Source organism: Pseudomonas sp. PA1(2017) (assembly GCF_001945375.1).
Taxonomy (GTDB): Bacteria; Pseudomonadota; Gammaproteobacteria; order Pseudomonadales; family Pseudomonadaceae; genus Aquipseudomonas.
Genome location: NZ_MSXU01000009.1, coordinates 348,360 through 552,781 on the forward strand (window position 1 = coordinate 348,360; position 204,422 = coordinate 552,781).

At 59.5% G+C, this 204,422-nt stretch carries 181 protein-coding genes, 2 pseudogenes and 1 riboswitch; of the genes and pseudogenes, 112 read left to right on the forward strand and 71 right to left on the reverse strand.

Going from position 1 to position 204,422, the window contains the following annotated elements:
- Nucleotides 1-363 precede the first annotated feature (363 nt).
- From queD to pnuC, 5 genes are all read right to left on the reverse strand, one after another.
- Entirely contained in the window at nt 364-720 is a 357-nt protein-coding gene (gene queD / locus BVH01_RS08705) for a 6-carboxytetrahydropterin synthase QueD (RefSeq protein ID WP_013791697.1), read from the reverse strand.
- A 67-nt stretch (nt 721-787) separates the two neighbouring features.
- Complete coding sequence (locus tag BVH01_RS08710; protein WP_075929958.1) at nt 788-1,930, reverse strand: catalase family protein; 1,143 nt, start codon at nt 1,928-1,930, stop codon at nt 788-790.
- Complete coding sequence (locus BVH01_RS08715) at nt 1,923-3,833, reverse strand: di-heme-cytochrome C peroxidase (RefSeq protein ID WP_075929959.1); 1,911 nt, start codon at nt 3,831-3,833, stop codon at nt 1,923-1,925. The genes BVH01_RS08710 and BVH01_RS08715 overlap by 8 nt, the downstream gene beginning before the upstream one ends.
- A 103-nt stretch (nt 3,834-3,936) precedes the next feature.
- Nucleotides 3,937-4,467, reverse strand: a complete 531-nt coding sequence (locus BVH01_RS08720; protein WP_075929960.1) for an AAA family ATPase — start codon at nt 4,465-4,467, stop codon at nt 3,937-3,939.
- The gene (gene pnuC, locus BVH01_RS08725) at nt 4,464-5,030 is read right to left on the reverse strand and encodes a nicotinamide riboside transporter PnuC (RefSeq protein ID WP_075929961.1); all 567 of its coding nucleotides are present in this window, start codon (nt 5,028-5,030) and stop codon (nt 4,464-4,466) included. The genes BVH01_RS08720 and pnuC overlap by 4 nt, the downstream gene beginning before the upstream one ends.
- Before the next feature lie 234 nt (nt 5,031-5,264).
- Here pnuC and BVH01_RS08730 point away from each other — a divergent pair, with 234 nt between their 5' ends.
- Both BVH01_RS08730 and BVH01_RS08735 read left to right on the forward strand, forming a co-directional pair.
- The gene (locus tag BVH01_RS08730) at nt 5,265-6,095 is read left to right on the forward strand and encodes an undecaprenyl-diphosphate phosphatase (RefSeq protein ID WP_075929962.1); all 831 of its coding nucleotides are present in this window, start codon (nt 5,265-5,267) and stop codon (nt 6,093-6,095) included.
- A 23-nt stretch (nt 6,096-6,118) separates the two neighbouring features.
- Nucleotides 6,119-6,844, forward strand: coding sequence for a cold shock and DUF1294 domain-containing protein (locus BVH01_RS08735; RefSeq protein ID WP_075929963.1), 726 nt, complete (start codon nt 6,119-6,121; stop codon nt 6,842-6,844).
- Here the strand turns inward: BVH01_RS08735 and BVH01_RS08740 are convergent.
- The 4 genes from BVH01_RS08740 to BVH01_RS08755 form a co-directional block, all read right to left on the reverse strand.
- A complete protein-coding gene (locus BVH01_RS08740) occupies nt 6,839-7,192 on the reverse strand; it encodes an MmcQ/YjbR family DNA-binding protein (RefSeq protein WP_075929964.1) in 354 nt (117 codons plus the stop codon). The two genes, BVH01_RS08735 and BVH01_RS08740, sit on opposite strands and share 6 nt — an antisense overlap.
- Nucleotides 7,189-8,388 (reverse strand): MFS transporter, encoded by a 1,200-nt coding sequence (locus BVH01_RS08745; protein WP_075929965.1) that lies wholly within the window; start codon nt 8,386-8,388, stop codon nt 7,189-7,191. Before BVH01_RS08745 ends, BVH01_RS08740 begins: the two co-directional genes overlap by 4 nt.
- Nucleotides 8,385-9,344 (reverse strand): LysR substrate-binding domain-containing protein, encoded by a 960-nt coding sequence (locus tag BVH01_RS08750; RefSeq protein WP_075929966.1) that lies wholly within the window; start codon nt 9,342-9,344, stop codon nt 8,385-8,387. The genes BVH01_RS08745 and BVH01_RS08750 overlap by 4 nt, the downstream gene beginning before the upstream one ends.
- Before the next feature lie 178 nt (nt 9,345-9,522).
- Nucleotides 9,523-10,446, reverse strand: coding sequence for a LysR substrate-binding domain-containing protein (locus tag BVH01_RS08755; RefSeq protein WP_075929967.1), 924 nt, complete (start codon nt 10,444-10,446; stop codon nt 9,523-9,525).
- Nucleotides 10,447-11,393: 947 nt separating this feature from the next.
- Here BVH01_RS08755 and BVH01_RS24945 point away from each other — a divergent pair.
- Nucleotides 11,394-12,242, forward strand: coding sequence for a hypothetical protein (locus BVH01_RS24945; RefSeq protein WP_256562741.1), 849 nt, complete (start codon nt 11,394-11,396; stop codon nt 12,240-12,242).
- Between the two features lie 55 nt (nt 12,243-12,297).
- The gene (locus tag BVH01_RS08775; protein ID WP_075929970.1) at nt 12,298-12,687 is read left to right on the forward strand and encodes a hypothetical protein; all 390 of its coding nucleotides are present in this window, start codon (nt 12,298-12,300) and stop codon (nt 12,685-12,687) included.
- A gap of 72 nt (nt 12,688-12,759) precedes the next feature.
- Here the strand turns inward: BVH01_RS08775 and BVH01_RS08780 are convergent, their stop codons facing one another.
- Nucleotides 12,760-13,119: a histone-like nucleoid-structuring protein, MvaT/MvaU family gene (locus BVH01_RS08780; protein WP_075929971.1), complete on the reverse strand. Its 360-nt coding sequence runs from the start codon at nt 13,117-13,119 to the stop codon at nt 12,760-12,762.
- A 162-nt stretch (nt 13,120-13,281) separates the two neighbouring features.
- Between BVH01_RS08780 and BVH01_RS08785 the strand changes: the two genes are divergently transcribed.
- Both BVH01_RS08785 and ligD read left to right on the forward strand, forming a co-directional pair.
- Nucleotides 13,282-14,256, forward strand: a complete 975-nt coding sequence (locus tag BVH01_RS08785; RefSeq protein WP_075929972.1) for an endonuclease — start codon at nt 13,282-13,284, stop codon at nt 14,254-14,256.
- A gap of 352 nt (nt 14,257-14,608) precedes the next feature.
- Complete coding sequence (ligD, locus tag BVH01_RS08790) at nt 14,609-17,440, forward strand: DNA ligase D (protein WP_075929973.1); 2,832 nt, start codon at nt 14,609-14,611, stop codon at nt 17,438-17,440.
- Between the two features lie 141 nt (nt 17,441-17,581).
- Here ligD and BVH01_RS08795 read toward each other — a convergent pair whose 3' ends face one another.
- The 7 genes and pseudogenes from BVH01_RS08795 to BVH01_RS08825 form a co-directional block, all read right to left on the reverse strand.
- On the reverse strand, nt 17,582-17,995 hold the full coding sequence (locus tag BVH01_RS08795; protein ID WP_075929974.1) for a VOC family protein: 414 nt from the start codon (nt 17,993-17,995) through the stop codon (nt 17,582-17,584).
- A gap of 45 nt (nt 17,996-18,040) precedes the next feature.
- The gene (locus BVH01_RS08800; protein ID WP_075929975.1) at nt 18,041-18,229 is read right to left on the reverse strand and encodes a hypothetical protein; all 189 of its coding nucleotides are present in this window, start codon (nt 18,227-18,229) and stop codon (nt 18,041-18,043) included.
- Nucleotides 18,230-18,482: 253 nt separating this feature from the next.
- Nucleotides 18,483-20,189, reverse strand: a complete 1,707-nt coding sequence (locus BVH01_RS08805) for an ATP-binding protein (protein ID WP_075929976.1) — start codon at nt 20,187-20,189, stop codon at nt 18,483-18,485.
- A 3-nt stretch (nt 20,190-20,192) separates the two neighbouring features.
- Nucleotides 20,193-21,431: an SIR2 family protein gene (locus BVH01_RS08810; RefSeq protein ID WP_075929977.1), complete on the reverse strand. Its 1,239-nt coding sequence runs from the start codon at nt 21,429-21,431 to the stop codon at nt 20,193-20,195.
- 234 nt (nt 21,432-21,665) lie between these two features.
- Nucleotides 21,666-21,746: pseudogene (locus BVH01_RS24950) on the reverse strand (hypothetical protein); the annotation flags it as partial.
- A 287-nt stretch (nt 21,747-22,033) separates the two neighbouring features.
- Complete coding sequence (locus tag BVH01_RS08820) at nt 22,034-22,804, reverse strand: hypothetical protein (RefSeq protein ID WP_075929979.1); 771 nt, start codon at nt 22,802-22,804, stop codon at nt 22,034-22,036.
- Between the two features lie 186 nt (nt 22,805-22,990).
- Nucleotides 22,991-26,080, reverse strand: coding sequence for an error-prone DNA polymerase (locus BVH01_RS08825; protein ID WP_075929980.1), 3,090 nt, complete (start codon nt 26,078-26,080; stop codon nt 22,991-22,993).
- A gap of 85 nt (nt 26,081-26,165) precedes the next feature.
- Here BVH01_RS08825 and BVH01_RS08830 point away from each other — a divergent pair, with 85 nt between their 5' ends.
- Nucleotides 26,166-26,852 carry an SOS response-associated peptidase family protein gene (locus BVH01_RS08830; RefSeq protein WP_075929981.1) on the forward strand — a complete coding sequence of 229 codons (687 nt, stop codon included), beginning with the start codon at nt 26,166-26,168 and terminating at the stop codon, nt 26,850-26,852.
- A 52-nt stretch (nt 26,853-26,904) separates the two neighbouring features.
- Here BVH01_RS08830 and BVH01_RS08835 read toward each other — a convergent pair whose 3' ends face one another.
- Nucleotides 26,905-27,264: a hypothetical protein gene (locus BVH01_RS08835; RefSeq protein WP_075929982.1), complete on the reverse strand. Its 360-nt coding sequence runs from the start codon at nt 27,262-27,264 to the stop codon at nt 26,905-26,907.
- Nucleotides 27,265-27,538: 274 nt separating this feature from the next.
- Between BVH01_RS08835 and BVH01_RS08840 the strand changes: the two genes are divergently transcribed.
- From BVH01_RS08840 to BVH01_RS08855, 3 genes are all read left to right on the forward strand, one after another.
- Nucleotides 27,539-28,276: a metallophosphoesterase gene (locus BVH01_RS08840; RefSeq protein ID WP_075929983.1), complete on the forward strand. Its 738-nt coding sequence runs from the start codon at nt 27,539-27,541 to the stop codon at nt 28,274-28,276.
- A 404-nt stretch (nt 28,277-28,680) separates the two neighbouring features.
- Nucleotides 28,681-29,487, forward strand: a complete 807-nt coding sequence (locus BVH01_RS08850) for a hypothetical protein (protein ID WP_075929984.1) — start codon at nt 28,681-28,683, stop codon at nt 29,485-29,487.
- A 56-nt stretch (nt 29,488-29,543) separates the two neighbouring features.
- Nucleotides 29,544-30,170, forward strand: a complete 627-nt coding sequence (locus tag BVH01_RS08855) for an HAD family hydrolase (RefSeq protein WP_075929985.1) — start codon at nt 29,544-29,546, stop codon at nt 30,168-30,170.
- Between the two features lie 453 nt (nt 30,171-30,623).
- Here the strand turns inward: BVH01_RS08855 and BVH01_RS08860 are convergent, their stop codons facing one another.
- Nucleotides 30,624-32,126 carry a hypothetical protein gene (locus BVH01_RS08860; RefSeq protein WP_075929986.1) on the reverse strand — a complete coding sequence of 501 codons (1,503 nt, stop codon included), beginning with the start codon at nt 32,124-32,126 and terminating at the stop codon, nt 30,624-30,626.
- Nucleotides 32,127-32,774: 648 nt separating this feature from the next.
- Here BVH01_RS08860 and nhaA point away from each other — a divergent pair.
- Both nhaA and BVH01_RS08870 read left to right on the forward strand, forming a co-directional pair.
- On the forward strand, nt 32,775-34,040 hold the full coding sequence (gene nhaA / locus BVH01_RS08865; protein WP_075929987.1) for a Na+/H+ antiporter NhaA: 1,266 nt from the start codon (nt 32,775-32,777) through the stop codon (nt 34,038-34,040).
- A 110-nt stretch (nt 34,041-34,150) separates the two neighbouring features.
- Nucleotides 34,151-35,482, forward strand: a complete 1,332-nt coding sequence (locus BVH01_RS08870; RefSeq protein ID WP_075929988.1) for an IS4 family transposase — start codon at nt 34,151-34,153, stop codon at nt 35,480-35,482.
- Nucleotides 35,483-35,519: 37 nt separating this feature from the next.
- Here the strand turns inward: BVH01_RS08870 and crcB are convergent, their stop codons facing one another.
- Nucleotides 35,520-35,897 (reverse strand): fluoride efflux transporter CrcB, encoded by a 378-nt coding sequence (gene crcB, locus BVH01_RS08875; protein ID WP_075930984.1) that lies wholly within the window; start codon nt 35,895-35,897, stop codon nt 35,520-35,522.
- A 61-nt stretch (nt 35,898-35,958) separates the two neighbouring features.
- A riboswitch (Fluoride riboswitch) is annotated at nt 35,959-36,019 on the reverse strand.
- Nucleotides 36,020-36,213: 194 nt separating this feature from the next.
- Here crcB and BVH01_RS08880 point away from each other — a divergent pair.
- Entirely contained in the window at nt 36,214-36,657 is a 444-nt protein-coding gene (locus tag BVH01_RS08880; protein ID WP_075929989.1) for a hypothetical protein, read from the forward strand.
- A 75-nt stretch (nt 36,658-36,732) separates the two neighbouring features.
- On the opposite strand, the gene BVH01_RS08885 is transcribed toward BVH01_RS08880, so the two are convergent.
- Complete coding sequence (locus tag BVH01_RS08885; RefSeq protein ID WP_256562742.1) at nt 36,733-37,257, reverse strand: hypothetical protein; 525 nt, start codon at nt 37,255-37,257, stop codon at nt 36,733-36,735.
- Between the two features lie 607 nt (nt 37,258-37,864).
- Here BVH01_RS08885 and BVH01_RS08890 point away from each other — a divergent pair.
- Nucleotides 37,865-38,686, forward strand: coding sequence for a hypothetical protein (locus tag BVH01_RS08890; RefSeq protein ID WP_075929990.1), 822 nt, complete (start codon nt 37,865-37,867; stop codon nt 38,684-38,686).
- A 102-nt stretch (nt 38,687-38,788) separates the two neighbouring features.
- On the opposite strand, the gene BVH01_RS08895 is transcribed toward BVH01_RS08890, so the two are convergent.
- From BVH01_RS08895 to BVH01_RS08905, 3 genes are all read right to left on the reverse strand, one after another.
- A complete protein-coding gene (locus BVH01_RS08895) occupies nt 38,789-39,904 on the reverse strand; it encodes a metallophosphoesterase (RefSeq protein WP_075929991.1) in 1,116 nt (371 codons plus the stop codon).
- A gap of 546 nt (nt 39,905-40,450) precedes the next feature.
- Complete coding sequence (locus tag BVH01_RS08900) at nt 40,451-41,236, reverse strand: SDR family oxidoreductase (RefSeq protein ID WP_075929992.1); 786 nt, start codon at nt 41,234-41,236, stop codon at nt 40,451-40,453.
- A 398-nt stretch (nt 41,237-41,634) separates the two neighbouring features.
- A complete protein-coding gene (locus BVH01_RS08905) occupies nt 41,635-42,975 on the reverse strand; it encodes a VCBS repeat-containing protein (protein ID WP_075929993.1) in 1,341 nt (446 codons plus the stop codon).
- Between the two features lie 216 nt (nt 42,976-43,191).
- Here BVH01_RS08905 and BVH01_RS08910 point away from each other — a divergent pair, with 216 nt between their 5' ends.
- The gene (locus BVH01_RS08910) at nt 43,192-44,085 is read left to right on the forward strand and encodes a LysR family transcriptional regulator (protein ID WP_075929994.1); all 894 of its coding nucleotides are present in this window, start codon (nt 43,192-43,194) and stop codon (nt 44,083-44,085) included.
- Between the two features lie 275 nt (nt 44,086-44,360).
- On the opposite strand, the gene BVH01_RS08915 is transcribed toward BVH01_RS08910, so the two are convergent.
- Nucleotides 44,361-45,782, reverse strand: coding sequence for a PLP-dependent aminotransferase family protein (locus BVH01_RS08915; protein ID WP_075930986.1), 1,422 nt, complete (start codon nt 45,780-45,782; stop codon nt 44,361-44,363).
- Nucleotides 45,783-45,950: 168 nt separating this feature from the next.
- On the opposite strand from BVH01_RS08915, the gene BVH01_RS08920 reads away from it, so the two are divergent.
- Nucleotides 45,951-46,808, forward strand: a complete 858-nt coding sequence (locus BVH01_RS08920; RefSeq protein WP_075929995.1) for a GNAT family N-acetyltransferase — start codon at nt 45,951-45,953, stop codon at nt 46,806-46,808.
- A gap of 316 nt (nt 46,809-47,124) precedes the next feature.
- On the opposite strand, the gene BVH01_RS08925 is transcribed toward BVH01_RS08920, so the two are convergent.
- Nucleotides 47,125-48,024 carry an NAD(P)-dependent oxidoreductase gene (locus BVH01_RS08925; protein WP_075929996.1) on the reverse strand — a complete coding sequence of 300 codons (900 nt, stop codon included), beginning with the start codon at nt 48,022-48,024 and terminating at the stop codon, nt 47,125-47,127.
- A 205-nt stretch (nt 48,025-48,229) separates the two neighbouring features.
- Here BVH01_RS08925 and BVH01_RS08930 point away from each other — a divergent pair, with 205 nt between their 5' ends.
- Nucleotides 48,230-49,225: an aldo/keto reductase gene (locus BVH01_RS08930; RefSeq protein ID WP_075929997.1), complete on the forward strand. Its 996-nt coding sequence runs from the start codon at nt 48,230-48,232 to the stop codon at nt 49,223-49,225.
- 90 nt (nt 49,226-49,315) lie between these two features.
- Here BVH01_RS08930 and BVH01_RS08935 read toward each other — a convergent pair.
- The 4 genes and pseudogenes from BVH01_RS08935 to BVH01_RS08950 form a co-directional block, all read right to left on the reverse strand.
- Nucleotides 49,316-50,142 (reverse strand): annotated as a pseudogene (locus BVH01_RS08935) (aldo/keto reductase).
- 4 nt (nt 50,143-50,146) lie between these two features.
- Nucleotides 50,147-51,370: an MFS transporter gene (locus tag BVH01_RS08940; RefSeq protein ID WP_218189103.1), complete on the reverse strand. Its 1,224-nt coding sequence runs from the start codon at nt 51,368-51,370 to the stop codon at nt 50,147-50,149.
- A 199-nt stretch (nt 51,371-51,569) separates the two neighbouring features.
- Nucleotides 51,570-52,430: an SDR family oxidoreductase gene (locus tag BVH01_RS08945; protein ID WP_075929998.1), complete on the reverse strand. Its 861-nt coding sequence runs from the start codon at nt 52,428-52,430 to the stop codon at nt 51,570-51,572.
- 22 nt (nt 52,431-52,452) lie between these two features.
- Nucleotides 52,453-53,583, reverse strand: a complete 1,131-nt coding sequence (locus tag BVH01_RS08950; protein WP_075930987.1) for a metallophosphoesterase — start codon at nt 53,581-53,583, stop codon at nt 52,453-52,455.
- Between the two features lie 132 nt (nt 53,584-53,715).
- Between BVH01_RS08950 and BVH01_RS08955 the strand changes: the two genes are divergently transcribed.
- Nucleotides 53,716-54,654, forward strand: a complete 939-nt coding sequence (locus tag BVH01_RS08955; RefSeq protein ID WP_075929999.1) for a LysR family transcriptional regulator — start codon at nt 53,716-53,718, stop codon at nt 54,652-54,654.
- Nucleotides 54,655-55,098: 444 nt separating this feature from the next.
- Here BVH01_RS08955 and BVH01_RS08965 read toward each other — a convergent pair whose 3' ends face one another.
- Entirely contained in the window at nt 55,099-55,563 is a 465-nt protein-coding gene (locus tag BVH01_RS08965) for a helix-turn-helix domain-containing protein (RefSeq protein ID WP_075930001.1), read from the reverse strand.
- A gap of 291 nt (nt 55,564-55,854) precedes the next feature.
- Here BVH01_RS08965 and BVH01_RS08970 point away from each other — a divergent pair, with 291 nt between their 5' ends.
- The 3 genes from BVH01_RS08970 to BVH01_RS08980 all read left to right on the forward strand — a co-directional run bounded on the left by BVH01_RS08970 (nt 55,855) and on the right by BVH01_RS08980 (nt 57,063).
- Complete coding sequence (locus tag BVH01_RS08970; RefSeq protein ID WP_075930002.1) at nt 55,855-56,349, forward strand: hypothetical protein; 495 nt, start codon at nt 55,855-55,857, stop codon at nt 56,347-56,349.
- Between the two features lie 39 nt (nt 56,350-56,388).
- Nucleotides 56,389-56,601, forward strand: a complete 213-nt coding sequence (locus BVH01_RS08975; RefSeq protein WP_075930003.1) for a hypothetical protein — start codon at nt 56,389-56,391, stop codon at nt 56,599-56,601.
- Between the two features lie 123 nt (nt 56,602-56,724).
- Nucleotides 56,725-57,063 (forward strand): hypothetical protein, encoded by a 339-nt coding sequence (locus BVH01_RS08980; RefSeq protein ID WP_075930004.1) that lies wholly within the window; start codon nt 56,725-56,727, stop codon nt 57,061-57,063.
- Between the two features lie 74 nt (nt 57,064-57,137).
- On the opposite strand, the gene BVH01_RS08985 is transcribed toward BVH01_RS08980, so the two are convergent.
- A complete protein-coding gene (locus BVH01_RS08985) occupies nt 57,138-58,718 on the reverse strand; it encodes an IclR family transcriptional regulator C-terminal domain-containing protein (RefSeq protein WP_075930005.1) in 1,581 nt (526 codons plus the stop codon).
- Between the two features lie 194 nt (nt 58,719-58,912).
- Here BVH01_RS08985 and BVH01_RS08990 point away from each other — a divergent pair, with 194 nt between their 5' ends.
- The 4 genes from BVH01_RS08990 to BVH01_RS09005 all read left to right on the forward strand — a co-directional run bounded on the left by BVH01_RS08990 (nt 58,913) and on the right by BVH01_RS09005 (nt 61,990).
- A complete protein-coding gene (locus BVH01_RS08990; protein ID WP_075930006.1) occupies nt 58,913-59,722 on the forward strand; it encodes a ribonuclease activity regulator RraA in 810 nt (269 codons plus the stop codon).
- 2 nt (nt 59,723-59,724) lie between these two features.
- Nucleotides 59,725-60,171 (forward strand): nuclear transport factor 2 family protein, encoded by a 447-nt coding sequence (locus tag BVH01_RS08995; RefSeq protein ID WP_075930007.1) that lies wholly within the window; start codon nt 59,725-59,727, stop codon nt 60,169-60,171.
- Between the two features lie 128 nt (nt 60,172-60,299).
- Nucleotides 60,300-61,697: an aldehyde dehydrogenase (NADP(+)) gene (locus BVH01_RS09000; RefSeq protein WP_256562744.1), complete on the forward strand. Its 1,398-nt coding sequence runs from the start codon at nt 60,300-60,302 to the stop codon at nt 61,695-61,697.
- The gene (locus BVH01_RS09005) at nt 61,697-61,990 is read left to right on the forward strand and encodes a Dabb family protein (RefSeq protein WP_075930009.1); all 294 of its coding nucleotides are present in this window, start codon (nt 61,697-61,699) and stop codon (nt 61,988-61,990) included. Before BVH01_RS09000 ends, BVH01_RS09005 begins: the two co-directional genes overlap by 1 nt.
- A gap of 162 nt (nt 61,991-62,152) precedes the next feature.
- On the opposite strand, the gene BVH01_RS09010 is transcribed toward BVH01_RS09005, so the two are convergent.
- Nucleotides 62,153-63,313 carry a LacI family DNA-binding transcriptional regulator gene (locus BVH01_RS09010; protein ID WP_256562745.1) on the reverse strand — a complete coding sequence of 387 codons (1,161 nt, stop codon included), beginning with the start codon at nt 63,311-63,313 and terminating at the stop codon, nt 62,153-62,155.
- A 151-nt stretch (nt 63,314-63,464) separates the two neighbouring features.
- Here BVH01_RS09010 and BVH01_RS09015 point away from each other — a divergent pair, with 151 nt between their 5' ends.
- The 20 genes from BVH01_RS09015 (at nt 63,465) to BVH01_RS09100 (ending at nt 91,704) form a co-directional block, all read left to right on the forward strand.
- Nucleotides 63,465-64,865: an MFS transporter gene (locus BVH01_RS09015; protein ID WP_083659446.1), complete on the forward strand. Its 1,401-nt coding sequence runs from the start codon at nt 63,465-63,467 to the stop codon at nt 64,863-64,865.
- 18 nt (nt 64,866-64,883) lie between these two features.
- Complete coding sequence (locus BVH01_RS09020; protein WP_075930010.1) at nt 64,884-66,071, forward strand: mandelate racemase/muconate lactonizing enzyme family protein; 1,188 nt, start codon at nt 64,884-64,886, stop codon at nt 66,069-66,071.
- A gap of 65 nt (nt 66,072-66,136) precedes the next feature.
- Complete coding sequence (locus BVH01_RS09025) at nt 66,137-67,669, forward strand: UxaA family hydrolase (protein ID WP_139317801.1); 1,533 nt, start codon at nt 66,137-66,139, stop codon at nt 67,667-67,669.
- 63 nt (nt 67,670-67,732) lie between these two features.
- Nucleotides 67,733-68,683 (forward strand): tripartite tricarboxylate transporter substrate binding protein, encoded by a 951-nt coding sequence (locus BVH01_RS09030; protein ID WP_075930012.1) that lies wholly within the window; start codon nt 67,733-67,735, stop codon nt 68,681-68,683.
- 15 nt (nt 68,684-68,698) lie between these two features.
- Complete coding sequence (locus tag BVH01_RS09035; RefSeq protein ID WP_075930013.1) at nt 68,699-69,169, forward strand: tripartite tricarboxylate transporter TctB family protein; 471 nt, start codon at nt 68,699-68,701, stop codon at nt 69,167-69,169.
- Between the two features lie 3 nt (nt 69,170-69,172).
- Nucleotides 69,173-70,687: a tripartite tricarboxylate transporter permease gene (locus BVH01_RS09040; protein ID WP_083659447.1), complete on the forward strand. Its 1,515-nt coding sequence runs from the start codon at nt 69,173-69,175 to the stop codon at nt 70,685-70,687.
- 607 nt (nt 70,688-71,294) lie between these two features.
- Nucleotides 71,295-72,584 (forward strand): MFS transporter, encoded by a 1,290-nt coding sequence (locus tag BVH01_RS09045; RefSeq protein WP_075930015.1) that lies wholly within the window; start codon nt 71,295-71,297, stop codon nt 72,582-72,584.
- Between the two features lie 51 nt (nt 72,585-72,635).
- A complete protein-coding gene (locus tag BVH01_RS09050) occupies nt 72,636-73,379 on the forward strand; it encodes an NAD(P)-dependent oxidoreductase (protein ID WP_075930016.1) in 744 nt (247 codons plus the stop codon).
- Between the two features lie 62 nt (nt 73,380-73,441).
- Complete coding sequence (locus BVH01_RS09055) at nt 73,442-74,533, forward strand: mandelate racemase/muconate lactonizing enzyme family protein (protein ID WP_075930017.1); 1,092 nt, start codon at nt 73,442-73,444, stop codon at nt 74,531-74,533.
- A gap of 88 nt (nt 74,534-74,621) precedes the next feature.
- Nucleotides 74,622-75,491 carry an aldose 1-epimerase gene (locus BVH01_RS09060; protein WP_075930018.1) on the forward strand — a complete coding sequence of 290 codons (870 nt, stop codon included), beginning with the start codon at nt 74,622-74,624 and terminating at the stop codon, nt 75,489-75,491.
- A gap of 36 nt (nt 75,492-75,527) precedes the next feature.
- Entirely contained in the window at nt 75,528-76,844 is a 1,317-nt protein-coding gene (locus BVH01_RS09065) for an OprD family porin (RefSeq protein WP_256562746.1), read from the forward strand.
- 52 nt (nt 76,845-76,896) lie between these two features.
- Complete coding sequence (locus BVH01_RS09070) at nt 76,897-77,841, forward strand: alpha/beta hydrolase (RefSeq protein WP_075930020.1); 945 nt, start codon at nt 76,897-76,899, stop codon at nt 77,839-77,841.
- 413 nt (nt 77,842-78,254) lie between these two features.
- Complete coding sequence (locus BVH01_RS09075) at nt 78,255-81,968, forward strand: hypothetical protein (RefSeq protein ID WP_139317802.1); 3,714 nt, start codon at nt 78,255-78,257, stop codon at nt 81,966-81,968.
- A 152-nt stretch (nt 81,969-82,120) separates the two neighbouring features.
- Nucleotides 82,121-82,459 carry a hypothetical protein gene (locus BVH01_RS24315; RefSeq protein ID WP_139317803.1) on the forward strand — a complete coding sequence of 113 codons (339 nt, stop codon included), beginning with the start codon at nt 82,121-82,123 and terminating at the stop codon, nt 82,457-82,459.
- 607 nt (nt 82,460-83,066) lie between these two features.
- On the forward strand, nt 83,067-85,292 hold the full coding sequence (locus BVH01_RS09080; RefSeq protein WP_075930022.1) for a hypothetical protein: 2,226 nt from the start codon (nt 83,067-83,069) through the stop codon (nt 85,290-85,292).
- Complete coding sequence (locus tag BVH01_RS24320) at nt 85,289-87,562, forward strand: site-specific integrase (protein ID WP_139317804.1); 2,274 nt, start codon at nt 85,289-85,291, stop codon at nt 87,560-87,562. Before BVH01_RS09080 ends, BVH01_RS24320 begins: the two co-directional genes overlap by 4 nt.
- Nucleotides 87,562-88,065, forward strand: coding sequence for a hypothetical protein (locus BVH01_RS24325; RefSeq protein WP_139317805.1), 504 nt, complete (start codon nt 87,562-87,564; stop codon nt 88,063-88,065). The genes BVH01_RS24320 and BVH01_RS24325 overlap by 1 nt, the downstream gene beginning before the upstream one ends.
- Nucleotides 88,066-88,069: 4 nt before the next feature.
- On the forward strand, nt 88,070-89,452 hold the full coding sequence (locus BVH01_RS09090) for a tyrosine-type recombinase/integrase (protein WP_139317806.1): 1,383 nt from the start codon (nt 88,070-88,072) through the stop codon (nt 89,450-89,452).
- A 752-nt stretch (nt 89,453-90,204) separates the two neighbouring features.
- The gene (locus BVH01_RS09095; RefSeq protein ID WP_075930025.1) at nt 90,205-90,813 is read left to right on the forward strand and encodes an FMN-dependent NADH-azoreductase; all 609 of its coding nucleotides are present in this window, start codon (nt 90,205-90,207) and stop codon (nt 90,811-90,813) included.
- A gap of 111 nt (nt 90,814-90,924) precedes the next feature.
- Nucleotides 90,925-91,704: a dienelactone hydrolase family protein gene (locus BVH01_RS09100; protein ID WP_074888632.1), complete on the forward strand. Its 780-nt coding sequence runs from the start codon at nt 90,925-90,927 to the stop codon at nt 91,702-91,704.
- 56 nt (nt 91,705-91,760) lie between these two features.
- On the opposite strand, the gene BVH01_RS09105 is transcribed toward BVH01_RS09100, so the two are convergent.
- The 3 genes from BVH01_RS09105 to BVH01_RS09115 all read right to left on the reverse strand — a co-directional run bounded on the left by BVH01_RS09105 (nt 91,761) and on the right by BVH01_RS09115 (nt 93,931).
- Nucleotides 91,761-92,546, reverse strand: coding sequence for a DUF4394 domain-containing protein (locus tag BVH01_RS09105; RefSeq protein WP_075930026.1), 786 nt, complete (start codon nt 92,544-92,546; stop codon nt 91,761-91,763).
- Between the two features lie 135 nt (nt 92,547-92,681).
- Nucleotides 92,682-93,386, reverse strand: a complete 705-nt coding sequence (locus BVH01_RS09110) for an anti-sigma factor domain-containing protein (protein ID WP_075930027.1) — start codon at nt 93,384-93,386, stop codon at nt 92,682-92,684.
- Nucleotides 93,383-93,931, reverse strand: a complete 549-nt coding sequence (locus tag BVH01_RS09115; RefSeq protein WP_075930028.1) for a sigma-70 family RNA polymerase sigma factor — start codon at nt 93,929-93,931, stop codon at nt 93,383-93,385. Before BVH01_RS09115 ends, BVH01_RS09110 begins: the two co-directional genes overlap by 4 nt.
- A gap of 182 nt (nt 93,932-94,113) precedes the next feature.
- Here BVH01_RS09115 and BVH01_RS09120 point away from each other — a divergent pair, with 182 nt between their 5' ends.
- Both BVH01_RS09120 and BVH01_RS09125 read left to right on the forward strand, forming a co-directional pair.
- Nucleotides 94,114-95,142, forward strand: coding sequence for an amidohydrolase family protein (locus BVH01_RS09120; protein ID WP_139315519.1), 1,029 nt, complete (start codon nt 94,114-94,116; stop codon nt 95,140-95,142).
- A gap of 61 nt (nt 95,143-95,203) precedes the next feature.
- The gene (locus tag BVH01_RS09125) at nt 95,204-95,668 is read left to right on the forward strand and encodes a DUF3859 domain-containing protein (protein WP_075930029.1); all 465 of its coding nucleotides are present in this window, start codon (nt 95,204-95,206) and stop codon (nt 95,666-95,668) included.
- Between the two features lie 82 nt (nt 95,669-95,750).
- On the opposite strand, the gene fabB is transcribed toward BVH01_RS09125, so the two are convergent.
- The 4 genes from fabB to BVH01_RS09145 form a co-directional block, all read right to left on the reverse strand.
- A complete protein-coding gene (gene fabB / locus BVH01_RS09130) occupies nt 95,751-96,971 on the reverse strand; it encodes a beta-ketoacyl-ACP synthase I (protein WP_075930030.1) in 1,221 nt (406 codons plus the stop codon).
- 12 nt (nt 96,972-96,983) lie between these two features.
- Entirely contained in the window at nt 96,984-97,499 is a 516-nt protein-coding gene (fabA, locus tag BVH01_RS09135; RefSeq protein WP_013791679.1) for a 3-hydroxyacyl-[acyl-carrier-protein] dehydratase FabA, read from the reverse strand.
- A gap of 288 nt (nt 97,500-97,787) precedes the next feature.
- The gene (locus BVH01_RS09140) at nt 97,788-99,707 is read right to left on the reverse strand and encodes an ATP-binding protein (protein WP_075930031.1); all 1,920 of its coding nucleotides are present in this window, start codon (nt 99,705-99,707) and stop codon (nt 97,788-97,790) included.
- Nucleotides 99,704-100,627, reverse strand: coding sequence for an ABC transporter substrate-binding protein (locus tag BVH01_RS09145; protein ID WP_075930032.1), 924 nt, complete (start codon nt 100,625-100,627; stop codon nt 99,704-99,706). Before BVH01_RS09145 ends, BVH01_RS09140 begins: the two co-directional genes overlap by 4 nt.
- Nucleotides 100,628-100,909: 282 nt before the next feature.
- On the opposite strand from BVH01_RS09145, the gene BVH01_RS09150 reads away from it, so the two are divergent.
- The 8 genes from BVH01_RS09150 to BVH01_RS09185 all read left to right on the forward strand — a co-directional run bounded on the left by BVH01_RS09150 (nt 100,910) and on the right by BVH01_RS09185 (nt 107,080).
- Nucleotides 100,910-101,932: an NAD(P)H-dependent glycerol-3-phosphate dehydrogenase gene (locus BVH01_RS09150; protein ID WP_075930033.1), complete on the forward strand. Its 1,023-nt coding sequence runs from the start codon at nt 100,910-100,912 to the stop codon at nt 101,930-101,932.
- Nucleotides 101,933-101,943: 11 nt separating this feature from the next.
- Nucleotides 101,944-102,282 carry a DUF4389 domain-containing protein gene (locus BVH01_RS09155; protein ID WP_075930034.1) on the forward strand — a complete coding sequence of 113 codons (339 nt, stop codon included), beginning with the start codon at nt 101,944-101,946 and terminating at the stop codon, nt 102,280-102,282.
- Nucleotides 102,283-102,292: 10 nt separating this feature from the next.
- Nucleotides 102,293-102,754 carry a phosphohistidine phosphatase SixA gene (sixA, locus tag BVH01_RS09160; RefSeq protein ID WP_075930035.1) on the forward strand — a complete coding sequence of 154 codons (462 nt, stop codon included), beginning with the start codon at nt 102,293-102,295 and terminating at the stop codon, nt 102,752-102,754.
- 33 nt (nt 102,755-102,787) lie between these two features.
- Nucleotides 102,788-103,231 (forward strand): hotdog fold thioesterase, encoded by a 444-nt coding sequence (locus BVH01_RS09165; protein ID WP_075930036.1) that lies wholly within the window; start codon nt 102,788-102,790, stop codon nt 103,229-103,231.
- Between the two features lie 122 nt (nt 103,232-103,353).
- Nucleotides 103,354-104,157: an alpha/beta fold hydrolase gene (locus BVH01_RS09170; RefSeq protein ID WP_075930037.1), complete on the forward strand. Its 804-nt coding sequence runs from the start codon at nt 103,354-103,356 to the stop codon at nt 104,155-104,157.
- Nucleotides 104,154-105,017: an alpha/beta fold hydrolase gene (locus tag BVH01_RS09175; RefSeq protein WP_075930038.1), complete on the forward strand. Its 864-nt coding sequence runs from the start codon at nt 104,154-104,156 to the stop codon at nt 105,015-105,017. The genes BVH01_RS09170 and BVH01_RS09175 overlap by 4 nt, the downstream gene beginning before the upstream one ends.
- A gap of 139 nt (nt 105,018-105,156) precedes the next feature.
- On the forward strand, nt 105,157-105,957 hold the full coding sequence (locus tag BVH01_RS09180; protein ID WP_075930039.1) for a DUF4892 domain-containing protein: 801 nt from the start codon (nt 105,157-105,159) through the stop codon (nt 105,955-105,957).
- A gap of 49 nt (nt 105,958-106,006) precedes the next feature.
- On the forward strand, nt 106,007-107,080 hold the full coding sequence (locus tag BVH01_RS09185; RefSeq protein ID WP_075930040.1) for an AI-2E family transporter: 1,074 nt from the start codon (nt 106,007-106,009) through the stop codon (nt 107,078-107,080).
- Between the two features lie 13 nt (nt 107,081-107,093).
- On the opposite strand, the gene BVH01_RS09190 is transcribed toward BVH01_RS09185, so the two are convergent.
- Nucleotides 107,094-108,143, reverse strand: coding sequence for a patatin-like phospholipase family protein (locus BVH01_RS09190; protein WP_075930041.1), 1,050 nt, complete (start codon nt 108,141-108,143; stop codon nt 107,094-107,096).
- Between the two features lie 139 nt (nt 108,144-108,282).
- Here BVH01_RS09190 and BVH01_RS09195 point away from each other — a divergent pair, with 139 nt between their 5' ends.
- On the forward strand, nt 108,283-108,555 hold the full coding sequence (locus BVH01_RS09195; RefSeq protein WP_013791667.1) for a hypothetical protein: 273 nt from the start codon (nt 108,283-108,285) through the stop codon (nt 108,553-108,555).
- A gap of 48 nt (nt 108,556-108,603) precedes the next feature.
- A complete protein-coding gene (locus tag BVH01_RS09200; RefSeq protein WP_075930042.1) occupies nt 108,604-109,212 on the forward strand; it encodes a flavin reductase family protein in 609 nt (202 codons plus the stop codon).
- Between the two features lies 1 nt (nt 109,213).
- Here the strand turns inward: BVH01_RS09200 and BVH01_RS24630 are convergent, their stop codons facing one another.
- Entirely contained in the window at nt 109,214-109,357 is a 144-nt protein-coding gene (locus BVH01_RS24630; RefSeq protein ID WP_168177271.1) for a hypothetical protein, read from the reverse strand.
- Between the two features lie 123 nt (nt 109,358-109,480).
- Here BVH01_RS24630 and BVH01_RS09205 point away from each other — a divergent pair, with 123 nt between their 5' ends.
- From BVH01_RS09205 to BVH01_RS09230, 6 genes are all read left to right on the forward strand, one after another.
- A complete protein-coding gene (locus BVH01_RS09205; protein WP_075930043.1) occupies nt 109,481-111,439 on the forward strand; it encodes a methyl-accepting chemotaxis protein in 1,959 nt (652 codons plus the stop codon).
- Nucleotides 111,440-111,577: 138 nt separating this feature from the next.
- Nucleotides 111,578-112,495, forward strand: coding sequence for a MoxR family ATPase (locus tag BVH01_RS09210; RefSeq protein WP_075930044.1), 918 nt, complete (start codon nt 111,578-111,580; stop codon nt 112,493-112,495).
- Nucleotides 112,492-113,448, forward strand: a complete 957-nt coding sequence (locus BVH01_RS09215) for a DUF58 domain-containing protein (protein ID WP_075930045.1) — start codon at nt 112,492-112,494, stop codon at nt 113,446-113,448. Before BVH01_RS09210 ends, BVH01_RS09215 begins: the two co-directional genes overlap by 4 nt.
- Nucleotides 113,445-115,439, forward strand: a complete 1,995-nt coding sequence (locus tag BVH01_RS09220; RefSeq protein ID WP_075930046.1) for a DUF3488 and transglutaminase-like domain-containing protein — start codon at nt 113,445-113,447, stop codon at nt 115,437-115,439. Before BVH01_RS09215 ends, BVH01_RS09220 begins: the two co-directional genes overlap by 4 nt.
- 22 nt (nt 115,440-115,461) lie before the next feature.
- The gene (locus tag BVH01_RS09225) at nt 115,462-116,232 is read left to right on the forward strand and encodes a CHAD domain-containing protein (protein WP_075930047.1); all 771 of its coding nucleotides are present in this window, start codon (nt 115,462-115,464) and stop codon (nt 116,230-116,232) included.
- Nucleotides 116,233-116,309: 77 nt separating this feature from the next.
- Nucleotides 116,310-117,107 (forward strand): acyl-CoA thioesterase II, encoded by a 798-nt coding sequence (locus BVH01_RS09230; RefSeq protein WP_075930048.1) that lies wholly within the window; start codon nt 116,310-116,312, stop codon nt 117,105-117,107.
- Here BVH01_RS09230 and BVH01_RS09235 read toward each other — a convergent pair.
- From BVH01_RS09235 to BVH01_RS09245, 3 genes are all read right to left on the reverse strand, one after another.
- Nucleotides 117,083-117,301 (reverse strand): hypothetical protein, encoded by a 219-nt coding sequence (locus BVH01_RS09235; RefSeq protein ID WP_075930049.1) that lies wholly within the window; start codon nt 117,299-117,301, stop codon nt 117,083-117,085. The two genes, BVH01_RS09230 and BVH01_RS09235, sit on opposite strands and share 25 nt — an antisense overlap.
- Before the next feature lie 113 nt (nt 117,302-117,414).
- Nucleotides 117,415-118,899 carry a methyl-accepting chemotaxis protein gene (locus BVH01_RS09240; protein ID WP_075930050.1) on the reverse strand — a complete coding sequence of 495 codons (1,485 nt, stop codon included), beginning with the start codon at nt 118,897-118,899 and terminating at the stop codon, nt 117,415-117,417.
- Between the two features lie 141 nt (nt 118,900-119,040).
- The gene (locus BVH01_RS09245) at nt 119,041-119,907 is read right to left on the reverse strand and encodes a TatD family hydrolase (protein WP_075930991.1); all 867 of its coding nucleotides are present in this window, start codon (nt 119,905-119,907) and stop codon (nt 119,041-119,043) included.
- 203 nt (nt 119,908-120,110) lie between these two features.
- Between BVH01_RS09245 and BVH01_RS09250 the strand changes: the two genes are divergently transcribed.
- From BVH01_RS09250 to BVH01_RS09260, 3 genes are all read left to right on the forward strand, one after another.
- Nucleotides 120,111-121,520, forward strand: coding sequence for a transglycosylase SLT domain-containing protein (locus BVH01_RS09250; protein ID WP_075930992.1), 1,410 nt, complete (start codon nt 120,111-120,113; stop codon nt 121,518-121,520).
- Nucleotides 121,521-121,620: 100 nt separating this feature from the next.
- Nucleotides 121,621-122,055 (forward strand): DoxX family protein, encoded by a 435-nt coding sequence (locus BVH01_RS09255; RefSeq protein ID WP_075930051.1) that lies wholly within the window; start codon nt 121,621-121,623, stop codon nt 122,053-122,055.
- 217 nt (nt 122,056-122,272) lie between these two features.
- Complete coding sequence (locus tag BVH01_RS09260) at nt 122,273-122,572, forward strand: hypothetical protein (RefSeq protein ID WP_075930052.1); 300 nt, start codon at nt 122,273-122,275, stop codon at nt 122,570-122,572.
- Between the two features lie 7 nt (nt 122,573-122,579).
- Here BVH01_RS09260 and greB read toward each other — a convergent pair whose 3' ends face one another.
- The 3 genes from greB to BVH01_RS09275 are packed head-to-tail and all read right to left on the reverse strand — an operon-like array spanning nt 122,580 to nt 126,298.
- On the reverse strand, nt 122,580-123,077 hold the full coding sequence (gene greB / locus BVH01_RS09265) for a transcription elongation factor GreB (protein ID WP_075930053.1): 498 nt from the start codon (nt 123,075-123,077) through the stop codon (nt 122,580-122,582).
- A 33-nt stretch (nt 123,078-123,110) separates the two neighbouring features.
- Nucleotides 123,111-125,615 (reverse strand): ABC transporter permease, encoded by a 2,505-nt coding sequence (locus tag BVH01_RS09270; RefSeq protein ID WP_075930054.1) that lies wholly within the window; start codon nt 125,613-125,615, stop codon nt 123,111-123,113.
- A complete protein-coding gene (locus tag BVH01_RS09275) occupies nt 125,615-126,298 on the reverse strand; it encodes an ABC transporter ATP-binding protein (protein ID WP_075930055.1) in 684 nt (227 codons plus the stop codon). Before BVH01_RS09275 ends, BVH01_RS09270 begins: the two co-directional genes overlap by 1 nt.
- Nucleotides 126,299-126,308: 10 nt before the next feature.
- Here BVH01_RS09275 and BVH01_RS09280 point away from each other — a divergent pair, with 10 nt between their 5' ends.
- The 3 genes from BVH01_RS09280 to BVH01_RS09290 are packed head-to-tail and all read left to right on the forward strand — an operon-like array spanning nt 126,309 to nt 128,259.
- Nucleotides 126,309-126,914, forward strand: a complete 606-nt coding sequence (locus tag BVH01_RS09280; RefSeq protein WP_075930056.1) for an arylesterase — start codon at nt 126,309-126,311, stop codon at nt 126,912-126,914.
- A 58-nt stretch (nt 126,915-126,972) separates the two neighbouring features.
- On the forward strand, nt 126,973-127,254 hold the full coding sequence (locus BVH01_RS09285) for a hypothetical protein (protein WP_013791648.1): 282 nt from the start codon (nt 126,973-126,975) through the stop codon (nt 127,252-127,254).
- A 57-nt stretch (nt 127,255-127,311) separates the two neighbouring features.
- A complete protein-coding gene (locus BVH01_RS09290) occupies nt 127,312-128,259 on the forward strand; it encodes a L,D-transpeptidase family protein (protein ID WP_075930057.1) in 948 nt (315 codons plus the stop codon).
- A gap of 88 nt (nt 128,260-128,347) precedes the next feature.
- On the opposite strand, the gene oprI is transcribed toward BVH01_RS09290, so the two are convergent.
- Nucleotides 128,348-128,599 (reverse strand): outer membrane lipoprotei OprI, encoded by a 252-nt coding sequence (gene oprI / locus BVH01_RS09295; protein ID WP_070883071.1) that lies wholly within the window; start codon nt 128,597-128,599, stop codon nt 128,348-128,350.
- Between the two features lie 353 nt (nt 128,600-128,952).
- Between oprI and BVH01_RS09300 the strand changes: the two genes are divergently transcribed.
- Entirely contained in the window at nt 128,953-129,234 is a 282-nt protein-coding gene (locus BVH01_RS09300; protein ID WP_075930058.1) for a GNAT family N-acetyltransferase, read from the forward strand.
- Nucleotides 129,235-129,293: 59 nt separating this feature from the next.
- Here BVH01_RS09300 and BVH01_RS09305 read toward each other — a convergent pair whose 3' ends face one another.
- Complete coding sequence (locus BVH01_RS09305) at nt 129,294-130,370, reverse strand: 3-deoxy-7-phosphoheptulonate synthase (protein ID WP_075930993.1); 1,077 nt, start codon at nt 130,368-130,370, stop codon at nt 129,294-129,296.
- A gap of 133 nt (nt 130,371-130,503) precedes the next feature.
- On the reverse strand, nt 130,504-130,920 hold the full coding sequence (locus BVH01_RS09310) for a PilZ domain-containing protein (protein ID WP_075930059.1): 417 nt from the start codon (nt 130,918-130,920) through the stop codon (nt 130,504-130,506).
- On the opposite strand from BVH01_RS09310, the gene BVH01_RS09315 reads away from it, so the two are divergent.
- The 3 genes from BVH01_RS09315 (at nt 130,919) to cysB (ending at nt 132,983) form a co-directional block, all read left to right on the forward strand.
- Nucleotides 130,919-131,305, forward strand: coding sequence for a co-chaperone YbbN (locus tag BVH01_RS09315; protein WP_075930060.1), 387 nt, complete (start codon nt 130,919-130,921; stop codon nt 131,303-131,305). The two genes, BVH01_RS09310 and BVH01_RS09315, sit on opposite strands and share 2 nt — an antisense overlap.
- Before the next feature lie 99 nt (nt 131,306-131,404).
- Nucleotides 131,405-131,902, forward strand: coding sequence for a universal stress protein (locus BVH01_RS09320; RefSeq protein WP_075930061.1), 498 nt, complete (start codon nt 131,405-131,407; stop codon nt 131,900-131,902).
- Nucleotides 131,903-132,008: 106 nt separating this feature from the next.
- On the forward strand, nt 132,009-132,983 hold the full coding sequence (gene cysB, locus BVH01_RS09325; RefSeq protein ID WP_075930062.1) for an HTH-type transcriptional regulator CysB: 975 nt from the start codon (nt 132,009-132,011) through the stop codon (nt 132,981-132,983).
- A 57-nt stretch (nt 132,984-133,040) separates the two neighbouring features.
- Here cysB and BVH01_RS09330 read toward each other — a convergent pair whose 3' ends face one another.
- From BVH01_RS09330 to BVH01_RS09345, 4 genes are all read right to left on the reverse strand, one after another.
- Nucleotides 133,041-133,661: a phosphoadenosine phosphosulfate reductase family protein gene (locus tag BVH01_RS09330; protein WP_075930063.1), complete on the reverse strand. Its 621-nt coding sequence runs from the start codon at nt 133,659-133,661 to the stop codon at nt 133,041-133,043.
- Nucleotides 133,662-133,782: 121 nt separating this feature from the next.
- Nucleotides 133,783-134,769 (reverse strand): alpha-L-glutamate ligase-like protein, encoded by a 987-nt coding sequence (locus tag BVH01_RS09335; RefSeq protein ID WP_075930064.1) that lies wholly within the window; start codon nt 134,767-134,769, stop codon nt 133,783-133,785.
- Between the two features lie 4 nt (nt 134,770-134,773).
- Entirely contained in the window at nt 134,774-136,300 is a 1,527-nt protein-coding gene (locus BVH01_RS09340; RefSeq protein WP_075930065.1) for an inactive transglutaminase family protein, read from the reverse strand.
- A gap of 5 nt (nt 136,301-136,305) precedes the next feature.
- Nucleotides 136,306-136,836, reverse strand: coding sequence for an ATP-dependent zinc protease (locus BVH01_RS09345; protein WP_075930066.1), 531 nt, complete (start codon nt 136,834-136,836; stop codon nt 136,306-136,308).
- Between the two features lie 319 nt (nt 136,837-137,155).
- Between BVH01_RS09345 and BVH01_RS09350 the strand changes: the two genes are divergently transcribed.
- The 5 genes from BVH01_RS09350 to prpF all read left to right on the forward strand — a co-directional run bounded on the left by BVH01_RS09350 (nt 137,156) and on the right by prpF (nt 143,956).
- Entirely contained in the window at nt 137,156-137,887 is a 732-nt protein-coding gene (locus tag BVH01_RS09350; protein WP_075930067.1) for a GntR family transcriptional regulator, read from the forward strand.
- Nucleotides 137,884-138,768 (forward strand): methylisocitrate lyase, encoded by an 885-nt coding sequence (prpB, locus tag BVH01_RS09355; RefSeq protein ID WP_075930068.1) that lies wholly within the window; start codon nt 137,884-137,886, stop codon nt 138,766-138,768. The genes BVH01_RS09350 and prpB overlap by 4 nt, the downstream gene beginning before the upstream one ends.
- A gap of 50 nt (nt 138,769-138,818) precedes the next feature.
- Complete coding sequence (prpC, locus tag BVH01_RS09360) at nt 138,819-139,979, forward strand: 2-methylcitrate synthase (RefSeq protein WP_075930069.1); 1,161 nt, start codon at nt 138,819-138,821, stop codon at nt 139,977-139,979.
- A gap of 29 nt (nt 139,980-140,008) precedes the next feature.
- Nucleotides 140,009-142,618, forward strand: coding sequence for a Fe/S-dependent 2-methylisocitrate dehydratase AcnD (gene acnD / locus BVH01_RS09365; RefSeq protein WP_168177285.1), 2,610 nt, complete (start codon nt 140,009-140,011; stop codon nt 142,616-142,618).
- Nucleotides 142,619-142,777: 159 nt separating this feature from the next.
- Nucleotides 142,778-143,956: a 2-methylaconitate cis-trans isomerase PrpF gene (gene prpF, locus BVH01_RS09370; RefSeq protein ID WP_075930070.1), complete on the forward strand. Its 1,179-nt coding sequence runs from the start codon at nt 142,778-142,780 to the stop codon at nt 143,954-143,956.
- A 156-nt stretch (nt 143,957-144,112) separates the two neighbouring features.
- On the opposite strand, the gene BVH01_RS09375 is transcribed toward prpF, so the two are convergent.
- Nucleotides 144,113-144,751: a LysE family translocator gene (locus tag BVH01_RS09375; protein ID WP_075930071.1), complete on the reverse strand. Its 639-nt coding sequence runs from the start codon at nt 144,749-144,751 to the stop codon at nt 144,113-144,115.
- Between the two features lie 21 nt (nt 144,752-144,772).
- The gene (locus BVH01_RS09380) at nt 144,773-145,591 is read right to left on the reverse strand and encodes a pyruvate, water dikinase regulatory protein (RefSeq protein ID WP_075930072.1); all 819 of its coding nucleotides are present in this window, start codon (nt 145,589-145,591) and stop codon (nt 144,773-144,775) included.
- 177 nt (nt 145,592-145,768) lie between these two features.
- Here BVH01_RS09380 and ppsA point away from each other — a divergent pair, with 177 nt between their 5' ends.
- From ppsA to BVH01_RS09420, 8 genes are all read left to right on the forward strand, one after another.
- The gene (ppsA, locus tag BVH01_RS09385) at nt 145,769-148,141 is read left to right on the forward strand and encodes a phosphoenolpyruvate synthase (RefSeq protein ID WP_075930073.1); all 2,373 of its coding nucleotides are present in this window, start codon (nt 145,769-145,771) and stop codon (nt 148,139-148,141) included.
- 248 nt (nt 148,142-148,389) lie between these two features.
- The gene (locus BVH01_RS09390) at nt 148,390-149,385 is read left to right on the forward strand and encodes an alpha/beta fold hydrolase (RefSeq protein ID WP_075930074.1); all 996 of its coding nucleotides are present in this window, start codon (nt 148,390-148,392) and stop codon (nt 149,383-149,385) included.
- Between the two features lie 90 nt (nt 149,386-149,475).
- Entirely contained in the window at nt 149,476-149,961 is a 486-nt protein-coding gene (gene rraA, locus BVH01_RS09395) for a ribonuclease E activity regulator RraA (protein WP_075930075.1), read from the forward strand.
- A 35-nt stretch (nt 149,962-149,996) separates the two neighbouring features.
- Nucleotides 149,997-150,992, forward strand: coding sequence for a CorA family divalent cation transporter (locus BVH01_RS09400; RefSeq protein ID WP_075930076.1), 996 nt, complete (start codon nt 149,997-149,999; stop codon nt 150,990-150,992).
- A 54-nt stretch (nt 150,993-151,046) separates the two neighbouring features.
- Complete coding sequence (locus BVH01_RS09405) at nt 151,047-151,295, forward strand: CrfX protein (protein ID WP_075930077.1); 249 nt, start codon at nt 151,047-151,049, stop codon at nt 151,293-151,295.
- A gap of 1 nt (nt 151,296) precedes the next feature.
- A complete protein-coding gene (locus BVH01_RS09410) occupies nt 151,297-152,121 on the forward strand; it encodes a mechanosensitive ion channel domain-containing protein (RefSeq protein ID WP_075930078.1) in 825 nt (274 codons plus the stop codon).
- Nucleotides 152,122-152,210: 89 nt separating this feature from the next.
- Nucleotides 152,211-152,801 (forward strand): RNA polymerase sigma factor SigX, encoded by a 591-nt coding sequence (gene sigX, locus BVH01_RS09415; RefSeq protein WP_075930079.1) that lies wholly within the window; start codon nt 152,211-152,213, stop codon nt 152,799-152,801.
- 105 nt (nt 152,802-152,906) lie between these two features.
- The gene (locus tag BVH01_RS09420; protein WP_074888455.1) at nt 152,907-153,887 is read left to right on the forward strand and encodes an OmpA family protein; all 981 of its coding nucleotides are present in this window, start codon (nt 152,907-152,909) and stop codon (nt 153,885-153,887) included.
- Nucleotides 153,888-154,173: 286 nt separating this feature from the next.
- Here the strand turns inward: BVH01_RS09420 and BVH01_RS09425 are convergent, their stop codons facing one another.
- Entirely contained in the window at nt 154,174-154,488 is a 315-nt protein-coding gene (locus BVH01_RS09425) for a hypothetical protein (RefSeq protein ID WP_013791620.1), read from the reverse strand.
- A gap of 195 nt (nt 154,489-154,683) precedes the next feature.
- On the opposite strand from BVH01_RS09425, the gene BVH01_RS09430 reads away from it, so the two are divergent.
- The gene (locus tag BVH01_RS09430) at nt 154,684-155,076 is read left to right on the forward strand and encodes a hypothetical protein (protein WP_075930080.1); all 393 of its coding nucleotides are present in this window, start codon (nt 154,684-154,686) and stop codon (nt 155,074-155,076) included.
- Here BVH01_RS09430 and BVH01_RS09435 read toward each other — a convergent pair whose 3' ends face one another.
- Nucleotides 155,077-156,012 (reverse strand): LysR family transcriptional regulator, encoded by a 936-nt coding sequence (locus BVH01_RS09435; protein ID WP_075930081.1) that lies wholly within the window; start codon nt 156,010-156,012, stop codon nt 155,077-155,079. It lies immediately after the preceding gene.
- A gap of 140 nt (nt 156,013-156,152) precedes the next feature.
- Between BVH01_RS09435 and BVH01_RS09440 the strand changes: the two genes are divergently transcribed.
- Complete coding sequence (locus tag BVH01_RS09440) at nt 156,153-157,364, forward strand: acyl-CoA dehydrogenase (RefSeq protein ID WP_075930082.1); 1,212 nt, start codon at nt 156,153-156,155, stop codon at nt 157,362-157,364.
- A 4-nt stretch (nt 157,365-157,368) separates the two neighbouring features.
- On the opposite strand, the gene BVH01_RS09445 is transcribed toward BVH01_RS09440, so the two are convergent.
- The 4 genes from BVH01_RS09445 to xthA form a co-directional block, all read right to left on the reverse strand.
- Nucleotides 157,369-157,563 (reverse strand): hypothetical protein, encoded by a 195-nt coding sequence (locus BVH01_RS09445; RefSeq protein ID WP_075930083.1) that lies wholly within the window; start codon nt 157,561-157,563, stop codon nt 157,369-157,371.
- The gene (locus BVH01_RS09450) at nt 157,560-158,552 is read right to left on the reverse strand and encodes a TerC family protein (protein WP_075930084.1); all 993 of its coding nucleotides are present in this window, start codon (nt 158,550-158,552) and stop codon (nt 157,560-157,562) included. Before BVH01_RS09450 ends, BVH01_RS09445 begins: the two co-directional genes overlap by 4 nt.
- A gap of 153 nt (nt 158,553-158,705) precedes the next feature.
- Nucleotides 158,706-160,085, reverse strand: coding sequence for a substrate-binding domain-containing protein (locus BVH01_RS09455; protein WP_075930085.1), 1,380 nt, complete (start codon nt 160,083-160,085; stop codon nt 158,706-158,708).
- A 76-nt stretch (nt 160,086-160,161) separates the two neighbouring features.
- Nucleotides 160,162-160,974 carry an exodeoxyribonuclease III gene (gene xthA, locus BVH01_RS09460; protein WP_075930086.1) on the reverse strand — a complete coding sequence of 271 codons (813 nt, stop codon included), beginning with the start codon at nt 160,972-160,974 and terminating at the stop codon, nt 160,162-160,164.
- A gap of 136 nt (nt 160,975-161,110) precedes the next feature.
- On the opposite strand from xthA, the gene BVH01_RS09465 reads away from it, so the two are divergent.
- The 3 genes from BVH01_RS09465 to tpx all read left to right on the forward strand — a co-directional run bounded on the left by BVH01_RS09465 (nt 161,111) and on the right by tpx (nt 167,122).
- Nucleotides 161,111-162,844 carry an autotransporter assembly complex family protein gene (locus BVH01_RS09465; RefSeq protein ID WP_075930087.1) on the forward strand — a complete coding sequence of 578 codons (1,734 nt, stop codon included), beginning with the start codon at nt 161,111-161,113 and terminating at the stop codon, nt 162,842-162,844.
- Nucleotides 162,841-166,512, forward strand: a complete 3,672-nt coding sequence (locus BVH01_RS09470) for a translocation/assembly module TamB domain-containing protein (protein ID WP_075930088.1) — start codon at nt 162,841-162,843, stop codon at nt 166,510-166,512. The genes BVH01_RS09465 and BVH01_RS09470 overlap by 4 nt, the downstream gene beginning before the upstream one ends.
- Nucleotides 166,513-166,621: 109 nt before the next feature.
- Nucleotides 166,622-167,122, forward strand: coding sequence for a thiol peroxidase (tpx, locus tag BVH01_RS09475; protein WP_075930089.1), 501 nt, complete (start codon nt 166,622-166,624; stop codon nt 167,120-167,122).
- Nucleotides 167,123-167,179: 57 nt separating this feature from the next.
- Here tpx and BVH01_RS09480 read toward each other — a convergent pair whose 3' ends face one another.
- A complete protein-coding gene (locus tag BVH01_RS09480; protein WP_075930090.1) occupies nt 167,180-168,109 on the reverse strand; it encodes a LysR family transcriptional regulator in 930 nt (309 codons plus the stop codon).
- A 231-nt stretch (nt 168,110-168,340) separates the two neighbouring features.
- Here BVH01_RS09480 and chvE point away from each other — a divergent pair, with 231 nt between their 5' ends.
- The 11 genes from chvE (at nt 168,341) to BVH01_RS09535 (ending at nt 185,993) form a co-directional block, all read left to right on the forward strand.
- The gene (gene chvE / locus BVH01_RS09485; RefSeq protein ID WP_075930091.1) at nt 168,341-169,405 is read left to right on the forward strand and encodes a multiple monosaccharide ABC transporter substrate-binding protein; all 1,065 of its coding nucleotides are present in this window, start codon (nt 168,341-168,343) and stop codon (nt 169,403-169,405) included.
- Between the two features lie 108 nt (nt 169,406-169,513).
- Nucleotides 169,514-171,040, forward strand: coding sequence for a multiple monosaccharide ABC transporter ATP-binding protein (gene mmsA / locus BVH01_RS09490; protein WP_075930092.1), 1,527 nt, complete (start codon nt 169,514-169,516; stop codon nt 171,038-171,040).
- Nucleotides 171,041-171,054: 14 nt separating this feature from the next.
- A complete protein-coding gene (gene mmsB / locus BVH01_RS09495) occupies nt 171,055-172,260 on the forward strand; it encodes a multiple monosaccharide ABC transporter permease (protein WP_075930093.1) in 1,206 nt (401 codons plus the stop codon).
- A gap of 92 nt (nt 172,261-172,352) precedes the next feature.
- The gene (locus BVH01_RS09500; RefSeq protein ID WP_075930094.1) at nt 172,353-173,135 is read left to right on the forward strand and encodes an SDR family NAD(P)-dependent oxidoreductase; all 783 of its coding nucleotides are present in this window, start codon (nt 172,353-172,355) and stop codon (nt 173,133-173,135) included.
- Nucleotides 173,132-174,877 (forward strand): L-arabinonate dehydratase, encoded by a 1,746-nt coding sequence (araD, locus tag BVH01_RS09505; protein ID WP_075930095.1) that lies wholly within the window; start codon nt 173,132-173,134, stop codon nt 174,875-174,877. The genes BVH01_RS09500 and araD overlap by 4 nt, the downstream gene beginning before the upstream one ends.
- A 19-nt stretch (nt 174,878-174,896) precedes the next feature.
- The gene (locus tag BVH01_RS09510) at nt 174,897-175,802 is read left to right on the forward strand and encodes a 2-dehydro-3-deoxygalactonokinase (RefSeq protein WP_075930096.1); all 906 of its coding nucleotides are present in this window, start codon (nt 174,897-174,899) and stop codon (nt 175,800-175,802) included.
- Between the two features lie 2 nt (nt 175,803-175,804).
- Entirely contained in the window at nt 175,805-176,692 is an 888-nt protein-coding gene (locus BVH01_RS09515; protein ID WP_075930097.1) for an SMP-30/gluconolactonase/LRE family protein, read from the forward strand.
- Nucleotides 176,693-177,122: 430 nt separating this feature from the next.
- Complete coding sequence (locus BVH01_RS09520) at nt 177,123-178,337, forward strand: MdtA/MuxA family multidrug efflux RND transporter periplasmic adaptor subunit (RefSeq protein WP_075930098.1); 1,215 nt, start codon at nt 177,123-177,125, stop codon at nt 178,335-178,337.
- Complete coding sequence (locus BVH01_RS09525) at nt 178,334-181,429, forward strand: MdtB/MuxB family multidrug efflux RND transporter permease subunit (RefSeq protein ID WP_075930099.1); 3,096 nt, start codon at nt 178,334-178,336, stop codon at nt 181,427-181,429. Before BVH01_RS09520 ends, BVH01_RS09525 begins: the two co-directional genes overlap by 4 nt.
- Nucleotides 181,426-184,527, forward strand: a complete 3,102-nt coding sequence (locus BVH01_RS09530) for an efflux RND transporter permease subunit (protein WP_075930100.1) — start codon at nt 181,426-181,428, stop codon at nt 184,525-184,527. Before BVH01_RS09525 ends, BVH01_RS09530 begins: the two co-directional genes overlap by 4 nt.
- A complete protein-coding gene (locus BVH01_RS09535) occupies nt 184,524-185,993 on the forward strand; it encodes an efflux transporter outer membrane subunit (RefSeq protein WP_075930101.1) in 1,470 nt (489 codons plus the stop codon). Before BVH01_RS09530 ends, BVH01_RS09535 begins: the two co-directional genes overlap by 4 nt.
- Before the next feature lie 99 nt (nt 185,994-186,092).
- On the opposite strand, the gene BVH01_RS09540 is transcribed toward BVH01_RS09535, so the two are convergent.
- The 7 genes from BVH01_RS09540 to gltA form a co-directional block, all read right to left on the reverse strand.
- A complete protein-coding gene (locus BVH01_RS09540) occupies nt 186,093-187,094 on the reverse strand; it encodes a glutathione S-transferase family protein (protein WP_075930102.1) in 1,002 nt (333 codons plus the stop codon).
- A 74-nt stretch (nt 187,095-187,168) separates the two neighbouring features.
- A complete protein-coding gene (locus tag BVH01_RS09545) occupies nt 187,169-188,164 on the reverse strand; it encodes a glycosyl transferase family protein (protein ID WP_075930103.1) in 996 nt (331 codons plus the stop codon).
- Nucleotides 188,161-188,496, reverse strand: a complete 336-nt coding sequence (locus BVH01_RS09550) for a TusE/DsrC/DsvC family sulfur relay protein (RefSeq protein ID WP_075930104.1) — start codon at nt 188,494-188,496, stop codon at nt 188,161-188,163. The genes BVH01_RS09545 and BVH01_RS09550 overlap by 4 nt, the downstream gene beginning before the upstream one ends.
- Nucleotides 188,493-188,792: a sulfurtransferase complex subunit TusB gene (tusB, locus tag BVH01_RS09555; protein ID WP_075930105.1), complete on the reverse strand. Its 300-nt coding sequence runs from the start codon at nt 188,790-188,792 to the stop codon at nt 188,493-188,495. The genes BVH01_RS09550 and tusB overlap by 4 nt, the downstream gene beginning before the upstream one ends.
- Entirely contained in the window at nt 188,789-189,142 is a 354-nt protein-coding gene (gene tusC, locus BVH01_RS09560) for a sulfurtransferase complex subunit TusC (RefSeq protein WP_075930106.1), read from the reverse strand. Before tusC ends, tusB begins: the two co-directional genes overlap by 4 nt.
- Nucleotide 189,143: 1 nt before the next feature.
- Nucleotides 189,144-189,536, reverse strand: a complete 393-nt coding sequence (gene tusD / locus BVH01_RS09565; RefSeq protein ID WP_075930107.1) for a sulfurtransferase complex subunit TusD — start codon at nt 189,534-189,536, stop codon at nt 189,144-189,146.
- A 120-nt stretch (nt 189,537-189,656) separates the two neighbouring features.
- A complete protein-coding gene (gene gltA, locus BVH01_RS09570) occupies nt 189,657-190,928 on the reverse strand; it encodes a citrate synthase (protein WP_075930108.1) in 1,272 nt (423 codons plus the stop codon).
- A 363-nt stretch (nt 190,929-191,291) separates the two neighbouring features.
- Here gltA and sdhC point away from each other — a divergent pair, with 363 nt between their 5' ends.
- From sdhC to brnQ, 10 genes are all read left to right on the forward strand, one after another.
- Nucleotides 191,292-191,666, forward strand: coding sequence for a succinate dehydrogenase, cytochrome b556 subunit (gene sdhC / locus BVH01_RS09575; RefSeq protein WP_042553720.1), 375 nt, complete (start codon nt 191,292-191,294; stop codon nt 191,664-191,666).
- The gene (gene sdhD / locus BVH01_RS09580) at nt 191,660-192,028 is read left to right on the forward strand and encodes a succinate dehydrogenase, hydrophobic membrane anchor protein (RefSeq protein WP_075930109.1); all 369 of its coding nucleotides are present in this window, start codon (nt 191,660-191,662) and stop codon (nt 192,026-192,028) included. Before sdhC ends, sdhD begins: the two co-directional genes overlap by 7 nt.
- 3 nt (nt 192,029-192,031) lie before the next feature.
- Complete coding sequence (gene sdhA, locus BVH01_RS09585) at nt 192,032-193,804, forward strand: succinate dehydrogenase flavoprotein subunit (protein ID WP_075930110.1); 1,773 nt, start codon at nt 192,032-192,034, stop codon at nt 193,802-193,804.
- A gap of 11 nt (nt 193,805-193,815) precedes the next feature.
- Complete coding sequence (locus tag BVH01_RS09590; RefSeq protein WP_013791587.1) at nt 193,816-194,535, forward strand: succinate dehydrogenase iron-sulfur subunit; 720 nt, start codon at nt 193,816-193,818, stop codon at nt 194,533-194,535.
- A 249-nt stretch (nt 194,536-194,784) separates the two neighbouring features.
- Nucleotides 194,785-197,616, forward strand: a complete 2,832-nt coding sequence (locus tag BVH01_RS09595; protein ID WP_075930111.1) for a 2-oxoglutarate dehydrogenase E1 component — start codon at nt 194,785-194,787, stop codon at nt 197,614-197,616.
- Between the two features lie 70 nt (nt 197,617-197,686).
- Nucleotides 197,687-198,913 carry a 2-oxoglutarate dehydrogenase complex dihydrolipoyllysine-residue succinyltransferase gene (gene odhB / locus BVH01_RS09600; RefSeq protein ID WP_075930112.1) on the forward strand — a complete coding sequence of 409 codons (1,227 nt, stop codon included), beginning with the start codon at nt 197,687-197,689 and terminating at the stop codon, nt 198,911-198,913.
- An 86-nt stretch (nt 198,914-198,999) separates the two neighbouring features.
- Complete coding sequence (gene lpdA, locus BVH01_RS09605; RefSeq protein WP_075930113.1) at nt 199,000-200,436, forward strand: dihydrolipoyl dehydrogenase; 1,437 nt, start codon at nt 199,000-199,002, stop codon at nt 200,434-200,436.
- Between the two features lie 188 nt (nt 200,437-200,624).
- A complete protein-coding gene (gene sucC / locus BVH01_RS09610) occupies nt 200,625-201,791 on the forward strand; it encodes an ADP-forming succinate--CoA ligase subunit beta (protein WP_070887730.1) in 1,167 nt (388 codons plus the stop codon).
- Nucleotides 201,791-202,678 (forward strand): succinate--CoA ligase subunit alpha, encoded by an 888-nt coding sequence (sucD, locus tag BVH01_RS09615; RefSeq protein WP_070887729.1) that lies wholly within the window; start codon nt 201,791-201,793, stop codon nt 202,676-202,678. Before sucC ends, sucD begins: the two co-directional genes overlap by 1 nt.
- A gap of 275 nt (nt 202,679-202,953) precedes the next feature.
- Nucleotides 202,954-204,267, forward strand: a complete 1,314-nt coding sequence (gene brnQ, locus BVH01_RS09620; RefSeq protein ID WP_075930114.1) for a branched-chain amino acid transport system II carrier protein — start codon at nt 202,954-202,956, stop codon at nt 204,265-204,267.
- The last annotated feature ends 155 nt before the right edge of the window (nt 204,268-204,422 follow it).

Genomic DNA, 204,422 nt, shown 5'->3' on the forward strand with positions numbered 1-204,422 from the left:
TAGCCTCGGAAATCAAAGGCTCAATGCCCAGCGGCGTCAGGCAGGTGGGGCATGCGCATGCAGTACGTGACCTGGGTATCGCTTCGCTCAACCGCAGGCTACGGAAGAAATAGGTGGAAGGGGGAAGCGCCTCCCACCCTACGGTGCTGGGGGCTTTCGTAGCCTGGGTTAGCCGAAGGCGTAACCCAGGGAGCTGGTGCGAGTTTGTCGGGATGCTCGAATGACCTACCTGGCATGGACAACATCAGCCGAGCATCAATGCCCAGGATGATCATGGCTCAGAAACGACGAAGCCCGCATTGCGCGGGCTTTGTCGTTTCTGCCTTGTCCCTTCCGCAGTGAAACCACGGAAGCAAGGTCGTTTCAGTCGCCGCGATATTCGCAACCGCTGGTGCAGGTCTCATGGATTCGAATGCGCGACAGCTCCGGCAACAACGGCTTGAGCTGCTGCCATACCCATTTGGCGAGGATTTCACTGGTCGGGTTTTCCAGGCCGGGGATGTCGTTGAGGTAGTTGTGGTCGAGTTGCTCGTAAATCGGCTTGAAGATGGCCTTGATCTCCGAGAAATCACGAATCCAGCCGGTATACGGATCGACATCACCCTCGATATAGACCGCGATGCGGAACGAGTGGCCATGCAGGCGACCGCACTTATGGCCTTCGGGGACGTGGGGGAGCCGGTGGGCGGCTTCGAAGATGAATTCTTTGAACAGTTCCAAGGCCAATCTCTTTTCTACAGGGCAAACAGGCTGCAATTCTAGCAGCCTGCTGCAACCTGTAGGGGGCTTACTGGCCCAGCGCAGCGTTGCGATCGTGACGATACACGCTCACGGCCTCGTACACCGCCTTGCGCAAACGGTTGATGCCACCGATCGGGCGGTGTTCGGGCAGGGCGTGCCATGGGTTGAACGACAGGTTGTCGCAGAACAGATTCTGCTCCGAGCTATCGAAGTCCTGAGCTGGCAGGCGGATATCGGCGACGGTCTCGAATGGCGCGATCTTCTCGTCCCACTCGACGCTGGGGTCTTCGATCGGCATGTAGTAATCCGGGTTCTGCCGTTGTACCTGCAGCACGAAGCAGGCTGGCATGCGGTCCAGGGAAAGCTGCTGATAGAGGGCACTGCGCAGGAAGTTGGGCAGATCGGTATTAGGCTTGGGAATGGCGTAAGCCGGGCAGTTTTCCGGAGTTGGAATGACCCGATACTTGATGTTGTGCGGCCCCAACTTGAACGGGGCGATGGAATTGTAGGTGGTTTCCACCGGGCTGGCGGGGGCAGGGGACAGGGTTTTCAGCGCGATGATCAGGTGGCGAATCTCCCAGGTTCGCGGATCCCAGCTCGGAAAGAAGGCCAGGGCTTTCTTGCCGTCCGCTTGCGCAGCGAAGTTGCTACGGTACTCAGCCACGTCACGCACGAAGAACGCGGGGTGATTGAACATCACGAAGTCCTGATCGCCAGCATTGCGCGGATTGTTCATCAGCTTGGCGCCAGGCACGTCGAGCAGTTTGATGGCCATGCCTCTGGCATCCCGAGCGCGGTCGAATTGCGGGTAGGCGTTGCCGTTGGACAGGCGCATCCATGCCTGCCAGGTCTTGCCAGGTTCGGCGAGCACGCCGTAGCGCAGGCTTTCATCGAGTTCCGCTTTCACCGTGACTTCAGCCCTTACGCAGCCATGTGCCTTGGCATGGGCGTCGCGCAGGACGCGGGTATTGTCGCGGTGCTGCTCGACAACGCGAATGGCGTCTTCGATGATGCCAGCCGTGTAGGCAGCCTCATCGGCTGGAATTTGCTCTTCGCTGGAAACCGGGCCGGAAAATTTCCAGCTGTAATAGGCGCTGCCCACCGCCCAGCCACCCAAGCCAACGACCAGCAGGATGATCAGCGTTGTGCCCAGCAGGCGTCCGAGCCACAGCCAAAATCGTTTAAGCATCGTTGGACTCCTTGCGATTTGCGTTCACGGTGCCTTGGCAGTTCTGCCCGGGATTCCAGGCTTTGGCCGGCACGTCGCTCAACTGGTTTTCCAGCGCCGGGTTACCCAGCACCTTCAGGTATTCGACCAGCGCCCAGCGCTCCTCCGGCTGCAGGCCACGGCCGATGACGCCATCGTTACGGCAGCCATCGCGGAATTCATGGCCGCCGTTGCCATTGCCCTTGATGCGTGTATCGAGCAGGAAACCGCCTGGGAACTTGTCGCTGACGAAGCCCACATGCTTTGGATCGAATTCGAAATTGCCCACCCAGAAGCTGCTGGGCCGCTCCGATACCGGCGACAGCAGATGAAAGAGCGTTGGCACCGAGCCGTTATGCAGAAAGGGGGGGGTGGCCCAGATGCCATCCAGCGGCCGCACCTTGTAGCCACGGATCTCTTGGACGCCAATTGGCAGGCCGTAGCCGTCCATGCGTTTGCGCTGCTCTGGCGCGATGCCGTTGTCGCGATAGGCGCGGTCCTCGACGTAGGCGGTGACATAGGCCAGCGCCTCGGCAGTGGAGATGGCGCTGAAGTCGATCTTGTCGAGGCTGTTGCTATACAGCTTCACGTCCAGCTTCGCCAGTTCGGCTTTCTTCCAGCCCAGCTTGCGGATATCGAAACGGTGGTCGGCGATATTGTCGGCGGTGGTGGAATCGGTGCCCACGATGGACGTATCGACGACTTGCATGTACCACTCAGGATCCCGATCGGGTGCCATGCGATGACCAGGCGGCACAACCTTCGGTGCGTGGCAGACGGCGCAGTTTTCCTGGAACAGGGCGCGACCGCGACTGGCGAGCGGCAGGTCGATCTTGCCAAAGACCTTTTCCGGCCAGGCTGGCGGTTGCAGGTGTTTGAGCGTTTCCTCCAGCTGATAGAGGTCGTTGATGCGCACGCTGGACGCGTAGCGCTGATCGTGTGGCACCGGGCGCCCGTTTTCGTCGAGCAGCTGCAGGGTAGCGCCGACCCCCAGTGCCTCGCCGACGTTACGGGCCATGGGTTGCATGGCCGAACCGTTCCATTGCACCCAGTCGAATTTCCAGATGTCCCACAGGTGGGGATAGCTGACTGGCGCATCGGCCACGCGGTAGTTGGCGGCATCGATGCTGTCACCGAACACCGTATTGGCGATGCGGCCGAACGCATCGGTACGGCCGAAGCCTTCTTCGGTCGGGTAGAGACCGCGGTGCCAGTCGTTATAGGCAGTGCTCAGCAGGCGATCGAGAACCTGTTTGAACTCCGCGCGCAGGGCGTCGTAGTCGCGCTCGTAATGCTCGCCCAGCACCTCGTGGGCGAAGCGGCGGAATTTCAGTGGGTTGTAGTAGGTGGACGCCATGCTCATGCCGAGGGCCTGGCCGAAGCTGCCCCCTTTTAGCGTCGGCACGGTAGACGCCAGCGAGTGCAGCGCGGCGCCACCATCGATGCGCACCGCCTGGCCCTGGTAGCGCAGCTCGCCGGTGTGGCACGCGGCGCAGGTGATGTCCAGATACTGGACGCCGCTCTCACCATCTTGGTGGCGGGCAAAACCCACCGGCAAGTTGCCGGGATTCAAGGCCGTGGCTTTCTGCCCTGGCTGGGTCAGAAAGCCGAAGCGTGCCAGGTAATCCGGATCGGCGAACTTGGCCTTGCCGAACGGCATCTCCAGGGCTGTGAACCAGGCGTAGTGCAGGCCTTTCAAGGTCGTGCCCTGGGGCGTGTAGTAATAGAACTGTCGCTGCTGGTCACTCCACTGGCCGAGATAGTGCACCTTTTCCACCGGCGTATAGGCCGGCAGATTGGGCTTGGCGATGTAGTAGACGATGACCAGCAGAGCGGTCAGCAGGAGCAGTGCGATGATCTGCACGGTGCGGCGAATCAGGCGCATCGGGGACGTCCTTGTTGCGTTTTTCTAGTAGTGCTCCTTTATGCCCATGCTGTCGGTTAATGGCAAGATGCCACGCTTCCATGAGGGCATTTTTCGTCGATGTCTACCCGCTGACGCCGAGCCAGCTTCCCACGCAGCTTATCGCTGCGCGCTGGCGTTCATGCCAGGTGCCGTCGATTTCCACCACGTTCTGGCCGTTGGCCTTGAGCCATTGTGCGCAGGCCTGGTGAAAGGCCAGGCGCTCCGCCAGATCCGGCTGGCAACGCTGTCCATCGCCCACCCATTCGACGCCGCGCGGGTCGAGCAACAGGTGCAGGTGATACTCGCGGGCCAGCAGGGCGGGCTCCATCCACTGCGGGCAATCACCGAACAGGGCGCGGCTCCAGAGAATGTTGCTGAGCAGGTGGGTGTCGAGGATCAGCAGGTGAGGGCGCTGCTCGCGGGCGGCGTCTTCCCAGGCCAGCTGTCCGCGGGCGATGGCGGAAATATCGGCGTAGCAGGTGTCGCGCTGCTGGGCGTCGATGAAGTGGCGGACGTATTCACCGACCACGATACCGCCGAAGCGCTGCTGCAGCTCGCTCGCCAGCCAGCTCTTGCCGCTGGATTCCGGGCCAGTCAGAACCAGGACGTTCATGGGCGCACGCCGACCAGTTCGCGCCGCCAGGTCAGCCAGCCATGGCAGGCAAGCAGCGTAAATAGGGCGTACAGCGCAGCGGTGAGGTACAGCGCCTGATCGATGAACAGCACGACGAACAGCACATCGAGGAGGATCCACAGTGCCCAGCATTGCAGGCGCTTCTTGGCCATCCACACTTGCGCGACGAGGCTGAAAGCGCACAAGGTCGCGTCCTGCCAAGGCGCGCTGGCATCGGTGTAGGTCATCATCAGCAGGCCCAGCACGGCCGAACCGAGCACGCCCAGGGCAAGGCCTGAAAGGATCTGCCGCAGGTTCAGGCTCGATACCTGCAGGCGCTCGTCGGGGCGGTCGCCGCGTGTCCAATGCCACCACCCGTAAAGCTGCAGGGTAGCGTAGACGCATTGCAGCAGCGTGTTGGAGTACAGCTTGGCCTGGAAGAACACCCACGCATAGAGCACTACCATGACCAGCCCGATCGGCCAGCACCAGGGGTTCTGCCGCACGGTCAGCCAGACGGCGATCAGGCCGAGCAACGAGGCACAAACTTCGAGCGGTGACATGGAACCTCGGTGTGTGACGGTGGGACGGGCGCGCATTCTAGCGCTTGTGGCGCCTGGGAGATCGGTCGGCTGGCAGGAAAGTGACAATTTCGCTTTGATAGCGTTTTGAAATTGCATGGGAGTGATTTATAACTGCCGCTTTTTTCGGCCCCGCTGGAACCTCCTCCAGCGCCTCCAGTCCGAGAAACAATCCCTTTACAGCCAGTTCATCTGGCACCTTTCCGAGGAGTTTCGATGGACAGTTGGCTCGCTTTTCAGGCGTTGATTCTGGGTATCGTTGAAGGTCTCACCGAATTTCTGCCCATTTCCAGCACCGGGCACCTGATCGTTGTCGGTGACTTGCTGGATTTCAACGGCGAGCGCGCCACGGCCTTCAAGATCATCATCCAGCTTGGCGCCATCCTGGCTGTGATGTGGGAGTTTCGTCAGCGCATCCTGTCAGTGGTCACCGGTCTGGGTAGTGATCCCATGGCCCGGCGTTTCACCGTCAACCTGATGATCGCGTTCTTTCCGGCGGTGGTGCTGGGTCTGCTGTTCGCCGATCTCATCGAGCACTGGCTGTTCAACCCGATCACGGTCAGCGCCGCGCTGGTCATCGGGGGTGTGGTGATGCTCTGGGCCGAGAAACGTCAGCACCGCATCGTCGCCGAGACGGTCGACGACATGGACTGGAAGCTGGCTCTCAAGGTTGGCTTCGCCCAGTGTCTGGCATTGATTCCGGGGACCTCGCGCTCCGGCTCGACCATCATCGGCGGCCTGCTGTTCGGCCTGTCGCGCAAGGCGGCCACCGAGTTCTCGTTCTTTCTGGCGATGCCGACCATGGTCGCCGCCACGGTGTACTCGCTCTACAAGTACCGGGATATCCTGCAACTGAGCGATTTACCGGTATTCGCCATCGGTTTCGTCACCACCTTCATCGTCGCCATGCTGACGGTGCGTGCGCTGCTGGTATTCATCGCCAACCACAGTTACGCGGTATTCGCCTGGTACCGGATCGCCTTCGGCCTGTTGATTCTGGCCACCTGGCAGTTCGGCTGGATCGACTGGAGCACGGCGGAGGGCTGATCGCCAAGCCGTCAAGGACGCACATGCAGAGCAGGGAACAGGCGGACCGTATCAAACGTTGGGACGATGACAAGGGCTTCGGGTTCATTCAGCCCATTGCCGGTGGAACCGACGTATTCGCGCACATTTCGGCGATGCGTGGCGATCGTCGACCCACTGCTGGGGACCAGGTGCTGTTCGTGGCCGGGCGCGACGACAAGGGCCGCTTGCGCGCCGAGCATGTGCGCCTGGCCGGTGAGCTGGCGATCGATCAGCCGCAGATTCGCGTCAAGCCGACTACCGCCAAGCCCAACGCAGCCAGGCCAAGCACCAAGGCTGCCAGGCCAACCGCGCGCGGCGCTCGCCGGCCAGCAGTTACAGTGCGCAATCCGCTCGCCAAATGGCTGGTTTTCGCCGCTTTATGTCTGCTCCCTGTGCTCGGCGCATTGCGTTGGCTGGGCAATGGAGCGGTCTGGCCGGCGTTGGTCTATCCCGTGGCCAGCGTGCTGTGCTTCATCCTCTACTGGCACGACAAGAACAGCGCCCAGCAGGGTCGCCAGCGTACGCCGGAAAAGACTTTGCACCTGGTCGAACTGGCCGGCGGTTGGCCGGGTGCGTTGTTGGCTCAGCAGACCTTTCGGCACAAGACGCGCAAGGCGTCCTACCTGCTGGTCTTCTGGGCCATCGTGGCGTTGCACCAGTTGGTCTGGATCGATCAGTTGCTGCTCGGCGGCGCCTATACCAGCGGCTGGTTACGCAGCCTGCTATAGATCGAGCAGCAGGCCGACCTGCTGCTTGCGTGGCAGGCGCCGTACCACCAGTTGGTGGGAGCGGGTCAACAGGTCCCGCAATTCCTCGTCACTCAGCGGTGGTTGGCTGCCGTTCATGCTGATCCAGTGGGCGCGGGCGAGGTAGGGCGCCGGGCGGATACCGGGCCGATCGGTGAAGCCCAGAAACAGCGCGTCGTCGACCTTGAAGGCCAGGTTGTCACCGAGAAAATCGAGGACGGCGAACATCTTGTTGTGCGCCACGGAAAACACCTGATTGCTGCCCCATTTGTAGTCCACCCGAGCCCCCGGCAGTTGCAGGCAGAAGGCGATCAGTTCGTCACGAGTCACGGCTGCACCGCCTTTGGCCGCTCGGCACGGCGTAGCAGTAACAGGCTCAGCCCCAGGCCGAGCAGCGACAGCAAGCCCGAGGCGAGAAACACCGCGCCGTAGTTATAGGCAGTGGCGACAAGGCCCATCAGGGGGCCGGCCACACCCAACGCCAGATCGAAGAACAGTGCGTAGGCGCCCAGTGCCGAACTGCGGCTGGCCGCTGGAATGTTGCCGATCGCCTCGACGCCAAGTGCCGGATACACCAGCGACAGGCCGAAGCCGGTCAGCGCTGCGCCACACAGGGCCAGAGCCGGGATCGGTGCGATCCACAGCAGCAACAGGCCGAGGGTTTCGATTGCCAGGCAAATGGTGGCAACGCGGTAGCCGCCGCGCCGCTCGATGGCACCTGCGAACAGCAGCCGCGCGGCGATGAAGGCCAGGCCGAATGCGCTCAGGCAATAGGCGGCGTGTTCCCAACCGAGGCTCGCGTAATACAGGGTGACGAAGGTCGCCAGGGTGCCGAAACCGATGGAGCCCAGGGCCAGTGCCAAGCCATTGGGGGCGATGGCCAGAAAGACGTTGTGAAACGGCAGGCGCTTGCCCTGGATGACCGGGATGGCCGGTTTGTCGCGTGCCACCCACAGCGCACCAAGGCTGAGCAGGGTGATGGCCGCGCCAATGCTCCACAGTCCCAACGTCGAGGCCATCAGCACGCCCAGTGGTGCGCCGATGGCGATGGCGCCGTAGGAGGCGATGCCGTTCCAGGAAATCACCCGGGCGGTATTCTCGGCGCCGACCCGGCCGATGCCCCAGGTGATCGAGCCGGTGCCGATCAGCGCCTGGGAAATACCCAGGGCGACGCGCCCGGCCAGCAGCAGACCCAGACCTATCGCGCCGGACGCCTCATGCAGGCTGGTCGCCGCCAGGGTCAGCACACCGCTGCCCAGGGTGCCAGCCAAGCCGTAGACCACCGCACGCTTGGGGCCGATCCGGTCGATCAGTATGCCCGTGATTGGCCGTGAAACCAGGGTGACGAGGTACTGCAGGCTGATCACCAGGCCTGCCATCACCGAGCCGTAGCCCAGGTCATTGAGCACGAAACCGGGTAGCACCGCCAGGGGCAGGCCAACGCAGAGAAAGCCGATGAAGGTGAAGAACACCACGGCTAGAATTCGCGCGGTCTGGCCGGGTGCCTGGGGCTTGCGGGCGGTCATCGGGTGTCCTGTACGGTGGAGTGGGGGATAACGTTATCAGGTTGGTCTGACTCTGTGCGAGCCAGGTCCGTTCCAGGCATCAGCCAGCCCTCGCTGCTGGCCTGGATCATATGCTCGAGCCAGGCTCGAACGGCTGGCAGCATGCCGCGCCGGTGAGGGTATACGACCTGCAGGTGCCCGCCGGGCAGGTTCCAGTCTGGCAGCAGGCGCACCAGACGGCCTGCCTGCAGATCGGTCATGCACTTGGTGTGCGGCAGCATGGTGAAGCCCAGCCCCTGTAGTGCGGCCTCGCGGCGGATATCGAAGTCTTCGATGCTCAGGCGTGCCTCCAGGGTCACTTCGCGGCGTGCGCCGGCTGAATTTCTGAGCAGGTGATGAATGCGTCTGTCGCTCGCCGCCGCGCCAAGTGCCGGCAACCGTTGCAGATCGTCGGGCGTGCGGATGTCCAGCCCCTGCAGCAATGCCGGAGCTGCTACCAGGTAAGCGGAGGCGGGCGCCAGCTGGCGGGCGATCAGCGAGGGATCCTCGTCGTTCTGATCGCGCACACGCAACGCGACGTCGAGGCCCTCCTGCAGCAGGTCCACGCGGCGGTTGGTCAGCACCACGTCGAGCTGCACCAGCGGGTACTTGGCCAGAAAGCTGGTGATCACCGGGTGCAGCCCGGCGCGCGCCAGCTCGACAGGGCAGGACATGCGCACTCGCCCGCGTGGTTCGCTGCTCAGCGAAGCCACGGCCTCCTGCGCCTGTTCGGCTTCGAGCAGCATCGCCTGGCAATGTCGCAGATAGCGCTCGCCGGTTTCGGTCAGCGCCAGTTTGCGGGTGGTGCGCTGCAGCAGGCGCACGCCAAGGCGGGCCTCGAGTTCGGCCACACGCCGCGACAGGCGCGACTTGGGGATACCCAGCTGTTGGCCGGCGGCGCTGAAACCGCCGTGCTCGACCACCTTGGCGAAGTACATCAGATGGCCGGGATTCCTAGGTTGATCAATGATCAAAATCAAGAAAACCGATATTTATCAATCGTTTGCTGGTCTAAAGAGCTTGACGACTCGTCATTTTATAGACCTTTCGCTTCGCTAGCCTGAGATGCAATTCAGGCCACAATATGTTGTTAAGTGCTCTCTGACCAATGCGTCGCTACAGCATCGTGTCTTCGCACACTCGAAAGGCTTCGTTGAGGTGTTGGAGCCAAGCACGCACCGCAGGAAGCATCCCCTTCCGGTGTGGATATGCCGCTTGCAGCCACGCAGGCGCGCAATGCCATTCCGGCAGAAGGCGAACAAGCTGCCCTGAGTTCAACTCAGCGTCACAATACATTTTGGGCAACGTGGTGAATCCTAAGCCAGCCAAAGCCAGCCGCTTCCTCATTTCAAAGTCTTCTACTCCCAGTCGAGGCTGAAACACGAGCTCAAATTTCTCTCCAGTGTGTTTTAGAAGCCGAACGCGAGCCTGTCGATCCGAATCTAGGGCGCCTAAAAATGGAAGAGTCGCCGCATCGCTTGGATGCAGGACACGAGCGGCTTCCGCAAAAGCGGGTGAGGCGACGATCTCAGAGTGAGCCTCTCGAAGGCGTCGGGTTACGAGATTAGGTTCTTCATCGCCTGCTTCGCGGACGCGCAAAGCGACGTCAATTCCTTCATTGATTAGGTCGACCCGGCGATTTACGAGAAGTAAGTCGAGCTTGACGGCGGGATAAGCCTCTAGAAATCCCTGTACAGCAGGAATGAGGAAGCCATTTGCCAAGCCGACCGGACTGCTTACCCGCAACAGGCCTCTCGGCTCGCTGGTAGCGCTGGCTACGGCCTCTTCAGCTAGCTCAGCTTCAAGCACCATCGCCTGACAGTGTTGGAGGTAACGCTCGCCGAGCGCGGTCAGCTTGAGCTTGCGCGTAGTTCTCTGCAGCAGGCGAGCACCTAAGGCTTTCTCAAGCTCTGCAATTCTGCGTGATAGCCGAGATTTGGGGACACCAAGTACTCGACTGGCCGAGGAAAATCCTCCTGCTTCGATGATCTTGGCAAAATAAAAAAGGTCGTTTAAGTTTCTCGGTTCGGCGAATGACAATTTGAAACCTATAGATCGTTGACGTGAGCGAAGAATAAACGAACATTTGGCGAGTTTCAGGGCAGGATCTAATTACCATAACTGCGTTAGCTCGCCAAGCTAGACGGGGAGTTGTCTAGTGGTGACGCCCTGATGATAAGGTAGCCCTGGCGTCAAAGAGCTTCAGCATCATTTCTATTCAGGCAAAAATCATGGTGTATGACTGTGTTTTTAGCTAGTAGCTCCGCAGGCCTACGCATTACCGCCACTCGCGATGAACCCGGATTTTGTCCTAGCTGCGCTGAGCTGCTCACTGCGAGAATGGGAGATGTTAACGAATGGCATTGGAGCCATAAGCCGGGCCGCTGCTGTAACTACAGGAAGACTTCAACGTTTTGGCAGTATGGCTGGATGCGGCACTACCATGGCATGGGTAGTGGCTGGGATATGGAAACCGAGCTAGACGGATTCGAGATTGACGGTATTAATACAGAGACAGGTCATTCGCTGATGCTGGTCGATAAGTTTGACCGTCTTAAATTGCAGGAGTTTATCAAGCGCTCTGGAGAGGCTGGCTTTAAGCCTTTCCTGATTTTTCACCCACAGGTTTTTCGTGGATTTCAGTGCCTGGAGTTTCGTCTCCGGCATCCGAGGAAATCAGACAATACTTGGGTCTTTTTCTTTAACCATGCCTATAGTGGACATAAGCGGACAGCCTCCTGCTGGCTTGATATCGGATTAGATATAGCCCCCGGGTTTGACCTCCCCCAGGGTGTCTACAATATGTTTTACTCTGCTGAGGCGCACGGAGTAATTCAAATTAACCCAGTATGCAGGCCGAGAAGATAGCCGGACGATTCGTTAATCGAATCAGTGATGTTGATATCCTTGTGTTTTGCTAAAACTGATTCCTCCCAAAGATTTGCGTTTGCAACGGTCGAACAGCTTAAAGATAATTAGGAAAAATTTTGAACGTATTCAGCACCCTAGAAAAACGGGACATGCCAATTCCTCTCACACAAGAAAGATACAATTCTGAGGTTCACAGATCTAAGCCCTATGTTTGGAATGATGGTGAGGAAGTCAGATCATATGCACTTTGTCCTGCATGCGGAAATCCTATTCTCCTTGTGAATAGAAATGTCCCTAGTACGGGCGCGAAAATTTTGTATGCGAAACATGCTGGACGGTCTGTTCAGGGACTGGCAGAGCATAATCAAGAAGCCTACAAAGACTGTCCCTTTCATAATCCTGAGCGGTTTGATAGCAAGAACACTCGGGGAAACGAAGCTCGAAGCAATGAAGTTCGCGAGGTGTTGATTAACCACATTCACTTGGTGGTTACTGTCTTAGAAAAGGCTACGGGAATAACATACAGCGATTCATTGATAGAGGCGATGCTCAGGGATTTTGGTGCCAACAAAGGCTACAGATATAGGGCTATAAACATTTACAACCTTCCCTTTGGCTTCGCTTATATGACTGAAGCCAATGATTTGTACGGATTAAAGGTAGACGCAGCCATCGCAAAGAGTATCGAGGAACAATCGATAGGCTTCAAGGTAGGATATAACCGTCTAGTTATTCGGAAAAAGGATGTCAAAGGCACCCGTGTCCGTTTTTACTTTAATAATCACCGCATTGGTGGTTCCAATTTCGCCGGAGACTCCATTGATTTGGTCATAGCGGAGATCAATAATTCCTCGCGTGACTCTAATGTTTTGTATACTAAGCGTTTAGAGTTTGATAGCGCGTTCTTCTTTAATACATATAAGCGCCGAGAGCGATTGAAAGAGTTTGCTATAAAGTACTTATAGTTGGGTGGGTATTAATTATTTGCGGTCATGTGCTTTTTGGTTGGGGAGGCGAAGAATGTCTGCGCATCAGTTTAGTAATAGTCATGTCGGGTATATAGAGAGGATGGCGCAAGCGATTGATGGATATGTAAAAATTACTAACCAGCTACTTGGAGCGTATGCGTTCGCGGTGGTTTGCGCAGTGTTTACAGCTAAGCATCCGCAGTTTTGGGCTTCTATAGCTTGGGTGGTATTAGTCCTCTATTGGGGGATTAATATTCAGGAGTATCGTGAGAAGTTTGATGAGTTGAGATACATCGGGTACGAGGGCATGAGGCCGTGGAGGTTGCTTAAGAAAATGTTACCTGCACTTGGAGGTATGGTTTTACTCACGGCTGTGGCGTCAGGCGACATCACTCAAGATAAATTTTTTCTCCCTCTCACGCTCTTAACACCCGCTGTATGAGTGGCTTAAAAAGCCTCAAAATTTATCTTCTGCATAATGCAAAGGCCGCTCTCGCGGCCTTTGATCAATCACTCACTGCACCCAGCTTTCAACCGTCTCAGCGCCATGCTCTTCCTTCCAGCTCTTCAGCACTTTGTGGTTCCCACCCTTGGTTTCGATAATCTCACCGGTCTTGGGGTTCTTGTAGCGCTTGAGGGTACGCTCACGACGAGCCGGCTTAGCTGCAGCAGCTTTGCGCCCGGTGCCAGTCGATGGATCCAGCAGGTCAATAACGTTGCGCAGCGAGTAGTTGTACTCAGCCAAGAGCTTGCGCAGTTTGCTTTCAAACTCAATTTCTTTCTTCAGGCCTTCGTCACCTTGAAGGGCCGCAAGGCGCTGCTTGTGCTCTTCGATCTGAGCTTCGAGTGCTTTGAATTCTGCAAGTTTGGACATGGTGTCTCCCCAATAAAATTTTGATTATGTCTAGCGATGGTTTGTTGCTATTTGAATGGACAGTCTAAGCGAAAAGACATTCCGTTGCATTTTTTAATGGTGACCTAGATGAGGGCAGTCCGCTTATAATCCCGCGCTTGATCCTTGGAATTAAGCTGTCGAATGAAGCAAGTTTTTCTCGTCTTCGCGCTACTGGTTTTTAATGCAACCTCATCGTTCGCTGGTGCTCCGTCCAGTTTTGGCGAGGCAAAGATCATCGCAAAGCGTGAGGTATTTTTTGATCAAGCGAATGGGCCGGTCGGCGATCTCTACTGCGGCTGTAAATGGAAGTGGGTTGGCAAGTCTGGGGGAAGAGTAGATGCAGAGTCTTGCGGCTACGAAACCAGGAAGCAGCAGACCCGTGCTGAAAGGACGGAGTGGGAGCACATCGTGCCCGCTTGGCAGTTTGGCCATCAGCGGCAGTGTTGGCAAAATGGAGGACGGAAGAACTGCGTAGCGACTGATCCCGTTTTCAGGGCGATGGAAGCCGATCTTTATAACCTGTACCCGTCAGTTGGCGAGGTGAACGGAGACAGGGCGAATTTTAACTACGGGATGGTCTCCGGCGTTTCTTTGCAATACGGGCAGTGCACAACACGGGTCGATTTTAGCGCGAGGACTGCGGAACCTCGTGACGAAGTAAAAGGGCTCGTTGCTCGCACGACGTTCTACATGTTCGACAGATATGGGTTGAGCATGTCGCGCCAACAGCAGCAGTTACTCATGGCATGGAGCAAGCAGCACCCTCCGACCGCTTGGGAAAATGAGCGCAACGAGCGGATCGCGAAAATCGTTGGGTACCCGAATAAGTTCGTGACCGGAGAGCGAGTTTGGAATTTGGGTTACAAGCCAACTGGTGATGGCTTGAAGAGTGGCTCGCCGGCAGCGCCTGTGCGGCAGGTGGCAAAAGCTCAAAATGCTCCAGCGGACACCAGCCACGCTCCAGGTGATGTGGTTGGGAATCGCCGCAGCAACGTTTACCACTTGCCTGTTGGGTGTCCGAGCTACGGCCAGGTTTCGCCGAAGAACCAGGTGACGTTTGCATCTGAAGCGGAAGCGATTCAGGCTGGATTTCGGAAGGCTGGCAACTGTAAGTGACCGCGTCCTCATTTGCTTCACCCATTACATTGGATCACTACAGCTCTGCTTCCTATGACCATTCATGACCATGCTTTCTGGTTTCACGCTCTCATATCAGGCTGGTGATGTGGGCGCGCGATTCCGAGGTGTATAAGTGTGGCTGGTCGGAGGCTTTGCAAGAGGGTGTAAACCAGCTTTTTATCGCGGTAAACCTGCTGAGGTTACAGTGCAAAAAAACAGGGTTACAGCGCGTTTTTGGCGCTGGCTAGACTGCCGTTGCCTTGAGGGCCCTTGTCATCACGTTGATTCTACTGGACTGAATGCTCGCATCCTTTGGTCATACTCCTGACGAGTAATCAGGTGACCCGTGATGAAACGCCTTCGGATCGCAACCTTCAACATCAATGGCATCAACGCGCGCCTTGGCAATTTGCTGAGTTGGTTAGAGCGCGAGAAACCTGATGTTGTTTGCCTGCAGGAGCTGAAATCGCCCGACAAGTCATTCCCTGCCAAGGACATCGAAGCAGCAGGGTACGGCGTGGTTTATCAGGGGCAGACGTCCTGGAATGGCGTGGCGATCCTCGCGCGCGACGCGCAACCGTTGGAGATTCGAAGAGGGCTGCCTGGAGCAGAGGCGGATAAGCAGGCGCGCTATATCGAGGCTGCTGCCCACGGCATCGTAGTCGCCTGTTTGTACCTGCCGAATGGCAACCCACGCCCAGGGCCTAAGTTTGATTACAAACTAGCCTGGTTCGAGCACCTGATCGAGCACGCCAAAAGCCTTCAGGCACTTGAGCACTCTGTGGTGCTTGCTGGCGACTTCAACGTGGTACCAACGGACTTCGACATCTACAACACCAGGTCGTGGTTGAAGGATGCGTTGCTGCAGCCGGAAAGCCGCGAATGCTATCAGCGGCTACTGGATCAGGGCTGGGTGGACAGCGTTCGGCATCTTCATCCGCAAGAGCAGATCTTCACCTACTGGGATTATTTCAGGCGCCACTGGCAGACCAATTCGGGCCTACGCATCGATCATCTGCTGACCAATCCAGCGCTTGCTCCGCATCTCGTAGCTGCGGGCGTAGATACCTGGGTGCGAGGTGAGGAGCATCCGAGTGACCATGCTCCGACTTGGATCGAGGTAGGCGGGCGGAAGCAGTCGCGCGGGCGTGTGGCGAAGACGACCGGCTCGGGCAATCGGAAGACCGATCGTGCCGATGATCCAGGCGCGCAAGCAGCGTCTACTAAGGCGGGCGGAAAGACGAGTACGGGAGCTAAGAAGGCTTCGGCCAGCAAGACGCCTGATACGCTTCAACCACAGCTGGCCACGCTCGTCGAGTCAGCGCCGCCAGGTGAGTGGCGCTACGAAATCAAATTCGACGGATACCGCATGCTCACTCGCATCCTGAACGGCGAGGTGAAATTCTTTACTCGAAATGGCCACGACTGGACGGAGAAGCTACCCGCTCAGGCTGCAGCTATCGCGAAGCTCGGTATCAAAAACGGGTGGCTCGACGGTGAGATGGTGGTTCCGAACGATAAGGGATTGCCGGACTTTCAGGCTCTGCAGAATGCGTTCGACTCAGGCCGCAGCGCGGACATCATCTACTACCTGTTTGACCTCCCATTTCTGGAGGGAAATGACCTACGTGATGCACCATTAGAGGAGCGTCGCGAGGCACTTGCTGATCTGCTGAACGGGCCCAAGTCCGGATCGAAGATTCTACGGTTCTCCGAGGATTTCGAAGAGGCCCCCGAGGCGCTCCTGAACAGCGCGTGCCAAATGCAGATGGAAGGCTTGATCGGAAAGAAGGTCGGCAGCGCTTACAGATCAAGGCGCAGCGATGATTGGATCAAGCTGAAGTGCAAGCGCAGGCAGGAGTTTGTTGTCGTTGGCTACACCGATCCCAAGGGCGCGCGCGCCAAGTTCGGCGCGTTGCTTCTCGCACTGCATGATCCGGACTCAGGTGAGCTGAAGTACGCGGGCAAGGTGGGTACAGGCTTCAATGAAGCTAGCTTGAACTCGCTCTACGCTGAACTGCATCCGCTGGAGACGAAAGGGGTGCCTGTCACAAATCCTCCAAAGGGCCCTGATGCTAAAGGCGTGCACTGGCTTGAGCCTGTACTGCTTGCGGAGATCTCGTTCGCGCAGATCACCAAGGATGGGATTGTCAGGCATGCCGTGTTTCAGGGGCTTCGTGTCGACAAACCTGCAGTGGCTATCACCGAAGAGCAGCCTAAGAAGGTCGGTGCTCGGTCGGCGGCAAGCGATGCGAAGCCGGAACCTACCAGATCCTCTCGGCGCTCTGGGGGCGCAGGCGCATCGAGCCACATGCGTTTAACTCACCCCGACCGCGTCATCGCTTCCAGCAGCGGCCTTACCAAGCGGGATCTGGCGGAGTTCTACATACGCACGCTTGACTGGATCATTCCCCAGCTCGCCGGCCGCCCGGTGGCGCTTGTGAGGGCTCCTGAAGGCATCGGTGCGCAGCTGTTCTTTCAAAAGAATCCAGAGAGCCTGTCTATCCAGGGCATTGATTCGATCAGCAAGGCCCAGGCCGGCCATCCCGCGATGGTGATTAACAGCCCCGAAGCACTGCTAGGGGCGGTTCAAATGAGCACAATCGAATTGCATACCTGGAACGCTACGAGCGCTGATCTAAAACGTCCGGATCGCTTCGTGTTAGATCTTGATCCTGATCCATCGCTGCCCTGGAAAAGCATGGTCGAAGCCACTCAGCTGACGCTTACGGTGCTTGATGAGCTAGGTCTCAAGTCGTTCCTGAAAACCAGCGGAGGCAAGGGGATCCATATCGTTGTGCCGCTTACTCCGAAGGACAGCTGGGAAGAGGTGAAGGCCTTCAGCCAGAGCATTGTGAAATATATGGCGCGGCTCATTCCCGACCGGTTTTCAGCCGTTTCTGGCCCGAAGAATCGAGTGGGCCGTATCTTCATCGACTACCTGCGTAATGGCCTTGGGGCGACGACCATCTCTGCGTATTCGGTGCGGGCGAGAGAGGGCTTGCCGGTGTCCGTGCCGATCCATCGCGAAGAAGTGGGTGAGCTTAAAGCAGCCAGTGCTTGGACTATCGTCAACCTCCACGAACGGCTGGATCACCTGAAGGAAGACCCTTGGGCGGGGTTGCACGATACGAAGCAGACTATTACCCGAGACATGCGCAAACGTATCGGTATGAAGTGAGCTGTAGGCGGTGGGTCGACCTCTGGCCACCTCGGGTATCATCGCAATTGAGGCGTGCTGGCAAGAGCTTTCGTCACGCCCATGGCCGTTCGCCGTAGACTCTGTTTGAAAACTGAGCGAGCGTGCGAGGCCGGACTTTCACTAGGGGCGCGTAGGCTCAGAAGCACTCGTACAAAAGAGCGCTACTTTGTTGCCATCTGGATCTCGCAGATAGCCTACGAAGAAGTTAGGACTGTAGGCCTCGCGAAAACCTGGGGCTCCTTCATCCACACCGCCGTGGCGTAGTCCATCGGCATGCAGGCTTCGCACTTTCTCGTGTGTAGTTGCGCGGAAAGCAATCATGGTGCCGTTGCCAACTGTCGCCGGCTTGCCGTCGTAGGGAGTGGTCACGTGAAAGGCACCCGGGCCATTCTCCTGATCCTCGATGCCGGGAATCGAATAGCACAGCTGCTTTTCCCAGCGCTCCACTTCGTACCCCAACGGCAACAGAATCGCGTTGTAGAACCTACCTGCAGCGGATAAGTCGTTCGAGCCAATCATCGTGTAGCTCAGCATGATTCGTATCTCCGGGATTCCTTAGGCCACGCCCAAGTGCGATGCTCAAAGTGACTCCAGTACTTCCGCCTCAACAATCATCCTTTCTCGGATCTGATTGAGAGCCCTGTACACAGCCTCTCGTTCTTCGGGCGTAAAGCCCTCGCTCGAAAGATCCACCTCATTCGGTGGAGCGGTGTTGATGAGCGCTGCGGTGTACCTTTTCGCGAATGCCTGAATCTTTGCGTTCGCCATGGCGCGTCTCGATTTGTCTGCAAAGACAGAGAGGTTAGTCCAGTTCCGTGGCCCTTGGCGGCCACTACTTCCTTTGCCAAGGTTCGGCCTCGGCTGAGGGCAGCTGTCGGCCAAAAGCGGACGTTTACTTAGCCCCGATTTTGAGTCACTGAGGCATCTACGAAGCCTGGAACGATTCAGGTTGGCACTCCGCGACCCCAAAACTTTAGCGCTTCCTATTCGACGGCGCGTAGTACTACAGTGCCTAGCTCGATTACCACAGATCCTGGAAGCTGGGCCCATCGGACATTGGTGGTTGAGAGGGTCGACCAATCTGAATGGTCACCGGAATCGGAAAATCTACCCCCACCATTGCAACTTCACCCTGCTTTAGATTTGGCAGGAATGCAGCGGCTGAACGATCAATCTCCCCACATGCACGCTCGACAACTTCTCTATCTCGATCATTGGTTAATCGATGCACTAGAAGAGTGCCCATCTGGCTCAATACACCTTCGGTAATGTCCCTAGGTCGTTGAGTTGCGAGGCAGATGTTCAATCCGTACTTACGGCCCTCTTTGGCAATCAGCTCAAATGCATCGAGATTCTGAAGGTCGTCCTCGTTACCGAGGGTCTTGCCGAGGAAGTTATGAGCTTCATCGAGAATCACTACCAATGGGCTCCGGCGGAACGCTTCACTTCTCGCACGCTGCAGGAGCAGTCGTCCTATTGCATTGGCAATTACTTCCCGTGCATTAAATTCATAACCGATGGAGCTTAGGCAAATCCTGAACAGACGTTTATCACCCTCCAAGAAAGCATCAAGGTTATCAACAAGACTTGGTAGGTTGGCTGCAGGGCTGAAAACGCAGCTGAGTGAGCGGGAGCTCATCACACTCATAATCCGGGTCATGAGCGAGGAACAGTACGAAAGCTCATTGCTCGCGCCTCCCCAGCGATCCATTTTATCTGCGCCGGCATCTGGATAGCAGCACTCTTGGACAATCTGCTGAACGAGGTGTCTAGGCTCGAATGGTTGGCTGGGGTTACCGACCAAGCTAGCGTTGTTGTCGCGTCTCATCGCTTCTCGGTAGGTGTCTTTAGGTTGGCTGACCTTGCGCACAATTCCCCTAGGGAACAGTTCTGGCGCAAGTGCTGCTAGCCGTAAGCTTTTAATCGCCTCCCTAAGCTTTGGCCCTTGGGTCTTTCCTGAAGGCTGGAACAAGGCAATAAAGTCGGTTTCCGCAAAGCTTGTGGGAGGGATGGCGACTTCGATCGACTCTGGGCTTCGATGTATAGGTTCACCCAGGTGGCAATGAATGGTGTCGGCACCGTTCAGCGATCGATACTCTCCAGTAGCATCGATCAATACGAGCTTGCATGAGAATTTTCGGCATTCTTGGATCAACTTGGATGTTGTCCAGCTCTTGCCGCCACCTGTCGAGCCCAAAATCGCGCAGTGTCGACCGAATAGCTTCTCTGGGGTGACCGCGATTGGGAACCCGTTATCACCCGCAACATGTCCTAAATCCAGAGTTACGCGTGGCACTTCCGCGTTTACCCCTGCAGAAGTCAGTACCGGGATTTGTGATATGAACCCACCAGGAGCGGAGTAGACTCGATCACCTAGCCGAGGATAAGAGCTGACTCCGGCTGTGATCTTAAGGGTGTGAGGGTTTACCGAGCCCAAGAGGCGAACGAACCCAATGGCGTCGATTTGACGAATCCCTGCAAAATCTTGAGAGATTTCAGATCGGTCGCGGTCGGGAAGATTGACCTCCGTGATACGCCCCAGGAGTACTGTCTGTTGGCCCTCGATCAAAACAAGTTCGCCGACTTCACCCTTGCCATAGCGATTTTTTCCTAGATAGTGCCCGCTTACCTCGCCCGCATGGGCAAGGTTCGTTTTGATGAGTTGAGCGCTGACACTAGATACCACCCCTATTTTCAGGGTGCTGGCCAATATTCCGTCTAGTGCCATCGATTATGCCCCTTCCTTTACACGTCTCACGGCGTTTGCTAGCTGCTCTGCAGGCGAAGCGGTACGCAGATGTGGGATGTGACTGACCATGTCACCGAATGAGCCGCTGACGAAATGGATATCGAAGCCTTCCATCGCAAGGTCATGGAATTTTCCCCAATAGGGGCTTGAACCATGTTGGCCGCGATTGTGTAGGTGAGTGATGGCCTGGAAATCACAGAGGATGAGTTTGAGGCTTGGGTTGGACTGAATAGCAGAGTAGATGGGCTCGGAGAGGTGATCATCGTTAAAGCCGAAACCCGCAATAATTAGGCAGCTATTGGGCTGTCGCAAAAACTCCAAAAACCTTGATAGGAGCTCAAGGTGTGGCTGTAGGAATGCTTGCTGATATTTTCCTTTTGCCGGATAGATCAAACAGGCATTCTCAGGGGCGGGAGCGGCATGCTCGTAAATCTCTGTACCTTCACGACTCCAGCTTACGGAGCCATGAAGCTTCAGGAGGTGGTAAATACCCTCTGTAAATTCGTGGCTGTCCGCTTCCCGTCGCACGATGTCATAGGTGAAGTGCTTTCCATCGAATCTGCGCTTTCGGGTGTATGAGAAGCCATCGATGGTAACCATCCCTAGATCGGACGCAGCGGTTTCAAAGCACATGTCATAGTTCGTGGTGAAAACCCTTAGTCGAGGATCTCTAACCCTGCGCCTCGCCAACTTCTGCAACAGATTCCTGTAGGCTGAGATGTCGGAATTATCGCTATTCATAAACTCCGAGCAGGCGTGAAGAATCAAGGCTTTCACATCGTTAACAAATGCGCTTACCCCCGCGTCGCTGTTGAACGCCAAGTAGGCATCGCACTGGGACAAAAAGTGCTCAATGTTTGGGTTGTGTCTCTCAAGATATCGGACTGTTTCTGCGACTTGTTCAGCGCGTTCGGAGAGCCTGTTTTGCTCCTCTGGGCACATCGCTCGTTGCCATAGCTCCCACATGCTCGGGCCGCCGACGGCGCCAAGCGAAGTACCGCTTCCCGCGAAGAATCCTAGGTTGGGGATTTGAAGTGCGGACGCAAACATGGCCGAAAGCGCAGCTTTATTGGCGCGCACTTGTTCATCATCAGCTTCGTCTGTGGACTTCAGTGCCATGAAGGCCTCCTCAGTCATCGGCAGCCACTCGGCGGCACCTGGCGAGAGATAAGCCTGTTGCCCCTTAAGTTTGTCGTTGAGTGGGACTACTTCGTCTGTCATGACACGATCCTTTGTCTATGGCTAACGGCAACCATCCGAGTCGAGCGATAAGCCCAAGGGGCTAAAGATGGGGATGATGTATTGGAAGAGTTGATGGGTATCATAGTGCCATGATGCGATCACTCGTGAAAGCTGCGTTGCATGGCATGCACCGGGGCTGAGTTGGCTGGATCGGCGAGCCAGACAGTTGCGATCTCTATGGTCTTTAGCTTCGTCACAGTGCCCATCAGCATACTTCCGCCGGTAGCTGTACTTCCCTGGAGGAGTCAGACAATACAGCCCGCTGCGCGGGCCTGTGCAGAAAGTGCCAGTACCGCGCAGACGATCGCCGGTGTCGGCCAGCATCTGCTGTGAGTTAGCAATGTATTGGTGCTGGTTAAATCGCTCCATATTTCATAGACAGTAATCTAACTTGGATCGAGGTTAGAGGCGGCCTACCTCTAGCGGCAGCTATGGGTCGGAGCGGGCCATTTTCGTAGGCCAGCAATTGGCCGATTGCTGACACGTACGAAGGGACGCGGTCGCCCCATTGCAGTCGTTGAGATCCGACGGATGTCGGCTAAGAGGGGCGCCTCTGTTCAGGCATCTTGCCGCAGGACACTCTATTGGCTCATTGACTTGAACTCATCATCACTCGGCCCGCGCATAGCAATTTCGAATGAGTTGAGGTCTTCGTCGGAGGGGGAAGTCATTGCTGGTATTGCTCGAATCCCATCCGCAATGTCTCTGCGGCTCAGGTTGCAGATGATCACTTGGCCGCTGTTGATCTGGTACTCCAGAGAGCCACACCAGCGATTCATGTACCCTACGGTAGGTGTCAGGACGGCTGCGCTGGGTCGCTTTCTCATCTGGTGTTTTGCGAGCGACATCCGCAGGAGCTCGATCTGAGTGAACAGCATTTGAGTTCGTCTTAGGTCATTCCTCATCGTCTCAACGAGATCTGTATTCTCGATGAGCAGGTTGATTTCCTCGATGCGTTTTTGGATCGTGTAGTTCTCGTACCCCATGGGCTTCTGCAGTTCCTTCAGCTTGAGCGGCAGCCCGCCATTGTCTGCTGCTTTGAGGTACTTACTGATTTTCTCGCGCCATGTGCGCATCAGCTCGTAAGCAGAGAAAATCCACATCTGTGACTGCGCAGACAGGAATATCGATTGGTAAGGTGTGCTTGTCTCGTTGAATTTACTACTAAGGTATCCGTATTCAAGATCCATGATGAACTCATCCACAATCGTGAGATTCATCGCTTGGTTGCTAAAGTCGAGATTGTTTGCGAAAAACACCAGACTGTTTAGAACCGAGTAAATCGCCATCTGATCAATTTCTGCAGGGTGCTGGTAAGGAATTTCTTCGTCATATTCGTTGTAGTCGTCCATGTTTTACTCCCCCGAACACAGGTGTTAACAGCAAGGAAACTTGGATAAGCATTTGATAGGAACGCTCTGAGATTTCGCACCCTACGCGAACCTCGGAGCCGTGTGAATGGAACAATGCCTACTGTCCACCAACCGGTGACAGGCCGCTTCTGGCCGGTTGTATGAAAGGGTCTTACACAGTTGGCGTCAGTGAAAATTTCTACTCCTCACATCCAGCCCTTCCAGCAAATCACTTCGGTCTGCCAAATGCCCCGCGATGAGGTGCACCACACCTTCCTGATCTTCCAGCTTGCCCTTCACTTGCAGCAGCTTCGAGTGCACCAAGGCTGATCGATACTGCTCGGCCAGGTCTTTCCATACGATCACGTTGGTCATGCCGAACTCGTCTTCCAGAGTTACAAACGTCACGCCGCTCGCCGTCGAAGGTCGCTGCCTGCCGGTCACGATTCCGATAACGGTAACGTGGTTGCAGTCCCCCATCTCCCGCAAATCCTGCGAGCTCTTCGCACGCATCTTCTTAAGCTGAGCCCTGAGCAATGACATCGGATGCGGCCCCAGGGTCGTGCCTGTCCGTGCATAATCCGCGTGCATGTTCTCAACGACGCTGGGCTCCGGAATCGTTACCGGTTTCTCATCGGGCTCCTGGGAAAACAGAGGTAGGGGCTGTTGCACGGCTGCGATTTCCCAACGCGCTGCATGGCGGTGGCCGGCGAGGTTTTTCAGCGCATCAGCCTCAGCTAGGAGCTCGCGCGCCTTGTGATCGAGCCCCGCGCGCAGGCAGAGGTCTCCGACGTCTCCAAAAGCCTTCGCTTCCCGTTCGACCTGGATCCTTCTGCCTACGGTTTCAGCTAATCCTCTGATCATTCGCAGGCCCATTCGCAGCGCCGGCAGTCGGCGATCCAACGCTTCCAGGGTGCAGTCCCAATCGCTCACCGTCACGTCGACAGGACGGATTTCAACGCCATGCCGACGAGCATCCTGGAGTACCTGATCTGGGCTGTAGAACCCCATCGGCCAGCTGTTGATCAGGGCGCAGGCATAGGCGGATTGCTCATGGCATTTCAGCCAACAGCTCGCGTAGGTGAGCAGGGCAAAACTCGCTGCGTGCGACTCCGGAAAGCCATAGCTGCCAAAGCCTTTGATCTGCTCGAATATGCGAGCCGCGAATCCCTCGCTGTAGCCTCGCTCCAGCATGCCTTGGCGTAGTCGGATTTGATGTGGCTCCAGCCCTCCATGTCGCTTCCAAGCGGCCATAGAGCGCCGTAGTTGATCAGCTTCACCAGGTGAGTATCCAGCCGCGACAATCGCCAGGCGCATCACCTGCTCCTGGAACAGCGGCACACCAAGCGTGCGCTCGAAAACATCACGCAGTTCCTCACTCGGGTACGTCACTTCCTCCTCACCATTGCGGCGCCGCAGGTAGGGGTGAACCATGTCGCCCACAATCGGCCCTGGACGCACGATGGCTACTTCGATCACCAGGTCGTAGAACGTCTTTGGCTTCAAACGCGGCAGCATCGACATCTGCGCTCGCGACTCGATCTGGAACACGCCCAAGGTGTCCGCCTTGCTGATCATTCGGTACGTCGCTGCATCCTCGGGAGGGATCGTCGCCAGGGTCAGGTCTCGGCGATCGTAGCGTCGCAGAAGATCGAGGCAGCGACGGATGGCACTCAGCATTCCTAGTGCCAGCACGTCGACTTTCATGAGGCCCAGGGCGTCGATGTCGTCCTTGTCCCACTGGATGATCGTGCGGTCTTTCATGGCCGCGTTCTCGACGGGCACGAGCGTGGAAAGTGGGTGCTCGGAAATCACAAAACCACCTGGATGCTGGGACAGGTGCCGTGGGAATCCAACAAGCTGCTCAGTAAGGATCAGCACCATCCTGACCTGTTTGTTTTGCGGATCGAAACCCGCTTCTTGGAGGCGCTGATCTGGAGGCATTTGATCGCTCCAGCGACCGCAACAATTCGCTAATGCCGTGACCTGATCTGGCTGCCATCCAAGCGCTTTTGCTACGTCACGAATTGCACCTGCGAAATGATAGGTGCTGGCCACGGCAGTCAGCGCGGCGCGCTCCCGGCCATATCGATTGAAGATGTACTGAATCACTTCCTCGCGCCGCTCGTGCTCGAAGTCGACGTCGATATCTGGTGGCTCGTTACGCTCTTTCGAGATGAAACGCTCGAACAGCATGGCCATCCTTGTTGGGTCGAGCTCAGTGATCCCCAACGCAAAACAAACCGCAGAGTTGGCTGCTGATCCCCGGCCCTGGCAGAGGATGTTCTGGCTACGTGCGAAGCGAACGATGTCATGGACGGTGAGGAAGTAGCTCTCGTACTGGAGCTCCTCGATCAAGCCAAGCTCAGCTTCGATCTGGGTCTGCGCCTTTGGCGACATACCATCCGGCCACCGCCACGCGGCACCCTCATAAGTCAGCTCTCGCAACCAGGCGGCTGGCGTTTTTCCCACAGGGACGACTTCGTGTGGGTACTCGTATTTCAACTGGCTCAAGTCAAAGGTGCAGAGCGAGGCGATACGAACTGATTCGGCTAAAAGGTCTGCAGGGTAGAGGTCGGCCAGGCCGGAGATGGGGCGTAAATGGCGCTCACCATTCTGGAACAGATGTCGACCTGCCTCAGCGACAATGCAGTGGTGCCGGATGGCTGTCATGGTGTCTTGGAGAGCCCGGCGCCCACGCACATGCATGTGCACATCTCCCGTCGCCACCACGGGCAGCTGGAGGGCTTCGCCCAAGCTGATCAAATTCGTGAGCTTCTGATCATCGTCCGCATCCTTATGCAGCTCTACGCCGATCCAGCTACGCCCTGAAAAGCGCTCTGCCAACCATTGACCCTGTTCAACCTCACGATTCGCGCCTGGAATCCAGATAGCTACAACCCCATGGTTGTCGCCATCCAAATCTGCCTGGCTGAGTTCGTACTGTCCCTTAGGACTGCGTCGGCGCCCGGCTGTGATGAGTGCGCAGATCCTCTGGTAGCCAGCCAGGTTTTGAGCGAGCAGAACGAGCTTGGGGCCTTCGGCTAGCCTTATCTCAGTCCCAGTGATCAGCCTGACGCCAGATTCTTTAGCGGCTTGCCAGGCGCGGACAATGCCCGCCAAGGAACACTCATCGGTGATTGCCAATGCTTCGTAGCCGAGTTGGCCGGCTTTTTCGAATAGCTCCTTCGCGCTGGACGCACCACGTTGAAAGCTGAAATTGCTGAGGCAGTGGAGCTCGGCGTACTGGGCAGGCGGACGAATGGAAGTGTTCATGGCTATCAGGCTTTACTGTATGGATATACAGTTTTGCTGCTGGCCCGAAAGCGGGTCAATCTGATGCCGACGAGAGGAAATTGAGATGTGCGGACGACTCGCCCAGTACCAGGCGGCTCAAAAATATCTGGCGTCACTTGGGTTGGACGCGCGCCCGCTCAGCCGCGTGGCCGGAGAAGATATCGCGCGCTACAACGTGGCTCCGCACTCGCAAGTCGATCTGATTAGGCCGACTGCTGACGGCTACATCTGGACTGCGGAGAAATGGGGATGGACGCCAGCATGGGATACCAAGCCCGCGCGGCGGGACATCAACGCGACGCGGGAAAATGCAGCTAGGAGCAAGTACTTCCGGCAGATCTGGCCAAACCGGGCCTTGGTTTGTGCTAACGGTTGGTACGAGTGGTGCGTGGTCGAGGGGGAGAAGGCCAAGCAGCCGTACTACATCCGCCGCGCAGATGACGAGCCTCTCTTTCTGCCTGCCATTGGCCAGTTCTTAGAGCTAGGCGTTGAGCCTGGTGGGCACGAGGGCTTCAGAATCATCACAGCGGATTCAGAGGGTGGCATGCTCGATGTCCATGATCGGCGCCCCGTTGTGTTCGGCGCCGAGGACGCCAGGCAGTGGCTGTCAGATATTGGCTCCAAAGCAGCTGATCAGTTGCTCCAGGAGCGTGCGCTGCCGGTTGCAGAGTTCGCGTGGTACCCAGTAAGCCGTGCTGTCGGCAGTGTTCGAAACGAGGGGAGGGCACTGATAGACCCTCATGCCGATTAAGAGGGGCTTTAGCAAAATTAGTACTTCGGACGACTATGTAGTGGGGTGCCAACTAAACCCCCAAGTCGTCCCGGAACTTAATTTCAGAAAGCCGGGGAGTGAGCTCATCCTTCGGCACGCGCCTGAGGATCTCGCACGCGATCGCAAACCTAATGTCTTTCAATGCCCGCAAATGCTCACGATTGAATGAGCGAAAATCGTGCAAAAGTGGACGTTTACCTTGTTCGATGTCGGCCAAGATGTGGCCCGCGACTTCCGACATACCCTCAGCGCTCGCCAAACGAGGGATATCGCAGTCAGGCTTGCCAATCTGAATGTACTCGATGCTCTTAAGCACAAAGCTTTGTAGAACGGGCAGTGCAAACAACTCCAACGCACATACCCACACCAGACGTTCCTCTTCGCGAGTCATTCGCCTACCCATTTCCCTTCTGCAGATCTGCTCGTGTGGCGATCCAGCGATACGCTGGAGGGGCCGCACGTCTATGGCACTTTACCATGGCCGAGAAACCAGCCACTGGATTTCAGGACGGCGTTGAGCAAGCCGTAATTGAGTGATCCCGTATATATGTATATAGTCATGTATGCGGGTTGCGTGCTGTTGTGTTGATCAACGCGCGCCCTGCGAATTTCCACGCATCAATATATGGCTAATTCGCGATTCGAAAATGGCCTGAAGAAAAAGCATGAAAATTTCGATTTATTCCGACCTTCATTTGGAGTTCGGCATTGGGTTCGAGCCGCCCGATTGTGATGCCGACATCGCTGTGTTGGCCGGCGACGTTGGAAAGGGCGTCCGTGCAACGGAATGGGCTAACCAATCCTTCAAGTGCGATGTTGTGCAGATTGCGGGCAATCATGAGTTCTATGGCGGACACATTGATCGTACTTGGCAAAAAATGAATGAGGCCGCCGCGCCGCATGTACACCTCTTGGAAAACCAAGCATTCATATGGCAAGGCGTACGCTTCTTGGGCACTACGGCGTGGACTGACTTTTCTATCTCGGCTAATTCCCAGGTTGCTGCCATTGTAGCCTTGCAGCAGATGAACGATTACAAGCGGATCCGTGCTGGTGACCGCTACCGAAAGCTGCGCCCCGTAGACGTGATCAAGCGAAATCGCATTGCCTATGACTGGCTAAAAACCGAGCTCGAAAAGCCTTTTGGCGGCAAAACCGTGGTGATCACTCATCACGCGCCGCTCAGTTGCGTCTTGGGTGCGGGTGAGGAGCCAGTGGGCCACTTAAGTGCAGCTTACGCAAATAATTGGCCGGCGCTCGTGGCCAAGGCTGACGCTTGGATTTTTGGGCACACGCACGATTCAGTCGACGCTGAGTTGCACGGGTGCAGGGTGATCTCCAATCCGCGAGGCTACCCAGGGGAAGAGACAGGATTTAACCCCAGCTTCGTGATTGATCTTTAAGTTTTTTCCAGGAATTGATGTGGTGGATGAAAAAAACATACCTGCTGATGTCGAGAAGGCCTCTCGTATCAATTGGGGCGTGCTAATCGATGCTTACCTGACAAACGCTGCGAGAGTGGGCAGTCGTTATGCCGGTACGCTCTTTTTGGATTGCGCGGGCTCGATCAGCAACGGCGAGACTGTAGTGACACCACCAGTGCATAGGCTCACTTCACGTGGAGATTTCTGCTTAGTACAGAGTGCGTGTGGCAAGGATCACTACGTCATCGTTTCCGAATGCGAGCCCTCACACCTTCACTTGGCGTGAGCATCTCTCCCTGCATATCGATAAGCGTTGTCAGCTGAGCTGCAGGCAACGTCGATTAGTACCATCCTGCTGTGCGAGCCGCCGGGGTAGATGACCAATGTTGGACGTGTTGAATGCGTTTAGAGCGATGTTGTCGCTACCTTCGCAGCATCAAGTAACGGCAATCATGAGCCAAGTTTGCCTGTGGAATGGACACCTATGCGGTGAGGTTTATGGCGACAAGGAGAAGCGCTTCCGCGAGGGCGCTCGGATGATGACCTCAAAAATCAATTTTGGATTTGAGATCTCCGGCCATCGACTTTTTCTCACCCAGTCGGGCAGCCTGTATCTGATAGCCAGCTGGCGAAGTTTTGATGAGGCTAGGGATGGCCTCGATTTTTCAGATGGCATCAGCCCCGTCGATCTCATGTTTCGTAGTGATCCTGAACGTCAACCGGACTTCTCGAATGACATCGAGCTTGCCAATGAAGATGAGGTGAAGCTGATCAAAGTCGGACTTCCGAATCAGCGCAGCAGAAGGACGATCGCAACAGTGGACGATGCAAATCATACAGGTGACAGCGCAGAAGCTGAGCGCAATTCAACGATATTCCAGCTTGCCCACCTGATGGATCCTGAGGAGCTCAAAAGCACGCTTGAACAAGCGCGAGACGAGTTCATGGCAATGGAGAAAACTCAGGTTCTCATCGAATGCACCAGACGCCGTCCTGACCCGTTTTTCCTTGCGCTGCTTTCACTGGGATACCTCCCTGAGTGGCAGGCCGTTCTCGTTCTGGATGGACAATTCAACGTTTCCGCGAAAGCGACACATCATGCTGCTATCCGCTTGCTACTCGCGCTTCCAGTCAGCGCGCTCACTGACGAGCTTCGCGACCTGAGGTTTCAGGTTGACGTCGGCGTTTAGGGCGCTAGCTGTGCCAATAATCAGTCCGCCGCTGGTTAGGCGACCCAGGAGCCTCAATGAAGATCGCAGCAGTAATTTTCGATGTCTTCGGAACTGTCATCAGCATCGAGGACAGGCGCAACCCGCACCTGCAGCTTCTTCGTCTGGGCCGGCAGCAGGGACGTTGGCCAAGACCCGGTGATGTGCAGATGATCATGACGCATGAGCTCGGCTGGCAGGAGTTAGCGCGCTATGTCGACATTCGAGTCAGCCACGAGCAGCTGCAGCACCTAGCTGAGGAGCTCGAAGCAGAGCTATCGAGTTTGCAGGTCTACTCGGATGCGGCTCCGGCAATTGCGCTCCTGCAATCGGCAGGCGTCAAAGTCGGTTTGTGCTCAAATTTGGCCTCTGGCTACGGCCAGGCTGTGCGCGCGTTACTGCCTAGTTTAGATGCCTACGCATTTAGCTACGAAGTTGGCGCAATGAAGCCGGATCCCTTGATCTACTACACGGCATGCTGCGAGATGCGAGTGGCACCTAAAGAGCAACTCTGGGGTGGCCGGGTCGTGATGATTGGAGACTCGATACGCTGTGACCGCGACGAGGCGAGAGCTGCTGGGCTAGCTGGGTTTCATCTGAGCCGTGCGGGCCGAGGGGAATTTTCTAATCTGATTGAGTTTGCTAGGGCTGTTTTGGAAGGCTAGCTGCGAGGCCTCGCACTATCACACCAAGAGGAGCTGTCATTACTCAGTGAATTGGAGATGAAGGCATTTCCACAACGATCCTATTAATTTCTATCTGGGGGAGCTATTGGTAGCAACTGCAACGTTGTTGCTTGGAGAGGAGATGGCGAGCTCCATAAGTTGGATGTGCATTCCAAGGTTCAATCCGCCGGGATTGGCTTGGATGCTGCTCAAATGGTGCTAGACCGCCTGTTTAAGTCCTGTGGGCTGCTGTCGCGCTGGCGTGAGATGGAGATGATGTGGTTTTTTCAAGCTGCACAGTAGAGCGTCACAGCTTTGGGAAGCCTTGAGAGGAAGCTTGTAAATCACACTGATTTACCGTGCAAAAAAGCAGTTTACAAGCCTGCTCAATCAAGGGTCGAAGATCGATGAAAAGCCCGCAGGGCCGGCTTTTCATCAGGCGGCGCTTCGAAATTATGCTTGGGGTACTGGCGAAGCTTTGAGTTTTGCCCTCGCTGCCTCTGCTTGTTTGGCGGCCAGATCAGCGTCCAATCTGGCCAGCTCAGCCTTGACGGGCTCCAGGTACGCCTGCAAAGCCTCGCCAGGGCAAATTCGCTGTACTTCGGCGTAATACTCGTCGCCTCTGAGGCCCCGCTGGATGACACGCTGCTTGCACGGCTCCATATAGTAGTCAACTTCCCTTGAAGACGCGGTTGGGCTCAGCTTTTGCTCCACCTCATCGCGTTTGGTAGTCAACAGCCCTGCTTGGATCACGGCAAGGTGATACGCAAAAGCATCGGTTGGAACGGCAAAGCACGTTATGCCATCCCCAACTTGCCCACTCTCACAAGCCACACCCTCTTCAAATGTACGCTTGGCAGCCATATGTTCAGCACCTTGCGGACAGACGTTCACATATCCGTTGCACGTGTCCGCGCGCCGTTTATCTTCAAGAAGTGACTCCAGTTCAAGATAGTAGGGCGTCTTAGCTTCTGTGACGATTCGGGTCTGGAGGACAGCCGCTTCTGGTGTAACGTCAGATCCGCAGTTATTCACGACTGCCCGAACAGTGTCTTCAAAATTGGCTTCAAGCGCCTTTTCGAAAGCCTCGCGCTGGTACTGTTTCTCGGGCCTAGGCATATCCGCTACAGTTGCTTTCAAGCCAGCTAGGAACGTAGCGCTGTCTTGGTCGGAAGAGAAAGAGGCCCGCAGAGCTTGCTCACGGAAGTTGTCGCAACTGGCAGTTTTCGATGCATACAGACTGCTAGAGTATCGGGCAAGACGGCTAGCTCGTTCCTCTTCAACCTTCTTTTTACGCTCGGCTTCTGCGGCTTCGCTTGCCTCTTTATATAACTTGTTGGCGACAGGCACTGAAACCTCACTGAAAGCCTTCCAAAGACGCTTGTCTGGTGCGGCCTCGCAGTTGGACTTCACCTCCTTTTCTAGGTAGTCCACACCGTAGCCTTTCGCGTTATAGACGACCGACACGTAATTTGCGACTGAGTCGCCACCAATGACCAGCACTGTCGGCTTCTTCATTTCCTGAATGACGCCATCAATGTTGACGTCGCCATCCAGATACCCGGTGCACGTGGCCCAGCGGGGCTCTCTCATGGCTCGGGCGTACATCGAGTTGAGACCATCGGTGGCCGCCTCGTTCACGCCCTTATTGGCATGGCCATTACAGGCACTCAGTGTCTCCTTGTGATGCTGAAGCGCGTAGTCCAAATCCTTTCTAACAAGCCCACGGTAGAAGCGCTGAATGGCAGTGTCTTCTACATACTCGTAGTCCAGTTGCTTGAAGGCTGATGTGAGAATGGAGTTAGCAGTAGCGGTGTCGCCCAGCGCATCACTTCGATTGAGTTGATCGCAGGTGAACGTCGAGTCAGCTGAGATGTAGGGGGCCTCAGAGTCAGAGCTGCCGCATCCTGAAAGTATTGCTGTGGTTAGGGCCAGAGCAAAAAGTCGCTTCAACATGGCTTGTGATTTCCTTATGCGCGAGATGTAATGGCTCAATGATACCGTTTTGAGCTAAAGATCTCGACGCCACATCTCAACGAAGGGTGCCTCGTCCGTGTGATCAACCAGTCAAAGATCGCTCAAATCGGTCAACTCCGGTCAGACTTACGACTGCGTCCAGGGCGACTGCCGCGCTGTCTATCTTGAAGCCGTAATTTGAACGGATGCAACGATGGTTCGAAAGCGTACGCTTAGCTGACCTCAGCCGGCCGCGGGCAGAAACCCACTAGAACCGCTCATTCGACATAGCATTTTCTCTTCACACCAGATGAAATGGCCTGTAACGGTATTGGGTTGAGCACACCTGAAGGCCACAATAAAATATGTTGTTAAGGCGTGTGCTGCGTGCGCCCGGGGGCAGCCCCGTAGACGGAGAACGATCAGTCGTTTTCCGTGAGGCTCCAATGACATGCAGCAGTCCAATTTTTCATGGCAACGCCCCGCTTTTCAGAAGCTCCCCTGCGCACTTCTTGCCGACTCAACACCCCGCATTCATGCCGCTGACCAGAGATTTATCTTGTCAGCGCTTCACTGTGTCCGCCATTCAACGGCTGCATGTTCTGCGCGACACAGCGTCAGTTTTCATTCGCTAAAGGAGAACCCTGCATGACCCAATCGTCATCACCCCCAAGGCAGTCGGCGCTCAAGCGCTTTCTCGCCAGCGAGGCAGCCGGTGGCGTACTGCTGATGATCGCGGCCGCAGCCGCCGTGATCGTTGCCAACACCCCCTTGGCCAGCACCTACCTGCATCTTCTCCATGCTGAAACAGGCCCCACGCTCAGCGACAAGCTTGGCCCAATGACTCTGCATCTGTGGATCAATGACGGCCTCATGGCCATCTTCTTTCTGCTGGTTGGCCTGGAAATCAAGCGCGAGCTGGTAGATGGGCGTCTATCTTCCTGGGAGCAGCGCCGGTTGCCGGCCCTGCCGGCTTTGATGGGTATGGCAGTGCCGGCATTGATCTATCTGACGCTAACCCAGGGTGACCCTCTGTTGGCTAATGGCTGGGCCATTCCCGCCGCTACCGACATTGCTTTCGCCATCGGCGCTCTGGCTCTGCTAGGACGCCATGCACCGCTTTCTCTCAAGCTGATGCTGGTTTCCGTGGCCATTATCGATGACATGGGCGCAGTGGCCATCATCGCGATCTTCTACACGTCTTCAATAAATCTCATGGCGCTGGTCGCAGCGGCAGTGATCATAGGCGTGTTGTTCTTGCTCAATCGCATGCGAGTGATGGTGCTCTGGCCGTATCTGATAGGCCTGGCCCTGCTTTGGTACGTGACGCTTCTATCAGGAGTGCATGCCACGATTGCAGGCGTCATTGGCGCATTTCTGATTCCCTACATACCCACACCTGGAGAGCCGGACGCCTCTGACTCGCCCTTGCACCGCTTGGAGCACAGCATTGCACCATGGGTAGGCTTCTTGATCGTCCCCGCCTTCGGCTTCGCCAACGCAGGCGTATCTTTCGCAGGCCTTTCCATGGCAGACGTTCTCGCGCCACTGCCGTTAGGTATTGCAGCAGGACTTTTCATCGGCAAGCAAATAGGGGTGTTCGGCGGCGTGCTGCTGGCGGTGAAATCAGGTTTGGCGACCAAGCCGCGCGGCTGCACTTGGTTGCAGATCTATGCAATATCGATGCTCTGCGGAATTGGCTTCACCATGAGCCTTTTCATCAGCGGCCTCGCTTTCCCTGGCCATCCTGAGTTCGTTGAGGAATCCAAAATCGGAATTATGCTGGGCTCGCTGCTATCCGCCGCTGTGGCCTGCCTGATCTTGCGCTTTGCACCCAAAGCGCAAGATCAGTTGCAGGAGGAGGAGCAGCAGAAGGTCGAGATTCGCCAAGATGGGGACGTCCAGCGGATGTGATATCGCTGCAGAAAGGCCCGTCACAGACGTAATGCTGTTCACTTAAGCATTTGAGTCCAAGCCGGGGTTTCTAGAAAATCCGATACCAGCCTCCTGGTATCGGATTTTTTATGCCCATTCAGCAGCAACTGCTCGACCTCGGCGATCTCTTCAACTTCTCCGACCTCAGCACCTTCACTCAGAACATCCCTGTTGAATGGGTCGCCAGTGCGCTCAATCTCTCCGCTCAAGCCACTATTCGGCGCAGGCGTCTGCCGAGTGATCAGGTGCTTTGGCTGGTGCTGGGCATGGCCTTGTTCCGCGATGAGCCTGTGCACGAGGTGGCCAGACGCCTGAATATCTGTGCCCAAGGCCTGGCTTCCGATCAGTTGCTGGCGCGCAGCGGCGTGACCGAGGCGCGCAAGCGACTAGGTGCAGACCCGGTCGAATCCTTGTTCCGACAGACCGGCAAGCAATGGGGCCGTGAGCGCTACGAAGGCGATGATTGGAACGGTTTGCAAGTGTTCGCGGTAGATGGCGCATTGCTGCGAACGCCCGATTCTCCTGAGCTGAGGGAGCATTTTGGCTCTGGTAATACGGGCACCGAGCGCCAGACACCCTTTCCGATGCTGCGCCTCGTAGCCTTGATGAATGTGCGCTCACACGTGATCCTCGATGCTCAGCTCAGCCCTTATCGGGGCAGCGAGATGCGCTTGGCCGAAACCTTCCTGGGCCAGATTCCGGACAATTCGATCACGTTGTTCGACAAAGGCTTTTGGGGGGCTGATTTGCTGCTGAGCATTGCCGATGGGGGAAACAATCGGCACTGGCTCACGCCGGCTCGCAAGAACCTGGTGATGGAGGAAGTCGAGCGCTATGGGGAGCATGATCGCCGCGTACGAATGAAGGTTTCGCCTCAGGCACGCAAGCGAAATCCGAATCTGCCCACGCACTGGGAAGTACGTGAAGTCAGCTATGAAAGCCATGGACAGCTAAGGTCGCTGCTCACCTCGTTGCCCGCAGAGCGCTATAGCACGGAGGCCGTCGCCGAGCTGTATCTGGAGCGCTGGGAGATTGAGCTAGGTTTTCGAGACATCAAAAGCTCGATGCAGCAAAACGCGGTGACGCTGCGCAGCAAGAAGGTCGAGCTGGTTTATCAAGAGGTCTGGGGACTTTTACTGGCTTACAACATCATCCGTCGAGAGGCCAGCCACGCCGCAATAGCCTTTGGCCGAACGCCTTCAGACATACGCTTCAAACCTGCCTGCCAGTACATTGCGGTACAACTGATCGTCATGGCAGCTGCTAATCCGGTCTCGGCGACAGGCAGAAGGTTGGCTGAGCTGCGGGGAGGTATCGGAGGAATGTTTCTGGATCACCGTCCAAGGCCGGGAAGACCTAGGACGGTGAAGATTTCCAAAACCCGATATCCAGTGGATCGCAAGGCTGCTCCGCTTAAGTGAACAGCATTACGTCACAGACGGGCCTTTTCGCTGAGTTCTACGAGAATTTGGCAGCCACGTAATAGCCGGCGAAGCTCATCAGCAACGAGCCCAGCACGTGTGTCGTAATGGTGACCGCTGCCCACCCTAAGCGCTCCTGCTGAAGCATGAGCATCACTTCGGCAGAAAACGCAGAAAAGGTTGTCAGCCCGCCACAGAAACCCGTGGTGATCAGCAACTTCCACGCTGGGTCAAGGTTCGGAAAGCGGGCAAAAAACGCCATCGCCATCCCGATGATGAATCCGCCGATCAAGTTAACCAGGAGAGTGCCCAGCGGCAGATTCGGAAACAGGTGGTTGAGCTTCATCGATAGAAGCCAACGTCCCACACAACCGAGAGATCCGCCGATGATGACGGCAAGCAGAGAACTGTACATAGAGGCTTTCCAAACGAGGGGCTGGTACTGGAAAGCGCGCAATAACCTACGGCCCTTTCCAGGGTTCGTAGGCATCATCAGCCAGAGGCGGTTTGAGGAGGAATGCCATCTCCTAAGCTGAATATTAGTAGTGAACACAGTCAAAATAAAGCATCGTCAATTTTCGCTCGTGACGTTTACAGCCAGTGACGACGTGCAGCCATAGGCGAGAGCGGCTCCTCACAAGTGGCACCTGCTCCAAGCAAACCATGCGTTAATCATCGTGAAGACCGGCAACGAGCGTACCATCTCCCGTTTTTATAGAAGGAGGTAGACAATGTTCATCCCGCATTCCCCTGGTTGGGAGGCATCCCTAGTCGCGGTAATAGCTGAAGAGCTGGATCAGCTTAAGTACCTGGTCGAGGACAAGAGTGGCGCGAGCGAAGAACGTGATATCCACGCGCAACTCGACCGGCTTTCCGGCCTGACCGACCTCGCCCACAACGCAGCAATTCCTTTTGTTGAGTCGACCAGGCTTCAAATTCGAGAGATGGATGAGCTAGCGATGGGGATGCTTCGTAAATACACCGATCTAGCTCCTCTAAGTAATGAGCGTATCCAGAGCCTCGAGCGCGAAGCGGCTCAGGGGCTTTTCGATGCAATTGCGCTCAACATCCCCCGGTTAGCGCAAGGCGAGGCGAGGAATACGCGATTGCCCTATCGTCCAACGCTTTCCAGGAGATGCGAGAGTACATGGGTGACCATCCCGATTTCGAGCTGATGGAAAAGCTAGTGTTGGTACAAGATTACCGGGTGATGAAGCTGGCAGGGGACAGTCGCTAAGGAACGACCATGCTCACGGGCGCGCCCAACGCAATTGCGCGATCGCTTTGAATTGGGCTATCCCGACCGACCCTCTCTCGTTTCTCGCTTTCGAGCCAGGCCTTGTGATCAATGCTTCTACTGAAGGTCGCTCGGCTTCGTAGATGGCGAACGCGTTGAAGTTGGAGTCTAGAAGAACCAATTGAACAACATCGAACGGCTGCCCGAGGTCGATGGCGCCCACCCTGCCAATGATCCTTTTTGGATTGGTAATCACTCGTCCTTTTATCTGCACACGGACAGTTTTCCCATCTCTTGTCTCTGTGGCGTCATAGCCGGCCGTACGTGCCGCATGTAGATCCATCCCCAGGATTGCAGCAGCTTCGCACTCGGCGATCTCACCAGTAATCCCCAACGGCTTCCCAGTCAGTTGGCGATACCGGACAGCAACTCGTTTTGCCTGCTCAACGAGTTCCGCCACCTGCGCACGTTCAGCGTCGCTAGGCGCTGTTGCGTTGGAATAAATCGCCGTGAATTGTTCAAAATTTTTCGTTCGCATTGTGTCAATTTTCGCCAATGGCAATTGGGAGAACCCCGTGAAAAGGTGGAGATAGCGAGCTTGGGATCAGGTTGTGCCTTTCTGCCAAATACTAAGCATTTACTCGGGCAGTATCGGACAATGCTACCGTTCGTCGGCTATTAGGTATCTTTTCGACTTTTTTTAACTTCGCCCCCTTAAAAAATTTTAAACGCGACGGAGTTTATATATTTGAGGGCAAAGAAAAAGCAGCAATGGAGGCAGCCCCGTTGCCTGCAGAACTCTCACGGTTTCTCCCACCAGGGCTTGAGCTTTTCGCGGTGAGCTTTTTAACGATTTCGAGGCGTGCGCTTAAAGGGGGCTCTGGCGATCAGCCCGACAGGGCGTCCTTAGGGCATCGGTATTTCGCAGCCTCTGGCTGCGACTTTTCTTTTGACCTCAAACAACTGTGGAAATAGGGCAATTTTTTTGAAATACCACTATATGTTGTGTTCTTCGCTTTGCCTGTCCTCCCAACCCGATGCTTCGTCGGAACCTGGCGAATAGGTACCTATAGCTACTGAAAGTATTTTCTTATAGGTGCCGACGTCCTCATCTCTTGAATCTAATCTCGTCGCGTCGTTCGAAAATGGAAGATGATCCAGTGAAAAACTATGAGAAAGCAGTGGCCGAGTGCGAGTCCTTCCTGAAGGCAGATTTTGCATACAACAGTGAGCGCGGAATCTGGCCTAGCACTAACCGTGTCATCACGCGCATGCTCGGAACACGTCACGATCTCGGTAAAGCGTACCAAGAACTCTACGAGCAGCTGCATAGCCATCCCCAGGCGCTGGAGTCCTTCTTGGACATGCTCGTATTTCTGCCTGTAGGCTGGAGTCCCGAAAAGGCTGTCAAAGCCCGGCAGGATCGGGAAGAGTTGGTCTTGATAAATAGGCAGATCGCCTCGCTGGCAAGCCAGCTTGCTGGGCTCCTTTCTAGGCGCGCCGAACTGCAAGAGACCTCAGGCTTTAGCAGCGAGACGCACTATCACGTCCTCGACGTGCTTAAAGATGCGGCGGAGCACAACCACCACTTCAGCCTGTACGTTGAGGATGAGCTGGATGCCCTGCATAACCAGTACGATCTAAAATACTGGCCAACTTTGAGCGATTATGTCGAGGCACTCGCTGCCGATGCGCTACGCGCAAAGGTGTTCGCGGACAATCCGGTGACTGCTGCTGCAACAGATAGTCGAAAACCTGGACTCTCAGATTTTCTAAGGGCGTATTACTCGAAGATTGAAGAGCATTCCGTAGCGGGTGGAGGTCTGATTCCAGCAACCTTTAGATTGTCTGACGCCGCCCTGGCTTCCTTGCTCAACTGTGTCCTGGACTTGGGCCCAGATAGGTTGATGACTGCAGAGTCCGTGAAGCGTTTTCGCCAAGGCGAGCGGAGCAGGAGATCACGATGAACCACAAAGAACAAAAGCTAGTTGAGCTAATTGCTTGTGGTTTCTTACCTTTAGACGATGGCCTGAAACAGAGCAGGCAATAAGGTCATTCGATTAGGATTATTATCGTTTAGGCCGCAGGGTGAACTCGGTGATTTCGGACGGAACGCCTAAGCGTATTGGGAAGCCTATCCACAGCCCAGTGCCATTACTAACGTAAAGCTTCATCCCGTTTACCTCATAATCACGAGATACAAAACCTTCATTGGCAGGCCCGGCCAGGAACCTCAGAAATCGAATCATTCCGCCATGTGTATGGCCTGAGAGTTGAACGTCTACACCGGCTGCAGCATTGGCAACAGAACCTTCGGGTCGGTGGCTTAACAGAATGGTCGGAGCATCGGTAGGGGCGCCATCTAACGCTCTCTTCAGATCTGGGCCGTCAAAACCGTAATTAGTGGCCGCTGCGTCAGTCACGCCAGCTATTAGCAAGTCAGATGTGTTGGGGCGAAGCACCATGTGCTCGTTGGTCAGCATCTTTATTCCAAGCGACCCAAACTTAGGTGCCCACTGTGTATAGTCGAAGTAGTACTCATGGTTGCCTGGAATTCCAATTACCCCATTTGGCGAATGAAGATCACCCAGGGGAGCGACGTCCAGCTCGCGAGCAGCAACAGAACCATCAATCAAATCGCCAGTGATTACGATCAGATCTGGCGATAGCTCATTCGTGCGTTCTACGACACCGCGTACCCATGGAGCCTGAAAAATACGGCTTATATGAAGGTCAGTTAACTGGACAAAGCGAAATCCATTGAGATCGGGTGGAAGTCCACCTATCTCCAGCTCGACTCTGTGAACCTCAGGAAGCTGCACCGCCTGGTATACCCCTAAAGCGGCTGCTAAAGACGCTGCACAAGCGGCACTAAGACGAACCCCTGTACCCAGTTTCCTATGTGTAGCCCGGCTGGTCGAAAAAAATGCTAAGAGGAGGATAAAATCACTGATGATTGTAAAGATGAAAAGTAAAGCAAACGAGCAGAATAACCAGCCAAGCGCAACAACTGCGGCATAAGGCAGCTCGGGTGACCACATGTTTCCAAACACAAGTTCTGTAATAAAGTGATATTTGGCAGCAAATAGAATGAAGATGCCAAAGAGAACACGCTTGCCGAGTGAGATCGGCAGTGGATAAACAAACCGTACGGCAACGTATAGGAATGCAATTGTCGTATACATGGTTATCTCTTCATCATCCTGTCGGTGTAGATATGGTCATTTGATCCGCGCAAAGTGAGTATCTCTGGAGCAAGATTTCATAATACCGAGTGGCTCTCGATATGATCGTTTAGTAGAGTTGCACGTGGCCATGAATAGCCCTCATCAGTGCTTACACCCTATTCCCAGGGGCTTTGCGCCTTCGGATGCTGTGAGATCCGCAAAATTCGACAACTTTTGTAACCTAACCCCGATGAGCAAGCCGGAAGAAAACCGTCTCACGGCGGCGTTGAGTCAAGTTCACTGTCAGGTGCTGGTAAGCCGACTCAGTAATCGTTTGAGCGTTGAGTTCTGAGAGACGTGTTTTTAGAACTTTAGTGGCTTTCAGGTTTGGTGCCCAATATCCAATCGATGCTATGGTGTATTGACGACCGTCATTGATTTAGCCTTATCGGTTTGACCTAGAATTTAGTTCTGCGGTAAGTGTTTCTGTTAGATCACTTGCCGCAGAACTAGGCGCTTCTCTTCTAAGATCTTCGAGTTACATACGTCATCGCCGGTTGGGGCTTAGCTATCAACTCTTACGTTCTGTGCGTGCCGTGCGGCTTTCACGGTTTCCGGAGTCGTTCTGTTTTCAACAGCTCGCTGCTTTGTATGCTCGTCGCCACCAACCACATGGTCGATGTCGTTCATTAGCGCCTCGAAACCTTGTCTGGCGACTTCCGTTTTATCGTTTTTCTTCGCTCTGCCAATAGGGCTGTTGGACATGCCCGCATTTTTGTGAAAGTCACTATCCGTTGCTCCTGGTAGCAACGCAGTGACCGTCACACCTGTGTCCCGAAGTTCTTCGCGCAAGGATTCGGCGAAGGAAAACCCGAATGCCTTCGAAGGGCCGTACACCGTCTCGTAAGGAGTAGGCTGTGTAGCTGATACAGACGACGTGACCAATATTTTTCCGTGTTTATTGGCAACCATGTGCTGAACAACACGCTTGGCAAGATGCACCGTCCCAGTGATGTTGATTGCAATCTGTTTGAATTCATCTTCCAGGCTATTTTCTACGAATGCTCCGCCAATCGCGATTCCTACATTGAGCGCTGCAGCGTCAAGAGGCCGATTCAGCGTTAAGAAAAACTGCCACAAACCTTCAACGCCTTCATACGTCGATGCGTCTGCACGATGACTAAAGCAGTTAACACCCAAGGCTTTAACTTCTTCAGTTGCTTTATGAATTTTTTCACTTGATCCTGAGATGATCACATCGTAATCGTTTAATGCGAATTGCTTGGCAAGCTCCAGGCCAATTCCGGACGATGAGCCGGTCACAAGCGCTAGGGGGCGTTGAGTCGTCATTTTGTATTCTCCACATGTATATAAGTGAGTATCTATCGCACAGCAGGCGAGGTCACAGAGCGCATGGTTTTGTTCGCGGAGATCACTTTCATCTCCGGTCACGTCATACCCATTCGATCAGCGTGAAATACAGCTTTAAGACGCTGCGTAGCGCTAAAGGTACTGTGAGATTTACTCAATGCCGACTTGTCTGGTTCTCAACATTGTTGCGCGCTCTGTTGTTTGTGTGGCTCGCGCAAGTTGGAAAAGGGGCATCTAAATATTCAACCTATCCGCTCAGTACCTAGGTATATGCTGCTCTCACCTAAGCGTTGAATTTTTAACTAGTGGTGAAAGGTAGGCGGGCAGAGCTCTCCGCCCGCAACTACCTGGCTGTTGGGGTGTTTTCAGTTCGCCGATTACTGCGCCGGCTCTAAATGAGGCACAGCAGGAAGCGACGACTGATACCCATCTTTATCAGTTAGAAGCAGTCGTACCTGGGTTCCCCAACCTCCGACCAAAACATCGGTCTTACCGTCACCGTCGAGATCGCCTTGCCCCATGCTCCAGCTGCGCCCAACCGTTATCCCCGGGACAGCTTCAAGGGTTACATCTTTGAAATGACCCTTGCCGTCGTTTTGCCACGCCTGCAGCTGCAAGGGAACGAACCCAGGAACCTGAATAGCTCCGACGAGCAGATCTGGAGCGCCATCACCGTTGAAGTCTACGACGGTGCCCGCCCAGCTTGAGAAAAGATGAGATGGAAGACGTTCCTTGGTTTCATCTCGAAAGCGTCCATTGCCGTCATTTACCAGAAGCCTCGTTTGTGGATCTTTATCCCAACCGAAGTTGTTGCTGGTGATGTTGAAAAATACGATGTCATTGTGACCGTCTTGATTGACGTCTAAGACATGTACCTCGCGAGTTTCCATCGGTACCAGCAGTTCGAGACGATCAGAGGCATCTGTGAAGCGGCCTTTGCCATCGTTGAGCAGCAAGCGATTTGGATGCGCTGGGCTAGCGAGAACCATATCGAGATCGCCGTCTCCATCCATATCGGCCAACGCGACACTTTCAGTCTGATCATCCGCCTTGGGCAGATGTGTCTCGGTCGCATTGATGAAATGGCCTGGCCGCTTGGCGTCGTTGATGAATAGCAAATTGCGCGCAGGCTTTATTCCCGCGTCTGGCCCGTAGCCGAGCTCGCCAGTGCTTCCTATGACGATGTCCGGTAGCCCGTCTCCATTAACGTCGCCGATGGCCAGCCCATTTCCCTGGCTGGTTGCTGGTAGGCGGTCGGTCGCATCAGTAAAACCGCCTTTCCCATCGCCCAGAAACAACTGATGGTACTCATCCGATTCAGCGACAAACACGACATCCATGTTGCCGTCACCATTTAGATCAGCAGCACGCACATGTTCGCTGTCGTGCATCTGTGTACCGAAGGCATCGGGTTTATAGGTCAGTCGCCCGCTTCCATCATTCAGATACAGACGATTTACCCCGAGCTCGACAGACACTACGACGTCCAAGTCTCCATCCTTGTCGACATCGATGAACACTGAGTCTGTTGCATGCAGGCTCGGCGCTAACGGGACGTGTGTCGCCGTCGCATCAACGAAGAATGCTGATGGCTTTTCAGGTATGAGCGCAAACGCATCTCTTGCGGGATCTCGAACTGCCTCTTGAGCCGAGACGGCGACCGCCCCGAGACAGCCTGACGCCACCAGTGCGAATTTTCTTTTGAAGTGATGAATCATTGTGATCTACCTCCACCATAGACATGGCCATCGATGACGGCGTGTTGAATTTCATTATGGTGGGAGGGAAGGCGGTTGATTAGGGGCGAAGATCGGGATGCAGATATGACGTTACGTCATTAATTGATGAGGGATTTCTAAGCAGCTGCGATCACTATAAGCTTAGATCAGTATTCTAAACTGAAATGTGTAACTAATAATGACGAGGTTTCATTAGTGCTTCATGATGAATTGGGCAGCCTGGTCGCCTTTGTCGCTGTCGCTGAAGAGCGCAGTTTCACGCGTGCTGCGGCTAGGCTCGGCACCTCTCAATCCGCATTGAGCCACAAAATTCGACGACTTGAGGCTCGCCTCGGGATTCGCTTGCTCACCAGGACTACTCGTAGCGTATCGCCGACTGAAGCTGGTGAAAGACTTTTGCAAACGCTGCGGCCTGCACTGGCGGACATCGGTACTCAACTAGCTGGGTTGACTGATTTTCGCGACAAGCCGGCCGGGACTGTGCGAATCACCAGCGCCGATCATGTAGCAGAAACAATTCTCTGGCCTGCACTGAATCGGCTGCTACCCAATTTTCCGGACATCGCTGTAGAGGTGAACGTAGATAACGGCTTCGTTGACATCGTTGCCGAGCGCTACGACGCCGGCATCCGATTGGGGCACAACGTTGACAAGGACATGATCGCGGTACCGATCGGAAGGCCGGAGAGAGTCATCATCGTTGGCTCGCCTGCTTATTTTGCGAAGCGGCCAATCCCTAAGACGCCCGACGACTTATCGACGCATCAGTGCATCAATCGTCGGTTCCCCACCCAGGGCTCTCTGGAGGTCTGGAATTTCTGCAAGGATGGCGAGCAAGTCCGGGCCCGCGTATCTGGGCAGCTCGCTTTCAATCGACCCGAAATGATTCTAGAAGCCGTTATTTCAGGCTTTGGGTTAGGGCGTATGTTGGAATCGCAGGTGCTCAGGCATGTGGAGGCTGGCCGGCTTGTCAGGGTGTTGGAGGACTGGTGCCCCGAGCTTCCTGGCTATCACTTGTATTATCCAAGCCGAAATCAGAATACCCCGGCGTTTCAGCTAGTAGTGGATGCGCTGCGCTTGAAGGGCTAGTAACCGTTTACCGTATCGTTGATGTGGATAGCCATGGAGATAAGCCTTATGAGTGATCTGCGCTTGGGGTAGGGTGGCGGCGTGGCGGGGGACGATTGATATGCGTTGCCTCCTGTCTACCTCACGGTCATTGCGCCACACCAAAAAAGTTTCCGGCATGGTTCGGTATACAGATTGGATTTTCTCCCAACGCCGTCCAGACCTTCATCAGTCGACCATTGGGGCAGGGGTGAGTGACTACTAACGGGGATATTCCCGTTTGCCACCGCTACTGATCAGGTGTGTGGTCTTTGATCGGCAACGTTCTCATGCACTAATCTTCCCAAAACGATCATTCCTTGGGCGAGCCGCTCATCCCATGGCAGACCGCAGGTCAGGCGCAGGTGATCACCATAGCTACCGTTACTTGAGAAAAGGGGGCCTGGTGCGATCCCAATTCCATTATGCAGAGACGTGTTGAATAACTGCTGAGCGTCGCCTCCAGCAGGTAGCTGAACCCACAACGACAACCCTCCACGCGGCTGGCTTGTAAGTGTTTCCTTAGGCCAGTAGCGGATGATTGCATCGCGCATACGAAGCGAGGTTTCTGCTAACCCTCTGCGTAATTTTCGCAGTCCGCGCTCAAGATCATGGCGCTCCAAGTAGTCGCTGATTGCGAGCTGAGGGAGCGCCGTATTGCCAATGGTGGAGAAGTATTTTGCCCTGCTCAACTCCTCTGTCCAGCGACCTCCGACTATCCAGCCAACACGCAAACCAGGCGCCAAAAATTTAGAAAATGAACTACAGGTAATCACGTTTTTACCTGAGTCCCAGCGTCTTAACGGAGATGGGCGGCTATCATCCCACGCCAACTCTCCGTAAACATCGTCTTCCAAAATGATAGTGCCGTGTCGCTCGCACGCTGCAAGCAGTCGCTGTTTAGTCGCATCATCAAGCATGCGGCCAGAGGGGTTGGAGAAGTTTGGTACAACAAGTGCTATCCGAACTTGCTTTTCTCCAAGGATGGTCTCCAGGCATTCCATATCGATCCCTCCGACAGGATCCTGAGGAAACTCGACGACTCTAAGGCTCAAGGCGGCGAGCGTTTGCAGGATGCCCTGATATGCGGGGGTTTCAACCAATACCAAGTCACCCGGAGAGGTAGTTGCACGCAAAACCAATGAGATGGCCTCCATAGCGCCAGCCGTTACGATGATCTCTTCTGCTTCCACTTGAGCTCCGAGGTTGACGTAACGGTGGGCTATTTGACGACGTAACGGGCCATGCCCTTGGGGAGGCGAGTAGTCCAGAGCGCTGCTTCGCTGCCTGCGCAAGCATCGTGAGAGAGCCGCCGCGATGGCGGTATCGGGTAATAGTGCGGCTGCAGGGCGAGCGTAATGCAGAGGTAATACGTCTGCATTTGCATCGATGAAGCGCATCTCGCGCAATGCAGGATTGCTTATGAACGCTGGCTCACTTGTAGGGTGCGTTTTAAAGGTTACGGATGGTGCAGAGCTGCATACGAAAAAACCCGCGCGCTGCCGAGCCAGGATTAGCCCTTCTTTCTCCAGCTGATGACATGCCTGCACTGCAGTGGCAGTGCTTACTCCATGGTTAGTGGCTAGCTCGCGAATAGAGGGAATGCGCTCGCCAGGCTTCAACCACCTGCGTTCGATCTGATTACGTAACTGCTCGGCCAAAGCCATATAGCGAAGCATCAACATTCCCTCTGTATTGGTATGAATTGATTCTACCTGATCCTGTATCGGTTCTCTTCCTCTCCCTAAGCTCTGCACGTGGATTTGATCACTCTGTTCAACCGTCCAGCTTGAGCAGGAAGAACCTTCACGTCCTATTCATCATTCGATTTCTGAGGTCAGGCCGATATGACGACACACACACCTAATGGGCTGTCCATTCGCCCAATGCAGCCAAACGATCTGGATAAAGTCATTCAATGGACATCTGAGGAAGGCTGGAATCTGGGGATCAACGATGGCAGTGCTTTTCTGGTCGCAGATCCTACCGGGCTCCTTGTAGCTTGCTTGGACGATGAGCCCGTCGCAGCTATCTCCGCCATTAAATACGGCGATACCATCGGTTTTGTCGGCCTATATATCGTCAGAGCGGACTTACGTGGACAGGGCATGGGCTATCCACTTTGGAAGGCCGCAATGGCCTCTTTGGACGGTCGGACGGTGGGACTGGATGCGGTTGTTGCGCAGCAGGGAAATTACGCACGCTCAGGTTTCGAAATGGCGTTCAACACAACGCGCTATACCGGCGTACCGCAGGTTGTGGCGCCTAATGATCCTTGTATACAAAACATTGGCGCAGAGCTTGTTGACCGGGTTTTGGACTATGACTGGGCGTTTTTTCCTGCAAGTCGAGAGACGTTCCTTCGACACTGGCTTTTCAAGCACTCGCCTTATTCCGTTGCCTATGTGCAGGAGGGTGTGGTCAAGGGCTTTGGAGCTATCCGTCCGGCCGAAAGTGGCTATAAAATCGGCCCGCTGTCCGCTGATGATGTACATATCGCGGAAGCCATTTTCTGCTCACTTGTTGCATGGGCTGATGGTGCAACCGTCATCCTTGATGTCCCACAACCTAACAAGATCGGCACTCTTCTTGCGGAAAGTTACGGGCTATTACCGCTATTTGAAACGGCCCGGATGTACCGAGGTACTGCCCCTGACCTACCACTAGCAAAAATCTTTGGTATGTCGACCCTGGAGATCGGTTAAGGCCGGGACATACGGCAGTGATGGCTGAGCATGGCATGCAAATCGCTGCGAATGCTGTTGGATCATCGACCTTGGGCCAGGCAGGAAAGGGCAGTGGAAATGTCGTAGTTTACGGGAGTGCAGATGATGTGGCGGAGGAGCCGCAAAGCTGCACTGCACCCTATCTCGCTGCCCAGTTTTCGATGTGGGCGTCAACCAGACCGAAGTGATCCGCCATTTCTAAATGCAGGTCAGTCCATGCACGCTTTGAAAGGCGTGCATGGAACAGCGGGGTGACGCTCTTGCTGCGAAGTGGGCCGACCAGCTTAGGCGATCACTATTGTTGCTCTTTGAGAGCGTCCAACCAAGAATAAGCGGGTTTGAAACCGAGTACGCGCTTTGCCTTGTCGTTGGATAGCAGGACTTCGTTGCCGGTAATCTCCTTGCGCCGCTCGATACCTGGATAGTGAAGGTCAAGCAACTCGCTGCTCGGCGTTCGCATGACCGTTTCATCGTTCGTGATGAAGAACTCATCCTTGCCTCGCACATCGTATTTGAGGGCAAGCTCGATGCTCTGCGCGACGTCGCGGTTGTCGACATACGTCCAGAAGTTCCAAAGGCGAACAGTGGGGTCATCCTGCCAGGACTCAAACTTCGCGTACTCGTCCTGGTTCATAACGTTGGACAGGCGCAGGCAAGTGATTCGCAGCGATGGATCATTGAGGCAGAACTGCCTAGCCATTTCCTCACCGAGCACCTTCGTCAACGAGTAGACGTTGTACCCTCGCATTGGGTAGTCCTCGTCAACCGGTACATACGGCGCATCGGTTTTGTCGTAGGGAACTCCTGTTGCCACCTCACTGGCTGACCAAACGATATTTTTGATCCCCAGTCGCCGGCAGGACTCGAAAACGTTGTAGGTCGTGATCATATTCACTCGGAACTCATCGCTGTCTGGAATCATGCGTGGGTGCGGCATGCTCGCCAGGTGTACGACAGCATCGAATGCTTGTGGCTCTCCCCGGGCATAGACGTCATTGCCTACCGATGACAACGCATCCAGCGTTTGGCCAAAATCCTCCAGATCCGCAGTCATCATGGCCTCATCCGGATCAAGCGGGCCATCCTTGTCGATTACGAAGACGTCATACCCGCGCTCACGCAAGTAGGGCACCAGTACCGCACCTACCTTCCCATGACCTCCGGTAACAGCTACGCGTTTGATCGGTTTAGACATTTGATCCTCCAGGGTTAAGGCGAATATTCGCCGGTACCTTGAACTGACCTTGGCCGGGCAACATCAACCCTTCGTTGTACCTCAACGCCTGGTTGAAACCAGCTCAATGATCTAGCTGCGCTCAGCCATGTCGAATGGTCAAACCTCGTTCTCACGTGAGAAGCGAGTCAACGACTGGTGCGAAGCAGATGAGGAGGAAGCGAGTATGAAGTTCACCAAACTCGGGAGCACGGGCCTGGATATCTCTAGGCTGTGCCTGGGATGCATGACTTTTGGAGACCCTGAGGCAGGCACCCATCCGTGGACGCTGGGTGAAGATGAAAGCCGGCCAATCATCAGGTATGCCGTCGAGAGCGGCATTAACTTCTTTGATACTGCCAACAGCTACTCTGCCGGCACTTCTGAAGTCATCGTGGGTAGGTTGCTCAAGGAGATGACCCGGCGCGACGAGGTCGTCATCGCCACCAAGGTTTTTCACTCGCAAAGCATGCTGGACGATGCCCGAAAACCGAACGATAGAGGCTTGTCTCGCAAAGCCATAATGACTGCTATAGATGCAAGCCTGACCCGGCTTGGCACGGACTACGTCGATCTATACCAGATCCATCGCTGGGACTCTCTCACTCCGATCGAGGAGACCATGGAGGCACTGCATGACGTGGTCAAATCTGGGAAGGCTCGCTATATCGGTGCGTCGTCCATGTATGCCTGGCAATTCGCCAAAGCTCAGCACGTGGCGGCATCAAATGGATGGAGCCGCTTCGTCTCGATGCAAAATCACCTCAACCTGGTTTACCGGGAGGAGGAGCGGGAGATGATTCCGCTGTGCATTGACCAAGGCGTCGGCATCATTCCGTGGAGCCCAATGGCGCGCGGTAGGCTGACGCGCCCGCATGGACAGCAGACGGAGCGAACAAAGACCGATGTTGCAGGGCAGTCGTTTTACCAACGCACCGAAGCAGAAGATGGTCGAGTCATTGACGTTGTTGAGCAGATTGCTCGCGAGCGAAGCTTGCCTATGGCACAGATTGCGTTGGCGTGGGTGTTAGCCAAACAGGGTGTATCAGCACCCATCGTCGGAGCTAGCAAGAAGGGCCAGCTCGAAGATTCGATCGCTGCATTGGATATCGTGCTGAGCGAAGATGAGGTCGGCCGATTAGAAGCACCCTATGTCCCTCACGCCGTGAGCGGTTTTTCCTGAGTCGACCGAGAGCGCTCAATGAGATGAGCAAGTTACGCCGGCACGCTACTTCTGCCGGCGTCATCCTGCCTCTCAGACGTAGGAATCGGGTTACCCGAAAGAGGCCGGATCCGGGCCAAGCCGCGTTCCAGTATTCATTTTCCCTATTGACGCCAGGTCAGCCGCATCGAGGGAAAAGTTGAATACATCCAGGTTTTCACGGATGCGCGAGGGCGTGATGGATTTGGGGATCGCAATGAGCCCTAGCTCCATATGCCACCGGATGATCACCTGGGCTGGGGTTCGGCCATGCTTTTGGGCAATGTCTATTATTCCCGAGTGCGTCAGCGCGCTGCCCTGACCCAGAGGGCTCCACGATTGGGTAGCTATTCCTAACGACGCGTGGTGCTTTCGCAAGTACTGCTGCTGCAGGAAGGGATGCAACTCCACCTGATTCAAAACGGGCGATACGCCTGTCTCACCAATCCGCCGATGAAGGTGTTCAGGATTGAAATTGGATACCCCAATTGATCGAGCTTTCCTGCTTGCTGGGCTGCGATTAACGCCTTCCAGGTTTCAACGTACTTGTCCTGAAAAGGTGCGGGCCAATGTATGAGGAGCAGGTCAACATAATCGACCTCAAGGCGGGCCAGGCTGGCGTCAATCGCTTTGGCCGTACTCTCCTGGCCCTGGGCATCGTTCCAGATCTTTGTAGTCAGGAAAATCTGCTCTCGGGGCACGCTCGCATTGCGGATGCCTTCACCCACACCTTCCTCGTTCCCATAGATTGATGCGGTATCGACGTGGCGATAGCCCGCCTCGATGGCTAGTTCGACGGCATGACGCGCCTCGTACTGGCTAGCTTGCCAGACGCCTAAGCCGAGCTGTGGAATTCGATGCCCATCTGAAAGCTGCACGGTCAGCTGTGGCGTTACCATGTCTCTATGTCCTCTCACTGAAGTTGCTCTGTGGCCGGCTGCGCGCGGGCAATGTCACTGCGCCTACCGCGCGATTCACGCGTTCAGGCTGCGACTGCTGTTTCTCAAGGCCGATCGAGATAGCGAAGAAGACGGTGCCTAGCGCCGCAAGAGCAGCGCCCACCCAGCCAGTCGACGTCCAACCAAAGCCGCCTGCGATCGAGAGACCACCAAGCGTCGCGCCAATCGCGTTGGAGATGTTGAACGCGCTGTGATTGAGCGCTGCTGCCAAGGTTTGCGCCTCACCGGCGACGTTCATCAGGCGTACCTGCAGAGCAGGTACCAGGGCGAATCCGCAGCCTACAAGGAAGAGCACAGCCAAGGTGCCAACGCTTGAGGAAGCCAACACCGAGAAAAGAGCTAGAAAGACAGTGTTCCAGATCATGATGTAGAAGATGGCCGGCACCAGAGAGCGGTCTGCTAACCAGCCCCCAATCAGGTTACCCACGATCATGCCCACGCCCCAAAGCGCCAGAACCATTGGCACTTGTCCGGATGTGAAGCCAGTCACCTCGGTGAGTGTTGGTGTGATGTAGCTGTACACCGAGAACATCCCGCCGAAGCCGATAGATGCCGTAGCCAACGTGAGCCAAAGCTGAGGCTTTTTGAGGCCTGACAGCTCAGATTTTGGGCTCGCTTTCTCATCCTTGGGAATCGATGGGATGAGCCACCAGAACAGGACGATTGCTAATGCACCACCGGCAGCCAAGCCGGAAAAGGCGCCCCTCCATCCGAACAACTGACCAATCCATGTTGCAGCTGGCACCCCTACAACGTTGGCTGCTGCCAAACCTGCCATAACGTACCCAGCTGCCTGTGCTTTACGTCTATCAGCAACCATCGTGGCAGCAACGAGGCACGCTACCCCGTAGTAAGCCCCATGCGGCAGTCCGGCCAAGAAACGGGCGCCGAGCAAACTTGCATGATTCCAGGCGACTGCACTTGCGCCGTACCCTATTGCAAACAGTGCGAGCAGAGCGATCAACAGTGTCTTGCGAGGCCAGCGTGCCGCGAGGATGGCGATCATCGGAGCGCCGACTACCACGCCCAATGCGTAGGCTGTGATGTACCCACCAGCCACGGGTATTGATACGCCGGTGCTGGACGCGAGCCCCGGCAGCAGGCTCATTGACGCGAACTCGCCGGTGCCAATGAAGAGGCCCCCAAGGCTCAACATCGCGATAGCAATACCGACGCCATGAGGCACTTCGATTTTCGGAGCAGTGGCGGCGGATGTTTCTGTGTTCGATTGGCTTGTCATTCAATTACGCCTTACGCCAAACGGTACCAACGGCACCGCCCGGTGTAGCAAAAGGATGATTGTCTTCAAGGGTGAGATGCCAGGCATGCCTTGGCATCTCACCAAGGCAGGTGTCAGGACAGGGATTTCACTGCGGGGCTATGTCTGCAACATAGGCAGAGAATTGATCCGCGTAATCCTCATGCCAGCGAGACAGGGCAGGGCGCTTCAATATGAGGTCATCGGCAGCCCATTGCATGCGGCGCTGGTCGAGCTCCCAGCTCGCCTCATTGTCTTCACAGAAAATGTAGAACTCTCCTTCAGCCATTTGCGCTACCAGCCGGTCAGCTACTTGATCCGCAGTCCAGGGGGCGTCCGGTTTTGGGGTCGACGAGGTCATGTCGGGAAAATTCATCGGCGTGAAGGTGTATCCAGGGATCAACAGGTGCGCGGTGATCCGGTCGCCAACCCTTTCGCGCAACTCGTGAGCTAATTGCTCGGTAAGCACCTTTATCGCGGCCTTCGAGACTGAATAGGCCGCGTTCCCAGGTCGCGTAGTTATGCCTTCCTTCGATCCGACGTTTACGATGGCCGCATTCCCTTCCTGAGAGAACATCGTTTCTATGAACAGCTGCTGGAGAGTAAGAGCGCTCCAGAAATTAACCTCCATGAGCGTCCTCCATTTGGGCACTCCATCCCAAGGGCCAGCCCTTGTGATGATCGCCGCGTTGTTAACCAGCAGGGACACGCGACCGAACTCACATGCCTGTTCGTAGAGTCTGTGTAGATCTGCTTGCGACGTGACGTCCCCTTCGATTGTGAGGACGTTTACATCGGGAGCATCTCTACGAATCGAGTTAGCTGCAGATTTGAGCGCCACAGGATCTTTGTCGAAAAGCACGACATTCATCCCCTCCATGGCAAGCTTTCGGGCGATGGCGTTGCCAATGCCCAACGCTGCTCCGGTGACGACGGCGACCGAGTTTTTGCAGATGGCTGGATGATTCATTAGGAATTCTCCTCGCTAGGTTTCAGGAAGCGGGGCTTGCTCGCAACACGATTTCAGTGATTTCAGCTGGAACGCCCAATCGAATAGGGAAGCCGTTCCAGAGGGCAGTGCCGTTGCTGACATAGAGCGTCATCCTCCCGACGTCGTATTCGCCTGACACGAACCCTCCATTGGCGTATCGGGCGATGAGATCAAGCCCTTTGATCATTCCGCCGTGGGCGTGCCCCGATAGCTGGAGACTCACTCCTTTGGTTGCGGAGAGGGCTGCCCCTTCCGGGCGATGCTTTAGGAGGATGACGGGGGACTCTCTGTCAGCACCCTTGAGTGCTTGATCAAGGTTTGGGCCTTCCAAGCCGAAGGCAGGAGCCGCCTCATCCGTCACGCCGGCAATCGACAACGAGCTTTGATCACGCGTAAGCGCGACATGGCTATTAACCAAAACCCGCATTCCGAGTCGTTCAAGCTCGGCGATCCAGCGATCGGCTCCAAAGTAGTATTCGTGGTTGCCAGGGATAGCGATGACCCCCAGCGGGGCTTTCAGGTTGCCCAGGGGGGCCACGTCTTCGCGTCGTGCCTCGACCGTCCCGTCGACGACATCTCCCGTGACAAGGATGAGGTCGGCGTTAAGCGCATTCGTGCGCTCCACCACCTTTTCGACCCATTCGCGTTGAAAGGCCTTGCTGATATGCAGGTCGGTGAGCTGTATCACCCGCAGGCCGTCAAAAGCTGCGGGCAAACCTTCCACCTCAACGTCAAGGCGCTGCACATCCGGGAGCTGAGTCGCGTGATAAACCCCAAAGCCGGACAGAGTCAGGGCCAGCGAAGCAATGCACAGCCTGAACTTGCTTCCCAAGAATTTCGCGATCGGCTTTTTAGTGGCCAGCGCGAGAACCCCGCCAACTAGGTCACCCAGGATCACCAGAACGAACAGCAGCACGAACGTGCAAAACATCCAACCAGCCGATAGCACTGCTGCTCGCGGAAACTCTGGTGAAAACATCGTGCCGTAGAGGCCGATCAGTATCAGGTGATACTTCGAAATGATGAGTAGCGATAGTCCGATCACGGCACGCCAGATTCGTCCGATGGGTAGCGGAACGACGAAGCGCCATAGCACGTATAGATAGGCAATCGTGAGGTAGATATGGAACACGCAGATGAACCCTGTAGAAATGTAATTTCTATCAATTGTTGAATTAAATTGATGGTACTTTATGATTTGTCGATGTTTGTCGAGAGCAATTGCATCAAGCATTGAATTTAAATCAACAGTGAGTTTCTGCAGATGCCTGTATTACCGACAGCACGCCTTTCTCGGGCGGACTTGGCTGACTTGAATTCGTTTCTCGCAGTGGAAAGGCTTAGGAGCTTCACTCAGGCAGCGGTGGAGCTTGGCATCACCACGTCTGCGCTAAGCCATGCCGTGCGGAATCTTGAGGAGCGGCTTGGGGTCAGGCTGCTTAATCGCACCAGCCGCACCGTGTCACCAACTGATGCCGGAGCGGCCCTCGCGAAGCGCCTAACAATCGGTTTTACAGAGATCAGTGGGGCTCTGGCGGCGCTTGATCGCCACCGTGACAGACCTTCGGGCAGGCTGCGCTTGAACGTTTTGAGTGACGGTGCTCGGTTGCTGTTTACAAAGTATCTGCCGCCCTTTTTGGAGGCCTACCCCGAGGTGTCCGTAGAAGTCGCGGTAGAAGATCGGATGGTGGACATCGTGGCCGCCGGGTTCGATGCCGGCATTCGCTTCGGCGATAGAATTCCCGAGGACTTCATCGCAGTGAGGATCAGCGAGGAGCTCCGCTGGGTGGCGGTTGCTTCTCCGAGGTACCTGAACAGCAATCCCAGAATCGTCGAGCCCGAAGATCTAAAGCAGCAGAATTGCATCCAGATCCGAATGGGCAATGGTGTCATCTATCGCTGGGACTTCGAGAAAGATGGTGATCACCGCTGCATTGAAGTACCTGGACAGCTTTGCGTAAACGAAACAGCTTTCGGCATTGAGATGGCGTTGGCTGATCGCGGAATCACTTACTGCTTGGAGGAGCGGGTTCGGGAGTACATCGCCAGGGGCGAGCTACAGATCGTTCTTCCTGATTGGGCCCCGATTGAACCCGCTTTTCATATCTACTATCCAGGTCGCCGGCAGATGCCGCCCGGGTTACGAGAGTTGGTTGACTCGTTCCGGTCAGGGCTCGCAGACTCATCAGCAACACGCCTTTGATAGGAGAGCGCCCTGTCGGCAAGGCTGCAGCTTGCAAGGCTATCCTCTGAATAAACGTTGCAGGGCTCGCGTAAATTTCCTGCGGGGTATCGCCCTATTTTTAAAAGAAATATTGGCCGCGCCTTACCTCAGTGTTGCCACGCAGAGCCTAGTCTAGGCTCGTCCTTGTCACCGTAATCAATCATGGGGCGTGGACATCGGTCTTGGTCGCATCCCCGTCTGTCAGCGCCTCTTGAAGCGCAGCAAGCGCATCGGCCAGGCGCGCGTCCTCTCTAGGATCACCAGTCGCCGGTTGGAATGACTGGCAGTGGCGAAGTAGGGCGTCGCGGTCGTTGTGGTTGAGATCAAATTCGACTAGCACGGCAGGGGCTCCGATCAGGCTGTGATCCCCGCGAATCTACCCATTGCGATGCAAGTTTCCAACTGCCCATTCGATCTGCATGCCTATTGCTGAGGATTTCGTCTGTACCAGTGACGGCCCACTGTCGACTTGGAAAGATTCAGAACGCGAGCAACCTCTAACTGGTTCAGGCCCGTCGCTTTCAGCGCCAAAACCGCCTTGGTGGTTTCGATGCCTTTGGCGGCTTGCGGGTGCGTCAACTCTGCCTGCTCAGCGCGCAGTGGCACATCGAAAAGCTCAAGCTCGTCGAGCTCTCGGACGGCCTCTTCAAGGACTTCTCTGGCTGACACCCCGCGCTGTGCTCCGTGCGCGAGAGCAAGGAGGGTGAGTGGGGCAATCTGCAATCCCTGCGCAAGAGCGTGGTTGGTTTCGATCGTCACTGCTCTCTCGCCCCGCTCTAAACGGCTGACGTACGACGCGTCCACGCCGGCCGAGAGATCCTGCTGTTTAAAGCCTTTGTTTTTCCGCAGCAAACGGAGCGTCAAGGCATAGGCGTCGCGAAGCAACATACACGTGTCCTGCAAAAGGAGACGGTATGCCGTGTTTGTTATGGCCCTCACAAATGTATATAGTCATGTATGCGGGATTTTGATTTTTTTCACCGCTTTCAGGCGCATGCCTGGATGGCTCGTGGGCCTCCTACCAGCTCCGAAAAATGGGCGAGCGGAGGCAGTGGTCGATGACCACCTGCGGGGCACAACCTTTTCCATGTTTCAGGGCTGTCGGCGTTACGGCGGAAGGGAGCGAGTTGGTCACTGCCTACTCACGGAATTTAGATAAATTGATAAAGGGATTGCTGTATGTCGCAAATGCGCAAAATTGTCGTAACGGTTAGAAATCATAAAGACAGCGACACAGGCAATTCTTCGACGCTATATCAGCGAGTAAGGGCTGAAGATGAATCGGGCAAAACTATCTACTTTAAAGCGTTGTTAATCCCCGATTACATCAGGAAAAAGGGCGCCTATGATAAGGACGTTCCGAGAACTTGGTATGTAAAAGAAACCTCTAAGAAGATTACGGTCGTCGTGGGTTTTGAAAACAGCAGGGGAGAGTTTTTCTTTGATGCTGATGAACTCCGGGAAGTTACTCGCGGAGCAAGAGTGCAAGGTTTGATTTTTGCTGTCGCTGCAGTACCGGCCTCCGTGATCGTCGCGATAGCCACTTACGGCTTAGGTCTTCTCCTAATGCCTGTGTTCTTCTTCTATGCCTACCGATTCTTCTTCAAAATTCCATCGATACTCAGCCATAAAACTCTGCAGCGGGATTTTGAGGGGTTTGGGATCAAAATTTAGCGTTGTTGTCGGGTGGCATTAGTAGTGCAGGGTAGGGAAATGAGCTGGGAAGTGACTGTCGAAAACTGGGATGGGGAGGGGGCTTTCAGTATTCCCGAGGAAGCGTTGCATAAGCTAGGCGTCAATATTGGTGATAGCGTCTACCTGTTGGTTGAGTACGTCGGCAATGCTCCCTGCCTTGTGCTCAGCAAAACTCCGAAGATTACAGATTGCATCGATGAGCGGGTCTCACATTGGGATCAACCAGGGTAAGAGCTGCAGTGATCGCGTTAGGCAGCGCTAGGCCAAACGGGGGCGGTAACAGGGTTGATGGACATCTACGCGGCTTCGGAGACTTCTTGAGTCTAGGGCAACTCTGATGTGGAACCGGCTCGTATGAGCGATGACGATCACATTGAGACTGAGCAAGTAGCTCGGTACGACGTACCTCTGTGTCCAAATCGACTAATCGTGGCTTTAGAGGCTGTGCGTGGGCCGGGCATAGCGCTTGCGTTGCTCCGAGAGCACCTGCAACTGCGCGAAACCGCAAAGCTCGTATTTTCCAGCTATAGCGACTGCTTCTTTTTGCGGCTCGACGAAATCGACCGCTTTCAGAATCGGCGTGTCGGCGGGCTCGAAGCGGTGACAACTATGCCGTTCAAGGCGGGCGAGATTTTCAAGCACGAGATCTTCAAAGAGGAAATCGCCAAGAAGATGCCACCTGACGCTGGTTAGAGCGATTCGCAGTGGCGGAGCAGGGCGTCTTGATCGCTATGGTGGCAGTCGAGCGCGCTAAATATGTCTTCTCGCTACGGTGTCGAAGGAGGTGTATAGCGAAGCTTGAGAAGGCTCCCAGAAGATGGAGAATTGCTCAGCACTTCCTTGCTGAGGTGATGGCGAGCGCTTGTTATAAACATTGCGTTGCTTCCATCACCTTCAAAGCAGATGTCGGTAGGACTCGGAACCGGCACGCCTACCATTTGATCAAGGCTGCCATCACCAGCAAAACGCACGAGACTCCAGCCACCAATCAATGAGGCCCAGATTCCGCCGACTGCGTCGACTGCCAAACCGCCCAGCTCACCGGCACCTTTGGGCAGCGTCGCCAGCCTGCGCACGACTTGGCTATCTTTCTGCAACAGGTAGATGGTTCCGCTCTGCGGCGCTGCAGCATACAAGTGCTCACCGGTGCCGTCCCAACATAGCGCAGAGATCGGCTCTTGAAACTGACGTGGATCGCGTAGTTCGCCTGCGCTTAACTCTCCAACACGGCAGCCGCTACCGGCACTTAAGCAGCCCCACAGCGAGCCATCTGGGTGCCGGCTTATTCCAAGCAAGCTTTTACCGGGCCAATCCGCGAGGGGACGCTCATTCCCCTCTCGATCAATAAGGCTCCAGCCATTGCGGTGGCTAACTAGAAGACCGTCATCGAGAAGCTCTAATCCGGTAATCGGAGCGTCAAGTCGAGCTAAGAGGCCAGAACCCTGGTCGTCCAAACGGTGAACTGCGGGGGCCAGTGTGTCAGCCCAGTACAAGCAGCGTTGCTTCTGATCCCAGCGTGGGAACGCGCCGGAGAATGCCCAGGAATCCTCGATGACTTGAACGCTGCTTTCGTCAGTGTTGACCGCACTGCTGCGCAACTGCGCACCTATGCGGCGCGCCGCGTCAGCCAATTCAGGGCCTAGCAACTCCAAACGACTCCGCGGGAGCCTATACGCTGGCCCGGCCACGCTGATTGCACCATGTACCACGCCACTGTCATCGACAATAGGTGCCGCTACGCACCGTACACCAAGGACAATTTCTTCATCGTCAATCGCGTAGCCGCGGGCGCTAGTGACTTGCAGTTCGATCTGAAGCTGCCGCCGATCAGTAAGGGTTCTTGGAGTGAGCTCGGTCAGAGTTAGGCCCTTGAGAATCTTCTCCCGCTCCTCCTGGTTCAGCGCCGACAGAATCGCTTTGCCCTGTCCTGTGCAGTACACCGGCTTGCTTTGCCCAAGGGTGGCTGCGGATCGAGTCGTGTGGGCGCCGTCGCACCTTTCAAGTGACAAGACCTGGTTCCCGTCGAGCACTGCCAAATAAGACGTTTCACCAGTGAAGTCACGCAGGGCTCGCAGCTCGCTGGTAGCCGCTGCAACTAGATCTGGCTTCAAGTAAGCGTTACGGACTAGCTCTAGATAGCGAAAACCGAGTCGGTAGACCTTACGCAAAGGATCACGCCGGATCATACCGCGATCCACCAGGCTTCCCAGGATGCGGTACAGCGTCGTGCGCGGAAGAGGAACCAGATTCGACAGCTCCCCCTGATTTAGCCCTAAGGGAGCCGATCCGATTGCTTCCAGAACATCTAAAGCCTTCTCAAGAGATGCGGTGCCTTCATTAGTCTTCATCGTCTTTCCCACGATATGGAACTGTGAGGCGAGGGTAGCGCCTTTTGATATTCACATCGACCGATACCCCGCCTAGCATCGTTTTCACACCGTAGGTTCTGCGGATCGATTCCCATACCTCGGGATTTTCAGTCGACGAGGGCCTTGAGCTCTCGCGCAGCGCATGCACCTTCTATTTTCTCCGGAGAACAAGAATGACGATTCACCAATACGCGGACTCTTACGATAACAGCGCCAATCGCAACGTTCGGGTGAGCGACGAAACGCTGTCCAAGCTGGCTCGATGCAGCAGCGGTTCGCTGACTACCCAGCTGTTCAAGCGCGGCTTCCGCCAGCCCGCTTTCGTGGGACTCAAAGCCATGAGCGGCCTGAATACAAAGCCCTTTGCTGGTCGCGCGTACACGATGCGTTTCATTCCGGCACGTGAGGACATTGATACCTACGGCACCATGACTACAAAGCCTAACGGCGACAATTTGCAATGGCAGGGCGTTGAGCAGATTCAGCCAGGTGATGTTCTGGTGATCGACAGCCGTAATGATCCAGCTGCCGCGTCCGCCGGCAACATTCTGGTGACCCGTCTGCTGGCCCGTGGCGCTAAGGCGATTGTCACCGACGGTGCTCTTCGCGATGGCAGTGAAATCGCTGCTTTGCCGCTACCTGCGTACGCCCGGGAAATCACCGCGACGACCCGTATCTCTTATCACCACGTAGCTGATCTCCAAGTCCCGATCGGCTGCGCCGGCATCGCTGTTTACCCAGGCGACGTGATCGTAGGCGACGTAGACGGCTTGACCTTGGTTCCTGCGCACCTTGCCGAGGAGTTGGCCGAGGTCTGCCTGGAACAGGACGACATTGAAAATTACCTCAGCATGCGAATTGCCGGTGGCGAACCGTTGTGGGGAGTTTACCCGCCGAGCCAGGAAGCGGTCGCTGCATACAAAGACTGGGTTGCATCCGGTCGCCCAGCCATCCCGAGCATCATTGCCAACGGAGGAAACTAAACATGGCAGAGCACAAGCACGCGCAAACCATCCGCCGCTACTTCGACGCTTGCAACGAAGCTGACTTCAACAAGCTGGTGTCGTGCTTTACACCTGACGCTGTTCACTACTTTCCTGCAGGACTTCCCGAAGTGCCTTGGCGCGGTGCTGAAACTATCGCGGCCAAATGGGTGTGGTGCGTTGAAAACCTGGGGTCACAGTGGACGATCGAGAAAATTTTGGTCAGCCATGATAGCGACGAAGCTGTCATCGAGTGGACGCACTGGAAAGGTAAGGTCGGTACCGCACTGCGTGGTGATGAGTGGTACATCTTCGATAAAGAGAGCGGTCTGATCAAAGAGATCCGCGCTTACTACGCGTCGCCAGCCGACAAAGAAGTGACGATCAACGAGTTGGTTGACTTCGATTACGCCGGTCGTGGCTACAACCTGAAAGCCAAGTCGCGCTAATCCTCCTAGCCACCTCTCGGTGGCTTTCATCGGTTCCCAAACACCCTTCCTTCATTGCGGGAAGGGCTGAACCGTTCAACTCATGAATTCAAGAGAGGTGCCCGATGGCTACCCATAATGATCCAGCCATGTCCGCGATCGATCAGGTTGTTGCGAAGGCGGCAGCCGCCTCTACTTTCTGGGGTGAGTCCTCTGGTCAAACTCGTGCAGCGCTGCTGCGCGGGCTGGCCGCGGCGTTAGAGTCCAATCAGGCTGAGTTGGTCGCGATCGCCGACCGTGAGAGCGGCTTGGGCGATGGACGCCTAAATGGCGAGGTGGCACGTACGGCATTTCAATTGCGTGGCTTCGCAGACCAGGTCGAGGCTGGAGTGCCCTACCGCTATGTTGACGATTCGGCCGTGCAGGGAGCTCCGCCAGCTGGGCGTCCGCGTCTGACTCGTGTGCAGCGACCACTAGGCCCAGTGGCGATGTTCTCGGCCAGCAACTTTCCTTTTGCGTTTTCGGTGCTGGGTGGCGACACAGCTTCCGCTTTGGCGGCTGGTTGCCCGGTAATCGTTAAGTCGCATTCTGGCCATCCGGACTTGTCGCGCGCAGTTTATGAACTCGCGCGCCGCGTCGTCGCTGAACAGCAGTTGCCTGAGGGTGTACTCACGCTTATCGATGGCGCATCTCGCGGGGCTGGCGGTTATTTGGTGCAACATTCGCAGATCGCGGCCGTTGCATTCACCGGCTCTTATCAGGGCGGTACCGCGCTTTGGAAACTGGCCAACGAACGTGCCCGGCCAATCCCTTTCTTCGGCGAGCTCGGTTCGATCAACCCATTGATCGCCCTGGACGCTGCGCTCGAACAGGATGGTGACAATCTCGCTAAGACGCTGGCTGCGTCTATCACTCTGGGCTGCGGCCAGTTTTGCACTAGCCCAGGCGTTATAGTTGTTCAAGCAGGGGCAATTAGTGAGTGCTTTATCTCCAGCTTGGCTGAGGCGCTTCGCCCGATCAAGACACATAGGATGCTCACACCATCGATGAAAAAAGGCTTCGATGATGCGTCTCGTACTGTGGCCGCTCACGCCAAGGCGGTTTTTACCGCCGATGCAGACGGTGAAGGCCCGGCGCCACGCCTTTTCTCTGTTCAGGCGAATGAGTTCATTGCGAATGCCCATCTGCGCGAAGAGATGTTCGGCCCTGCCGCAGTGGTAGTGAGCGCCACATCGGTCGAGCAGATCGCCGAGGTGTTGGCATCAATTGGCGGCACTTTGACCACCACCATCTGGGGAGCAAACGAGCCGAGCGATGCGAATGCTGCGCTTGTGCGAGCTGCACAAGACGTTTCGGGGCGCGTGCTTTTCAGTGGTGTACCAACCGGTGTGGCTGTCTGTGCGGCTCAGCAGCACGGCGGCCCATGGCCTTCTTCTACGGCTCCGCAGACAACGTCAGTGGGGTATGCAGCGATCGAGCGTTTCTTGCGGCCAGTCGCACTCCAAGACGCTCCTGCCTGGCTATTGAGTGCCAAGGGGGTGGCGTGATGATGCGTCACATCGTGATGTTTCGTCGGCTACCCGAAATAGAGAAACAGCCTGAACTGGAGCAGCGTCTGGTCGAGCGTATGCGCAACCTGGAAGGCGAGATTGATTTAATCCGCGAGTGGCGCGTGGCCGCTAATGAATTAGATCGGCCGATATGCTGGGATTACATTCTGGAGTCAACCTTCGATGACGCGGATGCCGTAGCTCGCTACCTGCCGCATCCGGCGCACCAAGCGCTGGTATCGGATTTAAAGAAATACTTCGAGTGGGTGGCCGTGGACTACACGCAGTAGGGTAAATCTCGGCCAGGTCGAGCAGGGCTTGGCGAGTAAACGTGGCGGCAGGCGTCCACGATTCGCCTACCGAACGCGGCCTTTCTTCGTGAATCCTATTAACCGAACCCGCCTTCTGGCGGGTTTTTTTCGCAGATTTCGCGCGCCCGATAAAGCAAGAACTCAAGTGCTCTCGCGCACGACCAGGCTAAAACCCACATCCTCGACGCACGCGCGCGCAGCAAGGCGCCCATCAATGCGCTCAAGCAACAGTTCAGCAGTGCGTAATCCTATACGGCCGCCATCAATGCCTACTGTCGTAAGTCGTGGGTGAGTGTGAGCGGCGAACTCAAGGTCGCCGAAGCCCATTACAGCAACGTCTTGCGGAATTCTCAGGCCGCTCGCCGTGGCCTCCGCGATAACCCCTTGAGCCAGTAGGTCAATGCTGCAAATAACTGCATCCATTCCAACCTTTCGCGCAAGCAGCTTCGCCATCGCTTGGCGCCCGTTGCCGACCGCAACGGGTACGGACTGAAGCTCGACTGCTACGGGTTCTAACCCAGCTTCGGCGAGACGCTGAACGCAAGCTAAACGGCGTCTGGTACCCCGAGCATCGTCGCTCCAAATAAGGGCGATGCGCCGATATCCCCGTTCAATCATATGCTCGGCCATCATCCGTCCAACGGCCTCGTGAGAAAAACCAACCACGGTATCGATTGGATCCTCATGCAGCTCCCATGCTTCGACGATAGGTGTCCCGCGACCGAGGAGCTTCTCGCGAGCTTCCTGGGTGAAAAGCTGTCGCGTGAGCACAATCCCATCGGGACGCCGCGCAAGAATATTGTCGACTAGGTCAGCTTCGCTCGCAGCGTTTAGGTCTGCCTGACTGACCAAGAGCTGGTACCGCGATGCAGCCAGTCGCTGGCCCAGTTGGCTGACGGTGTCGACGAAGGCTCGGTTGGCGATATTCGGGATTACAACAATGACCAGGCGACTGCGTTGGGATACCAGCCCGCCGGCTAACAAATTGGGTACGTAGCCCGTTTTGCGGATGGCATTGCGAACGCGTTTAGTCGTCTTCTCTGAGACCAGTTCAGGTCGGTTGATCACGCGCGAGACTGTAATAGGGGAGACCTTGGCTAGCTTGGCCACATCATCCAGCGTGGCTGCTGCGGGGCGGCCATCCGGTATTGGGAGCGACGTTTTCTGGCCAGCGGCTGTGGTAGTAATTTCGGACATCAGACTCAGGAACTCACGTGAATACGGCTGGCAGGCCACGTCATGGCCGTCGCTCGATTGTAACGAAATAGAGGCCAAAAAAAGCCGAATATTGTGAAGTTCCATATGCTGGGAATTTCCGGCGAACTCGGGTTTGCAACTTCACAAAGTGTGGTCTTAGTATGACTGACAGCGCTGTCATTTGATAGCGCTGTCATTCGGGTGCGAGCGCACAGCGACTCGTAGCCGCGCCAATAAGAACAATGAGGCATCACCAATGAATAACCCGAACAGCATTGCCGCTGGTAGCGATGGAAAGCTCGATTTTTCTGTGCAGGATGCTGTTAAGCCCGTAGCCGCTACGCGATATCGCTACCTAACACTCGCGCTGATAACCATGGTCTTAGCGCTAAGCTCGGGAGACCGCGCTGCGTTATCTGTAGCCGGATCCGACATGAGTCGCGAGCTGGGTATCAGTTCTGTGGAGATGGGTTACCTGTTCTCCATCTTCAGCTGGGCTTACGTGATCTTCCTGATTCCCGCCGGCTGGCTAAGTGACCGGTTCGGCTCGAAAAAGGCCATGTTTTTCGCCATCGTGATTTGGTCGGTGTTCACCGTCTGCATGGGGCTTGTCCACTTTGTCGGCATGATCGTTCCGCTACTACTCGCGCTACGCTTCCTGCTCGGTGTCGCCGAGTCACCGGTTGGCCCTGCGTCAACACGTGTAATTGCCTCCTGGTTCCCCTCATCAGAACGGGGTATGGCAGGGGCGATCTTCAACAGCGCCCAGTACATCTCCCTCGCGTTCTTTACCCCTTTTATGGGTTGGCTTTGCTACGCATTTGGTTGGGAGTATGTATTCATCGTCATGGGCATCGTGGGTCTTGGGATCGCAGCAATTTGGTGGGCCAATTACTTCCTGCCTGTGAAGCATCCGAAGATGAACACGCAGGAATTGGAATACATCCGCAAAGGTGAGGGCCTGGTCGACCTGGAAAACCAGGCAGCGCTACCCAAGTCCGCGCGGCGCAGCTCTCTACGCGACATCGGTGTGCTGTTTAAGAGCCGTATGCTCCTGGGCATGTTCGTGAGCCAGTACTGTGTCAGCGCCGTCACCTGGTTCTACGTCACTTGGTTCCCGATTTACCTAGTGAAGGAGCGGGGCTTCGACATCCTTCAAGCTGGTTTAGTCGCTTCGATTCCCGCGCTGTGCGGACTTATCGGTGCGATTTCCTCGGGCTTCTTTTCTGACTTCCTGATGCGCCGCACTGGGTCGCTGAGCATCGCGCGCAAGACCCCGATCGTCACTGGCGTGCTGCTCAGCTCGACCATGATGCTGTGCAACTACGTAGATACCCAGTGGCTGGTGATCGCAGTCATGAGCCTGGCCTTCTTCGGAAAGGGATTCGGCAACCTTGGCTTCAGCGTCGTGGCCGACACCGCGCCACGGCAAATGGTTGGCATCACCGGCGGAGTGTTCAACGCCATGGGTAACACGGCGGGCATTGTGACCCCAGTGGTGATTGGATACCTGCTGGCTTCCTCCGGCTCTTTCAACAGTGCGCTTTTCTATGTCGGCGCTCATGGCCTGCTGGCCGCGTTCTCCTACCTATTCATCGTCGGAAAAATCCAGCGTCTTCAGCTGGATGATCTCACCGGCAAACCTTCGGCTTCATAAAAAAAGAGGGCCTTTGCAATGATCGAGAGCAACGTCTATATCGACCCGAAAATCGCCTCCATGCAACCTGGAGAAGCCACCACCGACAGCATTGAGTGGGTCAAGGTGTCCTACACCGTTTTGCCTCTAGGTGCGCCAATTAGCGATGCCAAGGTACTCACCGGCCGGCAGAAACCCCTGACCGAAATTGCCTTCATCTTTGCCGAAATCCGCACCCGTGAAGGGTGCGAAGGTATCGGATTCGGCTACTCCAAGCGCGCTGGCGGCCCCGGTATGTATGCCCATGCCAAGGAGATCGCTCCTAGCCTGCTCGGGGAAGACCCTAACGACATCGCCAAAATCTTCAACAAGCTGCTTTGGGCGGGCGCGTCTATGGGGCGAAGCGGTCTGACTACCCAGGCCATCGCACCTTTTGACATCGCTCTGTGGGATCTCAAGGCCAAGCGCGCCGGCCTGCCGCTGGCCAAGCTACTTGGTGCCCACCGAGATTCAGTGCAGTGCTACAACACCTCTGGTGGTTACCTTTCGACTCCACTGGAGAAGGTGCTCGACAACGTTGAGACGTCACGTGGTAACGGTATTGGCGGCATCAAGATCAAAGTCGGCCAGCCGGACACGAGTATCGATTACAAGCGTGTAAAAGCGGTGCGCGAGCGCCTTGGTGAAGGCTTTCCGCTGATGGTGGACGCCAACCAGCAGTGGGATCGAGTTACCGCCCAGCGCTTTTGCCGCAAGCTTGAAGAGTTCGATTTGACTTGGATCGAAGAACCCTTGGACTGCTACGACGTCCAGGGGCATGCCGCACTCGCGGCGTCGCTGGACACTGCCATTGCCACCGGGGAAATGCTCACCAGTTTTGGTGAGCATGCGCAGCTGATCACGGCCAAGGGTGCCGACTTCATCCAGCCGGACGCACCACGAGTGGGCGGTATCACACCGTTCCTGCAGATCATGAATCTTGCGAGCTTTCAGGGCCTCAAGCTTGCCCCGCATTTCGCCATGGAAATCCACCTGCACCTGGCTGCTGCATACCAGGAAGAGCCTTGGCTGGAGCATTTCGAATGGTTGGAGCCAATGTTCAACGAGCGCCTGGAGCTGCGTGACGGCCGCATGTGGGTGCCGAATCGTCCTGGCCTCGGTTTCTCGCTCAGTGAGCAAGCCCTGGCCTGGACGCAGGACAGCACCGAGTTTGGCAAGCGTCCCTGAGCGTTGCGTAGCGGTGGTGCTTGGTTCGCCACCGCTACGGTTTGATCCCAATAGGAATAATGATCATGAGTCACCGTGAAGTCAGCCCCGTCATTCGTCTCGATGCCGCCGATAATGTTGTTGTTGCGCGCGTCGAGATCCCCGCAGGTACCGCCATTCCCGGAGAAGGCGTGACCACGCAACAACCAGTACCGCTTGGCCACAAGGTCGCTGCAAAGCTAATTACCAAAGGCGAGCCGGTGCTCAAATACAACACGGTAATTGGTTACGCTGCTGAAGACTTGCCGCCTGGTACGTGGATGCACAGCCACAACATCACCTTCGGCGAGACCGCGCGCGATTATCGCTATGGCCTGGACTATGTACCGACAGACCTGATCCCGCAGGAGCAACGTGCGACCTTCCAAGGCATCGTGCGTGCAGATGGCCGTGTGGCAACGCGCAATTACCTCGGAGTGTTCGTAGTTGGCAACTGCGGCGCCACCGTGGCGCGCAAGATTGCCAATCACTTCGACACCTCGCGCCTGGCAGGCTTTCCCCACATCGATGGGGTGGTGCCTTACGTGCATGAAATCGGTTGTGGCATGGAAATGACCGGCGAGCCTATGGATCTGTTGCGCCGTACCATCGCCGGTTACATCAAACACCCCAACACCGCCGGGGCCGTGGTCATCGCCCTAGGCTGCGAGCGCAACAACATCCACGGTTTCTTCGAGCAGGAAAGGCTCGTAGAAGGCGAGATGCTTAAGAAGCTGATCATCCAGGACGTCGGCGGGGTAAAAAGCGCCACCGACCAGGGCATTTCTCTGATCGAAAGCATGTTGCCGCGAGCAGATGAAGCACGCCGCCAGACGGTGTCTGCCGAACACCTGATGATCGGAATGCAATGCGGCGGTTCTGACGGCTTTTCCGGTTTGTCCGCTAACCCGGCCCTAGGCGCGGCGGTCGATATCCTAGTGCGTCACGGCGGCACGGCGATCCTTTCGGAAACCTCGGAGATCTTCGGTGTCGAGCACACTCTGACAGCCCGGGCGGCAACGCCGGAGATTGGCCGCAAGCTGATTGAACGCATTGAATGGTGGCTGGAGTACAACCGCGGTCGTGACACCCAAATCAATGGGCGCGTAAGCCCCGGCAACAACGCCGGGGGCCTGGCCAATGTGCTGGAGAAGTCACTCGGCGGCGCGAAGAAAGGGGGTAACGCACCCCTCATGGACGTCTATGAATACGCCCATCCCGTGAAGACTCGTGGCTTGGTGTTCATGGACACGCCTGGCTATGACCCGGTGTCGGCTACCGGCCAGATTGCCGGCGGCGCAAACATGATCGCCTTCACCACGGGGCGCGGTTCGTGCTTCGGATCTGTGCCAGCCCCGACTTTCAAGCTGGCGAGCAACACCCCCATGTACACCCGCATGAGCGACGACATGGATATCAACTGTGGGCAGGTTATCGACGGCGACAAGACCATCGCAGAAATGGGGCAGGAGATCTTTGAACGCTTGTTGGCCCATGCCTCCGGCGAACCAACCAGGAGTGAGGCTAACGGTCTCGGCGAGGATGAATTCTGTCCCTGGCAGATCGGTGTGCTGGCCTGAGCACTCGCATTCGAATGGGGCGCCGCCTTGCGCCCCTGCTTTTACGACGAAAATAAGAAGGGCATGACCATGATAAAAACCACGATGAAAGCATTCGCCTTAATCGCAGGCGTCCTGGCCACGGGTGCCAACGTAACCGCGGCCCCCCCAGAAACTGTCGATTACCCTGCCAAGAGCGTGCGTTTGTTCGTCCCTGCTGCCCCAGGTGGCGCGACCGATGCGTTAGCTCGGGCCTACGCACGCGAATTCGAAGTCGTAACCGGCAAGTCGATGGCAATCGTCAATCAGTCCGGCGGCGGCGGCGTGGTGGCATTCCAGTCTGTAATCACGAGTCGTGCAGACGGCGCCACGCTTTTGTTCTACCACAGCGCTCTGCACGTCGCGAATGCATCTGGGCGCTCGCCATTTGGGTTCGGCGACATGCGCGCATTGGCAACAATGGGCGAGATGAATGAAGTCTATGCGGTGCGCAAAGATGCGCCTTATTCGACCATCCCTGAGCTGGTGGAGTATGCGAAGGAGGGCGGTAAGGTCACTGTGGCGATGCAGCTGGGCGGGTCAACTCAAGTCAAGGCACAGGCGCTTGCAAATCTCGGCGAAGGCATTCGAGCGGTAGATGCGGGGAGTGAAGGGCAGCGAGTGACATCGCTACTTGGCAAGCAGGTTGATGTCGGAATTTTGGGACTTAGCAATGCGCGCCAGTATGAAAAGAATGGCGACATAAAAATCATCGGCGTCATTAACGATAAGCCCGATGTCTTCGAGCCGCAATGGCCGACTACTACGGCGCAAGGCATCGATATTGTCATGCCGGTGGCTTTCGCGCTGTATGGTCAGAAGAAGCTGCCAGATGCGCTGGTGGCAAGCTTGGACAGCATCAATGAGCGCATTCAAGCAAGTGAAGCCTTCAAAGCGGACATGGAGCGTTATGGAGTGGCTCCTGCGTTTCGCACGTCGAGTCAGGCGGATGAGTATCTAGCCGAGGAAGAGCAAGCCGTTCGCAAGCTGCTCTAATCAGGAGATCCGCCCATGATTATTTATCAACGCGCTTTGGGGCTTGGCTTCATGGCGCTTGCTGTCTTGGTGTTCATCGGTGCGCGCCAGTTCCCGCCGGGCGCCATGGGCGATCCGGGCCCGCAGCTGCTGCCGATGTTGGTTGCCGTCCTGATGTTCCCATTGGGCCTCGCTCTGGCGCTGCAACGAAAAGTGGTCGATGAGAACGCGCAAGCCGATAAAGGCCCCGTCGATGTAAAGCGGGTATTCCTGTCAGCCGCCTTACTTGTGCTGACTGTTGTGCTGCTGTTCGCGCTTGAGTGGCTCGGTACGGCGCTATCAATGGTGCTCTATCTATGGATCGCCGCCGTGATGATTGGCAAGCGCGATCCACTTAGTTTGCTGCGTTACTTGGTGGTGTCGGCACTCATCGGCGGCTCGCTTTACTTCATCTTCGTACAGGTGCTCGGGCTGACGCTGCCCGTTGGCCTTCTTTTCGAGGAGTAGATCATGCTCGATCTCTTCATGGTCAGCCTGCTCGAATTGCTGACTCCTACGACCTTCATCCTTTTACTCGGCGCAGCCATTCTCGGCGTCGTCATCGGTACGCTCCCCGGGCTCAACGTGGCGATGGCCGTAGCCATCCTGCTACCGCTCACCTTTAGCCTTAGTCCTGGGGTGGGTTTGGCCGTTCTTGTCGCAGTTTATGTTGGCGGGATGGCTGGCGGTATGGTCACCGCCATTTTGCTGCGCATGCCGGGCACTTCATCGTCAATCGCCACTACCTTCGAGGGCTATCCAATGGCTCAGAAGGGGCAGGCCGTAAAGGCCCTTGGCACCTGCATGATTGCCTCATTCATTGGCGGTCTGATCGGCCTTGTTCTCTTGGTCGCGTTCGCCCCCTATGCGGCGGCATTCGCTTTGAAACTGGGGCCAGCCGAGTACTTCTCGCTATCACTGATGGCGTTGGCCATGGTGGCGATCATGTCCCAAGGCTCGATGATCAAGGGCCTGTTGGCTTGCCTGCTCGGCATTCTCGCCGGCACTGTAGGTTTTGCCCCTATAGACGGAACCCCGCGCTTCTCCTTTGGCTCGATCGATATGATGGCTGGTCTGGGGATTATCCCGTTCATGATTGGCCTGTTCGCGATTTCTCAGGTACTGCGGGAAATCTATTCCACTAAGTCGATGCCAAAAATCGACCTGCAGGTGAAGGGCATTGGCGTCACGATGCGGGAGTTCAAGGACAACCTCGTCAACATCATTCGCTCCTCGCTAATCGGCGTTGGTATCGGGGTATTGCCTGGAATGGGCGGTACTGCGTCAAACATGATTGCCTATGCCGCGGCCCAGCAGTCTTCCAAGACGCCGGAGCAGTTCGGGAAGGGCACTGTCGAGGGGTTGTGGGCGACAGAGACGTCCAACAGCTCGAACATTGGCGGCGCACTATTGCCATTGATCACTCTCGGCCTTCCTGGGGACGGGGTGACAGCAATCATGATTGGGGCCTTCATGATCCATGGCCTGCAGCCCGGGCCGTTACTCTTCACCGATAGTCCGGAAATCATTACCTCGATCTACGGAGCGTTCATGCTGGCAATCGTCATGGTGCTGATCTTCCAGCTTCTCACCATTCGCGTCTTCCCGCGTGTCCTACTGATTCCCAAGCACTATCTAATGCCAACCATCATGCTGTTGTCCGTTTTAGGGGCCTACGCCGCTGATAGCCGAATGTTCGACATCTGGGTGATGCTCGCCATTGGCACCATTGCGCTGCTGTTGGGTCTCTTCAAGCTGCCGGTCGGGCCGCTAATTCTCGGGTTCATCTTGGGGCCGATCGTCGAGACCAACTTACGGCGGGCCCTGATGCACTCCGAGGGTGATGCCAGCATCTTCTTTACCGAGCCGATCTCCCTCGTATTCATGATCGGCGTGTTGGTGTTCCTTGTCCTTGGCGTGTTCATGGATCGCATAAAGGCGATGTTTGGGCGAAAGCAGCGCGCAGCGACCGACGCGGGTGGCTAATCCGCAAGCAACGGAGCGCTTTGAGGCGCGCTACCAGCGAAGTTGATAGGAACAGACCTACCCTGGAAGTTAGGCTGTTCCACCTGCAATTTCCCACAATATGGAATTTGGTGGGCGCCACGCTGCGTCCCCATATTCCCATCCCTTCATACGGGGCCTAGCATCGTTCTCACACCATGAGTGTCTGGATAATTTTCCCGATATATGGGAATTCCAGTATTCAGGAATTCCAGCTGGCCGCTTCTGTGGCTAGCTGATCTGGAGAACAATAATGAGCTATCCGCATCGTCCGGAAACCCCCGCTCGCCATATATGGGCGTGCGCTGATGTAACCCTGGCCTGCGAGGGTGCCTCCCTCTCTGGTTCTGCCTCAGGCGATCGACCTTGCCCCAACTCCCTCCGCCGATCCCTCTGTCGGTTTGTGCAGCTTGTTGTCATGCATCTGCGTGGCCGAACAAGCTCAAGCTAACTACCCGTCATTGAACTAGTACCACATTTCGAACTGCCTCCGGCGAGCGTAAGGCTTACATCACGTTCGTTGTTCGGTTCGTGTGACGTGCAATAAAACAACAAGAACCGGCATCATTGATGCTGGCTGGAGACTCAGATGAGCAAGAAAAAGCACTATCGCTGGACGATGCTGACAATGCTGTTCCTGGCGATGGTCATCAATTACGTCGACCGCGCGGCGCTGTCGATCGCTATGCCATTCATCACGCAGGACTACCACCTCACGCCCGGCGAGAAGGGCATGATTTTCAGCAGCTTCTTCTTTGGCTACGCGCTCTTCTGTTTCGTCGGCGGCTACTTTGCTGACCGTTTTGGCCCAAAGAAGGTGCTGACATGGTCGATGAGCTTCTGGTCTGTCCTCTGCGGCTCGACTGCACTGGCCTTCAACTTCTGGTCGCTGCTGATCGTCCGCGCCCTGTTCGGTGTTGGCGAAGGGCCTGTCTCGACGACGGCCAATAAAGCCATCAATAGCTGGTTCCCTATCAAAGAGCGTGCGCGCGCTATCGGTATCGCCCAGGCAGGGGGGCCACTTGGAGGTGCTCTGGCGGGGCCTATCGTAGGTTTCCTGGCCCTTTGGCTGGGCTGGCGAATCGCGTTCGTGGTGATTGCAGTAGTCGGCATCATTTGGGCGATTGCCTGGTACCGCATTGCAACGTCCTCGCCGACTGAGCACCCGTTGGTGACTGCGGAGGAGCTCGCACTGATCAACGAAAACCGGGAGGTGCCGGTCACTAATGTCGAGGATGCGCCGCGTACGCCTGTTCTTCAGATCATTAGTCAGCGTGCGGTGCTCGTCACAGGCATATCGTTGTTTTGCTACAACTACATCCTCTATTTCTTCATGACCTGGTTCCCCAGCTATCTGATCGATGCAAAAGGCATTGATCTCAAATCCATGAGTATCGTCACTATGCTGCCTTGGCTGGTGGGCACTGTAGGTTTCGTCTGCGGCGGGATCCTCATCGATTGGGTGTTCAAGAAGACTGGCAAGCAGGTGTTCTCGCGCAAGGTGGTGCTGGTGACCTGCCTATTGATCGCTGCGGTGTGCATCGTGTTGACGGGACGCGTAGAGAGCGTTGCTAGCACTGTTGCAGTCATGACCGCTGCAATCGGTTTCCTGATGCTGACAGCTCCCGCCTATTGGTCGCTGATTCAGGACGCAGTGCCCGATCACCAGGTCGGCACCGCCGGTGGGTTCATGCACGGCCTGGCCAACCTCTCCGGCATTCTTGCCCCAACAGTGACCGGCTTCATTATCGAGTCTACCGGAACCTACTCCAGCGGATTTGCACTGGCAGGGGGTCTAGGCATTGCCGGTGCGCTGATCGTTGCGATCTTCATCAGCAACAAGCCACGTAAGCAGGTGGCGGAGTTGGCTACTGCCTGATTTCCAAACCGGCACATGGATGTGCTTCGAGTCGAACAAGAGAGTCCTGTTATGCCTACGCTTCTCATCACCGGTGCGGCCGGTATCGTCGCAACCGCACTTCGCCCATTACTGCGTGAGCACTACGCTCTTCGGTTGCTTGATCGCAGGCCAGTTGATGACCTCCAAGGGGGCGAAACGTCGTTGGTCGGTGACCTCACTGACGCGCGATTCGTGCGCGATGCAGTGCAGGGCGTGGATGCGATCCTTCACCTTGCGTGTGCCCATGGCACAGACATTCGTTTTGAGAGCACGGTCGAACCCAATTACCACGCAACCCTGTACCTGCTGGAAGCGGCTGAACGCTTTGCGATAAAGCGTTTCGTATTCGCCTCTAGCCATCACGTACTCGGTCAGTACCGCGCTGACTCGGCTGAGTTCTTTGATGAGCACCCAGTTGCACCGGACAGTTACTACGCCATGAGCAAAGTATTTGGTGAGGCGGCCTGTGCCACCTTTTCTTTGCGCAGCCAGCTGGCGACCTTCATCGTGCGCATTGGTAACGTCGATCCGAAGGTGTCCGATGCCCGCCGCTTGCGAATGTGGACGAGCGCGCGGGACTTGGCCCAGCTGGTTCGGATCGGCCTGGAGAATGACCAGGTGCGCAATGAAATCGTTTATGGCGTATCGGAAAGCCCGAATCCGCTATTCCACAATCAGCGTGCACGCAGCCTGGGCTACGTGCCCAAGGATAATGGAAAGGATTATCTCGCAGACAACTACCTAAGCTACGAGGCGATGCCTGCCGATGGCTAGGGCCGTGATCATGTTGGAGGCGCCTACGCTGGCGCGGCCCTGACCAGCCTGCTGGAGGGAGTATGAAGATCCGCCGAGTTGACACTCAGGTTGTAGAGATCCCGTTCGGCGACCTGGCTGAAGGCCGCAGCTTGGCTGCGAAGAAATGGAATACGTTGGAGAACGTGCTGGTACGTATCGAAGATGAGCAAGGCAACGTTGGCTGGGGTGAAGCCTTCGGCTACTTCGTCGCCGACGCCTGTAAGTCGATGATTGACCAGTTGCTGGCCCCGTCATTGATTGGCGTCGAGATCAAAGATATCCCTCAGTGGAATCTGGACACCCAGCTACGCCTACATATCTTCGGGCGCTACGGCGTGACGATGTTCGCTATCTCGGGCGTGGACATGGCGCTATGGGATCTCGCGGCCAAGCGCCAAGGTGTGCCGCTGCATCGTCTGTTAGGGGAGAGCACCCGCGAGCAAATTCCAGCTTATGCGAGCCTCGTGCGCTATGCAGACAACGACATCGCTCCGGCAGTCTGCGAGCGTGCGCTTGAGATGGGATTTCGCGATATCAAGTTGCATGAAGTAGAGGTCGACGAGATTGCAGCCTGTCGTCGCGCGATTGGCAAAAGTATTCCTTTGGCGACCGACGTCAACTGCAGCTGGGGCATTGCTGAAACGCACGATCGGATTCCTGCTCTGCGCGAGCTCAGTTTGGCTTGGCTGGAAGAGCCGATCTTTCCTCCGGAAGATTTCGCCGCACTAGCGGGCTTGCGAGGGCAAGGAGTGGCTCTGTCCGCTGGTGAAAACTGGTGCACGGCGGTGCAGTTTAAACAGGCGCTAGTCACTGGTGCCGTCGATTCCGTGCAGCCGAGCGTGACTAAGGTCGGCGGCGTAAGTGAATGTCTGCGAATTGCTGAGCTCGCTCGCGACCATAAGGCTGTGGTCTTGCCGCATTGTCCGTACTTCGGCCCTGGGCTCTTGGCTACATTGCATTTGGCCGCCGTGCAGCCGTGGGTACCGCAAATCGAGTACCACTTCGTTGAGCCAGCCGGTTGGCTTTACGACATTCCCACATTGCTGGACGGGAACAAGCTGCAGGTGCCACAGGGTACGGGCCTAGGACTAGAGCTGGATCAGGCAGTGATCGAGCGCTTCCGCCGCAGCTGACTCGCCCCTTCGTCTTCAACCCATTTCCAAAGCCGGCTCCACGGGCCGGCAGGGCATCGTCATGCCCGCGCAATAGAGGGATGCCGCTATGCAAAGCATCGAACTGGCCAATGCCACTTGGCAGCTGAGTCTTCTACCTCAGTGGGGTGGTCGTATAGCACGCTTGCGGGCAACTGGTATGGATGTTCTGGTACCTCTGCAAGCGGATCACTTTGATCCACTCGCTTGGCCCAAAGCCGGCGCCTATCCCCTGATTCCCTACTCAAACCGTTTGCGCGATGCGCGCTTGAGTTTTCAGGGCCGCGAACATCTCTTGCCTGCGCATCCGACAGCTCGTCCGCATACCCTGCACGGTGTTGCGCACACCCAGACATGGGCGGTGGAAGCGGCCGACGCGCAGTGCGCGCTACTGACCTGTGACTATCAGGGCGAACACTGGCCATGGCCCGTGCGATTCGAACAGCGCTTTGAGCTAAATGACGAGTGCTTGAGTATCACCCAGAGGCTAGTCAATCGTGGGGAAACTTCGATGCCAGGTGGCTTAGGTCTCCACCCGTACTTCGTGCGGCAGCCCGGGATGCGCGCTTCCTTTCGAGCCAAGCAAGAGTGGTTGATCGACAGCCAATACATGCCGACGGGCGAGCGTCGCGCGCTCGAACATCCACTTGAGATCGACGACAGTCATCACGAGCAAATTGCCCACTACCTATCCGGCTGGGCCGGCCGTCTGCAGCTTGAATACCCTAGCGGCGAGCTGCTGCTGGAAGCGGCAGATCCGCTCTCACATTTTGTCGCCTTCGCACCTTCGGATGCGCCGTATCTCTGTCTGGAGCCGGTTACACATCTTGCGGATGCTTTTAACGCTGCCCCCTCCCGGTGGGCGGAAGTTGGCACCCAAGTCGTAGCTCCCGGTGACACCCTGGAAGCGACCCTGATCTTTACTTGGCGGCAATCCTGACGAGGCCGCAAGTGGAGCTTGGCAGGCACCTTCTTGGTGCCTTTGATCGACCCTCTGAGTACAACAACAATGAATCGCTCATGCTCTTTAGCTACTCGTTTCGCCCGGCGAACAACGCTTCCCCTTGCTGTATTGGCCGTTCTGCCAGTCGTCGCGCGCGGCGATCTGGTGGAGGACAGTAAAGCCAATCTGACGCTCCGTAATTTCTACTACAACCACGACCTTCGCGATTCGGTGGCTCCGGCTCAATCTAAGCTTGAGGAATGGGCCCAAGGCTTTATTTTTAAGGGAGAGTCGGGCTATACGAACGGCACGGTTGGGGTGGGGTTCGACGTGTACGCCGGGCTCGGAATAAAGCTGGATTCCTCGCCTGACCGAAGTGGAAGCGCATTGCTCCCTGGTGCGTACAAGAATGCTGGCTGGGCCCGTGATTCCGATCCGCGCTCAGCCGATAATTTCTCGGAGGCGACCGGCACCATTAAGCTCAAGTATTCCAAGAGCGAATTGAAAGTAGGCGGGTTATTCCCCAAGATCCCTCTGGTGTACGCCGGGGACTCGCGTCTGCTGCCACAATTCTTTGAAGGCGCAATGCTGGATATCAAAGAGTTTGAGAACGTGGACATCAGCCTCGGGCAGATGCGCCAGGTCAACCAGCGTGAGTTCGCCGGCACGCGAGATATTCAGGTCGGCAATTACTACCGAGTCTTCAGCGATCGCTTTAGCTACCTTGGCGGCACTTGGCGCACTTCTGCGCAGACTTCGATCGGGGCATGGACTGGTCAATTGCAGGACGTCTATCAGCAATCCCTTTTGACCGGGACACATACTGAGAGGTTGGGCGACTGGACACTCGGTGGCACGCTCAATTACTTGGACACGAGCGAGTCTGGATCTGCACTGGCAGGAAATCTGGACAGCAGGATGGTGTCAGGCATTGTCTCTGCCGCTCACGGCCCTCATACCTTCCGTGTTGGCTATCAATACAACGCAGGCAGCAGCGCGCTGCCGTTCATTCACGATACCGATTTGCCTGGAACCACCAACGCGATCCAGGTGCTGCGTTTTGATCGCGCTGATGAGCGCTCCTGGCAGGCGCGGTATGACTTGGACTTCGCGCCGCTGGGAGTTCCGGGCTTGGCCGCGTTTGCGCGGTACGTGCGCGGTGACAACTTCAAGGTCAACGGTGAGGACGGCAAGGAGTGGGAGCGTAATATCGATATCAGCTACACCCTACAAAATGGGCCTTTTAAGGGCCTCGCAATGCGCTTGCGCAATGTCGAGCTGCAGGGTGATGCCACTGGCCGGCGTGATGAGAACCGGTTGATCTTCGCCTACACGCTGCCGCTGCTCTAACGCCAATGGCTCTAGCGGCGTCCTGTCGACGCCGCATTATTTGGGAGGCGCCATGACGACAAAAACGACGTATAGCTTGAGTGAGCCGTTACTTGAGTTCATTGAGCAAAGCCAGCGCTTCGTCGCGAAGGACGAAACACTGGCAGCCAGGCGTGAAGCATTTCTCCGCGCGTGCCGGCACTTCACACCACCGCCACCTCAAGCCGTAAAGATGGACGACACTGAGGTAGGTGATGTTGCTGTGCGCATTTACCGTCCGAGCGCTGAGCCGCCTGCGGATGGATGGCCAACATTGCTTTACCTACACGGAGGTGGTTGGGATCTTGGAAGCCTGGACACTCACGACTGGTTCGCTTTTGCGCTCCTTCGCAGGCTACCCATTGCTATCGTCGCGGTCGATTACAGATTGGCGCCTGAGCATCCCTTCCCGGCACCTTTGGAGGACGGTCTCGCAGTCTGGGATGCGCTGTGTGCTGGCGAGGTTGATTCGAATCTCAGCTGCGGCCGGCTAGCGGTCGGCGGAGATAGTGCGGGAGGAACATTGGCCGCAGGCCTTTGCGTCGCGCTACGAGAGCAGGGGAGAGCGCAACCCTCACTGCAGGCGCTAATTTATCCAGTACTTACTGCGCAGACTGATCTGCGCTCAATGCAGGAACACGCAAATGCTCCGTTGATGACGGTCGCCGGCTTGAGCAAGTCCATCGCCGGCTTTCTTCCCGACCCCATGATGCGGAGCGACCCCCGTGCGATGCCATTAATGGCCGCGCGTTTTGACGGGCTCGCACCTGCCTTCATCGGCGTCGCTGAGTTCGATCCGTTGCGTGATCATGGCTACGCCTACAGAGAAGCCTTGAGCCGTGCTGGAGTGGCAGCTGAGTTGCATTTGGGGGAGGGGCTAGTCCACTCCAGCCTGAGAGCGGCTAACGTGCCAAGTGTCGAGCTGATGTTTGACAAGTTCGCAACTGCGTTACGCGTTCTGGCGAAGCGCACTGACTAGCGGTGCTGGTTTGGAAAGGTTGATTGCCGCGTGGCCCGCAATGGGGCAATCATCCCACGCTTACGGAGGTCGAGCTTGAACTGCAGTTTGGGCTCGCCTCTTAGAGCATTGCCAGCGCGCGTTTCCGCCTTCCGCCGACAATTCCAAGTGAGCCGCCGCCCCAAGGGGCAAGGCGATATGCTCACCTGATTAATATTAGAGTCTATGAGGAAACTCGCTTGGGCCAGAAAATGTGAGCTAGAGCAGTCATCATTGAAATAGGAACTCATTACAAGGTGCGGGTCGGAGCCAACGACCACTGCTCACAATGTAGGACGCTTTGGATAAAAGCAGGCATAATGATATCTGGCCAGTCTAAGTTTGCGGGTCATGCGACTGCATGTCAAATGCTAACGAGCTCAAGGAAGAAGAAATTGAAATATTTTGGTCAAGTGCTGCATAAGCTCTGTAGCACGAAAGCTGCCAAGCGTATCTTTTGGTACCTGAAACCTGAGCAACCTTCAAATGATAGGTTTTTAGATCTTGCACCTGTTGACAATGCTGATCGAGATGGTCTGTATCGAAAAGCATTAGATTTTGCTATGCAGAATGCTGCTATCAGAAACATTGCTCTCACTGGGCCCTATGGTTCAGGTAAGACAAGCGTCATAAAAACCTACGAGAAAAATACGCACTACCGCTTTCTGAATGTTTCGCTCGCCACCTTTAGTGATCCTAACCTCGACAAATCTAAAGACGAGCCTCCAGCTGATGAAGCTATTGTAAAGATCGAACGCAGTATACTGCAGCAGATGCTGTATGGCACCGATAGCGGAACGCTGCCATATTCAAGGTTTAAAAGAATCTCTAAGCCTCAATGGCTAAGTGCAAATGCAATCGGCTTCACAGGCTGGATTGTCGCATGCGGATTTCTCTACCGAGAAAAAGATAAGCTCTTGGCTGCGCAATCCATAGCAGCAATAGACCCTCTTTGGATGTTTGTCTTTTTGTACGTAATAGCATTTTTTGCCCAGATAATATCTCGTGCACATAAAGCTACGCACTCCCTGTCGGTCAAGAGATTCTCACTTCAAAATGGGGAAGTTGAACTCGATAGTACTCCAGAAAGTTCGATCCTGAATAAACATCTTGACGAAATAATTTATTTTTTCGAAGAGAATAAATACGACGCTGTCGTGTTCGAGGATCTAGATCGATTTGGCAGTCCTGAGATTTTTATCAAGCTTCGTGAAATCAACAAAATCATAAATGACAGGCCTAAACGACGGAGTTTATTACACAAGCTAAAAATTGCGCAGCCCCTAAAATTCCTTTATGCAATAAAAGACGATGTCTTCCTCAATAAAGACAGGGCCAAGTTTTTTGATTTTATAACTCCAATCATTCCAATAATAAATAATTCCAATTCGCGGGAGATGTTTGCTAAGTGTATTTCTGCAAGAGAAGAAGCTGGGGATGATATAAGCTCTAGGTTCCTTAGTGAAGTATCGCTTTATCTCGACGACTTTCGGCTGATCAAAAACATAAGCAATGAGTTCTTAATATATCGAGGGAAGGTTGGCGGTGAGCCGAATCTAGAGAAGCTTCTTTCGATGATAGTGTATAAAAATACTTATCCAAAGGATTTTGAGCAGCTTCATCATGGGAAAGGGGCTCTTTATAGCATCGTAGAGCAGCGAACAGCCGTTATTTCACGTGCAGCGACTTTGATTGATGAAGAAATTGATCGTTTGAAAGAATTGATTAAAGCATCAGAAAACGAGGTGGGTGCAGCTTGTGAAGACTTAGCAAGAATTTTTTGGGGGCATTTGTGCGGCAATCATCGAGAGCATTGGATTACAGGTATTTATTCGGGGGATGTTGTAGTCTCGTTTGAAGAGCTTTTAATCTGGCAGAACTTTAGAAAGCTCTTTATTGAGAAAAACATTCGAGTCCAGAAGAAAGTCTATTCCACACGATTTCATCAGACTAGCCTCCAAGAGACCGCCACTGATAGATCGTTTCGAGAGATTGAAGAGGCTATTTCACCCGGCGTGAGGTTCGATGCCAGATATGAAAGTATAAAGAACAAAGAGCTGAAACGACGAGATAAGTTGCTTGCTGAGATCGATGCGCTTAAGTGGAAGAAAGCAGAACTGGCAAGAAAGCCGCTCCGAGAACTTATTGAGAGCGCTGAGGTAGGAGTAGCTGCTTTGGCAGTCGAGCATGGGGTCGATGATTCGAGGTTGCTAAACTACCTGATTAAAAACGGATACTTAGACGAGAATTACCACCTGTATATATCGATTTTTCACGAAGGGCGGATGTCTCGCAATGACTGGAATTTTATCCAGACAATCCGTGATTTTCGATCTCTTGAGCCCGATACACGAATCGATACGCCTTTGGAAGTGATTTCAGAAATGCGTGAAGAGGACTTTGGAGCTGAATATGTACTGAATGTCATTCTAGTAGATCACCTTTTATCCACTATTGATATGCATAATTCCAAGCTGCAGAGTGCTATAACTTATATATCACAGAATTTTGTAAGATCGGAGGGGTTCTTCTCAGCATACTGGATTTCGGGGCGTGCGGTCGATAAATTAACGGAAGCGTTAGCCACGACCTGGCCGCATTACGCAGTTACAGCATTAGACAGCGACCAAGCTGCTAAACATGTCGCCAGGATACTAGCCTACGTATCTCCCAGCTATATTGCTGAGCACATGAACTTGGCTTCCAGTTTATCTCGCTATCTGGCAAAAAATGCCCAGTTGGTATTCTCTGAAAACATTAGATTCGTTAATGGTTATTTGGCTTTAGATCTAATGTCAGTGAAAATCGCTGATATGAGAGCGATCGAAGCCATCCCTGAGTTACTGTCTCATATTTATGAGAACTGTCTGTACTCACTCAGTAGTGCTACCGTTGATTTTTCCCTCAAGAGGTATCCAGGTAGCAATGGTGATCAGGCGACTGGCCCGATTGATTCTGGCCGCGCTAATTACACAGCAATAAAGGCGCATGCAAGTTCGCCGCTCCTAAAGTACGTAGATAGCAATATTGATTACTATCTGGAGGAGGTCGCTCTTGCGTTAGAGGAAAATGTCTCCGAGTCGGAGCAGTCCATTCTAGAAATAATGAATCATCCCAATGTAGATAGTGATTTAGCAACTCAGTTCGCATTAAAGCAAAATCACATATTCAACAACTTTTCCAATATTCCTGATTATATGTGGGGTGCGCTGTTTTTTAATGGCCACATTGACATGAATTGGGATAATGTCCTCAATTATTTCTCTCATGAGGAAGCTGAGCACGATAGGTTGATTGAGCATCTCGGCAGCGACGATGTGGCCACAGATCTGTCAAAGTCCAAGATTCCAACCCAGGCAGGCGACCGCAGTATCCTTAACTCACTCTGTTGGTTAATTATTTCAAACGCGTCGATTAGCAGATCCAGTCTTGAAAAGTTATGCGCAAGCGTTCCCCTTCACTATAAGAATTTTCCCGACAGCCAATCAATCGAGCGGCGGATAATACTCGCCAACTGCAAGGTTGTCCGATTAAACGGAGAGTCCTTCTCAAGTGCTTCTGAGTCAATTGCGTTAAGAGCAGCGTTGATAAGAAATAACTTTGAATTATTTTTAGAAGAAACTGAAATTTATCCAGTCGGGATTGATGTCAAAATTCTCGTTCTTTCTGCTCTTAACGAGAATCAGAAATGTGCATTAGTCAAGAAGATTTCTCTCGAAGAAATTCAGTCTGATGCAAGCGCGCTACGTGGTGTGGCTACATTCTTTTCACACCCCACTATCGTGGTCGAGGACTTCAATATGGAGATCGTAAGGTACTGTCTGTCCAAGGTTGCTGTAGACGGTGTCGGCATGGGAATACTAATGAACTTCGTTAGTAATTTTTCAGATGAAGAGATCGTTGCTGTATTGAAGGCCGCCCCGGAGCCGTACTGCAATTTCGTCAAGCCGAACGTACGCCAGAAAATTGAGCGTTCTGAGAGACACCTAGGGTTTGTAAGGGAGCTCGATCGGAGGGGAATTGTTTCTTCTATAACTGATGACAAGATTACTATCCGGGTGAATACATACAAAAAGGGGCTGCTGAAATTTTTCACGGGTAGCGAATAACTCGACGGCCTTGGGCTTTCATTCATGTCCTCCTAGAGATGTCCCGCTTCGGAATGAGGTGTCTTGGTGTATGCTGATTAATGCACGCCATGCAGTTTTCGAAGATGAGGTATGCGCGTATATGTAGCGCGCCCGCCACCCGGGAGTCAAAGATGCGTGTTGAAATCTACCCTGAAGATTTGTACGACGATCGTTCTGGCTTCAGGCTTATGGCCAAAAAAATTCACCGAGGTTGGAGAGGCCCCAAGCCATTCAGCCCATCCGACGCGCGTGATCTGCTATCTCGCGCGTTTGGCTACTGGGATTACCAGCATGTGCAGGCTGTAGCAAGAACGAAGTCCGGCACTCCCTCATATATATCTAGGGGGGATCTTGCTACTCTGTTACTCGATCACATCGTTTCAGTGTATGGAAAAGATGGTGTGCCCAATCTTTTTGGTTTTGTTGGAAGCCTTCCGTACTCTCTCCAGGTCGTTGGAAAGAGATTTTAACCTCTTCCCCTGAGCGCACATTGCATGGGGCCGTCGTGAACGATGGCCAGATACAGCTTAGTCCGAACTCACGCGAGGTTGCTGCGAGCGTGTTGTTGATCGCTTCAGAATCCGCATGCCAGATGGGCCAAACTCATCGAGATACTCCTCCGTTTCGAATCTCGGCTGTGTCTATCAGTGATCTAGCGCTGAACGTCTAAAATAACTGGACTTAATTACTTCGTTTGATCACGGAGTGACCGGTATTTGGCTATTGGTCACGTTGGCGGTTTTTGACGATCGTCTGAGCCCATAATTTGACGTGACGATCAACTAATCGCTATCCCAAATTGGGACACATGGCCGTGCGAATAGTACCCAGATTAAGGTTGTGCTGACTTTTAGCCTCGGCTTCATAATTCTTTTAATTTCTTAATAATTAAAATCCTCACTTAATTGTGCCTGGCCGACAACTAAGCAGCGCTATTTCTTAGTTAGAGTTGCACATTTAATACATTAAGAATATTTTTCTTAATATATTGCGCATGCATCTTTGGTGTGCTACTTGTTATGTATATTATTTGGTTCTGGTTCTATGATACGTACACTCGCCATCTCAAGTTATTCGATGCGCTTCATCACAAGTGAAATGCTTGAGGTCATGCGTATAAGTTGCAAGGATCAGCGCGAATATACGAGCGTGGTTCAGGCAATGGGCCTGCTCGATGCTTTTATGGTTATATGTGGCTTAATGTTTTCCGATTTGAAAGATGAAAAGGTGATCGGGAGATTCTGGGGGTTCTTGCTCTGCGAGACGAATTGTAGTGAAACATATGCGTGGCGACATGTCTCGGCTGTGCGCAAGTTTGCATATGTGATTGGCATAAATGTAGATAGGTTTAAGTCGATTTGTGGCTATAGGACAAAGATTAATTGTCTTTCTTTATATAGAGAAAGTTTTAAATCGAAAAGTATGATTAGGTACTACGCTGGGTGGTGGATTGTAACTTATGATAAAAGCCAGGAGATTTTTGTGAATATGGTGCTTATTCACGATTATTTCGGGGCAGGTTATTGTGATTATTTGTTTTTGAAAATAAAAAAGCATATTGAAAAATATAAACCTGAAAGCCGCCTAGGAAAACGACGATCAGTTAACGACTTCTTGAGAATTGTGACCGATAATTTTCTTAGCCTAGACGAGCTACACATCCTTCAAGAGCACGATGTACTAAATGACTTTTTAGAGCGAGCCTACAAGGTAGAGTTGGATAGGGCAAGAGAGAAACGGCATTGTGAGCTAGCTTTCAACAGAACATGGACAGCCATGATGTTAGTAGTGAATGAAATCTTTGTAGAGGAGGGTGTGTTCCCAAGCCAGTCATACCATCCTGCCTTTGAGGGTTACAAAGATTTGGTCGATGGCAATCTAGAGCAAAAAGAAACTAAAGAAATTCTTGGGCTGATAACAAAAATTCCTAGTTATATACCTGATCAAGAAGCCGCGGAGAAATTGTACAACAGCATTAACGATGATCTGAAAGGTGTGATTGAGGCATGTGAGCGTGCTAGAGAGAAAATTTTACATGACTATAGACTGAGGAAAAATGCAGCAAGGGTAGTTCCCGGCCACGCCGAGTATAGTCTCGCCTCCGAAGAAGAGAGACAGTATATGGATCTGTGTCGGTTATGGGCAGAAAACCCGTACGCAACTACAGATGATTACGAGTTTTTTAAGTTGTACGGCGTACAGAAATCAGTCGCGTATGACCAATTGGCGTTGCTCGATAGCTCAACTTTACTGCCATTTGTTTACTTGATAATTAATCAGGTTCCGGCAATCACCAAAAGCTGGCTCTTAAATCACGCTTTAAGCGATAAGAACGGGAAAAATTTCGGCTTCAGCGCAGAAATGGGCACTGCTGAGGGAAAGAAGCCTCGGCGAGGGCCCGCAGATGAACAGCAGATAATTACATTAACCTCCAAAGCAATCCAGTACATGGAGGAAATTTATGAGCTGACAAATGAGGCTAGGCAGTACTTGGTTTCTGTCGGTGACCCTGCTTGTAAGTACACTTTACTGACTACTCCGACTGGAGTGACTCGTCCAACCAATCTTAAACGTATTTCTGGAATGGGATCGGAGAAGAACTATAAGAGCCTGCTGGCGAAAGAAATCCTAAAGCAGTTCGGGAGCCGGGGCAAGGAGGTACTAAAGCGAGTCACACTGAGTTCGATGAGAAAGACTTCGGGTGTAATTGTTTATTTTGAGACCAGTAGTGTCCAAGCAATGTCTGAAGCTTTAGGGCACAAAAATTACGATCCTAGCTTACTCGACAAATATCTGCCGAAATCAATACGCAGTTTTTACTTAGGCCGATGGGTACGGCTATTTCAATCTGGTTTGATATTCGAGTCTCTCAAAAACTCTGAGTACCTTCTCGACGCGATGGCTATTGATACGATCGAAGAATTAGCCGATTTCATTGAGCATCACCAGCTTAAACCGCTCCCCCCACAAATGAATTTGAAAAATTGGATGCCGGTCGATGAGCGCTTGCAGGCAGATGTCTCCTTAACCGGAATCATCCCCGTGAGCCAAGAGCTCTGTACCCTGCTAATAGCTTTCGACGCAGCCGTCCGCGACGTCTCGATTGAATTTAAAAATATTCCCAAGAAATTTTCCTCATGGTTCCAAGCTGCAACCTATGTGTCTCATGCGGTGGAGCTTTACAATAGTGGTGAGCTGGAAGTTGTCTCGCGTGATATCGCTGAAATATTCTCTCGCGCTAAGGTTAATACACGGTTAGTCGCAAAGATCAGCAGAATGCTCGCTGCGGAGCTAGCAGCATGAAATACCAGGGTTCGACGGTGAATCCGAATCACTCGGGTCAGATAGAAACACTGAGTGAATATGAGCTATCGAGGCTTCGATACCCAGAGCAGAGAGCTTTCCTCAACAAAATTAAAGCTGGCGGTGGCTTTGGGGATCCGCAGCTAGATTGTCCGGATTGGCTAGTGGACGGCTGTAACTTTAACTCTCCAAAGTGGCTCTGTTCTTTTGGAGGTGGGGAGAAAAGAGTATCGTTAACCGTCGACTTTGATGTGGCGCTTGAGGATGGAAGCACTCTGTTAGCATCTAAAAACTCAGAGTTGCTTCGTTCAATAAAGTTATTTTTATGCTTTCAGATCCATACTCGATTCAATGGTGGTAAAAGAAAGGAGGCAGACGTTGAGGCAGACATATTTAAGTGGGCGTTAAAGTTCGTTGATTTTCTTCTTTTGAATGCAACAAACCTGCGGGTTTCCGAGCTAAAATTTGGTCTCGTGACAAAAAGTCTATTAGTCGAGTATTTGGCCGGTAGTATTGGCTATCCTTCTTCGACTTGTCTGTATGACTATCCAAGAAGGTTGGCTATTTTTTTAAAGTCTGAGTCTTCGACTATTTCAGAGCAAGAGATTTCTGAAGCTAGAGCTTCGTGGCCGACAATTGATGAATTACCGTCTATTAATGATCGCAGCCTTGATCTGAGTGACGATGAATTGCTAAGAGCTCGAGTGTATATCGTAAGTAAAGGGTTGTATTCCAGACAGTATGGGGTGATCAAATACAACTCTCGCCCTTTTCTGAATAGCATATATCGAAATACGCTCATGGGAAGGGCTCTTGTTCCGAAAACATTCAGTGAGCTGAATGAGAGTATTGTCCATGGAACGGAGTATGCTGCAGTTCCTGTGCGTAATACGCACTCTCTAGGGATTTCGGAAAAAATCCTTTCAAGGAATATTAAAGTTCTGAAGCGGCTTGCCCTAGTTCAAAACATGGTACCAACCGCATCGGTTGATGTTGACATGCTATCTAAAATTACGCTGAAGCAGGTCGTTCCATTCATCAGCAAGAGCGAAAAAGGGCGATTTCGAACACTTCCAGGTCAAGTTGTTTTTGATCTCATGCGCGACTCGTATGAGCATATTGTGAAGCATAGTAAGTCGACACTTACAGATATTATTTTGTGGTGCTTGGCTAATCATCGTTCAGAAATAAAAGCGTCGCAGGCGCACCGCGCTATGACTTTTGAAGCGTCACCGGCCGATTTTATGCATAGGAAGGCATCGAGTGGGCGATGGTTGATAACCTATTCTATGCGGCCAGAGAATTACTTTGAGCTGTATAGGACTAAGCCCGCAAGCTATGACTCTTACCGGATTTTGATGGGTGGGTATCTTTCCGTTATCGGTGCACTAACCGCTCGTAGACAAGATGAACTGCTTGGTCTCCAAGAAAAAACCTGTTTGCATCCCAATAAAAATCCTTATCTACAGGAAAACAAAGCCGTAAATTATCAGATGACCTTCAAAGCTGGGAAGACAGGAAATAATAGGAGTCGAAAAACAGTACGCGTACCTATCCCCATGATGGTTGCGCGTTTGCTTTGGGATTTAAAGGAGTTTCATTGCGAGCTAGTAAGGTTCGAGTTAATTAAAAAGGACGCACCTCTGCTCTTATATGTTCAGCCGGATGATTTCGTTATCAAGCCGATGGACGCTACGCTATATAATAATTGTCTAAATGCCATATGCGACTACGTTGAGACCCCGGTTGTACTTCTGGAGGGTGGCCTTGCCGCCAGGTTTTATGTGCGACAGCACCAGTTAAGACGATTTTTTGCTCTTGTGTTTTTCCATAGCTCAGGGTTCAAAGCCCTTGATAGCTTAAGAGCTTTTTTGGGGCACAGTGATATTTTGCATCTTTACACTTACATCTTGGAGGTCGTGCCCGGTTCTATGCTTGATACTGTGAAAGCGGACAGTTTGGCGGACGCAGTTTTTAGTGAGAATGTTACAGTAGAAAATTTGAACGTAGTCAGGGGGATTCTCTGCGAAACGTTGGGTGTTGGTGGCGTTCTTGCGAAGTCTCCTAAGGAGCTCGCTAAAATCGCTAAGCAATACATGGCATCCGAATCTTCGGCGTTTGACGTTACTGCTTTTTCATATGAAGAGGTTCAATTCAATATTGAAGCCTTAATACGGGCGAAAGTAATCAATCTGCAGCCCGAGCGTCTGTATTTTCAGTCTGATGAAGGTGCGTCTGGTTGCATTCGTCTAGTTGTAAAGGTGGGCTAATGTCAGTTAAATCAAGCGACAAGCGCATTAGCTCGCTAGTAAGTCGCATTCGCTTATTGCATTTGGTTATCGAAAATCCGCACGAGTATGCGGGTGATGAGTGCGTTAAAGCTGCTTTCTCATCGCAGCTAGCTTTTGCTCGTTACGAAAATTCAAGCCTAGACATAGGAAGCTGCAGCTTAAACAATCTAAAAAAATATGCCGGTCAGCTGGGTGAGGGCTTCGATGGGCTGGAGAAGCTGCGGATTGCCGCTTATAAAGCAATTCGTTCGGTAAAAAAAACAAGAAAAGTTTCCGGTTCTAGGCGTAGCCTTCAAGAACAAAAAGCTATTCTTGAAAGGAAAATAACGTCCCTCGATAGAGATTTGTTGCATTTAACGCTAGTGATTAAGGAGCTTAGGTTGCTTTCATTGAATTTAACCAAGGATGTTATTGTAGACAGGAAGGCTTACTTCGATACAGAAATGCGCAGGATCGATGGAATGCTGAGAGACTGGGGGTGAATTCGTGATTGAGAAGCAGATGCATCGACCTCTTTCTGAGGGAGCATTACTTCCTTCTGGGTTGGAACAAGCGAATCTGCGAGCACTTGACGCCGAGGGTATGCCCTGTTTTTTTTGGTCGACCGGTAGGTTTTGTTTTGAAGTAAACTTTTACCTATTAGGTCTTTGGCGCGATGGTCGGGTGTCTCTTTCCAATAAAGGTGGTACTGCGCGACGATACGCGATGCAGATCAGCCATTTGATTCGATTTTTAGAGCTAAACCGAATTAGTATCACCACGATTTCAGACAGCTATTTCGAGTTTTTTATTAAGGGGTTGTGCTCTGAGGTCAACGCCGATGGAGGGCTAGTCCGCGTTCCAAATACCGTAAGGGACATTGGGTCAAGGTGTCTAGACTTCCTCTCCGTCATGAGTGAAGAGTTCGGATTTCATGGGTATGTATCCAAAACGGGTGTGGTGAGAGGATACAAGATTGAAGTGAGGCAGCGGAGAGAAAGGAATTCTCAGTTTCGGAAAATAGCCTGGTACCATCCCAGCTTTCCTCTCTCAAGTTCCGATGACCGGCGTAGCCCTATTGCGCCGTCTGATATTTCCGCCTTAAGGCTAGCGGCACGATCCAGACCTCCTCTAGTCGCGGCTCGATTAAAGACGCTTATTTCCGTCCTGATAAATACTGGTTGCCGCCGTGCTGAAGCGGCTCGGATTAAGGTCGAAGACATTATGAAAGCTTTTCGATCCAAAGTTTCTCATCCTCTATTACGCATTCCATCTGTTAAAGGGGATAGAGGATTTCGTGTTTTACCAGTTCCGCACGTCGTGATTGACTCTTGGGTCAGCTATATTGAAGGTGATAGACTCGATTTGATTGAGAAAAGGCGGAGCGTAGATAGTGACTTTGTCGATCACGGCTTTTTGTTTTTAAATGCTATATCTGCCGATCCAATTGCGATAGATACGATTACTAATGATATAAGTGACCTTCGAAAAATGGCTGGGCTCACTTCACGTGCTCACCCTCACATGTTTAGGCACAGGTTTATCACCGAAAAATTCAAGGATCTTATCGTTAAATACGATCTTGAAAATACAGATGTTATGAGGCGCGCGATTGCTAACGCGGATGTAATCAAAAGGGTGCTTCAGGAGTGGACTGGACACAAGCTTGTCGAAAGCCTTGATCATTATATTCACATCGCTTTTCGCGAGCTTGCACGCATGGAAAAAGTGGTGGATGCGACGCTAGCTCAGGCAGCGGCCTCGGATCTGCTTAGGCAGCTTGACGACTTTGAATCAGAATTCAGGCTTAACCTGCTATCTGAGGACGAATTTAATCGTATGTCTCTCAAAACTGTGCGTGAGTACTACCGGTTTCATGCCAAACGTTGAGAGCTTTGCTCGCCCTTGTTCGCTTCGTATTAGTGACACGGTGCCGGTCAAGACTGTCCCTAGTGAACGGAAAAGGCGTATTTGTGCACTTGCCTCGTGAGCAAGCGCTTCGCCGCTGTTCATAGGTTGCACGGCAGCAGGTGCGTATCAGCGATGAATCGGCCGAACGAACGACCCTGGGCTTCGGTGACCGACGAAAAGACCGTCTCTTCGGTAGAGGGCCATCTCCAGCCTAATCACGCCGTTTGCAAGCGTTGTCGCGAACGTGTGCGCATGCCAGCGGCTGTTGGTGGCGAACGGGGGAAGAGCTTGGTGGACGCATCAGGCTTCGTTTGCAGCGCAATGTCCTGTTCGGCCGTGGTGGTTCCATATGGTCTCGACGGCGATCTCTCGCTGAGCATTCCGGTTCTAAAGCTTGTTCCTGATCCATCTCATGGCGGTAGCTGCCTCTGTTTAGATGTCCTCAAGCTACCTTTGTTTACCCAGAGTTTAGATATCAATTGATGGTGAGCCTCGTTGTTGGGAAGGGACAAGAGCATGAAACAGGTATGACTATTTGATCAATTTGGTGGGGGTAAGTGGTTCGTCTAGGGAAACGTTGAGATCCTGCATGAAAGCTCCAGGCCTGTAAAAAACACGGGTTGTTCTACTGGTGGAACGCATCATCGCATTTTTACGGGCTAATCAGTGATTGGCTCCATTGATAGGATTAACCCATCGAACAGTCACCGACCTCTTTCAAGGAGCGCTTCATGAAACTTCTGCACCTCGATTCCAGCATTCTTGGCGATGCCTCCGCCTCCCGCCAGCTCAGCGCAGCGGTCACCGAAGCCTGGAAGAACAGCCAGGCCGATGTTCAGGTTACCTACCGTGACCTGGCCAGCGATGCGCTGAGCCACCTCTCTGCGGCCAGCTTTGTGGCTGGTGGCACCCCGGCCGAGCTGCGCGACGCCGCCCAGGCTCACGAAGTGGCCCTGGCCGAAGCGACCCTGGAAGAATTTCTGGCAGCCGACGCCATCGTGATTGGCGCGCCGATGTACAACTTCACCGTGCCGACTCAACTCAAGGCCTGGATCGACCGTATTGCGGTCGCTGGCAAGACCTTCTCTTACACTGAGAATGGCCCGCAAGGTCTGGCCGGTGGCAAGAAAGTGGTCATCGCCTCGACTGCCGGTGGCATTCATGCCGGCCAGGCCAGTGGCCAGGCCCATGAGGACTACCTGATTCTGGTGCTGCGCTTCCTGGGCATCACCGATATCGAAGTGGTGCGGGCAGAAGGCCTGGCATACGGCGAGGAGCCGAAAGCCAATGCACTGCGCAGTGCCCATGCGCAGATCGACGGCTTGTTCGCTGCCGCCTGATCCAGTGTTCGCTCGCGGCGTTCGGGTTTCCCCGGCGCCGCAAATGTGCTTCCTTGTGCTCGGGCGCAGCATTGGCTGCCATCACTGGGTACAGACAGAAGGAATCACGCGATGAGGAAATCACTGTTGTCGGCAGCGTTGCTGGGCTTGGCCGGATTGGCCGAGGCGGGGGTGGTGGTCAAGAACGTCCCCTACGAGATCGATGGCCAGCCATTCGAAGGTAAGCTCGTTTACGACGATGCGGTCAGCGACCCGCGTCCGGGCCTTCTGATGGTGCCGAACTGGTTGGGCGTCACTGACGCGTCCGCCGAAAAGGCCGCCCGGGCCGCCGGCGACAAGTACGTGGTGTTCGTGGCCGACATGTACGGCAAGAGCATTCGCCCCAGCAACGCCGACGAGGCAAAGCAGGCGGCGACGACCGTGCGCAGCGACCGTGCGTTGATGCGCAAGCGTGCCCAGGCGGCAGTCGATGTACTCAAGGCGCAAACCAGCCAGGTCGCTCTGGATACCGCCAGGCTCGGCGCGATCGGCTTCTGCTTCGGCGGCGGCACCGTCCTCGAACTGGCCCGCTCGGGTGCGCCACTCAAAGCCTTCGTGTCTTTCCACGGTAACCTGGATACGCCCAATCCCGCTGATGCCAACAACATCAAGGCACCGGTGCTGGTGCTGCATGGGGCGGATGACCCGGCAGTGCCGCCGGCGCAGGTCGACGGGTTCATGAAGGAAATGAAGGCCGCCAAGGTGGATTGGCAATTGGTCAGCTACGGCGGGGCCGTGCATTCGTTCACCGATCCCCTGGCCAACACCCCAGGCAGCAATCAGTACCATCCACTGGTGGCGGCTCGGGCATTCAAGGCCATGGATAATCTGCTCGACGAAGTGTTCGAGTAACGCGAAAAACGCGAAAATAAAGGGGGAAGGCCGTGTGGCCTTCCCCCTTTATCGTCTTACTTGGCTGGTAGAACGGCGATGTCGATGATGTCGTGGGGCAGGTTCTTGATCTCACCCAGGGCTGTGGCCTTGCCCGTTTCCAGGTTGATCTGATGCAACGTGGTGCCGGTCAGCAGATAGGCGGTATTGCCGCCCTTGCCATCGCTCTTGATGTCCAGCGCGGCGCTCTTCAGGTCGTCGGCGATCTTGCCAACCACCTGCTGGATGCCGTCATTTGGCGGGTTCTGCAGCATCAGGTTGCCGGTCGCCAGGTCGACGGTGTACAGCGCCGTCTTCTCGGTACCCTTGTAGGCGTTGGTGTACGCACCGGCTAATACCTTGGGCGTCTTGCCTGCGTACGGGCCGTCCTTCGCGTAGGCGACCTTGCCGTCCACCACTACTTCACCGCTCTCGACATTGACGCGCAGGCTGGTGCCATCGGCTGCCAGCAAGCGCAGGCGGTCAGCGACCGGGTTGAAGTCGACCACGGCCTGGCCGTTGCCCGGCAGCGCCTGGCTGAGCTTGGCGGCCTTGGTGGCCGCGCCACTCTTGGCATCGATGGTGTAGAGCTGGCCGGCGTCATCCAGGCCGTAGATCGAGCCATTGGCCGGGCGTACATCGATGCCGCGCAAGCTGGAGACACCGCTGAGCTTCACATCGGAAGCGACGGCGAGGGTCTTGGTATCGAGGTGCAGCAGTTTGCCGTCCGCACTCAGGGCCAGCAGGTCGTCGGCGTTGGCGGTGGCGCAGCCCAGGGCGGCAGCAGTGATGGCGATACCGAGCACTTTCTTGGAAATGTTCATGAGCGTCCTCTCTATGGGTAAGGCGCGAAGGTTTCTTCGCGCTGGCATCCAGGCACCGTGGTAGAGCACCTGATAGTCATACCCAGGAGGTCGCTCGGCAGATGTCGATTGAAACATCTGGTTGCATCTGCCGGCTCAGTTCATTGCCGTGGTGACTGCGCGGCCGATATACAGCACCTCCCCGGTGGGCCTGTTCGAGGGCGAGCCACCGGACGGTTCGAGGGTCAGCTCGAACAACTGGCCAGCCTGTACCGCACCGATCTGCTCGGCGGACAGGGTCAGCGGTTCGCCCGGCTCGACGAGACCCAGTGAGCGCGGGCCGTCCTTCGGATCGACCAGCGTCCAGAATTGCACCGAGCGATTCGCCGCGATCTGATCTTCATGCAACGGCTCCAGCAGCAGCGTACCGCTGGCATCGATGTGCACCACCCAGCCTGGCGCAGCCGCCTCACCGGGCGGCTGCAACACAGCGGTATAGCTCGCCGAGGGCGTATCGGCCGGCCACGGCACTGGCAGCAGGGCGATGATCAGGGCGAGCGCCAAGGCTGCGCTGGTCAGGCGCCAGGTGGAGAGGTTCGACCACCAGTGGCGCCAGACGCTGGGCCGCGGCCCCAGCTCCAGAGTCTGCTGGATGCGCGACCAGAGGCCGGGCGAGGGCGCACTTGGGGGCAGCCGGTCACTGAGCTCGAGAAAATGCTGCTCCCATTCCAGGGCCATGGCGGCTGCCTGCGGGTCGCGTTCGATCAACTCGGCAACTTCGTGGGCCTGCTCTTGCTCGAGCAGACCAAGAACGTATTCACCGATAAGCGCTCGGCGTTCTGCGGGGTCAGTGCTGATCATCGTTGCAAACACTCCTGCAGTGCGCGCAACCCGCTACGAATGCGCCCTTTGATGGTGCCCAATGGCGTGGTCAGCCGCTCGGCGATCTGTTCGTGAGTCAGCCCGCGGTAGAACGCCAGCAGAACCGGATGGCGCCGCGGGCGCTCGAGCTTCTGCAGGCAGGCGCGCAGGTGACGCCTGTCCGACTGCTGTTCGTGCTGCTGAGCGGCCGACGGGCTTTCGTCGATCAGGTGATCGGCGATGTCGTCGCCAAGCGTTACGGTGCGGCCGCGCTGGCGCAACTGATTCAGGGCGCGGTAACGCAGAATGCTGTAGATCCACGCCCGCCCGCTGCCCAGGGAGCGCTGAAAGCGCCCGGCATTGCGCCAGATCTGCACGAAGGCATCGTGCAGGCAATCTTGCGCCGCGTCGCGCTGGCCCAGCAGGCTGATGGCCAGCCCGAGCATCTGTGCCGACTCCTGGCGATACAGCGCCTGGAATGCGCGCTCGTCATGGTGCGCGCAGGCTTCCAGAATACTGTCGTAATCGAACATCGGGTCAGACATGCCGTCATCCTGTGCTGGGCTGCGTCCTGAAGGTGACAACGGTTATACCCGAGACCAGGCGGTTTGGATGTGTCGGTAATGAAACAATTGGTCTCGCCAATGGCACGATAGCGGAGGTCGATAGCCTGAACTTGCGCGAAGCGCGTGCAGTCTATGCTGCTCAATGACCGAGGAACGTCTGCATGCGCCTGATTCGTCTGGGTTTTTTATTGTCGGCAGGCCTGCTGGCGAGTGTTGTTGACGCGCGTGAGTATCGATACACCGACGCCCATTTGCATTACGTGGATTTCTTCCAGGAAAGCGCCGGCATGGACATGTTGCTCAAGCGCATGGACGAGTCCAAGGTCGATCACGTGATGTTCTCGGGCATCCCGGTTGCCAAGAAATGGCACGAAGATGAACCCAAGCGCCCACGCTATTACGCTGGTGACGACGCAGCCGCCTATTGGTACAGCGCCACCGACGTGCTGATCGCTCACGCCTACAAACAGGTGCCCGAAGCGCAGCGCCACCGCTTTCATCCGTTTCTGTCCGGCTTCAACCCCAACGACAAGAACTCCGATTCCCACATCCGTCGCATGCTGGAGCTCGATCCCGGGCTGTGGCAGGGCATCGGCGAGGTGTTCACCCGCCATGACGATCTCACTTCGCTGATCGAGGGCAGCACGCCGCGGGCCAACAACGAGGCCATGACGCGCGTCTATCACCTGGCTGCCGAATACGACCTGCCAGTAATGATGCACTCCAACATCACCTCCAAGCGCGAGCGCAACCCGCTGTACCTGCAGGAGATCGAGGAGCCGCTGCGCAACCACCCGCATGTTCGCTTCATCTGGGCCCATGCCGGTACCAGCATGGAGATTCACCGCCACCAGGAGAAGCTGGAGTTTCTCTTCGACACCCTGGCGCGCATGCTGGAAAGCTATCCCAACCTGTATATCGACCTGTCCTGGACCATGCTCAGGCCTTACCTGACCGATGAAAGCGGCAACCCCGACCCCAAATGGGTAGAGCTGGTCGAGCGCTACCCCGATCGCTTCATGATCGGCTCCGACGTGGTGGGCCGCTTCGACAGCATGGGCGAGTACATGCACGGCTTCGACCGCTTCCTCGATGCGCTGCCCGAGGATGTCGCCCACAAGGTCGCCCGAGACAACTTCCTGTCCATCCTGCCGCGCAAGGTGCAGGAGGCGCTGCCCGCATCACGCTGAATGTCATCAGGTTGTCATCGCTGCGTCATAGCCTCGCGCCATTCCAATGGAGGAGCGTGAGATGCAACATTTTCGATTCGCGACGATGACGGTGCTGCTGCTCGCCGCTGGCTTGACTCAAGCCGAGGTGCGGGTGCAAGGGCCTGTCGAGGCCGGCGTTTTCATCAGCCAGCACAGGGACTTTCAGCCGGGTGAGCGTGTGCTGACCCAGGCCAATCAGCAAATCGAGCAGACGACCGTGGTGCCTGCCAAACTGGGAACCAAGTTCGGGATGCGTTATACCCTGACCGGCAAGACGGTCGATGGCGAGCCTCTGACTTTGCTGTACCTCACGCCCGGCGTGGTTGGCGCTGACGGCCGGCGCCATGACAAGTTCGTGGTGACGCAGAAGCTGGTGCCCGATGCGTCCCGGGACGTCATGGCCTTCGAGTTTTCCGAGAACCATGAGGTGGTACCGGGGGAGTGGCACTTCCTGCTGTTCCAGGGCGACCGCAAGCTGGCGGAGCAGCGTTTCGAAGTCCGCTGAGCTGCAGCGATGGGATGATTGGCAGAAACTCAGGCATAAAAAACGGCGCCCGAGGGCGCCGTTTTTCGTGTCAGGCAACCGATCAGTTGCCAGCCCAGCGTTTGAGTACCAGGGTGGCGTTGGTGCCACCGAAGCCGAAGCTGTTGGACATGATGGTGTCCAGCTTGGCGTTTTCGCGGGTCTCGCGCAGGATCGGCAGGTCAGCAACCGCCGGGTCCAGCTCTTCGATGTTGGCCGAAGCGGTGATGAAGTTGCCTTCCATCATCAGCAGGCAGTAGATCGCCTCATGCACGCCAGCGGCACCCAGGCTGTGGCCCGACAGGCTCTTGGTGGAGCTGATGGCCGGGGCGTTGCCGGCGAACACTTCACGAATACCTTTGATTTCCGCGACGTCGCCGACCGGAGTCGAGGTGCCGTGGGTGTTGAGGTAGTCGATCGGGGCATCAACGGTGGCCAGCGCCTGCTGCATGCAGCGCACCGCGCCTTCGCCGCTCGGAGCGACCATGTCGTAGCCATCGGAAGTCGCGCCGTAGCCGACGATTTCAGCGTAGATCTTGGCGCCGCGAGCCAGTGCGTGCTCCAGTTCCTCGACCACGACCATGCCACCGCCGCCGGCGATGACGAAACCGTCACGGTTGGCATCGTAGGCACGAGACGCTTTTTCCGGCGTGTCGTTGTACTGGGTGGAGAGGGCGCCCATGGCATCGAACAGGCAGCTCTGGCTCCAGTGCTCCTCTTCACCACCACCGGCGAAGACCACGTCCTGCTTGCCGAGCTGGATCTGCTCCATGGCCTGGCCGATGCAGTGGGCACTGGTGGCGCACGCCGAGGAGATCGAGAAGTTGACGCCCTTGATCTTGAACGGGGTAGCCAGGCAAGCCGAAACGGTGCTGCCCATGGTGCGGGTAACGCGGTACGGGCCAACACGCTTGACGCCTTTCTCGCGCAGGGTGTCGATGGCTTCCATCTGATTCAGCGTGGAGGCGCCACCGGAGCCGGCGATCAGGCCGGTACGCGGGTTCGATACCTGCTCTTCGCTAAGGCCCGAGTCCTTGATTGCCTGCTCCATCGCCAGGTAGGCATAGGCAGCGGCATCACCCATGAAGCGGAACAGCTTGCGGTCGATCAACTCTTCCAGGTTCAGGTCGACAGAGCCCGATACGTGGCTGCGCAGACCCTTCTCGGCGTATTCCGGATTGAAGCGGATACCGGGGCGGCCAGCGCGAAGGTTGGCGGAGACGGTTTCTTTGTCATTGCCCAGGCAGGAAACGATGCCTAGACCGGTAATAACGACGCGACGCATGGAAAGGATCCTTTAGAAACTGTCGGTGGAAGTGAACAGGCCGACGCGCAGGCTTTCGGCACTGTAGATCTCGCGGCCGTCGACACTCACGGTGCCATCGGCGATCGCCAGGATCAGCGAACGGGTGATGGTACGTTTGATATGGATGTTGTAGGTGACCTTCTTGGCGGTAGGCAGAACCTGGCCGAAGAATTTCACTTCGCCCGAACCCAGGGCGCGACCACGGCCAGGGTTGCCCTGCCAGCCGAGGAAGAAGCCGACCAGCTGCCACATGGCGTCGAGGCCCAGGCAGCCTGGCATCACCGGGTCGCCTTCGAAGTGGCAGCCGAAGAACCACAGATCAGGATTGATATCGAGCTCTGCGACAATTTCGCCTTTGCCGTACTTGCCGCCCGTTTCGCTGATGTGGACGATCCGGTCGATCATCAACATGTTGGGGGCGGGCAGTTGCGCATTACCCGGGCCGAACAGTTCGCCGCGGCTGCAGCGCAACAGATCTTCCTGGGTGAAGGCGTTTTGTTTGGTCATGCGAGCTCCTCAATAATCCCCACGCGCCTCGGCTGGGTAAATCGTCCTGGCCGGCTGCGCATGAGTGATGCGACTGCCAGCAGCCTAGTCATAGACTGTTGCGTTGTGGTGAAAGTCACAGTGTGGTGAGTACAGTTGTACTCTGCAGGCGGCAATGGTGTCACAGATGCCCCTTTGATGCCCACTTCAACCAACAAGCGTGCAGTATTTTCGCCCATCTGACTAGAGGTTGCGAGTGTTGCACGCCGGTGTGAGGCGCGATTTCGCACGGCTGCGACGCGACCGGCGTCAGTGCGCGGTACCGTCAGCCGGCAGCCAGCGATTGAGCACGTCCTGCAATTCCATGCGTTTGAACGGCTTGGCGAGGTAATCGTTCATTCCGGCTTGCAGGCAGGCCTCGCGGTCGCCCTGCAGTGCGTTGGCGGTCAGCGCGATGATCGGTAGGCGGCCTGACGGGCCGAGATCGCGGATACGCCGGGTGGCTTCATAACCGTCCATGACCGGCAGGCGGCAATCCATCAGGACGGCGGCGAATTGCCGTTCCCTTACGGCCGTGAGGGCCTGGGCACCATCGCCCACCAGTTCGACCTGGTAGCCAAGGCTGCGCAGCATGGCTTCGATCACGGTTTGATTCACCGCGTTGTCTTCCACCAGCAACACCGAGCGGCTGGCCTGCGCAGCGGGCGCGCTGGCGGCGTTATGGGCGGGCAGTTGCGGTTGTTGGGCGGAAAAGGGCAGGGGAATCTCCAGGGTGAAACAGGAACCGCGGCCCGGTTCGCTCTGCGCCTTGAGCGTGCCGCCCATGCATTCGGCCAGGGTGCGGGCAATGGGCAGACCCAGTCCGGTGCCGCCGTAGCGGCGGGAAATGGAATTGTCGGCCTGCTGGAAGGCATCGAACATGGTTTCCAGGCGCTCGGCGCTGATACCGATCCCCGTGTCGTGCACCTTGCAGGTAAACCACAGTACCTGATTGTCCAGAGCTTGCCAGTGGGCTTCGATGCGTACTTCGCCGCGTTCGGTGAACTTCAGGGCGTTGCCGATCAGGTTGACCAGAATCTGCCGCAGGCGGGTCGGGTCGCCCTGAACCTGTGGCGCCTGCAGGCCGTCGTCCAGCTGCAGGCGCAGTTGCAGGCCGCGTTGCTGGGCGCTGTGCTGGAAGGCCTGCAGGGCGGCTTTGAGCAGCGCCGGCAGGTTGAAGCTGATCAGCTCCAGCTCCAGGGCGCCACGTTCGATGCGCGAGAAGTCCAGGATGTCGTTGATCACTTTCAGCAGGTGCTCGGTGGACTCCATGGCCAAGGCGGCGTATTCGTGCTGCTCCTCGCTCATTTCGGTGGTGTCGAGCAGTTGTAGCATGCCGAGCACGCCATTCATGGGGGTGCGCAGTTCATGACTCATCATGGCCAGGAAGTCTGACTTGGCGCGGTTGGCCAGGTCGGACTCCTCGCGTGCCTTGATCAGCAGGGTCATGGCCTGTTGCTGTTCCTGAGCGGCATTGTTCAGCCCGTTGGCCAGGTTGTTGATGTGCCGGGCCAGCGTCGCCAGTTCGCCGCCGCCGACCTCGGGAAGCGTGGCTTGATAGTTACCGGCCTGAATGGCGGTGACGGCATCGCTCATCTGGCTCAGTGGTCTGGATAGCCGGCTGGCCAGACGCCGCGCCAGCAGGAAGGTCAGCAGCAGGGCGAACATCACCAGCGCCGCGACCTTGAGAAGAATTTCCTGCTGCCTGGAGTTGAAGGCATCGCTGGACATGCCGACGACCACCCGACCCAGATAACCGCCGTCAGGGGGCTCGGCCGCCCGTGGCCGCGTTTCGCCGAAATCCGTATCGAGATCGATCTGCTGTTGCTGGATGGGGGCCTGGAAAATGTCCAGGTGGCCGTTACCGACGTGCGGTTGGTCGGGCTGTTCCAGGTAGGCCAGGATGTTCTCGTCACGGTCGCGCACTTCGATGAAGCGCACGTGGGGCGTTTTCAATGTGGCCAGGAGCAGGGACTCCAGTACGCGCCGATTGCCGGAAATGACGCCGTACTCGGTGGCCGGTGCCAACTGGCCGGCTATCAGCTGGCCGGTATGGTTGATCTCCGCACGCAGATCCTGCAGGCGATTGAAGGTCAGGAAACCGGTCAACAGCAAGGTCAGCAGCAGGGCTGGGCCGACGCTGATGAGCTGGGTACGGACGTGGATGTTCCAGCCTCGCCACGATTTCATGGCGTGTCTCCTTGCGATAGATGCCGGGCGAGTTCTGCATCGCTGGGTAGCGTGATGCCCAGCGTGCGTGCCACTTGCGGGTTGCCGAGCACCTTGAACGTGTTCGAGTAGATCCCTGCCGGCCACTGTGCTGGCGCCTGGTCGAGCACGCGGTCGAGGGTGACGAGCCAGTCGTTCTGGTCGCCGTAGGTGCTGGCCAGGCTGCCGGCGCGCACGAAGCCTGCGCTGGGACCGATCAGCGCGTGCTGCTGGCCGTAGCTGGTCAGCAGCAGGGTCTTGGCGGTCAACGGGTTGTAGAGGTCGTCGTCGGCGACGGCGAGCAGCACGTCGCTGGCACCGAGCAAGCGGATCACCGGGTTGTTGTCACGGGTGTCCGGCCAGGCCTGGGCCACGATTTGCAGGCCCAACTCGCTGGCAGCCTGTCGCAGCTCCGGGATCAGGAATTCGCTGTGCGGGTCATGCAGCACGCCTACGCGCTTGGCACTTGGCAGCAGATGCTTGAGCAGGCGCAACTGGCGGTGGGGAGCCGGATCTTGCCAGAGCACGCTGAGGTTCGCAGGCTGACGCCCCCCGAGGGTTTCGTGGGCCTGGGTCTTGTTGACTTGCAGTACCAATGTCGGTGGGCCATTCGACGATTCGAGGCGCCAGGCCAGTGCTGCCTGGCCGAACAGGATCAGGCGCGTATTACCGGGCATCTGCTCGAGCGGTGGCATTTCGTTCAGCGGCACGATGCGAACGCGGTCAGCGGGGCGTGTCGCTGCCAGCGCGCTGCCGAACTGCTGCAGGGTGGTGGTATCGCCTGCCGTGCTCAGCAGCAGGTCCGCCGCCTGAGCCGCGGGGGTGAGTAAGCAGAGCACGACCAAGGCGCGCCTAAGCCAGGCGCGGCAGCGCGCACTGGCGTGCGGGCGGTGGTCGGTCATCGGGGCAGCGGATCCACTAGGCAGCATGGGGCCCGGCCGGCACAGGTGAGCGATGCCGCCAGCAGCACATATCGATAAAGAATAATAATGAAAGTCACGCAACGGCCCTGTTCGCGCAGAGCGGGCATGTTAACCGAGCCACGTCGCAATGCCAGCCATGCTTCGCCAAATTGCGACCCTCTTCGGATGCCCGGCAATGCGCCGCGACGCCACAAGACTGGTCGTATAACCTGCTAACCGTATAATGCCCGCCACTTGCACAGCATTCAAAACGGACTGGTCATGACTCAACAGCAACCTATCGCGGTACTGGGTGGCGGCAGCTTCGGCACCGCCATCGCGAACCTGCTGGCACAGAATGGGCATCGCGTTCTGCACTGGATGCGCGACCCCGTGCAGGCCGAAGCCATCCGCACTCAGCGGGAAAACCCTCGCTACCTCAAAGGCGTGAAAGTACTCGACGGCGTTGAGCCGACCACCGATCTGCCGGCAGCGCTCGAGGCGTGCGAGCTGGCGTTCGTGGCGCTGCCATCCAGTGCGTTGCGGCAGGTTCTGCAGCCGGTGTCGGCGTTGTTGACCGGCAAGCAATTGGTCAGCACCACCAAAGGCATCGAAGCGCAGACGTTCAAGCTGATGAGCGAGATCATCGAGGAGGTCGCCCCTCAGGCGCGTATCGGCGTACTGTCGGGGCCGAACCTGGCCAAGGAAATCGCCGCGCACACGCTGACGGCCACCGTGGTGGCCAGCGAAGACGAAGCACTCTGCCGCGCCGTGCAGGAAGTGCTGCACGGGCGCACGTTCAGGGTTTACGCCAGCGCCGATCGCTTCGGCGTCGAGCTGGGTGGCGCGCTGAAGAACGTCTACGCCATCATCGCCGGCATGGCGGCGGCGCTGGGCATGGGTGAGAACACCAAGAGCATGCTGATCACCCGGGCACTGGCGGAAATGACCCGCTTCGCCGTGCATCTGGGCGCCAACCCCATGACGTTTCTGGGCCTGGCGGGGGTCGGCGATCTGATCGTCACCTGCTCCTCGCCGAAAAGCCGCAATTATCAGGTCGGTTTCGCCTTGGGTGAGGGTTTGAGCCTGCAGGAGGCCGTCGAGCGCCTGGGCGAAGTGGCCGAGGGCGTAAACACCATCAAGGTGCTCAAGGCCAAGGCCGAAGAGCTGCAGGTTTACATGCCGCTGGTGGCGGGGCTGCATGCGATCCTTTTCGAAGGGCGCACCCTGGATCAGGTGATCGAGGCGCTGATGCGCGCCGAACCCAAGACCGATGTCGACTTCATTCCAGCTACCGGCTTCTGAGGACAATGACCATGAATGACCACACCAAGGGCGAGCCCATCGGCTTGCGCATCGTCTGGATGCTGCTGTTCCTGTTCGTCTGGCAACTGGCGGAATTGTTGCTGGCCGGCGTCGTGCTGCTGCAACTCATCTATCGCGTTTTCTATGGCGCACCGAATGGCGGCCTGCTGAGTTTTGGCGACAGCCTCAGCCAGTACCTGGCGCAGATCGGTCGCTTCGGCACGTTCAATAGCGAGAGCAAACCCTGGCCGTTCGCTGACTGGCCGGCGCCGCGGCCGCCACAAGGCGAGGCGGCGCATAGCGTGCCGCCCGCACCTCACCCAGTGAGGGATGAGGAGCCAAAACTATGAGCCAGCCAGCATGAGGCTGTGGTTGCTGCGCCACGGGCAGGCCGAGGCCGAGGCGCGTACCGATGCGGCGCGTGAACTCACGGCCCATGGGCGCGACGAGGTTCGCCAGTCGATCGAGCACCTGCGTGGTCGCTCGCTCAGCATTTATGCCAGCCCATACGTACGTGCGCAGCAGACGGCTGCATTGGTGTGCGGCACTCTGGCAGTGGAGCGCGCGCTGCAGACCGTTGCCTGGCTGACCCCCGACAGCGATCCGCGCGACAGCCTGAGCAGGCTGCAGCACCTGGCTGGCGAAGAAATCCTGCTGGTTTCTCACCAGCCCTTCATCGGCGCCCTGGGCGGGCTCCTGGTACATGGTCATCGCCAGCAGCCGCTGGCCATGCACACGGCCAGTCTGGCACTGCTCGAAGGCGACGACCTGATCGCCGGTCTGATGTCCCTGCAACTGCTGGCGCACCCCGATGTGCGCTGAGCGAGCCGAGTCGGAAAACAACAAGGATCGACCATGAGCATCTGGCGCCAGACACCCAACCTCGATGAACTGAACGCTGGCCAGCGCAACACCATTGGCGAGCTGCTGGACATCCGCTTCGAAGCCTTCGATGACGAGTCCCTGACGGCCAGCATGGTCGTCGATTCCCGCACCCACCAACCCTACGGCTTGCTGCATGGCGGTGCCTCGGTGGTGCTGGCGGAAAGCCTGGGCTCCACGGCCAGCTACCAGTGCATCGACACGCAGAAGTTCTTCTGCGTGGGCCTGGAGGTCAATGCCAATCACCTGCGCGGGTTGCGCAGCGGGCGTGTCACTGCGGTGGCCAGAGCGGTGCACCTGGGCCGTACCACTCATGTCTGGGATATCCGTCTGAGTGGCGATGATGGCAAGCCCAGCTGCATTTCCCGGCTGACCATGGCCATCGTGCCGCACGGCAGCCAGGCGCCGCAGCGTTAGAAAAGATGTCCATCGTGCCGCGTAGATGGCCGGAGCGTCGTCTCTCCTGACCGTTACGGGCGTTGCCGCCTGCCGGGGGCTGCCTGACAATCCATGCACTGCCTGCCACCAGCGCGACTGCCATGCACCAGCTGATCTTCTTCGCTCACGCCAACGGGTTTCCCTCGGCCACCTACCGCAAGCTGTTCGCGGCGCTGGCGCCGGAGTACCAGGTGCAGCACCTGGCCCAGCACGCCCATGACCCGCGCTTTCCGGTGAACGACAACTGGAGCAATCTGGTCGACGAGTTGCTCCATCATCTCGAGCAGTGCGCCGAACCGGTGTGGGGCGTAGGTCACTCGCTGGGCGGGGTGCTGCATTACCACGCGGCGTTGCGTCGGCCCGATCTCTATCGTGGTCTGGTGATGCTCGACTCGCCGGTGCTCAGTCGCCTCGATCAACTGGTGATTCAGGCGGCCAAGCGCCTGGGCCTGATCGACCGCCTCACGCCAGCGGGGCGCACTCTGGGGCGGCGCGAGGCTTTTATCGATGGTCAGCAGGCGCGGCGTTATTTTGCCGAGCGCGCGCTGTTCAGCCGCTTCGATCCGGAGTGCCTGGATGCCTATGTCGAGCACGGTCTGCTCCCTCACGAAGACGGCCTGCGCCTTAGCTTCGAAGCGGCGACTGAAATCAACATCTACCGCAGCGTGCCGCACACCAGCCCAGGGCGGCCGCAACAGCTGCAAGTGCCGCTGGCGTTGGTGAAGGGCGCCGAAAGCCGCGTGGTGCTGGCTCATCATGGGCGCATGGCACGGCGCGCACCGCGGGGTGAGTTCCTGACGCTGCCGGGCGGGCATATGTTTCCGCTTGAACACCCGGACGCCACCGCGCAGTTGATCCGCCGGCTGTTCACGCGCTGGCAGAAACCCGTCGAGGGCGTGCAGTGAGTCGCGAACCCGAAGAAATCAGTCTGCGCCTGCCGCATATCGAACTGGCCGCTCAAGTGTACGGCCCGGCCAACGGTGCGCCGGTGATCGCCCTGCATGGCTGGCTGGACAACGCGGCAACCTTCGCCCGCCTGGCGCCGAAGCTTCAGGGCCTGCGCATCGTCGCGGTGGATTTCGCCGGCCATGGCCATTCGGCGCATCGCCCGGCGGGCGCTGGCTATGCCCTGTGGGACTACGTGCACGATGTGCTGCTGGTCGCCGAGCAGCTCGCCTGGCCGCGCTTCAGCCTGCTCGGGCATTCCATGGGCGCGATCGTTTCGGTATTGCTGGCGGCGACCTTTCCCAAGCGCGTGCAGCGCCTGGCGTTGATCGATGGGCTGGTGCCGCCGACCATCGAGGCCGATGGGGCGGTCGCCACGTTGGCCGAGGCGCTGCGTGGGCGCCTGGCACTTTCGGGCAAGCGCAAGCCGGTGTACCCGAGCCTCGAACGCGCCGCCCAGGTACGTCAGCGCGGTGTCGGCCACGTCAGCTTCGAGGCGGCTTGCCTACTGGCGCAGCGTGGGCTGATGCCAGTGGCGGAAGGCCTGACCTGGCGCACCGACAGCCGCCTGACCCTGACAACGCCCATGCGCCTGACCATGGCCCATGTGCAAGCCTTCGTCATGGCGCTGCGTTGCCCGATGCAGTTGGTCCTGGCCGAACAGGGCTTGCTGGCGCCTCGCGAGCACTTGACCGAGTTGCTGGCGCAGACGGCGATCACTGTCCATCGCCTGCCTGGCGGGCACCATCTGCATCTGGACGACGAGCAGGGCGCGCAACTCGTAGCAGACTGTTTCAAAGCATTCCTGAGTGCGCCTTGACGCCCCGTTACAACTGGGGAAAGGTGTCGGGTACTGCCATGGAGAACTGCATGACCGACCTGTACACCCTAGCGCCGGATGCGCTACACACCCCAGTCTGCCCCTCGATTCTTCTCGCTTGCGCGATAAGCGGGGCGGCATGCGTCTGAGTTACCTGCTTGCACTGCTGGTGGTCAGCCCCTTCGCCAGCGCCGACGTGGCCGGTAGCCGTGATCTCGATGTGTTGCCGCGCTTCGCAGGCAGTGAAATCGTCACCTTCAAGGAAGAGGCCGACCAGGAGCGCGTGTATCCCCAGGGAACCGTGCGCCGTATCAGCGGGCGCCTGCGTTACGAGCGCGAAGTACTTGTTCAGGGCGCCCTGACCGCGGTCACCTACGAGTTGCCGCGTACCCACAGCGCCACCGAAGTGTTCACCCAGGCGCGCGAGGCCCTGCAGGAAAAGGACGCCCAGTTGCTCTACTGGTGCCAGGGCCGGGAATGCGGCTCCAGCAGCCTGTGGGCCAACTGGGTGTTTGGCAATTCGACGTTGTACGGCTCCGACGACCAGCAGGCCTACGCCTTGCTGCGCCTGGCGGAGCCCAACGAGAACAGCCTCGTGGCGCTGTACAGCATCACCCGCGGTAACCGCCGCGCCTACTTGCACGCCGAGCTGTTGGCGGCCGATCAGCCGCTGGCGAAAGTGCTGCCAACCCCGGCCACGCTGTCACGACAGCTCAAGAGCACCGGCGAGCTGCGCTTGCCGCGGCAGGACGAGCCCAAGCCGGAGTGGACGGAGCTGCTGGCACGCAGCCTGAACCTGGACAGCACCCTGCGCGTCAGCCTGTCCGGCGCCAATGCCGAGGCCTGGCGTGAGGCGCTGATCGAAGAGCGCGTCAGGGCCGCGCGTCTGGAAATTGGCGAGAGCAGTGGCGACGGTTTGCGCATCGACGTGCTACGTTGAGCGCGCCCGTGCCACGGGCTTGAGTCTGGTTTTCTGGATGTTTTGAAAAATGCCGAATAACGACCGCTTGCTGGTGCAGATTCTGCTACTGGGGTTGCTGGGTGCGAGCCTGTGGGTGCTCGCGCCATTCTGGTCCGCGCTGTTCTGGGCTGCCGTGCTGTCTTTTGCCAGCTGGCCGGTCATGCGCTGGCTGACCCGCGTGCTGAAGGGCCGCCAGTCGGTGGCCGCCGGTTTGCTGACCGGCGTGTGGATCGTATTGGTGGCGGTGCCGCTGGTGATGCTGGGCTTCAACCTCGCCGACCACATTCGCGATGCCACGGCGATGCTCAAGGACGTTCAGGTCGATGGTCTGCCGCCACCGCCAGCCTGGCTGGCCTCGGTGCCTCTGGTGGGCGAACGTCTGGTGAGCATCTGGGAAACCCTCGATCAGCAAGGCTCGGCGCTGTTCGCCACGGTGCAGCCTTATCTCGGTCAGGTCGGTAATTTCCTGCTGGTGCGCAGCGCCAAGGTCGGCGGCGGCATTCTCGAACTCGCCCTGAGCCTGATCCTGGTGTTCTTCTTCTATCGCGATGGCCCGCGCCTGGCCGCTTTCGTCGAAAGCCTGCTCGAGCGACTGATCGGCGACCGCGCCCAGCATTATCTCGAACTGGTCGCCGGCACCGTGCAGCGGGTGGTCAACGGGGTAATCGGCACGGCCGTGGCGCAGGCCTTGCTGGCCTACATCGGCTTCATGATCGCCGGCATTCCGGGCGCCTTGCTGCTGGGCCTGCTGACCTTCGCCTGCAGCCTGATCATGGTGCCGCCGCTGGTATGGGGCCCGGCCGTAGGCTGGCTGATCTGGCAGGGCGAGATCGGCATGGCGATCTTCCTCGGCGTGTGGGGCTTTTTCATCATCAGCGGCGTGGACAACATCCTCAAGCCGTACCTCATCAGCCGCGGCGGTAACCTGCCGTTGGTCGTGGTGCTGCTCGGGGTGTTCGGCGGCATCCTGGCCTTCGGTTTCATGGGCCTGTTCCTGGGGCCGACCCTGCTGGCCGTGGCCTACAGCCTGCTCAGCGATTGGGTCGCGCACAAGGCGCCGGCTGGCCTGCCGCCACGTGAGGAGCGTCGGCCACCGTTGTGACCGGAGCGGCGACTCAGCGGTCGCCGCGCTCGTATCTGTCCAGCGTGTCGCGGGCGATCTGCCGGCCTAGCATGATCAACTCCGGCGCCTTGTAGAACTCGAAGAAGCGGCATACGCGCTTGGGCACGTTGATCAGGATGTCCGGCGGGTAGCCGGCGATCTTGTATTGCGACAGCGACGTCTGCATGACCTCGAAACTCTGGTTGATCAACTCCAGCAGCGATGCCGGCCCGGCCATATGGGCGACTCGCGAGCCGCTGGCCGACTTGGGCGCACTGTCGTCCTGTGGCGCGGCGGCCGGTTGCTGGCCATGGGGGCTCAACGGTTCCTGCAGCCACAGGTCGGCCTGCTCGAGTGCCTTTGGCGACGAGCCGCCTTCGAGAAGCAGCAAGGGATCGTCCTCGCCACCCTTGCGCCGCAGCGAGGGCAGGCGCGAGCCCAGGGAGGCCATCAACTGATCGAAACGCCCCTTGATCGCTGCCGGGCGCTCGACAACGGGCAATTGATAATGCTGCTGATGGGCGGAGTTGAGGTTGACGGCGATGATCAGGTCGCAGTGGCTCGATACCACCGGCACGATGGGCAGTGGATTGAGCAGGCCGCCGTCCACCAGCATGCGTTTGCCCTGAATCACCGGCGTGAACAGGCTGGGGATCGCTGCCGAGGCGCGCATGGCCTGATGCAGGCAACCTTCCTGGAACCAGATTTCCTGCTGGTTGGTGAGATCGGTGGCCACCGCCGTGAAGGGGATGTTCAGCGACTCGATGTTGATTTCGCCAACGATCTCGCGAATCCGCCCGAAGACCTTCTCCCCGCGTATGGCACCCAGGCGAAAGCTGACATCCAGCAGGCGCAGCACGTCGAGGTAATCCAGGCTCTGGGTCCAGTCGCTGTACTCCTTGAGTTTGCCGGCCGCATAGATGCCGCCGACCACCGCGCCCATGGAGCACCCGGCGATGCAGCCGATCTCGTAGCCACGCGCTTCCAGTTCTTCGATCACGCCAATGTGCGCATAGCCACGCGCCCCGCCCGAGCCCAGCACCAAAGCCACTTTCTTGCTCATTCAGCTCTCCCTGATCTGCGGCTAAGGTTGCAGCGCATTTTGCGCCGAGCCGCAGGTTGATAGTGGCACTTTTTCACTAGCCGATCGTCATACACAACACCGGCAACCTGATTGCCGGCCAACCTCTGGAGTATGCGACATGAAAGCCTGGATTCTCTTACCGATTGCGCTGTTGGCGGGCTGCTCAGCGACCACTTCCTACCGTGACAGTTGCGCGACCCAACTCGATGCGGCCTGGCAGGAACTCGACCTGGCCAAGGCCGAAGGTTTCGCCGGTACGGTCAGCTATTCCAAGGCCGCCTCGCTGATGACGGCGGCGAAAACCCAGCAGCAGTTCGAGGCCTACCGCGGCTGCACCAACAAGTCCGAGAAGGCGCGTTTCTACATTCGTGAGTCCCGAGCGGGCCGTTGAGTCGTGCACTGGAGTAAGCTTGCGGCAACCTGATTGCCGGAGATCGCAATGCTGCTCGATTTCGCTGACCTGACCCCGCTGGACCGTTACCGCTGGCTCGCATCGAGCGTAACGCCCAGGCCCATCGCCTGGGTGTCGAGTATTTCGAAGGAGGGCGTCACCAACCTGGCGCCCTTCAGCTTCTTTCAGGTGATCAGCGATGACCCGGCGACGCTGATGGTCAACGTCGGCACCCGGGACGACGGCGCATTGAAAGACACCCTGCGCAATGCCCAGGAAACCGGCGAGTTGGTCATCCATCTGGTGTCGTTCGCACAAACCGAGGCCATGAATGCCAGCGCGGCGATCCTGCCGCGCAGCACTAGCGAATTCGTCCATTGCGGTATCGACTCGATCGCCAGTAGCCGCGTGGCGCCGCCGCGGGTCAAGGGCGCCGCCGTGGCGTTCGAGTGCCGGGTCGCGCAGATCGTGGGCTATCCGGATAAACAGCCCAATCATCATCTGATCTTCGCCGAAGTGCTGTTGGCGCATATCAGTGACGAGGTGCTTAATGAAAAGGGGCGCATCGACCCGCAGCGCCTCGATCTGGTGGGGCGTCTTGGCGGTACCGCCTACAGCCGCACCCAGGACACCTTCGACCTGCAGCGCCCGCTGTGATCTACCAGTAGAGCTCGATACGCGAACGCGCAAAGCGCTGGTCGCCCCGGATACTGGCCCGCGCCAGGGCTTCGCGATCGACCAGCAGGTCGGCATTCTGGTAGCGGATCCGGCACCGTCCCGGCCGTTCAATGACGACCGGCATATCCTGAAAACGACTCCGCGTTAGCTAAAAGCACCGGGCGCCTCATTGCTGGCTTGTCGCCATCAGTCTGGTGCCTCACTGTTGCCGTCTGGAGGGCTTTCGCCCAGCACGAGAGGGTCGGCAATGGTTTCTCTTCGCGCACTGGCCAGCCTGGCAACGGCGGTCAAGTTGTCCCTGGGATTCGGGGTGGTGCTGGTGCTTACCCTGGTGGTGGCGGCGACCGGCTTTTTCGCCCTGCGTGACGTGGGCGCCAGGTTTTCCCTGCTCGAGCGCTTCAGCGACATCAACGACAAGGTCGCGCAGATGCGCCGAACCGAGCAGGCCTTCATCATCAGTGGCGATGCCGCGCAGACGCAGCGCCTGCACGAGCAGGCCCAGGCCCTGCGCGAACAGGTGCAGCAATTACGCGATCAGGTCGCCGGCGACGAGCGCGACGCCTTGCAGCAGGTCGATGGGGATATCGCTGAGTACGTGCAGGTCTTCGATCGCTACGTGGAGCAGAGCGACAACATGCGTCTGTCGCTGGACGCCGCGAAATGGCTGGTGGTCGGCGCCGCCAACAGCCTCGACCTGCTCAAGGACGGGCTGGCCGAGGATGGCGTCTATGCCCTCAAGGAAAGCCAGGGCAATGAAGGCGGCGAGTCCGTCACCCAGGCAGGCCAGATCGGCAAGGTGCATATTCTGCTCTTGCAGGCGCTGGAACAGGCGCGGGTGCTCCTGGAAAACAGTCGTGCCAGCGGTGAAGTGCCAAGCACCAGCATCCAGGAAGCACTCGATGCCCAGGCCCAGGCCGCGCAGCTACGCGATGCCCTGGGTGACCCGGGGTACCGCTCGGTGCTCGCCGAGGTGGTGGGTAACATCGATTCCTTCAACCAGCGGCTGCAGGAGTACACCAGCCTGCTGCAACAGCAACAGCAGGAGCATGCCAAGCTGGCCGAGCGGGCAGACAAGGTGGTCGAACTGGTCAGCCAGACCTACGCCCAGCAGAAGGGCGCCGTACATACCCTGGTGCGCACCAGCGCGCTGCTGATTCTGGTCGCCGCCGCTGCAGCCTTGCTGGTCGGGCTGCTGGCGACACTGATCATCACCCGGGCGATCGTGCGGCCGCTCAAGCAGGTGACTGCGGTGGCGCAGCGCATTGCCGCCGGAGACCTGAGCGGCGAGATCGAGGTGCAGCGTAGCGATGAAATCGGCCAGCTGCTGGGTGCCATGCAAGGCATGTCGCGGGACCTGCGCACCATGGTCGGGCGCCTGCAGGACGGCGTTGCGCAGCTTTCAACTTCAGCGCAGACGCTGTCTTCGGTCACCGAGCAGGCGCGTCAGGGCGTCAGTGGCCAGAAGGAGGAAACCGACCTGGTGGCCACGGCGATCACCCAGATGGCGGCGACAGTCCATGAGGTGGCACAGAACGCCGAGCAGGCTGCTGCTTCTACCGCCCAGGCCGATTCGCGGGTGGGTGCGGGCAGCGACGTGGTGCGTGAAACCCTGCAGCGTATCGAGCAACTGGTCGCGGCCATGGCGGTCACTCGGCAAGGCATCGAACAGCTCAGCCAGGACACCCGCAATATCGATGCGGTGCTGGAAGTGATCAAGAGCGTGGCGCAACAGACCAACCTGCTGGCGCTCAACGCGGCCATCGAAGCGGCGCGGGCGGGGGAACAGGGGCGTGGGTTCGCAGTGGTGGCCGATGAGGTGCGTGCGCTGGCCCGGCGCACCCAGCAGTCCACCGAGGAAATCGAGGGGCTGCTCGGTACGCTGCGCGCTGGCGCTACCCGGTCCGTGGCCGATATGCGCCAGAGCGATGAACTGGTCGAGCAGGTGGTGCACGACGCCCGGCACACTCAGCAGGCCTTGGCGGGTATCGCCGAAGCCGTTGCAGTGATCCACGGCATGAACCAGCAGATCGCCGCCGCCGCCGAGCAGCAGACCGCGGTGGCCGAGGACATCAACCGCAGCGTCACGTCGATTCGCGACCTCGGTGAGCAGTCCGCCGCGGCGATGGACGAAAACGCCGGCTCCAGCCAGCAACTGGCAGCCCTGGGTCGTGAATTGCAGGGCATGGCGGCGCACTTTCGTCTCTAGGCCGCTCTGCGCCAAGGCTTCCATGCTTGCGCGGCGAAGCATGGGCCTGGCGCACAGTTTCGTCAGCAAACATTACGTAACGCTTTGCCCGCTGCCGTCAGGTCAGTAGCATCGAGCCACTTGCATGAGGAGTGGACGATGCACACGAAACTGGACGCCTGCCTGGATTCCATCAACCAGGTGCTGCTCGGCAAGGAGGCGCAGGTGCGCCTGGCGCTGACCTGCCTGCTGGCCCGCGGTCACCTGCTGATCGAGGATCTGCCCGGCATGGGCAAGACCACCCTCAGTCACGCCCTGGCGAAGGTGCTGGGGCTGAGCTTCCAGCGTATCCAGTTCACCTCCGACCTGCTGCCGGGTGACATTCTCGGCACCTCGGTATTCGACAAGGACAGCGGGCAGTTCCTGTTCCACCCCGGCCCGGTGTTCGCCGAGCTGGTACTGGCGGACGAAATCAACCGCGCCACGCCGAAAAGCCAGAGCGCGCTGCTCGAAGCCATGGAGGAGGGGCAGGTGACCATCGAAGGCGCTACCCGTCCGCTGCCTGATCCGTTCTTCGTCATCGCCACCCAGAACCCGATCAGCCAGAGTGGTACCTTCGCGCTGCCGGAGTCTCAGCTCGATCGCTTTCTCATGCGCCTGTCGCTGGGCTACCCGGCTCGCGCCGCCGAGAAGGCGCTGTTGCTGGGCGAGCCCCGTCGCTCGGTGTTGCCAACCCTGGATGCGGTACTCGATCACGCCGAGTTGGCGAAGCTGCAGGCCGAGGTGCCCAAGGTGCGCGTCAGCGATGCACTGGTCGACTATGTACTGCGCCTGGTCGAGGCCACGCGTACCCAGCCGCAGTTCGCCTGGGGCCTGTCGCCCCGTGGCAGCCTGGCACTGCTCGCCGCGGCGCGCGCCTGGGCGCTGTTGGCCGAGCGCGATTACGTGATTCCCGAGGACGTCCAGGCGGTACTGCCGGCCGTGGCGGGGCACCGCCTGCGTGATCAGGCGGATCCGGCCGGGCATGGCGGTGGTGCCCTGGTGCAGTGGCTGCTGCGCGAAGTGCCTGCGCTTTGACGAGCACCCTCAGGCAGCGCTGGGATCGCTGGCTGGCCCGGCGCATACCGGCGGCCGCCAGCGTGCAACTCAACCAGCGGCGGATCTTCATCCTGCCGACCCGGGTGGGTGTGGCGTTTCTGTTCGCCTTGTTGGTCATGTTGCTGGCCGCCATCAATTACCAGAGCAGCCTGGCCTATGGGCTGACCTTCCTGCTTGGCTCGGTGTTCGTGGTGGCCATTTTGCATACCTACCGCAACTTGGCCGGGTTGGTGCTGCACGCCGGTGGTGCGGGCGCGGTATTCGCCGGCGAAGCGGCGCGCCTGCGGGTGCGCCTGGAAAGCCGCAGCCGCGCCCACGAGGCCGTCGCCCTAGGTTGGCCGCCCGCCGACCTGCAGCAGCAGGACGTGCCGCCGCAAGGTTCGGTCGAGTGCGAACTGAGCCTGCAAACCTTGCGCCGTGGCTGGTTGCAGCCTGGGCGCTTGCGGGTGGAGAGCCGTTTCCCCTTGGGCCTGCTGGTCGCCTGGAGCCATGTGGATCTGGACCAGTCGGTGCTGGTGTATCCGCGGCCACTGGAAGGCGAGCTGCCGCTGGCGCCCGGCGGCAGCGTGGACGACGAGCAGGAAGGCTTGGTCAGCCAGGGGCAGGGCAGCGATGACTTTCAGGGGCTGCGCACCTATCAGCCGGGGGATTCGCGCCGGCGCTTGCACTGGAAGGCCTATTCGCGTGGCCAGGGGTTGCTGGTCAAGGATTTTGCCGCCCAGACGGGCCGTGACCTGCTACTGGATTTCGACGCGCTCAGCGGCGACCTGGAAAGCCGGTTATCGCTGCTCTGCCATTGGGTGCTGGTGCTCTGCGAACGCCAACAGCCGTTCGCCTTGCAGCTGCCGAGCGAGTCACTGCCGGTCGCCATCGGTGAACGGCACCGCGAGCAGTGCCTGCGAGCGCTGGCGTTGTATGGAGGCCGCCCATGAGCAGCGTCGCCGGCATCCCGCGTATCAGCCTGACCTGGCTGTTGGTGGCCCAGGCACTGGTCATTCTGCCCCATGCATTTCACCTACCGATGTGGGTGATCGGCCTGTGGCTGGGCTGCGCGGCATGGCGCATCCAGATTTTTCGCATGCGCGCCGGCTATCCTAGCTTGGTCGTGCGTATCGGCTTGATCGTCCTGGCGGCGGCTGGAGTGTTTCTGTCTCGCGGCACGCTGGTCGGGCTGGATGGCGGGGTGGTGCTGCTGGTGGCGGCGTTCACCCTCAAATTGCTGGAGATGCGTACCCGCCGCGACGCATTGGTGGTGATCTTTCTCGGCTTCTTCGTGGTGGTGACCGCGTACCTGTTCGATGACAGCATCCTCGTTGCGCTGTTCAGCCTGCTGCCGGTCTGCGCCCTGCTGGCCGCGCTGATCGGTTTGCAGCAAAGCGGCACGGCAACCCGGCCCTGGCGCACGCTGCGCCTGTCGGCCAGCCTGCTGCTGCAGGCATTGCCGCTGATGCTGTTGCTGTTCCTGTTCTTTCCGCGGCTGGGGCCGCTGTGGTCGTTACCGGTGCCCAACGAGCGCGGTTCGGTCACCGGGTTGGCCGACAGCATGGCGCCCGGTGATATCGCCGAGCTGACGCGCTCCGGCGAACTGGCCTTTCGCGCCAGTTTCGAGGGCCGGGTGCCGGCGCGCAGCGAGCTGTACTGGCGCGCGCTGACGCTCGACCAGTTCGATGGCCGGCGCTGGTCGCAATCGTCGGGTGAGCAGTTCTCGCCAGCGCCACAATGGCAACCCCGTGGTGAGGCGCTGCGTTACAGCGTGGTGATGCAGCCGACCACCAGGCCCTGGCTGTTCGCCCTCGACGTGGCCCGGACCGAGCTGCAAGGCACCCGGCAGATGGGGGATTTCCGACTGCAGCGCAACCGCCCGGTGGATCGTGCGTTGCTCTACGACGTCGCCTCCTGGCCGCAGGCACTACGGGAACCGCAACTGTCGTCGAGCAGGCGGCAGGCCCTGTTGCGCCTACCCCGTGAAGGTGATGCCCGCAGTCGCGACTGGGCCCAAGAGTTGCGTCGCCAATACCCGCAGGATGGAGAGCTGGTCGCGGCGCTGCTCGCTCACTTCAATCGCCAACCCTACGTCTACACCCTGACGCCGACCCCGCTTGGTGCTGATTCCATCGATGAATTCCTGTTCGATACCCGCAGTGGCTTTTGCGCGCACTATGCGGGCGCGATGACCTTCGTGCTACGTGCGGCAGGCATCCCCAGCCGCGTGGTGGCCGGTTACCAGGGCGGCGAACCGAGCAGCAATGGCAGCTACGTGCAGGTTCGTCAGTTCGACGCACACGCCTGGGTCGAATACTGGACGCCGGAACAGGGCTGGACGAGCGTGGACCCAACCTTCCAGGTCGCGCCCGAGCGGATCGAGCAAGGCCTGGAACAAGCCCTCGCCGGCGAACAGAGCTTTCTCGCCGACTCGCCGTTTTCGCCGTTGCGTTATCGCAACCTGACCTGGCTGAACGAGCTGCGCCTGGCCTGGGACGACCTCAACTATGGATGGCAGCGCTGGGTGCTCGGTTATCAGGGGGCGCAGCAGTTCGAGCTCTTGCAGCGCTGGTTCGGCCAGGTCGACGCCGGCAAGCTGATTCTGGCATTGGTCGGCGGCGGTGGCGTGCTGCTGGGCTTGTTGTCGCTGTGGCTATTCAAGCCCTGGCGAATCGAGCGTGATCACTCGTTACGTATCTTCCAACGCTTCGAGCAGTTGCTGGCCAGGCACGGCGTACGGCGCCTTGCAGGCGAAGGCCCGCGTGCTTTCGCTAAACGCGCAGCCGAGGCGTTGCCTGGGCAGGCGGACGCCATCGGTGCCTTCCTGCAGACTTTCGAAGCGCAGCGCTATGGGAGGCAGAACATTTCACCCAAGGCGCTGCTCCAACAGCTGAACGCGCTGCGCCGGCAGCTACCGTGGCGCTGGAGTCGATTCCCTTGAACGGTTTCCCAGGAGTTCTGCAATGAGCGGTTTTGTCGGTAAGTTGCGCAGCGAAGTACTACGGTTGCAAGTCGCGCTTTATGCCTGCCGCGAGCGCCTTCAGGCGCAAACAGATGATGAGGCGCTGCATGATCTGCGCGTCTGCCTGCGCAGGCTACGCAGCCTGCTCAAGCCGCTCAAGGGGGCTGCCGGCAGCGATGCCCTGCAGAACCGCGCGGCCGAGCTCGGGCGACTAACGGGCCCGCTGCGCGATCTGGAAGTGCTGATCGAAACCTTGCACGCGCATGGCGAGCACGCCGCGGCAGACCGGCGCATGGTGCAGCGTCGCAAAGGCGATGCAATGGTGCTCGCCAGTCGCGCTTTGCCAGCGCTGTTCCACGCGCTGGATGAATGGCCGCAGGAGTTGACCGCCCAGCAGGCCAGCGGCGAACTCGACGACCTGCAGAAAAGCGTCAAACGCTACCTGCGCAAGCAGCGCGGCAAGCTGATCGACGCGTTGGGCGATGCAGAGCACGATCGCCACCGGGTACGCCTGCTGATCAAACGAGTGCGTTACACCGCCGAGGCTTACCCGCAGCTTTCACCATTGTCGGCCGCGCAACTGAAGCTGCTCAAGAAAGGCCAGGCGGTGCTCGGCGACTGGCACGACCATTTACAGTGGCTGGCAACCGCCGAGCACGAGCCCGATCTGAGGGGCTTCATTCCGGCCTGGCGCGCATCGATGGAAGCCGCCGAACGCTCGGCGCAGGCGATCCAGGCGCGTTTGCTGGCAGCGCTCGAGCCCCAACAATGACCGATCTGCCGTCTGCGCCGGGCTCGCGGTAGCGTGGCGCGTCTCTTACCATCCATACGATGACAAGAGAGGTGACCATGAATTTCTTCGAGCTACTTGAGCAGGTGCAGCGCACACCCGAAGCGCTGTCGATTCCCGCCGACTGGGGCCAGGGCCGAGCCACTTTTGGCGGCCTCGTGGCTGCGCTGGTCTATGCCGTGATGCGCAGCAAGGTCCCCGCCGATCGCCCACCGCGATCCCTGGCGATCACCTTCGTCGCCCCGGTCGCTCCTGGCGTGGCCACCTGTTTCGAGGCTGAAGTACTACGCGCCGGCTCATCGGTCAGTCAGGTGCTGGGGCGTGCCGTGCAGAACGGCCAGGTGGTGGCGTTGATACAGGGCAGCTTCGGCACGCCGCGCAGCTCTGCGATCAATGTACAGGCGCTGCCGGCGCCAGTGATCAAGGCGCCTGAGCAAAGCCAGGAGTTGCCCTACGTTGCGCAGGTCACGCCGGAGTTCACCCGACACCTGGCGATGCGCTGGGGTCTGGGCGGCCTGCCGTTCAGTGGCAGTCACTCTCGGGAAATGGGCGGCTGGGTGCGTTTTCGCGAGCAGCAGCGCATCGAACCACTCGATGAGGCGCACCTGCTCGGGCTGGTCGATGCGTGGCCACCGGCTGTGCTGTCGCTGCTCGACAAGCCGGCGCCCGGCAGCTCACTGACCTGGACCATCGAATTCATTCAGCCACTGCGCCACCTCACCTCTGATGGGTGGTGCCTGTATCGCGCCGAAATCGAGCATGCCCGTGATGGCTACGGGCATGTGGCGGCGGGGCTGTGGAGTGCAGAGGGCGAGCTGCTGGCCATCAGCCGTCAGACGGTAACCGTTTTCGACTGAGCGCCACCCAGCAGCGCCTGGCGTGCCAGGCCGTAGGCGGCCATGGCGCCCAGGCCGGAAAGCGCCAGCGAAAGCGCACCTGTGCCGCTGCCCGCCAGCACCAGTGACACCAGCAACAGCGGCAGAGCGATGGCCAGCATCGGCGTGTCCAGCGATTCGGTTTGACGGGCGAGGGTAGCGGTATGCGTGCTCATGGACGGTCTCCTGCATCAGATGGAACCAGTCTATGGCGCGCGGGATAGGGCCGCGAATTGATCCGTCCTATACGGCAGATAGGCTTTCTACTATCTGCCGCAATGGCCAGCCGTCAGGGTTTGAGCTGACGTATGGCGCGTGACAGTTCACCGGCCAGATCGGCCAATTGGCTGCTGGTGGTGGCGGACTCCAGGGTCTGCTGAACGGTCTGCTCGGTAACGTCGCGGATGCCGATCACCGAACGAGTCATCTCTTCAGCCACCAGGCTCTGCTGCTCCGCGGCGACGGCGATCTGCGTGTTGCTTTCGCGCATCTGTGCCACCGCGCCAGTGATCGCAGCGAGTGCGTCCCCGGCCTCATGGGCGGCGCGCACGCAGTCGTCGGCCTTGAGCGAACTTTCCTGCATGAATTCCACGGCATCGCGGGTGCCGGCCTGCAGCGTGCCGATCATGCTGGTGATTTCGTCGGTCGAGTCCTGCACGCGCTTGGCCAGGTTGCGCACCTCGTCGGCCACCACCGCGAAGCCTCGGCCCATTTCGCCTGCCCGCGCTGCCTCGATGGCAGCGTTGAGGGCCAGCAGGTTGGTCTGTTCGGCGATGCCGTGGATCACGTTGACCACGCTGCTGATCTTCTGGCTGTCGGCGGCCACCTGCTCGATCATGGTGGCCGTCTGCTGCACGCCGCTGGAAAGGCCGGTGATGGAATCGACCACGCGGGTGACCACGGTCTGCCCGGCCCCGGCGAGCTGATCGGCGTTCTGCGACTGGTCGCGGGTGGTGGCCGCGTGCTCGGCGATATGGTGGACGGTGGTCGACATTTCGTTGATGGCAGTGGCGGCCTGGTCGGTTTCGCTCTGCTGGCCGAGCATGCCCTGACGCACGTCCTTCATGCTTTGCGCCAGGCGCCCGGTGCCCTCGTCGAGCCGCGAGGCGGCCTGGATGACCGCGCCAACCACCCGCTGGTAGCCATCCTGCATGGCATTGAAGGCGCCGGCCATCTGACCGACCTCATCGCGGCTCTGCAGGGGCACGCGGGCGGACAGGTCGCCGCTCTTCTCGACGTGCAGCATGACGTCCTTGAGGGTATTGAGATGGGTGAGCAAAAAGCGGATCAGCAGCTGCGAGGCGGCGAGCAACGCCAGCATCAGCACGGCGACCGCCAGGGCGTAGCTGCCGGCACGCTCGGCGAACACCTGGGCCAGGCTGCGGCCGACGGCGAGTACGGCGATGCGCTGGTCGGCAGCGCGCTCGACGATCTGCGCGCCAAGCAGCGGATCGCTGCCGAACAGACCGTCGTGTTCGAGCGCGACCCAACCGCGCCCGTTGCTCAGCGCAGCAGCATCGGCATCGCCGGGCAGCCTGGGCGTTTCCCCGGGCTTGAAGGTGATCAGGCTGGTGCTGGCGGGCAGCGCCTGGGCGGCTGGCCAGGCAGCGACCAGTTGCGCGTGCTTCTGGGCATCGGCGCGGGCTGCCTGGGCAAAGGTGTCCTGCTCCTGAAGCATGGCGAACAGCACGAGCAGCAGGGTGGTGACGAAGGCGACGGCGTTCACCGCCCAGAACTTGTGTTTCAGGGAAATATCGCGAATCCAGACGGGCATGTTTTTTTGCTCTCGACATGAATGAAGTGCTGGCAAGGCGCCATTATTCTTTCACGGGCAAAATGATCATCCCTTGATGTGAGTCAAAGGCAGCCGACGAATCGGCTGCCACGGCTCAGAAGCAGCGCGGTTGCTTCGAGGTTAACGGCGGCGATCCGTCTGGCTTGAGGGCTCGCGATCATTTTCACGATCATCGACCTGTTCGGCGATGGTTGGCAGGGCGAAGAAGGCCCGGGCGCAGGCCGTCGTGTGCCGGGCTACGGATTCAGGTGACTCCTGACGGTGCAGGGCCACTTCACGCAGCACCTCGGGCAGAAATGCCGGTTCGTTGCGGCCACCCTTGGGTTTCGGGCGCAGGCTGCGCGGCAGCAAGTAGGGCGCGTCGCTTTCCAGCATGAGACGGCCGGCGGGAATCTCCTTCACCAGGGAATGCAGGTGCGCGCCGCGGCGCTCATCGCAAATCCAGCCGGTGATGCCGATATGCAGATCCAGGTCCAGGTAATCGAACAGGGCCCGCTGTTCGCCGGTGAAGCAGTGCACCACGGCGGCCGGCAGGCGATCACGGTAATCGCGCAGGATCTGCACGAAACGCGGGTGCGCGTCGCGCTCGTGGAGAAACACCGGCATCTGCAAGTCGGCGGCCAGGCTCAGTTGCTCCTCCAGGGCCTTTTCCTGTTGCGGACGCGGCGAGAAGTCGCGGTTGAAGTCCAGGCCGCATTCGCCCACCGCCCTGACCTGCGGCTCGGCGAGCAGGGCGCGCAGGCGCTTGCTGTCGTCGCTGCTCCAGTGTTTGGCGTCATGGGGATGCACGCCGGCGGTGCTGAACAGCCGCTCACTGCGCTCGTCCAGCTTCCGACACAGGCTCAGTGCATGGTCGCTTTCGGCCAGGCTGGTGCCGGTCAGTATCAATTGGCAGACGCCGGCGGCGAAGGCGCGTTCGAGCACTGCCGCGTGCTGATCGTCGAAGCTTGCGTGGGTCAGATTGACGCCGATGTCGATGAGTTGCATGGTGTGACCCTGTGAAACGAGAGGGCGCAGCATAACAGAGCTTTTTATTGCCGATAAAAAGCTAACGATTACAAAAACTTGTGGTCGATTCGTGACGTAAATGAGGAGCTGATGCCGTCAGCGTGGCGAGCTTGCCGCGCCCCGCGATCCGCCCTTGGATCACCACCCCTGGCCATCGGCCGGTTTCCGCTATCGGAGCATCGATATTGCGCGTCCTCGTCATCATCTGTCTGCTGCTGTGGCTGCCCCTGCCGGCAATGGCACGTATCGCCGGTCCGGTTGAGGTCACCGGCACGGCCGCGCCGCGCGACCTGCCGGGCATTCGCAAGAGCGGCGAGCTGCGCGTACTGGTCAACCAGAGCCGTAACAGCTCGGGTGAGGTGAAGGGGCAGAGCATCGGCGTCGAGTATCAGCGTCTGCGCGCCCTGGAGCAGTACCTCAATCGCAACGCCCGTGATGGCCGCAATCTGCGCCTGAAACTGATCCCCAGGGCCAAGGATCAGTTGCTCGCGGCATTGCAGCGCGGCGAGGGTGATCTGGTAGCGCCCGGCGAGTTACTCGACAGCAAAGGCGGCAACGTGTTGGCCAGCGAAGCGATACGCCGTGACGTGCCGGTGGTGATCGTTGCGCGGCAGGGTAACCGGCGTTATCAGCGGCTCGAGCAATTGGCCGGGCGCAGCCTTTCGCTGCCGGCCGGCAGCGTGGCCAAGGAAGCGCTGCACGACATCAACCGCCGGCTCGAGGGTCGCAAACTGCCGCCCATCGTCGTCGAGTGGGTGGACCCGACCCTGGCCGTCGAGGACGTGCTGGAAATGGTCCAGGCCGGCATCTTCGATTTCACCGCCGTGGAGCTGCACATCGCCGAGCGCTGGGCCAAGGTGATGCCCAAGTTGCGCGTCGACCGCCATCTGGTGCTCGACGACAGCGGCGACATGCGCTGGTACATGCGCCGCGACGCACCGATGCTCAGCGCCAGCGTCGACCGCTTTCTGGAGAGCTATCGGGTGCCCGACGATCAGGATGCCGCCTTCCAGCGCGTCTACCGTCGGCTCTATAAAGTGCACTCGCCCATGGGCCGTACCGAGCGCCAGCGCCTGGAGCGCGTGCGCCCGGTGCTGCAGCGTTACGCCGAGCAACACGATTTCGACTGGCTGGCGCTGGCCGCGCTGGCATTCAAGGAGTCGACGCTCAACCCGGCGGCGCGGGGCAGCAGCGGGGCTACCGGCTTGATGCAGATCACCCCAGCGGCGGCGCGCAGCGTCGGCGTCAGCGACATCTCGCGGATCGACAACAATGTGCAGGCCAGTGCCAAGTATCTCGCCAAGATTCGTCGCGGCTTCTTCAACAGCCCGCGCCTCAACGAGCGTGAGCGCATGGCATTCGTGCTCGCCGGTTACAACCTCGGGCCGCAGCGGGTGCAAAGCCTGCGGGCGGAGGCACGACGGCGCGGTCTCAACCCTGACCAGTGGTTCTTCCAGGTCGAGCGGGTAGCCATGGAAGAGCTGGGCATGGGCGTGGTCAGCTACGTCAATGCAGTGAACAAATACTATCTGGCGTACGCGCGTGAGCGTTATTCCCTAGAGCCCGCGCAAAAAGTGAGCATGCGTAAATAATCGAATTAGTCGATAATTTTTAGCGGTTTTATTCGGTATTAATATTCGATATTTGAATTAATATGGCGCCATCTCACTCACATCGCAAAGGATTCGCCTCATGAACGCATTCATCAAATCCCTGGCAACCACCCGAGCCGGCTTCGGCCTGACCATTCTGCGCGTGTTGGTCGGCATCACCTTCATGGCCCATGGTTCGCAGAAGCTGTTCGGTTGGTTCGGTGGCTATGGCCTGGCGGGCGTCGCCCAGTGGATGGAAAGCATCGGCCTGGCGCCAGGCTACCTGATGGCGCTGATGGCCGGCAGCGCAGAGTTCTTCGGCGGCTTGGCGCTGGTCATCGGCCTGCTGGTTCGACCGGCATCGGCGGTCCTGGCGATCACCATGCTGGTGGCGATCTTCTCGGTGCACATCGGCAATGGTTTCTTCATGGCCGACAACGGCTACGAGTTCGCTCTGGCCCTGCTGGCCGCCACGCTGGCCCTGCTGATCGAAGGTGCTGGGCGGCTGTCGCTGGACAAGCGCATCGCCGGCTAAGCGCCGCATTGCCAGAAAAGCCCGCCGATGCGGGCTTTTCTGCTTGTTGACAGGCTGATCGGCAACTCTCTAGGATTGCCACTTGCGCCGATTTAGACAGCTACTTGCGGGGCGCCTCAGGGATTCTTCATCGAATCCTGAAATTCCGCTAAAGCGCTGGTTCGGTGTTGCCTCTCACCGCTGCCCAGCGGGATTTTCGAGGCGGAGACAAACACCCATGACCTGCTCCCAGGCTGCGCAAATTCGTATCGTCCCCATCACCACCCGACTGGTTCGTCGCAACCCGCGCATTCTGCTGGGTGGCGTTCATCAACCGACGCTGCTGCGTTACCTGGACGGCTGGCCGGCGCGCCGTGAAGGCCAGCGTGCCTTTCTCGTGCAGTTCGCCGAGCCGGGCGAGTCGCTGCAGCGTTTCGCCGCTGACAGTTTCGACTTCGCCGTGCTGCAACGACCGAGCGCCGAGGCACTTGGCCAGTTGACGCGTATCGCCCGGCAGGGGTTGATCACCCTGCGCTGAGCCTGGCTTAAGGGTAATCGATGGCGACGATGTACCAGTACTTGTCGCCAGTCGGCGTCTGCACCCGCACTTCGGCGTCCAGACCCTTGCCGACCAGCGCGCGGGCCAGGGGCGAGTCGATGCTGATCAGGTTCAGCTTGAGGTCGAGTTCGTCGGGGCCGACGATGCGGTAGCGCGCCTCGACGCCATCTTCGTCCTCGACGGTGACCCAGGCGCCGAAATAGACCTTGTCCGGATCGCTCGGGCGGGTATCGACGACTTTCAGCTTCTCCAGACGTTTGGTCAGGAAGCGCACGCGACTGTCGATCTCGCGCAGCATTTTCTTGCCGTACGTGTACTCCGCGTTCTCCGAGCGGTCACCCTGAGCTGCCGCCTCGCTGACCGAGCGGGTGACCTCGGGCCTGCGCACATGCCAGAGCTCATGCAGTTCGGCGCGCAGGCGCGCTTCGCCTTGCGGGGTGATCAGGGGCGTTCCCGCAGCGCGGGGAGGGCGGTATCGGCTCATGCTGGGCTCGGTCTGTGGCGGATGCGCAGTCTATCAACCCTCGCGCAGAACGGTGAGCGGGCTGGCGTTGAGCGCGCGGCGCGTGCCGAGCACACCGGCGATGCCGACCAGTAGCGCGCCGATCAGCGGCAGCACCAGCAGCCACGGATGGGGTTGCCAGGTCATCTGGAAGGCGTAGCGGTAAATCAGAAAGCTGACCAGCTCGCAGCCCAGCGCCGCCAGCAAGCCGCTGGCGGCGCCGAGCAGGCCGAACTCGGCACGTCGGGCCTGCACCAGCAACTTGCGTTCGGCGCCCAGGGCGCGCAGCAGCGCGCCCTGGTGGATGCGTTCGTCCAGCGTCGACTGCAACCCGGCGAACAATACCGCGAGGCCCGCAGCCAGGACGAACAACAGCACGAATTCGATGGCGATGGTGACCTGGGCCAGGATGCTGCGCAGCTGGTTGAGCAGCGCCTCGACCTGCAGTAGCGATACCGAAGGGAAAGCGCGGGACAGCTCCACCAACTGCTGCTCGTGCTGCGGCGGCAGGTAGAAGCTGGTCAGGTAGGTTACCGGCAAATCCTTGAGGGTGCCCGGCTCGAAGATCATGAAGAAGTTGGGCTGGAAGTTGTTCCAGTCCACCTCTCGCAGGTTGGTCACCACGGCATCGCGATCGACGCCGCCGACACTGAAGGTCAGGCGGTCGCCGAGTTTGATGTGCAGGCTCTGCGCCAGTTCGTCCTCGATGGACACGCCGGGCAGTTCCCGTTGTTCGCCTGCAGTCCACCACTGGCCGGCGGTGAGGGTGTTGCCGTCGGGCAGGTCGGCGCTCCAGGTCAGGCTCAGATCGCGGCGCACCGCGCGCTCGCCCCGTGAATCCTCGGTTACGTACTGGCGAACCGGCTCGCCATTGACCTGGGTCAGGCGGCCCGGCACCACGGGGTACAGGGGCGCAGGGTGCGGGGAAAGCCGTGCCAGCCGCTCGGCGAAAGCGTCGTGTTCGGCGGGCAGAATGTTGAGGGCGAAATGATTGGGCGCGTCGGCCGGCAGCTGCTCTTGCCAGTTGTCCAGCAATTCACCGCGTAGCAGGGCGATCAGTGCCATGGCCAGGAGAATCAGGCCGAACGCCAGGGATTGCCCGGCGGCGGCGAGCGGTCGGCGCAATAGTTGGCCAAGGCCAAGGCGCCATGGCAGAGCAGCCCGAGCCAACAGGCGACGCAGGCTCTGCAGGCCGAGCAGCAACAGGCCGCCCAGCAGCAGGGCGGTGACCAGCCCGCCACCGAGCAGCGCCAGGGTCAGCGGCAGATCCAGGCTCAGGCGCCACATGATCAGCCCTAGGGCGAGCAAGGCCGTACCATAGACCAACCAGGAGCTGGCCGGCACCGGCAGCATGTCACGGCGCAGCACACGCAGCGGTGGCACGCGGCCCAATGCAGCCAGTGGCGGCAAGGCGAAGCCGGCCAGGGCTACCAGCCCGGTGGCGATGCCGGCCAGCGCGGGCCAGATGCCGCCCGGGGGAATCTGCGTGGGCAGCAGGCCCTGCAGCAGGTGGAACAGGGTTTGCTGGGCAAGCCAGCCGAGCAGTGCGCCGGCGAGGCTGGCGAGCAAACCGAGCATCGCCAGTTGCAGGCCGAACAGGCCCAGCGCCTGACGGCGTGACAGGCCCAGGCAGCGCAGCAGCGCGCTGGCGTCGAAGCGGCGGCTGGCGAAGCGCGCAGCCGAGAGCGCCACGGCTACGCCGGCCAGCAGCACGGCGGCGAGGCTGGCGAGATTGAGGTAGCGCTCGGCGCGATCCAGCGCGCCGCCGACGCGGCGACTGCCGTCTCGGGCGTCATCGAAGCGCTGGTGGGCCGCCAGACCGGGTTCCACAGCCTGCCGATAACTGACCAGGGCATCGCTCGGGCCGTTCCATTGTTCGATGTAGCGCACCCGGCTGCCTGGCTGCACCACGCGGGTGGCCGGCAGATCGTCGAGGTGCATCAGTACGTGGGGCGTCAGGCTATAGAAGTCGCCGGCCTCATCCGGCAGGTAGGTCAGCACCCGGGTGAGGCGCAGTTTCTTGGCGCCGACTTCGATTTCGTCGCCGGTTTTCAGATCCAGTGCTACCAGCAGGCGCGACTCTGCCCACACTTCGCCGGGCCCCGGCCCGGCGCTGATGATTTCCTCGGCGTAGGGTGCGGCAGCGCTCTTGAGCTGGCCGCGCAACGGGTAGCCCGGGCCGGCCGCCTTGACGCTGGCCAACTGAATGCCGGCATCGCTGGCGATCACGCTGGAGAACTCGACGACCTGGGCATGCTCCAGCCCGCGCTGCGTGCCCGCCTCGATCTGCTCGGGCTCGGCCGGAGCGCTGCCGCGGAGAATCAGATCGGCGCCGAGAAACTCGGTGGCGCGCAAACTCATGCCCTCGTTCAGCCGCGCACCGAAATAGCCAATGGCGGTGCTGGAGGCCACGGCGATCAGCAGGGCGAAGAACAGCACGCGCAGCTCACCCGAGCGCGCGTCGCGCAGCAGCTGGCGGCCTGCCAATGACAGCAGGGCCGAGAAGGACAGGGCGCGCATCAGGCGGTCACCGCTGCCACCAGGTGGCCGGCCTCCAGGCGGATGATGCGTTGGCAGCGCGCGGCAAGGCGCTCGTCATGGGTGACCAGCACCAGGGTGGCGCCGCGCTCCTGATTGAGCTCGAACAACAGGTCGCTGATGCGCTCGCCGGTGTGGGTATCCAGATTGCCGGTCGGCTCATCGGCGAACAGCACGTCGGGATCGGCCGCAAAGGCCCGCGCGATGGCGACGCGCTGCTGTTCACCGCCGGAGAGTTGGCGTGGGGTGTGGGTCAGGCGTGCGCCCAGGCCGACGCGCTCGAGCAGTTCGGTGGCGCGCTGGCGGGCATCGCTACGGCCTTCGAGTTCCAGGGGCAGCATGACGTTCTCCAGGGCATTGAGGCTGTCGAGCAGTTGGAACGACTGGAACACGAACCCGACGTGCTCGGCGCGCACCCTGGCGCGGGCATCTTCATCCAGGCTGCCCAAGTCGTTGCCCGCCAGCACGATGCGCCCCGTGCTCGGCAGGTCGAGGCCGGCCAGCAGGCCGAGCAGGGTGGATTTGCCGGAGCCCGAGCTGCCGACGATGGCCAGGCTGCCGCCTTTTTCCAGCTCAAGGGACAGGTCATGCAGGATGGTCAACTCGCCTTCCGCGCTGGAGACCACTTTGTTAAGGTTCTGCGCAGACAGAATGCTTGAGCTCATGAGGAATCCGATGCGTGCGATAGTGAAGGGGGCCATTCTGGGCCTGCTGCTGATAGGGCAGATGGCGCAGGCGGGGACCGTGCTGGTCGTTGGCGATAGTATCAGCGCCGCTTTTGGCATGGATACCCAGCAGGGCTGGGTTCACCTGCTCGACGAGCGCATGCGCGACGAGGGTTTCGAGCACCGGGTGGTGAACGCTTCGATAAGTGGCGACACCAGTGCCGGCGGGGCGGCGCGGCTGCCGGCGCTGCTTGCCGAACACCAGCCGCAACTGGTGATCGTCGAGCTCGGTGGTAATGATGGCCTGCGCGGTTTGCCGCCGAGCCAATTGCAACAGAATCTTGCGTCGATGATCGATCTCTCACGAGGCGCCGGTGCCAAGGTGCTGTTGCTGGGCATGCGCATTCCGCCCAACTACGGCGAGCGCTACACCACGGCATTCGCCAAGGTGTTCGATGACGTGGCCGCCGAGAAAAGTGTGCCGCTGGTGCCCTTTCTTCTCGAGGGCGTGGGTGGCGTTACCAATCTGATGCAGGATGACGGCGTGCATCCCGCCGTGGCGGCCCAGCCGCGGCTGCTGGAGAATGTCTGGCCGACCCTCAAACCATTGCTGTAACGGGCTTTTCCGCTGACGGTGTTTCGGCTAATGTGGCGCCCCCGCTCTGGAGCCCCCAATGTTGCGACCCGTCTGGTCCCTGTATGCCTACCAACTGATCGAGCCGGACGAGCAGCTGGATCTGTTCGCCTGCCGTGAGGTGAAGGTGCATCTGGTCGCCCGTCAGCTGGAGCTCGGCGGCTATGCCGATCGCACCTTGTGTGGTGGTCTGCTGCCCGCACAGCCGCTATGGCGCGACCTGGAGCGCCCCATGCTGCAGGACCGTCGCCTGTGTCGCGCCTGCCTGGCCACGCTCGAGGCTCAGCGCCGTGGTGATCGGCCCGCGTGGCCGGGGCGCTGAGGGGCGCCACGGTATACAATCAACCCCACCATCATCTCCACCTCGAAGGTTTTCTGCATGTCGCCGCGCGTTTCAGCTCTTGCCCGCTGTCTGTCGTTGGGTGCTGTCTGTCTGGCAGGCTCCGCTGCCGCACTGGAATTGCCGTTGCCGCCGCCCGGCGAGGATATCGTCGGCGAGGTTCAGGTCATCAAGGCGCGCTACGAGGACACCTTTGCCGATATCGGCACGGCGAACGATCTGGGCTATCTGGAAATGGTCGCGGCCAACCCGGGGGTGGATGCCTGGTTGCCGGGCGAGGGCACCGATATCGTGCTGCCAACGCGTTTCATCCTGCCATCCGGGCCGCGTGAAGGCATCGTGATCAACCTTGCCGAATACCGCTTGTACTACTTCCCGAAAGGCCAGAACGTCGTCCATACCTACCCGCTGGGAATCGGTCGTGAAGGCTGGAGTTCCCCGGTAACCCAGGCGCGTATCACCGCCAAGACGCCGAACCCAGGCTGGTACCCACCGCAGTCCATCCGTGACGAGCATGCGGCCGACGGCGACCCGCTGCCGAGCTACGTGCCGCCAGGCCCGGACAATCCGCTGGGGCCCTACAAGATGACGCTGTCGGTACCGGGCTACCTGATTCATGGCTCGAACAAGAAGTTCGGCATCGGCATGCGGGTGAGCCACGGTTGCTTCCGCATGCTCAACAACAACGTGCTCGAACTGGCCGACATGGTGCCGGTCGGCACGCCCGTGCGCATCATCAACGAGCCGTACAAGTTCGGCGTGAGTGGCGGCAACGTGTATCTGGAAGCGCATACGCCGCTGGGCGAGGAAGATGCCCCGGCTGTCGATCATCACGCTGAAGTGGTCAATGCGCTGATCCGCCGTCACGACCTCAGTGCCGATACCCTGGACTGGGACGTAGTGCGCGAGGTGGTGGCGGCCCATGACGGCCTGCCGGTGGAGATCGACTCGCCGCGCGACAGGGTGATCCAGTCGTCGTCTCTCTGATAAAGACTCGGCCGCTCGCGCGCGAGTGCCCTGGCAGCAGACATAAAAAAGCCGGCTCGAGAGCCGGCTTTTTATTGCCCGGGGGCGATTACTTGCGGCTGGCTTTTTCCAGCATACGCAGAGCGCGCTCGTTGGCTTCGTCAGCGGTCTGCTGAGCCTTCTGAGCGGCAGCCAGTGCTTCGTCAGCCTTGCGATAGGCTTCGTCGGCACGAGCTTGAGCGCGAGCTGCTGCGTCTTCGGTTGCAGTCAGGCGAGCTTCGGTTTCTTTGGTAACGCTGCTGCAACCGGTAGCCAGAACTGCGGCCAGAGCCAGAGCAGAGAATTTCAGAGCGTTGTTCATCGTGTTCCCCTTAGGGTCAGTTTTTTGCTTATTGAAGCCCTTTCCCGAACCCGGAAAATGGCCGGCGTACATACTACCTGTAACTTTTAGTAAGTAAACGGACAGCAGGCAAGGGTTCCGAATTTTTTCTCTGAAATTAACGTGCTACGGCCCAATAGTTGTACAGGTAGTGAGCATGTACGTAGTTAAGTGCTGTCATTTTCGCACTTGAGAATTGCAAGACGATGTCAATTGCTCGGCTAAAGGATTTTGCCTTGCCCTTTACGTTCTACAGTGGCTTTATATCCTATTGTTACCGGATGTACGCAGGCCCTGCCGGGATGTCGTGCCTGGCCCAATCGAGAGGAGTAGTAATGAGCGAGCCACTGTCCATTCATCATGACCTTGCCGGTCACCAGTTCGAGACCACAGTGGATGGTGATCGCGCTTATCTTTCCTATATGGATCTGGGCAAGCAGACGCTGGATATCTATCGCACCTTCGTGCCCAACTCCCTGCGCGGTCGTGGCATCGCGGCAGCGCTGACCCAGACGGCGCTGGATTACGCCGATCAAATGGGCTACACGGTGATCGCGTCCTGTTCCTACGTGGAGCGCTACATGGCGCGGACCGAAGGCGCTGCCGACCAGGATTGAGGCAAGCGCCGCGCAAAAAAACGCCGAGCAGATGCTCGGCGTTTTTCATGGTGGCGGTCTTAGCCACGCTGGCGCTTGGGCAGCACGTCCATGAGCTTGGCATGCATGCCGCGCAGGGTTTTCTCGGTGCTTTCCCAATCGATGCAGGCGTCGGTGATCGAGACGCCGTACTTGAGCTGCGAGAGATCCTTGGGAATCGACTGGCTGCCCCAGCCCAGATGGCTCTCGACCATCAGGCCGACGATCGACTGGTTGCCTTCGAGGATCTGGTTGGCGACGTTATCCATCACCAGCGGTTGCAGCGCCGGATCCTTGTTGGAGTTGGCGTGGCTGCAGTCGACCATGATGTTCGGCTTGATCGAGGCCTTCTTCAGTTCCTGTTCGCAGATGGCCACGCTGACCGAATCGTAGTTCGGCTTGCCGTTGCCACCACGCAGCACTACGTGCCCATAGGCGTTGCCCTTGGTGGTGACGATGGAAACGCCGCCCTGCTGGTTGATACCCAGGAAGCGGTGTGGGCTGGAAACCGACTGCAGGGCGTTGATGGCCACGGTAAGGCCGCCATCGGTGCCGTTCTTGAAGCCGACGGCCGAGGAAAGGCCCGAGGCCATTTCGCGGTGGGTTTGCGACTCGGTGGTACGCGCGCCGATCGCCGACCAGCTGATCAGGTCCTGCAGGTACTGCGGGGAAATCGGGTCCAGCGCCTCGGTGGCGGTGGGCAGGCCCATTTCCGCGAGGTCGAGCAGCAGCTTGCGGCCGATGTGCAGGCCGTCCTGAATCTTGAAGGAGTCGTCGAGGTACGGATCGTTGATCAGGCCTTTCCAGCCGACGGTGGTGCGCGGCTTCTCGAAGTACACGCGCATGACCAGATACAGCGTGTCGGACACTTCCTCGGCGAGCACTTTCAGGCGCTCGGCGTATTCGTGAGCGGCTTTGATGTCATGGATGGAACAGGGGCCGACCACCACGAACAGGCGATGATCCTTGCCATCGAGAATGTCGCGCACCACCTGCCGGCCAGCCGATACGGTGCGCTGCGCGCGCTCGGTCAGCGGGATCTCGAGCTTGATCTGTTCCGGGGTGATCAGGGTTTCGTTGGAGGCGACGTTCAGGTCGTTGATCGGTAATTCAGCTATCGTGCTTTTCATCGGGTGGGTCATCGGGTCACGGGAGCCGGCCGCCAGCGATCCCCGTGCAGCGGGCACAGCAGTATGGGCACAGCGGGGAAGCCGAACCTTAGCGCGTTAGCGCCCGCCGAGACAATGGTAATTAGGGCGTGGATGGGGGAAAGATGGCCAGGCGCTGCTCGCGCCATTCCTCGGCGATCAGTTCCAGGGGCAGTATCTGGCCCGCCTGCTGTTCGCGATGCTGGCGGAAGCGTTCCAGGTTGCAGATGTCTTCGACCATGCGCGCGCGCAGTTCTGGCGCGTGCTCACTGAAGGCCACGCCAAGCAGATAATGCTCCGATTGCTTCGTGCACCAGGCGACCTGGCCGGGGTAGGCTACCTGTTCGCCCAACAGCGGGATGTGCAGCGTGACCGGCGTGCCTTGGGGCAGTGGTTGGCTCGACCGGCAACCGGCGCCGCCCAGGCTGATGTTGTCGAGGCGCTGGCTGGCGCTCGGCGAGTGGCGGCGCAGTCTCAACTCCACGGGCAGATTACTGCTATGACGAAGAAAGCGACGCATGACCGACCACCTCAGTTGCCATCAGAATGATATTGCCTTGCCGAGTATAGCCACGCAATTGGAACTGACCGATTTTGATGCCGATCGGCGATTGCTTGACCTCCCCGGTGCATCGCTGGTGATCTTCACCAGCCAGGGGTGCGCGAGCTGCCGCTACGCGCGCCAGCAGCTTCCGGAGATGGGGTTGCCGGTCCAGCGTCTGGTCTGGATCGATGCCCAGGAAAACTCTGGCCTGGTCCAGCGTTATGAAGTCTTCCAGTTGCCAGCGCTTTTCGTGGTGTGCGATGGCGAGTTCTATGGCGCGTTGCAGGCTATGTTGTCGGTTGCCGAGCTACGGGAGGCGTTGCTCGAAGCGCTTGCCAGAGCGCCTGAAGACCTGCCCTGAACGATGGCGGTGCGCGGCTGCTGGCCTTTTGCGGTAGCTTTTGCGCGGCGCTGCTAAGCTCAAGCCAGGCCCCGCCGTGCCGGCAGTCGAGGAGGCCGCATGATTCGTTCGATTCTTTATGCCACCGACCTTGGTCTGTATGCGCCCTATGTGCTGCAACATGCGCTGGCATTGGCGCGCAGTTTCAAGGCGCGCCTGCACGTCGTGCACGTGGTGGAGCCCATGGGCTTGTTCGCCGAGTCCGTGCTGCAGACCTACGTCGATGAAACCCGCTTGAAAGAGCTGCGCAGCACGGGCCTGGAAACCGTGATGAGCAATATCGAATTACGCGTGCTCGAAGGCTTTCGTGACGAACTGGGTGACAGCCAGGATGATCTGGAACTGATCGGCTCGGTCAGCGTTCTGCGTGGCGATCCGCCGATTTCCATTCTCGAGCACGCCCAGAAACTCGGTGTGGATTTGCTGGTCGTAGGCAGTCATAGCCATGGCGCTGCACTCGAGGTGCCAATGGGTCGCACCGCTGCCAGGCTGCTGCAGTTGTGCGATGTGCCGGTTTACCTGGTGCCCATGCTGCAACATCGATCCCGCCACGAGTGAACGACTCGACCCAGATAAAAAATCTATATATACCGCCTTTACCATTAATATGGTTATATAGCTGATCGACGATCAGGCGGCGGCCTATCCGCTTTGAGGGATTTATATGAAGCTTCAGCAACTGCGCTACATCTGGGAAGTCGCGCACCATGACCTCAACGTTTCCGCCACGGCGCAGAGCTTGTATACCTCGCAGCCGGGGATCAGCAAGCAGATCCGCCTGCTCGAAGACGAGCTCGGCGTCGAAGTCTTCGCCCGTAGCGGCAAGCACCTGACCCGTGTCACGCCAGCAGGTGAGCGGATCATCAATACCGCTGGCGAGATACTGCGCAAGGTCGAAAGCATCAAGCAGATAGCCCAGGAGTTCTCAAACGAGAAGAAGGGCACGCTGTCCATCGCCACCACCCACACTCAGGCACGTTATGCGTTGCCGCCGGTGATCAGCAGCTTCATCAAGCAGTACCCGGAAGTCGCTCTGCACATGCATCAGGGCACGCCGATGCAGATCGCCGAAATGGCCGCTGACGGCACCGTCGACTTCGCCATCGCTACCGAGGGTCTGGAGCTCTACAACGACCTGGTGATGATGCCGTGCTACCGCTGGAATCGCTGTGTGATCGTGCCCCAGGGCCATCCGCTGAGCAAACTGCCGAAGCTGACCCTCGAAGCCCTGGCCGAGCACGAGATCGTCACCTACACCTTCGGTTTCACCGGTCGCTCCAAGCTCGATGAGGCGTTCAGTCACCGCGGGCTGACGCCCAAGGTGGTGTTCACCGCCGTCGATGCCGACGTGATCAAGACCTACGTGCGTCTGGGCCTGGGCGTTGGCATCGTGGCCGGCATGGCGGTCGATCCGAAGCTGGATCCGGACCTGGTGGTGCTCGACGCCAGCGAGTTGTTCGAGTCCAGCGTGACGCGCATCGGTTTCCGCCGCGGCACTTTCCTGCGCGGCTTCATGTGCGATTTCATCGAGACGTTCGCTCCGCACCTGACTCGTGACGTGCTGGCCAAGGCCGTACAGTGCCACAACAAGGTCGAGCTCGAAGAGCTGTTCAAGGACGTCAAGCTGCCGTTTCACTGATCGACACGGCAGAAACGAAAATGGCGCCACAAGGCGCCATTTTTTCGAGCCGGGATATCAGTGGCTCAGGTGCAGGCCACACTCGCGGTTGTCTTCGCCCTTGGTCGGGTCGAAGTAGTCGAAGTTGTTCGGCAGGCCGTGGGCGGTGAGGTACTGGTACAGATCCTTGGAGGACCAGTGCAGCAGCGGCGCGACCTTGATCAGGCCGTCCGGGTTGATGCTCACCGGCTGCATCTGCGCGCGAACCGCGGTGTCGGTGGCGCGCAGTGCGGTGAACCAGACGCCTGGGGCGGTCTCGCGCAGGGCTCGGGCGAAGGGCTCGAGCTTCACTTCTTCAGTGAATGCGGCATGGCGCGGATCGTCCAGACCTGGCGTCGGGCCGTCGATGGCTTCGCGGTGGGCGCGGCTGCGCTTGGGTAGGTAGGTGATCAGGTTCAGGCCCAGCTGCTGGGTGACCTCGTCGGCGAACTTGTAGGTCGCCTCGGTGTTGTAACCGCTGTCCATCCACACGATCGGGATATCGGCCTTGGCCTGGCTGACCATGTGCAGGATCACCGCTTCGAACGGGCGGAAGTTGGTGGTGCAGATCGCGGGTTTGCCCAGGCCGATCGCCCACTCGATCAGCTTTTGCGGCTGATTGGCGAATTCGGCGTTGAGTCTGTCCAGATCGAGATCCATTGCGGGCTCCGAGACGTGTGGATGATAGAGGGCGATGGTAACAAATCTGCGCGGCGACCGGGGTGCGGCTGCACAGCGGAGCGAGAGCCTGCTACCGGGTGGCCGGCAGCAGGTCGCTGGGTCAGATTTGCGCCGGCGGAATGTGCCCGAACAGTTCCTGCGAGAAACGCGTACGTTCTTCGGCGTTTTCCTGAATGCCCTTGGCTTTCAGCTCTTCCAGACGAGCTTCCACCGCGTGGGCGCGATGGGTCAGGCCACAGTCGTTGGCGATCTGGATGTTCAGGCCGGGGCGGGCGTTGAGCTCGAGAATCAGCGGGCCCTTGTCCTGGTCCAGCACCATGTCGACACCGATATAGCCCAGGCCGCACAGCTCGTAGCAGCCAGCGGCGAGCTTCATGAAACCGTCCCAGTTGGGCAGTTGCACGCCATCTACCGCGTTGGTGGTGTCCGGGTGCTTGGTGATTTTGTTGTTCAGCCAGGTGCCGCGCAGCGTCACGCCGGTGGCCAGGTCCACACCAACACCGATGGCGCCCTGGTGCAGGTTGGCCTTGCCGCCGGACTGGCGGGTCGGCAGGCGAAGCATGGCCATCACCGGGTAGCCCATCAGCACGATGATGCGGATGTCCGGCACGCCTTCGTAGCTGATGCTCTTGAAGATGCTGTCCGGCGTTACCCGGTACTCGATCAGTGCGCGGTCGCGGTGGCCGCCCAGGGAGTAGAGGCCCGAGAGGATGCTGGAAATCTGCTGCTCGATTTCCGAGTGGCTGACAATCTTGCCCGACACCGTCTTGAAGCGATCCTCGAAGCGGTCGGCAATCACCAGGATGCCGTCGCCACCGGCGCCCTGGGCCGGCTTGACGACGAAATCGCTGCGCTCACCGATGATCTTGTCGAGGTTGTCGATCTCCTTTTCGGTGGAGATCACCCCGTACATTTCCGGCACGTGAATGCCGGCTTCGATGGCCCGTTCCTTGGTGATGATCTTGTCATCGACGATCGGATACAGGTGGCGCTTGTTGTACTTGAGCACGTAGTCCGCGTTGCGGCGGTTGATGCCCATGATGCCCTTGGCCTCAAGGGCTTTCCACGTCTTGATCAGGCCGAACATGGTCTTAGTCCTTCAGGAAGGCTTTGAAGCGGAACAGTTCGGTCAGGCGGTAGCCGCGGTAGCGCCCCATCGCCAGCATGAAGCCCACCAGGATCAGCAGGATCGCCGGGAAGGTGAACACGAAGTACACCAGTTCCGGTACGGTCATCAGCAGATGGGCGATGGTCGCGGCGAACAGCGTGCCGATGGCGACCTTGAAGGCATGGCTGCCGCCGCGTTCTTCCCAGGTGATCGACAGGCGCTCGATGGTCATGGTCAGAATCACCATCGGGAACAGGGCGACCGACAGGCCACGCTCCAGCCCCAGCTTGTGGCTGAACAGGCTGATGGTGGCGATCAGCACCACCACGAAGGTCAGCACCACCGAGAGCCGTGGCAGCATCTGCAGTTTCAGGTGTTCCAGATAGGAGCGCAGGGACAGGCCGAGCGCAGTGATCACCGTGAACAGGAAGATACCGAAGCCCAGCTGGGTTTCCCGGAAGGCCAGGGCGATCAGCACCGGGGTGAAGGTACCCAGGGTCTGCAGGCCGCCGAGGTTACGCAGGATCAGGATCACCAGCACGCCAATGGGGATCATCACCATGATCATGAAGGTCTGCTGGGTCTGCAGCGGCAGGCCGTACAGCGAGTACTCGAGGAAGTCGGCGTCGGTGTTCTCGTCGGTCAGTTGGGCGAGGCGAATGGCGTTCATCTCGCTGTTGTTGAGCGTGAAGGTAGTGGTGGCCTGACGGCCGCCATCGAGGCTAACCAGCGGCTCGTCACCGGTCCACCAGACCAGGCGGTCGGCCGGCAGGCCCTGCTCGCCGGTTTCCGGGTTGAAGTACAGCCAGCGGTCGCCGTTGAAGCTGCGCAGCCACAGCTCCGGGCTCTGCTGGATGTCGGCGGCCAGGCGGATGGTGTGTACGCGCTCCATCGGTACGTGGGCGATGGACAGCAAGAGCTCCACGGCCTGGGCCTTCTTGGTGGTCGAGGCATCGCCGCCGAGCAGCAGCTTGGCGTTGTCGTCGTTGCTGTTGTTGACGCGCTTGATGGTCTCGCTGATGAAGGTCTCGACGTCCGCCGAGTGCTGGCGGATCGGCGCCAGCAATGCCTCGGCGGCGATCTTCTCGGGGCCTTCGACCGGGATGCTGTCGCGGAAGATCGGGCCCTTCGGCTTGGCCTGCTCGCCACTGTAGCGCTTGGTCAGTACCAGACGGTAGTAGAGGGTCTGCTTGCCGTTGGCGCGGCGCGCCGACCAGGTCACCTTGCGGTTGCCATCGGCACGGTTGACGCTCACCCCGTAGTTGTTGGAGATGAAGCTTTCATTGAGGCTGACGTAGTCCTGATTCAACGGCGGTACGAACATCTGCAGCTTGATCGGATCGCGGCCATTGGCCTGGAATTCGACCCGGGTGTCGATGTTCCAGAGGTCGTCGGTTTCGTCACTGCTGACCGGAATGCCGAGGATGAAAATCTGATAGGCCGTAATCAGAACGCCCAGGCTCACCAGAATGGTGATCAGGATTTTCAGATGCAGGGTAAGAGAGCGCATGGTGATTACTCGCCGGATTTTGCGTTGGAACAGTCAGGCTTGCCTGCTGCGTATTTTAAGCTGGGGTCGACCAGCGCATCGAAGCGCTTGAGCGCGTCGGAGCCGATCAAAAGCGGGTATTGGAAGGCGCTTCGATCGGTAAGGTTCACTTCGATCTGGCGTTTGACGTTACCCATGCACACGTCCAGTTCGATGACCGGGCGGGCGGTGTAGGTCTTCTCATCGTCTTCGTCGACGTCGCCGGCACGGCGCTTGATCTTGCTGATGCGTGCCAGCGGGCGCTCGATGGGATGCGCGTGGGCATCGTCGATGGCCAGGTAGAAACGCACCCAGCGTTCGCCGTCACGCTTGAAGCGCTCGATGTCGCGGGCGCTGAGCGAGGCGGTCTGGGCGCCGGTGTCGAGTTTGGCGGCCACTTCCACGTCGATGTCGAGGCTGACGTGTTCGTTCAGGCCGTAGATGGTTTTGTCCGCCGCGATACTGTGGCAAGACAGCGCCAGCAAGCAGGGCAAGGTAGTCAGGAAATGAAGTCTCATGGGTCCTTGAGTAGATGAAGCGATGGGACGATCCATGCGCCATTGAAGACGGCCTACCAGCCGCTGCAGCAGCGGCCCGTGGGCGAAATGAGGCGAAGTCTAGCATGGGCTGCAAAGGTGCTGACAGTCGCTTGTGTGGCGTGCCACAGGCGCTCGACAGACTATCTGCAGGTGTGAATGGTGCCGTTCGCATCGAATGTTCCGTGGCTGACGAGGTTGACGAAAAGGCCCATCTTGAAAATACATTGTCGACAGGAAGGCTTGAATTTTCTTCAGATATGGATTTATCTGAAGATCAAACGATAAGAGTGTCGACAATATGTTGGATGCCGTTGAGGGTGTCGCTGAGGAAGACGTCGGAACCCTGGCCGAAAACGTCTTTCGGCAGATCCAGCTGGCTATCGTGCGTGGCGAGATGGCGCCGGGCAGCAAGATCTCCGAGCCGGAGCTGGCGCGCACCTATGGCATCAGCCGTGGGCCGCTGCGCGAGGCGATTCACCGGCTGGAGGGGCAGAAGCTGCTGGTGCGCGTTCCCCATGTCGGCGCCCGGGTGGTATCGCTCAGCCATGCCGAACTGATCGAGCTGTACGAAATCCGCGAATCCCTGGAAGGCATGGCCTGTCGGCAGGCGGCCGAGCGCATGAGCCAAGCCGAGATCGACGACCTGCGCCGGGTGCTCGACCTGCACGAGCAGGACGCGGCGTTTCAGGCCGGTGTCGGCTACTACCAGCAGGAAGGCGATTTCGACTTCCATTACCGGATCATCCAGGGCAGCGGCAACCGCACCTTGGCCAAGCTGCTGTGCGACGAGCTCTATCAACTGGTGCGCATGTATCGCCTGCAGTTCTCCGCCACACCCAATCGCCCGCACCAGGCCTTTGCCGAACACCACCGCATTCTCGACGCCATCGCCGATCGCGACGGTGAGTTGGCCGAACTGCTGATGCGCCGTCACATCGGCGCGTCCAAACGCAATATCGAGCGTCATTATCTGGCCCAGGCCGGGCAGGCGGCGCTTGCCAAACCTTCCAAGACCCGAGGTGATTCATGACCCAGCTTTCTGCAGGCCAGCGTTTCCGCCAGGCCCTCATCGAAGAAAAACCGCTGCAGGTGATCGGCGCGATCAACGCCAACCATGCGTTGCTGGCCCAACGTGCCGGCTTCAAGGCGATCTACCTGTCTGGCGGTGGTGTGGCGGCTGGCTCCCTGGGGCTGCCGGACCTGGGCATCAACACCCTGGAAGACGTGCTGATCGACGTGCGGCGCATCACCGATGTGTGCGACCTGCCGCTGATGGTCGACATCGACACTGGCTTCGGGCCGAGCGCCTTCAATATCGAGCGCACCATCAAGAGCCTTATCAAGGCGGGTGCTGCGGCGGCCCATATCGAGGATCAGGTGGGTGCCAAGCGCTGTGGTCACCGGCCGGGCAAGGAGATCGTCTCCTGCGAAGAGATGGTGGACCGCGTCAAGGCTGCCGCCGATGCCAAGACCGACCCGAATTTCTTCCTGATCGCCCGTACCGACGCCATCCAGGCCGAGGGCGTGGACGCCGCCATCGAGCGTTGCCTGCGTTATGTGGAGGCGGGCGCCGACGGCATCTTCGCCGAAGCAGCTTATGACCTGCCGACCTACCAACGTTTCGTCGAGGCGCTAAAGGTGCCGGTACTGGCCAACATCACCGAGTTCGGCGCCACGCCGTTGTTCACCCGCGACGAGCTGGCCTCGGTCGGCGTGGCCATCCAGCTTTACCCGCTGTCGGCTTTTCGCGCGGCCAACAAGGCGGCGGAAAACGTTTACACCTCGATTCGCCAGAACGGCCACCAGCAGGACGTGGTCGAGCAGATGCAGACCCGCGCCGAGTTGTATGAGCGCATCGGTTATCACGCCTTCGAGCAGAAGCTCGACGCGCTGTTCGCCGCCAAGAAGTGATTGCCTGACGGGCTGCGTTGCGGCTCGCCCATAACAACAAGGAGAAACTGATGAGCGCCACCGACACCTCCGCACCCGGCTTCAAACCGAAGAAATCCGTCGCCCTCAGTGGCACCGCTGCTGGCAATACTGCCCTTTGCACCGTGGGCCGCACCGGCAATGACCTGCATTACCGCGGTTACGACATTCTCGATGTCGCCACCACCTGCGAATTCGAGGAGGTCGCCCATCTGCTTGTGCATGGCAAGCTGCCGACGGTTGCCGAACTGGCGACCTACAAGGCCAAACTCAAGGCACTGCGAGGCCTGCCGGCGGCGCTGAAGGTGGCGCTCGAGCAATTGCCGCCTTCGGCCCACCCGATGGACGTGATGCGCACTGGCGTGTCGGTGCTCGGCTGCCTGGCGCCCGAGAAGGACGACCACAACCACCCAGGGGCGCGGGATATCGCTGACAGGCTGATGGCGTCGCTGGGCTCCATGCTGCTTTATTGGTATCACTTCAGTCACAACGGCAAGCGCATCGAGGTGGAGACCGACGACGACTCCATCGGCGGACATTTCCTGCACCTGCTGCACGGCGCTGCGCCGCGAGATTCCTGGGTGCGCGCCATGCACACTTCGCTGATTCTCTACGCCGAGCACGAGTTCAACGCCTCGACCTTCACCAGCCGGGTGATCGCCGGCACCGGCTCGGACCTGTTCTCGGCCATCGCCGGCGGTATCGGTGCGCTGCGCGGGCCCAAGCACGGCGGCGCCAACGAAGTGGCCTTCGAGGTGCAGAAACGCTACGACAGCCCGGACGACGCCGAGGCCGATATCCGCGAGCGGGTAGGGCGCAAGGAAGTGGTGATCGGCTTCGGCCATCCGGTCTATACGGTTGCCGACCCGCGCAACAAGGTGATCAAGGAAGTGGCTCGCGAGCTGTCGGCCGAGCAGGGCAACAACAAGATGTTCGATATCGCCGAGCGCCTGGAAACCATCATGTGGGACATCAAGAAGATGTTCCCCAACCTCGACTGGTTCAGCGCCGTGAGCTACCACATGATGGGCGTGCCCACCGCCATGTTCACCCCGCTGTTCGTCATCGCTCGTACCGCCGGCTGGTCCGCCCACGTCATCGAGCAACGCATCGACGGCAAGATCATCCGCCCGAGCGCCAACTACACAGGCCCTGAGGACCTGAAGTTCGTGCCGCTCAAGGATCGCCCCTGATAATTATGAAAAGCCACATGACCGAAACCGTGAACAGCCAATACCGCAAGCGCCTGCCCGGCACCGCACTGGATTACTTCGATGCTCGTGAGGCCGTCGAGGCGATCCAGGCCGGCGCCTGGGCGAAGCTGCCCTACACCTCGCGCGTGCTCGCCGAGCAACTGGTGCGCCGTTGTGACCCGCAGGATTTGACCGCTTCCCTGGAGCAACTGGTGCATCGCAAGCGCGATCTGGATTTTCCCTGGTATCCGGCGCGCGTAGTCTGTCACGACATTCTCGGGCAGACCGCGTTGGTCGACCTGGCCGGCCTGCGCGACGCCATCGCCGACAAGGGCGGTGACCCGGCCAAGGTCAACCCGGTGGTACCGACCCAGTTGATCGTCGACCATTCGCTAGCCGTCGAGGCGCCAGGATTCGACCCGGACGCCTTCGAGAAGAATCGCGCCATCGAGGATCGCCGTAACGAGGATCGCTTCCACTTCATCGACTGGACCAAGACCGCGTTCAAGAACGTCGACGTGATTCCGGCCGGCAACGGCATCATGCACCAGATCAACCTCGAAAAAATGAGCCCGGTGATCCAGGCGCGCGGCGGCATCGCCTTTCCCGATACCTGCGTCGGTACCGACTCGCACACCCCGCATGTCGATGCGCTGGGCGTGATTGCCATCGGCGTCGGCGGCCTGGAAGCCGAGACGGTGATGCTTGGCCACCCGTCGATGATGCGCCTGCCGGATATCGTCGGCGTCGAACTCACTGGCAAACGCCAGCCCAGCATCACGGCCACCGATATCGTACTGGCGCTGACCGAGTTCCTGCGCCAGGAGCGGGTGGTGGGCGCCTGGGTCGAATTTTTTGGTGAGGGCGCGGACGGCCTGTCCATCGGCGACCGCGCGACCATCTCCAACATGTGTCCGGAATACGGTGCCACCGCCTCGATGTTCTACATCGACGAGCAGACCATCGACTACCTCAAGCTCACCGGCCGCGAGCCGGAGCAGGTGGCGCTGGTCGAGCATTACGCCAAGACCCTAGGGCTGTGGAGCAGCGCATTGGAAGGCGCCGAGTACGAGCGTGTGCTGCGCTTCGACCTGGGCAGCGTGGGCCGCAACATGGCCGGCCCGAGCAACCCGCATCGGCGCCTACCCACCTCGGCGCTGGCTGAGCGTGGCATCGCTGACGAAGCCAAATTGCAGGCCGGCAAGGGCGAGGAAGCCCAGGGGCTTATGCCCGATGGCGCGGTGATCATCGCCGCCATCACCAGTTGTACTAACACGTCCAATCCGCGCAACGTGGTCGCAGCCGGCCTTGTGGCCAAGAAGGCCAACGCGCTGGGCCTGGTGCGCAAACCCTGGGTGAAAACCTCCTTCGCGCCGGGCTCCAAGGTCGCCAAGCTATACCTTGAAGAGGCCGGCTTGCTGCCGGAGCTGGAAATGCTCGGTTTCGGCATCGTCGCCTACGCCTGCACAACCTGTAACGGCATGTCCGGCGCGTTGGACCCGGTGATCCAGAAGGAAATCATCGACCGCGATCTGTACGCCACCGCCGTGCTCTCAGGGAACCGCAACTTCGACGGGCGCATCCATCCCTACGCCAAGCAGGCGTTTTTGGCGTCGCCGCCGCTGGTGGTGGCTTACGCCATCGCCGGCACCGTGCGTTTCGACATCGAGCAGGATGCGCTGGGCAACGATGCGCAGGGCAATCCGATTACCCTCAAGGATCTATGGCCGAGCGACGAGGAAATCGATGCCATCGTTGCCGCGTCGGTAAAGCCCGAGCAGTTCAAGCAGATCTACATCCCGATGTTCGACCTGGGCAGCGTGCAGGAGGCCGAAAGCCCGCTGTACGACTGGCGGCCGGCGTCCACCTACATCCGCCGCCCGCCGTACTGGGAGGGTGCATTGGCCAGCGAGCGCACGCTCAAGGGCATGCTGCCCCTGGCGATCCTCCCGGACAACATCACCACCGACCACCTGTCTCCGTCCAACGCCATCCTGGCGGACTCGGCCGCCGGCGAGTATCTGGCGAAAATGGGCTTGCCGGAGGAGGACTTCAACTCCTACGCGACTCACAGGGGCGACCACCTGACCGCCCAGCGCGCCACCTTCGCCAACCCGCAACTGGTCAACGAAATGGTCGTAGTCGACGGGCAAGTGAAAAAGGGCTCGCTGGCTCGTGTCGAGCCTGAGGGCAAGGTGATGCGCATGTGGGAGGCCATCGAGACCTACATGAACCGCAAGCAGAACCTGATCATCGTGGCCGGCGCCGACTACGGCCAGGGCTCCTCCCGCGACTGGGCGGCCAAGGGCGTGCGCCTGGCGGGCGTGGAGGTGATCGTCGCCGAAGGCTTCGAGCGCATTCACCGCACCAACCTGGTGGGCATGGGCGTGCTACCGGTGGAGTTCAAGCCTGGGACGACGAGGTTGACCCTTGGGCTCGATGGCACTGAAACCTATGACATCGAGGGCGATATCGCACCGCGCGGCGAGCTGACCCTGGTGGTCAACCGCCGCAACGGCGAGATGGTCCGGATGCCAGTGACCTGCCGCCTGGATACTGCGGCGGACGTCAGCGTGTACAAAGCCGGCGGTGTGCTGCAGCGCTTCGCCAAGGACTTCCTCGACGGCGCGGTGGCGTGACTGCGTAGGGTGGATCGCGCTTTACCGATCCACCACCGGCATCTCCACGATGAATGGAAAAAGTGCCAGCTACGCGCCCCGATCCACCCTACAGCCAATCCGGGAAAACGATTACCACATGCCCGGATTGCATCCAGGCCATTTTCAAGGACCGCATCCATGGCTTATCTGCCGCAAGTGAAAATCCCCGCCACCTATATGCGTGGCGGCACCAGCAAGGGCGTGTTCTTTCGTCTGCAGGACCTGCCCGAGCCTTGCCAGCTGCCCGGCGAGGCCCGCGATCAGCTGTTCATGCGGGTGATCGGCAGCCCCGATCCGTATTCGGCGCATATAGACGGCATGGGCGGGGCTACGTCGAGCACCTCCAAGTGCGTGATCCTGTCGAAAAGCGCCCGGCCCGAGCACGATGTGGATTACCTCTACGGCCAGGTGTCCATCGACAAGGCGTTCGTCGACTGGAGCGGTAACTGCGGCAACCTGTCTACCGCCGCCGGTGCTTTCGCCATTCATGCCGGCTTGGTCGACCCTTCACGGATTCCCGAGAGCGGCACCTGCGTGGTGCGCATCTGGCAGGCCAATATTCACAAAACCATCATCGCCCACGTGCCGATCAGCAATGGCCAGGTGCAGGAAACCGGCGACTTCGAACTGGACGGTGTGACCTTCCCGGCGGCGGAGATCGTGTTGGAGTTTCTCGATCCCTCGGACGACGGCGAGGAGGGCGGCTCGATGTTTCCTACCGGCAATCTGGTCGATGACCTCGACGTGCCCGGTATCGGGGCCTTCAAGGCGACGCTGATCGCGGCGGGCATTCCGACCATTTTCGTCAATGCCGAGGATATCGGCTACCAGGGCACCGAGCTGCGCGAGGACATCAATGCGGACCCGGCACAACTGGCGCGTTTCGAGCAGATTCGTGTGGCAGGTGCCCTGCGCATGGGGCTGATCAAGAGCGCCGAGGAGGCGCTGACCCGCCAGCACACGCCCAAAGTAGCCTTCGTCAGCCCGCCGAAAAGCTACCGGGCATCGAGTGGCAAGACGGTCGAAGCAGGCGAGGTCGACCTGCTGGTGCGTGCGCTGTCCATGGGCAAACTGCATCACGCCATGATGGGTACCTGTGCGGTAGCCATCGGCGCAGCGGCGGCGGTGCCGGGCACGCTGGTCAACCTGGCGGCGGGCGGCGGTGAGCGCCAGGCGGTGCGCTTCGGGCATCCCTCCGGCACCTTGCGTGTTGGCGCCGAAGCGGGCTTGGTCGACGGCGGCTGGGTGGTCACCAAGGCGATCATGAGTCGCAGTGCGCGGATTCTCATGGAGGGCTGGGTGCGGGTGCCGGCCTAGGCTCTGTCTGAAAAGTACCTGCGCTCGGTGATGCTTCGTTAAAAATCGGTTCGGAATGCTCATTTACAGCTCGTAAACTCCGCTTCCTCACCGATTTTTGCCTCGCCTGACCTTCGCTCGGAGACTTTTCAGACAGACCCTAGCACCGGCGGCCATTCAATGCTGGGTGGTGCTGATCAGCAGGCCACCCGCGCCCATGAAGAAGGCGCCCGTGGTGCGGTTAAGGCGCTGCGCGCCTCGCCGGGTACGAATGAAGCGGCGGATCTGTCGACCGAACAGGGCATAGACCAGCGAGGCTGCGTATTCGGCCAGCAGGTAGGTGGCGCCCAGGTAGATGAACTGCTCGGTCGCCGGCTCGCCCGGTTTGATGAACTGCGGGAACACTGCCGCGAACAGCAGAATGGCCTTGGGGTTGCTGATGCCGATCAGAAACTCCTGCAGCATCAGGCGCGACACCCGCCGCTGCGGCTGCACGGCCGGCACTGCGCCCTCCAGCTCCAGGCCGCTGAATTCCCGGCTGCGCCAGGCGCTGATGCCCAGGTACAGCAGGTACAGCGCGCCGACCCACTTGATCACCGTGAAGGCGGTTTCCGAGGCCAGTAGCATGGCGCCCAGGCCCACCGCGGAAATGCTCAGGAAGATGATGAATGCCGCTACGCGCCCGGTGGTGGCTACCAGGGCCGCGCCGATGCCATGGCGGATGCCGTTGTTCATCGCGCAGAAGTTGTTGGGGCCTGGCGTCAACGCGATCAGAAAGGCGAGCGGGGCGAACAGCACGGCATCGGACAGCGTCATGGCAGGTCCCTCAGGGGGCGGTTATTTGAAGCGTCGCTCGACGCCTTTTTCCACCAGGATCTTGGCGGAAATCTCTTCCACCGAGAAATGGGTGGAGTCGATGAAGTTGATCGATTCGCGGCGGAACAGGCTTTCCACCTCGCGCACCTCGAATTCGCACTGAGCATAGCTGGCGTAGCGGCTGTTTGGCTTGCGCTCGTTGCGAATCGCCGCCAGGCGGTCGGGGTCGATGGTCAGGCCGAACAGCTTCTCGCGGTATTTTTTCAGCGAGGCTGGCAGCTGCAGGCGCTCCATGTCGTCTTCGGTGAGTGGGTAGTTGGCGGCGCGAATACCGTATTGCATGGCCATGTACAGGCAGGTCGGGGTCTTGCCGCAACGCGACACGCCCACCAGGATCAGGTCGGCCTTGTCGTAATAATGGGTGCGCGCGCCATCGTCGTTGTCGAGGGCAAAGTTGACCGCCTCGATGCGCTCCATGTAGTTGGTATTGCCACTGATCGAGTGGGATTTGCCCACCGAGTACGAGGAGTGGGAAGCGAGTTCCTGCTCCAGTGGCGCCAGGAAGGTCGAGAAGATGTCGATCATGAAACCGCGGGACTCGACCAGGATGTCGTGGATTTCCTGGTTGACGATGGTGGCGAAGACGATCGGGTTGGCGCCGTCTCTGTCGGCGGCATTATTGATTTGTTGTACCATGGCGCGCGCTTTTTCGACGCTGTCGACATAGGGCCGCGTGAGCTTGGTGAAGCCGATGGTGTCGAACTGGGCCAGCAGGCTTTGCCCCAGAGCCTCCGCGGTGATACCGGTGCCGTCGGAGATGAAGTACGCGGTTCGAGTCATTGCGCAAATGGCCTATAAGCTGGGAACGAATCTTGGCTATGATAGGTCGGTTTTTTGCCGGCCCTGATGGGTTTGCATTGTTACTTATTTTCCAGGGCCAGGCCATTGTCCACCCGGCGCATGCCGACGGCGTTTCCAGCCCATGAGCTTTTCCAACACTGAAGTGGAGAGATCACCTTGGCAGAGTACGTAGTTTCCCTCGATAAGCTCGGCAATCATGACGTCGAGCATGTAGGGGGCAAGAACGCCTCCCTCGGCGAGATGATCAGCAACCTGGCGGGTGCTGGCGTTTCGGTACCCGGTGGTTTCGCCACGACCGCCCAGGCCTATCGCGACTTCCTCGAGCAGAGCGGTCTGAACGCGCAGATCCACGAAGCGCTGGACGCCCTGGACGTCGACGACGTCAACGCCCTGGCCAAGACCGGCGCGCAGATTCGCCAGTGGGTGATGGACGCCGAGTTCCCGGCCGAGCTCAACGAGCAGATTCGCACGGCGTTCGCCGCCATGGCGGGCGGTAACGACAACATGGCCGTGGCCGTGCGTTCCTCGGCCACCGCCGAAGACCTGCCCGATGCCTCCTTCGCAGGCCAGCAGGAAACCTTCCTGAACATCCGCGGCGTGGAGAACGTTATCCGTGCGGCCAAGGAAGTCTTCGCTTCGCTGTTCAACGACCGCGCCATCGCCTACCGCGTGCACCAGGGCTTCGACCACAAGCTGGTCGCCCTGTCCGCAGGCGTGCAGCGCATGGTGCGTTCGGAAACCGGCACCGCCGGCGTGATGTTCACCCTCGATACCGAATCGGGCTTCCGCGACGTGGTGTTCATCACCGGCGCCTACGGCCTGGGTGAAACCGTGGTGCAGGGCGCGGTCAACCCCGACGAGTTCTATGTCCACAAGCAGACCCTGGAAGCCGGCCGCCCGGCGATCCTGCGTCGCAACCTGGGCAGCAAGGCGATCAAGATGATCTACGGCGACGAAGCCAAGGCCGGCAAGTCGGTCAAGGTGGTCGATGTCGACCGCGCCGACCGCGCGCGTTTCTGCCTGAGCGATGCCGAAGTCAGCGAGCTGGCCAAGCAGGCCATGATCATCGAGAAACACTACGGCCGCCCGATGGACATCGAGTGGGCCAAGGACGGTGATGACGGCAAGCTGTACATCGTTCAGGCCCGCCCGGAGACCGTGAAGAGCCGCGCCAGCGCCACCGTTATGGAGCGCTACCTGCTCAAGGAAAAAGGTACCGTGCTGGTCGAAGGCCGCGCCATCGGCCAGAAAATCGGCGCCGGCAAGGTTCGCGTGATCAACGACGTGTCCGAGATGGACAAGGTCCAGCCCGGCGACGTACTGGTATCCGACATGACCGACCCGGACTGGGAACCGGTCATGAAGCGCGCCAGCGCCATCGTCACCAACCGCGGCGGGCGGACCTGCCACGCGGCGATCATCGCCCGCGAGCTGGGCATTCCGGCCGTGGTCGGTTGCGGCAACGCCACCCATGCGCTGCGTGACGGCCAGGGTGTGACGGTGTCCTGCGCCGAAGGCGACACCGGGTTCATCTTCGAGGGCGAGCTGGGCTTCGACGTGCGCCAGAACTCTATCGATGCCATGCCCGAGCTGCCGTTCAAGATCATGATGAACGTAGGCAACCCCGACCGCGCCTTCGATTTCGCCCAACTGCCCAACGCCGGTATCGGCCTGGCGCGCCTGGAGTTCATCATCAACCGCATGATCGGCGTGCACCCCAAGGCGCTGCTGAACATGGACGGCCTGCCACCGGAAATCCAGGAAAGCGTCGAGAAGCGCATCGCCGGTTATGATGATCCGGTGAATTTCTACGTCGAGAAACTGGTGGAAGGCATCAGCACCCTGGCGGCGGCGTTCTGGCCCAAGAAGGTCATCGTGCGCCTGTCCGACTTCAAGTCCAACGAATACGCCAACCTGATCGGCGGCAAGCTGTACGAGCCGGAAGAAGAAAACCCGATGCTGGGCTTCCGCGGCGCCTCGCGCTACATCAGCGAATCGTTCCGTGATTGCTTCGAGCTCGAGTGCCGGGCGCTGAAGAAGGTCCGCAACGAGATGGGCCTGACCAATGTCGAGATCATGGTGCCCTTTGTGCGTACCCTGGGCGAAGCCAAACAGGTGGTCGATCTGCTCGCCGAGAACGGCCTGGCGCGCGGTCAGGATGGCCTCAAGGTCATCATGATGTGCGAGCTGCCGTCCAACGCCATTCTCGCAGAAGAGTTCCTCGAATACTTCGACGGCTTCTCCATCGGCTCCAACGACCTGACCCAGCTGACTCTGGGGCTGGATCGCGATTCCGGGATCGTCGCGCACCTGTTCGACGAGCGTAACCCGGCAGTCAAGAAGCTGCTTTCCAACGCCATCCAGGCCTGCAACAAGGCCGGCAAGTACATCGGCATCTGCGGCCAGGGGCCGTCGGACCACCCGGACCTGGCGCGCTGGCTGATGGAGCAGGGCATCGAAAGCGTTTCCCTGAACCCCGATTCGGTACTGGAAACCTGGTTCTTCCTGGCCGAAGCCCAGCCCAACTGATCGGTCTGGTTTGCAGAGTGACCCGAGGGCAGGTTCTACCTGCCCTTTTTTGTGACCTGCCATCCCTGGCGGCCACCCTTCGGGCCGTCGCAAGCGACGTCAAAAACTTCTCCCGGAAGTTTTTTGTGCCGCTGTGCGGGCGCCAAGCCCACAGGCGGCGATGGCGATCGTGTCGCCAGGTTTTGAATTTTGGTGTCTGCCACCGGCAACCCCAGCGGCGGACAATCTGTTGTGTCAGAGCGAAGAAGATGCAAAGCAGCAGTGAGTTGTTTCCCGTAGCGCTGATGAGTGCCGAGCTACGGGGTGACCTGAGTGAAGATGTCTACCGCCTCAAACCGGGCAACAGCCCGGATTTCAGCGTTGAGCTGGCCCTGACCCGCCTCGGGCTCGCTGGGCAGGAAGAGGCGCGCGGCGAACCGGTGATCCTGCTGCATGGCAGTTTTTCCAACCGACGGTTCTGGTATTCGCCCGGCGGCATCGGCCTGGCGCCTTATCTGGTGCGTGCCGGCTTCGATGTGTGGATTGCCGAGATGCGCGGCCATGGCCTGTCGCCGCGCAACCAGGCTTATCGGGATAACTGTGTGGCGCACTACGCCCGCTACGATCTGCCGGCGATCGCCGCGTTCGTCGCCGAGCAGAATCCGGCGCCGGCCCATTGGCTGGGTCATTCGCTGGGCGGCCTGACGCTGGCGGCAGCACTGGGGGGCGGTCATTTACCACAGGCCGGCATTGCCAGCCTGGGCCTGTTCGGGGCCGAGATCAGCCGCCGTCACTGGATACTCAAGGTGCCGCCCGTCGAGTGGATCGCGCGCCTGGTGATCAAGCGCTTCGCGGTGCTCTCTGGGGCGCGTCTCAAGCGTGGGCCCGAGGACGAGCCGATTGGCATCGCCCTGGAAACCCTGCGCTGGCATCGCCTTTTCGGGCGTTTCGGCGACGCCGAGCACGACTGGTGGGCCGGGCTGCAAGCGGTCACGGTGCCGCTGCTCGCGGTGGCCAGCGACGCTGACCGGGAGTGCCCGCCCGAGGCCTGTCGCGCCCTGTTCGAACGATTCGCCTCGGTCGATCGCGAGTTCGTCAATCTGGGGCGAGGGCAGGGTTTCGAGCACGAGTACGATCATGTGCAGATGTTGGTCAGCAAGCCTGCCCAGAGCGAAGTCTGGCCGCTGGTTCGCCGTTGGCTCGAAGGCGAGCGCCAGTCGCCGCCGCGCGAGGCGCAGGAGCCGGCCATCGTTGCCGTGTCGTGATGCGATAGTGAAGGGGCGCTGCCGAGAGTGTTCGAGGCGCGCCCGATAACGCTATGCTGCAGGCTTCGAACACCCATCAGGAGTTTCGCCATGCACTACAGCACGCCCGATCTGTGTGACGCCAACCCGGAACTGGTCAGCGTCGTGGAGCCGATGTTCAGCAACTTCGGCGGTCGCGATTCGTTCGCCGGGCAGATCGTCACGGTCAAATGCTTCGAGGACAATTCCCTGGTCAAATCCCAGGCGGATCAGTCTGGGGCCGGCAAGGTGCTGGTGGTCGATGGCGGTGCCTCGCTGCGTTGTGCGCTGCTTGGCGACATGATCGCCGAGAAAGCGGCGAACAATGGCTGGGAAGGCATGGTGATCTACGGCTGCGTGCGCGACGTCGACGTGCTGGCGCAGACCAACCTCGGCGTACAGGCGCTGGGCAGTCATCCGATGAAAACCGAGAAGCGCGGCCTGGGCGACCTGAATGTGGTGGTCAGCTTTGGTGGCGTGACCTTCCGCCCTGGCGAGTACCTGTACGCCGACAACAACGGCATCATCGTTTCACCGCAGGCGCTGCAAACCGAGTAAGCAGGCGTCGGCCTGGCAGTCATCGAGGGGTATGGATGTACGAGGAAGACAACGCGCAGTGGGGGCTGGTACACGGCTTCGTGCTGGATGGCAAGGGCGGCGCACAGGCAGTGGCACGCGAGCAACTCGATGGACTACAGCTCGAGGAGGGGCAGAGCCTGTGGCTGCACTGGGATCGCAGTCATCCGCAGACCCAGAGCTGGCTGCGCCGCGACAGTGGTCTGAGCGAGTTCGCCTGCGACCTGCTGCTCGAGGAGAATACCCGTCCGCGTGCCTTGCCGCTGCCCGACGACGAGTTGTTGCTGTTCCTGCGTGGCGTCAACCTCAACCCCGGCGCCGAACCCGAGGACATGGTTTCGGTGCGCATTTCCGCCGGCGCGCAGCGGGTGATCTCGCTGCGCCTGCGCCCGCTGCGTGCCACCGAGGATCTGATCGAACGGCTGCAGGCCGGTAAAGGGCCGCGAAATCCCTCCGAGCTGATCCTGCAGCTCAGCGATTACCTCACCGACAAGGTCGAGGATCTGGTGACCGGTCTCTCCGACCTGGTCGATGAACAGGAAGAAAAGGTCGATGGCAACGAGCGCACCTTGCCCGATCACGGCCTGCTGCTGCATATCCGGCGCCGCGCCGCGGGTCTTCGCCGCTTTCTGTCGCCGCAACGGGATATCTACGCGCAGCTCACCCGCAGTCAACTGCCCTGGCTGAGCCACGAAGACAGTCTGTACTGGAACGAGCTGAATAACCGGCTGCTGCGCTACCTCGAGGAACTGGAACTGACGCGCGAGCGCATCGGCCTGTTGCTGGAGACGGAGAATCGCCGGCTCGACGTGCGCATGAACCACATCATGTTCCGCTTCGGCATCATTACCTGCATTTTCCTGCCCATGAGCTTCGTTACCGGCCTGCTGGGCATCAACGTAGGCGGCATTCCCGGCGCCCAGAGCCCCTATGGGTTTCTGGTCGCGTGCCTGCTGATGGTGCTGATTGGCTTGGGCCAGTGGCTGTTGTTCCGCCGTCTGCGCTGGGTGTGATGTGACTCGCCCGGCAAGCGCTGCGTCTAGCGGAGACGTTCTGTGAGGTCTGCCATGCACGATCCATTCGAAGAATCTCTGCGTGATCTGTTGAAAGCACCGTCGTCGCCTGCGCGCGACGACGATGCCTGCCTGAACCGAGTGCTGAAAACCGCCAACCGCCAGGTAGGTGCGGGCGACCTGTTCGGCCTGATGGGGCATTGGGCCAGCGCCCTGATGATCGCCCTCAACAATGGCTCTTCCCATGTCGCACCGGTGTCACGCCGCCGTGCGTCTGCTCGTTCTTCCGATAAGGCGCAATGAAATGGAACTCGATCCCTGGACTCATAGCCTGGTCGCCGCAATGACGGCGCTGTGGACGAAAGTCGCCAGCTTCATTCCCAACCTGTTCGTAGCGCTGGTGCTGGTGCTGCTGGGCTTCATCGTCGCCAAGCTGCTCGACACCCTGCTGTCCAAGCTGCTCGGCAAGCTGGGCCTGGATCGCCTGATGGCCGGGACCGGCCTGACCAAGATCCTCGGCCGCGCGGGCTTCCAGGTGCCGGTTTCCGCGCTGATCGGCAAGATCGTCTATTGGTTCGTGCTGCTGATATTCCTGGTCTCTGCTGCCGAGTCGCTGGGCCTGGAGCGCGTGTCCGCCACCCTGGACGTGCTGGCTCTGTATCTGCCCAAGGTGTTTGGCGCAGCGCTGATCCTGTTGGCCGGTGTACTGCTGGGGCATCTGCTCAGCGGCCTGGTGCGTGGCGCCGCCGAAGGCGTTGGGCTGGATTACGCCCACGGCCTGGCGCGATTGGCCCAGGGCCTGGTGATCATCATCAGCATCTCCGTGGCCATCGGCCAGTTGGAGGTCAAGACCGACCTGCTCAACAACGTCATAGCCATCGTGCTGATTTCCGTCGGCCTGGCGGTGGCACTGGCGTTGGGCCTGGGCAGCCGCGAGCTGGCCAGCCAGATTCTTGCCGGTATCTACGTGCGCGAGTTGTACCAGGTCGGCCAGGAAATCGAAGTGGGTGGCGTCGAGGGCCAGATCGAGGAGATCGGCACGGTCAAGACCACAGTGCTGACGGACTCCGGCGAGCTCGTCTCGCTCTCCAACCGCGTGCTGCTCGAGCAGCGGGTAAGCAGCCGCTAAGGGGCATTTCTGCTACCCTATGCGCCCAGCCAGCGGCCTGCTCCAACAGGCGCTGGCTGTTTTCGTCCTGACCGTTGGCCCGACCTGCTTTGAACGCACCCCAATCACCGTCACTGCGCTATGACCCACGCGAGCTCTCCGACGAGGAGCTGGTGGCGCGTGCCCATGATGAGCTGTTCCATGTCACGCGTGCTTACGAAGAATTGATGCGGCGTTACCAGCGCACATTGTTCAATGTGTGCGCGCGATATTTAGGGAACGATCGAGATGCCGATGATGTCTGTCAGGAAGTGATGCTCAAGGTTCTTTATGGGCTGAAAAACTTCGAGGGTAAATCGAAGTTCAAGACCTGGCTCTATAGCATTACTTACAATGAATGCATCACTCAGTACCGCAAGGAGCGTCGCAAACGTCGTTTGATGGATGCGCTGAGTTTGGATCCTCTGGAGGAGGCGTCGGAAGAGAAGGCGCCAAAGATAGAGGATCGAGGCGGATTGGATCGCTGGCTCGTGCATGTGAACCCGATCGACCGGGAAATTCTGGTGTTGCGTTTTGTCGCGGAGCTGGAGTTTCAGGAGATCGCTGACATCATGCACATGGGACTCAGCGCTACCAAGATGCGCTACAAGCGCGCGTTGGACCGATTGCGGGAAAAGTTTGCAGGTATTACCGAAAGTTAGTTCGGGGCAAGCTTTAGCTGGCAAAGGTAAGTTTTGTTAAACTTACCGCAGACTCGCATGTCTACCTGCATGCGGATCAATCACTCATAGATGGGGATTTAACGGATGAAACTGAAAAACACCTTAGGCGTAGTCATTGGCTCCTTGGTAGCCGCTACCTCCATGGGCGTGCTGGCTCAAGGCCAAGGCGCTGTCGAGGTGGAAGGCTTTGCCAACCGCTACTTCACCGACGTTCAGCGTGACTTCGCTCACGACGAAGGCAACCTGTTCGGCGCAAGCGTTGGTTACTACCTGACCGACGACGTCGAGCTGGCTCTGTCGTACGGCGAGTACCATGACCTGCGTGGCGAAGGCGCTGCTGGCAGCAAGAACATCAAGGGCAACCTGACTGATCTGAAAGCCCTCTACCACTTCGGCCAGCCGGGTGTAGGTCTGCGTCCGTACGTTTCCGGCGGCGTTGGCCATCAGAGCATCGGCGACGCCAACAAAGGCGGCCGTGACACTTCCACCCTGGCCATCGTTGGTGGCGGCGCGAAGTACTACTTCACCGAGATGCTGTACGCTCGTGCCGGCGTTGAAGCTCTGTACAACATCGACAAGGGTGACACCGAGTGGCAAGCCGGCGTGGGTGTCGGTCTGAACTTCGGTGGCAGCACCCGTCAGGTTGCTCAGGTAACCGAGCCGGCTCCAGAGCCAGTTCCAGCACCGGCTCCGGTCGTTGAAGAAGCTCCGCAAGTCGTTCGCGTCGAACTGGACGTGAAATTCGACTTCGACAAGGCTGCTGTCAAGCAAGAAAGCTACGGTGACATCAAGAACCTGGCTGACTTCATGAACCAGTACCCGCAAACCAGCACCACCGTTGAAGGTCACACTGACTCCGTCGGTACTGACGCTTACAACCAGAAGCTGTCCGAGCGTCGTGCAAACGCTGTTCGTGACGTGCTGGTCAACCAGTACGGCGTAGGCGCTGACCGCGTTAACTCCGTAGGCTACGGCGAGTCCCGCCCGGTTGCTGACAACGCTACCGAAGAAGGTCGCGCTATCAACCGTCGCGTTGAAGCTGAAGTAGAAGCCCAAGCCCAGTAATAGGCTCAGGCGTCATGAAAAACCCGGCTCAGGCCGGGTTTTTCTTTGCCTGCAGAAAAGCTTCGTCCAATAAAAACGGCATCTACCAGAACACCCGATGGGGGAAGGTGATCTGGCAGATGCCGTGTCCGTTACCTGGCTTCCCATAAGAAGGCTGCAAGGCGTTGTTGATCTTTCTGAAGCAAGCATCGCGCCATATACCCAGAGAGCTATCTGGTGGCGTTATCGAGCCCCTGATGCATAAGGCCTGAACCATAAGCAGGCAACGAGCCCGATACATGGCTCATCATGAGGCAGGGCACGCCCGCGCCTCTTCCACATAGTCCCTGAGCCAGCGCAGTACTTCCACGGCTTCCCAGCGATTGGGATCGAACATCGCATAGGCCAGTCCCTGGTAACCCACCACGTCCAGCTGACGGTGATAGCCCGCCCGTTGCAGCAGCGCTTCGATCTCGGCGAAGCAGGTGTTGAAGTGCAGACGATTGAACGGCGTTTTACCTTCGGTAACGATGCCTTCCAGGTGCAGTTCCTCGACGATGAGGCGCACCTTGTCCAGTGGCATCCGGTTGATCGTGTGTTTGAGTTGCAATACGTCCAGCATCGTTGCGCTCCCGCTATAGCCTGATCTCACCTGGAATGTTCCGGGCCTGCGATCGTGTGGTGACGGCGGCTAGGGTAAATCAAAAGTACTGTACAAATAAACAGTATTCGGTGATAGTCAGCCTCGACGCTTGCTGACTCCATGTCTGGCGGCGCTGCACACAGCGCCGCTGATCGATGCCGAGGACTCCCCGTAATGCACCAGATACTCATGACAGTTGTGCTGTTGGTAACACTGACCGGTTGCGTGCAACCGCAGGTCGAGCAACCCAAGGTCAATGCCAATTACCTGGTCATCGAAGACAACCAGGCCTGGGCGGTGCTGGTTTCCGACGGCAAACGCGTCGAGGAGCATGGCGTGGTGGTCGACGCCATCAAACTGGCCAGCAACGATGCCCCCGTGGCTGCCAGCTACGTGATCGATACGCCCAACTGCGGCAAATTGCAGTGGCTGGTCGAGCGGCAGGGCGCTGCCGATGGCGTTACCACCCGCATGACTTTGCACGACAACAAGCAGCTGAGTGCATCGAATTGTGTGATCGGCGAAGGCCTGACGCGAATCTGGACGGTACTGGACTATTCCAGCTGATCAAGCTCCGGCGCTGGAGGTGGCTTTACGTTCCTCGGCGGTGATGCGCTGGCATATCTCGATAATCTGTTCTCGCATCCAGCGATTGGCGGGATCTTGATCGGTGCTTTCGTGCCAGTACAGGTGGGTTTCCAGGGAGGGGATGCCAGCCACCGGCAGTTCGCTGAAATACAGATCGTTATCCCGGGCGAAGCGCTCCGGCACGGTAATCGCCATGTCGGTATCGCGCATCACCCGGCAGGCCATCAGGTAGTGTTGCGAACGCAAGGCGATACGCCGCTGAATGCCCATCTTGCCCAGCGCCAGGTCGACATAGCCGAGGCCGCTGCGGCGGCTGGATATCTGGATATGGGTCAGTGACAGGTAGGCTTCCAGGCTGAGCTTTTCCTTGGCCAGCGGATGCCCATGGCGCATGGCGCAGACATAGCGGTCCTCCATCAACTTGACGTGCCGCACCTGCGGGTCGATGTTCAGCGGCGCATCCACGGCGAAGTCCAGTCGCCCGGCGGCCAGTTCCTTGGTGGTTTCGCGACGGCGCACCAGCATGCTTTCGATGGTGACGCTCGGCGCCTGGCGGCGCAGGCGTTGGAACAGGGGCGGCAGTACGACGGCCTCGGTCAGGTCGGTCATGCTGATGCGAAAGCTCTTGGTCGCTTGCGCTGGATTGAAGGTGCGGCTTTCCTGCACCGAGATACGCAGTTGCTGCAAGGCGTTGCGCACCGGCGTGATGATGTTCTGCGCCATGGGCGTGGGCACCATGCCCTGGGCGGTGCGTACGAACAACGGATCGTTGAAGGTCTCGCGCAGGCGGGCCAGGGCGTTGGACACTGCGGGCTGGGTGATGCCGACGATCTGCCCGGCGCGGGTGAGGTTGGCTTCGGTGTATATGGCATCGAAGACCACGAAGAGATTGAGATCCACCTTGTTCAGGTTCATGCCTGAGCGACTCCGTACATTGTTCTTGTGCGCTGATCTTATATCGGTGATGAATGTTTATACACGCTGAAAATAGCGTCGATAAATGACCCACCGTCCACTAGCATTCTTCGCATACAGAAACGCAGCCGAGGTGCGCCGTGGATTTTGCCTATTCCCCCAAGGTTCAGCAGTTGCGCGAGCGCGTCACTGCGTTCATGCAGGCCCATGTATATCCGGCCGAGGCCGAGTTCGAGCGTCAGGTCGCCGAAGGTGATCGCTGGCAGCCGACGACGATCATTGAGCAACTCAAGGATCGCGCCAGGGGGGAAGGATTGTGGAATCTGTTCCTGCCAGATTCCGAGCTGGGCGCGGGGCTCACCAATACCGAATACGCGCCGCTGGCCGAGATCATGGGCAGCTCGCTGATCGGTCCCGAGCCGTTCAACTGTGCGGCCCCTGACACCGGCAACATGGAGGTGCTGGTGCGTTACGGCAGCGAGGAGCAGAAACGCCAGTGGCTCGAGCCGCTACTCAATGGTGATATCCGGTCGGCCTTCGCCATGACCGAGCCGGGCGTCGCCTCGTCGGATGCCACCAACATGCAGGCGACGGCCGTGCGTGATGGCGAGCATTGGGTGATCAATGGCCGTAAGTGGTGGACCTCGGGCGCCTGCGACCCCCGCTGCAAGATCATGATCTTCATGGGCTTGAGCAACCCGGATGGCCCGCGCCACCAGCAGCACTCGATGATTCTGGTGCCCATGGATACGCCCGGTGTGAGGGTGCTCCGCCCGTTGCCGGTATTCGGCTATGACGATGCGCCCCACGGCCATGCCGAGGTGCTGTTCGAGGACGTCCGCGTGCCGTATGGCAACGTACTGCTGGGCGAAGGCCGCGGATTCGAGATCGCTCAGGGGCGTCTTGGCCCGGGGCGCATCCACCATTGCATGCGCTCCATCGGCATGGCGGAGCGGGCGCTGAAACTGATGTGCGAGCGCGCGCTGCAGCGCACGGCATTCGGCAAGCCGCTGGCTCGCCTGGGCGGCAATATCGACCTGATCGCCGAGTCGCGCATGGAGATCAACATGGCGCGCCTGTTGACCCTCAATGCGGCGTACATGATGGATACGGTCGGCAACAAAGTGGCCGCCAGCGAGATCGCTCAGATCAAGGTGGTGGCACCCAACGTGGCGTTGAAGGTGATCGATCGCGCGATTCAGATGCATGGCGGGGCAGGGGTGAGCGGCGACTTCCCGCTGGCTTACTGGTACGCCATGCAGCGCACCTTGCGCCTGGCCGACGGCCCGGACGAAGTGCACCGCGCCGCTATCGGCAAGTACGAGCTGGGCAAGTACATGGCGAAAGCGTAGCGGCTTAGCAGCCTGGCTCTTTGTCGGGGCCGGGCACCAGGCTCAGCTTCTCGCCGTGCAAGCGCATATGAAGCTGGGCTGCGAAGGCGCGAGCGGCACCTTCGTCGTCGAACATCAACGTGCGTTTGCCCAGGCGCACGCACCAGCGTACGCCGTCGGGCTTGTCGATTCGCTCGAGCTGCACAGCTTGTTCGGTCACGTCGTCTCGGCAGGTTTCTTGTCACGGGTTTTCAGCAGCGAGAGGATCACGCCGCCGGCCAGTACGCCCATGGTAACGCCGAGCGAGAGCAAGGCGGGAACCTTGATGAAACCGTGCAGGAAAATCTTGCAGCCGATGAACATCAGCACGATGGCCAGCGCGTACTTGAGGTACACGAAGCGATGCATCAGCGCAGCCAGGGCGAAGTACAACGCGCGCAAGCCAAGGATCGCGAAGATGTTCGAGGTGTAGACGATGAACGGATCCTGGGTGATGGCGAACACCGCCGGCACGCTGTCCACCGCGAACACCAGATCCGCCAGCTCGATCAGCACCAGTGCCAGCAGCAGCGGGGTGGCGAAGAGCAGCATCTTGCCACTGGCCGGATCTTTCTGGCGCACCAGGAATCTACCGCCGTGCAGGTCGTCCGTGACGCGGATGTGCTTGCGCAGGAAGATCAGTAGCTTGTTCTGCGACAGGTCCGGATGCTCGTCATGGTCCTTGCTGAACAGCATCTTGATGCCGGTGAACAACAGGAATGCGCCGAACACGTAGAGAATCCAGTCGAACTCCTGCACCAGAGCGGTTCCCAGGCCGATCATGATCGCGCGCAGCACGACCACTCCGATGATCCCCCAGAACAGCACGCGGTGCTGGTATTTGCGTGGAATGCCAAAAAAGCCGAGGATCATCGCCATGACGAACACGTTGTCCATCGATAGCGACTGTTCGACCAGGAAGCCCGTGTAGAACTCCAGCGCCTTGGTGGCGCCGAGCTCCCACCAGACCCAGCCGCCAAAGGCGACGCCCACGCTGAAGTAACCCGAGTAGAGCAGCAGGCTCTCGCGCATTTCGATTTCGTGTTGGTCGCGGTGCAGCACGCCGAGGTCGAAGACCAGCAGCGCGATGACGATGATGATGAATGCCAGCCAGAAGTAGTACGGGGTGCCGAGAAACGGCGTGAGCATAAAGGCATGTAGAGCTGTCATGGGCCCTCCCTGTCGATGCCTAAGTTGAGATTCAACTTAGTGACTCCGACATCACGATGAGGTGGACTCATCGCCAGAGGGGCCCGGCGTCACATGTCCATAAGGCTAGGATGAAACGTACGGTTCGGCAAGTGCCTGGCGCGCCTGGAGAAATCAGTAAACCCAGACTTCCACGCGGCGATTCTTGATCCTGCCGCTGTCGCCTTCGTTGTCGGCGACCGGCAGGTCGTCACCCAGGCCGGTGACCTCGCGCATCACCACGCCTTCGCGAGCCAGTTCACGGCGTACCGCCATGGCGCGCAATTTGGAAAGCAGCTCGGCACGTGCGGACACCGCCTTGGGGTCGCCAAAGCCGACCAGCACCACTTTATTCTGCAGCTTGTCGTGTTGGCGCAGGTAATCGAGCACGCGGCGCAGGTCCTGCTGCGCCTTGTTGTCCAGATTGGCGCTGCCTTCCTGGAAACGGAAGTTCACCGACAGGCGCTGGGCATCGCGGGCCAGTGCCTGATAGGCCGGCGGCATGTCCGCGGTCGCCTCGACTTTCACCGCTTCGACGGTTTGCGCGATGAATCCGTTACCCGCCACGATGGCCTGGCCGCGGGGGCTCTGGGCGAAATGCAGCAGCGCTTCGGCCCAGGGGTTGGCACTTTTCGGTGGCCCGTACAGGAACAGGCGGCGTGACAGTGGGTAGTCCTCGGTGGCGATCAGCGTCACGCTCGGCGCCATGGGCTGCGAATCGCCCGCGGCGATGGCCACCGCCTTGGCCTTGCGCACGTAGGGCAGGCCGATGAAGCCGATGCCGTTGGGATCGCGGGCTACCGAGTCGGATAGCTGTTCGCTGGATTCGAAGCGCTTGGCCTTGCTGGACAGTTGCTTGCCGTTGGCGCCGAGTACCAGTTCCTTGAACGTATCGAAGGTGCCGGAGTTGTCGTCCCGAGCGTACAGGTCGATGGCGCCGGAGCGGCCGCCCAGCTGTGCCCAGTCGCTGATTTCCCCGGAAAATATCTGCGCCAGTTGCAGGGTGCTCAAGGCATCGATGGGGTTGCTGGGGTGCAGTACGATCGCCAGGCCGTCGATGGCGATGACCTGCTCGGCGTCCCGGCTCTTCATATTGCCGAAAGAGGACAGGCTGGCGATTTCGGCATCCTTGATAGGCCTTGAGGAGGCGGCCAGTTCGGCGCTGCCCTGGCCGATGGCGGTGAAGCCGGTTCCTGATCCGTTGGCGGCAATGTTCACGGTGATCTTGCGACCTGCGCCATTCACGGCGCTTACAGCCTGCTCGTTTTCCTGGGTCACGCTGGTGCGTATGTCGTTGAGCCCTTGATCCTGCATCAGGCCCTTGACCAGTGCCGGGCCTAGCTTGGCGCCGATGGTGTTCGAGCCCTGGATACGCAGCACCGGTCGGTCGTCGGCGGGCAGGGGCAGGGCGGCGAACGCTGTCCAGGGGCTCAGGTACAGGACGAAACCGAGCAGCAGAAAGGTCGCCGTTCGGCTCCAGGTCTCGTGGTCACAACGGGTTGAGGCGCGCAGCATGCGGCAATCACCTTGCAAGGGATGGCGGAAGTGCTGCGACGATAAGACAGAAAAATGACTACAAGATGACGCCCGCTCAGCCGAGCTGCAGCCAGATCGGCGCGTGATCCGATGGTTTCTCCATGCCACGCAGGTCGTAGTCGATACCCGCGTCCTCCAGGCGATCCTGCAAGGCGCGCGACGCCAGGATCACGTCGATGCGCAGGCCACGCTTGGGTTCGTCCTCGAAGCCTCGACTGCGGTAGTCGAACCAGCTGAAACGGTCATCGACCTCGGGGTGCAACTGGCGGAAGCTGTCGACCAGGCCCCAGTTCTTCAGCGTGGCCAGCCACTCGCGTTCCTCCGGCAGAAAGCTGCATTTGCCGGTCTTCAGCCAGCGCTTGCGGTTGACCTCGCCGATGCCGATGTCGCAGTCCTCGGGGGAGATATTGATATCGCCCATGACGATCAGCGGCTGGTCGTGGGCGAAGCGGCTGCACAGCAGTGTCTGCAGATCCGCATAGAAGCGCTGCTTGGCAGGAAACTTGGTGGGATGATCGCGGCTCTCGCCCTGGGGAAAGTAGCCATTCATCACCGTCACCGGGTTGCCGTTGGCGTCGGCATAGGTGCCGTAGATGAAGCGGCGCTGGGACTGTTCATCGTCGTCCGGAAAGCCTTTGGTGATTTCCAGCGGCGCCTGGCGCGACAGCAGCGCCACGCCATAATGGCCCTTCTGTCCGTGGTAATGCACGTGGTAGCCCAGGTCACGGATTTCCGTTTCGGGGAACTGGTCGTCGCTGACCTTGGTTTCCTGCAGGCCGATCACGTCCGGTTGGTGCTTCTCGATCAGTGCGGCAAGTTGGTGCGGACGGGCGCGCAAGCCATTGATGTTGAAGGAAACGAGTTTCATGTCGGCAATCCTGAGCGTAGCGGGCGGTAAAACCACGATGCTAGCCGATCCGGTCGACGGGCTGCCAGCACGGCGGGAAATCGTTCGATACGTACATGCACTGGAATAGAGCGTTTGCCGTGATAGCATCGCCGTCATGAGAGTACTTTCGACACTCGGCGCGGGATGCGCGCTCATGCTGTTCAGTGCCACGCTGCTTGCCGAGGACGCTCGTCTGGTGGTCAGCGTGCAGCCGGCCAACAATGCTTTGAAGAGCAATGTCGAAGGCTATATCGGCAATCTTGGCGAGCGCGACGTCGAGGCGTTGCAGCGCCTGCGGCGCGTGGTCGAGGGCCAGGCCGAGAAGGCCGCCCAGGCGTTGGGCTATTACCACGCGCAGATTAGCACCGAAGTGGTCGAACAGACGCCGCCGCGGCTCGATGTGCGGATCATTCCTGGCGAGCCGGTGCGTCTTGGTAACGTCACCGTCAGGGTCGAGGGCCCGGCCTCGCAAATGCGTGCCTTCCAGCTCCCCAAGGACGCCCAGCTGATCCAGGGCGCGCGGCTCAATCATGGCCGCTACGAGGCGGCCAAACGGCATATCCAGAATCAGGCGTCGCGTTACGGATTCTTCCGTGGGCGCTTCACCCAGCAAAGCCTGCGTATCGATCCCCAGGCCGGCCTGGCCGATATCGAACTGGTCTACGACAGCGGCCCGCGCTACAGCCTCGGCCACGTCAGTTTCGAAGGCGACATGCCTTTCGATGACGAACTGCTGCAACGCATGGTGCCGTTCCCGGCGGATACGCCCTACGACTCCGAGCGCATCGCCGAGCTCTACCAGGCGCTGCGTTCCAGCGGCTACTTCGAATCGGTACGGGTCGATGCCAGCCCGGCGGTGGCCGACCAGCAGGTGATTCCCGTCAATGTGCACCTGCAGACCCGCCTGCCACGCACCATGGGCCTGGGCCTGGGGTTTTCCACCGATGTCGGCCCACGTGGCCGCATCCAGTGGGAGCGCCACTGGGCCAACCCGCAGGGCCACAGCTATGGCGCGGAAATGGAGCTGTCGGCGCCGCGGCAGAACGTCGGCCTGTGGTACGACATTCCCGGCGACCCGCCGATGACCGACAAGCTGCGTATCGCTGGCGGCTATCAGTATGAGGAGCTGGCCGACACCGACAGCCTGAGCCGCCTGCTGACCGTCGGCCCGGAATGGCACAGCAAGCTCGACAGTGGTTGGCAGCGGGTGATCTCCCTGAAGTGGCAGCGCGAGGAGTATCGACTCGGCGATGACTCGGGGCTCAGCACCCTGTTGATGCCGGGCATCAGCTATTCCTATCTGCACAGCGACAGCCGTATCGATCCCAACAACGGCTATCGCCTGCAGTTCGATGCCTCGGTGGCCAAGGACGGGCTGCTGTCCGACTCCGATGTGGTGCACGGCAACGTGCTCGTCAAAGGCCTGACCACACTCTGGCAGAACCACCGCTTTCTCGGACGCGCCCAGTTCGGCGGCACCGAGTCCAAGGGCTTCAACTCCTCCGTACCGCCGTCGCTGCGCTTCTTCGCCGGTGGCGACCAGAGCGTTCGCGGCTATGACTACCAGAGCCTGTCGCCACTGAACAACAAGGGCGACAAGATCGGTGGGCGCTACATGGTCGCGGCCAGCGCCGAGTATCAGTACAGCATTGCCGACAAGTGGCGGGTGGCCACGTTCTACGATACCGGCAATGCGTTCAATTCCCTGCAGATGCCGTCACTGAAAAGTGCGGTAGGTGTGGGCGTTCGCTGGGTGTCACCGGTAGGACCACTGCGTCTGGATCTGGCGCATCCTCTGGACGACGACGGCGGGGTGCGCCTGCACTTTTCCATGGGGCCGGAACTGTGAGGCGAGTACTCAAATATGCCGGCCTGAGCCTGGCGGGCCTGGTGGCGCTGCTGACGGTGCTCTTGATTTGGATGCTGGCAAGCTCGTCTGGCAGCCGCTGGACGCTCGGCTTGGTGCCAGGGCTGGAGTTCGATGGGTTCGAGGGGCGCCTGGGCGGGCACTGGACAGCCGAGCAGTTGCGCTGGCAACAGGGCGACGATCAGGTGCTGGTGCTTGGACCGCAGTTCGACTGGTCGCCGGCATGCCTGCTGCGTTTGACGCTGTGCATCGACACAGTACGCAGCGAGCGCATCGAGCTGAATTTCGCACCGAGCGACGAGCCGCCAAGTGACGAGCCCTTCAGACTGCCGCAATTGGATCTGCCGGTGGCCCTGGAGGTCGGCGAGGTGTGGATCGGCAGCCTGCAGTTCAATGGCGACGATCAGTTGCAGGGGCTCGAACTCGCCGCGGATTGGGCCAGCGAGGGGCTGAACATCAGCCGCCTGCATGTGCAGCGAGACGAACTGGTCATCGACCTGCAGGGCCGCCTGCAGCCCAGTGATGAGTGGCCGCTGACGCTGCAGGGCAGCGCAACGCTGCCGTCCCCCGGTGAGACGCCTTGGAACCTGTCGCTGCAGGTGGAAGGTAGTCTGCGCCAGAGCCTGGCGCTGGTGGTCGACAGTTCCGGTTACCTGGCGGGCCGTCTGAGCGGGGAGGTGCAGCCACTGGTCGAGCATATTCCGGCGACGCTCACGCTTAACGCCGATGGCTTCAAGGCGGACGATTCGCTGCCTGAGACCTTGCGTTTGAATGGCGTCACGCTCAAGGCTGCGGGTAATCTCCAAGACGGTTATGGCATCGACGGCATCGCCATGTTGCCCGCCGAGGATGGGCCGGTTGCCCTGGCGCTGCGCGGACGCGTCGACGCAGCCGGCGCCGATATCGAAACGCTGCGTCTGACAGCCGCCGAGAACCAGTATCTGGCCGTCAATGGTCGCCTGGATTGGCAGGAAGGCTTCAGCGCCGACACCCACGTCGATTGGCAGGAATTCCCCTGGCAGCGCCTGTATCCCATGGATGAAGCGCCGCCAGTGACCCTGAACAAGCTTACCGGCGACCTCGCTTATGAGAATGGCAACTACCTGGGCAATCTGTCCGCCGAACTGGATGGCCCCGCCGGTGCATTCAGCGTGCAGACGCCGCTGAGCGGTGATCTGCAGCAGATTCATTTACCGCAACTGCTGGTGCGCGCTGGGCAGGGCAAGATCGATGGCCAGCTCACCGTGGGTTTTGCCGAAGCGATCCGCTGGGATGCCCAGTTGCAGGTCAGCGAATTCGACCCCGCCTATTGGGTCGCCGAGCTGCCGGGGCGCATCGCCGGGCCGATTCGCAGCAAGGGCGAGTTGCGCGACGGCCGCCTGGAACTGACTGGTGATCTCGACCTGCAAGGCCGCCTTCGTGGCCAGCCGGCGCAATTGCAGGCTCGCGTCGCCGGTGCCGGCGAACGCTGGGACGTAAGCGCGCTCAGCGTGCGTCTGGGCGACAACCGTATCGACGGCAGTGGCCAGCTGGAGCAGCGCCTGCAGGGCCAGGTGCGGATCGCCCTCAACCGCCTCGGCCAGCTGTGGCCGGGCTTGCAGGGCCAGGCCACCGGGCGATTGGACCTGGCCGGCAGCCTGCAGGCGCCACAAGGCGCCTTCACGCTGAATGGGCAGGGCCTGGCATTCGAGGAAACCCGCCTTCGCCAGCTGGGGCTGGACGCCACGTTGGAAGGCAACGGGCAGGCCAGGCTGCAACTGCGTGGGCAGGGAATCGCCAGCGGTGACAGCCAGTTCGGCAACCTGACGGTCAATGGCACAGGTGATCAGCGTCAGCAACGGATGGACCTGAGTCTGGATGGGCCGCAGTTGCAAACCAGCCTGGCACTGGACGGCACCCTGGACCAAGGCAACTGGCGAGGACGCCTGAGCCGCGTCGAGATACAGGCCGGCGGACAGGACTGGCGCTTGCAGGCACCGGCCTCCCTGGTGCGGCTGGCCAGTGGCGAGATCGACCTTGGTGCCCATTGCCTGCGTTCCGGTGGGGCCAGCCTGTGCGGCGAGAACCAGCGCCTGCTGCCGGAGCCGAAGATCCGTTATCGCCTGGCCAATTTTCCGCTCGACAGCCTCTCGCCGTGGTTTCCGAAGGATTTCGCCTGGCAGGGTAGCCTCGATGCCGACGTGCGTCTGGATCTGCCGGCAGCGGGGCCCAGTGGCCGCGTGGTGGTGGATGCCGGCAGCGGTACCTGGCGTGTGCGTGACAACGAACAGTGGGTCGATTTCACCTACGACAGCCTGCGCCTGAGCAGCGAACTGCGGCCTCAGCGCATCGACAGCGAGCTGAGCCTGCGCGGCCCGCGTATCGGCGAGTTGTCGGTACAGGCGCAACTCGATCCGCGCCCGGCGAACAAGCCCTTGTCCGGTCAGTTCCGCCTGAACGGCTTCGACCTGGCCATCGCGCGGCCTTTCGTGCCGATGGTGGAGCGCCTGGCCGGGCAGTTGAACGGCAGCGGCACGCTATCCGGTGATCTGCTCAAACCGCTTGTCAACGGTCAGTTGGCGTTGAACGACGGCGAAGTTTCCGGTGGCGAACTGCCGACCAGTTTCGAAGACCTGCAGGTTCGCGTGCTGATCGCCGGCGAAAGCCTGCAGCTCAGCGGCGGCTGGCGCAGCGGCGAGCGAGGGCAGGGCTCGCTCGGCGGCGCACTGGCCTGGGGTGGTTCGCTAAGCGGCAACCTCAACGTGCAGGGCAGTCGCCTGCCGGTGACCGTCGAGCCGTATGCGAATCTGGAGGTCGAGCCGGACATGCAAGTGCGTTTGGCCGACGATCAGCTATCGGTCAGTGGCAAGGTGTCGATTCCCCGCGGCAAGATCGTGGTACGCGAATTGCCGCCGTCCACCGTCAAGGTATCCGACGACGCGGTGATCGTCGGTGCAGAGGCTCGCGAAAAACAACCGGTGGCCATCAGCATGGACATCGACGTAGATGTCGGCAGCGATAAGCTGACTTTCAGCGGTTTTGGGCTCAATGCCGAACTGGCCGGAAGGGTGCACATCGGTGATGACCTGGATACCCGCGGCGAGTTGAACCTCAACAAGGGCAACTTCCGTGGTTACGGCCAGCGCCTGACCATCCGCCGGGCCCGGCTGATGTTCGCCGGGCCGATCGACCAGCCGTTCCTGGATATCGAAGCGATCCGCAAGGTCGACGACGTGGTGGCTGGTCTGCGCGTGACCGGCAGCGCCGACCAGCCGCGCACCGAGGTGTTTTCCGAACCGGCGATGAGTCAGGAGCAGGCGCTGTCCTATCTGGTACTGGGGCGCCCGCTGTCGACCGGCAGCGAGGACAACAACATGCTCGCCCAGGCAGCGCTGGCCCTCGGCGTGGCTGGCAGTTCCGGGGTCACCGGCTCGGTCGCCGAGAGCCTGGGTATCCAGGATTTCCAGCTGGACACCGATGGCAGCGGCCGCAGCACCAGTGTAGTGGCCAGTGGCAACTTGTCCGAGCGCCTGAGCCTGCGTTACGGCGTCGGCGTGTTCGAGCCGGTCAACACCGTGGCCCTGCGTTACGCCCTGACGCGCCGCCTGTATCTGGAGGCGGCCAGCGGCCTGGCCAGCTCCCTGGACCTGTTCTACAAGCGGGATTTCTAGGCCGGCAGCCGGCGGCCCGCGGTGCCAAGATAAGCGTTTGCGGGCCGCCGTTACTGGCGTAGGATGATCGTCCCTGCGTGTTTCCACCCATCAAGAGAAGGATCGTTTCATGGCACAAGTAACCCTGCGCGGCAACCCGGTTGAAGTCGCTGGCCAACTGCCGCAAACCGGTCAGCAAGCGCCGGCGTTCACCCTGGTTGGCGCTGGCCTGGCAGATGTCAGCCTGAGCAGCCTGGCGGGCAAGCGCAAAGTGCTGAACATTTTCCCGAGCGTCGACACGCCGACCTGCGCCACCTCGGTACGCAAGTTCAACGCCGAAGCCAGCAAGCTGGCCAACACCGCGGTGCTGTGCATTTCCGCTGACCTGCCATTCGCCCAGGCGCGCTTCTGCGGCGCCGAAGGTCTGGAAAACGTTCAAAACCTGTCGACCATGCGCGGTGCCGAGTTCCTCAAGGACTACGGCGTTGCCCTGAGCTCCGGCCCGCTGGCCGGCGTTGCAGCCCGCGCCGTGGTGGTGCTGGACGAGAACGACAAGGTGCTGCACAGCGAGCTGGTCGGCGAAATCGCTGACGAGCCGAACTATGACGCGGCTCTGGCCGTGCTCAAGTAAGCAACTCTCGCTACCCGAAACGGCCTGCCTCGCGCAGGCCGTTTTCGTTTCTGCGGCTCATTTGTTCAGCGCCGCGCTGACCAGCCGGCGCAAGCGGTTGGCTACTGGCGACAGTTCGCGGCCCTTGACCAGCAACAGGTAGTAAGGCGACATCTCGATGGTGACGTTCAGCGGCAGCACCTTGAGCTTGGCGCCGACCTGATCGCCGAGCAGCAGGTCCGGCACTTCGCTGGCCAGCGGTGCGATGGCCGAAGACGACACCAGGATGGCGATCATCGCCAGGAGCGAGGTGGTGTTGGTGATGTTGGTCGGCAGCGGGGCGCCGGCGCTGAGAAAGGCGGTTTCCACCGCCTCGCGGATCGGCGCCCGGTGGCTCTGCATCACCCATTCGTAGGGCGACAGGTCGCGCAGCGTCACCTGGTCGACGTTGGCCAGCGGGTGATCCTGGCGCACGATCAGCTTCAGGGTTTCGGTACGTGCGGGGTAGATCTCGAAGCCCGCTGGGTTGACGCCGCGGGGCAGGCGGGCCAGCACGAAGTCGTTCTTGCCGGCGGCCAGGTCATGCACCAGTTCGTCGCTGGCGGCCACGTTGACGTGCACGTCGGCACGCGGCGAGATGGCCTTGAGCTGGCGAATGGCGGGAATCACGAAACCCACTGCCGCGCCAGTGACGGCACCGACCGTGGTCATGCCGCCTTCGCCCCGTTTGAGCTCCTCGACGTCCTGCGCCAGATCGCGCAGCTCCACCAGCATGTTGTGCGCGCGGCGGGCCAGGGCGCGGCCGATCAGCGTCGGCAGCATGCCCTTGGCGTGGCGCTCGAACAGGCGCGCGCCGAGGGTGTGTTCGATGTCTGCCAGCATGCGTGAGGCGGCTGGCTGGGTGACGGTCAGCTCGTCAGCAGCGAGGCCGAGCTGGCCGTGCTCGGCGATGGCGGCGATCAGGCGTAATTGGGGGATCTTCAGGTGGCGGGCGATGCCGATGTCCATGGTGGCGCTCGTTATTGTGGTTATGAGGGCGTGACGGAGTGTGCGCCTCAGATACGGGGCTGTCGATCATCTGCATATCATTATTGGTATGTGTTTACGCAAAATATGAATTTGCTTGATATGGGGTGCGCTTCTATCGTCAGGGCTGCTTTGAGCTCTTCGTTGACCGAACAACAATAATCGCGATGTCGCGCGTTCCTGAGCGCGCCAGGCGTCGCCAGGAGAAGCTGAATGAACACAGTCCGTAAACTCGTGGCCGCCATGGCCATGGGCGCCACCCTGGTCAGTGCCGCATCCGTCGGCGCGGCCGAAAAGGGCTTCGTCGGTATCGCCATGCCGACCAAGTCGTCCGCGCGCTGGATCGACGACGGCAACAACATGGTCAAGCAGCTGGAGAAAGCCGGCTACAAGGCTGACCTGCAGTACGCCGAAGACGACATTCCCACCCAGGTCTCGCAGATCGAGAACATGATGGTCAAGGGCGTCAACGTCCTGGTCATCGCCGCCATCGATGGCACCACCCTGACCAACGCCCTGGAAAACGCCAATGCGGCGGACATCAAGGTGATCGCCTACGACCGCCTGATTCGCGACAGCGAATACGTCGACTACTACGCCACCTTCGACAACACCAAAGTCGGCGTGCTGCAGGCCGAATCCCTGGTCAAGGGCATGCAGGCGCACGGCAAGGGCCCCTACAACGTCGAGCTGTTCGGTGGCTCGCCGGACGACAACAACGCCTATTTCTTCTACAACGGCGCGATGTCGGTGCTGCAGCCGCTGATCGACAAGGGCGAGATCAAGATCCTCTCCGGGCAGACCGGCATGGGCAAGGTCGGCACCCTGCGCTGGGACGGCGCCACCGCCCAGGCACGCATGGATAACCTGCTGTCCGCCAACTACACCAAAGAGCGCCTCGACGGCGTGCTGTCGCCCTATGACGGCATCTCCATCGGTGTGCTGTCGTCCCTGAAGGGCGTCGGTTACGGCTCCGGCGACATGCCGATGCCGATCGTCACCGGCCAGGATTCGGAAGTGCCCTCGGTGAAGTCCATCCTCGCTGGCGAGCAGTATTCGTCGATCTTCAAGGACACCCGCCAGCTCGCCGAAGTGACCGTCGGTATGGTCAAGGCGCTGCTCGAGGGCAGCGAGCCGCAGATCAACGACACCAAGACCTACGACAACGGCAAGAAGGTCGTGCCGGCCTACCTGCTGCAGCCGGTCACGGTCGACAAGAGCAACTGGGAAAAGGTGCTGATCGACAGCGGTTACTACACCAAGAACCAGGTCCAGTAAGCACGACCCCGCCGGCAGCACGGCCTGCTGCCGGCCCTTTACCTTTTCGTTTACCTGAGCATGGCGCGCCCGCTGCGGTTGGCGCGTGCCTTGCCGACGGATAAAGCCATGCAGCAAGACATCATTCTGGAAATGCGCGGCATCACCAAGACGTTCCCGGGCGTGAAGGCGCTCAACGACGTCAACCTGAAGGTGCGCCGTGGCGAGATCCACGCCCTGTGCGGCGAGAATGGCGCCGGCAAATCGACCCTGATGAAGGTACTCAGCGGCGTCTACCCGCACGGCAGCTACGACGGCGAGATCGTCTACGAAGGCAAGCCGCTGGCCTTCGGCGGCATTCGCGACAGCGAGCGCGAAGGCATCATCATCATTCACCAGGAGCTGGCGCTGGTGCCGCTGCTGTCCATCGCCGAGAACCTGTTTCTCGGCAACGAGATCGCCAGCAACGGGGTGATCGACTGGCCGGAAGTGTACCGGCGCACCGAGACGTTGCTGCGCAAGGTCGGCCTCGACGAGGTGGCCACCACACCGGTCGAAAAGCTCGGCGTCGGCAAGCAGCAGCTGGTGGAAATCGCCAAAGCGCTGGCCAAGGACGTCAAGCTATTGATCCTCGACGAGCCCACCGCGGCGCTGCAGGAAAACGACAGCCAGAAGCTGCTCGACCTGCTGCTGGAGTTCCGCGCCCAGGGCATTTCCTCGATTTTGATTTCCCACAAGCTCAACGAGGTCAGCCGCGTCGCCGACAGCATCACGGTGCTGCGCGATGGCGCTTCGGTGAGCAGCATGGATTGCCATGCCGAGGCGGTCAGCGAGGAAACCATCATCCGCGGCATGGTCGGTCGCGACATGGAGAACCGCTACCCGGATCGCACGCCGCAGATCGGCGAGACGCTGCTGGAGATCCGCGACTGGAACGTCTGGCACCCGGAGTCGACCTCGCGGCAGATGATCCGCAACGTCAATCTCAGCGTGGCAGCCGGCGAAGTGGTCGGCATCGCCGGCCTGATGGGGGCAGGGCGCACCGAATTGGCCATGAGCGTTTTCGGCAAGAGCTACGGGCGCAACATTTCCGGCTCCGTACACCTGCGCGGCCAGCCGATCGACGTATCCACCGTGCGCCGCGCCGTGGACAACGGCATCGCCTACGTCACCGAAGATCGCAAGGCCCTGGGCCTGGTGCTCGATGAAAGCATCCTGTGCAACACCACTCTGGCCAACCTGCCGGGCGTGTCCAGTCACGGGGTGATCGACGAGCACGAGGAGCGGCGCATCGCCGAGCAGTACCGCGAGGCGCTGCACATCCGTACGCCGGGTGTGTTCCAGAAGGTGCTCAACCTGTCCGGCGGCAACCAGCAGAAAGTGGTGCTCAGCAAATGGCTGTTCGCCAAACCCGAGGTGCTGATTCTCGACGAGCCCACCCGCGGCATCGACGTCGGTGCCAAGTTCGAGATCTACAGCCTGATCAACGGGCTCGCTGCCGACGGCAAGGGCGTGATCATCATCTCGTCGGAAATGCCCGAGCTGCTGGGCATGTGCGACCGCATCTACGTAATGAACGAAGGCGCCTTCCTGGGCGAACTGGCGCGTGAAGAGGCGAGCCAGGAAAAGATCATGTCGATGATCGTCAAGGCGTGAGCGAGGACAACGCAATGGATACCAACAACCAACCCGCCCAAACCCAGCAGGTGGCGCGACCTTCGCTGCTGGGTCACATGAAGAGCCACATCCGCGACTACGGCATGCTGCTGACCCTGGTGGTCATCATGGCGCTGTTCGAGGTACTCACCGACGGCACGCTGATGCGCCCGGTCAACCTCACCAACCTGCTGCTGCAGAACAGCTACATCATCATCATGGCCCTAGGCATGCTGCTGGTGATCGTCTCCGGGCACATCGACCTGTCGGTAGGCTCGGTGGTCGGCTTCGTCGGCGCCGCGGCGGCGGTGATGATGGTGCAGTGGGGCTGGTCGACCTCACTGGTGGTGCCGGTATGCCTGCTGATGGGTTGCCTGATCGGTGCGGCCCAGGGCTACTGGATCGCCTACTGGCAGATCCCGTCGTTCATCGTCACCCTGGCCGGGATGTTGGTATTCCGCGGCTTGACCCTGGCAGTGCTCGACGGCCAGTCGATCGGCCCGTTCTCCAGCAGCTTCCAACTGATGAGCAACGGTTTCATCCCGGACGTCTTCGGGGTCAAGCGACCCAACGTGACCGCCATCGTGCTCGGCGTGTTCGCCGCGGCGATGATCATCTACCTGGCGCTGCGCGCCCGTCGCCGCGCCAAGCGCTACGGCATCGTCGACGAGCCGGGCTTGTTCTTCACGGTCAAGAACCTGCTGATCGCCGGCGCCATCGTCTACATCGCCTATCTGTTGGCCACCTACCGCGGCCTGCCCAACGTACTGATCATCATGGCCATGCTGATCAGCGCCTACACCTTCCTGACCAACCGCACCACGCTGGGCCGGCGCATCTACGCCATTGGCGGCAACGTCAAGGCGGCCAAGCTGTCGGGCATCAACACCGAGCGGCTGACCTTCTTCGCCTTCGTCAACATGGGCATGCTCGCCGCTCTGGCCGGTTTGATTTTCGCTGCGCGGCTCAACACCGCCACACCCAAGGCTGGCGTGTCGTTCGAGCTGGACGTGATCGCCGCGGTATTCATCGGCGGTGCGTCGATGTCCGGCGGCGTCGGCAAGATCATCGGCGCGGTGATCGGCGCCCTGATCATGGGGGTGATGAACAACGGCATGTCGATCCTCGGCATCGGCATCGAATGGCAGCAGGTGATCAAGGGCCTGGTGCTGCTGGCCGCGGTGATCTTCGATGTCGTCAATAAGAGCAAGTCCCGTTGAGCGACGCTGAGGCGTCACCCACCTATTTTCGCAGTACCGCGGGCGCCAGGCACGAAGCTGTGCGCCGCGGGATGAACACGAGGTAACAGGCCATGAGTAGCCACAATCAACCATCAGGCAAGGTGGTGTACGCCGACCTGGCCGGGCGCACCGTGCTGATTTCCGGTGGCGCCACCGGTATCGGTCGCGCGCTGGTCACGGCGTTTGCCAAGCAGGGGGCGCGCACCGCCTTCGTCGATATCGACGACAAACACGGCAAGGCGTTGGCCAGTGAGCTGACGGAAGCAGGGCACCAGGTGCTTTTCCTGCGTTGCGACATCACCGACGTGAAGGCCTACCAGGCCGCCATCCACAAGGTTGCCGAGCAGTTCGGGCCGATCACCGCGTTGCTCAACAACGCCGCCAATGACGTGCGCCATGCGCTGGATTCGATCAGCACCGAGCGCTTCGACGACCTGATCGCCGTCAACCTGCGCCACGCCACCTTCGCCACCCAGGCGGTGGTGCCGATGATGCGCCAGGCCGGCGGCGGCTCGATCATCAATTTCGGCTCCGTGGGCTGGATGATGGCCTCGGCCGGCTACCCGGTCTATGCCGCCAGCAAAGCCGCCACCCATGGCCTGACCCGTGGCCTGGCGCGGGATCTGGGCAAGGAGCGGATTCGCGTCAACACCCTAGTGCCCGGTTGGGTGATGACCGAGAAGCAGTTGGCCATGTGGGTCGACGAAACGGCCAAGGAACAGATTCGCCAGAACCAGTGCATGCCCGGCCAGTTGTTGCCCGAGCACATCGCCGACATGGCGCTGTTTCTGGCATCCGATGCGGCGGCGATGTGCACCGCACAGAATTTCATCGTTGACGGAGGTTGGGTATGAGCACCTTCAAACCGGCAGTCTGGCCGCGCAAGCTGCGTTCCACCGAATGGTTCGGCGGCAACTCGCGGGATCACATCTACCACCGCAGCTGGATGAAGAACCAGGGCCTGCCAGCAGACTTGTTCGATGGTCGCCCGGTGATCGGCATTTGCAACACCTGGTCGCAGCTCACGCCTTGCAACGCGCACCTGCGCGACCTGGCCGAGCGGGTCAAACATGGTATCTACGAGGCCGGCGGCCTGCCGCTGGAGTTTCCGGTGTTCTCCGCCGGGGAAAGCTCCCTGCGCCCGACGGCGATGATGTACCGCAACATGGCGGCGATGGACGTCGAAGAGGCATTGCGTGCCAACCCGCTGGACGGCGTGGTGTTGCTCGCCGGTTGCGACAAGACCACGCCGGCACTGCTGATGGGCGCGGCCAGCGTCGACATTCCGGCCATCGTGGTGTCCGGCGGGCCGATGCTCAACGGCTGGTTCCGCGGTGAGCGGGTGGGCTCGGGCACCGCGCTGTGGCAGATGTCCGAAGACATCAAGGCCGGCAAGATGAGCCGCGAAGATTTTCTCGAGGCTGAGCAGTCGATGTCGCGCTCGCCGGGCTCCTGCAACACCATGGGCACCGCCAGCACCATGGCCAGCATGGCCGAGGCGCTGGGTATGGCGCTGTCCGGCAATGCGGCGATTCCGGCCGTGGACAGCCGTCGCCGGGTGGTCGCTCACCTGACCGGACGGCGTATCGTGCAGATGGTCAAGGACGACCTGAAACCCTCCGACATCATGACCCGCCAGGCCTTCGAGAACGCCATTCGTGTCAACGGCAGCATCGGCGGTTCGACCAATGCGGTGATCCATCTGCTGGCCATCGCCGGACGCGTCGGCGTCGATCTGACCCTGGACGACTGGGATCGCCTGGGCCAGGACATCCCGACCATCGTCAACCTGATGCCGTCGGGCAAGTACCTGATGGAAGAGTTCTTCTACGCCGGCGGCCTGCCGGTGGTGATCCGCATGCTCGGCGAGGGCGGCAAGCTGCACAAGGGCGCGCTGACGGTTTCCGGGGAAACCATCTGGGAGGAGGTCAAGGGCGTTCGCAACTGGAACGAGGACGTCATCCGCCCGGTGGACAAGGCGCTCACCGCCAAGGGTGGCATCGCCGTGCTGCGCGGCAACCTGGCGCCGCGCGGTGCGGTGCTCAAACCCTCGGCTGCCTCACCGCACCTGATGCAGCACCGTGGCCGCGCCGTGGTTTTCGAAGATATCGACGACTACAAGGCGAAGATCAACGACGAAAACCTGGATATCGACGAACACTGCGTCATGGTCCTGAAGAACTGCGGCCCGCGCGGTTATCCGGGCATGGCCGAGGTGGGCAACATGGGCCTGCCGCCCAAGGTGCTGCGCAAGGGCATCACCGACATGGTGCGCATTTCCGATGCGCGCATGTCCGGCACCGCCTACGGCACCGTGGTGCTGCATACCACGCCGGAAGCGGCGGCAGGTGGCCCGCTGGCGGTGGTGCGCGATGGCGACATGATCGAACTCGACGTGGAAGCACGGCGCATCCATCTCGACATCCCCGATGAAGAGCTGCGCCAGCGCCTGGCCGAGTGGCAGCCCACCGTCGAGGCACCGACCAGCGGCTACATCAAGCTGTTCCACGATCATGTGCAGGGCGCCGACAGTGGCGCGGACTTCGACTTCCTCAAGGGCTGCCGCGGTGCCGGCATTCCCAAAGACAGTCATTGAGCGGGAGAGGGCGGCGCACATGAGCGAGGTCAGCTGGATCGCCGTCGACTGGGGCACCACGCAGTTGCGCGCCTGGGCGCTGGCCGTCAATGGTGAGGTGCTGCATCGCGCCGCCTCGACGCGCGGCATGGGCAGCCTGGCGGTGGATCAGTTCGAGGCGGCGTTGCTCGAGCTGATCGACGGCTGGCTGACTGCTGATCGCGTCACCGAGGTGGTCGCCTGCGGCATGGTCGGCGCGCGCCAGGGCTGGCGCGAAGCACCCTATGCCGAGGTGCCTTGCGCGCCTCAGGCGATGGCGCGAGTGATCAGGCCCGAGGTGAGCGATGCACGCCTGCGCGTGTCGATCATCCCCGGCTTGTGCCAGCGTTCGCCGGCGGACGTACTGCGCGGCGAAGAGACCCAGATCGCTGGCCTGCTGGCCGAATGGCCGGACTATCACGGCCTGGTGTGCCTGCCCGGCACCCACAGCAAGTGGGCCGAAGTGCGCGGTGGCCAGGTGCTCGCATTCCAGACCTTCATGACCGGCGAGCTGTTCGCGCTGCTCAGCGGCCAATCGGTGCTGCGCCATGGCATGCAGGGCGATCATCACCTGGACCTGCCGGCGTTCGACGCCGGTCTGCGCGCCGCTGCCGAGCGCCCGCTGCTCGGCGCACTGTTCGGCCTGCGTGCCGAAAGCCTGCTCGAAGGCCTAGCGCCCGTTGCGGCGCGCTCGCGCCTGTCCGGGCTGCTGATCGGCCAGGAGCTGGCCGGTTTGCCTGAACATTGGCAGGGCCTGCCGGTCTGTGTAATCGGTGATGGCGAGGCGGCGGAGCGCTATCGTCATGCCCTGGCGACTCTGAGCATCGCCGCGCAAACCCTGGGTGCCGAGCAGGTTACCCTGGCCGGTCTGGCGGCTGCCCATCAGCACATCAGCGGAGATTCCTAGACATGGCTGCACATCCCCTCGGCAGCACCACCGCCCGCATCGCCGATTCCCGGGCCTGCACCTTGGGCGAGGGCGTGTTCTGGCACCCGCGGCGTGAGCAGCTGTTCTGGTTCGACATTCTTGGCCGCCGCCTGCTCAGCCAGCGCGACGGCCAGCCGCTGGAATGGTCGCTGGAAGAGCGCGCGTCCGCTGCCGGCTGGATCGACAGAGATCGCCTGCTGATGGCCAGTGAAACCGCGCTGTCGATCTTCGATCTGCGCAGCGGCGCTCGGGAGCGAATCTGCGCCCTGGAGGCGGACAATCCGCTGACTCGCTCCAACGATGGCCGCGCCGACCCCTGGGGCGGTTTCTGGATCGGCACCATGGGCCTGCAAGCCCAACCCCAGGCGGGCGCCATCTACCGCTATTACCGGGGCGAGCTGCGCCGCCTGTTCGCCGACATCACCATCAGCAACGCTATCTGTTTCTCGCCGGATCGACGCTTCGCTTACTTCGCCGATACCGAACGCCAGCGTATCTGGCGTCAGGCGCTGGACGAGCAACATGGCTGGCCGAGCGGCGAAGCGCAGCCGTTCATCGATGGCCGCGTGGCCGGCCTGAATCCCGACGGCGCCGTGGTCGACAGCCAGGGGCGGCTGTGGAACGCGCAGTGGGGGGCTTCGCGAGTCGCCTGCTACGACGCCCACGGTCAGTTCGTCCAGGCCGTGGCCTTTCCCGCCTCGCAGATATCCTGCCCGGCATTCGCGGGGCCGGACCTGTCGACGCTGTTCGCCACCTCCGCCCGCGAGGGCCTGGAAGATGACCAGCTCGCCGCCGAACCCCATGCCGGCAAGCTGTTCGCCGTGGACGTGCCAGCCCAGGGGCAGGCCGAGCATCAGGTGACTCTCTGAGAAGCTGTTCATGATCTTTGAGCCCAGGTTCGTCGACGTTGGCAGCTACGTGGCGGTAGCGGCCGTTATCCGATCCATTGTGGGAGCCGCGACCTCGCGGCGAATCGCTCAGGCACCGCCGAAATAGGCAGTCAGGCTGCAATCGTTTCGCCCCGAGGTCGGGGCTCCCACAGGTTGGTTTGAGTGTCTGCTTCTGCCTTGTAGCTGCCGCTTCATACGCATAAAGATCGTGAGCACGTTCCAAGCCCCAATCATTACCAGGCACTACACGCGCAGCCGCCTGGCATGCCCGAAATAGAGATGTTCGTGGCGTACGGCGTAATGTTTTTCCTCTTTAAACCGCTTGTGGAGGTAAATAGCCGGTAAAGAGGCTTTGCTTCATGCCTAGGAGTGCTTATCGTTCACGCTCCTCACAGGAAGCGATTGGCTCATGTCCGAAGTAAACACAACGTCCAGCACCCCATCTTCCAAACGTCAATGGTTCATCGGTCTGCTCTTGCTGGCGTTGATCATCGTGCTGATCTGGTGGTTCTGGCCTACCAAGGCCGAGCCCGAGGGCGATTCTGGCTGGGGTTTCAACAACGTGCCGGTGCGCATCGCCCAGGTCGAATCCCGCGACTTCCCCATTGTGCTCAAGGCGCTGGGTACGGTCACCGCCTACAACACCGCCAACGTGCGTGCTCGCGTCGACGGGCAGTTGACCAAGGTGCTGTTCAAGGACGGCCAGCCGGTCAAGGCCGGTGACGTGCTGGTGCAGATCGACCCGCGCCCTTACGAGATCGCCCTACAGCAGGCCCAGGGCACCCTGGCCGAGAACCAAGCCCAGCTACGCGCTGCCGAAAAGGATCTGGCGCTGTATCGCGGCCTGTTCAAGGAAGACTCCATCGCCCGCCAGACCCTGGATACCCAGGAAGCGCTGGTCAATCAGTATCGCGGCACGCTGCAGAACAACCAGGCTGCAGTGGCCGAAGCCAAGCTGAACCTGGACTTCACCAGGGTGCGCGCGCCCATCGATGGCCGCTTGGGCATTCGTCAGGTCGATCTGGGTAACCTGGTCGCTTCCGGCGATACCGACCCCATCGTGGTGATCACCCAGACGCTGCCGATCTCGGTGGTATTCACCCTGCCCGAGGGCGAGTTGCCCGGCGTGCTGAAACAGGTCCGTGGCGACCGCAAGCTGGTGGTGCAGGCCTGGGATCGCAGCGAGAAGCAGCAGCTGGCCGAAGGCGTGCTGGAGAGCCTGGACAACCAGATCGACACCGCCACCGGTACGGTCAAGCTCAAGGCGCGCTTCGAGAACGCCGACGAGATGCTGTTCCCCAACCAGTTCGTCAATACCCGCCTGCAGGTCTCGGTGCGCGACGATGCCTTGCTGGTGCCCGTGGCTGCCCTGCAGTTCGGCGCCAGCGGCACCTTCGTTTACGTCATCGATGGCGAGGATAAAGTGCGGGTTCGACCGGTCAAGGTTGGCCCCAGCGATGGTGAGTTCACTGTGATCGAGGAGGGCGTCGCGGCTGACGAACGCGTCGTGGTCGAGGGCACCGACCGCCTGCGCGAAGGCAACAAGGTCGAAGTGATCGGCGAGGGCGCCAGCGAGCCGCCCGCCACCGGGGAAACCGCCCCGCGGGTGCGTAGCGCTTCATGAACGTCTCACGCCTGTTCATTCTGCGACCGGTCGCCACCACGCTGATCATGCTGGCGATCTTCCTCAGTGGCGTGATCGCCTACCGGCTGTTGCCGGTGTCGGCGCTGCCCGAAGTGGATTACCCGACCATCCGGGTGATGACCCTGTATCCGGGCGCCAGCCCCGACGTGATGACCAGCGCCGTGACCGCGCCGCTGGAGCGCCAGTTCGGGCAGATGGCCGGCCTGCAGCAGATGTCGTCGACCAGCTCCGGCGGTGCATCGGTCATTACCCTGCGCTTCAACCTCGAAGTGCAGCTGGACGTCGCCGAGCAGGAAGTGCAGGCGGCGATCAATGGCGCCACCAACCTGTTGCCCAACGACCTGCCGGCACCGCCGGTATACAGCAAGGTCAACCCGGCGGACACGCCGGTACTGACCCTGGCCGTGACCTCCAAGGAACTGCCGCTGCCCCAGGTCAACGACCTGGTCGACACCCGCCTGGCCCAGAAGCTGGCGCAAACCACCGGTGTGGGCCTGGTGTCGCTGGCCGGCGGTCAGCGCCCGGCCGTGCGCATCCGCGTCAATCCCGAGGCGCTGGCGGCCTACGGGCTGAATCTCTCCGACGTGCGCACGCTGATCAATGCCAGCAACGTCAACCAGCCCAAGGGTAACTTCGACGGCCCGACGCGGGTGGCTCAACTCGACGCCAACGACCAGTTGCGTTCGGCCGACGAATACCGTGACCTGATCCTCACCTACGCCAATGGCGCGGCGCTGCGCCTGCGGGACGTGGCGGATATCGTCGACGGCGCCGAGAACCAGCGCCTGGCCGCCTGGGCCAACCAGAACACCGCGGTGCTGGTCAACGTGCAGCGCCAACCAGGCGCCAACGTCATCGACGTGGTCGACCGCATCCAGACCCTGCTGCCCAACCTCACCCAGGGCCTGCCGGCCAGCGTAGAGGTGACGGTGCTCACCGACCGCACCCAGACCATTCGCGCCGCCGTGCGTGACGTACAGCACGAACTGATGCTGGCCATCGCCCTGGTGGTGATGGTGACTTTCCTGTTCCTGCGCAAGGTCTCGGCCACGCTGATTCCGTCGGTAGTGGTGCCGCTGTCGCTGATTGGTACCTTTGGCGTCATGTACCTGGCCGGTTTCACGGTCAACAACCTGACGCTGATGGCGCTGACCATCGCCACCGGTTTCGTGGTCGACGATGCCATCGTCATGCTGGAGAACATCGCCCGCCATCTGGAGGACGGCGAGACGCCGCTCAACGCCGCGCTCAAGGGCGCCAGGCAGATCGGCTTCACCCTGGTGTCACTGACCCTGTCGCTGATCGCCGTATTGATCCCGCTGCTGTTCATGGCCGATGTGGTCGGAAGGCTGTTCCGCGAGTTCGCCATCACTCTGGCGGTGGCCATCCTGATTTCCCTGGTGATTTCCCTGACCCTCACCCCGATGATGTGCGCGCGCCTGCTCAGGCATGAGCCGCAAGCCGAGCAGGGGCGTTTTTACCGGGGCGCCGGCGCAGTCATCGACGGCATGATCGAGCGTTATTCGGTTGGCCTGCGCTGGGTGCTGCGGCACCAGCCGCTGACCCTGCTGGTGGCCATCGGCACCATGGCCCTGACCGTGGTGTTGTACCTGGCGGTGCCCAAGGGCTTTTTCCCGGTGCAGGACACCGGGGTGATCCAGGGCATTTCCGAGGCGCCGCAGTCGATTTCCTTCAGCGCCATGAGCGAACGCCAGCAACGCCTGGCCGACGTGATCCTCAAGGACCCGGCGGTGGCCAGCCTGTCGTCCTACATCGGTGTGGACGGCGACAACCCGACCCTGAACAGCGGGCGCATGCTGATCAACCTCAAACCCCATGCCGAGCGCGACGTCAGCGCCAGCGAAGTGATCGAGCGGCTGCGGCCGGAACTCGCCAAACTGCCGGGTATCGAGCTGTTCCTGCAGCCGGTGCAGGATCTTTCCATCGAGGATCGGGTCAGCCGTACCCAGTTCCAGTTCAGCGTAGAGTCCCCCGACCCCGAGATGCTGGAAACCTGGTCGAACAAGCTGGTCGAGGCACTGCGCCAGCAGCCCGAGCTCAGCGACGTGACCAGCGATCTGCAAAGCCGCGGCCTGCAGGTGTACCTGAACATCGACCGCGACATGGCCGGGCGCCTGGGCGTGAGCGTGGCCAACATCGACGATGCGCTGTACGACGCCTTCGGCCAGCGGCAGATATCCACCATCTACACCCAGGCCAGCCAGTACCGCGTGGTGCTTGAGAGCGCCAACGGCGGCAGCATCGGCCCGGCCGCGCTGCGCCAGATCCACGTCGCCACTGCCGATGGCGATCAGGTCCCTTTGTCGTCCCTGGCCCAGGTCGAGGAGCGCGCGGCGAGCCTGTTGATCAACCACATCGGCCAGTTCCCGGCGGCCACGCTGTCGTTCAACCTCAGCCCCGGCGTAGCCCTGGGCGATGCGGTGGCGGTGATCGAGCGGGTGCAGCAGGAAATCGACATGCCGGTCAGCGTGCAGGTCAATTTCCAGGGTGCCGCCGAGGCGTTCCGCGCCTCGCTGTCGTCGACGCTGCTGCTGATCCTGGCCGCCATCGTGACCATGTACATCGTGCTCGGCGTGCTCTACGAGAGCTACATCCACCCGATCACCATCCTCTCGACCTTACCATCGGCCGGTGTCGGCGCCTTGCTGGCGCTGCTGCTGACCGGCAACGATCTGGGCCTGATCGCGATCATCGGCATCATCCTGTTGATCGGCATCGTCAAGAAGAACGCCATCATGATGATCGACTTCGCCCTCGACGCCGAGCGCCACCAGGACATGACGCCCCATGACGCGATCTACCAGGCTGCGCTGCTGCGCTTCCGACCGATCCTGATGACCACCCTGGCAGCCTTGTTCGGCGCCATTCCGCTGATGCTCGCCTCGGGCTCCGGCGCCGAGCTGCGTCAGCCGCTGGGCCTGGTGATGGTCGGAGGCCTGCTGCTCAGCCAGATCCTCACGCTGTTCACCACGCCGGTGATCTACTTGTACTTCGATCGCCTGGCGCGGCGTTTCAGTGGCCGCAGCGCGGCGGGTGTACCGAGCGCATGAATCTTTCGGCACCCTTCATCCGCCGCCCGGTCGCCACGCTGCTGCTGAGCCTGGCGATCATGCTGCTCGGTGGCGTCAGCTTCGGCCTGCTGCCAGTGGCGCCATTGCCGAACATGGATTTCCCGGTGATCACCGTGCAGGCCAGCCTGCCCGGGGCCAGCCCCCAGGTGATGGCCGCTACCGTGGCCACGCCGCTGGAGCGCTCGCTGGGTGCCATCGCCGGCGTCAGCCAGATGAACAGCAACAGCAGCCAGGGCAGCACGCGGATCATGATCGAGTTCGATCTGGACCGGGACATCAACGCCGCGGCGCGGGAGGTGCAGGCGGCCATCAACGCATCGCGCGAGCTGCTGCCCAGTGGCATGCGCAGCATGCCGACGTACCGCAAGATCAACCCGTCCCAGGCGCCGATCATGGTGCTGTCGCTGACCTCCAGCGTGCTCGACAAAGGCCAGCTGTACGATGTCGCCTCGACCATCGTCGGCCAGAAACTGTCCCAGGTCACCGGCGTCGGTGAAGTGCAGATCGGCGGCAGTTCGTTGCCGGCCGTGCGCGTGGCCCTGGAGCCGCGCCTGCTCGATCAGTACGGCCTGGCGCTGGACGACGTGCGCGCGACCATCGCCGCCGCCAACGCCAAGCGCCCCAAGGGCGCGGTCGAGGACGCCGGGCGTCATTGGCAGGTACAGGCCAGCGACCAGCTGGAACGCGCCGCCGACTACGTGCCGATGATCATCCGCTACCAGAACGGCGCGGCGATTCGCCTGGGCGATGTCGCCCAGGTCACCGATGGTGTGCAGGACCGCTACAACAGCGGCTTCTACAACGACAAGCAGGCGGTGCTGGTGGTGGTGAACCGGCAGAGCGGGGCGAATATCATCGAGACCGTCGCCGGCATCCGCGCGTTGCTGCCCGAGCTGCGTGGCGTGATCCCCGCCAGTGCCAACCTGGAAGTGGCCATGGACCGCTCGCCGGTGATCCGCGCGACCCTCAAGGAGGCCGAGCACACCCTGCTGATCGCCGTGGGCCTGGTGATTCTGGTGGTGTTCGCCTTTCTGCGCCGCTGGCGTGCGGCGCTGATTCCCGCCCTGGCGGTGCCGGTATCGCTGGTCGGCTCGTTCGCCGCCATGTACCTCCTGGGCTTTTCGCTGAACAACCTGTCACTGATGGCGCTGATCATCGCCACCGGCCTGGTGGTGGACGACGCCATCGTCGTGCTGGAGAACATTTCGCGGCATATCGAGGCCGGTGAAACGCCGATGGCCGCCGCCTTCAAGGGCGCCCGCGAGGTGGGCTTCACGCTGCTGTCGATGAACGTCTCCCTGGTGGCGGTGTTTCTTTCCATCCTGTTCATGGGCGGGCTGGTGGAGCGGTTGTTCCGGGAGTTCTCCATCACCCTGGCGGTGGCCATCGTCATTTCCCTGCTGGTATCGCTGACGCTCACGCCGATGCTCTGCGCCCGCTGGCTCAAACCCGAGCCCAAGGAGCAGGACCGTGAGCCAGGGCGCCTGGAGCGTATTGGCGCACGCATCGTGCGCGGCTATGAACGTAGCCTGGACTGGGCACTGCGCCACTCGCTGCTGATGCTGATCAGTCTGTTCGCCACCATCGCCCTGAACGTGTTCCTGTTCGTCATCGTGCCCAAGACCTTCATGCCCCAGCAGGACACCGGCCAACTGATGGGCTTCATTCGCGGTGACAACGGCCTGTCGTTCCAGGTCATGCAGCCGAAGATGGAAGCCTACCGGCGGGCGATCCTCGCCAATCCGGCGGTGGAAAGCGTGGCGGGTTTCATCGGCGGCAGTAGCGGCATCAACAATGCCATCATCATCGTGCGCCTCAAACCCATCGCCGAACGTGACATGTCGGCCCAGCAGGTGATCGACCGGCTGCGCAAGGAGGTGCCGAAGATTCCCGGTGGGCGGATGTTCCTGATGCCCGACCAGGATCTGCAGGTCGGAGGCCGCCAGGGGCGCAGTTCGGAAAACGAGTACATGCTGATGTCCGGTGACCTCGATGCCTTGCGCGAGTGGCTGCCCAAGGTGCGTGAAGCGCTGCGTGCGCTGCCTGAGCTGACCGACATCGATGCTACCGAAGATGGCGGCGCACCGCAGATTCGCCTGGTGGTCGACCGTGACGAGGCCAAGCGCCTCGGCGTGGACATGAGCCTGGTGACCGGCGTGCTCAACAACGCCTTCAGCCAGCGGCAGATCTCCACCATCTATGACAGCCTCAACCAGTACAGCGTGGTGATGGAGATCAACCCGCGCTATGCCCAGAGCCCTGAAGCGCTCAGGCAAATCCAGCTGATCACCGCCGATGGCGCGCGGGTGCCGCTGTCGGCCATCGCCCATTGGGAGAACAGCCTGGAAGATGATCGCGTCAGCCACCAGGGCCAGTTCGCCGTGGAGAACATCGGGTTTTCCCTGGCCGAAGGCGTCAGCCTCGACCAGGCGACCCGTGCGATCGACCGCGCCGTGGCGCGCATCGCGCTGCCCACCGAGGTGCAGGGCACCCTGGGCGGCACCGGCGCCGCGTTCCAGAAGACCCAGGACAACCAGCCGTGGATGATCCTGATGTCGCTGGTGGTGGTGTATATCGTGCTCGGCGTGCTCTACGAGAGCTACGTGCACCCGCTGACCATTCTCTCCACGCTGCCGTCGGCGGGGGTCGGCGCGCTGCTGGCGCTGCAGCTGCTGAATACCGAGTTCAGCCTGATCTCGCTGCTGGGGTTGTTCCTACTGATCGGGGTGGTGAAGAAGAACGCCATTCTGATGATCGACCTGGCCCTGCAGCTCGAGCGCCACGAGCACCTGAGCCCGGCCGAGTCGATCCGTCGCGCCTGTCTGCTGCGCTTCCGGCCGATCATGATGACCACCCTGGCGGCGCTGCTCGGCGCCTTGCCGCTGATGCTCGGCAGCGCCGAGGGCTCGGAGATGCGTCAGCCGCTGGGTATCACCATCGTCGGCGGGCTGATTCTCAGCCAGATCCTCACGCTTTACACCACTCCGGTGGTCTACCTCTATCTCGACCGCCTGCGCCATCGGGTCAACCGCTGGCGTGGCGTGCGTACCGATGCCGCTCTGGAAACGCCCCTATGACTGTCGCTCCCCGTCGAACCCTCTATCTGCTGGCGCTCAGCATCGCCCTGGCCGGTTGTGCCATCGGCCCCGATTACCAGCGCCCGGACCTCAACACGCCAGTGGCTTTCAAACAGGCCGACGGCTGGAAGGCCGCCGTACCGGCCGATTCCCTGGCACGGGGTGCCTGGTGGGAGCTGTACGGCGACGGCGAACTCAATGCGCTGGTCGGTCGCCTCAACGTTTCCAACCAGAACCTGGCGGCCTCGGAAGCCCAGTACCGCCAGGCCCGCGCCTTGCTGCGCAGCGGCCGTGCGGCGTTCTTCCCGACTCTGTCGAGCAGCGCCGGCATGACCCGGGCCGGCCAGGGCGGTGGCGACAGCACGTTGCGTACGGCCGATGGCATTGCCATTGGCGGTGGCAACTCGTCGAGCATCAGCAAGAGTTATGACCTGAGCCTCAACGCCAGCTGGGAGCTGGATGTGTGGGGCAAGCTGCGCCGCGGCCTGGAATCCAACCGTGCGGCGTTCGAAGCCAGCGCCGCCGACCTGGCAGCCGTACGCCTGAGCCTGCAGTCCGAACTGGTGCAGAGCTATCTGCAATTGCGCGTGCTGGATGAACAGCAGCGCCTGCTCGACGCCACCGTGGCGGCCTATCAACGCTCGCTGCGCTTGACCGAAAACCAGTACCGCGCCGGCATCGTGCCGCGTTCCGACGTCGCGCAGGCGCTGACCCAACTGCGCAGCACCGAAGCCCAGGCCATCGACCTGCAGTGGCAGCGCGCGCAACTCGAACACGCCATCGCCGTACTGATCGGCGTGCCGCCGAGCGAGGTCAGCATCGCTCGCCGCGAAACCCTGCCAGGTTTGCCCGATGTGCCAACCAGCGTGCCCTCGCAGCTGCTGGAACGTCGCCCCGACGTGGCGGCTGCCGAGCGCCGGGTGATCGCCGCCAACGCCGAAATCGGTGTGGCCAAGGCTGCCTGGTTTCCTGACCTGACCCTGTCTGCCACAGGTGGCTACCGCGGCAGCAGCTTCGCCGACTGGATCAACCTGCCGAACCGCTTCTGGTCGGTGGGCCCGCAGTTGGCGCTGACCCTGTTCGATGGCGGCCGGCGCAGCGCCGAAAGCGAGCGAGTCGAGGCGGCTTATGACCAGACCGTCGCCCAGTATCGGCAGGCCGTGCTGGACAGCTTCCGCGAAGTCGAGGATTACCTGGTTCAGCAGCGTGTGCTGGGCCGCGAAGCCGAGGTGCAGGATCAGGCGCTGGAGGCGGCGCGTGAGTCGCTGCGTTTGATCGAGAACCAGTACCGTGCCGGCACCGTGGACTACAACAGTGTGGTCAACGTGCAGGCCACGGCCTTGAGCAACGAGCGCAGCGCCCTGACGCTGCTCGGCAGTCGCCTGACCGCCAGCGTGCAACTGATTGCCGCGCTCGGCGGTGGCTGGGATGTGCAGCAGCTCGAGGAAGGCGAGCAGCCTCGATGACCCGAAGCCCGGATTAGCCGCAGGCGTAACCCGGGATCATCGTTCAATCGTGGGGAAGAGCCCGGGTGTCGCTTCGCTCGACCCGGGCTACATCTTTGCTCAAATGTGGCTATGAACGCCTTTGCCTGGCAGGCGCTCGCGATCATGGGGCGCATCGAAGTCCAGCGCCGGGCCCTTGGGCACGATGCCGGTCGGGTTGATGGTCTGGTGGCTGGCGTAGTAGTGGTGCTGGATGTGCCACATATCCACGGTCGCCGCCACGCCGGGCCATTGGTAGAGCTCGCGCAGCCAGTTACTGAGGTTCGGGTAATCGGCGATGCGCCGCAGGTTGCACTTGAAGTGGCCGTGGTACACGGCGTCGAAGCGCACCAGGGTGGTGAACAGTCGCCAGTCCGCTTCGGTCAGGTACTCGCCAGTCAGGTAGCGCGATTGCCCCAGGCGGGTTTCCAGCACCGACAGCTCCGCGAACAGCTCATCGAACGCTTCTTCGTAGGCCGCCTGGGTGGTGGCGAAGCCGGCGCGATAAACGCCGTTGTTCACTGCCGGGTAGATGCGTGCATTGAGCGCATCGATTTCGCCGCGCAGGGGCTCGGGGTAGAAGTCCAGACGGTTGCCGGTGATGCCATCGAACGCCGAGTTGAACATGCGGATGATCTCCGCCGATTCGTTGCTGACGATGCGTTGATGCTGCTTGTCCCACAGCAGTGGCACGGTGACCCGACCGGTGTATTCCGGGTCGTCCTCGGTGTAGCGCTGGTGCAGGAAGGCGAAACCGTCCAGGGCGTCGCCGCTGGAGCCGTGTTCCGGGTCGAAGGTCCAGCCGTTCTCGCGCATCAGCCAACTGACCACCGAAACCTCGATCAGCGGCTCGAGGCCCTTGAGGGTGCGCAGAATCAGGGTGCGGTGCGCCCAGGGGCAGGCCAGCGATACATAGAGATGATAGCGGCCGGCGTCGGCGGCAAAGCCACCTTCGCCGGATGGTCCGGCCGCGCCGTCTGCGGTTATCCAGTTGCGGCGCTGGGCGTTCTCGCGCTTGAAGCGCCCGCCCGCGCCGGTGTCGTACCACTGGTCGTGCCATTGGCCTTCGATCAGCAAGCCCATGTCGTTTACCCCCGTTTCAGTCGATGCCTGGAGTCTACCCAGTCAGCTATCGACCCAGGCCGTAAAAACCGGGTTCAACGAATCGGCTGTTTCGATATATTCCGTGCCTGCCAGCGTTTATCCGCCTCGGCGAACGCGGCTTCTCGGTCCAGACCCAGCCCGCGCAGAGCCAGCGCCATGGTGGCGACAATGGCCAACTGGCCGTAAGCATCCTCGGCCTCGCCGTGCCACACGGCTTGCAGGTGAGCCGGGTCGAGACGCTCGGGTTTGACGTGACGGCGCTCGGAGAGCATCGGCCAGTCTTCGTCCCAGTTGTTGCCGTGCTCGGTGCCATACAGATGGCAGACGGCATCCGGGTTCAGCTCGATCTCGCCGCCGTCACCCTTGACCACGATGGTGTGATCACCGAGCAACTGGCTGGCCTCGCGGTGCACGGCCTGATAACCGGGGTGGAAGATGCTCCGCAAGCCGCAACGTGCCGCCAGCGGGTTGAGAATGCGCGCCAGCGAGTGGATCGGTGAGCGCAGGCCCAGTACGTTGCGCAGGTCGATCATGCGTTGCAGGGCGGGCATCCAGTCGCCCAGCGGCATGAAGGCCAGGTTACGGTGCTCCAGATTGCGCGAAACCTCGTCCCAGTTGCGGCACAGCGGAATATCCAGTTCGCCGAGCAATTGCTCGCTGTACAGGCGCCCGGCGGTATGCGCGCCGCCGCCGTGCATGAAAATGCGCAGACCGCTGTCTGCAAGCGCTTTCGCGGCGAGCAGGAACCAGGGCAGGTGGCGCTTCTTGCCGGCGTAGGTAGGCCAGTCGAAGTCGACCTGAATGGCGGGTGCAGCCAGGCGGGCACGCACCGCTTCGGTAAACCCGGCCATTTCCTCGGCGCTTTCTTCCTTGTGGCGCAGCAGCATCAGAAAGGCGCCGAGCTGGGCGTCCTCGACCTTGCCGTCGAGAATCATGCCCATGGCATCCCGGGCTTCTTCGCGAGTCAGGTTGCGCGCGCCGCGCTTGCCCTTGCCGAGAATGCGCACGAAGGTGGCGAACGGGTGTTCTTCGGGGGTGATCAGGTTCATAGGCAATTGGTCGGCTTGGGCAGGCCCGCCAGCTTGGCGGCGAGTTTGGCGGGAGCGCCGTTGAACAGGCGGTTGAGGTGCAGGCTGTTGCCCTTGTCCGGCCCGAGCTTGAGGGCGACGTACTTGATCAGCGGGCGGTTGGCCGGCGACAGTTGGAATTCGTCATGGAAGGCGCGCAGCAATTCGAGGATTTCCCAGTGCTCGGCGCTCAGCTCCAGGCCTTCGCGCGCGGCCAGCGCGGTGGCGACCTCGGCGGACCAGTCCTGCAGGTCGAGCAGGTAGCCGTCCTTGTCCAGATCGATGGGGCGGTCGTTGACGGTCAGGGCGCTCATAACCAGGTGTTCACCTTGCTGAATCGGCAGGCGAGGGCGACGAAGCCCGGATAGTCGATCTGTTCGATGCCGGCACCAGGCTGCAGGGCGCGGGCCTTGATGTCTTCGGCCAGGGCATACAGCGCGACGCCTTGCAGCGCTACCAGCGCTTCGCCGTGTTGGGTGCCGGGCTGTGCGGCGTAAGTGGCGTCGCCGCACAGCAGCAGGCCGTCACCATTGCCCAGCAGGCGCAGGCAGCTGCTCAGGCGGTCGTTACTGAACGGGGAGCTGGAGAGTACGTGCAGGGTCTTCGTCACAGCGTGATCACCTGGTCATAGCGGTCGATGAGGGCGCGCAGACCGTCGGTGTCCAGGCGTTCGACGGCCAGCGAGGTTTCGCTCAGGCCGCGCTGCGCCAGACTATGGGCGCAGGCATAGAGCGCTTCGACGCCGAACATCGGCAGGGCCTGCAGGTTGGCGGTGAGGTCTTTCTGCTGCACGGCCTGGGGCGCTTGCCCGACAGCCAGCTGTAGTACGCCGTCATCGAGAAACAGCAGGCCGATGGGCAGGTCGAAGGCGCCACCGGCCAGGGCGATATCCAGGGCTTCGCGGGCGCCGGTGCCGTTCCAGGGCGCCTGGCGGCTGATGATCAGCAGGGATTGGCTCATCTCAGTCACCTCCGAAGCAGATCAGCCGGTCAGCTTCTTGAGCTGCCTCGTGCAACTGACCCAAGCCGGACAGCACCCAGGGTGCGGGCAGGTTGGCCGCTTCGCGCTCGTAACGGCGCGCTTCCTGTTCGTCGAGCACGCCACGACGCAAGGCGGCGGCGATGCACACCACGCCGTCGAGCCCGTTGCTGGCGACGAATTCACGCCACTGGCGCGCGACGTCGGTCTCATCCTGAGGGCTGACGATAGTGCCCGAGGCGCTGTGCACGCCATCGGCGTAGAAGAACAGGCGCACGATCTCATGGCCACCGTTCAGCGCTGCTTCTGCAAAACGCAGGGCGCGGCGGGAGGAGGGCGCCGAAGGCGGTGAAAACAGGGCGATGGCGAATTTCATGAACGGCCCGGTTGTGGAAACAGGGCGCCATGATAAAGCCTGAGCGACAGGGACAGAAACGAAAAAGCCCATATCCGTGGATATGGGCTTTCTTGTCACAGCGGGCTCAGCGCAAGAAGCTTACTTCTTGATGTCTCGCTGGGTCGGGCCGGTGTACAGCTGGCGCGGGCGGCCGATCTTGTACGGGCCGGAGAGCATTTCTTTCCAGTGCGAGATCCAGCCGACGGTGCGCGCCAGGGCGAAGATCACGGTGAACATGCTGGTTGGAATGCCGATCGCCTTGAGGATGATCCCCGAGTAGAAGTCGACGTTCGGGTACAGGTTGCGCTCCTTGAAGTACGGATCGTTACGGGCGATCTCGTCGAGCTTCATGGCCAGTTCCAGCTGCGGGTCGTTGATGCCCAGTTCGGCCAGCACTTCGTCGCAGGTCTGTTTCATGACCTGGGCGCGTGGGTCGAAGTTCTTGTAGACGCGGTGACCGAAGCCCATGAGCTTGAACGGATCGTCCTTGTCCTTGGCCTTGGCAATGAACTTGTCGATGTTCGACACGTCGCCGATCTCGTCCAGCATGGCCAGTACGGCTTCGTTCGCACCGCCGTGGGCCGGGCCCCAGAGCGCGGCGATACCGGCAGCGATACAGGCGAACGGGTTGGCACCCGAGGAGCCCGCCAGGCGCACGGTGGAGGTGGAAGCGTTCTGTTCGTGGTCGGCGTGCAGGATGAAGATGCGGTCCATGGCCTTGGCCAGCACTGGGCTGATCGGCTTGGTCTCGCACGGGGTGTTGAACATCATGTGCAGGAAGTTTTCCGCGTAGTTCAGGTCGTTACGCGGGTACATCATCGGCTCGCCCTTGGAGTACTTGTACACCATGGCAGCGATGGTCGGCATCTTGGCGACCAGGCGCATCGCGGAAATGTCGCGGTGCTGCGGGTTCTTGATGTCGAGGGAGTCGTGGTAGAAGGCGGAGAGGGCGCCGACCACACCACACATGACGGCCATCGGGTGGGCGTCACGACGGAAGCCGTTGAAGAAGGTCTTCAGTTGTTCGTGAACCATGGTGTGGTTCTTGATGGTGCTGACGAACTGGGCCTTCTGCTCTTCGTTCGGCAGTTCGCCGTTGAGCAGCAGGTAGCAGGTTTCCAGGTAGTCGGCTTTCTCGGCCAGTTGCTCTATGGGGTAGCCGCGGTGCAGCAGTACGCCCTTGTCACCATCAATGTAGGTGATCTTCGACTCGCACGATGCGGTCGACATGAAGCCGGGGTCGAAGGTGAAGTTGCCCGTGGCAGTCAGGCTCCGCACGTCGATCACATCTGGGCCAACGGTGCCGGATAAAACGGGCAGCTCGACGGGGGCTGCGCCCTCGATGATCAACTGCGCTTTTTTGTCAGCCATGTGTGGCCTCCTAGTTATGCTTGGAATCATCAGTCGGCCCCCCACGCAGGGCCCGCATCACTATAGTGTTATGAATCTGAAAGTCAATTTGCGAAAACCCAGGCAATAGAAGGGTTTGAGTGCCCTGCCTGCGACAAAAAGGCGCGCCCTATTACGCCATTTTCAGGCTTGACGCAATCGCTATTAGGTCGAGGTATCCGCGTTGTCATTAGCGACCTAACTGTCTATACTCTGCGCCCGACTGCCAAGGGCCTTGAGCCCGGTTTCTGGTGGTTGTCACTTCTTGGGTGATGGGTACCTGACCAGTGCGCTTCCCGACAACTCAGCCCTGATAGCTGGGGCTCTCAGTGTGATAATAAAGCCGTGAATAGCCAACGACCTGTAAACTTAGACCTTCGGACGATAAAACTCCCAGTCACTGCTTACACGTCCATTCTTCACCGTATATCTGGCGTGATCCTTTTCCTCGGCATTGCCGTGCTGCTGTTCGGGCTCGACAAATCGCTGTCTTCGGAAGAGGGCTTCGCGCAGGTGAAAGAATGCTTGACCAGCCCGCTGGCCAAGTTCGTGATCTGGGGACTGTTGTCCGCTCTGCTGTACCACCTGGTGGCCGGTGTGCGCCACCTGATCATGGATGCTGGAGTCGGTGAGACGCTGGAAGGCGGCAAGCTGGGTTCCAAAATCGTTCTCGTCGTATCGGCGATCCTGATCGTGCTGCTGGGGGTATGGATATGGTAACTAACGTCACGAATTTCTCGCGTTCGGGTCTCTACGACTGGATGGCTCAACGCGTTTCTGCGGTCGTGCTCGCGGCTTATGTCCTGTTTCTGCTGGGCTACATCGTCCTGAATCCAGGCATGGGCTACGCCGAATGGCATGGCCTGTTCTCCAATAATGCAATGCGCATCTTCAGCCTGCTGACTCTCGTGGCGCTCGGCGTTCACGCCTGGGTCGGCATGTGGACCATCTCCACCGACTACCTGACGCCGACCGCGCTGGGCAAGTGGGCAACCGTTGTGCGTTTTCTGTTCCAGGCCGCGTGTGGCATCGCCATGTTCGTGTTCTTCGTCTGGGGCGTGCAGATTCTTTGGGGTTTCTGATTCATGACTAGCATTCGTACTCTTTCCTATGACGCCATCATCGTCGGTGGTGGCGGTGCCGGTATGCGCGCTGCTCTGCAGCTGGCGCAAGGCGGTCACAAGACAGCAGTGGTCACCAAGGTCTTCCCGACCCGTTCTCACACCGTTTCGGCCCAGGGCGGCATCACCTGCGCCATCGCCTCGAACGATCCGAACGATGACTGGCGCTGGCACATGTACGACACCGTCAAGGGTTCCGACTACATCGGCGACCAGGACGCGATCGAATACATGTGTTCCGTCGGCCCGGAAGCGGTGTTCGAGCTCGAGCACATGGGTCTGCCGTTCTCCCGTACCGAGCAGGGCCGCATCTATCAGCGTCCGTTCGGTGGCCAGTCCAAGGGTCCGGACAATCCGACTCAGGCCGCTCGTACCTGCGCCGCTGCCGACCGTACCGGTCACGCGCTGCTGCACACCCTGTACCAGGCCAACCTGAAGGCCGGCACCTCGTTCCTCAACGAGTGGTACGCGGTCGACCTGGTGAAGAACCAGGACGGCGCCATCGTCGGTGTCATCGCCATCTGCATCGAAACCGGCGAAACCGTCTACATTCGCTCCAAAGCCGTGGTTCTGGCCACCGGCGGTGCTGGCCGTATCTACGCCTCCACCACCAACGCCCTGATCAACACTGGCGACGGCGTGGGCATGGCCCTGCGTGCTGGCGTGCCGGTGCAGGACATCGAAATGTGGCAGTTCCACCCGACCGGTATCGCCGGCGCTGGTGTACTGGTTACCGAAGGCTGCCGTGGTGAAGGTGGTTACCTGATCAACGCCCATGGCGAGCGCTTCATGGAGCGTTATGCGCCGAACGCCAAAGACCTCGCCGGTCGCGACGTTGTGGCCCGTTCCATGGTCAAGGAAGTGATCGCCGGCAACGGCTGTGGCCCGAACAAGGACCACGTACTGCTCAAGCTCGACCACCTCGGCGAGGAAGTGCTGCACAGCCGCCTGCCAGGCATCTGCGAACTGTCGAAGACTTTCGCCCATGTCGACCCGGTCGTCGCGCCCGTTCCGGTCATTCCGACCTGCCACTACATGATGGGCGGCGTTGCCACCAACATTCATGGCCAGGCGATCACCCAGGATGCCAACGGCAACGACAAGATCATCGAAGGTCTGTTCGCCGTAGGCGAAGTGGCTTGCGTATCGGTTCACGGCGCCAACCGTCTGGGCGGCAACTCGCTGCTCGACCTGGTGGTGTTCGGCCGCGCCGCTGGCCTGCACTTGGAAAAAGCGCTGAAAGAAGGCGTGGAAGTCCGTGGTGCCAGCGAAACCGACATCGAGCTGTCGCTGAGCCGTCTGGCTGGCGTCAACGAGCGCAGCAGTGGCGAAGACGTTGCCACGCTCAAGCGCGAACTGCAGTCGTGCATGCAGAACTACTTCGGCGTATTCCGCACTGGCGAATACATGAAGAAGGGCATCGCTCAGCTGTCCGACCTGCGCGAGCGCATCGCCAAGGTCAAGATCAACGACAAGAGCCAGGCCTTCAACACCGCGCGTATCGAAGCGCTGGAGCTGCAGAACCTGCTGGAAGTCGCCGAAGCCACTGCCATCGCAGCTGACACCCGTACCGAGTCCCGCGGTGCTCACGCCCGTGAAGACTTCGAAGACCGTGACGACACCAACTGGTTGTGCCACAGCCTGTACTTCCCGGGTGAGAAACGTGTCGCCAAGCGCGATGTCAACTTCTCGCCGAAGACCGTACCGGCGTTTGAACCCAAAGTTCGTACTTATTAAGGGTGGCTACCATGTCTCTTGGCAAAAGCTTGAAAGTCAGCGTTTATCGCTACAACCCGGAAGCGGACAAAGCGCCGTTCATGCAGGACTTCGACATCACCATCGACGGCAAAGACCTGATGGTGCTGGACATCCTGGCGCTCATCAAAGAACAGGACGAAGGCTTCTCCTACCGTCGTTCCTGCCGTGAAGGCGTTTGTGGCTCCGACGGCATGAACATCAGTGGCAAGAACGGCCTGGCCTGCATCACGCCGATCTCCAGCGTGGTCAAGGGCAACAAGCTGGTGATCCGCCCGCTGCCTGGCCTGCCGGTCATTCGTGACCTGGTCGTCGATATGAGCATCTTCTACAAACAGTACGAGAAGGTGCAGCCGTTCCTGCAGAACGACACGCCGGCTCCGGCCATCGAACGTCTGCAGTCGCCGGAAGAGCGCGAGAAGCTCGACGGCCTGTACGAGTGCATCCTGTGTGCATGCTGCTCGACCAGCTGCCCGTCGTTCTGGTGGAACCCGGACAAGTTCCTGGGCCCGGCTGCACTGCTGCAGGCCTATCGCTTCCTGGCCGACAGCCGTGATACCAAGACCGCGGAACGATTGGCGTCGCTCGATGATCCATTCAGTGTGTTCCGCTGCCGTGGGATCATGAACTGCGTGAACGTGTGCCCCAAGGGTCTGAACCCGACCAAGGCCATCGGTCACGTACGCAACATGCTGCTGCAGAGCGGCACCTGATTCACCGTTCTTTAGCTGTACCCGTAACACCTGCCGCACCGACGTAATGTCGGTGTTGCAGTATCGCCAGGACGTTGGCCTAGCCGCCAACGCCCTCATACGAAAAATATGACGACCAGCAGGGGCATTCGGGCTGGTGCCCGGACTATCTGCGGGATTCTTGGTGGCTTGTTGAAGTCGCTGCAACATGACTTCGAAAGCCAGTCGGTGTCCTCGCCGGTGGTGTCCCCTTACCGAGGGTGACCAAGCATGCAAGAAAGCGTGATGCAGCGCATGTGGGACAGTGCCCACCTATCCGGTGGTAACGCTGCCTACGTGGAGGAGCTCTATGAGCTCTACCTGCACGATCCCAACGCCGTGCCGGAAGAGTGGCGCACTTATTTCGATAAGTTGCCGTCCGAAGGCAGCACCGCCAATGACGTATCGCACTCGACGATTCGTGATCATTTCGTGTTGCTGGCCAAGAACCAGCGTCGCGCTCAGCCGGCTTCTGCCGGGACAGTGAGCAGCGAGCACGAGAAGAAGCAGGTCGAAGTGTTGCGGTTGATTCAGGCATTCCGCATGCGTGGCCACCAGGCGGCTCAGCTCGATCCGCTTGGGCTGTGGCAGCGTCCTGTTCCTGCTGATCTGTCGATCAGCCATTACAGCCTTACCGACGCGGATCTGGATACCACCTTCCGCACGGGTGGTCTGGCAATCGGCAAAGAAGAAGCAACTTTGCGGGAAATCCGCGACGCTTTGCATCAGACATATTGTCGCACCATCGGCTCCGAGTTCACTCACATCGTCGATTCCGATCAGCGCAGCTGGTTCCAGCAGCGTCTGGAAAGCGTTCGTGGTCGCCCGCAGATCTCCGCCGAGGTGCAGAGCCACCTGCTCGAGCGCCTCACCGCTGCTGAAGGTCTGGAAAAGTACCTGGGCACCAAATACCCGGGCACCAAGCGCTTCGGTCTGGAAGGTGGCGAGAGCCTGATTCCGATGCTGGACGAGATCATCCAGCGCTCCGGCTCCTACGGCACCAAGGAAATCGTCATCGGCATGGCCCACCGTGGCCGTCTGAACGTGCTGGTCAACACCTTCGGCAAGAACCCGCGCGACCTGTTCGACGAGTTCGAAGGCAAGAAGGTCGAAGGCCTGAGCTCCGGTGACGTGAAGTACCACCAGGGTTTCTCCTCGAACGTGATGACCTCGGGTGGCGAAGTGCACCTGGCGCTGGCGTTCAACCCGTCGCACCTGGAGATCGTTTCTCCGGTGGTCGAAGGTTCGGTACGTGCTCGCCAGGATCGTCGCAGTGACGCGACCGGCGACAAGGTCGTGCCGATTTCCATCCACGGTGACGCGGCATTCGCCGGTCAGGGCGTGGTCATGGAAACCTTCCAGATGTCGCAGACCCGTGCCTACAAGACGGGCGGCACCATCCACATCGTGATCAACAACCAGGTTGGCTTCACCACCAACCGGGCCGACGACGCGCGTTCCACCGAGTACGCCACCGACGTCGCCAAGATGATCCAGGCGCCGATCTTCCATGTGAATGGCGATGATCCGGAAGCCGTGCTGTTCGTTACCCAACTGGCCGTCGATTACCGCATGCAGTACAAGCGTGACGTGGTGATCGACCTGGTCTGCTACCGTCGCCGCGGCCACAACGAGGCCGACGAGCCGAGTGGCACCCAGCCGCTGATGTACCAGCAGATCGCCAAACAGCGCACCACGCGCGAACTGTACGCCGACGCCCTGACCGGCGGTGGTCGTTTGACCGCCGAAGCGGTGCAGGCTCCGGTGGACGAGTACCGCACGGCGCTCGACAACGGTCAGCACGTGGTCAAGAGCCTGGTCAAGGAGCCGAACAAGGAACTGTTCGTGGACTGGCGTCCGTACCTGGGCCACGCCTGGACCGCGCGTCACGACACCCGCTTCGACCTCAAGACCCTGCAAGAGCTGTCCAGCAAACTGCTGCAGACTCCGGACGGTTTCGTGGTTCAGCGTCAGGTCGGCAAGATCTACGAAGACCGTGGCAAGATGGGCGCCGGTGGCCTGCCGTTGAACTGGGGCTACGCCGAGACGATGGCCTACGCGACCCTGCTGGTCGAAGGTCACCCGATCCGTATCACCGGTCAGGACGTGGGTCGCGGTACTTTCTCGCACCGTCATGCACAACTGCACAACCAGAAGGACGGTTCGGCCTACCTGCCACTGCAGAACCTGTACGAAGGTCAGCCGCGTTTCGACCTGTACGACTCCTTCCTGTCGGAAGAAGCGGTACTGGCTTTCGAATACGGTTATGCCACCACCACGCCAAATGCGCTGGTGATCTGGGAAGCTCAGTTCGGCGACTTCGCCAACGGCGCCCAGGTGGTGTTCGACCAGTTCATTTCCAGCGGCGAAACCAAGTGGGGTCGTCTGTGCGGCCTGACCATGCTGCTGCCGCACGGTTATGAAGGGCAGGGCCCGGAGCACTCCTCGGCACGCCTGGAGCGTTATCTGCAGCTGTGCGCCGAGCAGAACATCCAGGTCGCGGTACCGACCACGCCAGCGCAGATCTACCACCTGCTGCGCCGTCAGGTCATTCGCCCGCTGCGCAAGCCGCTGGTCGTGCTGACGCCCAAGTCGCTGCTGCGCCACAAGCTGGCCGTATCGACTCTGGAGGATCTAGCCGAAGGTTCGTTCCAGACCGTCATCCCGGAAATCGATGCCATCGACCCGAAAAAGGTCGAGCGTCTGGTGCTGTGCAGCGGCAAGGTCTACTACGACCTGCTGGAAAAACGCCGCGCCGAAGGCCGCGAAGATATCGCCATCGTGCGTATCGAGCAGCTGTATCCGTTCCCGGAAGACGACCTGGCCGAGGTTCTCGCACCGTACAAGAACCTCAAGCACATCGTCTGGTGTCAGGAAGAGCCGATGAACCAGGGCGCCTGGTACTGCAGCCAGCACCACATGCGTCGTGCCGCTTCGGCGCACAAGAAGTCGCTGGTGCTCGAGTACGCCGGGCGTGATGCCTCGGCCGCTCCGGCCTGTGGTTATGCGTCCATGCACGCCGAACAGCAGGAAAAACTGCTGCAGGATGCCTTCACCGTTTAATGCCATCGCGAAGGAGGCGGCCCGTTGAGGCCGCTTCCTCGAAACCACCGAATTTAAGGAAAAGAACACAATGGCTATCGAGATCAAAGCCCCTACATTCCCCGAATCGGTCGCCGACGGCACCGTGGCCACCTGGCACAAGAAGCCGGGCGAAGCGGTAAAGCGCGATGAGCTGATCGTCGACATCGAGACCGACAAGGTCGTGATCGAAGTGCTGGCCGAGGCCGATGGCGTGGTTGCCGAGATCGTCAAGAACGAAGGCGATACCGTCCTCTCCAACGAAGTGCTGGGCAAGCTGACCGAAGGTGGCGCTGCCGCTCCGGCCGCTGCACCTGCTCAAGCCGCTGCTGCGCCGGCCCAGGCTGCCGCTGCACCGGCCGCTGCTGGTGGTGACGACCAGATCCTCTCGCCAGCCGCTCGCAAGCTGGCTGAAGAGAACGGCATCGATCCGAACAGCATCAGCGGTTCGGGCAAAGGCGGCCGTGTGACCAAGGAAGACGTGGTCGCCGCCGTTGAAGCCAAGAAGAACGCTCCGGCTGCCAAGCCTGCTGCAGCCGCCGCTGCCGCAGCCCCGGTAGTAACCGCTGCTGGCGACCGTACCGAGAAGCGCGTGCCGATGACTCGCGTTCGCGCCACCGTTGCCCGTCGTCTGGTCGAAGCCCAGTCGAACATGGCGATGCTGACCACCTTCAACGAAGTCGACATGTCCGAGATCATGGCACTGCGTTCGAAGTACAAGGATCAGTTCGAGAAGGCCCACAACGGCACTCGCCTGGGCTTCATGTCCTTCTTCGTCAAGGCGGCCACCGAGGCGCTGAAGCGTCTGCCGGCGGTCAACGCCTCGATCGATGGCAACGATATCGTTTACCACGGTTACCAGGACATCGGCGTAGCCGTTTCCAGCGACCGTGGCCTGGTGGTTCCGGTTCTGCGTAACGCCGAACTGATGGGCCTGGCCGACATCGAAGCCGGCATCGCCGCCTACGGCAAGAAAGCCCGCGACGGCAAGCTGTCCATCGAGGAAATGACCGGTGGTACCTTCACCATCACCAACGGTGGTACCTTCGGTTCGATGATGTCGACGCCGATCGTCAACCCGCCGCAAGCCGCGATCCTGGGCATGCACAACATCATCCAGCGCCCGGTTGCCGTGAACGGCCAAGTGGTCATTCGCCCGATGATGTACCTGGCGCTGTCCTACGATCACCGCCTGATCGATGGTAAAGAAGCCGTGACCTTCCTGGTGACCATCAAGAACCTGCTGGAAGACCCAGCGCGTCTGCTGCTGGACATCTAAACGCAGCTGCGGGTCGTGGACGCTGCGCCCTACAGGGCCTTCATCCGCGGCTCGAGCTCGAAGCTTTACGCTAAAAGGAATCTTTTATGAGCCAGAAATTCGACGTGGTAGTCATCGGTGCCGGCCCTGGCGGCTATGTTGCCGCCATCAAGGCCGCTCAACTCGGTCTCAAGACCGCGTGCATCGAGAAGTACCAGGACAAGGACGGTAAGATCGCACTGGGCGGCACCTGCCTGAACGTCGGTTGCATTCCCTCCAAGGCGCTGCTGGACAGCTCCTGGAAATTCCATGAAGCCCAGGACGGTTTCGCCGTTCACGGCATCAGCGCCAAGGGCGTGAGCATCGACGTACCGGCCATGGTCGGTCGCAAGAACACCATCATCAAGAACCTGACCGGCGGTGTTGCCGGCCTGTTCAAGGCCAACGGCGTGACCCTGCTCGAAGGCCACGGCAAACTGCTGGCCGGCAAGAAAGTCGAAGTCACCGACAAGGATGGCAAGACTTCCGTCGTCGAAGCCGAGAACGTGATCCTGGCCTCCGGCTCGCGTCCGATCGACATCCCGCCGGCTCCGGTCGATCAGGACGTCATCGTCGATTCCACCGGTGCCCTGGAATTCCAGGCCGTGCCGAAGAAGCTGGGCGTCATCGGCGCTGGCGTCATCGGTCTGGAGCTGGGCTCCGTATGGGCTCGCCTGGGCGCAGAAGTGACCGTTCTCGAAGCGCTGGACAAGTTCCTGCCGGCCGCTGACGAAGCAGTCGCCAAGGAAGCCTTCAAGACCCTGACCAAGCAGGGCCTGGACATCAAGCTGGGTGCGCGCGTCACCGGCTCCGAAGTCAAGAAGAAGCAAGTCACCGTCAACTACACCGACTCGGCTGGCGAACAGAAAATCGTCTTCGACAAGCTGATCGTTGCGGTTGGCCGTCGCCCGGTAACCACCGACCTGCTGGCTTCGGACAGCGGCGTGGACCTGGACGAGCGTGGCTACATTTTCGTCGACGACCAGTGCGCCACCAGCGTTCCGGGCGTTTACGCCATCGGTGACGTGGTACGCGGCATGATGCTCGCCCACAAAGCCTCGGAAGAGGGCGTGATGGTCGCCGAGCGCATCGCCGGTCACAAGGCCCAGATGAACTACGACCTGATCCCGTCGGTCATCTACACTCACCCGGAAATCGCGTGGGTCGGCAAGACCGAGCAGCAGCTCAAGAGCGAAGGCGTTGCCGTCAACGTCGGTACCTTCCCGTTCGCCGCCAGCGGCCGCGCCATGGCTGCCAACGATACCGGCGGTTTCGTCAAGGTCATCGCTGACGCCAACACCGACCGCGTGCTGGGCGTTCACGTCATCGGCCCAAGCGCGGCCGAGCTGGTACAGCAGGGCGCCATCGGCATGGAATTCGGCACCAGTGCCGAAGACCTGGGCATGATGGTGTTCTCGCACCCGACCCTGTCCGAGGCGCTGCACGAAGCCGCGCTGGCAGTCAACGGTGGCGCGATTCACATCGCCAACCGCAAGAAGCGCTAAGACGTCGCATGCCGGCCTTCGGGCCGGCGTTTTTCAGGCGTTCTCTGGCATAGAACCACGGCGCGTTGCCTGGGTCGGGCTCGGCTCGACACGGAATGTGCGCCGGACTGCCTAATGGTGGTCACAGGTGGTGCGGCACGTGAGTGCGGCGCCGATGCGCAATACCTAAACGAAGACGGTAGACAAGCATGAATCTTCACGAGTATCAGGGTAAGCAGCTGTTCGCTGAATACGGCCTGCCCGTATCCAAGGGCTTCGCCGTAGACACCCCGGAAGAGGCCGCTGAGGCCTGCGAAAAAATCGGTGGTACCGAGTGGGTCGTCAAGGCTCAGGTACACGCTGGTGGCCGCGGTAAAGCGGGCGGTGTGAAACTGGTCAAGAGCAAGGAAGACGCCAAGGCTTTCGCTGCCAACTGGCTGGGCAAGCGCCTGGTGACCTATCAGACTGACGCCAATGGCCAGCCTGTCACCAAGATCCTGGTCGAGTCCTGCACCGACATCGCCAAGGAACTGTACCTGGGCGCAGTCGTTGACCGCTCCAGCCGCCGTATCGTGTTCATGGCTTCCACCGAAGGTGGCGTGGACATCGAGAAGATCGCTCACGAAACCCCCGAGAAGATCCTCAAGGCAACCATCGATCCGCTGGTCGGCGCTCAGCCGTTCCAGGGCCGCGAGCTGGCTTTCCAGCTGGGCCTGGAAGGCAAGCAAGTCGCTCAGTTCGCTAAGATCTTCGTAGGTCTGGCCAAGCTGTTCAAAGATCACGACCTGGCTCTGCTGGAAGTCAACCCGCTGGTCATCAAGGCCGACGGCGATCTGCACTGCCTGGACGCAAAGATCAACATCGACGCCAACGCCATGTACCGTCAGCCCAAGCTGAAGACTTTCCACGACCCGTCGCAAGACGACGCCCGTGAAGCCCACGCTGCCAAGTTCGAACTGAACTACGTCGCCCTCGAAGGCAACATCGGTTGCATGGTCAACGGTGCTGGCCTGGCCATGGGTACCATGGACATCGTCAACCTGCACGGCGGCAAGCCGGCCAACTTCCTGGACGTTGGCGGCGGCGCGACCAAAGAGCGCGTGACCGAAGCGTTCAAGATCATCCTGTCCGACAGCAACGTCGCTGCCGTTCTGGTGAACATCTTCGGCGGTATCGTTCGTTGCGACATGATTGCCGAAGGCATCATCGGTGCAGTGAAAGAAGTTGGCGTGAAGGTTCCGGTTGTCGTCCGTCTGGAAGGCAACAACGCTGAACTGGGTGCCAAGGTACTGGCCGACAGCGGCCTGAACATCATCGCGGCAACCAGCCTGACCGACGCTGCTCAGCAAGTCGTCAAAGCTGCGGAGGGCAAGTAATGAGCGTCCTGATCAATAAAGACACCAAGGTTATCTGCCAGGGTTTCACTGGTTCGCAAGGTACCTTCCACTCCGAACAAGCCATCGCCTACGGCACCCAGATGGTTGGCGGCGTGACTCCGGGCAAAGGCGGCACCACTCACCTGGGCCTGCCGGTGTTCAACACCGTGAAAGAAGCCGTTGAAGCCACTGGCGCCGACGCATCGGTCATCTACGTTCCGGCTCCGTTCTGCAAGGACTCGATCCTGGAAGCGGCTTTCGGCGGCATCAAGCTGATCGTCTGCATCACCGAAGGCATCCCGACCCTCGACATGCTCGACGCCAAGGTCAAGTGTGACGAGCTGGGCGTTCGCCTGATCGGCCCGAACTGCCCGGGCGTGATCACGCCCGGCGAGTGCAAGATCGGCATCATGCCGGGTCACATCCACCTGCCAGGCAAAGTAGGCATCGTGTCGCGCTCCGGCACCCTGACCTATGAAGCCGTCAAGCAGACCACCGACGCCGGTTTCGGCCAGTCCACCTGCGTGGGCATCGGTGGCGACCCCATCCCGGGCTCCAACTTCATCGACATCCTGAAGCTGTTCCAGGAAGACCCGAAGACCGAAGCGATCGTCATGATCGGCGAGATCGGCGGTTCGGCTGAAGAAGAAGCGGCTGCTTACATCAAAGCTAACGTCACCAAGCCTGTAGTTTCCTACATCGCTGGTGTGACCGCTCCGCCCGGCAAGCGCATGGGCCACGCTGGCGCCATCATCTCCGGCGGCAAAGGCACTGCAGACGAGAAATTCGCTGCGCTGCAGGACGCTGGTGTGAAAACCGTGCGTTCCCTGGCTGACATTGGCAAGGCCCTGGCCGAGCTGACCGGTTGGGAAGTGAAGAAGGCGTAAGCCATTCTGATCTGAAAAGAAGGCCACCCTCGGGTGGCCTTCTTTTTGTGCATGAAAATTGTTGCCCAAGCGACAGCACATTACAGCCAGCCGTCAGCCGGGCTGGAACGGATGGGGCGTTTGCGGCAAAATCGTTAGCCTTGCAACTAATGGGTTTCGTTTCTATCCGAAATGGGCCCGCAACAAGGTTCGCGCCACAAGGGCGAATGACGTTTCCCTCTATCCATCGGGACTCCCTCTCTCAACTCCGTTTTAGTGATGTGGTATTTCCTTAGATGACTTCCCTGAAAAGCCAGGACGTGCTCGCCCTGGGGTTCATGACGTTCGCCCTGTTCGTCGGGGCCGGCAACATCATTTTTCCGCCTATCGTCGGTCTGCAGGCCGGGCCGCATGTCTGGCTGGCTGCATTGGGCTTTTTGATCACCGCCGTGGGGCTGCCGGTCATTACCCTGGTCGCGCTGGCCAAGGTCGGCGGCGCCATGGACGCCCTCAGCACGCCCATCGGGCGCGCCGCTGGTGTGCTGCTGGGCGTGGTCTGCTACCTGGCGGTCGGCCCGCTGTTCGCCACTCCGCGCACCGCCACGGTGTCGTTCGAAGTGGGCCTGGCACCGCTGACCGGTGAGAGCCCGCTGGCACTGTTCATCTACAGCCTGGTGTACTTCGCCATCGTGCTGGGTGTGTCGCTCTATCCGGGCCGACTGCTCGATACGGTCGGCCGGGTGCTCGGGCCGATGAAGATTCTCGCGCTGCTGATCCTCGGTGGCACGGCGTTCGTGCTGACGCCCGATGGCGTGGGTTCGGCGACGCCGGCCTACCAGGCTGCGCCGTTCTCCCAGGGTTTCATCAATGGTTACCTGACCATGGATACGCTGGGCGCATTGGTATTCGGCATCGTGATCGTCAACGCCATCCGCTCGCGCGGCGTCACCTCACCGCAGCTGATCACCCGTTATGCGATCATCGCCGGGCTGATTGCCGGCGTAGGCCTGGCGCTGGTGTACATCAGCCTGTTCCGCCTCGGTGCCGGCAGCCATGCCATTGCCGAAGGCGCCACCAACGGTGCGGCCGTGCTGCATGCCTATGTGCAGCACACTTTCGGCGGCCTGGGCAGCGGTTTCCTGGCGGTGCTGATTTCCCTGGCATGCCTGGTCACCGCGGTCGGCCTGACCTGCGCCTGCGCGGAGTATTTCAGCCGTCTGGTGCCGCTGTCCTACCGCAGCCTGGTGATCATCCTGGCAGCGTTTTCGCTGGTGGTATCGAACCTGGGTCTGACCAAGCTGATCCAGATTTCCGTGCCGGTGCTCACGGCGATCTACCCGCCGTGCATCGTACTGATCGCGCTGAGCTTCTGCTGGGGGCTATGGAACGCGGCCGCGCGCGTTGTTGGCCCGGTGATGCTGATAGCGACGCTGTTCGGTATCGTCGATGGCTTGAAAGCGGCGGGCCTGGACGGCTGGCTACCAGGTTGGCTGACCAGCCTGCCGCTGGCCGAGCAGGGCCTGGCGTGGCTGTTGCCCTCGGCGCTGATGCTGGCGCTCGCCAGCGGCTACGACTGGTTGCGCGGCAAGCCCCAGCAAGTCATGGCCTAGGGTCTGCTCCCGTTTCAGCGCGAGCCGCGTTGCTGCGAGAAATGGCCTCCGGTTAGGCGCAGGACGCAGGGAATGGTTGTTCCCTTGCCAAGTCCTGCAACGACAGCGGAGGTCATTTCCCGCGCAACCCGGAGGGCCGGGCCAGTTTTTGCGCG

Bases quoted from the DNA above. Each gene is read 5' to 3' on its own strand.
- sdhD (WP_075930109.1), top strand. From the start codon at position 191,660: ATGGTAACTAACGTCACGAATTTCTCGCGTTCGGGTCTCTACGACTGG.
- BVH01_RS08980 (WP_075930004.1), top strand. From the start codon at position 56,725: ATGAGCGATGACGATCACATTGAGACTGAGCAAGTAGCTCGGTACGAC.
- greB (WP_075930053.1), bottom strand. From the start codon at position 123,077: ATGAGCCGATACCGCCCTCCCCGCGCTGCGGGAACGCCCCTGATCACC.
- BVH01_RS08795 (WP_075929974.1), bottom strand. From the start codon at position 17,995: ATGCTGAGCTACACGATGATTGGCTCGAACGACTTATCCGCTGCAGGT.
- fabB (WP_075930030.1), bottom strand. From the start codon at position 96,971: ATGCGTCGCGTCGTTATTACCGGTCTAGGCATCGTTTCCTGCCTGGGC.
- BVH01_RS09290 (WP_075930057.1), top strand. From the start codon at position 127,312: ATGTCGCCGCGCGTTTCAGCTCTTGCCCGCTGTCTGTCGTTGGGTGCT.
- BVH01_RS09550 (WP_075930104.1), bottom strand. From the start codon at position 188,496: ATGAGCGCCCTGACCGTCAACGACCGCCCCATCGATCTGGACAAGGAC.
- BVH01_RS09515 (WP_075930097.1), top strand. From the start codon at position 175,805: ATGGCTGCACATCCCCTCGGCAGCACCACCGCCCGCATCGCCGATTCC.
- BVH01_RS09235 (WP_075930049.1), bottom strand. From the start codon at position 117,301: ATGAGCACGCATACCGCTACCCTCGCCCGTCAAACCGAATCGCTGGAC.
- BVH01_RS08810 (WP_075929977.1), bottom strand. From the start codon at position 21,431: ATGACAGACGAAGTAGTCCCACTCAACGACAAACTTAAGGGGCAACAG.
- BVH01_RS08895 (WP_075929991.1), bottom strand. From the start codon at position 39,904: ATGTATACGACAATTGCATTCCTATACGTTGCCGTACGGTTTGTTTAT.
- BVH01_RS08920 (WP_075929995.1), top strand. From the start codon at position 45,951: ATGACGACACACACACCTAATGGGCTGTCCATTCGCCCAATGCAGCCA.
- BVH01_RS09375 (WP_075930071.1), bottom strand. From the start codon at position 144,751: ATGACGCTGTCCGATGCCGTGCTGTTCGCCCCGCTCGCCTTTCTGATC.
- BVH01_RS09220 (WP_075930046.1), top strand. From the start codon at position 113,445: ATGAGCAGCGTCGCCGGCATCCCGCGTATCAGCCTGACCTGGCTGTTG.
- BVH01_RS08870 (WP_075929988.1), top strand. From the start codon at position 34,151: ATGCCCATTCAGCAGCAACTGCTCGACCTCGGCGATCTCTTCAACTTC.
- ligD (WP_075929973.1), top strand. From the start codon at position 14,609: ATGAAACGCCTTCGGATCGCAACCTTCAACATCAATGGCATCAACGCG.
- BVH01_RS09145 (WP_075930032.1), bottom strand. From the start codon at position 100,627: ATGACCGACCACCGCCCGCACGCCAGTGCGCGCTGCCGCGCCTGGCTT.
- BVH01_RS09455 (WP_075930085.1), bottom strand. From the start codon at position 160,085: ATGCTGCGCGCCTCAACCCGTTGTGACCACGAGACCTGGAGCCGAACG.
- BVH01_RS09095 (WP_075930025.1), top strand. From the start codon at position 90,205: ATGAAACTTCTGCACCTCGATTCCAGCATTCTTGGCGATGCCTCCGCC.
- BVH01_RS09380 (WP_075930072.1), bottom strand. From the start codon at position 145,591: ATGACTCGAACCGCGTACTTCATCTCCGACGGCACCGGTATCACCGCG.
- BVH01_RS08890 (WP_075929990.1), top strand. From the start codon at position 37,865: ATGGAAGATGATCCAGTGAAAAACTATGAGAAAGCAGTGGCCGAGTGC.
- BVH01_RS08715 (WP_075929959.1), bottom strand. From the start codon at position 3,833: ATGCGCCTGATTCGCCGCACCGTGCAGATCATCGCACTGCTCCTGCTG.
- tusC (WP_075930106.1), bottom strand. From the start codon at position 189,142: ATGAGCCAATCCCTGCTGATCATCAGCCGCCAGGCGCCCTGGAACGGC.
- prpF (WP_075930070.1), top strand. From the start codon at position 142,778: ATGGCTTATCTGCCGCAAGTGAAAATCCCCGCCACCTATATGCGTGGC.
- BVH01_RS09405 (WP_075930077.1), top strand. From the start codon at position 151,047: ATGCACGATCCATTCGAAGAATCTCTGCGTGATCTGTTGAAAGCACCG.
- BVH01_RS08710 (WP_075929958.1), bottom strand. From the start codon at position 1,930: ATGCTTAAACGATTTTGGCTGTGGCTCGGACGCCTGCTGGGCACAACG.
- mmsA (WP_075930092.1), top strand. From the start codon at position 169,514: ATGCAGCAAGACATCATTCTGGAAATGCGCGGCATCACCAAGACGTTC.
- BVH01_RS08945 (WP_075929998.1), bottom strand. From the start codon at position 52,430: ATGAATCATCCAGCCATCTGCAAAAACTCGGTCGCCGTCGTCACCGGA.
- tusD (WP_075930107.1), bottom strand. From the start codon at position 189,536: ATGAAATTCGCCATCGCCCTGTTTTCACCGCCTTCGGCGCCCTCCTCC.
- BVH01_RS08720 (WP_075929960.1), bottom strand. From the start codon at position 4,467: ATGAACGTCCTGGTTCTGACTGGCCCGGAATCCAGCGGCAAGAGCTGG.
- BVH01_RS09590 (WP_013791587.1), top strand. From the start codon at position 193,816: ATGTCTCTTGGCAAAAGCTTGAAAGTCAGCGTTTATCGCTACAACCCG.
- BVH01_RS09420 (WP_074888455.1), top strand. From the start codon at position 152,907: ATGAAACTGAAAAACACCTTAGGCGTAGTCATTGGCTCCTTGGTAGCC.
- nhaA (WP_075929987.1), top strand. From the start codon at position 32,775: ATGACCCAATCGTCATCACCCCCAAGGCAGTCGGCGCTCAAGCGCTTT.
- BVH01_RS24325 (WP_139317805.1), top strand. From the start codon at position 87,562: ATGTCAGTTAAATCAAGCGACAAGCGCATTAGCTCGCTAGTAAGTCGC.
- BVH01_RS09465 (WP_075930087.1), top strand. From the start codon at position 161,111: ATGAGAGTACTTTCGACACTCGGCGCGGGATGCGCGCTCATGCTGTTC.
- BVH01_RS08880 (WP_075929989.1), top strand. From the start codon at position 36,214: ATGTTCATCCCGCATTCCCCTGGTTGGGAGGCATCCCTAGTCGCGGTA.
- BVH01_RS08820 (WP_075929979.1), bottom strand. From the start codon at position 22,804: ATGGACGACTACAACGAATATGACGAAGAAATTCCTTACCAGCACCCT.
- BVH01_RS09110 (WP_075930027.1), bottom strand. From the start codon at position 93,386: ATGATCAGCACTGACCCCGCAGAACGCCGAGCGCTTATCGGTGAATAC.
- sdhA (WP_075930110.1), top strand. From the start codon at position 192,032: ATGACTAGCATTCGTACTCTTTCCTATGACGCCATCATCGTCGGTGGT.
- BVH01_RS09120 (WP_139315519.1), top strand. From the start codon at position 94,114: ATGCGCCTGATTCGTCTGGGTTTTTTATTGTCGGCAGGCCTGCTGGCG.
- BVH01_RS08925 (WP_075929996.1), bottom strand. From the start codon at position 48,024: ATGTCTAAACCGATCAAACGCGTAGCTGTTACCGGAGGTCATGGGAAG.
- odhB (WP_075930112.1), top strand. From the start codon at position 197,687: ATGGCTATCGAGATCAAAGCCCCTACATTCCCCGAATCGGTCGCCGAC.
- BVH01_RS08990 (WP_075930006.1), top strand. From the start codon at position 58,913: ATGACGATTCACCAATACGCGGACTCTTACGATAACAGCGCCAATCGC.
- BVH01_RS09510 (WP_075930096.1), top strand. From the start codon at position 174,897: ATGAGCGAGGTCAGCTGGATCGCCGTCGACTGGGGCACCACGCAGTTG.
- mmsB (WP_075930093.1), top strand. From the start codon at position 171,055: ATGGATACCAACAACCAACCCGCCCAAACCCAGCAGGTGGCGCGACCT.
- BVH01_RS08995 (WP_075930007.1), top strand. From the start codon at position 59,725: ATGGCAGAGCACAAGCACGCGCAAACCATCCGCCGCTACTTCGACGCT.
- BVH01_RS09055 (WP_075930017.1), top strand. From the start codon at position 73,442: ATGAAGATCCGCCGAGTTGACACTCAGGTTGTAGAGATCCCGTTCGGC.
- BVH01_RS08780 (WP_075929971.1), bottom strand. From the start codon at position 13,119: ATGTCCAAACTTGCAGAATTCAAAGCACTCGAAGCTCAGATCGAAGAG.
- BVH01_RS24320 (WP_139317804.1), top strand. From the start codon at position 85,289: ATGAAATACCAGGGTTCGACGGTGAATCCGAATCACTCGGGTCAGATA.
- BVH01_RS09275 (WP_075930055.1), bottom strand. From the start codon at position 126,298: ATGAGCTCAAGCATTCTGTCTGCGCAGAACCTTAACAAAGTGGTCTCC.
- BVH01_RS09310 (WP_075930059.1), bottom strand. From the start codon at position 130,920: ATGCGTCGCTTTCTTCGTCATAGCAGTAATCTGCCCGTGGAGTTGAGA.
- BVH01_RS08915 (WP_075930986.1), bottom strand. From the start codon at position 45,782: ATGCTTCGCTATATGGCTTTGGCCGAGCAGTTACGTAATCAGATCGAA.
- BVH01_RS09050 (WP_075930016.1), top strand. From the start codon at position 72,636: ATGCCTACGCTTCTCATCACCGGTGCGGCCGGTATCGTCGCAACCGCA.
- BVH01_RS09500 (WP_075930094.1), top strand. From the start codon at position 172,353: ATGAGTAGCCACAATCAACCATCAGGCAAGGTGGTGTACGCCGACCTG.
- BVH01_RS09045 (WP_075930015.1), top strand. From the start codon at position 71,295: ATGAGCAAGAAAAAGCACTATCGCTGGACGATGCTGACAATGCTGTTC.
- BVH01_RS09180 (WP_075930039.1), top strand. From the start codon at position 105,157: ATGCGTCTGAGTTACCTGCTTGCACTGCTGGTGGTCAGCCCCTTCGCC.
- prpB (WP_075930068.1), top strand. From the start codon at position 137,884: ATGACCCAGCTTTCTGCAGGCCAGCGTTTCCGCCAGGCCCTCATCGAA.
- BVH01_RS08750 (WP_075929966.1), bottom strand. From the start codon at position 9,344: ATGTACTTCGCCAAGGTGGTCGAGCACGGCGGTTTCAGCGCCGCCGGC.
- BVH01_RS08905 (WP_075929993.1), bottom strand. From the start codon at position 42,975: ATGATTCATCACTTCAAAAGAAAATTCGCACTGGTGGCGTCAGGCTGT.
- sucD (WP_070887729.1), top strand. From the start codon at position 201,791: ATGAGCGTCCTGATCAATAAAGACACCAAGGTTATCTGCCAGGGTTTC.
- BVH01_RS09195 (WP_013791667.1), top strand. From the start codon at position 108,283: ATGAAAGCCTGGATTCTCTTACCGATTGCGCTGTTGGCGGGCTGCTCA.
- BVH01_RS08885 (WP_256562742.1), bottom strand. From the start codon at position 37,257: ATGCGAACGAAAAATTTTGAACAATTCACGGCGATTTATTCCAACGCA.
- BVH01_RS08785 (WP_075929972.1), top strand. From the start codon at position 13,282: ATGAAGCAAGTTTTTCTCGTCTTCGCGCTACTGGTTTTTAATGCAACC.
- BVH01_RS09540 (WP_075930102.1), bottom strand. From the start codon at position 187,094: ATGGGCTTGCTGATCGAAGGCCAATGGCACGACCAGTGGTACGACACC.
- BVH01_RS08830 (WP_075929981.1), top strand. From the start codon at position 26,166: ATGTGCGGACGACTCGCCCAGTACCAGGCGGCTCAAAAATATCTGGCG.
- xthA (WP_075930086.1), bottom strand. From the start codon at position 160,974: ATGAAACTCGTTTCCTTCAACATCAATGGCTTGCGCGCCCGTCCGCAC.
- BVH01_RS09450 (WP_075930084.1), bottom strand. From the start codon at position 158,552: ATGACAGCTCTACATGCCTTTATGCTCACGCCGTTTCTCGGCACCCCG.
- BVH01_RS08965 (WP_075930001.1), bottom strand. From the start codon at position 55,563: ATGTTGCTTCGCGACGCCTATGCCTTGACGCTCCGTTTGCTGCGGAAA.
- BVH01_RS09240 (WP_075930050.1), bottom strand. From the start codon at position 118,899: ATGCCCGTCTGGATTCGCGATATTTCCCTGAAACACAAGTTCTGGGCG.
- BVH01_RS09245 (WP_075930991.1), bottom strand. From the start codon at position 119,907: ATGCAACTCATCGACATCGGCGTCAATCTGACCCACGCAAGCTTCGAC.
- BVH01_RS09335 (WP_075930064.1), bottom strand. From the start codon at position 134,769: ATGTTCGGCCTGATCAAGACGTGGAAAGCCCTTGAGGCCAAGGGCATC.
- BVH01_RS09400 (WP_075930076.1), top strand. From the start codon at position 149,997: ATGTACGAGGAAGACAACGCGCAGTGGGGGCTGGTACACGGCTTCGTG.
- BVH01_RS09015 (WP_083659446.1), top strand. From the start codon at position 63,465: ATGAATAACCCGAACAGCATTGCCGCTGGTAGCGATGGAAAGCTCGAT.
- BVH01_RS09205 (WP_075930043.1), top strand. From the start codon at position 109,481: ATGGTTTCTCTTCGCGCACTGGCCAGCCTGGCAACGGCGGTCAAGTTG.
- BVH01_RS08745 (WP_075929965.1), bottom strand. From the start codon at position 8,388: ATGACCGCCCGCAAGCCCCAGGCACCCGGCCAGACCGCGCGAATTCTA.
- BVH01_RS08985 (WP_075930005.1), bottom strand. From the start codon at position 58,718: ATGAAGACTAATGAAGGCACCGCATCTCTTGAGAAGGCTTTAGATGTT.
- BVH01_RS09020 (WP_075930010.1), top strand. From the start codon at position 64,884: ATGATCGAGAGCAACGTCTATATCGACCCGAAAATCGCCTCCATGCAA.
- sixA (WP_075930035.1), top strand. From the start codon at position 102,293: ATGAGGCTGTGGTTGCTGCGCCACGGGCAGGCCGAGGCCGAGGCGCGT.
- BVH01_RS08775 (WP_075929970.1), top strand. From the start codon at position 12,298: ATGTCTGCGCATCAGTTTAGTAATAGTCATGTCGGGTATATAGAGAGG.
- BVH01_RS09330 (WP_075930063.1), bottom strand. From the start codon at position 133,661: ATGGATCTCGATCTGGACAGACTCAACGCCGAATTCGCCAATCAGCCG.
- BVH01_RS09525 (WP_075930099.1), top strand. From the start codon at position 178,334: ATGAACGTCTCACGCCTGTTCATTCTGCGACCGGTCGCCACCACGCTG.
- gltA (WP_075930108.1), bottom strand. From the start codon at position 190,928: ATGGCTGACAAAAAAGCGCAGTTGATCATCGAGGGCGCAGCCCCCGTC.
- BVH01_RS09030 (WP_075930012.1), top strand. From the start codon at position 67,733: ATGACCATGATAAAAACCACGATGAAAGCATTCGCCTTAATCGCAGGC.
- BVH01_RS09125 (WP_075930029.1), top strand. From the start codon at position 95,204: ATGCAACATTTTCGATTCGCGACGATGACGGTGCTGCTGCTCGCCGCT.
- BVH01_RS09140 (WP_075930031.1), bottom strand. From the start codon at position 99,707: ATGAAATCGTGGCGAGGCTGGAACATCCACGTCCGTACCCAGCTCATC.
- BVH01_RS09000 (WP_256562744.1), top strand. From the start codon at position 60,300: ATGTCCGCGATCGATCAGGTTGTTGCGAAGGCGGCAGCCGCCTCTACT.
- BVH01_RS09105 (WP_075930026.1), bottom strand. From the start codon at position 92,546: ATGAACATTTCCAAGAAAGTGCTCGGTATCGCCATCACTGCTGCCGCC.
- BVH01_RS08800 (WP_075929975.1), bottom strand. From the start codon at position 18,229: ATGGCGAACGCAAAGATTCAGGCATTCGCGAAAAGGTACACCGCAGCG.
- BVH01_RS09070 (WP_075930020.1), top strand. From the start codon at position 76,897: ATGACGACAAAAACGACGTATAGCTTGAGTGAGCCGTTACTTGAGTTC.
- BVH01_RS09100 (WP_074888632.1), top strand. From the start codon at position 90,925: ATGAGGAAATCACTGTTGTCGGCAGCGTTGCTGGGCTTGGCCGGATTG.
- araD (WP_075930095.1), top strand. From the start codon at position 173,132: ATGAGCACCTTCAAACCGGCAGTCTGGCCGCGCAAGCTGCGTTCCACC.
- BVH01_RS09535 (WP_075930101.1), top strand. From the start codon at position 184,524: ATGACTGTCGCTCCCCGTCGAACCCTCTATCTGCTGGCGCTCAGCATC.
- BVH01_RS09165 (WP_075930036.1), top strand. From the start codon at position 102,788: ATGAGCATCTGGCGCCAGACACCCAACCTCGATGAACTGAACGCTGGC.
- prpC (WP_075930069.1), top strand. From the start codon at position 138,819: ATGAGCGCCACCGACACCTCCGCACCCGGCTTCAAACCGAAGAAATCC.
- BVH01_RS08970 (WP_075930002.1), top strand. From the start codon at position 55,855: ATGTCGCAAATGCGCAAAATTGTCGTAACGGTTAGAAATCATAAAGAC.
- BVH01_RS08900 (WP_075929992.1), bottom strand. From the start codon at position 41,236: ATGACGACTCAACGCCCCCTAGCGCTTGTGACCGGCTCATCGTCCGGA.
- BVH01_RS09225 (WP_075930047.1), top strand. From the start codon at position 115,462: ATGAGCGGTTTTGTCGGTAAGTTGCGCAGCGAAGTACTACGGTTGCAA.
- BVH01_RS09035 (WP_075930013.1), top strand. From the start codon at position 68,699: ATGATTATTTATCAACGCGCTTTGGGGCTTGGCTTCATGGCGCTTGCT.
- BVH01_RS09435 (WP_075930081.1), bottom strand. From the start codon at position 156,012: ATGAACCTGAACAAGGTGGATCTCAATCTCTTCGTGGTCTTCGATGCC.
- brnQ (WP_075930114.1), top strand. From the start codon at position 202,954: ATGACTTCCCTGAAAAGCCAGGACGTGCTCGCCCTGGGGTTCATGACG.
- fabA (WP_013791679.1), bottom strand. From the start codon at position 97,499: ATGACCAAACAAAACGCCTTCACCCAGGAAGATCTGTTGCGCTGCAGC.
- BVH01_RS08975 (WP_075930003.1), top strand. From the start codon at position 56,389: ATGAGCTGGGAAGTGACTGTCGAAAACTGGGATGGGGAGGGGGCTTTC.
- BVH01_RS09270 (WP_075930054.1), bottom strand. From the start codon at position 125,615: ATGCGCGCCCTGTCCTTCTCGGCCCTGCTGTCATTGGCAGGCCGCCAG.
- BVH01_RS09150 (WP_075930033.1), top strand. From the start codon at position 100,910: ATGACTCAACAGCAACCTATCGCGGTACTGGGTGGCGGCAGCTTCGGC.
- BVH01_RS09530 (WP_075930100.1), top strand. From the start codon at position 181,426: ATGAATCTTTCGGCACCCTTCATCCGCCGCCCGGTCGCCACGCTGCTG.
- BVH01_RS09545 (WP_075930103.1), bottom strand. From the start codon at position 188,164: ATGAACCTGATCACCCCCGAAGAACACCCGTTCGCCACCTTCGTGCGC.
- BVH01_RS09410 (WP_075930078.1), top strand. From the start codon at position 151,297: ATGGAACTCGATCCCTGGACTCATAGCCTGGTCGCCGCAATGACGGCG.
- tpx (WP_075930089.1), top strand. From the start codon at position 166,622: ATGGCACAAGTAACCCTGCGCGGCAACCCGGTTGAAGTCGCTGGCCAA.
- BVH01_RS09520 (WP_075930098.1), top strand. From the start codon at position 177,123: ATGTCCGAAGTAAACACAACGTCCAGCACCCCATCTTCCAAACGTCAA.
- chvE (WP_075930091.1), top strand. From the start codon at position 168,341: ATGAACACAGTCCGTAAACTCGTGGCCGCCATGGCCATGGGCGCCACC.
- BVH01_RS09210 (WP_075930044.1), top strand. From the start codon at position 111,578: ATGCACACGAAACTGGACGCCTGCCTGGATTCCATCAACCAGGTGCTG.
- BVH01_RS08805 (WP_075929976.1), bottom strand. From the start codon at position 20,189: ATGGCACTAGACGGAATATTGGCCAGCACCCTGAAAATAGGGGTGGTA.
- BVH01_RS09170 (WP_075930037.1), top strand. From the start codon at position 103,354: ATGCACCAGCTGATCTTCTTCGCTCACGCCAACGGGTTTCCCTCGGCC.
- BVH01_RS08955 (WP_075929999.1), top strand. From the start codon at position 53,716: ATGCCTGTATTACCGACAGCACGCCTTTCTCGGGCGGACTTGGCTGAC.
- BVH01_RS09025 (WP_139317801.1), top strand. From the start codon at position 66,137: ATGAGTCACCGTGAAGTCAGCCCCGTCATTCGTCTCGATGCCGCCGAT.
- BVH01_RS09280 (WP_075930056.1), top strand. From the start codon at position 126,309: ATGCGTGCGATAGTGAAGGGGGCCATTCTGGGCCTGCTGCTGATAGGG.
- BVH01_RS09080 (WP_075930022.1), top strand. From the start codon at position 83,067: ATGCGCTTCATCACAAGTGAAATGCTTGAGGTCATGCGTATAAGTTGC.
- BVH01_RS08840 (WP_075929983.1), top strand. From the start codon at position 27,539: ATGAAAATTTCGATTTATTCCGACCTTCATTTGGAGTTCGGCATTGGG.
- BVH01_RS09390 (WP_075930074.1), top strand. From the start codon at position 148,390: ATGCAAAGCAGCAGTGAGTTGTTTCCCGTAGCGCTGATGAGTGCCGAG.
- BVH01_RS08930 (WP_075929997.1), top strand. From the start codon at position 48,230: ATGAAGTTCACCAAACTCGGGAGCACGGGCCTGGATATCTCTAGGCTG.
- BVH01_RS09300 (WP_075930058.1), top strand. From the start codon at position 128,953: ATGAGCGAGCCACTGTCCATTCATCATGACCTTGCCGGTCACCAGTTC.
- BVH01_RS08735 (WP_075929963.1), top strand. From the start codon at position 6,119: ATGCAGAGCAGGGAACAGGCGGACCGTATCAAACGTTGGGACGATGAC.
- BVH01_RS09255 (WP_075930051.1), top strand. From the start codon at position 121,621: ATGAACGCATTCATCAAATCCCTGGCAACCACCCGAGCCGGCTTCGGC.
- BVH01_RS09005 (WP_075930009.1), top strand. From the start codon at position 61,697: ATGATGCGTCACATCGTGATGTTTCGTCGGCTACCCGAAATAGAGAAA.
- BVH01_RS09320 (WP_075930061.1), top strand. From the start codon at position 131,405: ATGATTCGTTCGATTCTTTATGCCACCGACCTTGGTCTGTATGCGCCC.
- BVH01_RS09155 (WP_075930034.1), top strand. From the start codon at position 101,944: ATGAATGACCACACCAAGGGCGAGCCCATCGGCTTGCGCATCGTCTGG.
- BVH01_RS09430 (WP_075930080.1), top strand. From the start codon at position 154,684: ATGCACCAGATACTCATGACAGTTGTGCTGTTGGTAACACTGACCGGT.
- BVH01_RS09200 (WP_075930042.1), top strand. From the start codon at position 108,604: ATGCTGCTCGATTTCGCTGACCTGACCCCGCTGGACCGTTACCGCTGG.
- BVH01_RS09230 (WP_075930048.1), top strand. From the start codon at position 116,310: ATGAATTTCTTCGAGCTACTTGAGCAGGTGCAGCGCACACCCGAAGCG.
- BVH01_RS09345 (WP_075930066.1), bottom strand. From the start codon at position 136,836: ATGAGACTTCATTTCCTGACTACCTTGCCCTGCTTGCTGGCGCTGTCT.
- BVH01_RS08825 (WP_075929980.1), bottom strand. From the start codon at position 26,080: ATGAACACTTCCATTCGTCCGCCTGCCCAGTACGCCGAGCTCCACTGC.
- pnuC (WP_075929961.1), bottom strand. From the start codon at position 5,030: ATGTCACCGCTCGAAGTTTGTGCCTCGTTGCTCGGCCTGATCGCCGTC.
- BVH01_RS08855 (WP_075929985.1), top strand. From the start codon at position 29,544: ATGAAGATCGCAGCAGTAATTTTCGATGTCTTCGGAACTGTCATCAGC.
- BVH01_RS09185 (WP_075930040.1), top strand. From the start codon at position 106,007: ATGCCGAATAACGACCGCTTGCTGGTGCAGATTCTGCTACTGGGGTTG.
- BVH01_RS24315 (WP_139317803.1), top strand. From the start codon at position 82,121: ATGCGTGTTGAAATCTACCCTGAAGATTTGTACGACGATCGTTCTGGC.
- BVH01_RS08860 (WP_075929986.1), bottom strand. From the start codon at position 32,126: ATGTTGAAGCGACTTTTTGCTCTGGCCCTAACCACAGCAATACTTTCA.
- BVH01_RS09115 (WP_075930028.1), bottom strand. From the start codon at position 93,931: ATGTCTGACCCGATGTTCGATTACGACAGTATTCTGGAAGCCTGCGCG.
- BVH01_RS09595 (WP_075930111.1), top strand. From the start codon at position 194,785: ATGCAAGAAAGCGTGATGCAGCGCATGTGGGACAGTGCCCACCTATCC.
- BVH01_RS09425 (WP_013791620.1), bottom strand. From the start codon at position 154,488: ATGCTGGACGTATTGCAACTCAAACACACGATCAACCGGATGCCACTG.
- BVH01_RS09260 (WP_075930052.1), top strand. From the start codon at position 122,273: ATGACCTGCTCCCAGGCTGCGCAAATTCGTATCGTCCCCATCACCACC.
- BVH01_RS09010 (WP_256562745.1), bottom strand. From the start codon at position 63,313: ATGGAACTTCACAATATTCGGCTTTTTTTGGCCTCTATTTCGTTACAA.
- BVH01_RS09285 (WP_013791648.1), top strand. From the start codon at position 126,973: ATGTTGCGACCCGTCTGGTCCCTGTATGCCTACCAACTGATCGAGCCG.
- BVH01_RS24630 (WP_168177271.1), bottom strand. From the start codon at position 109,357: ATGCCGGTCGTCATTGAACGGCCGGGACGGTGCCGGATCCGCTACCAG.
- BVH01_RS08730 (WP_075929962.1), top strand. From the start codon at position 5,265: ATGGACAGTTGGCTCGCTTTTCAGGCGTTGATTCTGGGTATCGTTGAA.
- BVH01_RS09190 (WP_075930041.1), bottom strand. From the start codon at position 108,143: ATGAGCAAGAAAGTGGCTTTGGTGCTGGGCTCGGGCGGGGCGCGTGGC.
- rraA (WP_075930075.1), top strand. From the start codon at position 149,476: ATGCACTACAGCACGCCCGATCTGTGTGACGCCAACCCGGAACTGGTC.
- BVH01_RS09480 (WP_075930090.1), bottom strand. From the start codon at position 168,109: ATGGACATCGGCATCGCCCGCCACCTGAAGATCCCCCAATTACGCCTG.
- BVH01_RS08850 (WP_075929984.1), top strand. From the start codon at position 28,681: ATGTTGGACGTGTTGAATGCGTTTAGAGCGATGTTGTCGCTACCTTCG.
- sucC (WP_070887730.1), top strand. From the start codon at position 200,625: ATGAATCTTCACGAGTATCAGGGTAAGCAGCTGTTCGCTGAATACGGC.
- BVH01_RS09060 (WP_075930018.1), top strand. From the start codon at position 74,622: ATGCAAAGCATCGAACTGGCCAATGCCACTTGGCAGCTGAGTCTTCTA.
- BVH01_RS09315 (WP_075930060.1), top strand. From the start codon at position 130,919: ATGACCGACCACCTCAGTTGCCATCAGAATGATATTGCCTTGCCGAGT.
- BVH01_RS08835 (WP_075929982.1), bottom strand. From the start codon at position 27,264: ATGACTCGCGAAGAGGAACGTCTGGTGTGGGTATGTGCGTTGGAGTTG.
- cysB (WP_075930062.1), top strand. From the start codon at position 132,009: ATGAAGCTTCAGCAACTGCGCTACATCTGGGAAGTCGCGCACCATGAC.
- crcB (WP_075930984.1), bottom strand. From the start codon at position 35,897: ATGTACAGTTCTCTGCTTGCCGTCATCATCGGCGGATCTCTCGGTTGT.
- lpdA (WP_075930113.1), top strand. From the start codon at position 199,000: ATGAGCCAGAAATTCGACGTGGTAGTCATCGGTGCCGGCCCTGGCGGC.
- BVH01_RS09040 (WP_083659447.1), top strand. From the start codon at position 69,173: ATGCTCGATCTCTTCATGGTCAGCCTGCTCGAATTGCTGACTCCTACG.
- oprI (WP_070883071.1), bottom strand. From the start codon at position 128,599: ATGAACAACGCTCTGAAATTCTCTGCTCTGGCTCTGGCCGCAGTTCTG.
- BVH01_RS09350 (WP_075930067.1), top strand. From the start codon at position 137,156: ATGTTGGATGCCGTTGAGGGTGTCGCTGAGGAAGACGTCGGAACCCTG.
- BVH01_RS09340 (WP_075930065.1), bottom strand. From the start codon at position 136,300: ATGCGCTCTCTTACCCTGCATCTGAAAATCCTGATCACCATTCTGGTG.